The following is a 225,988-nucleotide window of genomic DNA, read 5'->3' as shown; positions in this document are numbered from 1 at the left end:
CTTGCTGGTAAAGGTATCCAGCAGATCGAATACGTTGAGCCCCATCATTACCGGCTCCGGCCAGACGTTGAACGACATCAGCGCCGCGATGCCCAGCAGCCAGACCGCCACACCGCCCGCCAGGGTCGCCACCACACGCGACAGCGGCGTACGCTCTTCGACGAATTCCACTACCGGCTCCAGTAGTGAAATGGCCGAGGTCAGCGCAGCGAAAGTCAGCAGCAGGAAGAACATCAAGCCCAGCAGCATACCGCCGGTCATGTTGCCGAAGGCCAGCGGCAAGGTAACGAAAATCAGTCCCGGGCCTTCACCGGCACTCAGGCCATTGGCGAAGACGATGGGGAAGATCGCCAGACCGGCCAGCAAGGCAATACCGGTATCGAGGATGATCACCGTGCGCGCCGTACCCAGCAGGTTGACGTCCTCGCCCAGGTAGGAACCGTAGGCCATCATGATGCCCATGCCCAGCGACAGGGTGAAAAAGGCCTGGCCCATGGCCGCCAGTACCACGTCCCCGGAAAGTGCACTCCAGTCCGGGCGGAACATGAAGGCCAGCGCCTCACCGAAATGACCGGTGGTCATACCGTAGCCCACCAGTATCAGCATCAGCACTACCAGCGCCGGCATCATGGTGCGTACCGCACCTTCCAGCCCCTTGGTCACGCCGCGCGCCACGATCCACACCACCAGTGCCATGAACGCCGTGTGCCACAGCAGCAGCAGGCCGGGGCTGCCCAGCAGACCGGTGAAGATGGCGCCGACGCCATCGGCGTCCTGCCCAGTGAAGGCCCCGGTGACCGAGCCCAGGGTGTAGGAGAGCGACCAGCCGCCGATCACGCTATAGAAGGAAAGAATCAGGAAGGCAGCCAATACCCCGCTGGCACCTACCAGCGCCCAGGCCTTGGGCTGGCTGTTCTTGCCGGCCAGCTCGGCCATGGCATTGATAGGATTCTTCTGGCCACGTCGACCGATCAACCACTCGGCAACCAGCACGGGCAGGCCTACCACCGCCACGCAGGCGAGGTAAACGAGTACGAAGGCGGCGCCACCGTTGTCTCCCACCATGTAGGAGAAGCGCCAAATATTGCCTAGCCCCACGGCCGAACCGGCAGCCGCGAGCACGAAGGTCATCTTCGATGACCACTGCGCATGGACGAGTTTAGACATGGTTCACCTATTGTTGTGTATCTGGTTGTTGATCTGTCTCAAGCGCAAAAACACAGAAGATAGGAAGGTTTTTCGCTCGAATGTCGGCAAATCTATCCGATCATACGCTCGAAGGCCAGCAGCGATGGGGAGTCAGAAGAGACTCGTTTGACGCTCCCCGGCAAAGTCGCCCAGCGGCTGCAGGCCGACGTCATCGGAAAATGCCTGGTAGAGCCGCCTGGCCAGCTGCGGGGCGTGACGGTTGTTGGCAGTATGCACAAACAAAAAAGGGGTTTTCCCCTGTTTTATCCACAGGCTGATCTGATTTACCCAGGGCTGGAAGTAATTCCAGTTGATCGACTCATCGAGATGCCCAATGAAGCGAATCAGCGGTTGCTCTCCCGTGGAAAGCACGTGTAATGGGCATCTTGGCTTTTCACTCTGGGCGTGGGCCAGCGCCGGACTGCCCTCCGCCGGCGTCGAGAACAGGGCGCGGACGTCCAGCATGGCACGATTGGCGCCGTGAGTTATCAACAGGCGGTTCAAGGCAACTTCGGCCGACCCCTTGTGGAAAAACTCGGGATGGCGAACCTCAACGGCACAGGGAATCCCAGCCGGCCAGCGGGCGAGCAACGCCTCGAGCCGAGGCAGTTCGGCGTAACCGAAATCTCGCGGCAACTGGACGAGAAGCGGCCCCAGGCGATCGTGCAGCGGCGCCAAGGCTTCGAGAAAGGCATCGAAATCCGCCGCCACGTCCTGGAGTCGCCGCTCATGAGTCAGTGTCGCCGGAAGCTTGAAGCAGAAGCGGAAGTGAGCAGGAACCTGGCACGACCAGCCTGCCACCGTCTCCGGCCTGGGCGCACCACTGTAGAAGGTCGTGTTGCCCTCCACCGCAGAGAAAACCCGGGCGTAGTCGGCCAGCCAGCCCTGCTGGCCCGCATAAGGCGGGTAAAGGGAGCCACACCACTCGGGATTGGCCCACATGGGCAAACCCAGATACAGTCTGGACAACCTTGTCATACTCCTGTAACAAAAATAATCGGAAACGACGCCAGACGAGTGGCAGCATGAGCTGCCTCGCCCCACGCTGCACAAGGAAGAGGCGCCTCTGCTGCGCCCCGACGCCAATGGAAACGACGCTCAATCTTGCTCTGTTCGCCCAGATGAACGCTGCGCCCGACAGCGACCCACGCCTGTTGCTGCTGGCAGAGGTCTTCGCCGTCTACCTGATCTGGCTGGTGCCGGCCCTGCTGGTCATTGGCTGGCTTCGCGGTAGCGACCGATTGAAACGCCCCCTTCTCGAGGCTTTCGTAGCCACCCTGCTGGCCCTGACGGCGAGTTGGCTAATCGGACATCTGTGGCCCAGCCCGCGGCCGTTCATGATCCCCGTTGGGCAAACCTTCCTGGAGCATGCCCCGACCCCGGCCTTCCCCAGCAACCATGCCACGATCATGCTGACCATGGCCTTCAGCCTGCTGCTGCATGCCGGAACCCGACGCATCGGGCGCTACCTGCTGCTGCTGGCGGTGCCGGTGGCCTGGGCACGGGTCTTTCTCGGCGTGCACTTTCCTCAGGACATGCTCGGTGCATTGCTGCTGGCCGCGAGCATGGCCACGCTGGTCGGCGCCAGCCGCACCTGGCTGATCCTGCCGTTCTACCATCATGTGGCCATGCGGCTCTATCGCCTGCTGTTCGCCCCGCTGATTCGCCGTGGCTGGGTGGAGCGCTGAGCGCACTCCACCCGTTGCCATAGCAGGGTTGCCGAAAGGTAACTCAGAACTGCTCCAGCAGCCACTCTGCGGGTTTGCCGTTCATCAGCAGCTGGCCGTCCAGCAGTTGCAGCGTCAAGGTGTAGCGGCCGTCCTCTTCACGACGTACGACACCAAGCTCGAGCATCGGCTCCACGCTGCCGGCCACTACGTCCTTGGCCATCGCATCGAGTTCGTTGCCCGAAAGCATTCCGTTGTACTGCTGACGCAGCGTCTCGCGAGCCACCCTGTGCAGCAACATGGCGGAAGCATCCACGTTCAGATCCAGCCGATTCTGCGGATCGAGCAGGAGGCTGGCATCCAAACCGCCAAGGTCCCGCAGCAGCATGTCGGCTTCCAGCCCCAGTTCGACACCCGCATCGCCCATGCTGAACGACGCCGGCTTGATGGTGACGACGGAACGGTCCGCCATCAGTGCTTCCCCGGCGTGCTCCATGCGCTCGAAGATGGGCATCAAGGCATCGGGGTCGTCCAGTTGGAAGCTGCCGATGGCTTCGTAGATCAGGCTCCACAGCGTGTCGTACTCGGTTCGCGACAGTTGCCCGTAGCTCGATTCGACATGAAACGCGATCGGTTCCTCCACGCCCTGGATTCGCAGGTCGTTGGCCGACCACAACTGTGCGACCTGGAAGTGCGCCTCGGATTCCGGCTCGAGACCCAGGCGGAAGTTGGCGCTCTGCGCCGTAAAGCCCGGCGAATGCTGCTCGCGTACCGTCAACCCATCGAGGCTGATGGCCAGTTGGCCATACCAGCTGTTGCCACCCTGGCGGGATGCCGCGATATCGGCCCCTAAGCCATCCATCGTCAGGTAGAGATCGGACGCTTCGGATTCGACGCCCCGCATCGCGAAATGCGCAGTGAAGTCTTCGAAACGCCCCTGATCGTCGAACAGGAGCTTGATCTCGACGTTCTGCCCCTCGATACGGGAATCGCTCACCTGATCCAGGTCGCGGCTCTCCGTCTGCATGGGCGCATCGTCCGAGTGGAAGGAGATCTCACGCAGTTTGCCCTGCGGGAAGGATGCCGTGAAGTTGGTCGTGGAACCCTCGAAGATGTGGATGGCGGAAGGCTCCTCCAGCCGGGCCTGCCCCAGGCGATTGGTGCCTTTATACTCACCGCTGGCCGGGTCGTAGCGGAATTCACCGCCCAGGTAATCGGCTTCGTAGCGGATATCCAGGCCAGCATCGCTGAGCAACGGTCCCGCAACCAGCACCATCTCCATGGGCGCCCATTCGCCCTGTACCACCTGGTCGAAACCGACCCTGGCATCATAGCGAGACAAGGCCGCCTCTTCTTCCAGTTGGATCACTTGCTCGAACAACCAACCCGATGCCTCGGCCCGCCCCTCGAGCTTGGCCAGAGCACCAACGAAGGGGCCGTGGGTAACCCGATCGCTGACGTAAACCCTAAGCGGCTCCCCGCCGAACTCCAGCCCCATGCTGGTAGAGAGGAGTTGTTCGTATGCCTGGGCAAACTCCGGCTCGAGAATGAGTTCATAACTGGCGCGCGCCTCGAACCAGTCACGCTCATACTGCAGGTTCTCTACCTGGATATAGCCAAGGCTCTGTAACTGCTGTAGATATTCGGCGTAATGCTGCTCGATCTGGCGCCCCAGCCAGTAGGGGGCTCCCAAGCCTACAATGACCGCCAAACCTGCGATGACGACTACGGTGCGCTTCAGGAAACTTCCCTTACGATTCTGTCCTTTCCCCACGACGATGTCCTTTTCTCGTTCTTCGTTTAATTGAAATTAGGCAGCAATAAGCCACGCTTATTGCTGCCGGACTTCAAAAACGAAGTTTAACGACAAGAAACGAGAAAAGTAAGATTACTCACTCTAGTTCATTCTACCGTCACCGACTTGGCCAGATTGCGCGGCTGGTCGACATCGGTGCCCTTGAGTACGGCCACGTGATAGCTCAACAGCTGCAGCGGCACGGTATACAGGATCGGAGCCAGAGCATCGTGCACGTGGGGCAGATGCAGCACCCGGACGCCCTCCTCCTCCGCAATGCCGACCCGCTCGTCGGCGAACACGAACAGCTCGCCGCCCCGCGCCCGCACTTCCTGCAGGTTCGATTTCAGCTTGTCGAGCAGCTCATCGTTGGGCGCCACCGAAACCACCGGCATCTCGCTGTCGACCAGGGCCAACGGGCCGTGCTTGAGCTCACCTGCCGGATATGCCTCGGCGTGGATATAGGAGATCTCCTTGAGCTTGAGAGCTCCCTCCAGGGCAATGGGGAAGTGCGCACCGCGCCCGAGGAACAGCGCATGATGCTTCTCGGCAAACGCCATCGACAGCGCCTCGATGTCGCCGTCCAGCTCCAGTACACGGCTCACCAGCCGCGGCAGCGCACGCAGCCCGGCCACCACTTCGGCCTGGGTCTCGGCGTCGAGCCCCTTGACCCGCCCCATGGCCAGGGTCAGCAGCATCAGCGCGGTAAGCTGGGTGGTGAAGGCCTTGGTGGAAGCGACACCGATCTCGGGGCCGGCCTGGGTCATCAGGGTCAGGTCCGATTCCCGCACCAGCGAGCTACCCGGCACGTTGCAGATCGCCAGGCTGCCGAGATAGCCCTGTTCACGGGCAAAACGCAGTGCCGCCAGGGTATCGGCGGTCTCGCCGGACTGTGACAGGGTGACGAACAGGGTGTCGTCAGGTACCACCACGGTGCGATAGCGATACTCCGAGGCCACCTCCACCTGCACGGGTATCCCGGCATAGCGCTCGAGCCAATAGCGTGCCACCAGACCGGCGTGGTAGCTGGTACCACAGGCGACGATATGCACCTGCTTGACCCGTTCGAAAAGCGCCTCGGCGTCAGGACCGAAACACTCGGCCGGCACCGAGCGCTCGCCCAACCGCCCTTCCAGGGCCGCCGCGATCACCGCCGGCTGTTCGAAGATCTCCTTCTGCATGAAGTGGCGATACTCACCCTTGCTGGCGGCGCCGTCGCCATGCTCGAAGGTCTGTACCGGGCGCTGTACGGCCTGCCCCTGGGCGTCGAAGATCTCGATACGAGCGCCAGTGGCGAGACGCACCACATCGCCTTCCTGAAGGTAGATGAAACGATCGGTAACCTGCAGCAGCGCCAGCGGGTCAGAGCCAAGGAAGGCCTCGTCGATGCCTACGCCCACTACCAGTGGGCTGCCCTTGCGCGCTCCGACGATGACGTTTGGCTCGTCGGCGTGCACCACGGCCAGCGCGTAAGCGCCCTCGAGGCGTGCCAGCCCCCGCTGCACGGCGGCCAGCAGGCCATCGCCGTGCTGATACTCGCGCTCCAGCAGGTGGGCCACCACCTCGGTGTCGGTCTGTGAGGAGAAGGCATAGCCAGCCGCCTGCAGTTCACGGCGCAGCGGCTCGTGATTCTCGATGATACCGTTGTGCACCACCGCCAGCCGGTCGCCCGACTGATGCGGGTGGGCATTCTCCTCGCTGGGCTTGCCATGGGTGGCCCAGCGAGTGTGGGCAATGCCACAGCGGCCCGGCAAGGCGGCTTGCTCGAGCATCGCCTCGAGAGCGGCCACCTTGCCCAGCGCCCGGCGCCGATGCAGCTCACCGGAGCTGGCCAGCACGGCCATGCCGGCCGAGTCATAGCCGCGATATTCCAGCCGCCTCAGTCCTTCGAGCAGGATGCCTTCCACGTTGCGCTCGGCAACGGCACCGACAATTCCACACATGACGATTCCTCGCGCTTGCTTCAGTCTCGGGTCTTCTTGGCCGGCCGCACCCAGTCGGTCTTGCCGATCTGGCGACCACGGGAAACGGCCAGGGCGTTATCGGGTACGTCCTTGCTGATGGTCGAACCGGCGCCGACCGTGGCACCGCGACCGACGCTGACCGGCGCCACCAGGGCAGTGTTGGAACCGATGAAGGCCTCGTCACCGATATCGGTGTGGTGCTTGTTGGCCCCGTCGTAGTTGCAGGTGATGGTACCCGCCCCGACGTTGACGTCACGCCCCAAGCGCGCATCCCCCACGTAGCTCAGGTGGTTGATCTTGCTGCCCTCGCCCACCTCGACGTTCTTGGTCTCGACGAAGTTGCCCACCTTCGCACCCACCGCCAGACGAGTACCGGGGCGCAGCCTGGCAAAGGGGCCGATGCGGTTGCGCCCGGCCGCCACGGCCCCCTCGATCACGCTGTGGGGCTCGATGACGGTCTCGGCGCCGATATGGCTGTCACGTATGACACAGTGGGGCCCGATACGCACGCCCTCTCCCAGCTCGACGTCGCCTTCGAACACGCAGCCGATGTCGATCTCGACGTCGTGCCCGCAGCTCAAGCGACCGCGCACGTCGATGCGTGACGGATCGAGCAGCGCTACGCCCTCGGCCATGAGCCGATCGGCAATGTGCCGTTGATGAGCGCGCTCGAGACGAGCCATCTGCAGCCGGTTGTTGACCCCTTCGACTTCCAGCGGATCGGCGGGCTGGGCGGTGGCGATGGCGACCCCCTCGGCGGCGGCCATGGCGATGACGTCGGTCAGGTAGTACTCGCCCTGGGCGTTGTCGGCAGAGAGCTGCGGCAACCAGCGCTTCAGTTGGGATGCGGTCATGGCCATGATGCCGGTATTGCATTCACGGATCGACAGCTCATTCTCGCTGGCATCCTTCTGCTCGACGATGGCCACCGCCTGGCCGTCAGCGTTGCGCAGAATCCGTCCGTAGCCGGTCGGATCATCCAGGGTCACGGTGAGCAGCCCCATGCGCGACTCGCCCACCTCTTCCAGCAAGGCCGCCAGGGTCTCACGCCGGATCAGCGGTACGTCGCCGTACAGCACCAGCACCTTGCCGTCGCCCAAACCATCCAGCGACTGGGCCACCGCGTGGCCGGTACCCTTCTGTTCGGCTTGCAGCGCAAAGCGTACCGGGTAGCCGCCGAGCGCCTCGCGTACCCGCTCGGCACCATGGCCGACCACCACGTGCAGGCGATCTGCCTCGAGTTCTCGGGCGGTATCGAGCACATGGCACACCATCGGTTTGCCGGCCAGACGATGCAGCACCTTGGGCAGGGTCGAACGCATCCGCGTACCCTGCCCGGCTGCGAGAATCACCACATCCAGGGTCATCGAAGACTCCTTGTCCATTCGATTGGCTCCAGTTCATCGGGGGCCCGGCGACCCGACCCTCTGCTGTTTGCAGAGGGCGGTCGCACCGTTCTCAACGCGGTGGCTTCAACGCACTTCCAGGCCCATCTCATCGCTCAGTTCCCTGCCGAGGTAGTCGGCGAAAGCGGGGCTCGCCAAGCTGTTCCAACTTTCGTTCTCACGCACCAGCAACAGCACCTTGAGGCCTTGCTCGCGAGCCAGTGCCAGGCCTTGCTCCTCGCCCATCACCATCATCGCCGTGGCCCAGGCGTCGGCCCAGGCATTGGAGGGATGCGCTACTGTCGCCGACGCCACATGATGCTCGATGGGATAACCGGTACGCGGGTCGATGGTATGCGAGAAGCGTTGCCCATTCTCTTCGAAATAGTTTCGGTAATCGCCTGAGGTCGCTACCGTGATGTCGTGCAGCGGCACGATATGAGTGGCTTCCTGGCGGTCGTCGAGTGGCGCTTCGACGCCGATGCGCCAAGGTTCGCCTTCGCCATCACGATAGCCGCGCGTGGCGAGATCGCCGCCCAGGTTGACCAAGTAGTGTTCGATGGACTGACCATCCAGATAGGCGGCAACCCGGTCGGTGGCGTGCCCCTTGGCCACGCCACCGAGGTCGACGAACACGTCACGCAGCCGACGCGCCTGCATCCCGTTCTCGTCGATCTCGACGCTGTGGGGACCGACCTCGTCCAGGCGCGCCTGCAGGGTTTCGGCATCGGGCACCTCGCGCGGGCGTGCCTCGGAGCCGAAGCTCCACAGGTTGACCAGTCCACCGATGGTCACGTCGAAGGCGCCGCCGCTTGCTTCGGACACCGACTGGCTGATGGCCAGCACCTCGATCAATTCGTTTGAGAGTGGTTGCCACTCCTCGAGCGGCGCCTGGTTGAAGGCCATCAGCTCCGAGTCGTCGCGATAGATCGACATGGCGGCGTCCACCTGCTCGAGCACTTCGAGCAGCCCTTCCTCCAGTTCCCGCGCTTGGCCCTGGGTCAGGCTATCGGCAATGGTCACCTGGTAGAAAGAGCCGAAGATGCCCCCCTCCAGGCGAACCGGTGACTCCAGCGGGCGCTCATTCTCGGAGCAACCGGTGAGCAGTAATCCCAGGCACAGCGTACAGGCCACCACAGGACGCAGGACAGAGTTCATGGTAACAGGACTCCTCGATAGAGTGATGCGTGGCTACCAGAAGATCCACAGCAGCCATAGTCCGAGCACGATGCGATAGACAACGAAAGGCTGCATGCCGATCCGTTTGATGAAGGCAATGAAGTAGTGGATGCAGAGATAGGCGCTCAGCCCCGACAAGAGCACGCCAATCGCCATCGCCTGCCAATCGATGTCGCGTGGCATCTGCACCAGCCCGACGATTTCCAGGCCCGAGGCCAAGGCCGTCACCGGGATCGACAGCAGGAACGAAAAGCGCGCCGCTCCCTCGCGACTCATGCCCAGCAGCAGCGCTGCGGTAATGGTGATACCGGAACGCGACGTGCCGGGTATCAGCGCCAGCACCTGCGCCAGGCCAATCAGCAGTGCATCGCGCAGGGTAAGTTGATACTCGTTTCGCCCCGAGCGCTTGTGCCAGTCGGCATAGCCCAGCAGAAGGCCAAAGGCGATGAGGGAAAAGCCGATCAGCAGCGGCGAGCGCATGCTGATTTCGATGATGTCGTGAAAGGCAAAACCGACCGCGCAGACCGGAATCGTCGCCAGCAGCACCCACCAGGCCAGTCGGGCATTCGGATCGTCGGTTCCCTGGCGCAGGGTACGCGTCCGCAGAGACATTACCCAACTCGCTCCCATGCGCTGCAAGTCGTGGCGAAAGTAGAGTACCACCGCCATCAGACTGCCCAGGTGCATCGCCACGTCGAAGACCAGCCCCTGGTCGTTCCACTCGGTCAGCACGGGCACCAGAATCAAGTGGGCCGAACTCGATATGGGCAGGAATTCGGTCAGGCCCTGGACCACTGATAGCACGACGACCTGAAGCCAATCCATATGGCGCTCTCCTGGTGACAAGGACATGCGCAGCCTGGCAGCAAACGCACGGCAGGACGCGAAGAGGATACACGGACCCTGGGCGCTTGTCCGCCGCGTCTCGTTACAATTCCGTTCGACGGTGCATGTGTTGCGTATTGCCGACACCAGGCTGGGTCAGGCACGTCGAGGGGAGGATTGTCTTTCCACCGCCGTGCTGGGCTTGCCGGTCTAGCGCTTCAACTGTCGCGGCGGGAGTGCGAGAATGAAAGAGAATCGTTCGCCTCTCGCCGACCCAGTGAGGCGTTCTGGTAGGTCTGCCCCAACGCAAGGACGAAATGGAGCCATTGCAGCATGATCGCTACACCCGACCTGGCCGTGAACAACCGCGATGCCAAGCGCGCCACCTACGTGGCGGCCTGGCTGGACGGGTTGCTGGGCTGTGCCAAGGTCGTGGTGGGCACGCTGGTCGGGTCGGCAGCCCTGGTGGCCGACGGCATCCACTCCTTCTCCGACCTGGTCACGGACGGCTTCGTGCTGGCGGCAACCCACTATGGTCGTCAGGCGCCAGATCAGGATCACCACTACGGTCATGGACGTATCGAGACGCTGGCCACCCTGCTGCTCGGCAGCGTGCTGATCTTCGTTGCCGGTGCCATCGCCTGGTCGAGCCTGCAACGCTTGTTTGCCGGTACCCAGATCGCCGCTCCGGGTGTCTGGGCCATGCTGCTTGCCGTGGTCGCCCTGCTCGCCAAGGAGGCGCTGTTCCACTACACCATGCGGATTGCCAGGCGCGTGAAGTCGAAGCTGCTCGAAGCGAATGCCTGGCATTCGCGCTCCGACGTGCTCTCCACCGCCGTGGTACTGGTTGCTTTGATGGGTGCCCAGTTCGGCATCGGCTGGCTCGATGCCGTGGCCGCAGTGATCGTCGGCCTGCTGGTGGGCAAGGTAGGCTGGGACCTGCTGTGGGAATCGGCGCGCGAGCTGGTCGACACCGCCCTGCCCGCCGATGCCCAGCAGCAGATGCACGAAGTGGCCTGCACCGTGCCAGGCGTCGAGAGCGTCCACGACCTGCGCACTCGTCAATCCGCAGGCTGGGCCATGGTGGATCTACACATCGTGGTGGGCCCCATGGTCAGCGTGTCGGAAGCCCACGAGATCGGCAACGAAGTGAGCCGGCGTCTACGCGGCTCCTTCCCGGCGCTTACCGACGTAACCTTCCATATCGACCCCGAGGACGACGCCGGTGAGGGCGACCCAAGCCGCTTCCCGGGGCTTCCCCTGCGCCCGGAAGTGGTCGCCGCGCTCGATGCACGCTGGAACCATCATCCGGTATGGCGCAACCTGACCGATCTGCAGCTGCATTACCTCGACGGCAAGGTTTCCGTGTCGCTGATCATTTCCGACACGATCCATCAGCCACCCCAATGCCTGGCCAGCCAGTTGAAGGCTCAGGCCGGAGATATCGAGTGGCTGGGCCATGTCGAGGTGCTGTTCGTGACCCGCGCTGCCAGCGCAATGCGCTAGTCCGCAGGCCCAGCGCTAACGACTTCCGACCTGACTTCAGACTTGCAACAAGACCATTACCATCAGCCAGCTTGCCAGCAGCATCGGCAATGACCAGCGATGGAAGTCCCGCCATAGCCCTTTCTCACGGCAAAGCCGCAGAGCAATGATGTTCGCCATCGAGCCAATAGCCAGGCCGAACCCGCCCACGCTGACGCCCCAGGCCAGACGTCGCCAATCATCACTGAAGCCCTCCAGCAGAATGGCGGCCGGGACGTTGGATATGCCTTGGGACAGCACCGCTCCCGCTGTCAGTATCCCGCCGGGCCAGGTAACGAGATGTTCGACGAGGCTTACCATCGGATCGAGCATGGCGGCAAGACCAAGCACAATGAACATCAGCACGAAGACCAGCAGCAGCAGCCAGTCCACGTAGCGCACCACACGGGGTTCGAACAGCAGGTAGAGCCCAACGATCGCCACGGCGCCTGGCAGCGCCAGCCCGCTGTCGATCAGCGTCAGCAGGGGTAGGTAGAGAAACAGCGACACCCCAGCCAGACCAGGCTTCAGTGTCGGTAGCGAACCGGTCGGCACCACTCTGATGGTATGGGCAGGAAAAGCCAGCGGGATCGCTGCCAGCACCATCACCATCAGGCCCAATGCCAAGGGTGCCATGGCGCCGAAGAAGGTCAGGAAGCCGACCTCCGCGTTCTGCCACAGGAATAGGTTCTGGGGGTTGCCAATGGGGCTGATCGCCGAGCCGGCATTCACCGCCAGCGCTTCGAACACGACCAATCGACCGATCGGTAGCGTGGCGACCAGGCGCAATCCCAAGGTCAGCGGCACCACGATGAATAGCGCCACGTCGTTGGTCACCACCGCCGAGAGAACAGCCGCCAGCAGCACGAGTGACAGCGCCAGTTGGCGCTCACTGCCAACCAATGCCACCAGGCGACGGCCGGCCCGGGTAAGGACACCACTATCCTCGAGACCGCGGGACAGGACCATCAGCCCCGCAAGCGCCGCCAGCGTGTCCCAGTGCACCAGCCGATGCAGGCTTCCAACCTGTTCGGGCAAGGCCAGCAACAGCGGCGGCAGGGCCACCAGCAACATCAGCAGCAGCGCGTCCTGGCGTAGCCTCAGCAACATCACTCGCAGCACGATTGCCCCACTTCACCGGCCCGGGGGCTTGAGACGAAGGACCTCGCTCACAGCCCCGTCAACACCGCTGTGGCAATGGTGAAGTAGATCACCACACCACTGGCATCGATCAGGGTGGTCACCAGCGGCGCCGAGGCCGTGGCCGGGTCCCAGCCCACGCGGTTGAGAAGGAACGGTAGGCACATCCCGAGCAGGCTACCGAACAACACGATGGTGACCATGCTGGCCGCTACCACCATGGCCACCGCCTCACCGCCGCGCATTACACCGATGGGAGCCACCGCCAGGGCCATGGTCAGACCCAGCGCGCCGGCCACCAGCAGTTCGCGCCCGAGCAGCTTGCCCCAGTCCTTGACGCCGACGTCGCCAGTGGCCATACCGCGCACCGTCAAGGTGGCGGCCTGGGCGCCGGCATTGCCACCGCTGCCGATCAGCAGCGGCAGGAAAAACACCAGCACCACCTGAGCGGCAATGGTGTCCTCGAAGTAGGCGATGCCGGCACCGGAAAAGAGGTTGGCGAATACCAGCAGTACCAACCAGGTAACCCGCTTGCGATAGAGGCTCCAGATCGGCACCCGGCTGACACCATCCTCCAGCTGGCCGATGGACATCCCCTTGTGGAAGTCCTCGGTGGCCTCCTCCTCGGCCACGTCCATGGCATCGTCGTGGGTGACGATACCGACCAGGCGCTCGTCGTGATCGATAACCGGTACGGCCAGCATGTCGTAGCGGGCCACCAGACGTGCCACCTCCTCCTGCTCCTCGTCCACCGGCACGCTGATCACGTCCTTGATCATCAGGTCATCGACCTGGGCACCGGGACGCGCCACCATCAGCTGACGCAGTGACAGGGTGCCAGTCAGTTTGCCTTCCGGCTCGACGATATACAGCTGGTAGACCGTCTCGGCGTCGGGGGCGGTCTGGCGCACTCGCATCATCGCCTGGGAAACGGTCATGCCGCTAGGGATGGCGACATAGTCCGAGGTCATGATCGCCCCGGCGGTGCCCTCCTCATAGCTGGCCAGACGCTTGAGATCCTCACGCTCCTGGCGTGCCATGCGCCTCAACAGCACTTCCTTGCGATCCTCACCGAGCAGGTTGAACAGGTCGGCACGCTCATCCGAACCCATCTCCTCCAGCACCGAGAGCAACACCTCGTCGGACATGGCTTCGGCAATCTCGACCTGAACCTCGCCTGGAAGGTAACCCAGGACGTTGGCACGGCGCTCCAGCGGCAGGCAGTCGAGCAGTTTCAGTACGGTAGGAAGATCCCCGTCGTCCTCGGCCATCTCTTCGAGTATCTCGGAGAGATCGGCAGCACGTAGTTCGGGCAGCCATTGGTCGAGGCGTTCGCGATCATCCTGCTCGGCGGCGAGGATCAGGGTTTCCTTGTGTTCCTGCAGCTGTTCGCTCAACGACATGGCGTTCTCCTGAAACCCTTACGCAAGTGGGGAGGAAACCCTGCGTGGCAGGCATGAGTTTGGGCTCGGACTCCCGGTACCAGTGGCCTCATGATAACAGAGACGAAAAAGCCCCTCGAACAGTGTTCGAGGGGCGCAGCCCGGTCTTGCAACCGTAAGCCGGATTAGCCTTTGCCGGCCTTCTTTCGTAGCTGCTGAATGGTGCGCAGCTGGGCCACGGCCTCAGCGAGTTCGGCGGCGGCGCGGGTATAATCCAGCTCCGCCGACTTGTCGTTGAACGCCTTCAGCGCATGCTGTCGGGCTTCCTCGGCAGCGGCCTCATCGAGGTCACCGGCACGGGAGGCTGCATCGGCCAGCACGGTGACCACGTCCGGCTGCACTTCCAGGAAGCCGCCGGAGACGTAGAAGTTCTCTTCCCGTCCGCCATCGTGGATCACGCGGATCGGCCCCGGCTGCAGCTCGGTCAGCAGCGGCGCGTGCCCGGGCAGGATGCCCAGGTCGCCCATGATGCCCGCTGCCACGACCTGTTCGACTTCACCGGAGAAGATCGAGGCCTCTGCGCTGACTATGTTGCATGTGAAGCTGTTCGCCATAGCGAAGTCCCCTTGGTGGACGGCCTTACTTCATCTGGTTGGCTTTCTCGACGGCCTCGTCGATGCTACCCACCATGTAGAAGGCCTGCTCCGGCAGGTTGTCGTATTCGCCATCGAGGATGCCCTGGAAACCGCGGATGGTCTCCTTCAGCGACACGTACTTGCCCGGAGAGCCGGTGAACACCTCGGCGACGAAGAACGGCTGCGACAGGAAGCGCTGGATCTTACGCGCACGGGCCACGGTCTGCTTGTCCTCGTCGGACAGCTCGTCCATGCCCAGGATCGCGATGATATCCTTGAGCTCCTTGTAACGCTGCAGCACCCCCTGCACACGGCGGGCGGTGTCGTAGTGCTCCTCGCCGACGACCAGCGGGTCGAGCTGACGCGAAGTGGAGTCCAGCGGATCGATGGCCGGATAGATACCCAGTTCGGCGATCGAGCGCGCCAGTACCACGGTGGCGTCCAGGTGGGCGAAGGTGGTGGCCGGCGACGGGTCGGTCAGGTCGTCCGCAGGCACGTAGACGGCCTGTACGGAGGTGATCGAGCCTACCTTGGTGGAGGTGATACGCTCCTGCAGGACGCCCATCTCGGCAGCCAGGGTCGGCTGGTAACCCACCGCGGAGGGCATACGACCCAGCAGTGCGGACACCTCGGTACCGGCCAGGGTGTAACGGTAGATGTTGTCGACGAACAGCAGTACGTCGCGGCCTTCATCGCGGAACTTCTCGGCGATGGTCAGGCCGGTCAGGGCCACGCGCAGACGGTTGCCCGGCGGCTCGTTCATCTGACCGTATACCAGCGATACCTTGTCGATAACGTTCGACTCGGTCATCTCGTGGTAGAAGTCGTTACCTTCACGGGTCCGCTCACCCACACCGGCGAACACAGAGTAGCCGCTGTGCTCGATGGCAATGTTGCGGATCAGTTCCATCATGTTGACGGTCTTGCCTACGCCGGCGCCGCCGAACAGGCCGACCTTGCCGCCCTTGGCGAACGGGCAGACCAGGTCGATCACCTTGATGCCGGTCTCGAGCAGCTCGTTGGAAGCCGCCTGCTCGGCATAGGTCGGTGCCGGGCGGTGAATGGGCATACGCTCCTGTTCACCGATATCGCCGGCCTCGTCGATCGGCCGACCCAGCACGTCCATGATGCGACCCAGCGTCTCCTTGCCCACCGGCACGGAGATCGGCGCCCCTGTGCTGGTGACTTCCAGACCACGCTTCAGGCCCTCGGTGGAGCCCATGGCGATGGTACGCACCACGCCGTCGCCCAGCTGCTGCTGGACTTCGAGCACGGTCTCGGAGTCGGCGACGTTGAGCGCGTCGTAGACCTTGGGAACCGAGTCCCGCGGAAACTCGACGTCAATCACCGCGCCGATGATTTGTACGATACGTCCGCTCATCTTGCGATCCTCTCAAATACCTGCAAATGAAACCTGTGTGCCGGGAGAGCCCCAGGCTCTCCCCGGGCGCTATACGGCGGCGGCACCGCCGACGATCTCGGAAATTTCCTGGGTGATGGCGGCCTGGCGGGCCTTGTTGTACACCATCTCCAGATCGTCGATCAGGCCGCCGGCGTTGTCGGTGGCGTTCTTCATGGCGATCATTCGGGCCGCCTGTTCGCAGGCCCCGTTCTCGACCACCGCCTGATACACCTGGGATTCGATGAAACGAACCAGCAGGCTATCCAACAGCGCCTTGGCATCCGGCTCATACAGGTAGTCCCAGCTACCGGGACGCTTGTTGTCCTCGTCATCCGCACCGGCCCCCATGTCGGGGGAGAGCGGCAACAGCTGGCGAACCACCGGTCTCTGCGTCATGGTGTTGACGAACTCGTTGTACACCACGTACAGGCGATCCAGACGACCCTCGTCGTAGGCATCCAGCATCACCTTGACGATGCCGATCAACGCCTCGACCTCGGGCGCTTCGCCCAGGCCGCTCTTGGCTGCCACCAGGTTGCCGCCGTAGTTGCGGAAGAAGCCGCCAGCCTTGCTGCCCAAGGCGCAGAAATCGAGCTCTGCGCCCTCGTTGCGCCATGCCACGGCGTCCTTGATCACGGCCTTGAACAGGTTCACGTTCAAGCCGCCGCACAGACCGCGATCGGTGGAAACCACGATGTAACCGACCCGCTTCACCTCGTCGCGCTCGACCATGTAGTCGTGCTTGTACTCGGGATTGGCGTCGGCCAAGTGGCTGGCCACGTTGCGGATCTGCCGGGCATAAGGCTGACTGGCCCTCATCAGATCTTGCGCTTTACGCATCTTCGACGCAGCGACCATTTCCATGGCGCTGGTGATCTTCTGCGTATTCTTGATGCTCCCGATCTGGGTGCGTATCTCTTTTGCAGCTGCCATAGCGATCTACCTCGTTCGTGGCCCTCAGAAGTTGTCCAGGGCCCGCCCTTGCGGGCGGGCCGGCGGATTTACCAGCTCTGAGTGGCCTTGAACTGCTCGAGACCCTGCTTCAGCCCTTGCTGGATCTCGTCGTTGTAGTCGCCGGTCTGGTTGATCTTGTCGAGCAGCGCGCCATGCTCGGACCTCATGTACTCGTGCAGGGCACGCTCGAAGTCCAGCACCTTGCTGACATCGACGTCGTCCAGGAAGCCTTCGTTGGCGGCATACAGCGACACGCCCATCTCGGCTACCGACAGCGGCGAATACTGCTTCTGCTTCATCAGCTCGGTGACACGCTGACCGTGCTCGAGCTGCTTGCGGGTGGCCTCGTCCAGGTCGGAAGCGAACTGGGAGAAGGCCGCCAGCTCGCGGTACTGGGCCAGTGCCAGACGCACGCCGCCACCGAGCTTCTTGATGATCTTGGTCTGGGCCGCACCACCCACGCGGGATACCGACAGACCGGCGTTGATGGCCGGACGGATACCCGCGTTGAACTGGTCGGTCTCAAGGAAGATCTGACCGTCGGTGATCGAGATCACGTTGGTCGGAACGAAAGCCGAGACGTCGCCGCCCTGGGTCTCGATGATCGGCAGCGCGGTCAGCGAGCCGGTCTTGCCGGTCACTTCACCGTTGGTGAACTTCTCGACGTAGTCGGCGTTGACGCGAGCGGCACGCTCGAGCAGACGCGAGTGGAGATAGAAGACGTCACCCGGATAGGCTTCACGGCCCGGCGGACGACGCAGCAGCAGGGATACCTGACGGTAGGCCCAGGCCTGCTTGGTCAGATCGTCATAGACGATCAGCGCGTCCTGGCCGCGATCACGGAAGTACTCGCCCATGGTGCAGCCGGCATAAGGAGCCAGGAACTGCATCGGAGCCGGGTCGGCGGCACCGGAGGCAACGACGATGGTGTGCTCCATCGCGCCGTGCTCCTCGAGCTTGCGCACCACGTTGGCGATGGTCGACTGTTTCTGACCGATGGCCACATAGACGCAGGTGACACCCTTGCCCTTCTGGTTGATGATGGCGTCGACGGCGATGGCCGACTTACCGATCTGGCGGTCACCGATGATCAGCTCACGCTGGCCACGGCCGATCGGCACCATGGCGTCGATCGCCTTGAGGCCGGTCTGGATCGGCTGGTCCACCGACTGGCGGGTGATGACGCCCGGGGCGACCTTTTCCACCGCATCGGTCAGCTTGGCGCCCACGTCGCCCTTGCCATCGATGGGGTTGCCCAGCGGATCGACCACGCGACCGACCAGCTCGGGGCCTACCGGCACCTCGAGGATGCGACCGGTACAACTGGCGGTCATACCCTCTTCCAGCTGCAGGTAGTCACCCAGCACCACGGCGCCCACGGAGTCGCGCTCGAGGTTGAGTACCATGCCGTAGATGCCGCCAGGGAATTCGATCATTTCACCGAACATCGCGTCCTCGAGACCGTGAATCTTCACGATGCCGTCGGAAACGCTGACGATGGTGCCCTGGTTACGGGCTTCGGATGCGACATCCAGCTTTTCGATACGCTGCTTGATGATGTCGCTGATCTCGGAAGGATTCAGTTGCTGCATGCCATGTCCCTCAGACTCAGGCGGTAAGAGCTTCGGAGAGGCGATTCAATCGACCACGCACCGACCCGTCGATGACGGTATCGCCAGCGCGCAGGATGACGCCTCCGATAAGCTTCGAATCTACCTGAGTGGTAATGGAGATTTCGCGATTCAGGCGCTTCTTCAACGCGCCGGCGAGCTTCTGCTGCTGCTTGTCGTCGAGTTCGTAGGCAGAGACCACGATGACCTCGACGCGCTTTTCGTGTTCGGCACGCAGTAGCTCGAACTGTTCGGCGATCACGGTCAGGGTGTTCAGACGCCCCTTCTCACCCAGCGCCTCGAGGAAACGGTGGACCGACTCATCGATCTTGGCTTCGGCCAGTTCGACGATCAGCGCCACCTTGCGCTCGGGGGTCAGGCTCGGACTGGAAAGGAGTTTCTGTACGTCGCGAACTGCAACGACCTGGCCGAGCTTGCCCAGCCATTCCGACCAGTTTTCCAGCGCCTCGTGCTCACGTGCGTACTCGAACGCCGCTCTGGCGTAGGGTCGTGCGACAGTAGACGTTTCCGCCATGGATCACCTCCTTCACAGTTCGGCGGCAAGCTTGTCGAGCAGCTTGCGGTGTGCCTTCTCGTCGACGGAGGATTCCAGGACACGCTCGGCACCGATGATGGCAAGGGTTGCCACCTGGGCGCGAAGCTCTTCCTTGGCGCGATTGATTTCCTGATTGATCTCGGCACGTGCGCCGGCCACCAGGCGCTCACCTTCGGCGCGGGCCTGCTCGCGGGCTTCCTCGATCATCTGAGTGGAGCGCTTGTGGGCCTGCTCGAGAATCTGGGAGGCCTGTTCCTTGCTCTCACGCAGCGTCTGCTCCGCCTTTTCCTGTGCGAGTTCGAGGTCGCGTGAGGCGCGGCTGGCCGCATCAAGGCCATCGGCGATCCTCTTCTGGCGCTCGTGAAGCGCAGTGCTGATCGGCGGCCACACGTACTTGATGCAGAACCAGACAAAGATCGCGAAGGCGATCGTTTGCCCGATAAGCGTCATGTTGATATTCACGGGTAAGTACCTCTGACGGGTTCGTGGCGACCGGAAACGAGCAAACCGAGCGCCTCAGCGCTCGGCAGGGTCGTTAGCCGGCAACAACGAAGATCAGGTACATCGCGATACCGACGCCGATCATCGGCACGGCGTCGAGCAGGCCGGCCATGATGAAGGTCTTGGTCTGCAGCTGGTCGCCAAGCTCAGGCTGACGCGCAGTGGACTCGAGCAGCTTGCCACCCAGGATGGCGAAGCCGATGCCGGTGGCCAGGGCGCCCAGACCGATGATGATGGCGGCTGCAAGGTAGACCATTTCCATGATGTTACTCCTGGTATTTGAGTTTAGGTTCAACGGGTTAGGGGTTTAGGGAATTGCAAACGTTGCTCGGTTCAGTGGTGCTCGTGAGCGGCGCTCAGGTACACGACGGTCAGCACCGTAAAGATGAAGGCCTGCAGCGTGACCACCAGAATGTGGAAGATGGCCCAAGGCACGTCCAGCAGCCAGATGGCCCAGAACGGCAGCAGCGCGATCAGGATGAAGATCACCTCGCCAGCAAACATGTTACCGAACAGTCGCATGGCGAGACTGAAGGGCTTGACCAGCAGACCGATCACTTCCAGCAGCAGGTTGAAGGGGATCAACAGCCAGTGGTTGAACGGGGTCAGTGACAGTTCCTTGGCGAAACCGCTGGCCCCCTTGACCTTGAGACTGTAGTAGATGATCAGGATGAAGACACCCAGTGCCATGCCCAGCGTAGCGTTGGGATCGGTGGTAGGCACGATCTTCATGTACTCGACGCCGAGACGCGCGAAGAGCTCCGGGAAGTAATCGACCGGCAGGATCTTCAGCGTATTCATCAGCAGAATCCACATGAACAGCGTCAGCGCCAGAGGGGCGATGATGGGATTCTTGCCATGGAAGGCAGAGCGAACCAGACCCTCGATGAATTCGATGACCATCTCGACGGCATTCTGCAGGCCGCCGGGCACACCGGTGGTGGCCATCTTCCCGGCCTTGCGGAAAAGCCAGATGAACAGCAGGCCCATGGCGATCGACCAGCCCATGGTATCCACGTGGATGGCCCAGAACCCCATTTCCTGGGCTTCGGTCGAGGAGTGGGCGAACGACCAGCCATTCTCGGGGTGACGACCGAACGTCAGGTTCTGGAGGTGGTGCTGTATGTAATACGTTGCCGTAACTTCATTACCTGCTGCCATGCGCTTACCTCGGTTCAGGGAGCGGGTCGCCTGCGCATCGTCCAAGGCAAGAGCCAGTGCGCAAGAACAACCGCCACGTATGCGACAAAGAAGAAAATCGGGTTTGAGGGGGGCGCTGCCACGAACACCATGGCCAGCAGTGCCACCGTCAAACCGAACTTTCCTGCCTCGGCCCGGTAGAGGTTCGAGACGAAGCGACCCGCCCGCCTGCCTCCACGAACCGACCCGATGCGCCAGGCGAAATAGAGGGAAGGAATCAGACTAACCAGCCCGCCCATAAGCGCAGATAGCGCGCCGTCGATCCCTGCTAGCAATGCGCCGACAGCCACCACCATCAGTGCCGCCGCGCCCTGTAACCACAGTAATCGACTGGTATCGATTCGCTCGCGCTTGCGGCCGAGGTGTCTATGCATCTGTCGACATTCCTACCCGACCTGAAGAGGGCGTGAGTGCCGGCTGAACCTAGCGTGTCGCTCAGGCAAACAACGGCGGATTATAGGGAAGCCCCTTGGCCTGTTCAACCAAACTTGGCGCTTTTTGCCCACGAATGGTGCGGGTTTGCGACCAAAGAAGCAATAATTGCCAACATCACCAGTGACGTCAGCGAATATGGTCGAGAATCCCGTCGAGTTCCTCGAGGCTGGAGTAGCGGATGGTTACCCGCCCCTTGCCGGCACGCCCATGCTGGATCTTCACCGGGGCACCGAGCAGTTCGCCGAGTTTGGTTTCCAGGCGCGCCACGTCGGGGCTGACGGGGGCATTCGTGACCTTCTTCTCCTCGCCCTGGGCCAGGCGCTTCACCAGCGCCTCGGTATCGCGCACGGTGAGGTCCTTGTTGACCACTTCATGCGCCGCACGTCGCTGCTTAACCCCGGTGAGGGCGAGCAGGGCGCGGGCATGGCCCATGTCCAGATCGCCTCGCTCGAGCAGGGTCTGCACCTCGGGATCGAGTGCCAGCAGGCGCAACAGGTTGGTCACTTGGGCACGCGACTTGCCCACGGCGTCGGCAACCTGCTGCTGGGTGAGTTCGAACTCCTCGAGCAGGCGCTTGAGCGCCATTGCCTCTTCCACCGGGTTGAGGTTCTCGCGCTGGATGTTCTCGATCAGCGCCAGCGCCAGCGCCACTTCGTCGGTGACTTCGCGAATCACCGCCGGAATGGTGTCGAGTTCGGCGAGCTGGGCAGCGCGCCAACGCCGCTCACCGGCGATGATCTCGTAGCGGGCCTCACCGATGGGCCGTACCACGATGGGCTGCATCACGCCCTGGGCGCGGATCGAGTCGGCGAGCTCCTCCAACGCCTCGGGCTGGATGTCGCGGCGCGGCTGGTACTTGCCGCGGCAGAGCTGGCCAAGCGGCAGGCGTTCGAGTCGCTCCTCGGCGGCAGCCGGGGAAGCTTCAGCCGGCTCGCTCGTCTCACCGATCAGGGCTTCCCCTTCGGGAAGCTCAAGATTCTCGCGGCGACGGGCGCCGGCACCGATCAGGGCATCCAGGCCTCGGCCCAGGGCGCGTTTACGCGTCATCAGCATTCCCTCATCACGAAAATCGGTCACGACGGGTGGTTCCACCTGCCGCACTACAGCGACAAGCGACGAATCAGTTCCTTGGCCAATACCCGGTGGGCCTGGCTGCCGCGCGAAAAGCGCGCGTACTTGGTGACCGGCAGGCCGTGGCTCGGCGCCTCGGCGACCCGCACGTTACGCGGGATCGTGGTCTTGAGCAGCGCCTCGCCGAAGTAGTCGCGCAACTGCTTGGAAACATCGCGGGTCAGACTGTTGCGGCCATCGAACATGGTGCGCAGGATGCCATAGATCGCCAGGTCTGGATTCACGCTGTCCTTGATCTGCTCAACGGTGTCGAGCAGCGCCGAGAGCCCTTCCAGGGCATAGAACTCGCACTGCAACGGGATCAGCACGCCGTTGGCGGCGGTCAGGGCGTTGACGGTGAGCATGTTGAGCGAGGGCGGGCAGTCGATCAGCACCACGTCGTATTCGCCGGCGACGCTTCCCAGCGCTTCGGTCAGGCTGCGCTCGCGCCCCTCGGCCCGATCGAGCAGCTCCACTTCGGCAGCAGTGAGATCGCCATTGCCAGGCAGCAACGAGTAACCGGCAGCAGGGCAGTCGAGCATCACCTCGGGGGCACTCTTCTCACCCAGCAGCAGGTCGAGCACGCTGCCTTCGAGCGCATGCTTGTCGATGCCGCTGCCCATGGTGGCATGGCCCTGGGGGTCGAGATCGACCAGCAGCACGCGGCGATCCAGGGCGGCGAGGCTGGCAGCCAGGTTGACGGCGGTGGTGGTCTTGCCCACGCCGCCCTTCTGGTTGGTCAAGGCGATGATTTGGGTCACGGGCGACTTCCTTGCGTCGAAGGCACGCTCACGGGCGGCCTGGGTTGGAATCGGTTCGCTCGACGATCAACAGCTGACGCTCCACCGTGGTGAACGGCACGACGAGCGTATGACGCTCGCGTATGGCCAGCCCGGTGTCCAGGGCGGCCAGCTCCTCGTCGGCGGCCGGCCCCTTCATGGCCAGCCAACGACCGCCTTCCGCCAGCAGGTGATCGGTCAGCTGGACGAAATCGGCCAGGCTGGCGAAGGCCCGTGAAATCACCTGGGCGTAGCCTCCCACAGGCGGCTCGAAGGCCTCGACCCGGGCCTGCACGGGCATGACGTTGCCAAGCCCGAGCTCCATCACCGCCTGGCGCTGGAAGCGTACCTTCTTGCCGTTGCTGTCGAGCAGCGTGACCGCAAGCGCGGGCTCCAGAATCGCCAGCACCAGCCCTGGCAGGCCCGGGCCCGAACCCACGTCGAGCAGCGGCGCCTCGCCGACGAAGGGCAGTACCACGGCGCTGTCGAGCAGGTGCCTGACCACCATCTCTTCCGGTGAGCGTATCGCGGTGAGGTTATAGGCGCGATTCCACTTGTGCAACAGCCCGACCAGACGCAACAACCGCTCGCGTTGCACGTCATCGATGCCGATGCCCAGCGCGGCAAACCCTTCGTCGAGACGCGCTTCCACCTTGGGCGTGACGGCATCGCTCATCCGTTGGCCACCCGCGTGTTATCGAGAAGGCGCTTCTTCTTCAAATGAATCAAAAGGATAGACACGGCTGCCGGGGTCACACCAGAGATCCGAGAGGCCTGGGCCAGGGTCCCGGGGCGTGCCTCGGCGAGCTTCTGACGAATCTCGTGGGAGAGCCCCTCGACCTGGGCATAATCCAGATCGGCCGGCAGCGGCGTGGCCTCATGGCGCTTGAGCTTGTCTATCTCATCCTGCTGGCGGTCGATGTAGCCCTGGTACTTGGCCTGGATCTGCACCTGCTCGGCCACTGCCTCGTCAGCCACCGCCTCGCCGCTCAGATGGGCCAGGTCGGCATAGCCGAGTTCGGGGCGCTTGAGCAGGTCGAGCAGGCTGTACTCCCGGGAGAGCGGCTTGCCGGTCTTGGCCGTGATGGCCTCGGCGGCCGCGCTGCCGGGCTGAACCCAACTGGCCTTGAGCCGGGCGCTCTCGCGTTCGATCGCCTCGCGCTTCTCGCTGAACGCCGCCCAGCGTACGTCGTCCACCAGACCCAGCTCGCGGCCGGCCTCGGTGAGGCGCAGGTCGGCGTTGTCCTCGCGCAGCAGCAGGCGATACTCGGCGCGCGAGGTGAACATGCGGTAGGGCTCCTTGGTGCCCAGCGTGATCAGATCGTCGACCAGCACGCCGAGATAGGCTTCGTCACGGCGCGGCCACCAGGCCTCGAGCCCTTTGGCACGGCGGGCGGCATTGAGCCCGGCAAGCAGGCCCTGGGCGCCGGCTTCCTCGTAGCCGGTGGTGCCGTTGATCTGCCCGGCGAAGAACAGGTTGTGGACAAATTTGGTTTCCAGCGAGTGCTTGAGATCTCGCGGATCGAAGAAATCGTACTCGATGGCGTAGCCGGGGCGCGTGATATGCGCGTTCTCGAGTCCCTTGATCGAGCGCACCACCTGCAGCTGCACATCGAAGGGCAACGAGGTGGAGATACCGTTGGGGTAGAGCTCGTGGGTGTCGAGGCCCTCGGGTTCGATGAATACCTGGTGACTCGCCTTGTCGGCGAAACGGTGCACCTTGTCCTCGATCGACGGACAGTAGCGCGGCCCGACCCCCTCGATCACACCGGAGTACATCGGCGAGCGGTCCAGATTGGCGAAGATGATCTCGTGGGTACGCTCGTTGGTATGGGCGATGTGGCAGCTCACCTGGCGCGGATGCATGTCGCGCCGACCCAGATAAGACATGACCGGTGTCGGTGTATCGCCAGGCTGCTCCTCGAGAACCGAGAAATCAACGCTCTTGGCGTCCAGTCGCGGCGGCGTTCCGGTCTTCAGTCGATCGACCCGGAACGGTAGCGCACGCAGACGTTCGGCGAGGGCATTCGAGGGTGGATCACCAGCACGACCGCCGCGGCTCTGGTCGAGCCCGATATGGATCACGCCGCCGAGAAAGGTGCCCGTGCACAGCACTACCGTTTCGGCAAGGAAGCGAATACCGGTCTCGGTGACCACGCCACGTACGGTGCCGTTGTCCACCAGCAGATCGCCGGCGGCCTGCTGGAAGATGGTCAGGTTGGCCTGGTTCTCCAGCATGCCGCGAATGGCGGCCTTGTAGCGCACACGGTCGGCCTGGGCCCGGGTGGCCCGCACTGCAGGACCCTTGCGTGCATTGAGTACACGGAACTGGATACCGCCCAGGTCGGTGGCCAGGCCCATGGCACCGCCCAAGGCATCGATCTCCTTGACCAGATGACTCTTGCCGATCCCACCGATGGCGGGATTGCAGGACATCTGCCCCAGGGTCTCGATGTTATGGGTCAGCAGCAGGGTCTGACAGCCCATACGGGCGGAGGCCAGAGCGGCTTCGGTTCCCGCATGGCCGCCGCCGATGACGATGACGTCAAAGCGGTCGGGATACTCCAAGGTTCACCTCGTTGCGCTTGCGCGCGGATATTGCCTAGGGATGAAAAACAGCCTGGCAGTATAAACCGACTGTGGGTAACCGTCAGGGTTTTCCACACTGGGGTCGTTCGAGATCCGAGAATTCACCAGTCACTAAACAAAACAAAATGATTAAAAGAGAGAAGTTCTGTAGTGGTTGTTACTACTGGTGTGGACAAAAATCGTGGATAACCTTGAATAGGTTTTTTTAAACAATGGGTTGCGTTGTTGACTTCTGCGCTTGTAAGAGGGTGACGAGCTGAGGGTGAGCGGTGCTGAGCCTGTGGATGAAAACGGCGCTTTTCCACAGTGCGAACGCTACACCCTTTTTCCACCGTCGCCTACCGTGCTTGTCACCGTGACTGTGAACAACCGCACGCGATGAGGACGCATGCGACAACCATGCGGGTTGCATCAGCATTAAGGCTGCTTCCGCAGAAATTTTATCCACAGGCCAAAAAAGACCCTGTAGACAGCTACAGGGTCTCTCGAAGGGAGACTACAGAGGAATTTTCAGTGCTTGAGTACCCTTGCCAGGAAGCTTTGGGTGCGCTCGTGGCGCGGGGAGTCGAACAGTACGTCGGGTGCCGCTTGCTCGACGATCTTGCCTTGATGAATGAAGACGACGCGATCGGCGACTTCGCGGGCGAAACCCATCTCGTGGGTGACGATGACCATGGTCATGCCCTCGCGGGCGAGTTCACGCATGGCGTCAAGCACTTCGCCGATCATTTCCGGATCGAGCGCCGACGTCGGTTCGTCGAACAACATCAGTCGCGGTTCCATGGCCAGCGCACGGGCCAGGGCCACACGCTGCTGCTGCCCCCCGGAGAGTTGGGAAGGGTACTTGTCCGCCTGATCGGCGATACCTACGCGCTCGAGCAGCCGTTGGGCGCTCTCGGTGGCATCGGCACGGCTCCAGCCGCGGACTTTCATCGGGGCCAGCGTGACGTTGTCGCGTACCTTGAGATGGGGGAATAGGTTGAACTGCTGGAACACCATGCCGACTTCGGTGCGAATCCTCTGCAGCGCGCGGCTGCTCTTGCCGTTGGGCAGCAGTTCGTTGCCATCGACCTCGATAAGGCCGGCCTGGAATTCCTCGAGGCCGTTGATGCAGCGAATCAGCGTCGATTTACCGGAGCCGCTGGCGCCGATCACCACCACCACTTCACCGGGCTGGATCGCAAGATCGATGTCCTTGAGCACGTGCAGCTCGCCGAAGTGCTTGTTGACCTTCTTCATGTGCACGATGGGTATGGCGTCGAGATGAATATTGTCTCGGTTCATGTCGCGCTCCTTATTGTCCGACCAGGCCCTTGCGCTCGAGCAGGCGCAGCGCGAAAGAGAGGCTCAGCGTTATCGCCAGATAGAGGAGGGCGACCATGAGATAGACCTCCAGGGCGTTGAAGGTCGTGGCGATATAGACCTGGCCCTGGCGCACCAGCTCGCCCACGCCGATCACCGAGAACAGCGAGGTGTCCTTGATACTGATGATGCCCTGGTTGCCGAGCGGTGGAATCATGCGGCGGAAGGCCTGAGGCCAGATGATGTAGCGGAACGACTGCACCCGCGTTAGGCCCAGCGACAAGCTGGCCTCGCGCTGGCCGCGTTCGATGGACTGTACGCCGCCGCGCACGATCTCCGAGATATAGGCACCCGAGTTCACGGCGATGGCGGCGATGCCGGCGACCAGGGCATTGATCGGCCCCCCAAGCAGCTGAGGCAGGCCGTAGAAGATGAACAGCACCTGAACCAGTACCGGGGTGCCGCGGAAGATCTCGATGTAGGCGATCGCCGGTACGCGCAGCCAGACGATAGGGCTGATACGCAGCAGGCCGAAGAGAATGCCGATGAAAAAGCCGATGGCCAGGCCGCCGAAGGAGATCAACAAGGTATAAGGGATCCCCTTCAGCAGAAAGGGAATGGAGGCGAAGGCCGCCTCCCAGTCGAATTGGAAGGTGACGTCCACGTAGGTTCTCCGGTCAAGGCGCGTCTCAGGAACAATGAGCCGCGGGCAAGTAGCGACGCCGCGGGGCCGAGTCTTGCGCCTGGCCCCGCGTCAGGGATTGGGACAATCACTCGTCGCTGGTGTCGCCGAACCACTTCTCGTGGATTTCGTCGTAGGTGCCGTCCTCGCGCATCTCGGCCAGGGCTTCGTTGGCGGGCTCGACCCATTCACTGCCCTTGACGAAGACGATGCCGTACTGCTGGCCTTCGTAGAGCGGGCCGACGACCTGAACCCGACCTTCGCCACGGGTCTGGGCGAAGTAACTGACATTGGGGGCGTCGTAGAATACCGCGTCGGCACTGCCGCCAAGTAGCGCCATGTACATGTCGCTGCTGCCGGGGTAGGGGGTGATATCGGCACTGTCGCCAAGCTTTTCCTGCAGGAAGTCGTAGCTGGTGGAGCCGACCTTGGTGGCGATGCGCTTGCCTTCCAGATCCTCGATCTCCTCGACGCCATCCTCGTCGGCCCGTACCAGGATCTTCAGGCCGCTGTCGTAGTAGGGATCGGAGAAGTCGACGATCTGGGCGCGCTCCTCGGTGATGGTGATGCCGGCAATGGCGATATCCACGCTGCCGGTCTGAACGGCGGGAATGATGCCGTTGAAGTCCATGGTATTGAGTTCGTAATCGAACCCGGCCCGCTCGGCGACTTCGGCAATGATGTCCATGTCGAAGCCGACCATTTCGCCGGTTTCTTGATCCATCATCTCGAAGGGTACGAAGCTCGGGTCGGTGACCACCTTGAGCGTCTCGTCGGCGGCGGCCGAGCCGGCAAGGCCGAACGCGAAGGCAATGCCCGAAACCAGGGTGGCCGTCTTCACTTGTCGTTTCATACGTTTCCCCATGGTGAATTGTTGTGGCGTTTCGCCTTTAAAACATGGCGAGTCCACGGGGAAGCGTCAAGTAGAGCGAATTCTGTGCTGTTCTGATGGCGTCTTGGCAGGAAAATCACACCATGAAGGAGGCACCGCAGCCACAGGTAGTGGTGGCGTTGGGGTTCTGCACCAGGAACCGCGCACCGGCCAGCCCCTCCTCGTAGTCGATGGTGGAACCGACGAGGTATTGGTAGGAGAGTTCGTCGACGACCAGGGCCACCTCGCCGAACTCGATGAGGGTGTCGTCCTCGGCCACCGAGTCGGCAAAGTCGAAGCCGTACTGGAAACCCGAACAGCCGCCCCCCGTCACGTAGACGCGAAGCTTGAGTTGGGGTTTTCCCTCTTCCTTGATGAGTGCCTGCAGCCGTTTCCTGGCAGCCTCGGAAAGCATCATGGGAGTGGGCACGAAGGATTCTGCGCCGCTCATAGAGTTCCTCCCTAATGAATGGGTAACGGGGGATTATCCCTAATCCCCAGTAAAAGGGTCAACTATTACCGGGGATGGGGATCCTTTGCCTCTGGGCTCGGGCCTCAAGGCATCAGGGCGGGAGCGGCTAGCCCGGCGTTCTCGGCGAAGCCGAACATCAGGTTGAGGTTCTGCACTGCCTGGCCCGAGGCGCCCTTGACCAGGTTGTCGATCACCGACAGCACCACCACGGTATCGCCGTTGCCTGGACGATGCACGGCCAGCCGACAGACGTTGGCGCCCTTGACGCTGCGCGTCTCGGGATGGCTGCCGGCGGGCATCACGTCGACGAAGGGCTCGTCGGCGAAGCGCTGTTCGAAAAGCGCCTGCAGATCGCCCGGCTCGGTGGTCAGGCGACCGTAGAGAGTGGCGTGGATGCCGCGGATCATCGGTGTCAGGTGCGGGACGAAGGTCAGGCCGACCGCCCCTCCCGAGGCATCGCACAGGCCTTGGCTGATTTCGGGCAGGTGGCGATGCCCGGAGGCGCCATAGGCCTTCATCGATTCGCTGGCCTCGGCCAGCAGCGACGGCACCTTGGCACCGCGGCCGGCGCCGGTCACGCCGGACTTGCAGTCGGCGATGATATGCCCGGGGTCGATCAACCCGGCTTCGAGCAGCGGCAGCAGCCCCAGTTGTACTGCCGTGGGGTAGCAGCCGGGGACGGCGATCAGGCGTGCCTGGCGGATGCGCTCGCGGTGCATTTCGGGCAGGCCGTAGACGGCTTCTTCGAGCAGCTGCGGTGCGCCATGCGGCTGGCCGTACCACTCTGACCACACCTCGGCGTTGCGTAGGCGGAAGTCGGCGGAGAGATCGATCACCCGGGTGCCCTGGGCGAGCAGCTCGCCGGCCAGGGAGTGGGCGACACCGTGCGGAGTGGCGAAGAACACCGCGTCGCAGGCGCCCAGACGGCGTGGGTCGGGTTCGCTGAAAGCCAGGTCGTCGTAGTGGCCGCGCAGGTTGGGATACATGTCACACACACGCATGCCGGCTTCGGAGCGCGAGGTGATCGCATCGACCTCGACCTCCGGGTGCTGGGACAGCAACCTGAGCAGCTCGACGCCGGTGTAACCGGTACCGCCGACGATTCCGACCTTGATCACAATGCGACTCCTTCGAAGTTGACCTGACTCTTGGAGCGTCCGCCAACGGGACCGTCCTCTCTGGATATGATACACAAGAGAGGGGGCGGCGACTCAACCGCCATGACATTGCATTTCCGGAACCGTTTGCACAGGAATCAAGCCGTGCCGCGCCTCTCGTTTCCCACCTTCAGCCTGGAAGGATTCCGCCGCAAGCTGGCCAATGTCGATGCCTTGCCCCAGCTGTGCGTGCTGGGAGTCATCTCCGGGCTCGTGACCGGTGCGGTGATGGTCGCCTTTCGGCTGTTACTGGAGCTGGGGGGTGTGCTGTTCATGCCCGGCGGCAACCACGAAGCCTTCGAGGGGCTGCCGCCTGTGGTGCGCTCGAGCCTGCCGCTCGTCGCTGTGGCGCTGATCGGCATATTCCTGTGGCGCCAGCCCGCTGCCGCGCGCAAGCTGGGTGTCGGACACGTCATCGAACGCCTCACTTACCACCAGGGCCGCTTCCCCCTGCGCAACTGGATCAACCAGTGGTGGGTAGGTGTCGCGACGGTGCTTGGCGGTCTGTCCGCCGGCCGCGAGGGTCCGGCAATCCATCTCGGTGCGGCTGCGGCCAGCGGCTTGGGTCAACGGCTGCGACTGCCGCACAACAGCCTGCGAGTGCTGGTGGCCTGCGGTACGGCGGCAGGCATCTCGGCCTCGTTCAATACGCCGATCGCCGGAGTCATCTTCGCCATGGAGGTGGTGATGATGGAGTACACCATTGCCGGCTTCATGCCGGTGATCCTGGCTTCCACCATGGGGGCACTGGTGGCCATGCTGGTCTACGGTTCCGAGCCCGCCTTCCAGGTGCCCAGCGTCAGCCTCGGTTCGTTGATGGACCTGCCCTGGATCGTGATCACCGCACTGTTCATCGGCCTGCTGGCCGGGCTCTTCATCCATGTGGCACGTAGCGAGAGGATCAGTGGCCTGCCGGTCGTGCTACGCCTGGCGCTGGTGGCCTTGGCCACGGCGGCGGTGGCATGGTGGTACCCCGACGTTCAGGGCATTGGCTACGACAGCCTGGATGCTTCGCTGGCCGGTAACCTGACCGTCGATGTGCTGCTGGCGCTGGTGGTGGCCAAGCTGCTGCTGACGGCCATCACCGTGGCCAGCGGTATTCCCATCGGCATCATCGGCCCGGTGCTGGTGGTCGGAGCCGCTGCCGGTGCCTTGGCTGACCTGGTAGGGGTCTGGCTGTTTCCCCAGATGGGCTCGGAGCCCGGCTTCTACGCCATGCTCGGCATGGCGGCGATGATGGGAGCCGTTCTGCAGGCGCCGCTGGCCGCGCTGATGGCACTGCTGGAGCTGACCCATAACCCCAATATCATTCTCCCGGGCATGCTCGCGGTGGTGGTCTCGGGGCTGACGGCTCGCCAGCTGTGCCGCTGCGATGGCTTCTTCATCAGCATGACCCGCCATGGCCTGCATCCGCTGCAGCAGCCGTTGATGCAGGCGCTTTCGCGGATATCGGTGCCGGCGGTGATGGAGCGCAGCTTCGTGACCACGCCGCGCATGGTGACCCGCGATCAAGCCCGTGCGCTGCTCGATGCCAAGCCGGCCTGGATCCTGATCCTTCGCTCCAGCGGCGACAAGCCTACCCTGGCGCTGAAGGCGGCTGACCTGGCCCGCGCCTTGATCGATGAACAGGAGCTGGAGGAGATCACCACCGAGGAGGCACTGATCGACCTGCTCGAGGTGCCGGGGCTGAGGTTGGAAATGGCGCCGATCCATTTACAGGCAACATTGTCGGAGGCGTTCGAGCGGCTCAACGACCAGGCTGTCGACGCACTTTATGTAGAGCATGGACGACGCCCGAAGCACAAACGGATTTCCGGTATCATCACGCGCGGTGCGATCGAACGTTACTATTCGCTGAAGTAAGCTCGGTCGCTGCTGCGATCGTGTCGTCACCAGTCTCTCGGGAGAAAGCATGTACTTCTGGATCAAGGCCCTGCACATCGTGGCCGTCGTGACTTGGTTTGCCGCGCTGTTTTACCTGCCGCGCCTGTTCGTCTACCACGCCATGGCGCGTGACAAGGGCGAGCAGCAGGCCATCGATTACTTCATCGTGATGGAGCGCAAGCTCTACCGCGGCATCATGACGCCGTCGATGATCGCAGTGGTCGTGTTCGGGGGATGGCTGCTCTACCTCATGCCCCATTGGCTCGGCATGGGCTGGATGCATGCCAAGCTGCTGCTGGTGTTGCTGCTGGTGGCCTATCACCACGTCTGCCTGATCTATCTCAAGCAGTTTGCCGCAGGCCGCTGCCAGCGTCCCCACGTTTTCTTCCGCTGGTTCAATGAACTGCCAGTGATTGCGTTGCTCGCCATCGTGATCCTGGCCGTGCTCAAGCCGTTCTGACCATGTCGCCAGGAATGCAGCAGAATCCGCCGGTGGTGTTGGTACTGGCCGGTCACGACCCCACGGGAGGGGCGGGTTTCACCGCCGACGGCGAGGCGATCGCCGCCTGTGGTGGTTGGGCCATGACGGTGCCGACGGCGCTGACGGTGCAGGACTGCCACGACGTGCAGCGGGTAGTGCCGGTACCTGCGAACCTGATCCGCGAGATAGCGGGGCGACTCGAGGAGTTTCGCCCAGCGGCGATCAAGGTCGGACTACTGGCCAGCTCCGAAACGCTCGATGCCGTGGTGGAAATCGTCAAGGCACACCCGCAGTTGCCGGTGGTGGTCGATCCGGTACTCAAGGCCGGAGGCGGGAAAGAGTTATCCACAGATACTTTGGTCGATGCCTTTCGTTCCCGGCTGCTTCCCCTTGTGGATATTCTTACGCCCAATCGTCTCGAGCTTGCGCGTCTTGCCGGGTCGGAGGCTCAGGATGACCAGGCGCGCGTGCAGCGGTTGCTGGAGCTCGGTTGTCGAGCCGTGCTGGTGACCGCCAGCGACGATCCCGAGGTCGGCGTGCCGGACGAGGAGGTCGAGCTGGTGCTGTATGCCGACGGAGGTCGTTTCGCCTGGCGCTGGCCGCGGCTGGCGGGCAGCTACCACGGTTCGGGCTGCACCCTGGCCGCTGCACTGGCAGCGCGTCTCGCCGCTGGCGAGTCGCTGCGCTCTGCCTGTGAACAGGCCCAGCGTTTCACCTGGCAGGCCCTGGCCGATGCCTGGCAGCCTGGAACCGGGCAGGCGCTGCCACGGCGAACGGGATTTTCAAAGAGTCGGGATGATTCGACGCAGGGAGTGGCCCAGGCCTGTAGCATGAGCGAAGATCACCGTATCTCCACTGCCGACCCCAAGGTTATCCAAGAAGTTATCCACAGACCGGGCAGCGTGAGCCTGGCACCTCCCATGACGGGGCCAAATCCTTCTCATGACCGTAATGAGGCTTACATGACCACTTCCGCAATGCTCTTCGAGCAGGCTTGTCGCCATATTCCCGGCGGCGTCAATTCCCCCGTGCGTGCCTTCAAGGGGCTTCACCGGCCTCCGGTATTCATGGAGCGGGCCCAGGGCGCCTATCTGTTCGACGTGGAAGGCAAGCGCTACGTCGACTATGTCGGCTCCTGGGGGCCGATGATCACCGGCCACGCCGACCCCGATGTGCTGGCGGCGGTGCGCAGCCGACTCGACCACGGCCTTTCATTTGGTACGCCGACGGTGATCGAGACCACCATGGCCGATCTGATCTGCGAAATGATCCCGTCGATCGAGCTGGTGCGTATGGTCAATTCGGGCACCGAGGCCACCATGTCGGCGATCCGCCTGGCGCGTGGCTTTACCGGGCGCGACAAGATCGTCAAGTTCGAGGGCAACTATCATGGCCACTCCGACTCGCTGCTGGTAAAGGCCGGTTCCGGCGCATTGACTCATGGGGAGCCCAGCTCACCTGGCGTTCCGGCCTCCCTGGCCGAGCACACCATTACCCTGTCCTATAACGACATCGATGCGGTGGAGGCCTGCTTCGAGGAGATCGGCAGCGAGATCGCCTGCATCATCGTCGAGCCAGTCGCCGGCAACATGAACTGCATTCCACCGCAGCCCGGCTTCCTCGAGACTCTGCGCCGGGTTTGCACTGAATACGCTAGTGTGCTGATCTTTGATGAAGTGATGACCGGTTTTCGTGTTGCCATGGGGGGGGCTCAGGCTCACTACGGCATCGAGCCCGACCTGACCTGCCTGGGCAAGATCGTTGGCGGCGGTATGCCGGTGGGGGCCTTCGGCGGCAAGCGCGCGATCATGGAGCAGATCTCTCCGTTGGGACCGGTCTATCAGGCGGGTACGCTCTCGGGCAATCCGCTGGCCATGGCAGCCGGCATTGCCCTGCTCACCAAGCTGCGCGAGCCTGGCTTCCACGACGCCCTGGCGCAGCGCGTGGAGACGCTATGCCACGGACTGCAGGAACGCGCCGATGCCGCCGGCATCGATATGATGACCCAGCGTGCCGGTGGCATGTTCGGGCTGTTCTTTACCGGGCAGTCGCGGGTCGACAACTTCGCCCAGGCCACGGCCTGCGATGCCGATGCCTTCCGTCGCTTCTTTGCGGCCATGCTGGACGAAGGTGTCTACCTGGCGCCTTCGGCATACGAGGCGGGATTCATGTCCAGCGCTCATACGCCGGAAGACATTCAATTGACGCTGGATGCCGCCGAGAAGGCTTTCGCCCTGGTGCGCCAGCCTTGATCAGGCTCAACTGCCACGAGGAGTGAACATGGACGCCACTTCAGCGACTTGCAAGACGTCTCCATCCACAGCCCTCAGCCTGGATGAACTGATCGATTCGCTGGTGGCGTCGCATCGCGGCTTTGTCGATGACCTGCCTTACGTGGCTTCGTCCTGCTGCCTGGCGGCAACCCGTTCGCTGGTAGAGGATGAAGTGAGCGTACTCGATGCCCGCCTGACGGGTGAGGAGGATCGGCGTCGCCTGCAAGGTCTGAGAGAGTGGCTGGATCAAGAACTGGTACGGCTCGAACCGTGGTTTTCCGAGCGTGGCGAGCCGCGTCCGAGCTGGGTCGTCGAACGTCAGGTCATGCCGTTATGTGATCGACAGCGTCTCATCATGTCCAATGCGCTTGATCTCGAAGCTTCGGATCCGCTGGCCAAGCGTCGTCTGGACCCAGGCTTCGACCTGGTGTCACTGCTGGTGGGTCTGTACGTGCGCGACGAGACGCGCTTGGCCCATTACGCGTTGGATCGCTACCTGCGCCTCTCGGGTGATTACTCCCTGACGCGTCTCATCTCGGTGTTTGCGGTATGCCGCTCGCTCGCCGGTGCCCGTCGCGCGCTACTGCGCTGGGAGGCGGGCCGAGACACGGCGTTTCAACTGGCGGAGATCATGACGGAGTGCCGCCGCTATCTCGATCTGGCCGAGCGGGTCTCCAACTTCCGCTTCCCCCCATTGATCATCGGTGTCGGCGTCTCAGGCAGTGGCAAGAGCCGCTTCATGGCCGAGATCGTCGAGCGATTGGGCGCCGTGAGGCTCTGTTCGGATGCGGAACGGCGCCGCCTGCATGGCATTCATCCACAGACGGTTGGTCAGGATGCGCCTGTGGATATCTTCTCCCCCCAAGCCACCGAACGCACCTACCATCATCTGGCCAGCCTGGCGGGTGTGCTTCTCAATGGTGGTATTCCCACCTGTATCGACGCGACCTGTCTGACGCACGCCCAGCGTCGTTTGCTGTGCCAACAGGGAGAGGCGCGTGGCCTGCCCGTACTCATCGTCAGCTTCGAGGCGGATGACGAAACTCTCAGGGCTCGCATCGTCAAGCGGGCGAGGCGACAGGGCGTGGACCCATCCCGAAGCCTTGATGTGCTGAACCGCCAGATGGCGAGCTTCGAGAATTTCACTACCGAAGAGCGACCGAATTTATTACGCATCGATACCACGGCGGAACATGTCGGTGATACATTGGCATTACTTGTCGAGAAGCGTTTTAACCTGAGTTATAGCTGAGGGTGTCATGGGAAGACCCTTTTTACTTTTAGTGACGGGTCTGGTCGGGCTAAACGCTGGCCTAGCCGCGGCAGGAGGGAATCAGATGTCGACAGGATCGCATCAGCCTCAGGTTAATTCGGCAAATACGATCCAAGTGATATTCGATGGTGAACCCGGCACGCAATTCCAAGCCTCGTTGATGATAGAGGGTTCGGGTAAGTCGACGACATATGAGCTGGAAGAAACCGTACCAAGTGAGCGTATTTATGAGGGCGAGGCGCTGGAAGCCACCGTACGACAGATGAGCGCCGAGGGAGCGCTGGTGGTGGAGGTTCGCAAAGGAGGGAGTGTGAGTCGCTCCAGCACCAGCGGCTTGAACAGCGTGGTGAGACTACGTGTAAGATAGGCAAACACGCGGCTTCGAATGTAGCCTGATGATCGCTCTCCTGAGGCTGATACGTTATTTTCTCTGGTTGTAGAGGTAGCGGTTGTAGATGGCCCAGCAGTGGAAGACTAGGAACGTCACGAGAAATCCCAAGACTACGAGCTTGGCCAGTGTCGCAGTGATCATGCTCACGGCCAAGGCATTTTCTTCGAATATAAATAGGTAGAATTTGAAAAATAATCCCATCCAGAGGGAGAAAGTCAGCGCAGCCATGAGCCAATCTCTGGCCTTGTAAACAAGGCTCTTTTTCCCAGGGTTACTGATAACCACGGGAAGAAGCTTATTCATGAAATATTTCTCCTCTATCCGGACTCGTCCAGGTGGCGAACCTTCCCTTCTGTCTGCGGAGCGCCTTGGGCAAGGCGACGACCACGGTAGTCATATTCAGCATCCAATAGGCAAGCGGGTACCATACGCACCAGTAGGCGCAACGTAGCATTTCCCTCTCGTATCGGCTGTCTATAGTAAAGCTGACGATAAACTGAATAAGGCTAATGAATATGAGTGTTCCGCCGAAATATGAATAAATAATGCTTGGATAGCTTGTCAATTGCGAGGCGTAAGGCAAGCTAAGCAGCCATAGGCAAAGCATGAAAAGAGCCGAATAGCACCACGCCACGCTCACGACATATTCCAGCAGTAGCGGCCAGAACCGACGATTCTTCCATTTCACCGTTTGTGAAAGATACCTCAGAAAGACTTCCGCGCCGCCTTGGGCCCAGCGTAGCCGCTGGCGAAACAACCCTTGGAGCGTTTCAGGCATCAGCACCCAGCAGATGGCCCTAGGCTCATACCTGACTTGGCCGCCTGCAAGCTGAAGCCGCCAGCTGATGTCAATATCTTCCGTTACCATGTCGGTATTCCAGCCTTCGATGGCCTCGAGAGCACTGCGACGGAAAGCGCAAACGACTCCGGAAATGGTAAATACCATGCCATAGATGCGCTGGGCCCGCTTGATCAAGCCGATAATGGAGGAGAACTCTCCCGTTTGTATCTTGCCAATCGCAGTCGAGCGCGTCCGCACCCTTGGATTACCTGTAACTCCGCTGACATGTGGGCTCTGAATGAAATGGCTAACCATATAGCCTATGGCATCGTAATCGAGAATTGCATCGCCATCGATTCCTACGATGATTTCCCCCTTCGCTTCTGTCAATCCATGATTCAGCGCGCTCGCTTTGCCTCGATTTGGCTGGTGGATGACGGTCAGGTTTTTGGACAGTGCTTTCAGCTCTTCGAGCTTTTCCGCCGTGTCATCGGTGCTTCCATCGTTTATCGCAATGATTTCGACATTGGGGTAATTTTGTTGGAATAGATGTCCTACGGTCTCGTTTATGTTGGCGCCTTCGTTATAGCAGGGAAGCAGTACGGTGACTCTAGGCGATTCGGAATCCCAATGATAGGTGTGCGGCCACGCCTGCTTTCTTTCCCAATGCAAATAAAAGTATATGCCGCCACAAATCCATATCGTGGCCATCACGCTAGGATAAGTGAAGGTGAAAATGGAGAGCGCATCGATAACGTTCATTTGTTCACCCCAAATCTTTGTCCTATGGAGAAGTACGGTCGTAAGTCGCTCATGTCGGGGTGATTATTGTGAAAATCGTCTGGGTAATAGCCGATGTGTCTTATTCCTGCGTGCTTGATGGTATCGATCCAGCTCGTCAATACTTCGTTACGCACGAGGCTCTCGTCTCGCCAGTCTCGGGTTTGCAACTCAAAAACAAGTTTTTCGGCTGGTATCTCTGCCAGTGATTTCCGCGCCAGCTCCTCGAGCCATCGCTGGGGATCGTCCGCCTCTTCCATGTACGGCATGGCCATGACGGCCACGTAATCGTAGGCGGAAGCAAAATTCTCAGCGGCTTGTGCGAACCATGCCTGGCTTTCCGGCTCGATGATCGGAAGAGCGTAGATGTTGCGTGATGTCGTAAACCTTTTATTGTCCGACTGGCGATAGTAGTTGGCCGAATCCGCCAGTTCGAGAGTGAAATCCGTCAGGAAAGCGGTCTTTCTGCGTGTCCAATTGTCCATCAGGGCTTCTTCCCGGCGAATCGCTTCGATGTCGCGAGGCAGGTTCCATGTCGTTTCATGCAGGCTCAAGGCGTCGTCACCGGCATCTTCGAAGTCGGTGAGGAACGCATCGTCATGGAATAGCAGACCATCGAACTTCGCTAACCTGCCGAGATCCCGATAGATCTCGCTGATGATGCGCCTGTTGGTCGCCGAGTAAGGCGACAGGCGCAGGTAATGCTCGCTGGCAACCACCCCCGTGCGCGCATCCGTCACGTACTCATGCCCCGGACCCAGGTCGAATGCGAGAACCGGCATCCAGGCATAGACCTTGACGTTGGCGCGCTTCTTCAACTGCCAGGCGACCCGGTTGAACAGGTCCGCACGCATTGGCAGGTGGCGGTTGGGAAAGTAGAGGGCTTCGGCCACCCCGTTGCCGTTGGGGTCGGCGAAGGCCTGCAGATAGACCGTGGTGACACCGAAACGGTAGATACGGTCGACCAGCAGGTCCAGGTTGGCTTCCTGCTGGATGGGGTCGGGGTCGTAGACGTAGTCGAGATCGACATGGACGATCCGCAGGTTGTCCCGCTCCCACACGCGATTGCCGAGTATTTCCTCGAAGGTCTGGAGACTGGTTTCCTGATCGATGAGGTAGCGGCCCATGACTTCCATGCCATGTCCGATCCGGTTGGGTTCGCTGAGCAGGCTGAAGCTGTAGGGCATGCCGTATTCAGCGGCGATGTCCAGCGTGGCTCGGCTGTATGCACCATAGGGCCACACCATGATACGCGGCGGCGTTCCGGTGATCTCTTCCAGCTGTCGACTTGCCCTGTGCATGTCGGTACGTATGCGCTGCAGATAATCCTCTTCGCTCTCGTAGCCAGACGGTTGCCAACGGCTGGTTACGGCGGCGGCCTGCTGATTGCCTTGGGGGTTGCCGTCCAGGCCGTAGTGAAGGTCATAGGTGTGAGAGGCGATCTCGATCAGCGGATCGTCGTGCAGCGCCTTCAACTGCTCGCGGGTCATGAAGCGATCACGGTCGAGGTAAGTGTCGCCGTAGGGAACATGACCTGCCGCGGGCACGTCGATCCAACTGCCCACCACGGCCGTGATGGCAGGGTAGCCATACAGCTTGAGCAGCGGATAGACGATGTCATGGAAGCTTCGATAGCCATCATCGAAGACCAACATGACCGCTCTGTCGGGCAGCGGCGCAATGCCGGCCTCGGCGTCGAGTACCTGCTGGAACGAAACGGGCTGATAACCGCGGGAGCGAATCAGGTTGAAGTGCTCGATGAGGCGAGTACGTGTGATCGTCTGCGGCAGGAGGGCACCCTCCGGCGTAACATCGAGATCGACCACATCGTGATAGCTGATCACCACGAAGTCGCCGCTCACCCGTGCAGCCTGGGCCTGTTGCACGAGGCTTGCGATGAGAAGCAGGCCGAAGAGAAGGAACAATCGGGTACTCATGGAAATCTCCACACCAAGGCTCCTGTCAGTACCGTGTCGTGCTCCGCTTGACCGTCGTAAACGGCCCGCTCCCGGGCGATGCCGTACTCCAGGGAGATACCAGGCTGGAACTCCCACCGCTGGTGATAGCCGAGACTCCAGGTTTCCTCCCTGGTTTCGCCGTGCTGCCAGTACTGGCCGGTACCAACCGAGATGCCCTGGGTGAAGGTTTGGCGGTAGCCCAGGGGATGGGCGTACTCGAGCACCAGTTCCCCGCTGAGGTGAGTGTCGCGTTCAGGGTTGTAGTAGCTGGCGCTCACCTCGTCATTGCGCGAGCCGCCGAGCCAGCCCGTCGCGGCGAGCAGCCAGCGATCGCGCTGGTATAGCCGCTCTTCCCAGTAGCCAAGGACGCTGCGGCGCAGGTTGCCGTCATCGAAGTCGGTCAGGCTCACTTCCGCACCCAGCGTACGTCTCTCGTCGTGACGATAGGTCAGGGCAACGTGGTAGCGATTGGCGTGGACGTCATCGTTCAGGGCGCGCAGGGGAGTGGTGAGGCTGTTATATTCGGTGCCAAGCGTGACGGCGACGTGTTCGGTAAAGTCGTGGCGCAGCGTGGCGCTGAAGTGCGGCTCGTCATTGAGCTGCAGGCCATGACCGGCTGCCAACGTGACGTGGTTCGGAAAGAGGTTCCATTCATAACCCGCGATAGCGTATCCCGCCCGTAGCGATCCCTCATCGAAGGTCCCGTATTGATGGCGGTGCTGCAGGTAGTACCGCGAGCCGCGATCGTCGCGTGGGGAGCGAAAGACGACATCACTGAGCCACTCCCTCGATGCCTGGGTGCTGCCCCCGCCTTGCCCATCACTGCGTCTCACGGAAAGAGCCAGCTCCGCTGCGCGCTGTTCCTGCCACTCCCGCTCGAGGTTGTCCCTCGATACGCTGGGTTTGGCGGTATCCAGCTCATGGCGTATCTGCGCCACCGTGCCCCTCCAGAGGCCTTGCTGGAGCCTGGCGATCAGTTCGCCATGGTGTGGTGTGTCGCGGTGTTCCGGCCCCAGCAATGAAGCGGCGTGTCGGTAGTCGGCCTGGGCCTGTTCGAACCAGCCTCGCCAGCGGCTGATGTCGCCTCTCAGCAGCCACAGGTAAGGGTTGGCGGGGGCTTCGGTAAGGTAAGCGTCGACCTGCACCTGGGCCTGCCGCTCGTTGCCGCGCCAAGCCATGAGCATGGTGTCGAGCAGAAGGACTTTCTGCAGATTGGGGTTCTCGATATGGGTCGTACCGGTAAAATCCCGACGATAGGCAGGCTCGGCACGTCGCCATTCCTCCAGCAGGTGCTGTGCCTCACGGTGGCGTCGTGCATCCGTATAGCTGAAGAACAGGCTCTCGTAGAGCGGATCGCTCAGGTCTGCGCCCCGTTCCGGTTCGTCCCGCAGCATGGCCTGGTAGATCGGAATGGCCTGTTCAGGGTGGCCCAGGCCATTGAGCGCATGAGCCCTGGCCCGTAGCACATAGCTGGGCAGGGAGCCAAACTGCTGCAGTAACTGCTGGCTCAGGATCTCGGCTTCGTCGAATCGACGCAGCTGCGCTAGCGCCACGACCTTGTCGCGCTCGGCCTGCAGACGCAGTCCGGGATCCAATTCCTCCGACCCCAGCACGAGGTCCAACTTGCCAAGGCCCCTTTCGATGCTGCGGTGATCCTCAAGATGAATCCCGAGGCGAATGTCGTTTACGCCCTCGTAATAGCGCAGCCAGAGCGCATCGCTGGCACTGAACAGGTCGGGGTAGCGTTCGAACAGCTCGCGCGCAGGCTCACTGGCACCGAGACTCACCGCAAGGCGGTAGAGCGCGCGAATTTCGTTGGGGCTGTCGGGCTGTCGTTCGACCAATGCCTGACGTGCCTGCAGTTCTGCCAGGGCATTATCCGTTTCGGCGGCCAGGTATCCCCTCGCCTCGAGCGCCTCCAGGGTGGGGCCGGCGAGGATCTCGTAGCGCTTCAGCGCGGTCTCGGCGAGTACGTATCGGCCCTGGTCGATGTATACCAAGGCTTGGCCCAGCCAGGCGGCTGGCTCCTCAGGCTCACGGTGGGCCAGGCTCGTGAAGTACGCTAGTGCAAGGTCGGGTTCTCCTTGCCTGCGAGCGGCGCCCCCCAGGTCGAGCAGCTCATGGGCGGTCAAGTCTTCCATGGAGCAGCCCGCGCAAGTCGACAGGGCCTCTTCGAGGCGCTCGGCCCTGATCAGCAAGGCAATCAGGTCGCTGCGTACTGCAACATTGCCCGTGCGTGCGTACAGTGAACGCAAATGTGAAATCGGCGTGTCCCATTGCCCACTCGCGATAGCATGTTGCACCAGAGCCTGTCGCTGGGCGTCGGCCGAGGCGTCTGCCAGGGCCTCCAGAGGAAGGAGCGCAATCACGCAGAGAGGCACAGCGGTAAGCAAGCGTTTCATCAGCCTTTGTCTCATGAGATCTGCGTTCGCAGTGAATGGCCGTAACTGGGACGTTGAGTGCAGCATCGTGCCTCGGTCGATGCGACCAGCGCTCGGTTCGTCATGCTTACTCGAGTTTCCTTTGTCGTAGTGCGCAAAAAAGGTCCCGCCTCGGCAGGACCTTTTCCCGGGCGTGCTCAGTTCTGATAGACGTGAGCCGTGTTGCCGCCTCCCACTTGCGAGGTGGTCGCGGCGTTGTTATGGCCCACCTGCACATGGGTCGCCGTATTGGTGGCAAGGCTCATCAGGCCTCCCAGTGCACCGGAAGACGCTGCTTGCGTGATGGAGGAGTAGTGACCGTTGCCGGACTGGTAGGAGTCGGCCAGGTCGTTGTAGCCGCTCTGGGTCACTTCAGAGTAATGGTTGCGACCGTTCTGAACGACGATGGCATCGTTGTTGAAGTTGCTCTGATCGACAGTGGCAGTGTTGTACTTGCCGTCCTGGGTAATGTCGGCGGTATTCTTCAGGTCACGCTGAAGCACCTCGGCGACGTTTCCAGTTCCAGCCTGGACGATGGTGGAGTCGTTGAAGGTACCGCTTTGGTCGACGTCGGCAAAGTTATTGATTCCGGACTGTGTGACGTCGGAAGCGTTCTTGACTCCATCCTGATTCACTTGAGCGACGTTGTACTTGCCATCCTGGACCGTGTCGGAGCTGTTGGCAAAGCCGCTCTGACTGATATCGGCAAAGTTATTCCAGCCGTTCTGATAGCTAGAGGCACTATTCTTGGTACCTTCCTGATTCACCTGAAGGACGTTCTGTACACCGACCTGCTGGCTGTCGGATGAGTTGAACTGACCGGATTGGGTAATGGCAGCACTGTTGTTCGTCCCATTCTGGAAGACGTCAGCATCGTTGCCCATACCTTGCTGATCTATATCCGAGACGTTATAGCCCCACCAGCCCTGCTGATGAACGGTCGCGCCATTGCTTACACCATTCTGCGATACACCGGAGGTATTATTCCCACCCCAGCCCTGGGTATACTGGGATACACCCACGTCATTGCCGTAGCCTACTTGGTCGACATTCGAAACGTTACCATTAGCCAGAGCCGTAGCTGAGAAAGCGATAGCCGCAGCCATTACAGTCATCTTGAACTTCATTTTTAATTCCCTCTCGTTGAAATCCCTGGTTGAGCTTTTGCCGCCAGGGCGGAGTTCGAGAAACGATAGCTTGGCTACCGCTTCTGTTTGCCACTTCCGGTTTCAAGCGTTTGCATTCCCTTTTCGTTGGTCATGCTTCCTGCGTTTTCTCCATGCTCCCGGAGCCTCAAGTCCTAGTATCGATAGACCTGAATGGCTGCCTGACCACGTGAGAACTGGGTGATCGTGATGGGGCTCGTACGGTGTGTTCCCAGCTGGTGAATCTCGGCGCTGCCATATGCACCATGTTGGTTGATGATGGCTTCCTTGCCGTATCCTGCCTGTACGATACCGGCATCGTGCCCTTGCCCCTGCTGCAGGATAGAGGCATCCAGTTGAACGCCGCTCTGTATCACCCTGGCTTGATGGGCCATTCCCACTTGCCGTGCGCTGGCGCTATTGGCCACGCCCTGCTGAATGATTTGAGCGCTGTTATAGCTACCTCTCTGGAGGATTGCGGATTCGTTACCGTATCCAGACTGTTGAATGACAGCGCTTTGTTGCGGCAGGCTTCTTGTCGCTGCGGGGTCGAGTTCAGAGCCTGGCGTGAGATCAACAGCCAAGGCGTTTTGAGCCAGCAAAGCCATACCTATGGCAAATGTAACGATCGCGTAAGCCTTCATGGCAACATTCCTCCGCAGCTTTACTAACTGTTACAGTGTCGGCTTGCTATCGCATCGCTTCCATAATTAATAAGGTTTAATTTGAGGATTAATTTCCTAGCACTTGGCCGCATTTTGAAAGAATTAAGCTTGTGTCATGAAAAATTAGCCGTATGGACTCATTATTGAAAAAATGAAGGCGCCAAAATATGGCGCCAGGAAAATCGTTCGGCTTTCAAAGCATGGGCGGGGAGGATTCGCGGTAGGCTACGAGGACGTCATTGTTGCGCTCCGCCGGGTCAGCTAAATTCCATAAACCCCGGTCGACCCCTTGGGTAACAAGATGTATGACTGCGGATTCGACCGCTGACATCACCGCCATTTGCACCGGTTCGTTGTGGGTATATCCAGCCTCCGCCTCCAGGAGCCTGCGGAAACTGACGAAACGATAGACCCCAGCACGCACCTCGTAAGAGTAAACCGTCTTGCTGGTGGTCACGTTGGCGAGCACTTCCCCAGTTGCAATATCCACGGCACGAAGATTGACGGTGACTTGATCGACCTGGTACTGACCGGAAGATCCGATACCGAAATATTCGGCTCCAACGCCTCCCGTCTTCATATTGGAATCGTACGCAATAATCCCACCTTCCATAAGAATGCGTGCAGCGTTGAGAGAACCTAGTTCATGTTCGCGTCCGTTTCGTTCGAGGTTCGCGCGAATGATGCGGCGTTCCGTCAGTAGATTCTGCAACCCCACGCGTTCAAGGGGAATGAACCAGCCTGAATCCGCCAGCGCGGAACTCAGCATAGCCGCTCCACCTTGGGTTACTGCCGTAGAAAAAGTGCTGGCGGGTTGGGGGCGGTATTGCCCCGTTTGGTCCCTGAAGTCGTATACGGCCGTATAGATAGGGGCCGCAGGCCTGGGGAGACTGGTCAGGTCCATATAGGTACCGGATCGAGGGACCAGGGTTGCCGGGGCCCCTTCCAGACCCTCAGGTGAAGTGATCATACCGACACATCCACCGAGGAAGATCAGTCCTGTCAGGAGGCTGATTCTCAATGCTTTCATGTTCAGGCCTCTTAATATGGTGATCCGAAGTCGATACGTGTCACTTCGTTCGTTCTCTTGTCGGTGATGACCATCTGGAAAGCACCCCCTCCGACATTGACGAATCTGACGTTGAGCGAGGAATTGTCTATGACACTCTCGCTTCCGCCGGGATTGTTCGGGTCGAGCGCGCCGTCTATGGCACGATTGATGAGATCGGCGCGAAGATCCTGGAGAAAAAAATCCACTTCGGAGAACCGCCCGAAATCTGGAGCGTTGGGGTCCTTGTGGGTATCTTGTGCCTGAGCCTTGTTGAGCAGGTGGTTGCCCAGCAGGGGATCACCGCCGAAAGAAGGGTTGATCGGGCGGTAGATGAGTTCTCCCGCCTGTACTCCTGCTGTATGGAGCAGGCTTCCGAAGAGGCAAAGCCTCAGTAAGCGTGGGATCTTCATGGCATTCTCCTTTTTGTGGCGTTCACTCTTTCCGCTAGATTTCGTCATCTGCCAGATCCGGGTCACTCTCCAATGCCTGCATGATGCTGCGCTGCACCAGGAGCTGCTCGACTTGCTCGGAGGCCGCCTCGGCATAACGGTCGATATCGCTCAGCCGTGGGGGAAGAGTGGCCTGGAAGAGAATGCGATTGTTCTCTGATACCCAGACTTGGCTTCCCCAGCGCGCATCGGGACGCTCGTGTACGGACAACGTGGTGCTGGACAGGATATGGCTCTCTACACTTAACTGGCTGAAACGCCGGTAAAATGTCTTCCCCATCATGGTAATGGTGCGGTCGACGATCACCCCTGACAGACCGGGTTCTCCGAGGCGAAACTGCCGGGACAGCTCTTCACCCGCTTGCCCCTCTTCCAGTCTTTCTTCTTCGATCGAACTTTGGGGAGTCGTGGGCTCTTCTTGAACCGTCGGTAGGTTTGGGCCCGGGGCCTGCGTTTCCGCCAAGGCAAGGGAGCCTAGTGCCAGCAACAGGATGGCTAATGGCGGTTTCTTGTGGAGGAAGGCCATGGCTCTTGTCTGCGCTCATGTCAGTGACTGGATGAGGTTCTGTCGTGCCGTTGAAACGACAAGGGAGGGGGGGGCCCCAGGTTCTGCCTGGCCCAGTTGACGGCCTGCATGCGATTGTTGACGTTGATTTTTCGGAAGATGTTATAAAGGTGTGACTTGACGGTATGCTCACTGACGAAAAGCAGTTCGGCAATTTCGGTATTGGAAGCACCTGAACCCAGCAACCCGATGATTTCCAGCTCGCGCTGTGTGATACCACAGACTGGGCGGTAACAGTTGATCTGTTGACGACGGTAAAAGTCGATGAGGCGATTCATCAGCGTACGCGACATCCAGTAATCGCCAGCAAGTAGACGCTGGATGCCCTTGCAGATCAGCTCAAGGCTGTCGCTGCGGTAGAACACACCTTGCAGCTGTATGAAACCCAGCAACTGTGCAGCATGCTCTTCATCCTTGAGATTGAATGCTGTCAGAACCCACTGCGGCCGGTTGTGATATTGCGCCTGCCATGCCTGCATGATCTTCTCGTCGACATGATCCATGTCCAGCAGGACGACGGTGCGAGAATCCTGCTTCTCCTCCACGAACCCAGCGGCTTCACGAGACGAGGCAGGTGAAACGATGCACAAGTCACGTTGCAATTTCTGGTAAATGTAATCGACGAAGAGTTGGGTCTGTGGGTTGATCTCGGTAGCTAATAGGACAGCCCCTTTTCCAAGTTCCATGCTCGATTTCTCCTATGAGTATGCTTTTCTTGGTAGGTTCTTCTTCAGGTCCCTGATGAAAAGCATGGGAGGAATCTTGGTTCATGAAAACAGGTTTTGTAAAGTTATGTTATTGCTGAGATGGCTAACCTCAAGACATGAGTTTTCTCATGCTTTTTTAAAAACTATTAAAAAACAATATCTTATGTTGTTATGTTTGTTGCATAGAATTAGATTTTCTCTTCTGGAACATTGAAGGCATGAGGAAAATTCAATCTTGGGCTTTGTGTAATGTTATTGTAACATTATTGATTCTTGTAGTGGATCCGTGGTTTTTATTTCTATTGTCCCATTATCTTGACACTTGCCAGATGCTTCATGCCTCTCGTGTCAGTACGTTAATAATCCCGTGCCACGCCCCGTCTGACTGGCTTCTTGGAAAGGTTTCGCTCAATTCTCATCGATACTCCCTTCATTCACAGCGTCTCGATCCGGTTGAGCCATCTGCAGCCGGCAATCTTGTCAGCGCCACTGCGTATGCTTCGTCATCTTCAGGCTGCTATCGAGATACGGGTTCCAGGGGCAAAGTGTTTGTGGCCTGAAAATGCGGTCATGTCATTGATAAAGAGGCTGAAAGGCCTGGCCAGATTGAGAATTTTGTAACCTCATGGAGACTGAGTTTTTCGAAGTGTAACTTTAATGGTATTAAAGGTATCTTTCGTAAGCTAATGATAAGGCAGAACTTCTGTGAAATGAAAACCATTGGTCCACTACTACTGTCAAGCTGGCGATACCGGCTACCCTTCTTTGCGTCTTTTTCCGAGGTCAATCTCCTTGTGACGCAGCAATTTTCACGATTTGTAAATATAAAAGTTATTGTTTTTAAAGGTAATTTATAAACCATGGCATAAAGTATGCGGTACGTTACCCGACCGTTAGCCATGAATTCTCGTCGGGAAAGGAAAGGGAAAAGAAAAGGATCTTCCTGAGACGAGTCCGGGCGAAATGCATGAGCCAACTTGGTCATGTTCTGGAAGCACTCATCATGCATGATAGGGAGAATAATCATGAAAAAATATTATGCGATTGCAGGGTCATCGCTGCTGGCGCTTGTGCTGGCCATTTCGGCTGCGCATGCCGACGCCACAGCCGTTGGCGGTAGCGGGGGTAGCAGCTACGGTGGTAATGGCGGGAACGGTGGTTCGGGCAGCAGCGACGCCAATGCCCTGTCCGGCAACTTCATCAACGAAATGGATGACGATAACAACAACCAGGCCACCAGTAACGCCACGTCAGGCAGTGGCACCGGCGGAGCCGGCGGCATGGGCGGTGCGGGTGGCGCTGGTGGGGCCGGCGGCGATGCCTGGGCCATGAGCGAATCCTACAATACCAGCACCAGTGTAGTGGCTATCCAGGATCTGCGCTCCACGGTGACCGGTTCTCGCATCAACATCACCGCCGGTGATGGAGCGACTGGCGGCTCCGGCAGCAGCGGTGGCAATGCCCTGGGCGTGAGCGCGGGTGTGGGTGTCGGCGGTGCCGGCGGCAATGGCACTGGCGGTGACGGTGGCCATTCCGTGGCTGTTGCTGGCGATGGTGCCGATGGCGGCGATGGTGCGGGTCTCGGCCTGGGTCTTGGCCTTGGGGCCGGCCTGGGTGGTAGCGCTGACACCAGCAACGGCAGCGGTGGGGCTGACAGCAACGCTTCAGGCGGGCTGGCAGGCAACTTCGCTGGTGACGATATCGAGAACAACAATTCCGCCACTGCAGGCGGCAGCAGCAGCGGCGATGCCACTGCCTCACCTTCTGTCGCTGGTGGTACCGCTGGGGCAGGAAGCGGCACCGGCACTGGCACCGGTACTGGTACTGGTACTGGTGGTGCAGGTGGTACGGGTGGCGACGCCATGGCAGGAGCCGGCGGTAGCTCTACCGGCAACGGCGGCGGCGGCGGCGGCGGCACCGGCACTGGTGGCGATGCCAATGCCTATGCCGGCAACGGCGGCAACGGCGGCAATGGTGGCAACGGCGGCAACGCCTCGCTCGTCACCGGCGGGGCTTCCATGGCAGCAGGCGCCGGTACCTTCGGCGGTATTGCCAACATGAACCTCTCCACTGGCATCTACAACTCGCAGGTGGCAGGTACCAACGTGGCAGCGCATAGCAACGTCCACATCGGCAACTGATGTTCGGCTTGCGCTGAGCGTGAAGGGCCGGTGGTGAAGCTGCCGGCCCTTTCTTGGTCCCATGACAAGCAGGTGGAAGAGGGAGCGATGCCATGAAGCGTATCGGTCGAGCGGTATGTGCTGTGCTGGCGGTCGGCTTGAGCCTTGCCAGCCCTCTGCTGATGGCAGGAGACGAAATTACGACAGGTTTCGAGGCGTTACATCACATGGAGGTGAGTGAGCTGGAGGGTGTTACTGGTAGGGAAGGGTTCCGCGATCTGGTCAACGTGCAGAGTATCCAGAACATGGAAGCCGCAGCGAAAGGGGCTTCGTTTACTGCCGGCACAATCGTCTCGGGCAATATCACGATTGAAGCCAATGCCATGGACAGGGTCTCTGGCATAACGCTGATGAATCTCATGACAGGCCATGCCAATGCCGTCTCGACGGGGGTCAGCATCAGCATCTATGCACCTCAGTAGAGGCGCGAGACGGTGGGGGGGGGAGGATGAGAACCAGGCGGTGGCTTGACGTAGGGTTGGCCTGCGCCGTCAGTGTGCTGGTATTCCCGCTGCAGGCGGGATCGCTGACGATCGCGCTGAACGGTGGATTTGGCTCCTTGACGGTACCGGCCAGGAGCCATCACGAGATGCGTTGGGATGGGGTCGTCGCACAGCAGTACGACTACAGCTGTGGGGCGGCGGCGGTGGCGACCCTACTCACCCATCATTACGGCCGGCCCACCACGGAAGCCGAGGTCTTCGAGGCGATGATCCATACCGGTGAGGTGGAGCAGATCAAGGAGCAAGGCTTCTCCATGCTCGACATGAAGCGCTACCTCGATGCCCAAGGGCTGAATTCAGACGGTTTCCGGGTAGGACTCGATGATCTCGAGCGCATTGGTGTTCCCGCCATCACCTTGATCAACACGGGGGGGTACCGGCACTTCGTGGTCATCAAGGGAATGGATGCGGACCATGTGCTGGTAGGCGATCCGGCCGTAGGTACCGTGGCGGTGCCCAAGGCGTATTTCGAATCGATCTGGAGCGGCTTGGTACTGGGCGCGCGGGCCGAGACGGAAATCGCCAAGGCCAACTTCAACCATGAGCGCGACTGGCAGATTCGGCCATCGGCTCCCGTCGGTAGCGGGATCGACCGCGCCGACGTGGCTTCGATGTTACTGCAACTGCCGGCGATCAACGAACTGGGACGATGAGCGATGAGCGCATGCCGGACCAATGAGCGACTGGTCGCCAGTCGCCAGCGAGACACTGCCAAGCGGCGCTTCGCCGGATCGACACTCTGCCGCATGTGCATGGTGTCGCTATGGATGGCCAGTGCCACGGTGCAAGCCTCCAACTTCGCCCTCCTGGAGCCACTGGAGGAAGCGGAGCTGCAAGCGTTGAGGGGGGGCTTTGAAATCGCAGGGATCGACATGAGCTTCGGGGCCACCCTGCAGACGCTGATCGACAATGTGCGCATGGACACCGTTTTCGTCATCCATCCGTCGGGTACGGAGGTCGTTTCACAGACGATCACTCAGTACGACCTCATCGATGGGCAGGTCGTCAGTCGAGTAGGGCAGGGGAGCGGCAACACCATCGTGGAACTGACGCCGGATGGCATCAACCTGGCCGGGATGAAGGACTTCGCCGGCCTGGTGGTCAACGATAGCAAGGGTTTCACCTCGGTGTTCCATACGGTGACGAAGAACGCGATCCTGGGCAGCGTGGTCAGCGATGCCTCGGAGCGGGACATTCAGCAACAACTCAATATCGGCGTACAGGTGAACAACCTGCCAGCGCTGCGTGCTGCCCAGCAGCGCCACACCGTCCTTGAGTCCTTGGCGCGTTAAGCGGAAAGGCCCCAGCAGAGGATCGGTGAGGTTCACCGATCCTCGTTCCTGCCTCAGAACGCATTGGTACCGAACGGGACCCGCAGGGTCAGCACGGTGTTGGGGGCATCGTCGGTGACGCCGAGTTCGAGGCCGAGATTGACCGAGACATCCGGATTGAGCTGGTAGGACCAGCCCAGCAGCAGCGAACCGACGTTGAGCGTGCGTGAACTCTGTGTGGCGGAACGTTCATCTTGGAAATAGGTAGTCTTGGTCTTGCCGATAAAGTCGTTCTTGAAGCCCAGCGTAAAGGAGGCCCGCGGGTTGATGGCGTAGGCCATGCCGAAGCTGAGGCGCACCGCATCGCCGGGGTCGACCTTGCCGATCCAGAGTTCATCAGAAATTTGTGTGTTGACGTCGTCGCTCATGTTGTAGAGGTAGCCGAGGTTGGCGAAAAAGACCGCGGGGTCGGAGGGCAAGAGGGCAGTGATACTGGGCTCGATGGCATGGAAACCGGATCCGGTGGCCAGCTCCTGCTCGATGCCGTCGGAGTCGCGGGCGATATCGAAGGGACCGTCTCCGGTAATACTCTTGTAGCGCAGGTTGCCGACGAAGAAAGGCCAGCCATTGTGGCCGCGGTTGAGCTGGTAGCGTGCGGTGAGTTCGATATCCCCGAGGCCATTGCCCGATAGATCACGATCAATATCGAAACTGTCATCTCCTACCGTAGGTACAGTGGCTCGCAGAGTATCGTCGCGATAGACATAGGGCAGCTTGAGTTCCATCTCCAGCCGGTCGGTGACGCCCAGGCGGCCGGTGAGCGATGCCGTCCAGATATCCCGCTCGGCCTCCTCGGCGCTGAAGACCCCGATCAGCAGGGTGCTGAGTATCTCGACACCGCGGAAGGTGAGGCGATTGACCCCCGAATGGGAGTATTGCAGAGAAGGTTCGATCACCAGGCGGCCACGAGGCGTCAACACCCCGCCGATGTCGGCGATGGCCTGCACTTCGGGTTGCTGAGGAGGAGCCTCGGCCGGCGCCTGCCCCACGGGTGAGGTGATACCTGCCGGGGCGGTGGTGTCCTGAGCGACCGCGACCTGGAACAGGGCCAAGCCCAGGCCAACCGCGGTGGGTAACAGCAGGGCATGCATTCTGGTCATGACTCTCTTCCCTTGATGTCCTGGTTCCTGGGAACCGTTGTGATTAGAGCCGATCGCCAACGCGCTGGATGTCGTACTTGTCCATCAGGCGATACAGCGTGACGCGAGAGACCCCCATCTCTCGCGAGGTACGTGCGATGTTGTGGTGGTTTCGCTTCAGTGCATTGAGGAGGGTGTTACGCTCAGCCTGCTCACGTATCTGTTCCAATGACGGTGGTTGATGTGGTTTGGCCGACTTATCGATGGAAATGTCCTCGACCTCGATATAGGGCGGATTCGACATGAGCATGGCGCGGCAAACCGTGTTCATCAGCTCGCGAATGTTGCCCGGCCAGTCGTGATCCTGCAGCAGCGCCATGGCTTGAGTGCTGAAGCCAATCAGCCCTGGGGGTTTGTACTGCTTGAACTGTTCGAAGAAGAGCTCGACGAGAGGTTTGATATCCTGCTTTCTCTCCCGCAGAGGCGGTATCCAGACCTCGAGTACGTTCAAGCGATAGAAAAGGTCCAGCCTGAAGCGTCCCTCTTCCACCAGCGTCGGGACATGCCGGTTCGTGGCGGCAACGATGCGTGCATCTACCTTGGTTTCCTTGTGGCTCCCCAAGCGGGAGATGCTGCGACTCTCGATGAAGCGTAGAAAGGTTGCCTGCAGGTCGTAGGGCAGTTCACTGATTTCATCCAGGAACAGGGTGCCTCCGGCAGCGGCCTCGATCTTTCCAATGCGTCGACAATGCGCATCCGTGAAAGCACCCTTCTCGAAGCCGAACAGTTCGGACTGGATGAGATTGGGAGGGATGGCTCCACAGTTGACCGCGACGAAGGGAGCATGGGCGCGAGAAGAGAGTTCATGGATGGCTCTGGCGGCCAATTCCTTGCCGGTGCCCGATTCGCCGGTGATGAATACGGGGGCATCGACGTCAGCCAGAACATGGATCTGCTCGATGACTCGACGCATGCTGGGCGTGCTGCTGATCATGCTCTTGTTGGCCACGTGCAGGATCGCTTTCCTGCCGGCTACAGCGGCAATGGCATGTTGCCTGGCGATATGTAGCAGCAGGCAGACCAGGCCGGATAAGTCCCCTTGGGCGTGGATGCTATGAAACAACCGGGTCAGGGCAAGCCTAACGCAGGGATTCCTGACCTGTTGCGGATCGGCCAAGGCCACCCACTCGAAGCCGCTGTCGAGAATGAGCTTTTCCAGTTCCGGCAGGAAAGCGGGATCAATATCCTCAAGTGGAATGAGACCTACATCGAAGTTCTTTTGCGCCATGGTGCGCCATGCTGTTTGATAATCCGTGACAAGCGTCGCAATACAACCCTGCTGGTTCAGTGCCGCCAGCATCTTGCTCGAGCGGCCAGAAATTGGATCCAGCAGCATGACGTTGGGGGGCGTTTCCATGACGGATGTCCCTATGGGTGCACTCCAGAGTTATCCTTTTCCTTGTGCTTCAGTGCCTCGCTTCCCTCTTGTAGCTGGGAGGAACGCTGAACAGGTTTCGTCTGGCCCAATTCATCGCCTGGAGCCGGTTGTGTACCTTGATTTTCCTGAAGATGTTGTAGAGGTGAGATTTGACGGTGTGTTCGCTGACGAACAGCTTTTCAGCGATCTCCGAATTGGTTGCCCCCGTGCCGAGAAGCCCGATGATTTCCAGCTCACGCTGTGTCAGGCCGCAGGCTGGGCGGTACGAATTCATTTGTTGGCGACGCAGGAGCTGAATCATGCGCGACATCAAGGTACGCGACATCCATAGGTTGCCACTACGGAGAGCCTCGATCCCTTTGCAGATCAAGTCCACGCTGTCATTGCGGTAGAAGATTCCTTGCAGGTTGAGCGATGAAAGCAGCTCGACCGCATGGCCTTCATCACGCACGTTGAATGCAGCGAGGCTAATGTGCTCCTTGCCATCTGCAGCGGTCTGCCATTGCTGCATGTTCGCTTCGCTCAAGTGATCCAGATCGAGAATCACCAGCACGACTTCACCCTCGTCCAAGGCTGGCATGGCCTCGGTCTCGACGGCGGTGACCTCATGGTCAAGTTGCTGTTGCAAATGCTCGATGAACAGCTTTGACTGGGGATTGACAGCGGTCACCAGGAAAATCCGAAAATCCATGCTTGTCATTTTATTCCCTCCCTGTTTATTCGTATTACTGAATGTAAAGAAACGTAAACGATAGGGTGTATTCTGGAGTCTCAGACATAATCCAGAGATGTGTTAATAGATAATTTTCATTAAGAAGTTGTTTAATATTCTAAGGCTGCATATAGCCGCCGAGGCGGATTGTCGGATGTCCATCGCGGACTATCTGGAAGGGCGTGTCGGCTAATCCAGGCGGAAGAAGGCGGCAGTGCGCAGCCATCGCCTGCTGCAGAAAAGGCTCGGTGGCCCTTGTGTTTGCCGCGACGGATATGAAAGAAGCCCTTCCTGCGAAGGGCTTCTCTCTCCAGGGGGATGGCCAGCAAGGACGCCGGGTCCTGCCGGGATCTACGGACAGGAGGCTTCTTCTGCCTTCCTGTCCAGGCCATGTTTCTCTATCAGGCGGTAGAGCGTTACCCGCGAAACCCCCAACTCCTCGGCGGCTTTCTTGACCTTCTGCTTGTTGCGGCCCAAGGCTCGAAGCAAGGCTTCTCGTTCGGCGCAGTTGCGTGCTTCCTCGAGGGTGACGACGTTGCGGCTGGACGTGCGCCGTTCGAGCCCAAGGTCCGCCGGCTTGATCAAGCGCTGTTCGCACATGACCATGGCACGGCGTACCCGGTTGATCAGCTCCCTGATGTTGCCCGGCCAGTGGTACTGCCGCATCAGCACCAAGGCCTCCTGGCTGAAGCCACGCACCTTCATGGATTTTTCTTCGATGAACTTGTCGAAGAAGAACTTGGCCAGGGTCTCGATATCCTCCTGGCGCTCCCTTAATGGTGGGATATTGATCTGCAGGACATTGAGCCGATGATAGAGGTCTTCCCGGAAGCGCCCTTCTTCGACCGCCTTTTCGAGATCCACGTGGGTAGCAGTGAGTACGCGTACGTCGACGTATATCTCATCTAGCGCGCCGATACGCTGAATCGCCTTCTCCTCCAGGAACCGCAGCAGGTTTACCTGGAGATCCAGAGGCAAGTCGCCGATCTCATCGAGGAACAGAGTGCCCCCTGCGGCGGCTTCTATCTGTCCGATCTTCTGTTGGCTGGCCCCGGTGAAGGCTCCCTTCTCGTGGCCGAACAGCTCTGACTGGATCAGGTTACTGGGCAGGGCGCCGCAGTTCACCGCGACGAACGGTGCCGAGACGCGCTGGGAGCGCTCGTGAATGGCACGAGCGGCCAGCTCCTTTCCCGTGCCCGACTCACCGCGGATGAATACCGGTGCCTCGACGGAGGCTACCCTATGGATGGTGTCGAAAACCTTGCGCATGGCCGGTACGGTGCCGACCATCTCGAATTCGGCTTCCTTGGGTAGCTGCGCAGTGGCCTCCTCCCTTCTGAGCCGCTTCATGGCGACTGCATGCTGCATGAGGCAGTCGATCTGGTCGATATCGATCGGCTCCGCTTGGTAGGCCATGAAGAGATTGCCCAAGGCCTTGCACAATAAAGGGTCGTCTAGCTCGGGTCCGTGAACCAGCGCCATCCACTCCATCTGTGAGCGAATGACCAACTTCTCCATTTCTTTCAGTTCCTTGGTACTAGCCTGAGGCAAATAGAAGATGCCTGCATCATGATCGGCTGCTTCCAACAGAATCTGTGCCTGTGCCAGGCTACAGGCTGTACTGATACACCACCCCTTTTCTTCCATGCGTGCAACGAATTCTTGCTGGCCAATTTCCATGGGGCCGATCATCAAGAGTGTTGCCTTGTTTTCCATGTGTCGTTCGTCCCTTTCGAATCCTTCGAGAGTAAAGTCGATTTTGTTTCCTTTTCTTTACACTTGGGGCCGAATTCAATCCCTTGTCTTCCACGGACAAGAGCTTGTTTCTCTTGTTCTTCCCCAAGAGAGCAATCCAATCGATGCAATTTTCGCTATTTTTCTAATTTAAAAATGGCAAACGTTCAGATGGTTGCAGAGGCCATAAAGCCTTCCGCTTGGTAGCGCGACGTTGAGCCGCTTCCCTGCGCGAGACAAGTTGTAAAGATAGGTTACAGGAGCGATATAGACAAGCCCGCCCGCTTGGCTCCGTGGCGTTTTGTTACTCGGTTTCTATAGTGCTGTAACGCTTGAATTGCGTGGGCTAGCAGTTCAGCCAGCCGCTCGCCTCGTGTAACATGGAGTAGTGAAAAACCAAGCATGAGGAGCCGTTGTGTCCCCCACAGATGAGTTGGTCCTGGCCAGCAGTAATTCCGGCAAGATCCGGGAGTTCAGCCAGCTTTTCGCGTCTCTTGGACTGCGGATCCGGCCCCAGTCAGAATTCGGCGTGGCAGACGTCGAGGAAACCGGGCTCACCTTCGTCGAGAATGCCCTGCTCAAGGCTCGCGCAGCCAGTCGGGTCAGCGGTTTGCCGGCCTTGGCCGACGACTCCGGGCTCGAGGTCGATGCACTCTCCGGGCAGCCGGGGATCTACTCGGCCCGCTACGCGGGTGAGCCCAAGAGCGATGCGCGTAACAATGCCAAGCTGTTGGAGGCTCTGGCCGAGGTATCCGGTCGTACCCGTAGCGCGCGCTACTGGTGTGCCCTGGTCTACTTGCGTCATGCCGACGACCCCGTGCCGCTGATCGTCCAGTGCAGTTGGGAAGGGGAGATCCTCGAGCAGCCTCGGGGTGACGGCGGCTTTGGCTACGACCCGCTGTTCTGGATCCCCCCACTGGGCAAGAGCGTCGCTGAGCTGGGTGCCGAGGAGAAGAACCGTCTCAGTCATCGCGGTCGAGCCCTCGAGGGCATGCTGGCGGCTCTGCGCGAGACGACCCAGCGCTGATGGCCGGTTTGCCTCGAGCCCTGCCGGCGCTTCCTCCCCTGGCGCTCTACGTGCACGTACCTTGGTGCGTGCGCAAATGCCCCTACTGCGATTTCAACTCCCATGGTGTAGGTCGGGACGCAGAGCTGCCCGAGGAGGAGTACCTGGCTGCCCTGCTCGACGACCTCGATGCCGACTTGCCGCTGGCAGCCGGCCGGCCCCTTGGCAGTATCTTCATCGGCGGCGGGACACCGAGCCTGATGTCGGCTCGGTTCTATTCACGCTTCCTCGATGCGCTGTCGCAACGTCTGTCGTTTGCCGAGAATATCGAGATCACCCTGGAAGCCAATCCCGGCACGCTGGAGCGAGGTCGCTTTCACGGCTATCGCCAGGCCGGGATCAATCGGCTGTCGCTCGGCGTGCAGAGCTTCCAAGCGACGCAGCTCGCGGCTCTAGGGCGTATTCACAGCGGCGACGATGCCGTGGCTGCGGTAGAGGAAGCGCGAGCTGCCGGCTTCGACAATCTCAACCTCGACCTGATGCATGGCCTGCCGGACCAGACGCCCGAGCTGGCGCTGGCCGATCTGGAGCGAGCCCTGGCGCTTGAGCCCGAGCACCTCTCCTGGTATCAGCTGACGCTCGAGCCCAATACCGAGTTCCATACCCGGCCGCCCGCGCTGCCCGAAGAGGAAACCCTGTGGGACATCCAGGATCTGGGCCACGAGCGGCTCGAGGCGGCAGGGCTTTCACGCTATGAGATTTCCGCCTATGCGCAGGCTGGGCGACGCTCGCGGCACAATCTCAACTACTGGCGCTTCGGTGACTATCTGGGCATCGGCGCCGGCAGTCATGGCAAGCTGAGTGCATTCGACGATTCAGGGTGGCTGCGCATCGAACGACGCTGGAAGACACGCCAGCCCGAAGCCTACCTGCGACGTCGCCGCGATCCGCGTGGCTTCGTCGCCGGCAGTCACTGGGTCTGCGACGAGGAGCTGCCATTGGAGTTCGCCATGAACGCCCTGCGCCTTGTCGAAGGGGCGGCCATGACCGACTGGCAGGCCCATACCGGCCGCCCGCTTTCGCTGCTTGGCGAGCGCCTTGAAGCGGCGCGCAATAAAGGACTTCTTGTGGAAGATGGGCAAAGGCTTCAGGCTTCGCCCCAAGGTCTATTATTCTTGAACGAGCTACTGGCGCTCGTGAATGACACCGGTACAGAATAATCTCGTCACCCTGATCTGGAGATCGTACATGTTCAAAGCGTCTCGATTCGTTGCTCCCCTGGCGGCCGCCATCCTGCTCGTTGGTTGCGCAACGACCGATCCTTACTCGGGGCAGACCCAGCGATCCAGCACCGTAACCGGCGCTGGGGTCGGCGCAGCCGTGGGTGCTGCTGCAGGGGCACTTTCCGGCAGTGGTAGCACCAGCCGTCGCGATCGCGCGCTGATCGGTGCGGCGGTGGGCGCGGCTGCGGGTGCCGGCATTGGCGCCTACATGGACCGCCAGGAGCAGCAGTTGCGCGAGAGCATGCGTGGTACAGGCGTCGAGGTGGAGCGACGCGGCGACGACATCGTGCTCAACATGCCCAGCAGCGTGACCTTCGGCTTCGACTCCAGCGAGCTCACCGTGCAGGCGCGCAACGCCCTCAACGACGTGGCCAACGTACTGACTCAGTACACCGATACCCGGGTCAACATCGCCGGGCATACCGACAGCACCGGCAGCGTCAGCTACAACCAGCGTCTCTCCGAGCGGCGTGCCGAATCGGTCGGCAACTACCTGGCCCAGTCCGGTGTGTCACGCGGTCGTCTCAACATGGTCGGCTACGGGCCGAGCCAGCCCATCGCGAGCAACAATACCGAAGAGGGACGTGCCCAGAACCGTCGCGTCGAGATCACCCTCACGCCCATCGAGTCACAGTTCCAGCAACAGTAAGCGCGGATCGCGACGAGTTGCCTTGCAGGCCCGCCACTCGCATAGTGGCGGGCCTGTTCGTATCTCGACCATTCCGCGTGAGGTTCCTGCCCATGCTTTCCTACCAGCATGCCTACCACGCTGGCAATTTCGCCGACGTACACAAGCATCTCGTGCTGCATGCCGTGGTCGACCACCTGCTGCGCAAGGCTTCGCCGATTACCTTCGTCGACACCCACTCCGGCCGCGGCCTCTATCCGCTGGATGCTGCTGAGACCCAGCGCCTGGGCGAGTATCGCAGCGGCGTGCTGCCGCTGTGGCAGGCCCGGGCTGGGTTGGTCGACGAGCCGCTGCTGGCGGCCTGGCTGGAGGGCATCGCCAGCGTTCAGCCCGGCAACCAACGCCTCGAGCAATATCCCGGCTCACCCTGGTGGCTCGGCCAGCGGCTGCGCCAACACGACCGGCTACAGCTGTTCGAGCTGCACCCGGGGGAGCATGAACATCTGGCGCGACAGCAGCTACCAGCCAATGTTCGACGCATCCATGCCGATGGCCTGGCGGGGCTGCGCTCCGGCCTGCCGCCCGCCACGCCGAGGCTGTGCGTGCTGATCGATCCCAGCTACGAGCGCAAGAGCGAATACGCCGAGGTCGCCGAGACGGTGCTGGCCGCCATGCGCAAGGCGCGCCATGCGGTGGTGCTGGTGTGGTATCCGCTGCTGCCCGCCGCGCGCCATGAAGAGCTGCTGGAGCGCCTGCGCGACGACGGGCTGCGCAAGATCTGGCGCAGTGAGTTGACCCTGCGTTCGCCAGGCGAGGAGCGCGGCATGTACGGCAGCGGCATGCTGGTGATAAACCCGCCGTGGGGCCTCGATGAGAAGATTGCCGCGGCCATGGCGAGGGTCACGCCGCTGCTCGGCGAGGCGAGCCGCTATCGTGCCGACTGGTGGGTGGGGGAATAGGCCGTCTGGCAGTCCATCATTTGCCGATACAGAAGCTGCCGAAGATCTCGCCCAGCAGGTCGTCGGCGCTGAACTCACCGGTGATCTCGCCCAGCGCCTGTTGGGCGTCACGCAGGTCCTCTGCCAGCAGCTCGCCGGCACCGTAGCCTGACAGCTGGGCTTCGCCGTGAGTGAGTGCTTGCTTGGCGCGATCGAGGGCATCCAGGTGGCGGCGCCGGGCCGAGAAGCGCCCCTCCGTGGTGGTGGAGAAGCCCATGACTGCCTTGAGGTGGGCCTTGAGGCTCTCCAGGCCTTCACCGGTGTGGGCGGAGAGGCGTATCACCGGTGTGATGGCAGCGTCATCTAATCCGGGCGCCTCGTGGCTGGTATCGATCTTGTTGCGCACCAGGGTCAGGCGGCTCGGATCGGGCAGCCGTGCGACGAACTCGGGCCAGATCGCCATGGGATCGGTGGCCGCGGTGGTGGCGGCATCCACCAGCAGCAGCACGCGGTCGGCCTTCTCGATCTCGGCCCAGGCCCGGGCCACGCCGATCTGTTCGACGGCGTCCGGCGTGTCGCGCAGCCCGGCGGTATCGATCACGTGCAGCGGCATGCCATCCAGATGGATATGCTCGCGCAGCACGTCGCGGGTGGTGCCGGCGATGTCGGTGACGATGGCGGTTTCCTGTTCGGTCAAGGCGTTGAGCAGGCTCGACTTGCCGGCATTGGGGCGCCCGGCGATCACCACGCTCATGCCCTCGCGCATCAGCGCGCCCTGGCCGGCGGCGGCGCGCACCTCGGCGAGCTCCGTCCGTACCGCGGCGAGCATCTCGGCTACCCTACCGTCGGCGAGGAAATCGATCTCCTCCTCGGGAAAATCGATGGCCGCCTCCACGTACATGCGCAGCTCGATCAGCCGCTGCACGAGCGTCGCCACACGGCGGGAGAACTCCCCCTGCAGCGAACGCAGGGCGTTCTCGGCCGCCGTGCGTGAGCTGGCCTCGATGAGGTCGGCGATGGCCTCGGCCTGGGCCAGGTCGAGCTTGTCGTTGAGAAAGGCACGCTCGGAGAATTCGCCCGGCCTGGCCAGGCGGGCGCCCAGCTGAACGCAGCGCTCCAGCAGCAGATCCATGATCACCGGGCCGCCGTGCCCCTGTAGTTCCAGTACGTCTTCACCGGTGAACGAGTGCGGCCCGGCGAAGTAGAGCGCGATGCCCTCGTCGATGGCCCCGCCCTCGCCCTGGAAGGCTCCGTAGTGGGCGCGCCGGGGCGTGGGGCAGTGCCCCACCATGGCTGCGGCGATCGTGGCGCTCAGCGGCCCCGAAACGCGGATGATACCGACGCCGCCGCGTCCCGGCGGGGTGGCCAGCGCAGCGATGGTGTCCTGCTGATAGAGCCTTTCCGGCATGCGGCATCCTCTCGACGTTGAGCCCGGTATGGCGAGATTGTCCTTTTCATGCGCCCCAAACGCCAGACCCCTGCCGTGGCAGGGGTCCGGTTGTCGTTCGGGGGCGAGTTACTTCGCCTTCACCCCTTTGCCGACGCTGGGGTCGTTCTCGATCCTGCGCGTGATCACGTACTGCTGCGCGATCGAGATGATGTTGTTGACCACCCAGTAGATGACCAGGCCGGCCGGGAACCACAGGAAGAAGAAGGTGAAGACAATCGGCAGCATCTTCATGATCTTCGCCTGCATGGGGTCCGGAGGCGTGGGGTTGAGCAACTGCTGCACGAACATCGAGGCGCCCATCAGGATCGGCAGGATGAAGTACGGATCCTTCATCGACAGGTCCTGGATCCAGAACATGAAGGGCGCATGACGCAGTTCCACCGACTCCAGCAGCATCCAGTACAGGGCGATGAACACCGGCATCTGTACCAGGATCGGCAGGCAGCCGCCCAGAGGATTGATCTTCTCCTTCTGGTAGAACTTCATCATCTCCTGGGACATCTTCTGGCGATCGTCGCCGTACTGCTCCTTGAGGCGCTGCATTTCCGGGCCCAGCTTGCGCATGCGGGCCATGGACTTGTAGGCCTTGGCGGAGAGCGGCCACATGGCCAGCTTGACCAGAACGGTCAGCAGGACGATAGACCAGCCCCAGTTGCCGATCAGGCTGTGGATCTGGTCGAGCAACCAGAACAGCGGATTGGCGATGAACCACAGCCAGCCGAAGTCGACGGTCAGGCGCAGGTGCGGGGCCACTTGCTCGAGATAGTCTTGAACCTTGGGGCCGACATAGAGCGTGGCACCCAGGCGCGCTTCACCTTCCGCAGCCACCGTGGTCACCGGACCGGCGAATGCGGCCACGTTGCGGTTGCGCGAGTCGGTAGTAGCGTACTGCAGGTTCTGCTGGTTCTGGGGCGGTGCCCAGGCCGAGACGAAGTAGTGCTGGATGATGGCGACCCAGCCACCCTGGACGTCACGGTTGTTGAAGCGCCCACGCTGGATGTCGTCGAAGCCGACTTTCTGGTAGCGCTCGTCCGGCGACGAATAGGCAGCGCCCAGATAGGAGCTCATGCCCATGGCGACGCCGCTGGAGGGGTCGGAACTGTTGTCCCGTGCCAACTGGCCGATGAAGCGCGCAGTAACCGGCTCCTCGGTGTTGTTGGCCAGGTAGTAGTTGACTTCTACCGCATAGCTGCCGCGCTCGAAGGAGAAGCGCTTGACGACGTCGACCCCGTTTACCTCGCCGTGCAGATCGACGTCGAGGCGGCTCTCGCCGTCGGTCAGGCGGTAGCTGGTGCTCTCCGGCGTGAAACCGATGCGCCCCCCGTGGCCATCTACCTGCAGCCCAGAGCGGGCCACGTAGCTGCGCGTCTCGTTATCCGAGAGCAGCACGTAGGGACGGTCGGAGCCCAGCGCCATGCGGTGCTGGGGCAGGGCGGCATAGACGATGTCACCCCCTTGGGGGTCGATGCGCACGTCGAGTACGTCGGTAACGACGGCGATCAGGTCACGGGTCCCGCTCGGCTGCTCCGTCTCGGCCGGCATCTCGCCAGCCATCTCCTGCTCCGCGCGAGGTGCTGCGGGAACCGCCAGGCCGTCGTCATCGTCGGGCGCTTGCGCTTCACCGGGTGCCGGTGCGGTGATGGTGGGAGCTTCAGGCTCAGGAGCAACCTGGCCATAGTCCTGATTCCACTGTACGACCAGCAGATAGGCGAGCACGGCCAGTGGAATCAGCAATAGGAGTCGTTTTACGTCCATGAGGGTTCTGCCCGATGGGTAGTGAACATGCCGCTGGAACGAGATCCGCTGCCATGTAGAAAAGGTCGATAGCCTGCCGGAGCAGGCCATCGAAGCGGAGAAAGACTCCGCATCCGGTCAGGAGGTCATCGACTTCCGCGCGTCACGCTCCAGGCGCCGCCACATGCCGTAAAACTGGCGATGCAGCGTGGCCTTGTCCAGCTCATTCGCGCCGCGTCGCGCCAGCAAGACGATGTCGACGGAGGGTAGCGCGCACTGCTGGAGACGAATGGATTCGCGAGCCAACCGCTTGAGGCGGTTACGATCCACGGCCTTGCGGACGTTCTTCTTGCTGATGACCAGGCCAAGGCGGGGGTGGTCCAGTCCATTGGGGCACGCCAGGGCCATAAGCCCCTTGCCATGTACCTTGAATGAAGCGTGATCGAAAACGAATCGATAATCCCCGGCACTCAACAGACGCAGCTGCTTGGGGAAACCATGACCGGACACGCGCAATCCGCTATCAGGCGCTCAGACGCTTGCGACCCTTGGCGCGGCGGCGAGCCAGAACGGCACGACCATTCTTGGTAGCCATGCGAGCACGGAAGCCGTGGACACGCTTGCGCTTCAGAACGCTGGGTTGAAAGGTACGTTTCATAACACTTGATTCCCACGTGGTTTGTTGACGGAACGTCTTACAGGAATGCCCTGGCTCCCGACAGGAACCAGGGGCAGATTCGGTTCAAGACCGGAAATTGTAGAGACTTCGGCTGCCCGACGCAATTGTTCCGCTCCATGGATCGCGCCGTGGCTCGGCTACCCAGCGATCCGAGCCGTTGACCTAACTCGTTGTTTTCTGATCAAGGCTGTGGCTAATGTTGGGGACGGCTTCTGTTGATAAGTGGAGGTTAGGTAAATGAAACAATTACTTGATGTGTGTTGGGATATGTGGAAAAGCGTTTCGTAACTCACCTCTATGCGGCGAGGGGCTTTGGTGCGCCTGCTTTTCCACAGGGTGGTTCGGCATTGAGTCGCATGTGGATAACCCAGCAGGCGAAGGATACAATGACCGGTCATGCATCAACGGGTATGGTGAGGTCGAGTGTCTCTTGCTCTCTGGCAACAGTGTCTGGATTACCTGCAGGACGAGCTGAACGCCCAGCAGTTCAACACCTGGATTCGCCCGCTTCAAGCCGAAGAAGGGGAGGCCAACGAGCTGCGTCTGCTGGCGCCCAATCGCTTCGTGCGCGACTGGGTCGGCGACAAGTATGCCAAGCGCATCAATGAGCTGCTCAGGGACCTGGCACCTGCCAAGCCGCCACGAGTGGTGCTGACGGTCGGTAGCCGAAGTGCGGCAACGGTCAAGCCGCAGCCACGCGACCTGGGCGCCCCGGTTTCAGCCAACCCCCACTCTCCTTTGGCGCCAGCCGTGCAAGTGCCGCCGCGAGGTGACATCGGCGACGAACGCGAAATCGACCAGATGCGTGAAGAGGGAGCCTCGGCACGTCGTTCCGGTGGCGAGCGCGAGGTGCAGGTCGAAGGCAGCTTGAAACACAATAGCGGCCTCAACCCCAGCTTCACTTTCGAAACCTTCGTCGAAGGCAAGTCGAACCAGCTGGCCCGGGCTGCCTCGCGGCAGGTTTCCGAGAACCCGGGGGGCGCCTACAACCCGCTGTTCCTGTATGGCGGCGTCGGTCTGGGCAAGACCCACCTGATGCATGCGGTGGGCAACGCACTGGCGACCCGGCGCGAGAACGCCCGCGTCGTCTACCTGCACTCCGAGCGCTTCGTGGCGGACATGGTCAAGGCGCTGCAGCTCAATGCCATCAATGATTTCAAGCGCTTCTACCGCAGTGTCGATGCGCTGCTGATCGACGACATCCAGTTTTTTGCCGGCAAGGAACGTTCTCAGGAAGAGTTCTTCCATACCTTCAACGCCCTGCTAGAGGGTGGCCAGCAGATGATTCTCACTTCGGATCGCTATCCCAAGGAGATCAGCGGCGTCGAGGAGCGCCTCAAGTCGCGCTTCGGTTGGGGTTTGACCGTGGCTATCGAACCCCCGGAGCTGGAAACCCGGGTCGCCATTCTGATGAAGAAGGCGGACCAGGCCAAGGTAGACCTGCCCCACGATGCTGCCTTCTTCATTGCCCAGAAGATTCGCTCCAACGTGCGTGAGCTGGAGGGGGCGCTGAAAAAGGTCATTGCCGATTCCCACTTCATGGGTAAGCCGATTACGCAGGACTTCATTCGCGAGTCGCTGAAGGATCTGCTGGCGTTGCAGGACAAGCAGGTAGGCGTGGACAACATCCAGCGTACCGTTGCCGAGTACTACAAGATCAAGCTGGCCGACCTGCTCTCCAAGCGGCGTTCACGCTCGGTGGCGAGGCCGCGCCAGGTAGCCATGGCACTGGCCAAGGAGTTGACCAACCATAGCCTGCCGGAGATCGGCGATGCCTTCGGTGGGCGTGACCACACCACGGTACTGCATGCTTGTCGAAAGGTGCAGGCACTGCAGGAGGAGAGTGCGGACATCCGCGAGGATTACAAGAACTTGCTGCGGCTGCTGACCAGCTGATGGCACGTTCGCACGGGTGTCTGACACCGCTGCCCGACACTCATCTACAGGACTAGACGTGGAGCCGACATGAAATTTTCCATTACCCGCGAAGCGCTGCTACGGCCGCTGGCACTGGTGGCTGGCGTTGTGGAGCGTCGCCAGACCCTGCCGGTACTGTCCAATGTGCTGATCCAGGTCGACCAGAACGAGGTGGCCCTTACCGGTACCGATCTCGAGGTCGAGCTGATCGGTCGCACGGCGGCATCGCAGGTCGATGTGCCGGGTGCCGTTACCGTGCCTGCCCGCAAGCTCATGGATATCTGCAAGTCGCTGCCCGACCAGGCCGAGCTCCAGTTCAGCCTGGAGGATGGCCGCGCCGTGCTGCGCAGCGGTCGCTCCCGCTTTACCTTGTCGACGCTGCCGGTGGCGGAATTTCCCAATATCGAGGACAGCGCTGGCGATGTGGAGCTCAGTCTGCCGCGTGGGACGCTCAAGCACCTCATCGACGCCACCTCCTTCGCCATGGCTCAGCAGGACGTACGCTACTATCTGAATGGCATGCTGCTCGAGCTGCGTTCCAACCTGGTGCGCACCGTGGCTACAGACGGCCATCGGCTAGCCGTGTGTTCACGCCCCGCGGAAATCGAGGTAGAGCCGGCGCGCAAACTGATCGTACCGCGCAAGGGGGTGCTCGAACTGGTGCGCCTGCTCGATGACAGCGACGAGCCAGTGACGCTGACCCTCAGCGCAAGCCACGTTCGTGCCCATACCGGCGACTTCACCTTCACTTCGAAGCTGGTCGATGGCAAGTTCCCCGACTACGAGCGTGTGGTGCCGCGCGGCGGCGACAAGGTCTTCATTGCCGAGCGTGCCGAACTGCGTCAGGTTCTCTCGCGTACTTCCATCCTCTCCAACGAGAAGTATCGTGGCGTTCGCTTGCACCTGCAGGAGGGTAACCTGCAGGTGATGGCGAATAATCCGGAGCAGGAGGAAGCCGAGGAGAATGTGGCGGTCGAATACGGTGGCGACTCCCTCGAAATAGGATTCAATGTTGGCTATCTCATTGATGTTCTTGGTGTTATTGGCGAAGATCGGGTGCAGATGACACTCGCTGACTCCAATAGTAGTGCCTTGATGGAAGAGCCCGGCGGGGGTGATGCCCTGTATGTCGTCATGCCAATGCGCCTTTGAGGCGGTAGTCCTGCCCGTGTCACGCCGTCCCTGGCCATGCTCCTCAGTGGCCGGGCGGCGGCTCGATGCTGTGCCCTACGCTTCATGTTGATCGATCGTCTGGCTTTTACTGGCTTGCGGAATCTGGGGCCGCTCGATCTGGCGCCGAGCCCCGGCATCAACCTGATCGTGGGGCCCAATGGCAGCGGCAAGAGCAGCCTGCTGGAGGGGCTGCACATTCTCGGTATGGGGCGTTCCTTTCGAACACGGCAGTTGAAGCATGTCATTACCCATGAGGCCGGCGAGATGACGCTGTTTGCTCGCCTTTGCGGTGCGCCTCCCTTGCCTATCGGTGTCCGTCGTTCGCGTGATGCGGCCGAACTTGAGATGCGCATGGGGGGAGAGCGCGTGTCGCGTCTGGCCCAATTGATCGAAGCGCTGCCGTTGCAATTGGTGAACCCCGATGCCTTCCGCTTGCTGGAGGGGGCTCCAGCAGGTCGGCGCGAGTTCCTCGACTGGGGAGTGTTTCACGTGAAACATGACTTCTACGAGGCCTGGCGCCGCGCCAAGAGAGCGCTGAAGCATCGGAACGCGCTGCTCAGACATGGTAGAATGGATGTCAATAATCTGGCCGTATGGGAGCAGGAACTGGCCTCGTGGGGCGAACGGGTCGATGACCTGCGCCGTGACTGGATTACCAGCTTCCTACCCGTATTCGAGGAAACCTTGAGCAGGCTGATCGACCTGCCCGAGCTGAGCCTTCGCTACTCCCGTGGCTGGGATAAGCAGCGCAGCCTGCGGGAAGTGCTCGAGCAAGGCCGGGCGACAGACCAGCAGATGGGTTTTACCCAGAATGGGCCACAGCGCGCCGATCTGCGCATCCGGCTGGGGCGACGCCCTGCCGTCGAGGTCCTTTCACGGGGCCAACAGAAACTCGTGGTAAGCGCACTCAAGCTGGCGCAGGGCAGGTTATTGGAGCAGTCGACCGGACGCAGCTGTCTTTATCTCGTCGACGACCTGCCAGCCGAGCTGGATGCCGAGCACCGGCGTGTCTTTTGCCGGCTGCTGGAATCGATGCGCTGCCAAGCTTTCATCACAAGTGTCGAACACGATGCCCTGGTGGGACAATGGGAGTCTCACACACCAATCGCGATGTTTCACGTGAAACAAGCATCTTCTGGAACAGGGCAGCTAGTGCCTCAGGCACAGACAGACTTCATGACGGAGTAGTCAATGAGCGAACAAGCTTACGACTCAACGAGCATCAAGGTCCTCAAGGGCCTGGATGCCGTGCGCAAGCGTCCCGGCATGTACATCGGCGACACCGATGACGGGACAGGCCTGCACCATATGGTGTTCGAGCTGGTGGACAACTCCATCGATGAAGCCCTGGCCGGATACTGCAGCGAGGTACGTGTCGTCATCCATCCGGATGAGTCGGTCACCGTGAGTGACAACGGCCGAGGCGTACCCACCGACATACATGAAGAAGAGGGTGTGTCGGCAGCGGAAGTGATCATGACGGTCCTCCACGCCGGAGGCAAGTTCGACGACAACTCCTATAAGGTGTCCGGCGGGCTGCACGGCGTCGGGGTATCAGTGGTCAATGCCCTTTCCGAAGAGCTCAAGCTGACGATATGGCGGGCCGGGCAGGTACATGAGCAGATCTATCGCCATGGCGTGCCCCAGGCGCCGCTGGGCGTTGTAGGGAAAACGGAGAAGACCGGTACACGGGTGCATTTCAAACCCTCGTCCGATACCTTTGCCAACATCGAGTTCCACTACGACATACTGGCCAAGCGCCTGCGAGAGCTCTCCTTCCTCAATTCTGGTGTTGCGATCCGTCTACTCGACGAGCGCAGCGGCAAGGAGGAGCTCTTCCACTACGAAGGAGGCCTGAAGGCCTTCGTCAACCACCTGAACAGCAACAAGACCGTGCTCAACCCGGTATTTCACTTCGAGGCCGAGCGCGAAGATGGGGTCGTTGTGGAAGTGGCGATGCAGTGGAGCGATTCTTTCACGGAAAGCATCTACTGTTACACCAATAACATCCCGCAGCGTGACGGGGGGACACACCTGGCTGGTTTCCGTGCTGCCCTGACCCGCACCCTGAACACGTATATCGAATCCGAGGGGCTGCTCAAGAAGTCCAAGGTCGCGACGACGGGTGACGATGCACGTGAAGGACTGACGGCGATCATCTCGGTCAAGGTTCCGGACCCCAAGTTCTCTTCGCAGACCAAGGACAAGCTGGTCTCCTCCGAAGTGAAGACGGCGGTTGAGCAGGAGATGGGGCGGTTGCTCTCGGACTACCTGATCGAGAACCCCAACGACGCCAAATCGATCGTCAACAAGATGCTCGACGCCGCCCGCGCTCGCGAGGCTGCGCGCAAGGCCCGCGACATGACCCGTCGCAAGGGGGCGTTGGACATTGCCGGCCTGCCGGGCAAGCTGGCTGACTGCCAGGAGAAGGATCCCAGCCTCTCCGAACTGTTCCTGGTCGAGGGTGATTCGGCCGGTGGCAGTGCCAAGCAGGGCCGGGATCGACGGACCCAGGCGATTCTGCCGCTCAAGGGCAAGATCCTCAACGTCGAGAAGGCCCGCTTCGACAAGATGCTTTCTTCTGCCGAAGTCGGCACGTTGATCACGGCGCTCGGCTGCGGCATTGGTCGCGAGGAGTTCAACCCCGACAAGTTGCGTTATCACTCGATCATCATCATGACCGATGCCGACGTTGACGGCTCGCATATCCGAACCTTGCTGCTGACCTTCTTCTTCCGTCAGATGTCACTGCTGATCGAGCGCGGCCATGTCTTCATTGCCCAGCCGCCGCTCTACAAGATCAAGCGCGGCAAGCAGGAAACCTATCTCAAGGACGAGCAGGCCCTCACCGATTACCTGACGACGACCGCCATGGACGGAGCCAGGCTCTATGTGAATCCGGATGCGCCGCCGGTCACCGGTGCCCAGCTCGAATCGCTGGTTGCTCAGTACCGCGATGTAATGAAGCGTATCGATCGTTTGTCGCGCGTCTATCCGAACGAAGTGCTGCGCAAGGTCGTGCATGCGGCGCGCCTTGAAGGTGAGGCAAGCCTGAAGGATCGTGTCACCATGCAGAACTGGATCGCCTATTTGCAGGAGGAGATGGATGCGCTGGTAGCCTACGAAGGCGGTCCGCGCTACACCTTCCGAATCGAGGAAGACACAGAGCGTGAGCTCTTCCTGCCTGCAGTGACGCTGACGGCCCATGGTGTCAGCTCCGATTACGTCTGGGGCATCGACTTCTTCACCAGCGCCGACTATCGCGCCATGGCTGCTCTGGGTGAAACGCTGGAAGGCTTGCTAGAAGAGGGCGCCTATATTGCGCGTGGCGAGCGAAAGAAGACGGTATTCACTTTCTACCAGGCACTTGAGTGGCTGATGGCCGAAGCTCAGCGCGGGCTCTCGATACAGCGCTACAAGGGGCTGGGTGAGATGAACCCGGACCAGCTGTGGGAAACGACCATGGATCCTGAGACGCGGCGCCTGCTGCGCGTTACGATCGAGGATGCGGTGGCTGCCGACATGATGTTCAACACCTTGATGGGTGACGAGGTAGAGCCGCGCCGAGCCTTCATCGAGAGCAATGCTCTGGTAGCCAATCTGGACGTCTGATGCAGAGGGGAGGGCTCGGTGTTTCACGTGAAACATCGCAATCAAAATGGTAGCCCCATGTTCTGCAAGGAAAAGCCGACCCGAAGGGTCGGCTTTTTTATTTCTCGAATGCTCTGGGCCTGGAGCAGCGGTGAGTTATGTCACAGTTCGTGACTGAGCAACCGGTCGACGAAGGCAGCCAGGTCGTCGAAGAGAATCGCTCCATCGAGGCCCGTGCCCTTTGCTTCGGTCCTGCGCCCCTTGCCGGTACGAACGAGCACTGGGCGACAACCCATTGGTTCTCCCGCTTGCAGGTCGCGCAGGCTGTCACCCACCATCCAGCTACCTTCCAGGCTGTTCAGCTCGAGAGCGTCACGGATCTGAATCAGCAAACCGGGCAATGGCTTGCGACATGCACAGCCATCATCGGGCCCATGCGGGCAGTAGGCAATATGGGCGATCTTGCCCCCTGCCTCGCCAACCTGCCTTTCGAGTTCTGTATGCATTGCAGCCAGAGTGACCTCATCATAGTAGCCTCGGGCGATCCCTGACTGGTTGGTCGCGATGGCAACGGTCCAGCCAGCGCGCGAGAGACGTGCAATGGCCTCGATGGAGGACGGGTAGGGGATCCACTCGGCCAGGGATTTGATGTAGTCATCGGAGTCGTGATTGATGACCCCATCCCTGTCGAGGATGACGAGTCGAGATGCATCGGGCATCGGCACACCATGCGTAGTGGGAATAAAGTAAGTGTTCCACGTGAAACATCGCCTGCCAAGGTCAGTGCTCTTTCATGTTTCACGTGAAACTCCAGGCGTAAAAAAGCCGGCCGGGAGAGCATATTCCCGGCCGGCCCATACAGCACTCCCCCTACTGCTGAAGCAGGGCGATATCGGCAACCTGGAGGAACAGAGCCTGGAGCCCGGCGAGCAACGCCAGTCGATTGCGCCGGATGGCGTCGTCGTCAGCCATGACCATGACGTCATCGAAGAAGGCGTCTACTGGTGCGCGCAGACCTGCCAGGATATCCAGCGCTTCGCGATAGCGCCCCTCGGCAAACAGCGGCATGACGCGCTCGCGGCTAGACGAAACGGCTTCGCTCAGCGCCTGCTCGGCGGGCTCCTTCAGCCGGGCGTGATCGACCTGAATGCCGACATCATCGGCCTGCTTGGCCAGGATGTTGGAAACCCGCTTGTTGGCTGCCGCCAGTGCCGCGGCTTCCTCGCGCTGAGTGAAGGCGTGTACCGCACGCAGGCGTCGAGCGAAATCGAGAGGCTTGCTTACCGGGCGGGCGCGAACGGCTAGGTACACCTCGGCAGGAATGCCCTCATCCTGGCCCCAGGCGCGGAAGCGGTCGAGCATGTAGCCGAGCACTTCCTCGACCAGGTTCTCGGCGTAGGGCAGCTCCTGATGCTGGGCGGCGGCCAGTTCGAGCAGTTCGCGCAGGTCGAGGTCCAGCTCGCCCTTGATCATGATGTTGAGCACGCCGATGGCAGCACGGCGCAAGGCGAAAGGGTCCTTGGTGCCGCTGGGACGCTGGCCAATGCCGAAGATACCGATGAGGGTGTCGAGCCGGTCTGCCAGCGCCAGAGCCTGGCCGGTACGACAGGCAGGGATCTCGTCACCGGCGAAGCGCGGCAGATACTGCTCTTCCAGCGCCTGCGCCACCTCGGCTGGCTCGCCGTCATGAGTAGCGTAGTAGCGCCCCATGATGCCCTGCAGCTCGGGGAATTCGAGCACCATCTCGGTAACCAGATCGCATTTGGCGAGTTCGGCCGCGCGGCGTGCCTGGGCCACGTCGCCACCGATGCGCCCGGCAATGAAGGCGGCCACGGCGGCACTCCGGTGCGCCTTGTCGGCCAGGGTGCCGAGTTGCTGCTGGAACACTACGTTGGCGAGTCCGGGAATGCGCGTCGCCAGTGGCTGCTTGCGATCGGTGTCGTAGAAGAAGGCAGCATCGGCCAGGCGTGGGCGGATGACCTTCTCGTTACCCTCGATTACCAGCTGTGGATCCTGACTGTCGATGTTCGAGATGGTGATGAACTGCGGCTTGAGCCGGCCCTGCTCGTCGAGCAGGTGAAAATACTTCTGGTTGGCCTTCATCGAGGAGATCAGGCACTCCGCCGGCACTTCGAGGAAGCGCTCGTCGAAGCTGCCGGCCAGCGCGACCGGCCACTCCACCAGGCCGCTCACCTCGATGAGCAGCGCCTCTTCGATGACCGCCTGGGCGTCCTGAACCTCGGCCTCGGCCAGCACTTGCTCACGTATACGCTCGCGGCGGAGTTCACGATCGGCCAGTACCCAGGCCTGCTCGAGAACGGCCAGATAATCGTCCGCGTGTGTGAGATCGATGGGGTCGGGAGCATGAAAACGGTGGCCGCGGGTGGTGCGGCCGGCCGCCAAGCCCAGTGACTCGGCCTTGACCACGTCGCTGCCGTAGAGCATCACCAGCCAGTGGACGGGGCGAGAGAACTCGACCCGGGAGGCCCCCCAGCGCATGTTCTTGGGTACCGGCAGGGCGGCAATGGTCTTGTCGACGATACCAGGCAGCAGCTGGGTCGTCGCCTCGCCCTGCTGGCGCTCACGATAGCCGAGCCAGGTACCCTTGTCGGTTTCCAGATGGATCAGGTCAGTCACGCTGACGCCGCAGGAGCGGGCGAAGCCTTCGGCGGCTTTGGTCGGCTGACCATCCTTGAAGGCGGCAGCGAGGGCCGGGCCGCGGCGTTCGACCTCACGGTCGGGCTGCTTGTCGGCCAGTTCGGCCACCTGCACCGCCAAGCGACGTGGCGTGGCATAGGCGCGAACTTCGCCGAAGTCGATCTCGGCCTCGGTCAAGCCGCGGCGGATGCCTTCAGCCAGGGCATCCGATAGCGAGTCAATGGCGCTCGGCGGCAGCTCCTCGACGCCCAGCTCGATCAGAAAGGTATTGGCAGCCATCACGCGTCTCCCTGTTCAGCGGTCGATTCCTGGGCCAGCAGCTCCTGGCGCAGTGCCTCGGGGGCCAGCGGAAAGCCGGCAGCCTTGCGCGAGGCGTAGTAGGCGTGGGCGACATCGCGGGCCATGGTGCGTACGCGCAGAATGAAGCGCTGGCGTTCGGTCACCGAGATGGCGTGGCGAGCATCGAGCAGGTTGAAGGTATGCGAGGCCTTGAGCACCTGCTCGTAAGCCGGCAGCGGCAGGCCGGCGTCGAGCAGCTTGGAGCACTCGCGCTCCAGATGGTCGAAGGCCTTGAACAAGGCCGGTACGTCGGCATGCTCGAAGTTGTAAGCCGACTGCTCACGTTCGTTCTGCAGGTAGACGTCGCCATAGGTGACCTTGGAGCCGTCCGGTGCGATGGTCCAGATCAGGTCGTAAACGCTGTCGACGTTCTGCAGATACATGGCGATGCGCTCGAGCCCGTAGGTGAGCTCGCCGGTGACGGGGTAGCACTCCAGCCCACCCGCCTGCTGGAAGTAGGTGAACTGGGTCACCTCCATGCCATTGAGCCAGACTTCCCAGCCGAGCCCCCAGGCACCCAGGGTCGGCGATTCCCAGTTGTCCTCGACGAAGCGAATGTCATGCACCAGCGGGTCGATACCGAGGCGCACGAGCGAGCCCAGGAAGCGTTCCTGCAGGTCGGCAGGGGAGGGCTTCATCACCACCTGGAACTGGTAGTAGTGCTGCAGACGGTTGGGGTTCTCGCCGTAGCGGCCGTCGGTAGGGCGCCGGGAAGGCTGCACGTAGGCGGCATTCCAGGTCTCCGGGCCGATGGAGCGCAGGAAGGTGGCGGGGTGGAAAGTGCCGGCCCCGACCTCCATGTCCAGCGGCTGGAGCACCACGCAGCCTTGTTCGGCCCAGTACTGCTGCAGGGAGAGTATCAGGCCCTGAAAAGTGGTCGCGTCTGGCGTCGACCCTGGAGCCGAGGTCGACGGGGATGTCGAGAGCGTCTGCGACGGGTTTGGCGAGAGAGTCATTGCGGAAGCACCGTTGGCCATGAATTCACAGGGCGTCAAGTATACAATCACAGGCACATCGGTTATAGGCGCAGCGGTTGCGCCCCAGTGAGGTTCAAAATGATCGTAGTGACAGGTGGCGCCGGTTTCATCGGCTCGAATCTGGTCAAGGCCCTCAATGCTCGCGGGCGCAATGACGTACTGGTCGTCGATGACCTGCGCGACGGTACCAAGTTCGTCAACCTGGCGGACTGCACCCTGGGCGATTACCTCGACAAGGACGACTTCCGTGCGCGTATCGAAGCGGTGTTGCGTGGCGAGCCTTCTCGCCTGCCGCCGATCGAGGCGATCTTCCATGAGGGCGCCTGTTCGGACACCACCGAGTGGGATGGCCGCTTCATGCTCGACAACAATTTCGAGTACTCCAAGGTGCTGCTGCATTATTGCCAGCAGCAGGGCATTCCCTTCCTCTACGCTTCCTCGGCGGCCACCTACGGCGGCAGCCAGGTGTTCCGCGAGGAGCCCGAGTACGAGAAGCCTCTCAACGTCTATGGCTACTCCAAGCTGCTGTTCGACCAGTATGTGCGCCAGCACTGGAACGAACTCACCAGCCAGGTGGTGGGGTTCCGCTACTTCAATGTCTACGGCCCGCGCGAGCAGCACAAGGGCAAGATGGCGAGCGTGGCTTACCACAACCATACCCAGGTCAACGCTGGCCAGGATCTCCGGCTGTTCGGCGCCTGGGACGGCTATGAGGCAGGCATGCAGAGCCGCGACTTCGTCTACGTCGGCGACGTGGTGGACGTCAACTTGTGGTTCCTCGACAACCCCGGCAAGTCGGGCATTTTCAACCTCGGCTCCGGCCGGGCCGAGCCGTTCAAGGCCATCGGCGAGGCGGTGATCGCCCACCACGGCCGCGGCCGCATCGAGTACATCGACTTCCCCGACGAGCTCAAGGGGCGCTACCAGAGCTATACCCGGGCCGATATCACACGCCTGCGCGAGGCCGGCTACGATCGTGAGTTCCGCACCGTAGCCGAGGGCGTGAAGGCCTATCTGGAATGGCTGGACGAGGCCAAGGGATGAGTCAGGCGCCTGCGCCGGAGTCCCGTATCCTCGTGGTCGGCCCTTCCTGGGTCGGCGACATGGTCATGGCCCAGAGCTTGTTCAAGAGCCTGAAGCAGCGCCAGCCAGGGAGTCGTATCGGCGTGGTGGCGCCAGGCTGGTCGCAGCCTATCCTCGAACGCATGGAGGAGGTCGACGAGGTGGCCACGCTGGATGTGGGCCACGGCGAGTTTGGCTGGTCGACCCGGCGTGCCCTGGCGCGGCGACTGCGTGGACGCTTCGATAGGGCCATCGTGCTGCCGCGCTCGTGGAAGTCGGCCCTGGTGCCGTTCCTGGCGCGCATTCCCCGCCGGGTGGGCTTTACCGGCGAGCAGCGCTATGGGCTGCTCAACGAGCGACGCGAGCTGGATAAGGCACGGCTCGACCAGACCGTGAAACGCTTCGTGGCGCTGGGACTCTCGGCAGGAGAGGCCAGGCGCGGAAGTTTTGCCATCCCTCGGCCGCGGCTGCGTGTCGATTCCGCCAATCTGAGCGCACTGCACGAGCGCCTCGGTTTGTCGCGGCGGCCGGCCATCGGCATGATGCCCGGCGCAGAGTATGGCCCGGCCAAGCAGTGGCCGCTGGGCCACTTTCGTGAGCTTGCCGGGAGACTGGTCGCCGAAGGATTCGAAGTGCGCGTGCTGGGCGGCCCCAAGGACGTTGCCGCGGGAGACACGATCGCCGAGGGCCTGGCCCAGGTGCATAACCTGTGCGGCAAGACCCGCCTGGCCGATGCGGTGGACCTGCTCGCCGACTGCCAGCAGGTGGTCACCAACGACTCCGGGCTGATGCACGTGGCCGCCGCGGTCGGCACTCGGATCCAGGCTCTCTACGGCTCGTCGTCACCGGCCTATACGCCGCCGTTGACCGACAACGCCGAGATTCACTACTTGGGGCTTTCCTGCTCGCCTTGCTTCGAACGCACCTGCCCGTTGGGGCACACCAATTGCCTGGTGCAGCTCTCGCCCCAGCGCGTACTCGCGGCGGTGCTGGGTGCAAGCACGGCGGTCATAGCCCGCGGCTGAACGTCTCCTCCGTTATGCTCTCACTGCACCGTGGCCGGCTCTTCACCGGTGGCATCCTCAGGCGTTTCTACTACCTGCTCCTGCGGCTCGGACTCCGGTACTTGGCGCGGTGGTGCCAGCCCCTCCCAGAGGCGCTCCTGCAGCACGATCTCCTCGCGCATACGGGCGTTGAAGAAATCCTTGCCATATTCCTCGAGCAGGGTTGGCTCGTCCGAGAGCAGCGAGACCCCGAGACCGGCCCGATGCCAGTCGATGGTGAAGCCCATTGCCTCGAGGATGGTAGGGAAGACATCCACCATGGAAGCCTCTCGGCTCTCCCTGCCTTGGGGAATACCTGGCCCCAGCAGGATGAAGGTGTTGTCGCGCTCGCCCTGGATCAGTTGCTCCCAGGCCGATACGCGCATGGTCAAGTGATCGCTGGCGACGACCACAATGGTATTGTCGAGCAGGCCCTCGGCATCGGCCTGCGCGAGGAAATCCCGAGCCAGCCAGGCCGAGCACTCCACCGAGTACAGGATGTCGGCGCCGTCGAACTCCCCCTGGCGGTCGATACAGGCCTGGGCGGGATAGCCGTAGGGAGCGTGGCCGGCAAGGGTCAGGTTGACCAGGCCCCATGGGCCACCCTCAGCGTTGAGGCGGCGTAGCTCCTCCAGGCTGAAGTCGTAGAGCGAGTCATCGTACAGCCCCCAGTTGTTAACGTACTCGGGATCATCGAGCAGGGGCTGCAGCTCCTCGCGACCGAGTACCGTATCGAAGCCGTGCCCCTCGTAGAACAGCCCTTTGCCGGCGAAGTTGATGCTGGCGCCGCCCATGTAGGTGAGCTGGTAACCCTGTTCAGACAGCAGATCGCCGAGGCAGTCGACGCCGGGCACTACCTTTTCCAGCGGTGAGAACTGCCGGTCGTGCAGCAGGCCGGCGGGCATGAGAGGCGTGCCGCACTGGCTGGCTATCATGCCGGCCATGGTCCAGCCGGTGTTGTCGATCTGCTGGATACCCTCGTAAACCAGGCCATGTTCGCCGATGGCATCCAGATCGGCATAGGCATCGCCGAAGCGCTCGCGGTCGGCGTAGGTACGCTCGATGCTCTCCAGGTACATCAGCAGCAGGTTGGGCGGGTTGCGGGGGGACTCGAGGAGGATTGGCTCGACATACTGGCGTTCGAGCCAGGCTCCGGGCTTGGTGACGATGGCGGCACCGCGTTGGCCCATGCCATACAACAGGGGATTGCTCACCAGCAGCACAATAGCCAGCAACGGTTCGCCGCGGCGCCAGCGATGGTCGTGGCGTATCAGCCAGGTGAATGAAGCCAGCAGGGCGATCATCGTGAGGGTGTAAAGGAATGCCGCTCCGATGCGGCTTACCCCGCCATGGTCGGCCATGCCGGCCTGTAGATGAAAGAATACCGCGCTCAGGTCGACGATACCGAAGCTCTCGGCAAGATAGAGATAAAGCCCCCATAGCGCGATGGGGAGCAGGGCCCAAGACCACCTGCGTGGCGCGTAGAGGGGCGAGGCGGGGGCCCCCCAATGGAAGACGGCGCCCAGCCCTACCCAGGCAAGCGCCAGGAAGGGCAGGCCCCAGGAGGGAACGCGGGTCAGCACGATGATGGCATAACCCACGCAGAGCCCGATAACCAGAAGCGACAGCCAGCGGGGACGAGCCAGCGCGAGCAGCTTGGAAGGGATAGGCATGTGTGGATTCATCCGTTGAATTCGACTGATAGCTTATCAAGCCTATCGAGACTTGCACTACGTATGGTGTCGTAGGGGGCGGCGGCCGGGTTTGCTGGCCTCACGACTACGGCAGTAAACTGGCCAGCCGCCGAACCGATGAGGAGAGGTCGATGACCCTGGCTGCCGTACTGATCGTCAAGAACGAGGCCGCCCACCTGCGCGCCTGCCTGGAGACACTGCGCTGGGCCGACGAGATCGTGGTACTGGACTCCGGTAGCCAGGATACGACCTGCGCCATCGCCCGGGAGTTCACCGACAAGGTGGTCGTGAATGCCGACTGGCAGGGGTTCGGCGTGCAGCGGCAGCGTGCCGAGGCGCTGGTCGAGAGCGACTGGATATTGATGATCGATGCCGACGAGCGGGTGACGGCCGAGCTGCGCGACAGCATCCAGGCTGCCGTGACCGCCGCTGAACCGGCGATTCACACCCTGCCGCGCCTCTCCTGGTGCTTCGGCGATTTCATCCGTCACTCGGGCTGGTATCCCGACCGGGTAGCACGTCTCTACCCTAGAGGGAAAGCGGGCTACGATGCGGCCCTGGTGCACGAGAAACTGCAAAACCCGAATGGGCTGCCGGTCAAGGCACTGAAGGGTGACTTGTTGCACTATACCTATCGCGACTTGCGCCACTACCTTGAGAAGTCGGCTCACTACGCCCAGGCCTGGGCCGAGCAGCGTGCCGCACGCGGCAAGCAGGGCAGTCTTGCCACCGGCCTGGTGCACGGGCTGGGCTGTTTCCTGCGCATGTACCTGCTGCGCGCCGGGTTTCTCGATGGACGACAGGGGTTGCTGTTGGCGCTGCTCTCGGCGCACTCCACCTTCGCCAAGTACGCCGACCTGTGGATCAGGACGCGTACGTCGCCGCCACCTGACGACGCACCAGGGCGCTGATCGCATCGGCCGCGGCCTCGAGGTCGAGGGCCGCCATGTCGCTTTCGCCGGCATCGGGGGGCGGGCTGAAGGCGAGGCGGTGCGCCTCGTCGTTGCAGGTTTGCCAGCGTAGTGAAGTGGCAGAACGGCGTGCCGGGTAGAAGCCCGCCGTGGGACGGTTCAGGCAGCCGGCGATATGCAGCGGCCCGGTTGAGCCGGCGACGAACAGGTCGGCGGCGGAGATCGCCAGGGCGAAATCGCCCAGGCTCCCGCGTGGCGGCAGTACTGCCACCGACAGGCCCTGGGCGGCCAGCGCGCGCTGCAGCTCATGAGCGACAGGCTCCTCGCCTGGGCCGGCGGTCAGCAGCCATTGTGGACGGCTGGCCGAAGTGGCAAGGCGCGAGTCGACGGCCGTCGCCAGTTCGGCATATTGGGTGGGTGAGAGATTGACCGCCGAACCGCCGCTGCCGGCATGCAGGAAGAGCCAGGGCGTGCGCGTGTCGAGGGCCAGCTCCGCGGCGATGGTTTCACGCTGGGCTTCCGCGGCCCCGGGCGGCAGCGGCCAATATGGCGGCGTAGGACGAGCACTGAGGGAGCGACCCGCGGTTGCGAGCAGGGCCTCGGCGAGCTCTATGTTGTACTGGTATTCCGGCTTGGCCGAGCGTGATCTGCGCTGGACGATGCGATGGTTGTAGAATAGCTGCGCCCATTTGGTAGCGGGTGCCAGGCGGCGCGGAATACCGGCACGCCAGCCCAGCCAGCCGATGCGCGGCGTGGAGTACAGCGTCAACATGGTCGTGAAGCGTGCGTTGCGCAGCTGCGCGAGCAGCTTGCGCTGCGCCTGCTTTTCGGCGCCATCGCCGGGGTCGAGGATCACCTCGTCGATCCATGGGCACAGCCGGGCGAGCGGTGCCGTATAGGTCGGCACCAGCACGCTGATCCGCGCTTCGGGGATGCCGGCCTTGAGACAGGCGAGCGCCGGCCAGGCGAGCATGAAGTCGCCGAGCTTGTCGTTACGCACCACCAGGATGTGTGGCGGCTGATCCGTTGCGTGGCGACCGGCCACGCTGGAAGAAGATGTCATCTGGGCTCCCGAGCCCCGGTTGACCGACGAAGGAGACAGCCTTGTCACACAAGGTCATGCACATCTGCCTCTCGAATGGTTGGGGCGGACTCGAAATGTATCCTGCGCGGATTATACCCGAGCTGCAACGCCAGGGGTGGGAGCCTCATGGTCTGGCGCTGGCCGGCTCGCGGGTGGCCGACAGTATGGCAGCCGCTGGCATCGCACCGCTGACGGTAGCCTCGCAAGGGCGGGCGCTGCTGCAGGCGGGGCGGGTACTGGCTTACCTGAAGCGGCACGCGATCGACGTGCTGCACTGCCACAAGTCCAGCGACCTGCGCCTGGGAGCGCTGCTGGCCACCCTGCGGCCGGGGCTCAAGCTGTTCTTCACCGACCACATGGGCGTCACCCGGCCGAAGAAGGATCCTTACCATCGTTGGGCCTACGGTCGCGTCACACGGCTCTTCGCCATCAGCGAAGCCACCCGTCAGCGCAACCTGGCGGCCTTCCCGTTGCCACCCGAGCGCATCCGGCGCCTCTACCTGGGGATCGACCTGGCACTCTACGCCCCGCAACTGGACGCAGCGGCGCGTGAAGCGCTGCGCCGCGAGATGGGCATCGCCCCGGATCAGATAGCGATCGGCTTGCCGGGACGCCTGACCGACGGCAAGGGCCACGGAGTGTGGCTGGAAGGCCTGGCCCGACTGCATGAGCGCGCCCCCGGCCTGGCCTGGCATGGCGTGCTGATCGGCGGCATCACGGCCAGGGAGGGCAGCGACGAGAGTTACGTCTCGCACTTGCGCTCACGGGTATCGGAATTGAAGCTGGAAGAGCGCGTGACGTTCGCCGGGTTCCGCCCCGACCTGCCGCGCCTCTTCGAGGTGCTGGATATCGTCTGCGTGCCCTCGCGCAACGAGGCCTTCGGCCTTACCGTGGTCGAGGCCATGGCGGCCGGGAAGGCGATCGTTGGCGCCGACAGCGGAGCGATTCCCGAGCTGCTCGAGGCGGGCTGCGGTCGCCTTGCCGCACCGCAGGACCCGCTGGCCTGGGCTGCAGCCATGGCGGAGCTCGGCCAGGACGCGGCGCTACGAAGCCGGCTCGGCCTGGCCGCAAGGGCGCGGGCCGAGCGCCACTTCGATGTGACGGCACATGTACGTGCCTTGATCTGTGAGTATGCCGGGAAGGAGCCGAAGCCATGAAAGCCTGGATCGAAAAGGGCGGCTACCTCAATAACCGTGGCCGCAAGTGGTTGTCGCGGCTACACGTCGACCGGGTGCGCCGCATCCTGGTGATTCGCCAGTGCGCCTTCGGCGACATGATGGCGACCCGGCCGTTTCTGGTGGAACTCAGGCGCCTGTTTCCCAAGGCGCACATCACCTTGAGCACGGTCAGCAAGTACCAGTACGCGGTGCCCGATGACCTGGTCGATGAAGTCCATGTGCTGGACTCGCGAGGCTCGCTGCGCGAACAGTGGCACTCCTTGCGGCAGCATCGCGAGGTGGACGTGCTCTTCGATCTGGCCGACACCGCGCGTTCGCGTGTGCAGACCCTGTTGACCTCGGCGCGGGTCAAGCTCGGCTTCCCCTACAAGCGCCAGTTGAACCGGCTGCTGTTCGATGTCGGCATCCTGCGCTCCGATTTCCACTACGAGGCCGAGGTGCTGCTCGACTTCCTCAAGATCATGGGGCACAAGCCGCGGTATCCGCTGGAGTTCGCCATGCCCCGCCACCAGCGTGCCTTGGCGCAGCCCCGCATCGTCTATTTTCCCTATGCCGCGGTGGCGGAGAAATCCTTGTCGCAGGAGTCGTGGAGTCAGTTGATCGAGCAGGCGGCGTGTGAGTTCCCCGGCTATCGCCATGTCCTGCTCGAAGGGCACAAACCCGAAGAGTCGGGTGAGTTCCTCGCCGAGGTGGCGGCCCGGTACGACAATGTGAGCATCGAATCCCGCATGGACCTGGAGCAGCTGGCGCAATGGATGGCAGCCTCGAGCGTACTGATCTCGGGCGATACGGGAGTACGCAACCTGGCGCTGGCTACCCATACGCCGACACTGGGCATCTTCTTCATGACCGTGCCGTTTCGCTACTGGCCGCGCTACGAGGATTGTCACGAGGCGGTATTTCATCGCGATGGCCAGGTGCCGGGCAAGATGGATATCCTGCAGGGGCTGGAGGAATTGCTCGAGCGCCTTTATCCCGAACGTGGCAAGGCGCGTCAGGAAACCTTGACGTAGCCGCGCCGAATTGCCGCCATCGCCTCGGCTCTGTCGAACTTGGCCAGCGAACGGCCGAGGCGCTCGAGGTTGGCCTCGCGCCACGCTCCGGGAGGGCGCAACCGGCAGCGGTCGAGATCGATCAGCCACACCTTGTCGTCGTCGTCGACCAGCAGGTTGCGGGCATTGAGGTCGACATGATCGAGACCGGCCTCGTGGAAGCGGCGCACGGTCGTGCCGACCTCTTCGAGCAGTGCCGGCGCGGCGGCATTCAAACGTTCGACCAGCGCATGTGCGGTGGGAATGCGTACGGTGATCAGGGCCGCCGAGTAGGTTGGGCCGTGGCGTGTGACACAGGCGGCCACCGGCCGGGGCACCGGCAGGCCTTGTTCGTGGAGGTGGGCGGTCAGGCGCAGTTCACGGAATGCACGGGTGCGCTCGAGCCCCGTCCACAGGTAGCGTGTCGTACTGACCCGCGCGGCCAGACCGCCGCGGCGATAGGCGCGCAGCACCCACTGTTCGCCCCCAGCGTCGAGAAACAGGCTGCTGCCGCGCCCGGGGGCCTGGCCCACCACACGATCGGTGTGGTGCCATTTGTGAGGGTCGAACAGCGACGGGCCGATTTGTGGCACCGACTCGGCGTCACATACACTGTCCGCATCATATAGAATGAAAACCTTTCCCGTCCGACATGTTGCCAAGTGCATGAAGCATCCTCTGCCTGCCCAACCTCGCCATATCGCCGTGCTGCGACTCTCCGCCCTCGGCGACGTGTGCAATCTGGTGCCCACCGTGCGTGCTCTGCAGCGCCAGTGGCCCGATGTGCGCATCACCTGGATCATCGGCAAGGCGGAACACAGTCTACTGGCTGGTCTGTCGGGGGTCGAATTCGTCGTCTACGACAAGGCCACGGGTTTGGCCGGCATGCGCCGGCTGTGGCGCGAGCTCTCCGACACCCGCTTCGACGTGCTGCTGCATATGCAGCAGGCCCTGCGTGCCAGCGTGCTCTCGCTGGGGCTCAAGGCCAAGGTGCGGGTGGGCTACGACAAGGCGCGGTCCAAGGATGCCCAGCACTGGTTCACCCACCGCCAGCTGGCGCCGCATCCTCGCGCCCACGTGCTGGAGTCGTTCCTCGATTTCGCCCGCCTGTTGGGTGTCGAGGATCTGTCGCTGGAGTGGGACCTGCCGGTGCCGGCCGGGGCCTTCGAGGAAGCTGCCAGCGTGACCGGAGGCGTTCCCTATCTGCTGATGAGCCCCTGCGCAAACCCGAGGCTGCGTAATTTCCGCAACTGGTCGGCGGAGGGCTATGCCGCCGTCATCGAGCACGCCCGAGCCCAGTATGGGTTGAAGACGGTACTCACCGGCGGCGGCAGCACCCAGGAGCGGGAGATGGGCGAGCGCATCGTTGCGCTCAGCCGCCCCGAAGCGGTGATCGACGCCATCGGCGGCACCTCGCTCAAGGGCTTGCTGGCGCTGATCGCCGGTGCTCGCGCGGTGATCGCCCCGGACTCCGGGCCGGTGCACATGGGCAATGCCATGGGCACGCCGGTGGTGGGGCTGTTCGCCACCACCAATCCCGATCGCGCGTCGCCCTACCGCTGGCGTGACTACGTGGTCAACCGCTACCCGGATGCGGTGCGTACCTACCTGCACCGCGAGCCCGACGAGATCAACTGGGGCCAGCGCGTCCGTCATGCCGATGCCATGACGCTGATCCGCATCGAGGATGTGATCGGCAAGCTCGATGCGTTGCTGGCGCGCCCGAACGAACGCAAGGAAGAGGAACGACCCGATGAAGCTTGACCTGACCGCACTGGAGCAGGCGCATGTGCTGGTGGTGGGCGACGTGATGCTCGACCGCTATTGGCATGGCGCTACCTCGCGCATCTCGCCGGAGGCCCCGGTGCCGGTGGTCCGTGTGGAGGAGTGCGAGGACCGTCCCGGCGGGGCGGCCAACGTGGCGCTCAACATCGCCTCGCTGGGTGCTTATGCCGCGCTCAGCGGCATGGTCGGTGACGACGACAATGCCCGCCGGCTGGTCGAGCGCATGGACGCTGCCGGCATCGACACCTATTTCCAGAGCAGTCCGGGGATACCCACCATCACCAAGCTGCGGGTGATGAGCCGCAACCAGCAGCTGATCCGGCTCGATTTCGAGGACGGCCTGGGTGAGCTCGACACCCGCGGGCTCCTGGCGCGAGTCGAGCAGGGTCTTCCCGACTGCGACCTGGTGATTCTTTCCGATTACGGCAAGGGCACCCTCAATCGGGTGGAGGAACTGATAGCGTTGGTGCGCAGTGCCGGCAAGCGGGTGCTGGTCGACCCCAAGGGCAGCGACTTCAGCAAGTACCGCGGTGCCAGCGTCATCACCCCCAACCTGACCGAGTTCGAGGCGGTGGTTGGCCACTGTCGCGACGACGAGGAACTGGCCGCCAAGGGGGCGGCACTGTGCTCCGAACTCGAGCTGGAAGCGCTGCTGATCACCCGCAGCGAGAAAGGCATGACCTTGATCCGTGGCGACCATGAGCCGCTGCACTTGCCGACCCGGGCGCGCGAGGTCTTCGATGTCACCGGTGCCGGCGACACCGTGATCGGCGTGCTGGGGCTGGCGCTGGCGGCCGGCCATGGCTTCCCCGAGGCGATGACCCTGGCCAACCTGGCGGCTGGCCTGGTGGTGGCCAAGCCCGGTACCGCCACGCTCTCGATCGCCGAACTCTACACCGCCGTGCACGGCGACAAGTTGGCCGAATTCGGCGTCATCGAGGAGGCGCCGCTGATCGAAGCGGTGCGCGCCGCGCAACTGCGCGGTGAGCGCGTGGTAATGACCAATGGCTGCTTCGACATCCTCCACGCCGGTCACGTGGCCTACCTGGAACACGCCCGCCAACTCGGCGATCGGCTGGTGGTGGCGGTCAACGACGACGCCTCCATTGTCCGGCTCAAGGGCCCCAGGCGTCCTATCAACCCCCTGGTCCGACGCATGCAGGTGCTGGCGGGGCTGGGAGCGGTGGATTGGGTGGTACCCTTCGGCGAGGACACCCCGCAGCGCCTGATCGAGGCGGTGCTGCCCGACGTACTGGTCAAGGGCGGCGACTACCGCGTGGAAGAAATCGCTGGCGGCGATGCGGTTCGGGCCGCCGGTGGTGAGGTCAAGGTGCTGGGCTTCGAGGATGGGGTGTCCACCACGGCCATGATCGCTACCATTCTCGATCGCGAGGGCTGATGGCGACACCGTCTCCACGCTGGCCTCGCTGGCTCTATTCAGCGGCGCTCTATCTGCTTGCGCCTCTTGTCTGGCGGCGGGTGTGGCGTGAGCATGCGCTCACTAACCTGCGGTGGGAGCGGCTCGGGCTGCTGCCGCGCTCCCCCCTTGGCGTGCCTCGGCTGTGGTTGCACTGTGCCTCGGTGGGTGAGGTGCAGGCCGCTCGCCCGCTGATCGAGGCGTTGCTGGAGCGCTACCCGGAGCATCGCTTGGTGGTGACCACCATGACCGCCACCGGCGCCGAGCGGGTGCACGCCTTGATCGAGGCGAGACGGCAGGCCGGCGAGCCTGAGCGTCTGCAGCACTACTTCGTGCCGCTCGACTATCCCGGCGCCGCGCGTCGTTTCGTCGCTCGGCTCTCGCCCTCGCTTGCCCTCTTCTTCGAAACCGAGATCTGGCCCAATCTGCTGACGGCGTGTCGCCGCCACGGGGTGCCCACGGCGGTGGTCAACGGGAGGCTCTCGCCGCGCGCCTTCCGCGGCTATCGTCGCCTGCGTCCGCTGATGGCGGCGGCGCTGGCCCAGCTCGACTGGCTGGCCGCGAAGTCGCGCGGCGACGCCGAGCGCTTCCGCGAACTGGGCATGCCGGCCACTCGCATCGACGTGGTGGGATCGCTCAAGTACGACCTGTCTCCAGACGATGCCTCATGGGAGGCGAGCAAGCGGCTGTGCACGCGCCTCGGCTCGCGCCCCATATGGGTGGCCGGTTCCACTCATCCCGGTGAGGATCAGCAACTGCTGGAGGCCCATGCCCGGCTGCGCCAGCACTATGCCAACGCCCTGCTTATCCTGGTGCCGCGTCATCCGCAGCGTTTCGATGCAGTGGCCGAGCTCTGCTGCGAGCGCGGCATGTCACTGGCGCGTCGCTCGCTCGGCGAATGGCCTGACGCACGCACCGCGGTCTACCTGGGCGACACCATGGGCGAGCTGCTGATGTTGTACGGTGCCGCCGACCTCGCCTTCGTCGGCGGCAGCCTGGTGCCGGTGGGGGGGCACAACCTGCTCGAACCGGCCGCCATGGGCGTGCCGGTGCTGACCGGGCCCGAGCTGGCCAACTTCGCCGATGTCGCCGAGACGTTACGCCAGGGCGGTGCGCTGGTCGAAGTGACCAGCAGCGTGGCGCTGGCCGACACCTTGGTCACCCTGTTCCTCGACGAAGCCGAGCGGCATCGCCTGGCCGAGGCCGGTCTGGCGGTAGTCGCGGCCAACCGCGGCGCCCTGGCTCGCACCCTGGCCGGGCTGGAACGCCTGCTTCCTCGTAAGTGAGTGTCAGGCTGGCGTCAGGCGTTCTACACCCTGCTCGGTACCCAGCAGCAGCACATCGGCACCACGCGCGGCGAACAGGCCATTGGTGACCACGCCGACGATGGCGTTGAGACGGGCCTCCATGGCGACCGGGTCGTCGATCATGAACTCGAAGCAGTCGATGATCTGGTTGCCGTTGTCGGTGACGACCCCTTCGCGATAGACCGGGTCGGCGCCCAGCTTGACCAGTTCCCGCGCCACGTAGGAGCGCGCCATGGGAATGACCTCCACCGGTAGCGGGAAGGCGCCGAGACGTTCGACCCGCTTCGAACCATCGGCGATGCAGATGAAGCGTTCGGCACAGGCTGCCACGATCTTCTCGCGGGTGAGCGCAGCACCGCCGCCCTTGATCATGTGCAAGTGAGCGTTCACTTCGTCTGCACCATCGATATAGTAAGGCACCGTGCCGACGTGGTTGAGCTCGAATACCTCGATGCCGTGGCTACGCAGGCGCTCGGCGCTGGCCTCGGAGCTGGCCACGGCGCCCTTGAAGTCGTCGCGTAGCCGTGCCAGGCGGTCGATGAACAGGTTGGCGGTGGAGCCGGTGCCGATACCGAGGATGGTATCGCGCTCGAGCCACGGTTCGATCTCGGCGATGGCGGCGGCGGCCACGGCGTCCTTCAGTTCGTCCTGGGTCATGTCTTGCTCGCATCTATGGTGGCGGGTGCCGCGCCATTATAGGCCAGACGAGGCCTCGTGCCGACGCGTTCGCTGGACGACGAGGTTACGGAAATGCTACCTATAGGGGTTCTCTGCAGTGCAGCACAGCTGCCGCCCCTCTGCGCCACTTTCCTCCGGGACATCAGGATGCTCGAAGCTACCGTCAAGAAGATCCTCCAGGCTCATGTCTACGAAGCCGCTCGCGAAACGCCCATCTCGCCTGCCCCCTTCCTGTCACGGCGCTTCAACAACCATATTCTGATCAAGCGCGAGGATCTGCAGCCCGTTTACTCGTTCAAGATTCGCGGCGCCTACAACAAGATGGCGCAGCTCTCCGAGGAACAGAAAGCCAAGGGGGTCATCGCCGCCTCGGCCGGCAACCATGCACAGGGGTTGGCCATGGCGGCCAAGTTGATGGGCGTCAAGGCGGTGATCGTGATGCCGCGCATCACCCCGGAGATCAAGGTCCAGGCGGTACGCGCCCGCGGTGCCAAGGTCGTGCTCAAGGGCGATGCCTTTGCCGCCGCTGCCGAGCATGCCCAGGAATTGATCGCTGAGTACGGCTATACCTATATCCCTCCTTTCGACGACATCGACGTCATCGCCGGCCAGGGTACCGTGGCCATGGAGATCCTGCGCCAGCACAGCGGGCCGCTGGATGCCATCTTCGTGCCGGTAGGCGGCGGTGGTCTGATTGCCGGCGTGGCGGCCTACGTCAAGTATCTGCGGCCCGACATCAAGGTGATCGGCGTCGAGGCCGAGGACAGTGCCTGCCTCAAGGCGGCGCTGGACGCCGGCAGACGCGTGACGCTCGACCAGGTCGGTGTATTTGCCGAAGGGGTCGCGGTGGCGCAGATCGGCAAGGTGCCGTTCAAGATCGTGCGTGACCTGATCGACGGTGTCATCACCGTCAACGCCGACGAGATGTGTGCCGCGGTCAAGGACATCTTCGACGACACCCGGGCGGTATCGGAAACCTCGGGCGCGCTGTCGCTGGCCGGGCTCAAGAAATACATCCAGCAGACCGGTGTCGAGGGCCAGACCCTGATGTGCATCAACTCCGGGGCCAACACCAACTTCGACCGCCTGCAGCACATTGCCGAGCGTACCGAGCTCGGCGAGCAGCGCGAGGCGATCCTGGCCGTCACCATTCCCGAGCGACCCGGCAGCTTCAAGAAGTTCTGCCGTACCGTTGGCAAGCGCATGGTGACCGAGTTCAACTACCGCTACGCCGACCCCGAGGAGGCGCATATCTTCGTTGGTGTGCAGGTCAAGCCGGGCGGGGAGGATCGCCAATCGGTAATCGACAAGCTGCGCGAAGCTGGCTATCCAGTAGTCGATCTCACCGACAACGAGCTGGCCAAGCTGCACATCCGCCATCTCGGCGGTGGCCGACCCAAGGAGCACTTCGACGAGGAAGTCTATCGCTTCGAGTTCCCCGAGCGCCCCGGGGCCTTGATGAATTTCCTCACCCACCTGCCCCAGGACTGGAATATCTCGCTGTTCCACTATCGCAACCATGGCGCGGCCTTCGGTCGCGTACTGGTCGGCATGCAGATACCCAACGGCAATCGCTCTCACGTCGAGGAGTACTTCGACGAGATCGGCTATCGCTACTGGAAGGAGACGGACAACGACGCCTACCGCCTGTTCATGGCCTAAGATAAAAGAATGACAAGGTTGGTAAGCGGTGACTTACGCCAATGGCGGGAACTGGCTTGGGTTTCTTTATGTAATCGTCGCTTTAACCAGTTGTCATCAACGCGTCACAGGCCCTATGATCGGCGCATTCGCGAGCCCTCGCGACACGCAATCACGGGAACGTCAGGAGCAGGTAACAATGAAGCGTAAGCCCGATCTGATCATGGCACTGGTGCTGGCCTTTGGCATTGGTGTGGTGGTCACTGGCTATGCCCAGGCGCTGGCAGGCGGCTGAGTCGGCAGACAGTGCCATGAACAGATAGCATTCCAGACCGGTCGAAGCCTGGCTTCGGTCGGTTTTTTTTCGCTCCGATTTTTTGCAGTGCTGGCCTGGGCGGCGGTGACGTCAAGGGCGTACCACCCGCGCATCACTGACGATGGCATCCAGCGGCACATCCCAGGGTTCCGTCGGCAGGCGGTCCACCCGCTGGCAGTCGTGGGCCAGGCCGATCAAGGTGGGCCGTGGGCCTGGGCGTTGGGTGAAGGCCAGGCTGCGATCGTAGAAACCGCCCCCCATCCCCATGCGTTGGCCGCGTTCGTCGAAACCCACCAGAGGCAGCAGAATCAGGTCGAGTGCCCAGGTTGCCAGGCGTCGGGCGCGATGGGCGCCATGGCGCGTTTGTGGTTCCGGTATGCCGAAGCGGTTACGCCGCATGGGTGTGCCAGGATGATAGTGCACGAACCACAGGCTGTTTTCCGACAGCGGCTTCAGCACGGGTAGGTAGACGCGCACCCCTCGGTGGGTCAGCCAGGGAATCAGCGGACGGGGGTCGATCTCGCCATCGTTGGGCAGGTAGAGCGCCACGCGCCGGGCTCGTTTCACCTCGGGCAGCTGACGCAGGCGTTGGCACAGGGTCGCATCGGCCTGGCGCCGCTGCTGCGGGCTGAGCGCTCGCCGTCGACGACGCAGTTCCTGGCGCAGCTGGCGCCTGGAAGCGAAGGTTGCGGAAGAGATCGGGTCGTGCAGGAGGTGCATGATACGCAGAGTTCCCCAGAGTGCCGCTGTCGTTCTGGCCCTTGAACCCTTGGTTCAAGGTGGGTGGCCGCAGCCGAACCGTCAGGCTTTCCGACGCACGGACATGCACACGGGTCCGGCTAGCAAATGGCCGCCCTGGGTATTGCTCATAGGCTCGAGGGACTTCAACGACTGGCCAACACCCCAGGGAACACCTTCATCCTAACAGAGCTCACGGGCGGGTCCAATGTCATTCGGCGGGAGTTCTGTTACCCAGTGCAGCGCCTGCCATGGCCTGCTCCAGTCGAGCGCTGAGCTGGTCCAACTGCTGCTCTTCGGCGCGCCGGGCATCCATCACCTCGAGCAGCTCATGGGCAATGTTCAATGCCGCCATGAGTGCCACGCGCTCGCCGCCGAGCAGATTGTTCTGGGAATGGATGCCTTGCATGGCGCGATCGAGATAGCGCGCGGCCCGCTCCAGCTTGCGCTCTTCACCAGGTTTGCAAGCGAACACATACTGCGCACCCAGCAGGGTAACCTGGGCGGTAGTGCGATTGGCGTCATCGCTCATGGCGGGCTCCGGTGTCGGCTTGTCGGCCCGATGCGTTAACATCCGGTGGAACAAGACACATCAATTCGATCAGCCACTATAAGAGAGCCCTTCGCAGGCGGTCAACGCAGCGCCGTCGACAGGAGGCAACTCTCCGCCATTCGACAAGGGATTTTGCATGTCACCGAACGACGAACGCCCGGATTTTTCCACCCTGGCCGACCTTTTCCTCTCGCATGGCAGCATGCAGTCGCCCGCCTTTCTCGACGGACGCCTGTGTGCCGAGCTGGCGCTCCATGACCTCACCTCCGAAGCCTGGCTGGAAGAGGTTTGCCTGGGGCTTGGCGTCGAGCAGCCCCGCGACCGGGAGAGTGCCGAGGCGCTGCTGGCCTGGCGGCGCCAGACCCTGGAAGCCCTTGCCGATAGCGCCCTCAACTACGAGCCGCTACTGCCCGACGATCTCTTCTCCCTGGCCGAGCGTGCCCGGGGCCTGCAGGAATGGACCCTCGGCTTCCTCGAGGTCATTGCCGATGCCGGCGACACCCCGCGCGAAAACTGGTCCGCGGCGCTGCGCGAGGCCGTGGACGACCTTGCCGGCATCGCCGACATCGAGACCGATATCGAAGATGGCGCCGAGAACGAGAACGACCTCTTCGCGCTGACCGAGCACGCCCGTATGGCGGCGATGCTGCTATATACCGAACAGCGGCCGGGGCAGCCACAGGTAGAAGCAGGTGAACCGACCCAGCACTGACTACCCGAGCCCCAGGAACCTCCTACCGATGCCAGGAGCCGACATGCTGCCAGATCCCCTGCCCCGCCCCGAGTCGATCGGCAACGATGAATACCGTGCCCGCCGCGCCGCGCTGATGGAGCGCCTGCCGGCAGATGGTGCCGTGCTGCTGCTCGGAGCCATGCTGGTCACCCGCTCGCGTGACAGCGACTACCCCTTCCGCCAGGACAGCGACTTTCACTACCTTACCGGCTTCGCCGAACCCGATGCCCTGCTGCTGCTGCTGCCGGGGCGCAGTGAAGGCGAAAGCGTGCTGTTCTGCCAGGATCGCGACCCCAGCCTGGAGGCCTGGAACGGTATCCGGCTGGGGGCCGAGGGTGCCGTGCGTGAGCACGGCGTCGACCAGGCTTTCGAGAACGCCGAGCGCGATGAGCAGCTGGAAGCCTTGCTCGATGGGCGCACTAGCCTCTATCTGCTGCTTGGCGATGCCGATGTCTTGGCGCTGGCCGATGACGTGCGGGGGCGCCTCACCGCCCGCGCTCGACGCGGTGCCCAGCCTCCACGAAGCTATTCCGACCTGGCGCCGCTACTGCATGAGATGCGCCTGATCAAGAGCGAGCGTGAACTCGCGCTGCTGCGCCATGCCGCCAGGATTTCGGCCCAGGCGCACGTGCGCGCCATGCGTGCCGCCCGCCCCGGCCTTGCCGAATACCATCTCCAGGCTGAACTGGAGCACGAGTTCCGTTGGCACGGCGGCAGCGGACCGGCCTACGCCACTATCGTAGGTGGCGGTAGCAACGCCTGTGTGCTGCACTACATCGAGAATAACGCGCCGTTACGTGACGGCGAGCTGGTGCTGATCGACGCTGGCGTGGAATTCGACCTCTATGCCGGCGATATCACCCGCACCTTCCCGGTCGGCGGCCGCTTCGACGATGCCCAGCGCGAACTGTACGAGCTGGTGCTGGCGGCCCAGGAGCGCGCCGTGGCTGCGGTGCGCCCAGGCGCCACCCTGACCGAGCTGCACGAAGGCGTGGTGCGCGACCTCACCGCCGGGTTGATCCAGCTAGGTCTGCTCGACGGCGACGTTGAGGCGCGTATCGAGGACGAGAGCTACAAGCGCTTCTATCTGCACTCGACCTCGCATTGGCTGGGGCTCGACGTCCACGACGTGGGCGACTATCGCCTCGATGGCAAGCCGCGGCCGCTGGAGCCCGGCATGGTGCTGACAGTGGAGCCGGGGCTGTACATCCCCGCCGAGGAGGATATTCCACAGCGCTTTCGCGGTATCGGTATTCGCATCGAGGACGATGTCGCCGTGACGGCCGACGGGCATGAGGTGCTGACCGTCGAGGTGCCCAAGCAAGTGGCTGAAATCGAGGCCTTGATGGCTAAAGAGTAACCAGAGAGGAAAGCACTTTTCATGAAATTACGTAATTTACGTTACGCTATGCAGGTCCGTAGCAACGGCTTTACAACATGAGCGTGGAGGCCGACCGGGAGGTCGACATCGCCATCGTCGGCGGCGGCTTGGTGGGCGCCAGCCTGGCCAGTGCCCTGGCACCGCTTATCGAGCGCCATGGGCTTACGGTTGCGGTGATCGAGGCCGCACCCATCCTCGATAGAACCACAGCTCCCTGGCAGCCCAGCTTCGATGCCCGCTCCAGCGCCATCGCCCAGGGCTCTGCAGAACGATTTCGCACCATGGGACTATGGTCGGCGATGGCCGAACAGGCCGCGGCCATCCTGCGCATCCATGTCAGCGAAAGGGGGCGCCTGGGCGTGACCCGGCTCACCGCTGCCGAACTCGACCAGCCGGCGCTGGGCTATGTCATTCCCAACGCCTGGATGGGGCGTGTGTTGCATCGGCGCCTGGCCGAGCTGCCCATCGATTGGCACTGTCCGTCCCACGTCGAAACGATCGTCCCGGCGGCGGAAGGCTATCGACTCGCCCTTTCCAATGGCGGTACGCTGCGAGCCGGCCTGACGGTATTGGCCGACGGCGGCCGCTCGGGGCTCAAGGAGCAGTTGGGTATCGGCAGCGACTCGGTGCCCTATGACCAGGTGGCGCTGATCGCCAATGTCGAGATGAGCCAGCCTCACGAAGGCGTAGCCTACGAGCGCTTCACCCGGGAGGGGCCCATTGCCCTGCTGCCGCTGCGCGGACAGCAGATGGCGCTGATCTGGACCCATGCGCTGGGGCGCGAGCAAGCCCGCATGGCGCTGGGTGATGGCGATTTTCTTGCCGAACTGCAGCGCGCCTTCGGCGACCGGGCCGGGCGCTTCCGGCGCGTCGGCAGCCGCCATGCCTATCCGTTGACGCTGGTCACCGCTCGGGAAACCATCCGCCCCGGACTGGCGGTACTGGGCAACGCAGCTCATTCGCTGCACCCGGTGGCCGGCCAGGGCTTCAACCTGGCGCTGCGTGGCGTGACGGACCTGGTGGCTGCGCTGGAGCAGGCGCTGGTGGGGGGCGAGCCGCTGGGCGGCATGCTGACTCTGCGCGACTTCGAGGCCCGGCGTATCGTCGACCGCCATCAGGTGATCCGTTTCAGCGATGGTCTGGTGCGTCTGTTCGGCGTCGATAGCGGCCTGTTGGCGCATGCCCGTGCGGCGGGGCTGGTGGGGCTCAACCTGCTCGGTCCGCTGCGCCGCGGGCTGGCTCGCCGAGCCATGGGCCTGGAGCGTTGAGCGATATCGAAATGACAGGCTGCGCGCCGCCGATATCGGCCGTGGGTAGCCATGAACGTGAGAGTGAACAATGACGCAAGCGGCGGAGCAGCCGGCGACGCATTTCGAGGTCGTCGTGGTGGGTGGCGGCATGGTCGGGGCTGCGCTGGCGGCGCTGCTGGGCCAGGCGGGTGTCGCCGTGGCTCTGCTCGACGCTCGCCCCGAGCCGCTGGCAGCCGACGAAGTTGGCAAAGGCCTGCCGGCAATGCGCGTCAGCGCCCTGACGCCGGTATCCCAGCGATTGCTCGAAGGCCTCGGGGCCTGGCCCTGGATGGCGGCACGCCGGGTGACGCCCTACCGCTTCATGCAGGTATGGGACAGCGAAGGCAGCGGCGAGGTGAACTTCTCTGCGGAGCAGGCCGGCGTGCCGCGGCTCGGGCATATCGTCGAGAACGACGTGATCCTGGCGGCTCTCGAGAGGCGCCTGGCCGAACTTCCCACGGTCAGTATGCAACTCGGCATGCGGGTGACCGGGCTGCACGAGAGCCCTGTGGGACGCGAGGTGGTGCTCGAGGATGGCCGTCGCCTTTCGGCGCCGCTGGTGGTGGCGTGCGATGGCGCACATTCGCCGCTGCGCGAGATGGCAGAAATTGCGGTCAAGGCTCACGATACCGGTCATGTCGCGGTGGTGACCACGGTGCGCACCGAGCGTGGGCATGGCGACGTGGCTCGCCAGGTCTTCCTCGAGACTGGCCCGCTGGCGTTCCTGCCGCTGACGGTGGGTGGCGACGAGCGTTACTGTTCGATCGTCTGGTCGACCTCGCCCGAGGAGGCCGAGCGACTGACGACGCTTTCCCGCGAGGCGCTGGGTCACGAGCTGCAGGCAGCTTTCGAGGCGCGCCTGGGTGCGGTGGAGGTCGTCGACAGGGCGCTGGCGGTGCCGCTGTCCCAGCGCCATGCCGAGCACTACGTGCAGTCAGGCTTCGCCCTGGTGGGAGATGCGGCCCACAGCATCCACCCGCTTGCGGGACAGGGCGTCAACCTCGGGTTGATGGATGCCGCGGTGCTGGCCGAGGAACTGCTCGCCGCGCGGCGACGCGGCATCGCACTGGGCGCGCCACGAATGCTGGAGCGCTATTCGCGTTGTCGCCGCGGCGACAACGCCGCCATGCTGGCGCTGATGGACGGTTTTCGCTTGCTGTTCGGTACCCGTCACCCGCTGGTCACGCTGACGCGCAACCTGGGGCTCTCCGGCGTCGACCGGCTCACACCGATCAAGCGGCTGCTGATGCGTCAGGCGATCGGTGAGCGCGGCCGACTGCCGGCTTCCTGCCGTTGAGGCTTAGCCCTGGCACCAGCCAGGGCGTAAACATGGGCAGACCGAAGCTATCGCCGCTCCAGCACGTTAAGTGCCTTCAGCAGGTTCAGCGCCTCACCGAGCTGGTAATCCTCGCGCAGCCGTTCGGCCATTTCGGCGGAGGCTGCCCGCGGCTCGCTGCGTGAACGCAGGTGACCTTCCAGGTCGGCCTCGCGCAGCTGGCGGCTGCTCTCGGTCACCTCGACCCTGCCGCCTACCACGGTAACGTCGGGCTCGATGCCCAGCGCCTGGATCGAGCGTCCGTTGGGCGTGTAGTAGAGCGCCGTGGTCAGCTTCAGCCCTTCGCCGTTGCCCAGCGGCATGACCTGCTGTACCGAGCCCTTGCCGAAGCTCTCGGTGCCCATGATCACGCCGCGACGCTGGTCCTGCAGCGCACCGGCGACGATTTCTGCCGCGGAGGCGCTGCCGCCGTTGATCAAGACCACCAGCGGCACGTCGGGGGCTGCCGTCTCTCGGCTGGCGGAGAAGCGCATCTGGGTGTCCGGCAGGCGCCCCTCGGTATAGACCACCAGGCCGCTTTCGAGGAAGGCATCGGCCACGGCGACGGCAGCTTGCAGCACGCCCCCGGGGTTGTTGCGCAGGTCGAGCACCAGCCCCTGCAGCGCGCCGTCGCGCTCCATGCGGCGAATGGCATTGGCGACCTGTTCGCCGGTGCGGCTCTGGAACTGGCTGACCCGCAGATAGCCGTAGCCAGCTTCCAGCATCTCGCTGCGCACGCTCTCGGTACGAATGACCTCGCGGGTCAAGGTCACGTCGAGGGGAGCCTCCTCGCCGCTGCGCAGTATGCTCAGGCGGATCTGGCTGCCGGGCTCGCCGCGCATCAGGGTCACCGATTCCTGCAGCGAAAGTCGTTCGGTGGAGTTGCCGTCGATGCTGATGATGACGTCGCGTGCGCGCAGGCCGGCCCGGGAGGCAGGAGTGTCATCGATCGGTGTAATGACGGTCAGGCGACCCTCCTCGAGCCCCACCTCGATACCGATGCCGCCGAACTCGCCTTCGGTGGACTCCCGCAGGCTCTGAAACTCGTTGCGGTCGAGGTAGGCGGAGTGGGGGTCGAGCTCGCTGAGCATGCCGCGCATGGCGTTGCGCAGCAGTGTGCTGTCATCGACCTCCTCGACATAGGCCCGCTTGATGCGCTCGAAGACTTCGGCAAAGGTCTGGATATCCTCCAGCGGCAGCTCGTCGGCGGCCGGCGTCGCCTGAGCGACGGCTGGCGGTGCGAGGAGGAGCGCCAGCAATGCCGCCAGCAGAACGTTCATCAGTCGTCGGTGAGCGGAAAGTAGGCGGGCGGGACGTGAAGGCATGCGAACTCCGCTGTTGCGAGGCGAGGCTGTCCAGCATAGCCCGAGGGCCGGGGCTTGTGAAATCTCTCTCATCATCTTCGTGCGATCCATGCCTGGGGGTCGATGGGGTCGCCGTTGCGGCGCACCTCGAAGTAGAGGGCCGGCGTGGAGTGGCCGCCGCTCGTGCCCACCGTGCCGAGTACGTCGCCGCGCGAGATGGCCTGGCCGGCCTCGGCGCTGAACCGCTGCAGGTGAGCGTAAAGGGTCATGACGTTGTCGCCGTGGTCGATGATCAGCAGGTTGCCGAAGCCGCGCATCCAGTCGGCGAAGACCACCCGCCCGGCGTGCACCGCGGCAACCGGAGTGCCTTCCCGGGCCTCGATCAGTATGCCGTTGTAGTGCACGCCATCGCCACGCCGATAGTTCGAGCTGACGTTGCCTTGCACCGGCCAGGGCAGGTCACCACGGGTACGCTCGATCGCGGTGGAAGGCGGTGGCTGCTGCAGCCGAGCAAGCTCCTCGCGTACCCGCTCGAGCATCTGCTCAGCCTCGCTGCGGTCGCGGTCGAGACGTGCCAAGCGCGATTGCTCGTCGCTGTAGCGGGTGTCCAGCTCCGCCACCAGGCGTTCGCGTTCGGCCATGCGTGCGGCCAGCTCGCTGCTGCGTTCGCCCAGTTCCTCGGCCAGGCCGTCCAGCCGCTCGCCGCGGGTCTGCTGCTCGCGGCGGTTCTCGGCCAGTTCGGCATCAAGCCGGGCGATCTCGTCGAGCCGCTCGTTGCGCGCCCGGGCCAGATGGTTGAGATAGGTCTGCAGCCGGTCGAGCCGGGCCGGGTCGTCCTGATTGAGCAGCAGCTTGAGCTGTGGGGTCAGTCCCAGGCGGTAGAGAGCATCCAGCTGTACGTTGAGCATCTCGACCTGCTCGGCCCGTTCGGCTTGCAACTCGTCGCGGGCCGACTCGAGCGCGGCAATCTCGTCGCCAAGACGACGGCGATCGGCCTGGATCGTATCCAGCCGTTGGTGGGTCTCGCCCAGGGCAGTTTCCACCTGGCGCAGCTCGCGGGTGGCCTCGTCCTGGGCTTGGCGGGTCTGGCCGAGACGGCGGTTGACCGCCTGGATCTCGCTGCCGATGGCGTCGAGGCGCTCGCGGGCTTCCCGTTCGCTGGGCTGGGCTTGCGCGCTGGGCGGGCCCAGTCCGGCCACAGGCAGGCCCGACAACAGGAGCAGGGCCACCAACACGGCGCCCAGGGCGTGACGCTGTCGGGCTCGGTTCATGGCAGGTTGGGCTCGCGGTCCGTCATGCCGGCTCGATCAGCACCCGGCCGGTCATCTCCTCGGGAATCGGTTGGTCCATCATGGTCAGCAGCGTAGGCGCGATGTCGCACAGGCGACCATCCTCGAGCAGCTTGACCGACCGCGGCCCCACGTAGATCAACGGCACCTCGAAGGTGGTGTGGGCGGTCTGGGCCACGCCGGTAGTGGGGTTGACCATCTGCTCGGCGTTGCCATGGTCGGCGGTGACCAGGCAGGCGCCACCGGCACGCTCGATCGCCTCCACCACGCGGCCTACGCAGGTATCGACCGCCTCGATGGCCTTGACCGCGGCATCGAAGTCGCCGGTGTGGCCGACCATGTCGCCGTTGGCGTAGTTGCACACGATCAGGTCGTAATGGCCCGAGTCGATCGCCTCCACCAGGCGGTCGGTCACCTCCTCGGCGCTCATCTCTGGCTTCTCGTCGTAGGTCTTGACGTCCTGCGGCGACGGCACCAGCACGCGGGTCTCGCCGTCGAACTCGGCCTCGCGACCGCCTGAGAAGAAAAAGGTGACGTGGGCGTACTTCTCGGTCTCGGCGATGCGCAGCTGGGTCAGGCCGCGCTTTTCCATCACCTCGCCCAGGGTGTTGTGCAGGTCCGACGGCGGGAAGGCGGCCGGGGCGGGAATGTCGGCGGCGTACTGGGTCAGGGTGACCAGGCTCTCGCCGGCAAGCACCGGACGGACGCGGCGCGAGAAACCGCTGAAGCCGTCCTCGACGAAGGCGCGGGTGAGTTCGCGGGCACGGTCGGCGCGGAAGTTCATGAAGATGGCGGCATCGCCGTCGGCGATGCTTGCGGGGCCTTCGCCGTCGCGGATGACGGTGGCGGAGACGAATTCGTCGTTCTCGCCGCGGTCGTAGGCGGCGCGCAGGCCCTCTTCGGCGCTTGAGGCCTCGTATTCGCCGACCCCCTCGGTGAGCAGCCGGTAGGCCTTCTCGACGCGGTCCCAGCGGTTGTCGCGATCCATGGCGAAGTAGCGGCCAATGATCGAGGCGACGAAGCCGTTGTCGGCGCCGACCAGCTCGGAGAGCCGGGCATTGGTGCGCTCGATGGAGGCCAGGGCGCTACGCGGCGCGGTGTCGCGGCCATCGAGGAAGCCGTGCACGTAGATGCGCTGGGCACCGCGGCGGGCGGCCAGTTCGGCCATGGCCAGGATATGGTCCTCGTGGCTGTGCACGCCACCGGGCGAGAGCAGGCCCAGCAGGTGCACGGCGCGGCCTGCGCTCACCGCAGCGTCGATGGCATCGGTTAGCGCGGCGATGACATCGAGATCGCCGTCCTCGATCGCCTTGGAGATGCGAGTAAGTTCCTGGTACACGACTCGACCGGCGCCCAGGTTCATGTGGCCGACCTCGGAGTTGCCCATCTGCCCCTCGGGCAGGCCCACGTACTTGCCGTCGGTATGCAGCAGGGCATGGGGTCGCTCCTGCCACAGCCGATCCATGTTCGGCGTATGCGCCGCCGCTACCGCATTGTCGGTGGGGTCGGGATTGTGGCCGTAGCCGTCGAGAATGATCAGGGCAACGGGGCGCTGGGCGGTCGGGGTCGTCATGGGGATCGTGGGCCTCTTGAGCGTGGTGGGCGCGACGTAGGGCCGTCCGGGAGGCTGTCCGCGCCTGCTTGGCTTCCTGGCGATGGCGCGGCGGCGGGCTCCTGCGTCGATTTCAGGCCGTTCGAGACAGGCTCCTGGACGACGGGGGTCGCGACTTGATTCGGCTTGCGGCATCATAACGCACGGCCAGGCAAGCGTCATGGTCCCGGCTCATCGCCTGCGGGGCATGCCGCGGGAGGTCCTGCTTGGTGTATACTCACGCCCCCGGGTACCCTACCCTACCGAAGATTTCGATATTCCCGAGAAGAGTGTGCCGGACCCATGATCGATCAGCTGTTCGAATTCGTGCAGAATCACCCGCTTCTGGTAGGCGCCTTCCTCATGGTGCTGACTGCCTGGATCATCTATGAGGTCCGCAACAGCGCCTCCAGCGGTGTCACGTCCAGCCAGGCGACCCAGCTGGTCAATCGCGAGGATGCCGTGGTCGTGGACACCCGCGAGGCGGGCGACTTCAAGGCCGGCCACATCGCCGGCGCACGCAATATCCCCCAGAGTCGCGTCGAGGAACGCATCAGCGAACTCGAGAAGGTCAAGGACAAACCGATCGTCGTGGTCTGCAAGAGCGGCCAGGCGTCCGGCATCACCGTGGCCAAGCTGACCAAGGCCGGCTTCACCCGGGTCTACAAGCTCAGGGGCGGCATGATGCAGTGGCAGGCCGACGGCCTGCCGGTAGTCAAGAAATAGCCAATACACAAGACGCACGACGCAAAAGGAATCTTTCCCATGGCCGAAGAGAACAGCCAGAACGCCGCCGGCGGCAACCAGGCCGCGGCGGACCAGCAGAACAGGCAGCAGCTCCAGTTCGCCGTTCAGCGCATCTACGTCAAGGACATCTCCTTCGAGGCGCCGAACTCGCCGGCAGTGTTCCAGCAGCCGTTCAAGCCCAAGGTCAGCCTGGACCTGAATACCAGCAGCAGCCAGGTCGGCGAAGACCTCTTTGAGGTGACGATCAAGGTGACCGCCCAGGTTCGTCACAGCGAGGAGGGCACCACTTCCTTCCTGGCCGAAATCGAGCAGGCCGGCCTGTTCCGCATCAGTGGCATCGAGGGCGCGCAGCTCGAGCACACCCTGGGAGCCTTTTGCCCCAACGTGCTGTTCCCCTACGCCCGTGAGTGCGTCGACAATCTGGTCAACCGCGGTGGCTTCCCGCCCCTGATGCTGGCGCCGGTCAACTTCGAGGCGATCTTCGCTCAGAAGAAGAAGCGCGAGGCCGAGCAGGCCCAGCAGCAGGGCGAGCAGACCACCCAGTAAGGGCTGCTGCGCCGTGTCATCGGGCCCGCGTATCCACGTCGCCGCCGACTTCATCTTCGGCGGCGACGTCGTTCTGCCCGAAGGGCCGGCGCGCCACGTGGCGCGAGTGCTACGCCTGGGCGAAGGCGCATCGCTGAGGCTCTTCGACGGTGCCGGCCTCGAGGCCCGGGCGGTGCTCGTCGAGGCGAGCCGCAAGCGGGTGGCGGCCCGCATCGAGGCCGTCGAGGCGGGCCGCGGCGAATCGCCGCTGGTGGTGCACCTGGGCCAGGCGATCTCCAAGGGCGACCGTATGGACTACGCCATCCAGAAGGCCGTCGAGCTCGGCGTCGCCGCCATCACACCGCTCTACACCGAGCACGGTGACGTACGTCTCAAGGGCGAGCGCGAAGCGAAGAAGCTCGCTCACTGGCAGGCGGTGGCCGCCAGCGCCTGCGAGCAGTGTGGGCGCGCCGTGGTACCTGTCGTTCATCCACCCAGCGCATTGCACGAGTGGTTGGGCGAGCGCGGCGAGACGCTGCGCCTGGTGCTGCATCCTGGTACTGCGGGAGCTCTCGAGCGTAGCGATGCACCTGCCTCCGTGGCCCTGCTGATCGGCCCCGAAGGGGGCCTTTCCGCCAGCGAAGTCGAGGCCGCCATGGCCGCAAGTTTCTCCCCCCTTTCTCTTGGCCCGCGCATCCTGCGCACCGAGACGGCCCCCGTGGTGGCGCTGTCGCTGCTGCAGTACCGTTTCGGGGATCTGGGTTGATTCCAGTGCATTCGAAACAAAACACTACACTTTAGTCGCTATGACCAATGGCTGGCTTGCACGGGCTCACTTCCCTGCTTAGTTTGTATGATGTATTACAGCCAAGTGGGTATTTGTCTTCCTTGGGCCAGCGGTGGATTGCCCACCGACAGGCCGGCGCTTGAACAAGAGGATGTCTCCGTGAAGTTTTCCAGAGCAGCCGTGATGGAAGCCTTGGGCGATGGATTGCTGTCTTTCCCCATTACCGATTTCGATAAAGAGGGGCGGTTCGATGCGGACAGTTACCGTCGTCGTCTGGAGTGGTTCATCAGCCATGAAATCTCGGCCGTTTTCGTTGCCGGCGGCACGGGCGAGTTCTTCAACCTCTCGCTCGACGAGTACCGCGATGTGGTTCGTGTGGCCGTGGAAACCGTCGCCGGCAGGCTCCCGGTCATCGCCAGCTCGGGCATGAGCGTTGTCAGCGGCAAGGCCTTTGCCAAGGCGGCCGAAGAGGCGGGCGCCGACGGCATCCTGCTGATGCCGCCCTACCTGACCGAATGCCCGCAGGATGGCCTGGTGGAATACGCCCGGGAGATCTGCGACTGGACCGCGCTCAACGTCATCTACTACAACCGCGGCAACGGCGTGCTTGACGTCGACGCGGTCCGCCAGCTTGCCGACGCTTGCCCCAACCTGATCGGCCTCAAGGATGGCAAGGGCGACATCCAGGCGCTTAACAAGATCATCAAGACCATCGGCGACCGCCTGGTCTACGTGGGCGGCGTGCCCACCGCCGAGATCTTCGCCGAAGCCTACCTCGCCATTGGCGTGAACACCTATTCCTCAGCCGTGTTCAACTTCGTGCCGGACATGGCGGTGAAGTTCTATCAGGAACTCCGTGCGGGCAATGCCGAGGTCGTGAAGCGGATCACCAACGACTTCTTCATTCCCTTCGTGGATCTCAGGGATCGAAAAGCAGGCTATGCCGTCAGCCTTATCAAGGCGGGCGCAGAGATCATCGGCCGGCCGGCCGGGAATGTCCGGGCTCCCCTGGTCATGCCCACCCTGGAGGAGCGAAACCAACTGGAACGACTGGTAGGTATCGCCCGGCAGTTGTAACGCAACTCACCCAAGCTCGCTCAACAGAAAAAACAAACCAGGAGCACGTCATGAAAACAATCTCAACAAACAAGACGTTCTGTGCCATTGCCGTTTCCGCCGGCATGCTGGCCATGTCGCTGCCGGTGCAGGCCGATACCTGGCGCGGCTGGAACATTCATCCGCCGGGCTACCCCAATACCGTAGCGCTGGAAACCTTCGCCAAGAACGTGACCGAGCGCACCGAAGGGCGCATTACGGCGCAGGTCTACAACAACGGGGTACTCGGCGATCAGCCCGATGCCATCGAGCAGACCCGCAACGGGGTGTTGAACTTCGCCAACTTCAACATGGGGCCGATGGGGCCCATCGTGCCGGAGACCAACGTACTCTCGCTGCCCTTCATCTTCAGCAGCGTCGAGCACATGCACGAGGTGATGGACGGCGAGATCGGCCAGCAGTTTGCCGACGCCCTGGCCGAGAAGAACCTGGTGGCCCTCTCCTGGTTCGACTCCGGTGAGCGTAGCCTCTACAACACCAAGCGTCCCATCCGCACGCCCGAGGACGTGCAGGGACTGAAGATCCGGGTCATGAACAACGACCTCTACGTCGACATGATCGAGGCGCTGGGCGGTAACGCGACGCCGATGGCCTATGGTGAAGTGTATCAGTCGCTGACGACGGGCGTGCTCGACGGCGCGGAGAACAACTATCCCTCCTTCCAGTCAAGCAACCACTACGAGGCCGCCGAGTTCTACTCCCTCACGGAGCACCTGATCATTCCCGAGTGCCTGTGCATCGCCAGGGCGAGTTGGGAGGCGCTCTCTGCCGACGACCAGGAAATCGTGCGTGAGGAGGCGATCAAGGCCTCCGAAATGCAGCGCCAGCTGTGGGTGGAAGGCTCCGAGGAGAGCCGCCAGGTCGTGCTCGATGCCGGCATCCAGATCAATGAAGTGGAAGACAAGGCGGCCTTCCAGCAGCGGATGGAGCCTGTCTATGCGAGCTTCATCGAAAAGAACCCCGACCTCGAGAGCCTGATCGACGCCATCCGGAACTCGAACTGAGCTCCGCTGCAATGCCCCCTTGGCGCCAGGTGCGTCAAGGGGGAAGGAGAACATGTTCCATGAGAACTCTTGTCGATTCAGAGGCCGCCGTGACGTTTCCCCGCTTGAAGAAAACTGTCGGCAGAGCGCTGGATGGCATTGCCAATCTCTGCCTGGCGGCAGCGGGCATCATGCTTGTATTCCTGATCGCCATCTTTGGCTGGCTGGTCTTCGGTCGCTACGTGTTGAACAACACGCCGACATGGGTGGAGCAGGCGTCGCTACTGCTGGTGGTCTACATCACCTGCCTGGGCGCGGCGGCCGGCGTCCGGGGCAATACCCACTTGAGCATCGACTTCGTGCGCGAAGGCATGCCCGAGCCCCTCAGAACGATCTTCCGCTATGTCGCCGATCTGTTCGTCATCGCCTTCGGCGCCTTCATGGCGTACCAGGGCTGGGGCCTGGTCATGACCAACCTCGAGCGGGCAATACCCATGATTCGACTCTCAGAGAGCTGGCGGGCCGCGCCCCTGGTGATCTGCGGCGGGCTGATCGTACTGTTTTCCGCGGCCAATATCGTGTCGCGAATCCTTGGCAACGACTCTGACGAGGGCAACTGACATGGGCCTTGCCATTCTGTTCGGAATCTTCTTCCTCGGCCTGGTGGCTGGGGCGCCCGTCGCCTTCGCCGTGGGGCTGGCCGCCGTGGCGACCTTCCTCTACGAGGGCTTGCCGCTGTTCGTGGCGTTCCAGCGCATCCTGTCAGGCATTTCGGTCTTCTCGCTGCTGGCCATTCCGTTCTTCATCTTCGCCGGCGAGCTGATGCTGCACGGGGGCATTTCCACACGCCTGGTGCGCCTGGCATCGGCCGCCGTGGGCAGGATGCGCGGCGGCCTGGGGATCGTCAACGTCAGCTCCTCGATGCTGTTCGGCGGTATCTCGGGTTCCGCCGTGGCCGATACCTCGGCGCTTGGCTCGATCCTGGTACCGGTAATGAAGGAGAAGGGCTATGACGCCGACTACGCCGTCAACGTCACGGTCACCTCTTCGGTCGCCGGCGTGGTGATCCCGCCGAGCCACAACATGATTCTCTACGCCGTGGCGGCCGGCGGCGGCATTTCCGTTACCCAGCTGTTCATCGCCGGCATCGTGCCGGGCATCCTCATGTGCCTGGCGCTGGCCGTGGCAGCCTACCTGGTGGCGGTGAAGCGCGGCTACAAGGGCGAGACCTTCCCCGGGTGGGACGTGCTGATTCTCAGCCTGGCCGCGGCCCTGCCGGGTCTGATGACGGCGGTGATCATCGTCGGCGGGGTACTGTCGGGCATTCTCACGGTGACGGAGTCCGGGGCCTTCGGCGCCATCTACGCCATCGTCGTCACGGCGTTGGTCTATCGTGAGCTGCGCTGGGCGTCCTTCAAGGCAGCGGTGCTGCAGTCGGTGAAGACCACCTCGCTGGTGATGATCCTAGTCGGCTGTGCCTCGGCGTTCTCCTATCTGCTGGCGCTCTACAACGTGCCGCTGCTGCTGACCGACATGCTGATGGCACTCTCCGACAAGCCCATCGTCATCTTCCTGCTGCTCAACCTGCTGCTGCTGGTGCTGGGCATGATCATGGACATGGCGGCCCTGATCCTGATCTGTACGCCGATCTTCCTGCCGGTGGCGATGCAGTTCGGCATGGATCCGATCCAGTTCGGCATCATCATGATGATGAACCTGGGGTTGGGGCTGTGTACGCCTCCCGTGGGGGCCTGTCTGTTCGTCGGCTGCGTGATCGGCAAGATCAAGATCGAAGAGGCCGTGCGTACCATCTGGCCCTTCTACCTGGCGCTGTTCGTTGCCCTGATGCTGGTGACCTATGTGCCGGCGGTGTCGCTGACGCTTCCCGTACTCTTCCGCTGAGTACCCATTGGACCGAACCGCAACGGACTCGATGATGAAGATAGAAGCCGTACATACCCATATTCTCGACCATGTGCTGGATACGACCTTCGAGAGCGCCTCGATGCACTTCGCCCGGCGCCAGCACTGCCTGGTCGAGGTCGTCTGCGACGACGGCACCATCGGCTGGGGCGAGTGCCTGGGGCCGGCCCAGCCCAACGCGGCCGTGGTCAAGGCCTACGCCGCCGCCCTGGTCGGCCAGAACCCGCTGCAGACCGAGAAGCTCTGGCTCGAGCTCTACAATCGCTTGCGCGACCAGGGCCAGCGTGGCCTGACCGTGACCGCCCTGAGCGGCATCGACATCGCCCTGTGGGACATCAAGGGCAAGCACTTCGGCGTACCGATCTCGACCCTGCTGGGCGGCCGTTTCCGCGACAGCGTGCGGGCCTATGCCACCGGCTCGTTCCGCCGCGAGGGCGTGGATCGCGTCGAGGACATCGCCCATGAGGTCGCGGGGTATCGCCGCGAGGGTTTCCATGCGGTGAAGATCAAGATCGGCTTCGACGTGGAGGAGGATTTGCGCGTCATCGAGGCGGTACGCGAGGCGATCGGTCCTGACATGCGCCTGATGATCGACGCCAATCACGGCTACGACTACCTGGAAGCCGTCGAAGTGGGCCGCCGGGCAGCGAAGTTCGGCATCGACTGGTTCGAGGAACCTGTGCTGCCCGAGCATGTTTCCGCCTACCGGGCGGTGCGCGCCGACCAGCCGATCCCGGTGGCTGGCGGAGAGACCTGGCATGGCCGCTACGCCATGCACGAGCCGCTGGCGACCCGAGCCGTGGATATCATCCAGCCCGACATCTGCGGCGTGGGCGGCTTCACCGAAATTCGTCGGGTAGCCGACATGGCAGCGCTGCATGGCGTACGCCTGGTGCCGCACGTGTGGGGCACGGCAGTGTGCCTGGCCGCCAGCCTGCAGTTCATGGCCGCACTGCTGCCCAATCCGCCGCGGCGTGACCCGATCGAACCGATCCTCGAGTTCGACCGCACCGAGAATCCCTTCCGCCAGGCGGTGGTGACCACACCCATCGAACACAACCGGGGCGTGGTGGCGATACCGGACGGGCCCGGGCTCGGTATCGAGATCGACCGCGAGGCGCTCGCCCGCTTCGCCCTCGAGGAGGCATGACGAACGTGACAGTGATACCCGCCAATACCCGGCCGCTGGATGGCTCGGCACCGCGACTGGCCGCACCGCCCGGCGCCACCGACTGCCACATGCACCTCTACCTGCCGGGTTTTGCAGCCCAGCCCGGCGGGCCAGGCATCGCCGAGCTGGCGACGGTCGAGGATTATCGCCGGGTGCAGGCGCGCCTGGGACTGGAGCGGGTGGTGGTCACCCAATCCAACGCTTATCAGCTCGACAATGGCGCGTTGCTCGAAGCCCTCGGCCAATTGGGCAGTGAAACGGCGCGCGGTGTGGCGGCAGTGGCCCCCGGTACCGCAGAGGCAACGCTGCGCGACTGGCATACCCAGGGCGTGCGTGGGGCGCGCATCATGAACCTGCCCGGCGGCGCCGTGACCCATGCCAGCATGCTCGAGGTCGAGCGCCTGACCCGCCCGCTGGGCTGGCACCTGATGGTGCAGTTCAACGGCCAGCACCTGGACGACTACCTCGACGGCCTCCAGCGCATCGAGGGCGAGTACATCATCGATCACATCGGCAAGTTCATGCCGCCGGTGCCGGCGGACGATCGCCGCGTAGACACCATCCTGCGGCTGCTCGATCGCGGCAATGCCTGGTTCAAGCTGTGTGGCGGCTATGAGACCAGTGAAACCGGAGGGCCAAGCTACGAAGACGTCGGGGCCATCGCTCGTCGCGTCATCGCCCATGCTCCGGAGCGGGTGATCTGGGGCTCGAACTGGCCCCATGTCGGCGTGCCGCGCGAGCAGTATCCGGACGATGCCGAACAGCTCGACGTGCTGCTCGAATGGGCCGGCCCCGAGGCCCGTCGCCGGATTCTGGTCGACAACCCTGCCGCCCTGTACGGCTTCTGATTCCGCCTGCTTGAGGAGAGAAAACGCATGATCGATCGTCTGTTGGTAACGGGGGCTGCTGGCGGCATGGGCCGCATCATTCGGCCCCATCTGGCGCAGCTTGCCCGCAGGGTGCGGCTTTCGGACATTGCCGATCTCGGCGAAGCGGCCAGTCATGAAGAGCTCGTACCTTGCGATCTCGCCGATGCCGAAGCGGTCAACGAGCTGGTCCAGGGGTGCGACGCCATCGTGCACCTGGGCGGTGTCTCGGTAGAGAAGCCCTGGGCGAGCCTGCTGCAGGCCAACATCGTCGGCACTTACAATCTGTACGAGGCGGTGCGCCGCCACGGCAAGCCGCGGGTGATCTTTGCCAGCTCCAACCACACCACGGGCTACTACGAGCGCTCGCAGAGGATCGATACCGAGGTGCCGCATCGGCCCGACTCGCTCTACGGTGTGACCAAGTGTTTCGGCGAAGACCTGGCCAGCCTGTATCATGACAAGTTTGGCGTCGAGACACTCAGTGTGCGCATCGGCTGGTGTCACCCCAAGCCGACCGATACGCGCAAGCTGGCGATCTGGCTGAGCGCCGAGGACTTCATCAGCCTGGTGCAGCGTGCCATCGTCACGCCACGCCTGGCCTATACCGTGGTCTACGGTTTCTCGAACAACGCCGAACGCTGGTGGGACAACAGCAAGGCCGCCTTTCTCGGCTGGGTACCGAAGGACAGCTCGGAGCCGTGGCGCGAGGAGATGGAAGCGCTCGATGCCAACCTCGACCCCAGGGATCCGGCGGTCATCTACCAGGGCGGGCCGTTTGCCACCTCAGGCCACCCCGACGATTGAACACCAGCGGCGGCGGCAAGCGCTGAGCCCTTATCACGAAACATGACCGATGGATGGCGATATGGCAGGCAAATCCAATATGACGGCTGACTTCAAGCAACTGAAGGTCCAGAAGCTTTCACGCGAAGGCAGCCTGTCTGTGCATGTCGCCGACCAGCTCGAGGCGCTGATCGTCAACGGCGGCATCGCCGTTGGCGATAAGCTGCCGACCGAGAATGGCCTGTGCGAGGCCTTCGGCGTCAGCCGTACGGTGATTCGCGAGGCCATTACCCACCTCAAGTCGCTGGGACTGGTCGAGACGCGTCGGGGCGTGGGTACCACCGTGCTGCGAGCGACCACCGTCGAGGCGATGCCGGCGGAGCGCATCAGCCCCACCACTGTCGAGGACATCCTGCATGTGCTCGAGCTGCGGCTCAATCTCGAACCGGCGGCGGCGGCGCTGGCCGCCGAACGGCACGACGACGAGGATCGTCGCATTCTCCAGCAGAAGCACGCGGCCTTTATCGAGGCGAGAGCGGTGAAGTCCCAGGCTCGCGAGGAGGACTACGAGTTCCACTACGCTGTCGCGACCGCCACCAAGAATCCCTTCTTTAAGGTCTTCTACGAGCAGCTGAGCCAGAGCGTGATTCCGCGAGCCAAGCTGATGAGCATCGAGATCAACACCGCGGCCACGGACAAGTATCTTGCTAGGGTGGAGGAGGAACACACCTACATTCTCGAGGCCATCCTGGCCCGCGACCCTGAAGCGGCGCGCGAAATGATGTTCCAGCATCTCAACCGGGCGCGGACCATGTACGCCAAGTATCAGGAAGCCTGAATCCACCGTTCTCACATCGGCGGTGGCCGCCAGCGCCTGAGAACAGCGCGCTGGAGCTTGTCATTTGTCCAGAGTAGCCTTGCTCGCATGATTGCCAGCACGGTGCGGGTCACTGCGCCTGATGCTGCTCTCACCCTCCCCAGGCGGCACTCGCATGCACGCCTTAGCCATGCTGATCGGCCCTGTGGTGGTGCTGGGGCTGCGGAAGTATGGGTTCCGAGGCCTGGGCTGCTTACGGGTTTTCCCCCTGATGTACCTCTCTTGAGATGAGCATTTAGACGGCGAGATTCGCCTACTGCTTATCGATTGAACTTTGGTCTACTTCGCACCCATTGGCCTTGCATGGCCAGGAATCGACCGCTAGGTTGTCATTTGTATGATGTATGACAACAAGCGTTACCGGCAGCCACTCCTACGAGCCAGGCTGGCCAACTCGGATATCCCGGTGAGGCGTTGACCAAGAGGAACGATTCGTGAAGTTTTCCAGAGCAGCTGTGGTAGAAGCCGTAGGCGATGGCCTGTTGTCCTTTCCCATTACCGACTTCGATCGCGATGGCCGCTTCGATGCCGAGAGTTACCGCCAACGCCTGGAGTGGTTCATCAGCCACGACATCTCGGCTGTCTTCGTTGCGGGCGGTACTGGCGAGTTCTTCAACCTGACGCTCGACGAGTATCGAGAGATTGTGCGCGTCGCCGTCGAGACCGTGGATGGCAAGCTGCCGGTAATCGCCAGCGCCGGGCTGAGCGTCGAAAGCGGAAAGGCTTTTGCCAAGGCGGCCGAAGAGGTGGGGGCCGATGGCATTCTACTGATGCCGCCCTACCTCACCGAGTGCCCGCAGGATGGCCTGGTCGAGTATGCGCGGCAGATCTGCGACTCGACCGCAGTGAATGTCATCTATTACAACCGGGGTAACGGCATCCTCGATGCCGGGTCGGTCCAGGCGCTGGCCGATGCCTGCCCCAACCTGATCGGACTGAAGGATGGCAAGGGCGACATCCAGGCGCTGAACAAGATCGTCAAGACCGTGGGTGATCGCCTCGTCTACGTGGGTGGTGTGCCCACCGCAGAGATCTTTGCCGAGGCCTACCTCTCCATTGGGGTGAATACTTATTCCTCGGCCGTGTTCAATTTCGTGCCGGACATGGCCGTCAAGTTCTACCAGGAGCTCCGCAAGGGCAACGCAGAATCCGTCAAGCAGATCACCAACGACTTCTTCATTCCCTTCGTGGACCTCCGGGACCGGAAGGCGGGTTATGCCGTCAGCCTGATCAAGGCGGGGGCCGAAATCATCGGTCGCCCGGCGGGTAGCGTTCGCGCCCCCCTGGTCATGCCGTCTTCCGAGGAGCGCCAGCAGCTCGAGAAGCTGGTGGGTATCGCCAAGCAACTATAAATCGACAACGAAGCTGATGAGGTGAAAGCATGCCAGTATCCAAGAAGATTATCGTAGGCTTGGGGTCGGCCGTCCTGATGACGTCGCTGGCCTATGGGATCGGGATGGCCCAGGCCCAGGAGGGTCAGCTGCGTGGCAACGTCCGGGTCGTCATCGGCTCCACGTCCACCGGCGGCGACACCTACCAGAACGCCAGCATCGTGGTGGACAAGCTGGCCGAGCATCTCGGCCTCAACATGAAGGTCGACGCCGTGGGTGCGAGTTCCGCCTTCCGCACCCTGGATCGAGACTCCCGTGGCAACACCCTGATGATCTTCCATGATCAGTCCTATCTGGGCCACCTCTATGGTGTTCAGGGCTATAGCGATATTTTCGAGCAGTACACCGTTGGGCCGACGCTGGCCATCAATCCGGGTAACGCCTACCTGGTGCCCAAGGACTCCCCCTACGAGACTCTCGACGACATCATCGCGGCGGTAGGCAATGGTGAGACCGTGCGGGTGGCGATCCAGCCCGGCGGCGTCTCCGAGATCGGCTTCAGTGCCCTTAAGAACGCCATTTCTATCGAGCACCCGGGGATGGAAGACAATCTGGTTGCCGTCAATACCGGTTCTCAAGCAGACAAGAACCAGCAGCTCTTCGATGGCCAGGCCGACGTGATCAATGGCACCGTCCAGGCCAACGAGCAGTTCACCCGCCTGCCCGAGGACGACCAGAAGGCTATGCGCTTCGTCTGGCTGACGGCCCGCCAGGGCACCATCGAGCAGGCCCCGGAAGAGGGGATGGGGCAGACCAGCCGCGAGCAACTGCTCGAGTACGTCGAGCCCAATGTTCATGTCACCATGGGCGACGACGAGACCTTTACCTTCGATAAGGAGTTCTTTTTCCTCTACAACAAGGATATGGACGCCGGCATTGTCGCGCAGATCGACGAGGCGCTGGCAGAAATCTATGCCGAGGGCGAGATCCAGGAGATTCAGAAAAGGTCCTTCTTCATCCCCAATTTCAAGCCTTCCGATGAGGCCTCTGAGTACCTGTACGAAAAGATGTCTCGCTATGAAGAGATCATCGACAACATCAGGTAAGCGATCGGACACCGACGGTTCTTTACCGTCGGTGTCCCGGCGATGGTGTGAAACGCTTCAGTACAATATTGGGCGGTAGAATTCAGCCCATCCCGGAGCTGTTATGGAATCAGGTCTGTCAAATCTGCTCAGCGTCTCAATTGATTTCGAGACCTCTCACCTGTTCTTTCCGATGATCATCCACTGGATCATGGCGGTGCTGTTCGCCATCATCCTGGCTACGAAAGTAGCCCCTTTTCTTGCCGCGGTAAAACGAGGAGAGCGTACCCTTCCCATAGTGGGTGAGTCCATGGATGGCCTGCGCTTCTTCGGTACCCTCACCCTGATCGTAGCGTATTTCTACCTGATGGACGTGGTGGGCGATATGTTCCCGTATACGGGCTATGGCTTTCTGTTCACTTCGATACCCTTTGTTATCCTGATGTCACTAATGTACCTGCATGAGTGGACAAAGAAGACCATAGCCATCGTGTTGATCAATGCCATTATTGCACCCAGCCTGGTTTGGTTTGTTCTGGCCAAGCTGTTCAATATCACCCTGCCGTGACCGAGGCGAGTGCCACCATGGAATTCCTGACACTACTCGACATCACCTTCTTCCTTCTTGCCGCTTTTGGTGCCCTTATGGGCATCATCTTCGGCGCGATTCCTGGCATGACAGCGACCATGGCAGTGGCTGTCTGTCTACCATTGACTTACGCGCTGGGACTCAACCACGGTCTGGCGCTGTTGCTGGGTCTCTACGTGGGCGGTATCTCCGGCGGCATGGTACCGGCGGTTCTGCTCAACATTCCCGGTACACCTTCATCGATCACTACCACCTTCGATGGTTATCCCATGGCCCGCAGGGGCGAGGGAGAGAAAGCCCTGCGGGTCTGCGTCATCGCTTCCCTCGTCGGCGGATTGATCAGTGCCGCCGTGCTATTTCTGTTCGCGCCGATTCTGGCGGACTTCTCGATCAAGTTTTCCTATGTGGAAAAGTTCCTGATCATCTTTCTGGCATTGACCGTTATTGCCTCTCTGTCCAGCAATATGCTGATTGGCATCTTCAGTGGGGTGATCGGCATCTGGCTGAGCCTGATCGGTGACTACAGCATCTCCGATGGCGGCAACGGTAAGACCCGGCTGATGTTCGATTTCATGGAGCCCTACCTCTTCGAGGGTTTTTCCCTGCTGCCCGTGCTGATCGGTATTTTCGGTATCTCAACCATTCTGCTCGAGGCCGAGAAGGGCGCTAAGAGCGAGCTGGCTCACGAGCGTATCAAGCTCGGCAAGGGAGGTGGCTTCGCGCTGTCGCTCTTCAAGGGTCGGCTGACCAACCTGGTGCGGTCCTCTTTCATTGGGACCTTCGTTGGTATGCTGCCCGGTGTCGGGGGGAGTGCGGCCTCGGTACTGGCCTATACCCAGGAGAAGAACCTAGCGAGGGATTCGTCGCAGATGGGCAAGGGCGCGCCCCAGGGGCTCATCGCTTCGGAATCGGCTAACAACGCCCTGACGGGTGGGGCCCTGATTCCACTGCTTTCCCTGGGCATACCCGGCGACTCCACCACCGCCGTACTAATCGGGGCTTTCACCCTTCAGGGCATCCAGGTCGGACCCCTGTTCATTCCGGAAAACGTCAATACCTGGTACGTCATGATGACGGCACTGGTATTTGCGAATGTCGTGATGTTCTTCCTGATGTTCTATGCCATTAAGTACATCGCCAAGGTGGTCATGGTGCCGAAGCATATTCTCTATCCGGTCATCGTGATGATGTGCGTGGTAGGGGCCTACGCCATCAACTACGGGATCATGTTCGATGTCTGGACCCTACTGATCTTCGGCATTCTCGGCTATCTGATTCAGAAGATCGGGCTCGAGGTGGCGCCACTGATCATCGGCTTCATTCTGGGCAGCCAGGCGGAGATCTATTTCGTCAAGAGCCTCGAGTCTTTCGGGACGCTATCGATCTTTTTCACCAAGAGCCCCATTGCCGTGGTGCTGTGGCTGTTGATCCTGGCCTCGGTAGTGTTCTCGATTGTCATGAGCCTGAAGAGCCGTGCCCAGCGTCGTCAGGAAGTGCTGAGCTGAACATCGCCTGCTGGTGCCATACAAAGGAGCCGTCATGACATTTACGGAAGGCAAGATCATCCAGATTCATCCCGATGACAATGTCGCCATCGTGGTCGAAGCCGGGGGGCTGGAAGAGGGCCAGGCACTGGGTGACCGACTGGTCGCGACCAAGCGGGTGCCTCAAGGCCACAAGGTGGCTCTTGCGGACATCGGCGTCGATGAGCCCATCGTTCGCTACGGCGAAGTTATCGGCCATGCCGTGGTGGCGATTGCCCGGGGCGAGCATGTCGACGAAGCTCGAGTACGGCTGCCTCAGGCGCCAGTGCTGGGCGACCTGCCGCTGGCTACGCGGCCGGTGCCGCACGTCGAGCCGCTCGAGGGCTATACCTTCGAGGGTTTCCGCAACCCGGACGGCAGCGTAGGCACCAAGAACGTACTGGGAATCACCACCAGCGTGCAGTGCGTGGCCGGCACGGTGGATTACGTGGTGGCGCGTATCAAGCGCGAGCTACTGCCGCGCTATCCCAATGTCGATGACGTGGTGGGACTCAATCACACCTACGGTTGCGGGGTAGCGATCAACGCGCCGGCCGCCATCGTACCGATCCGCACCCTCAAGAACATCGCGTTGAATCCCAACTTCGGCAACGAGGTAATGGTCATCGGCCTGGGCTGCGAGAAGCTCCAGCCCTCCACACTGGTCGACGACCGGCCCGTCAAGGTCTACGAGAACACCGAGGCGGCGGATCCCGATGCCAACGTGCTGAGCCTGCAGGATGAGTCCTTCCGGGGCTTCGGCGAGATGGTCGAGGGCATCATGACCATGGCCGAGCGTCACCTCGAGCGCTTGAATCGCCGCCGCCGCGAGACCTGTCCGGCGTCAGAACTGAGGGTGGGCATGCAGTGCGGTGGCAGCGACGCCTTCTCGGGAGTCACGGCGAACCCCGCCGTGGGTTTCGCCACCGACCTCATCGTGCGTGCCGGGGGGAGCGTAATGTTCTCCGAGGTCACCGAGGTGCGCGATGCCATCCACCTGCTCACTCCCCGGGCCATCGACAAAGACGTGGGCCAGGCGCTTATCGAGCAGATGGCATGGTACGACGACTATCTCTCCCAGGGGCAGGCCGATCGTAGCGCCAACCCTTCCCCAGGGAACAAGAAAGGCGGGCTCTCCAACGTCGTCGAGAAGGCGCTGGGCTCGGTCATCAAATCCGGTACTTCCCCCATCGTCGACGTCATCGGCCCCGGCGAACGGCTGCGTCGCAAGGGACTGACCTTTGCCGCCACGCCGGCTAGTGATTTTATCTGCGGCACGCTGCAGCTGGCAGCCGGCATGAACCTGCAGGTGTTCACTACCGGCCGGGGAACCCCCTATGGCCTTTCCATGGTGCCGGTACTCAAGGTCTCCACCAATTCGACGCTTGGCCAGCGCTGGCACGACATCATCGACCTGGATGCGGGGCGCATCGCCACCGGTGACGCCAGCATTGAGGAGGTAGGTTGGGAACTCTTTCATCTGATTCTCGATGTGGCGAGCGGCCGCAAACAAGCCGCGGCTGACCGGTTGGGCCTCCACAACGACCTGGTGCTGTTCAACCCGGCACCCGTGACCTGATCCAGCAGGGGCGCACCCCGGCTGGACCGTTCATTCAAGAGGTATAAGAGACTTATGTTTCCCAAGATCAAGACAATGCGTGTAGTGCCGGTGGCCGGCTACGATGGCTTCCTGTTGAACCTCAGTGGCGGGCACGCCCCCTGGTTCATTCGCTGCGTGGTGATCCTGGAGGACGATGCCGGTAACCAGGGCGTCGGGGAAATTCCCTCCAGCGCCGGTATTCTGAAGGGGCTCGAGCAGTGCCGTGAGCTGGTCGAAGGATCGCGCGTCAACGACATCAAGCAGACCCTGAACCAGGCGCGCCTATTGCTGGCCAAGAACGGTCGCGAAGAGCGCGGCCGCCAGACCTTCGACCTGCGCGTGGCGGTTCACGTGATCACCGGCCTCGAGTCGGCCCTTTACGACCTCTATGGCCAGGTGTTGCAGATGCCGGTAGCCGATCTGTTGGGTCAATACGGCCGCCAGCGCGATGAAGTCGAGGCCTTGGGTTACCTCTTCCTGCTGGGCGACCCCGCCAAGACGGACCTTCCGTACCCCAAGGCGGACAACCCCAAGGATGCCTGGGATGAGCTGCGCTACCGGGAGGCACTGACGCCGGAGGCGGTGGCCAATCTGGCCAAGGCGGCCTATGAGCGCTACGGCTTCAAGGATTTCAAACTCAAGGGCGGAGTATTGCGTGGCGAGGAGGAGGCCGACTGCATTCGTGCCCTTCACGACGCCTTCCCCGAGGCGCGGCTGACCCTCGATCCCAACGGCGCCTGGAAGCTCGATGAGGCGGTACGGGTGCTGGATCCGATCAAGCATTTGCTGAGCTATGCCGAGGATCCCTGCGGCCAGGAGGAGAGCTATTCGGGCCGCGAAACCATGGCTGAATTCAAGAAGCGCACCGGCCTGCCCACCGCGACCAACATGATCGCGACGGACTTCAAGCAGCTGCAGTATGCCGTGCAGCTCAACGCCGTGGACATTCCGCTGGCGGACTGCCACTTCTGGACCATGCAGGGTGCCGTAGCGGTAGGCGAGCTGTGCAACGAGTGGGGCATGACCTGGGGCTCGCACAGCAACAACCACTTCGATATCTCGCTGGCCATGATGACCCATGTGGCTGCGGCCTGCCCGGGTGAGATCACCGCCATCGACACCCACTGGATCTGGCAGGACGGCCAGCGCATCACCAAGGAGCCTTTCCAGATCCGCGACGGCAAGCTGACGGTGCCGAAAACGTCCGGCTTGGGTGTCCAGATCGATGAAGACAAGCTGGTGGAAGCCCACCGTCTGTACCAGAGCCTCGACGTGACCCAGCGCAATGATGCCATGGCCATGCAGTACCTGATCCCTGGCTGGGAGTTCGATCCCAAGCGCCCGGCCCTAGCGCGTTAACGGCCGCAACGACCGTTGAGAAGAACAAGTGTATTGGTAAAGGGGAGTTCACCATGCCGGGGAAGTTGTCATGCCTGCTGACTTAGGGCTGCTCGATGTGCGCAGGGTGGCCAGGTACGAAAGCCTCTCCGTACATGTGGCGGATCAGTTGGAAGCGTTTATCACGCAAGGCGAAATCAAGGTTGGTGATAAGTTGCCGACCGAGAGCAGCCTTTGCAGCTCCTTCGGCGTCAGTCGCACGGTGATTCGCGAGGCGATGACTCACCTCAAGTCGCTGGGACTGGTCGAGACGCGCCGGGGTGTCGGCACGACGGTGTTGCGCTCAACGATGATAGAGGCAAGGCCGGCCGAGCGAATCAATCCGACCACGGTGGAGGACATCCTGCACGTGCTCGAGCTGCGCCTGACGCTCGAGCCGGCGGCGGCAGAGCTGGCGGCACTTCGGCATACGGATGAGGATCGCCTGGCTTTACAGTCGCACCATGAGGCCTTTCTTCAGGCGCATGCACAGAAGTCGCAGGCGAGGGAGGAAGATTACGAATTCCACCACGCCATCGCTAAGGCGACTCAGAATCCCTTTTTCACCCAGTTCTATGAGCAATTGAGCCAGAGCGTGATTCCTCGGGCCAAGCTGCTCAGCATCGACATCAATCCGGTGGCTGCTGAGCGCTATATCGAGCATGTCCAGCAGGAGCACACCTACATCCTTGAAGCGATTTTGTCGCGGGATAGCGAAGCGGCGCGCGAGACGATGTACCAGCATCTCGATCGTGCCCGGAACATGTACGCCAAATACCGCGACCAATGAGCCGGGCCACCCTAGGCCTGGCGGAAATGGATACCCACAGGAGGCAAGCATGACTGTAAATGGAAAGATGCTGATCGGCCGCGAGGCCGTCAGCGGCAGTTCCCAGCCCATCCACGCCGTCAATCCCGCCACCGGCGAGACGTTGGAACCCACCTACGCGGGCGGCAGCAAGGCCGAGGTCGAACGCGCCTGTGAACTGGCCGAGGCAGCCTTCGGCACCTACCGCGAGACCACGCTGGAGCAGCGCGCGACGTTTCTCGAGACGGTCGCCTCCGAGATCGAAGCCATCGGCGACGCATTGATCGAGCGCGCCATGGCCGAGACCGGCCTGCCCCGGGCGCGCCTGGAGGGCGAGCGCGGCCGTACCTGCGGCCAGTTGCGTCTGTTCGCTTCCGTGGTGCGTGCCGGCGAATTTCTCGATCTGCGTATCGACCCGGCCCTGCCCGAGCGTCAGCCGCTGCCCCGCGCTGACCTGCGCCAGCGCCACATTCCGCTCGGCCCGGTGGCGGTGTTCGGCGCTTCGAACTTCCCGCTGGCCTTCTCGGTGGCCGGTGGCGATACCGCCTCGGCGCTGGCCGCCGGCTGCCCGGTGATCGTCAAGGGCCACTCCGCCCACCCCGGTACCTCGGAGCTGGTCGGCCGTGCGGTACAGCAGGCCGTGGAGAAGCGCAGCCTGCCCGAAGGGGTGTTCTCGCTGCTGTTCGGCTCGGGCAGCGAGATCGGCCAGGCCCTGGTCAGCGACCCGCGCATCCAGGCGGTGGGCTTCACCGGCTCGCGCGGCGGCGGTACCGCACTGATGAAGACCGCGCAGTCACGCCCCCAGCCGATCCCGGTCTACGCCGAGATGAGTTCGATCAACCCGGTGTTCCTGCTGCCCGAGGCCCTCAAGGCGCGCGGCGACAAGCTCGCCGAGGGCTTCGTCGCCTCGCTCAACATGGGCGCCGGGCAGTTCTGCACCAACCCCGGCCTGGTGATCGCGGTGAAGGGTCCCGAGCTCGAGGCCTTCGTCGAGGCAGCGGGCGAGGCGGTGAAGCAGAGTGGCGCCCAGACCATGCTGACGCCCGGCATCCACGCTGCCTATGAGCAGGGCGTGGCTCGGCTGTCCAACAGCAGCAAGGTCCGCGAAGCGGCGCGTGGCCAGGTGGGCGAATCGGCCCACCCGTGCCAGGCGGGGCTGTTCGTCACCACGGCGGCCGACTTCCTAAACGAGCCCGAGCTGCAGGAGGAGGTGTTCGGCGCCACCTCGCTGGTGATCGAGTGCGCCGACCTGGAGGACGTGAAGCGCGTAGCCGGCCAGCTCGAAGGCCAGCTCACCGCCACCCTGCAGATGGACGACGGCGACCTGGACGCAGCGAAAGCCCTGCTGCCGATCCTCGAGCGCAAGGCGGGCCGGATTCTGGCCAACGGCTGGCCCACGGGCGTCGAGGTGTGTCACGCCATGGTTCACGGCGGGCCCTACCCGGCTACCTCCGACAGCCGTACCACCTCGGTGGGCAGCGCAGCGATCTTCCGCTTCCTGCGCCCGGTGTGCTACCAGGCGCTGCCGCAAGGGCTTCTGCCCGAGCCGCTGCGTGACGGCAACCCCTGGCAGGTGTCGCGCTTGGTCGATGGCAAGCGAGAGGGCTGACACTACGTTTCATCAGGGCGCTTATGCTCGCTTCTTTGCGCGATATCGCGGCGATGATCGAGGCATGAGTGCCCTGGCTTTTCCCTAATTGCCGGCAGTGATCGGCTCTGTCACTTTCTTCTGCCCCCTGAGCGATGGGGCCTCCCTGCGGGTCTCCCGGCTGACTTGAAAGATAAAACTTTAGTCGGCTTTTCCTGGGAGAGAGTCTTGCAGAGGGCCTCGATAATGGCTAGCTTGTATGATGTATTATTAATGGGATCATGAGACCACTACCGCCGTCTTCGATGCGGCAAGCCACATAAAACAAACGCAAGCTCACAGGAGATGTCATGAAAAGGACAATATCCCTCTTGACCACCGCTGCCGTTGGTATCGGCTTCGCTGTCAGCGTTAGCGCCAACGACTATCCAACCCGCAATATCGAATACGTCGTGCCATGGAACGCTGGAGGCGGTGCCGACAATGTCGTGCGAGCGCTACAGCCCTCCCTCGAGGAGGCGCTAGGCGGCACCATCGTCGTGCGCAACCTTTCCGGCGGTGGCGGGGCGGTGGGTTATTCGAGGGCAGTCAGCGCCAAGCCGGATGGCTACACCGTCACCATTCCGACCAATGCCGTCTTTACCCTGGAAGGGCTCGGCAACGTTGGTTTCAGCTATACCGACTTTGAATACATCGCCCGTGTGCTGGTTGAGCCGTATGTGCTGGCGGTTCGCAGCAGCGGCGGCTGGGAAAATCTCGACGCCTTGGTCGAGGCGCTCCAGGAGGAGGGGCAGGTACTCAAGGTGGGGGCATCCGGTGTCGGCTCATCCACGCATGTCATGGCCGTGGCGCTGGCCGAAGAGCTGGGCGTCGAGTTCGAGGTGGTGCCCTACGACAGCGGTGCCAACGCCGTATCGGCAGCGATGGGTGATCATATCGATGCCGTGGTACTCAACCCATCGGAGGTGATATCCGCCATCGACTCGGGCCGTCTGATCGCTATCGTCACCACCGGCGATGAGCGTAGCGGTGTGCTGGAGGATGCGCCCACCATGCTTGAGAGTGGCTACGACTTTTCCGTCGCCCAGTGGCGGGGGATTGCCGCACCCAAGGGCATCAGCCAGGAAGTCGAGGATCAATGGGTCGAGGCGGTCAAGCAGGCGGTCGACAATCCTCAGTTTCAGGAAGCCGCGCGCAACATGGGGTCCGACATCATGCCGCTCTATGGCGATGAGCTTGATGCCTTCGTCGAAAGCACGGCAGAGCTGATGATCTCGGAAGCGGAAAAGCTGAGGTGAGGAGGCCGCACCATGGTGAAATCGCTGGGTGACGTCCTCTTTCATCTCGTCCTGATCGGGATGGCGAGCTTCTTTCTTATCCAAGCGAGTCAGCTCCCGACGAGCGCTGCCGGCGGCAATCTGTCGCCGGCCTTTTTCCCAAAATCGATCTGTATTCTCATCATCTGTCTGCTTGTCTTCTCCTTATTGAAAAGTTCGAGGAGTGCCATTGCGGCCGTCAGAGACGTCGCGAATTTGAACCTGGCGCAGCATTGGCGCAGCACAACTTGCTGGCTGTTGCTGTTGGGTTTGATGGTGGCTTATGCCCTGAGTCTTGAGCGGGCTGGCTACATCATCACGACGGGTGTCTTTCTGTTTCTTTCCGTGCTGGTGGTAACGCTGATGAGCAATCCGGACGATGAAGGAAGGGACAGGATCGGTATCAGGCGGGTCGTCTTCCTGGCGGTCTTTTCCGCCCTGGCGGCAACGCTCATCTACCTGGTCTTTACCAAGGGCTTCAACATCATTCTTCCCACTCTGGCTTGGGAGTAGGAGGATCTTATGACGCATTATGTCGATGCGCTTGGGCTTGTCTTCCAGTTCGGTGTGCTGCTGGCAATTGCCGCAGGTACGCTGCTCGGCCTGATCATGGGCGCGCTACCGGGCCTGACGGCTGCCATGGCGATAGCGCTGTTGTTGCCGCTGACCTTCGGCATGCCGGCCGTGATGGGGGTTGGCATGTTGCTGGGTACGCTCTGCGGTGCCATCGCCGGTGGCTCGGTATCGGCGACGCTGCTCAACATCCCCGGTACGCCTTCTTCCGTTGCCACCACGCTCGATGCGTTTCCCATGGCGCGCAATGGACAGGCGGGAAGGGCGCTGGGTATCGCCATCGTTTCCTCCTTTGCCGGCGGCATCATCAGCGCGGTATTGCTCAGTCTGCTAGCGCCTCCCATCGCCGAGTTCGCACTCCGGTTCGGGCCGGCGGAGTATTTCGCCCTGAGTGTGTTCGGGCTTGTCATCATCGCCTCGGTGTCGAGCAAGTCCCTGCTCAAGGGGTTGATTGCAGGCCTGATCGGCCTGTTCATCGCCACCGTCGGTAGCGACCCGATTACCGGGGTGAACCGGTTCACGTTCGGCGAGATGTCCCTGCTGACGGGAGTCAGCCTGCTGCCCGCCCTGATCGGCCTGTTCGCCGTTGCCCAGATCCTCAAGGACATCGTTGATTACGTCTCGTCGAGCAACAAGGGAAGCATGGTCCAGAACCCTGGGGAGGCGAGGCCGCGTTGGCTGGAGGTGCTGCGCAGTTGGAAAGTGGTTGCCTCGAGCTCGGTGATCGGCACCATCGTCGGGGCCATCCCGGGCGCAGGGGGCAGCATCGCCTCGTTCCTCTCCTATGACCAGGCCAAGCGCATGTCGAAGACGCCGAAGAAGTTCGGCACCGGGCACCCGGAGGGCATCGTGGCCTCCGAGAGTTCCAACAATGCGCTGGTCGGCGGGGCGCTGATTCCGATGCTGACGCTGGGCGTGCCCGGTGAGGCGGCGACGGCAGTGCTGATGGGCGGGCTCATGATCCAGGGTATCCGCCCGGGGCCGACGCTCTTCGCCGAGCAGGGGGCGATCATCTACGGCATCTTCATCGCCTTTTTCATCGCCAACATCTTCATGCTGCTCATCCAGTGGTTCGGGATCCGCCTCTTCATCAAGGTGTTGCAGGTGCCGCGCAAGCTGCTGATGTCGCTGATCCTGGTGTTCTGCTTCATCGGCGTCTATGGCGTCGACGGCAATATCTTCGACATTTACCTGATGCTCGGTTTCGGCGTGCTGGGCTATTTCCTGTCGAAGTACGACTTCGGCACCGCTCCAGTCATCCTGGGCCTGATTCTGGGTGGCATCGCGGAGTCCAACCTGCGCCGTGGCCTGCAGGTCTTCGGAGGGGACTGGACGCCCTTCGTCATGCGCCCCATCAGTGCCGCCTTCCTGATCGGTGCGCTGCTTTTTCTTGGCTATGCCCTTTGGCAAAACGTGAAGGACAAACAGGGAGTGAATGCATGACGCTGCCCATGATCAAGACGATGCGCATCGTGCCGATTGCCGGCTACGACGGCTTTCTGCTCAATCTAAGCGGCGGCCATGCTCCTTGGTCTCGCTGGCGATGATGACCCATGTGGCGGCGGCCTGTCCCGGCCAGATCACCACTATCGACACCCACTGGATCTGGCAGGATGGCCAGCGGATCACCCGAGAGCCATTCCAGATCCGCGACGGCAAGCTGGCGGTGCCGACGACGCCGGGCCTGGGAGTCGAGCTGGACGAGGAGAAACTGATGGAAGCCCACCGGCTCTACCGCAGCCTCGATGTGACGCAGCGCAACGATGCCCTGGCCATGCAGTACTTGATCCCTGGCTGGGAGTTCGATCCCAAGCGCCCGGCGCTGGTGCGCGGCTAGGCGGGCCCTGAAACCATTGGCGGCCTTCGGGCCGCCTTTTTGCCATAATGGCCCCACACATCTGCGGAGCTGTTCATGGCCTCTTCTCCTCACGACCGTCGCCAGGGTCGCCCGAACCCCTCCCGGCATCCATCTGGCGGTCAGCGCGAGCGTCGGCCGAGTGCGCCCAAGGCCCAGGTCGGCGAGGTCGCCTACCTGGAGGTGGTCACGGTCAACGAGACCGGCGCCTTCCTCGACTGGGGGCATGCGCGGGACGTGCTGCTGCCCTTCGGCGAGCAGCGCTTTCGCCCCACGCCGGGCAAGCGGGTGCTGGTGCGAATCTACGAGGACCAGCAGGGGCGGCCGGTCGCCTCGCAGAAGCTCGACCGCTTCGTCCAGGACGAGGCGACGGGGCTGGCGCCGGGCGACGAGGTCGAGCTGGTCGTCGCCGACGCCACCGACCTCGGCTACAAGGCGGTGGTCGATCATCGCTTCTGGGGGCTGCTCTATCGTGACGACGTCACCCGGCCGCTACGGCGTGGCCAGCGGGTCAAGGGCTATGTGAAGCGGGTGCGCGACGACGGCCGGCTGGATCTCTCGCTGCTCCCGCCGGGGTCGGCACGCCTCGATGTGGTGGGCGACCAGGTGCTCAAGGTCTTGCGCGCCAGCGGTGGTTACCTACCGTTGGGCGACAAGAGCGAGGCCGGCGAGATCAAGGCGCGCCTGGGCGTGAGCAAGAATGCCTTCAAGCAGGCCATCGGCCGGCTCTACAAGCGCCGCTTGATCGTCATCGAAGAGGCCGGCATACGCCTGGCACCCGGCGCGACGAGCGAATCGACGTAGCTCGAGGCGTCTGAAATGTCGCTCATCGACAGGACACTCAGTTAAGCGCCCTGAACTCCTCCTCGTGCAGCCAGGCGGCATGCTTGGGTGCGCGCTTGGTCTTCGACCACTCCTCGACCATGGCCGGCGCCACTTCCTTGAGCTTGCTCATCTGCTCCTGCGTGCCCTTCACGTAGGTCAACTCCAGGCGGTGACCGTTGGGGTCGAAGAAGTAGATCGAGCGGATGATGCCGTGCTCGGTGGGCCCGATCACCGCCACACCCTTGCGCTCCAGTTCCTCCTTCGCTTCCAGCAGGGCGGCCTCGTCGGCCACGCGGAAGGCAATGTGTTGCACCCATTCGGGGGTATTGGGGTCGCGTCCCATTTCCGGTGAGTTGGGCAGTTCGAAGAAGGCCAGGATATTGCCGTTGCCGGCGTCCAGGAACAGGTGCATGTAAGGGTCGGGCGCCTTGGTCGAGGGCACGCGGTCCTCGGCGATAGCGACCAGAAACTCCATGTTGAGCTTGTCCTGGTACCACTCGACGGTCTCTTTGGCATCGCGACAGCGATAGGCCACGTGGTGGATCTGCTGGATATCGATCATGACGGGTCTCACGGTGATGGGAGGATGGCGGTGGCGGTATTTAGTTTCATTTGAAACTAAAATAGGGTCATTCGTCGTGCCCTGTCAAGCCATCTTGGTGTTGCCCGAAGCCCTGCGTCATACTGCGCTCATTTCCCGTATCACGATGGAACACTGCCGATGAGCCGACAGACGAGCGAACGACCCTTGCGCGTGGGCGTGGTGATGGACGCCATCGCCCACCTCACCTACAAGAAGGACACCACTCTTGCCATGCTGTGGGCGGCTCAGGAGCGTGGCTGGTCGCTGCACTACATGGAGCAGGAGGATCTCTACCTGCGCGATGGCCGCGCCCATGCCCGCATGCGCGATCTCACTGCCTTCCGCAACCCCGACGACTGGTACGCGCTGGGGGCGCCCGAAGAGCGCCCGCTGGCCGAGCTCGACGCGATCCTGATGCGCAAGGATCCGCCGGTCGATGCGCATTTCCTCAATGCCGTGCATCTGCTGGGCTTTGCGGAACGCGAGGGCGTGCTGGTGGTCAATCCCACGCGGGCGCTGCTGGAGTGCAACGAGAAACTGTTTGCCCAGCAGTTTCCGCAGTGCTGCACGCCGACGGTGGTCTCCTGCAGCGAGGCGGTGTTGCGCGCCTTCCACGCCGAGCACCGGGACGTGATCTTCAAGCCGCTGGATGGCATGGGCGGCAGCGGGATCTTTCACGTGCAGCCCGAGGGCCGGAACCTGGGCGCCATCATCGAGACGCTGACCGAGCGTGGCCAACGCCAGATCATGGCCCAGCGCTATATCCCCGAGATCAAGGATGGCGATACCCGTATCCTGCTGGTGGACGGCGAGCCGGTGCCCTTCGGCCTGGCCCGGGTGCCCATGGCCGGCGAGACCCGCGGTAACCTGGCCGCCGGCGGCACCGGCGTCAGCCGTGAACTGACCGCGCGCGACCACTGGCTGATCGAGCAGGTCCAGCCGATGATTCGCGAGAAGGGGCTGATGTTCGTGGGGCTCGACGTGATCGGCGACTACATCACCGAGATCAACGTGACCAGCCCCACCTGCGTGCGCGAGATCGACGACCAGCGCGGCACCGACATCGCCGGTCTGCTGATGGATGCCATCGAGCGGCGCCTGGCGCAGCGCTCCTAGCGCCAGTTAAAACCAGCGTTCTGTTAGGAAAGGAGGTTGGGCTCCATTCATGGCGGCCTCGATCAGCGACTCCATTCATTACGCTCCGGTTACGCGGACCTACCGGCGCTGGCTGGCGCTGTCGGCCGCGCTGTTGCTGCATCTGGCACTGATCGGCGTGGTGGCGAGCTGGCAGTTTGCCCCGGCTCCGGCCGAGCGCACGAGCCTGGACGTGGTGCTGGTGACGCGCCCGGCGGAGGCGCCGGTGGAGGCCGAGGCCATCGCCGAGGCGGACCAGCAGGCGGCCGGCGAGCAGGCCGAGGAAACTCCCGCTGAGCGCCGGGCGGCACCGCTGGACGAGCTACCCGTACTCGAGTCGCCGGAAAGCATCGTGGAGCCGGCCACGCCGGCAGATGTCGAGACAGCCGAGCGTCCTACCGCCGAGCCCGCCGTGGAAGCGACTGCCGAATCCGAGCAAGCCAGAGAAGCAGCGCCGGCGGAGCCGCGCGCGAGCGAGCCCCAGGCGTCGGAGTCGCCTCCGGCGCCGACCGCCGCAGCGCCTTCGGCCTCAGGGCGCGACCTGCTGGCCCAGGCCACCAGCAGCATTCGCCAACAAGGGCTCGATGCCGGCCTCGCCGGTTCGGCCGACGACTCGCCACGATCGGCCGCTCAGCGCGCTGCCGAGGCGCGCTACATCGACGACTGGACACGGCGCGTCGAGGACTACGGCAACCGTGTCCATCCTGCCCCGAGCCACCTGCACGGCCAGTTGCGCATCCGTGTGGTGATCGGACGCGATGGTCAGCTTCGTCAGGCGGAGGTGGTACAATCCTCAGGACATACCGAACTCGATCAGGCGGCGCTGGATACCGTGCACGGTGCCGGGCCCTATCGGCCCTTCGACAGCACCATGGGGGAGCTGGACAGTCTCTCCATCTCCCGCGTCTGGCGGTTCGGGCAAGGCAATCATTTTGGCGTGCGCTAGAAACGGTCCGTACAGCGTTTCTTCGATCCATCGCCGCCCGGGAGTCCCATGCAATCCGTGCAAAACCTAGGCTTGAGACATCATTTTCTGCTGGCGATGCCGCATCTGGAAGATCCCAATTTTGCCGGCACCCTCAGCTACCTCTGCGATCACGATGAGAACGGCACCATGGGCGTGATCGTCAACCGGCCGCTGGAGATCACCCTGGAGGCGCTGTTCGAGCAGCTCGAACTCGACGGCGACGAGAGCCCGCATCGCGCCGCGCCGGTCTATTACGGTGGCCCGACCCACAAGGACCGCGGCTTCATCCTGCATCGCGGCTCCAGCGACCCGTGGGATTCCAGCATCCAGGTCGATGACGACGTCGCGCTGACCACCTCCATGGATATCCTGCTGGCGCTGGCTGCCGGTAAGGGGCCGCAGGAGTTTCTGGTGTGCCTGGGCTGTGCCGGCTGGGAGGCGGGCCAGCTCGAACAGGAGCTCAAGGACAACGCCTGGCTAACCGTCGAGGCGGAGGCCGACATCCTGTTCAAGGTGCCGCCGGAGCAGCGCCTCAGCGCCGCTGCCGGTATTTTGGGCGTGGATCTCAACCTGATGTCGCGGGAGGCCGGGCACTCGTAATGGCCGATGCGGGAGCGCGCCTGATCCTGGCCTTCGACTTCGGCACCCGCCGAATCGGCGTGGCGGTGGGCAACGAACTGCTCGCCAGCGCCCGTCAGCTCGAGCCGCTGCCGGCCCGCGACGGCATTCCCGACTGGGACATCGTCACGCGGCTGGTCGAGGAGTGGCAGCCGGACCTGTTCGTGGTGGGGCTGCCGCTCAACATGGACGGCAGCGAGTCCGAGATGAGCTTGCGTGCGCGCAAGTTCGGCAAGCGCCTCTATGGTCGCTACGGCAAGCCCTGCGAGTTGGTCGACGAGCGTGGCTCCACCCGCGAGGCCAAGGCCATTGCCCGCGAATCAGGGCTGCTGCGCAACCCGCGCAAGAGCTACCGCGACGATGGCGTCGACGGCATCGCGGCGGTGCTGATCCTGGAGAGCTGGTTCGCCCGCCGGGAGGGTCTGCCGTCGCGAGAGTGACGACGCCTGGTCTCATCGTCTCATTCAGCAGGCATCGACTCGCCACGCATCAGCTCATGGAACTCGGCGACGGCAGCGGCGGCAAACGCCGGGTCGTTGATATGCCAGGGGCAGCGGATCAGGCGACGCTCTGGCGTCTGTCGTACCGTGGCTTCCAGGGCCGCGAACAGAGCGGCGTCTGCTTCCGGGTCGTGGAAAGGCTGTCCCGGGGCATCCAGTGCCGAGACACCGCCTTCGGGCAGCAGGAAGCGCACCGGCCCCCGGCAGCGGTTGAGCTTCTCCCCGATCCAGCGACCCATTCTCGCGTTCTCGTCGACAGTCGTGCGCATCAGAGTGATCTGCGGATTATGTTCGTAGAGACGCCGTTGCCGATAAGGCTCGGGAAGCGTTTCCGGGCCGGCAAAGTTGACCATGTCGAGCGCGCCGCAGGAACCCACATAAGGCAGGCCGGCCTGCGCCAGTACGTCCAGCCGCGTTTCACCGGCGCTGAAGATGCCGCCCATCAGCAGGTCACAGATTTCGGTGGTGGTGATGTCCACAAGCCCCCTCAACATGCCGCTGGCTGCCAGCTTCTCCATCGAGCGACCACCGGTACCGGTGGCATGGAAGACCAGGCAGTCGTACTCCGGCGAGAGTGCCTCGGTAATCCTGTTAACGCACTGCGTGGTGACGCCGAACATGCTCAGGCCAATGGCCGGTTTGTCCTCGGCGACTTCGGGTATCTGCCCCTGCAGCATGCCGAGCAGGGCATGGGCCGCATTGCCCAGTACCCGACGTGAAATGCGGTTGAGTCCGGCGACGTCGGTGACCGAGTAGATCATGGCGATATCGCTGGGTCCGACATAGGGCGCCACGTTGCCCGAGGCGATCGTCGAGACCATCACCTTGGGTACGCCGATGTCCAGGTCGCGCATGGCCGGTGTAATCAGCGCGGTGCCGCCGGAGCCGCCGATGCCGATGATGCCGCCCACATCGTCGCGCTGTGCCAGCAGCCGGCGCAACGCCTCGGCCATATGCGCCACGGCGCGCCCCCTGTCGTTGACGAAAACCGCTTCAATGCCCTGGGGGTGGCAGGCGGCCACCTGGCTGGCGGGAATGTCGGCGTCGGGTGCAGCGCCGCCGCTGGTACCGACATCGACGATCAACGCCTCGACGCCCGAGGCCTGCAGCAGATCGCGAAGGTAGCGCAGCTCCACGGCCTTGGTGTCACAGGTGCCGATGATGAAGGCTTTCTGTCCCATGGTGCCTCCTGGCCGGCATGCGTCGCGCCGGCCTGATTGTTATCGGAATGGTAGCGTCAGCCTTGGTAGCGCTCGACAGCCCCTTCGAAGGCCAGCCGAAAGGTGTCCGACACCCGCTGCACGACATCCTCGCGATCGGCCTCGGCCACCTCGAACTCCGCCCACCATTCACCGAAACACTGGCCGCTGGTGGTGATCGGCTTGAGGCGCATTTCTGCCACGTAGCCCTGCACCGGCAGCGCCGGGGCGTCGAGAATACGGTAGCAGCAGCGGTGTTCTCGATCCGAGAGTGTGAGCAGCTCCTCGCGGATGTGATTGCCATCGTGATCGTGAAAGTGTCGCACGCAGCCGATCTGGTCGGCGGGCTTGCCGTCCTCGATGTAACTCCAGGCGAAGAAGGGGTGATAGTTCGGCAGGCCGTTGAAATCGCGTAGCACGCTCCAGGCCTGCTCGAGGGAGATGGGCATTACCGCACTGACGTATACCCGGGTCATGGTGGCGTCTCCTTGTAATGACGGTCAGGCAATGGCCTTGAAGCGGCGAATTTGCTCGGTGAGCGCGATTTCCGTGGGCAGGCGCTCCATACTGCTGGCGCCATAGAAGCCATTGCAGTGCTCGCTTTGTTTCATGACATAAGTGGCGTCTTCAGGGGTGGCGATGGGGCCGCCGTGACAGAGGATGATGATGTCCCGTCGCACGCGCCGTGCCGCTTCGGCCCATTCGTCGATCAGGCGCACCGACTCGTCGAGGCTCTTGGCCGACTCGGCGCCGATGGTGCCACCCACGGTGACGCCCATGTGTGCCACGATGATGTCGGCACCCGCCTCTGCCATGGCCACGGCCTCGTCGGCCGAGAACACGTAGGGCGTGGTCAGCATGTCCATCTCATGAGCCTGGCGAATCATGTCGACTTCGCTACCGTAGGTGATGCCGGTCTCCTCCAGGCTGACGCGGAAGGTGCCGTCGATCAGGCCCACGGTGGGAAAGTTCTGAACTCCCGAGAAGCCCAGCTCCTTCAGCTCGCGCAGTAGCTTGGGCATGATCACGAAGGGATCGGTGCCGTTGACGCCGGCCAGCACAGGCGTGCGCTTGACCACCGGCAGCACCTCCAGCGCCATCTCCTGCACGATCTGGTTGGCGTTGCCGTAGGCCAGCAGGCCGGCGGAAGAAGCCCGCCCTGCCATGCGGTAACGCCCCGAGTTGTAGATCACGATCAAATCGATGCCGCCGGCTTCCTCGCACTTGGCCGAGATGCCGGTGCCGGCGCCGCCACCGATGATCGGTTGGCCACGGGCCACCATGTCCTGGAAACGGGCCACCAAATCCTTGCGGTTGAAGGAAGGCATGCAGGTTCTCCTTATGAGTGATGGATGGTCATTGCTGATGAGTGCGGGGGCGGGAGTCCACCTTGGCCGCGGAAGTGGTGGAGCGTCGTGAACGAAGCGCCTGGTTGAGCTGGCCCACCACACCCTGGCGGAAGGTGAGAACGCAGGTCATGAACACCAGGCCGATGATCACCGTGACCCAGGCGCCGAAGGGATCCAGGTAGTGATTCAGCGTAGAGACGAGTGCAGCACCCACGGCCGGCCCGAACACCGTGCTCATACCGCCCAACAGGGTCATCAGGATGACGTCCCCGGAGGTGTGCCAGTGCACGTCGTAGAGGGCCGCCAGCTGGAAGATGATCGCCTTGAGCGAGCCGGCGACTCCCGACAGGCCGGCCGAGATGGTAAATACCAGCACCTTGTAGCGGGCCACGGGATAGCCCAATGAGACGGCACGCGGCTCGTGCTCGCGGATGGCGCGCAGCACGTGGCCGAAAGGGGAGTTGACGGTCCTCCATACCAGCCACAGGCCGGCGCCGACGATGCCCACCACCACGTAGTAGAGTGCCGTGTCGCTACGCAGGTCGATTACGCCCAGGAAGGTGCCACGCGGGATTCGCTGCAGGCCGTCCTCGGCGCCGGTGAAGGGAGCCTGGAGGAAGAAGAAGAACACCAGCTGCGACAAGGCCAGGGTGATCATGGCCAGGTAGATGCCGCTGCGTCGAATCGCCAGGGCTCCCACGATCGCGCCGAGTGCTGCCGCCACCACGCCGCCCGCAAGGATCGCCAGCTCGGTGGGCACCCCGTAGGTCTTGGCCAGCAGGCCTGTCACATAGGCACCGGTGCCGAAGAAGGCAGCATGGCCGAAGGAGAGGATGCCGGTATGGCCCAGCAGCAGGTTGAAGGCACAGGCGAAAAGCACGAAGCACAGGGTCTTCATCACGAAGATGGGATAGATCCACTGCGGGAAGAAGGGAACCGCCAGCAGTACCAGCAGCCCCAGGGCGATCAAGGTGGAGGGCAAGGGTCGCATGATCAGCCCTCCTCGCGGCCGAACAGCCCGGCCGGGCGCAGCAGCAGCACCAGTACCATGACCAGGAAGACGATGGTCGACGAGAACTCGGAGTAGAACACCCGCGTGAAGCCTTCCACCACGCCAAGCCCCAGGCCGGTGACGATGGCGCCCATGATCGAGCCCAATCCACCGATCACCACCACGGCGAAGATGATGATGACCAGGCTGGAACCCATGGAAGGATTGACGTGGAAGATGGGGGCGGCGAGCACTCCGGCGAAGGCCGCCAGGCCCACGCCCACGCCATAGGTCAGCGTGATCAGACGCGGCACGTTGATGCCGAAGGCCTGGGTCAGCTCCGAGCGCTCGGTGGCGGCGCGCAGGCTGGCGCCCAGCGACGTGCGCTCGATGATGAACCAGGTAACGAAGCACAGCAGTAGTGCCGAGACGATGACGAAGCCGCGATAGAGGGGCAGGATCATGAAGCCCAGGTTGAGGGTGCCGCGCAGGAGTTCGGGGGTGGCGAAAGGCTGGCCGGAAGAGCCGAAGGCGACCCGGAACCCGCCCTCCAGCACCAGTACCAGACTGAAGGTCAGCAGCAGTCCATAAATCGGATCGAGCCCATAAAGCCGGCGCAGGAACAGGAACTCGAACAGCATGCCGAACAGCGCCACGGCCAGCGGTGCGACGAACAGCGTCACCCAATAGTTGGCTCCCAGGTACTGGGCCAGCAGGAAGGCCGTAAAGGCGCCCAGCATGAAGAAGGCGCCATGGGCGAAATTGACGATCTTGAGAACGCCGAAGATGATTGCCAGGCCCAGGCTGAGCACCGCGTAGAAGGAGCCGTTGACGATGCCCAGCATGAGTTGTCCCAGCAGGGCCTGAATGGGAATGCCGAATATATCCATGATCACTTGCTCACGAAGCTGGCGAAGAGTGAGAGCCGGATGCCCGGCGAGTGCCGGGCACGGGAGAGGGCATCAGTCGTTGCCGAGCAAGTGGCAGGTGCTTTTCTCCAAAGGCTGGAAGGCCTCCTCGCCGGGAATGGTGGTGACCAGGCGCAGGAAGTCGTAGTCGTACTCCGACTCGTCGGGGGCCTTCACTTCCCATAGGTACTGGTCATGCACCATGCGGCCGTTGGGCCGGATGTAGCCGCCTGAGGCGAAGAAGTCGTTGATCTCCAGCTCCCGCATCTTCTCCGAGACCGCCGTGGCATCGTCGGTACCGGCGGCCTCGACGGCGTTCAGGTAATGCATGGTGGAGGAGTAGTTGCCGGCATGCGCCATGTTGGGCATGCGCCCGGTGCGCTCGTAGAAGCGCTGGGAGAACTCGCGGGTCTCGTCGTTGGCATCCCAGTAGAAGGCATTGGTCAGCATCAGTCCCTGGGCGGTATCGAGCCCCAGGCTGACAATGTCGTCGTACCACAGCAGCAGGGCGGCCGGGCGCTGTCCTGGGGTAACGCCGAATTCGGCCAAGGCGTTGATCGCATTGATGGCATCGGCGCCGGTGGAAGCGATACCGATGATCTCGGCGCCGGAGGCTTGGGCCTGCAGGGCATAGGAGGAGAAGTCGGTGGTGTTCAGCGGGTGGCGAGCGGCACCGACTACCTGGCCGCCGGCTTCGCGAACCACTTCCGACACCTGCTCCTCGAGCCCGATGCCGAAGGCGAAATCCACGGTAAGGAAGAACCAGGTGTCCCCGCCATCTTCGACGATCGACTTGCCGGTGCCGTGGGCCAGCGAATGCGCATCATAGGTGTAGTGGGTGACGAAGGGCGAACAGTAGTCGTTGGTGAGCCCGATGTTGGATGACGAGTTGACGATGGCATGGCGCTGCTGTTCGTCGGCCACGGCCGCCACGGCAAGGGCGACCCCGGAGTTGGACAGGTCGTTGATCATGTCCACCCCTTCGCTGCCGTACCACTCGCGGGCACGGCTGGCGCCGGTGTCGGCACGGTTGCGATGGTCGCCGTGGATGACCTCGATGGGGACGCCGTTGACTTCGCCGCCGAAATCCTCGACGGCCATCTGTACGGCGGTCACGGCCGCTTCGCCGGAGAGGTCGGTGTAGATACCCGACATGTCGGTGAGCACGCCGATACGCACCACATCATCGGTGTAGCCTGCGCTGGCCATGGCGCTGGAGAGGCCCCCCAGGCTCAGTACGACGGAAGACACCGCCAGTGTTTTGAAGGAGTTCGTGGCTGGCATTGTTTTTTCTCCTGTTCTCATGGGGAGCTATTGTTGTAATTTGCTCTGATTCGAACGGTTTATTGATTTGCTGCCTTTAACAGTTAGGGCCAATACGGGCGAATGCGCCATGGCTGCAGAGCACGAACAGCTATCCGAAACCCACATCGTTGGCGATGACACCCAGCAGTGGATCGTACGCGCCGGAGACTGTGCGGCACTTGAGCAGCGACATATCTCCCACGTGGGAGTCGGCGATGCCGCGGTGCCTTACCGAATCGTGCGCACCCGCCTGAGCGGTGCCTATATTCACGGTTCGCTGGGCGGTGAAGGCCGTATGCTGCTCGACGGCCGTTGGTGCACCATGCGCCGCAACATGATGTCCTTCGCCCCGGCCCACGGGCTGCATGCCTTCCATGCCGTGCCCGAGAAACGCTGGCAGTACTGCTGGCTGCGCTACCTGCCCAGCGCGCCGCGCTCGGTAGTGGGAACGATTGCGCCGATCATGCAGCACTTCGATCCCGAGCCGATGAAGTACGCCATCCTGGGACTCTACAGCGAGGTGTTCCACGGCCAGGGCGACCCGGCCAGCTGCGTGATGTGGATCGATACCATCGAACGCTACATCTCGCGCTTCGCCGACCCATGGCGGCGCGATGCGCGCATCGTGGCGGTCTTCGATGCGGTGATACCGACGCTGGAGCGGCACTGGACCATCGAGGAGATGGCCGACATCGCCCATGTCAGCACCGAACACCTGCGGCGCATCAGCCGCAAGGTCTTCGGGCGCAGCCCGATGCAGCAGCTCACCCAGTTGCGCATGCAACACGCCACCCACCTGCTGGCGACCAGCGACTTGCCGATCGAGGCCATCGCCGAGCGGGTGGGTTATGGCAGCCCCTTTGCCTTTTCCAAGACCTTCAAGCGCATGAACGGCGTCTCGCCTTCGCACTTTCGCCTGCACTCTCGTGACTGATCTTAGCGACCGAGCGTGCCGCTAGACGCCCAGGCGGGCCAGCAGTGGGTCAATGTCCTGCTCGATGCCCTTGCGGTCATAGCGCGCCGCCACCTGCCCATGGTCGATCAGGTAGAAGTGGTCGGCCACGCTCATGGCAAAATGCAGGTTCTGCTCCACCAGCAGGATGGTATAGCCCTGCTCCTTGAGGTGACGGATGGTGTCGCCGATGTGCTCGACGATGCTGGGCGCCAGCCCTTCGGTAGGCTCGTCGAGCAACAGCAGCTTGGCCCCGGTGCGCAGGGTGCGCCCAATGGCCAGCATCTGCTGTTCGCCGCCGGAGAGCTTGGTGCCAGGGCTGCGCAACCGCTCGCGCAGGTGGGGAAACAGGTCGAGCACCTGCTCGGTGCTCAGGCCGTCGTCATTGACTCTTTTCGGCAGCTCGAGGTGCTCCCTGACGTCGAGCGTGGCGTAAATGCCGCGATCCTCGGGGCAAAAGGCCACGCCGTGCCGGGCGATATGAAAAGGGCGCAGTCCGATAGTTTCGGTGCCCGCAAGCCGGATGCTGCCACGGCGCCGTGGCACGATGCCCATGATCGACTTCAGGGTGGTGGATTTTCCCGCACCGTTGCGGCCCAGCAGGGTGACCACCTGCCCCGGCGGTACCTCCAGGTCGATGCCGTGCAGCACGTGGCTTTCGCCATACCAGGCGTGGAGGTCGCGGATGGCAAGCATGGGCTCGACGATCTGTTCCACGACGACTTCAGTCATGGCGAGCCCCTCCGATATAGGATTCGATCACGCGCGGGTCGCGCGACACAGTGGCGTAGTCGCCCTCCACCAGCACCTCGCCGCGTGCCAGTACGGTGATGCGGTCGCAGAGCTCGGCCACCACGCCCAGGTTATGCTCCACCATCAGCACGGAACGTCCCTCGGCCACGCGACGAATCAGCGCTGCGGTGCGGCCCACGTCCTCCGTGCCCATGCCGGCCAGCGGCTCATCGAGCAGCATCACCTCGGGGTCGAGCGCCAGGGTGGTGGCGAGTTCCAGGGCGCGCTTGCGGCCATAGGGCAGCTCGGCGGCGGGAGTATCGGCCCACTGTTCCAGGCCGACGTCGACCAGCAGTGCCATGGCGCGCTCGCGATGGTGGTCGAGGCGGTGATGGGAGGCCCAGAAGTCGTAGGACTCGCCGCGCTGGCGCTGCAATGAGAGCTTGACGTTCTCCAGTGTACTGAGATGACCGAACACGGCGGATATCTGAAACGAGCGAACCATGCCCAGCCTTGCCACCTGGTCCGGCTTGAGTCGGGTGATGTCGTGTCCCTTGAAGAAGATGCTGCCGGCACTGGGCTCGAGAAATTTCGTCAGCAGATTGAAGCAGGTGGTCTTGCCTGCGCCGTTGGCGCCGATCAGGGCGTGGATGGTGCCGGGTTCGATGCGTATGGAGATGTCGCTGACCGCCGTGAAGCCCCGGAAGCTCTTGGTGAGGCCTCGGGTCTCGATGATTGCCTCTGTCATCGTCTACTCCGTCGTTATTATTGTCTGGTCCTGTCTCGGGCGACGGAGCGTGCCGACACGGGCCAACGGTATCCGTCGGCTTCAGTGTTGACTCGTGCGCTGGGCAGCGCCATGGCCGCAGGGCACGTATGGCTATCCGAAATGCACATGCGAGCCGGGCCTCGATCGGCCCGGCTGGGTAGGCAGGGAGGAGTGCAGAACGCTACAAGTCGATCAGGTCGTCAGCACCCGATCCTCGGCATACTGCGCGGCAATGTCGTTCACCGAGATGCAGGTGTACTTGATGACGAAGAAGGCCAGGGTGGCGGGGCAGGTGAAACTCTCCTCGAAGCGCTCCACCTGGGTGCCGCGTCCGCGGGTGACGCTGGCGCGATAGGTGTTGCCCGCCTTGGTCAGCTTGACCGTGGCCTGGCTGCCGGCTTCCTGCTTCTCGAGCACCAGCTCGCGCTGTCGGGTCAGCAGCTCGTCGAGCATCTTGCCGCCCTCACGCTCCTCGGTTGTGGCCCACACCTCCTGGTCGCGCTCGCCGTACTGGAACAGCATGATCGCCGGCAGCACCGAGAAGATGGCGCCGGTCAGCAGCCAGGTGAGTTCGGCGCCAGGAGGGTGCAGTGCGAATACGGCGAACATCTGCACTACGAAGCTGGCTGCCAGGATGCCTGCCAGCGGGCGCCACATACGCGGGTTCATCACCGGCTTGCCCAGGGTATGGCCCCACAGGCCGGCCGCTACCAGCGCCCCCAGCCCGACCGATGCCACCCCCCACAGCGGGCCGCCGCCCACCAGCAGGGCAATGGCGCCGATCGCCACCAGGACGCTGTAGAACACCGCCAGCAGTATGTACGCTCGTTCCAGGGTCATGCGTGACATCTCCTTTCTACCGGTTGCCTTGGACGGCAACGCCGTTGTTATTCGAGTCGCCGGCTCTATCGAGCCTTGTCGTCATGGGCGGCAGCCAATGGCTGCCGTGACAGCTTCGCATATTCCACGATCGTCATCAGCATAGCGATGCCCAACGTTGGTTGCATCGTCAGAAACGCGCGTCGTCCACGCCGACTCGCTCGGGCACGAACCAGCGCACCGGACGCAGGTCCTTCTCGATCAGCTCATCCACCTGCAGCAGGGTGGCGAAGATCGCCATGCGTACCGGAATGCCGTTGTCGGTCTGGCGGAAGATCGCCAGGCGCGGGTCGCCGTTGAGGTCCACGTCGAGGTCATTGGCATCGGGGCGGCTGTCGCGGGGCAGCGGGTGCATGACGATGGTGTCGCGGCCACAGCGCTTGTCCATGAAGGCGCGGTCGACGGTGAAGTCCCGCGACAGGCTGAAGCCCTCGCTCATTTCGGCGGTGAAACGCTCCTTCTGGATGCGAGTGGTGTAGACCACGTCGACGTCCGAATAGTCGTCGGCCAGGCTGCTGCGCTCCTCGACCCGATGCCCCCGGGAGGCGACCAGGTCGACCAGGTAGCTCGGCATCTCGAGCCCGGGTGGCGCGACCAGGGTGATGCGCATGGGATCGTAGAGCGACAGCAGCTTGATCAGAGAGTGCACGGTGCGGCCGTACTTGAGGTCGCCGGTCAGCAGCACGTGGGCGCCGGCGAGCTGCTTGCCCAGCCGGGTGAACTCCTTGTCGATGGTATAGAAGTCGAGCAGCGCCTGGCTGGGGTGCTCGCCGGGGCCGTCGCCGCCGTTGATCACCGGTACATGGGTGGCGGCGGCGAACTCCGCCACCGAGCCCTGATCGGGGTGGCGCATGACGATGGCGTCGCAGTAGCCGCTCATCACCCGACTGGTGTCGTAGAGCGACTCGCCCTTGGCCATCGAGGAGAAGGTGAAGCCGGTGGTGTCGCATACGCTGCCGCCCAGGCGGCAGAAGGCCGCATGGAAGCTTACCCGGGTGCGGGTGCTGGCCTCGAAGAACAGGTTGCCGAGTACGGCCCCCTCCAGCACCCGTGTCACCTGGCGGCGTTGGGCGATGGGCTCCATGCGGGCGGCGACGCGCATCAGGTGGTCGACGCGATCGCGGGACAGGGAATCAACGGAGAGCAGGTGGGGACTCATCGAAGGCCTCGAAGTGGCAGCGAAGGGTGGCTCGTAGTGTAACGCTACCGGCCCTTTGCTTCACGAGGCGCGATGCTGCACTCAACGGCCGACCAGCTCGGCCAGCCTGTGTGCGTGAGCCTTCACTTCTTGGATTGCCCGCTCGGTATCGAGATCGTCCATCGCCACCACGCCCACGCAGGCCTCGACGCCGGGGCGGAACTGCGGCGTGGCCACGGGGCTCGCTACGCCCACGGCGCCACGCTGCAGCTGGCCGCGAGTCAGGCTGTAGCCGTCGGCACGCGCCTGGCGCACCTCCTCGCTGTCGTCGTCGTGCGGGGCGCGCCCGGCCAGTATGGCGATGCCCGCGGCCCCGAGGGTCAGTGGATGGCGGCTGCCGACCCGGTAGCTCACGCGCAGCAGCCCCTCCTCCGGTTCTGCCACGAGAAGCACCACGCACTCCTCGCCCTGGGCCACCGAAACGAAGGCGGTGGCCCGGGTCGCCTTGGCCAGTGCTTGCAGCAGCGGCTGGGCCACGGCGCGTAGTTGCGGCTCGAAGCGCGAGGCCAACAGCGAGATACCCGCACCCAGGCGCAGCGCGCCCTCGGCGGAGCGTGTCACCAGCCCGTGTTGCTCGAGAGTGGTAACGAGGCGGTAGGCAATGGCGCGATGCACCTCAAGCTGCTCGGCGAGCTCGGCGACGCTGATGCCATCGGCGTGTTCGGCGATGAGTTCCAGCGCGCGCAGGCCGCGATCCAAGGTTTGCAGGGTGGTGGCCATTCGAACGTGAGCCCTCGAGTCAGTGGGTGCCTGGGCATGGTAGCGCAGTCGCCCGGGATTGACGTCCCCGTGGAAACTGCCTATGTTCTGCCATGTGTTCGATTAACGATACTATGTGTGCGATAAAAGTAAAACAAGGCGACGCCACGCATGACAGACACGATTCCGGATGACAGCCCCGCGGGAGGCCCCATGACAAACGCCATTCATCGGACCCAGGCCGGTGCGGGCGGCTGCCCCTTCCACGCCGCTCAAGAGCCGCCCACGGCGCCCAACGGCTGCCCCGTATCGTCCCGGGCGGCGGCCTTCGACCCCTTCGACCGCCCCTACCAGCTCGACCCCGCCGAGGCGCTGCGCTGGTCCCGCGAACAGGAGCCGGTGTTCTACAGCCCCAAACTCGGTTATTGGGTCGTGAGCCGCTACGACGACATCAAGGCGATCTTCCGCGACAACCTCACCTTTTCCCCGTCGATCGCGCTGGAGAAGATCACCCCGGCAAGCCGAGAGGCCCTGGCGGTGCTCGAGCGCTACGACTACGGCATGAACCGCACCCTGGTGAACGAGGACGAACCGGCCCACATGGCACGTCGGCGCGAGCTGCTCGAAGCCTTCACGCCCGAGGCGCTGGAGGCCCACGCACCGATGGTGCGCAGGCTGGTGCGCGAGAAGCTCGACGCCATCGTCGACCGCGGCCGCGCCGACCTGATCGCCGAGATGTTCTGGGAAGTGCCGCTCACCGTGGCGCTGCACTTCCTCGGCGTGCCCGAGGAGGACATGGAGCAGCTGCGCCGCTTCTCGGTGGCGCACACCCTCAATACCTGGGGGCGCCCGTCGCCCGAGCAGCAGGTCGAGGTGGCCGAGGGTGTCGGCAGGTTCTGGCAGTACTCCGGCCAGGTGCTGGCGAAGATGCAAGCCCAGTCGCGTGGCCATGGCTGGATGTACGACATGATCGAGAAGAACCGGCAGAAGCCGGACGTGGTCACCGACAACTACCTGCACTCGATGATGATGGCGATCATCGTCGCCGCCCACGAGACCACCGCGTTGGCCACCGCCAACGCCTTTCGTCAGCTGCTCTCGCGCCCCGCAGTGTGGGCCGAGCTGTGTGCCAACCCCGAACTGATCCCGGCGGCAGCCGAGGAGTGCCTGCGCCACTCCGGTTCGGTGGTGGCCTGGCGACGCATCGCCACCCGCGAGGTGGAAGTGGGTGGCGTGACCATTCCCGAGGGCGGCAGGATCCTCATGGTCACGGCCTCGGCCAACCATGACCCGGCCCACTTCGAGAATCCCGACGAGCTCGACATCTACCGCGACAACGCCGTCGACCACCTCACCTTCGGCTACGGCAGCCACCAGTGCATGGGCAAGAACCTCGGGCGCATGGAGATGCGCATCTTCCTCGAGGAGTTCACCCGGCGCCTGCCGCATCTCGAGCTCGAGGAACAGGAGTTCACCTTCCTGCCCAACACCTCCTTCCGCGGTCCCGAGGCGCTGTGGGTGCGCTGGGATCCGGCGCAGAATCCGGAGCGCCGTGACCCGGCGGTGCGCAGCGCCCAGCGCGACTTCCCCGTCGGGGCGCCATCGCGTCAGGACATCGCCCGGCAAATGGTCGTCGCCAAGGTACAGGCGGCTTCCGAGGGCGTGTTGCAGATCGCCCTGGAGGATCCCCGTGGGCGCCGCGTGCCGGAGTGGAGCCCAGGCTCCCATGTCGACCTGATCGTGGGCGACTACGTGCGCAAGTACTCGCTGTGCGGCGAGGTAGACGATCCCTACTGGCTGCAGATCGCCGTGCTGCGAGAGCCCGAGGGGCGAGGCGGCTCGGCCTGGGTCCACGAGCATCTGGAACCGGGCATGACCCTGCGGCTGCGCGGGCCCAAGAACCACTTCCGTCTCGACGAATCGGCGCAGCACTACGTGCTGATTGCCGGTGGTATCGGCATTACACCGATCATCGCCATGGCCGACCGGCTGAAGCAAATGGGCAAGTCGTATGAGCTGCATTATGCCGGTCGCTCGCGGGCCAGCATGGCCTTTCTCGCGCGCATCGAGCGCGACCACGGCAAGGCGCTCCGGTGCTACCCCAAGGCAGAGGGGGCGCGTCTCGACCTGATCGATCTACTTGCCGAGCCCCGCGAGGACACGCTGCTCTACGCCTGCGGCCCCGAGCGGCTGCTTGCGGCGCTGGAAGCCGGCAGCGCCCACTGGCCGGAGGGCAGCCTGCACGTGGAGCACTTCACGGCAGAGGGGGCGCTGCTGGACCCGGCGAAGGAGCACGCCTTCGAGGTCGAGCTTGCCGACTCCGAGCTGATCGTCGAGGTGGGCCCGGACCGCACCCTGCTGCAGGCACTGCGAGCCGCCGGCGTCGACGTGCCTAGCGACTGTGAGGAAGGACTGTGCGGCTCCTGTCAGGTGGCGGTACTCGAGGGCGAGATCGACCACCGCGACAAGGTACTCACCGCCGCCGAGCGCGCCGGCCAAGATCGCCTGATGAGCTGTTGTTCGAGGGCACAGGGGAAAAAGCTCAAGCTTGCTCTCTGACGCTGGCCATCGCTCACTTTTACCATGGCAATAACGAAAGTACGCCGACCCTGACAAACGGGACTCACGAGGAACGACAATGAAAAAACTCGCGACACTGACTGCATTCACTGCGCTCTCCCTGGGTGCTTTCCAGGGTGCCGCCGCCACCGAGCTGACGGTGAGCACCTGGGCGGGCCCCAACCACGGCGTCAACACCATCGTCTGGCCGACTTGGGGCAAGTGGGTGGAAGAGGCCACCGAAGGGCGCGTCACCGTCAACGTGGTTCACGACATGGGGCCGCCCAACGCCCAGATGGAGTTGATCGCTGACGGCGTGGCCGATGTCACCTGGCTGTTCCACGGCCTGATGCCGGGACGCTTCGAGTTGACCAAGCTTCCCGAACTTCCCACCTTCGAGGACTTCTCCTCGGAGGCCGCTTCGGTGGCCTACTGGCGCACGCATAACGAGTACTTCGCCGAGGCCGGTGAGCATCGTGGCGTCGAAGTGATCGGCGTGGGCGTGCACGGCCCGGGCTCGCTGTTCCTCAACCAATCGATCGACAGCCTGGATGACCTTCGTGGCAAGCGCGTGCGCATCGGTGGCGGCGTGATGGGCGATATCTCCAATGCGCTGGCGCTCACCGGTGTGGCGCTGCCGCCGGCCAGTACCTACGAGGCGGCGACTCAGGGCGTGGTCGATGGCGCCATGCTGACCCTGGAAGGCCTCAAGAGCTTCCGCCTGGCCGAGGTGTTGCCCTATACCGTGCAGATGCCGGGCGGCTTCTATCGCGGCAGTTTCTCGCTGGTGATCAACCCGGACACCTGGGCATCGCTCTCCGACGAGGACCGTGAGGCGATTGAGGAGGTCTCCGGTGAGCGGCTCTCACGCCTGTTCGGCTACATGATGGACGTGGTCGATGTGCGCGGCGTCGAGTTCGCCGAGCAGCAGGGCAACACCTTCATCGAGCTTCCGGCCGAGGAGATCGAGCGCTTCCAGCAGATGGCCGCCGACCTGCCCGATGCTTGGAAAGCCGCGGCTGAGCAGAAGGGTGTCGACGGCGAGGCCGCTCATGCCTACTTCTTCGAGCAGCTCGACGCCGCCGAGGGCGAAGAAGTCCTGTCGGCCGACGAGGTAATCGACCCCGAATCCTGAATTGTGACGTACCTCTATTCAGCGAGCGCGGCCCAGCCGCGCTCGCTGCGTTATGGGTAGGCACATTTTAAGTTTCAAATGAAACTATTTTGACCTCCGTCAATGCTGTCCCGCGGTGGGAGAACGATACTGGGGAAAACACACCGGGAAGGAGAGGCAGCATGAACCAGGCATCCAGGAACTCATGGTGGCACCGTCTCTGCGAGGGCAGCTACCGCGCCTCCACGCGGCGGCTGGTACGCGAGATCGAGGCGGAATCGCCGCAGGTCTATAGCGAGATGCTCCGGGATCTTGAGACGCCGCTGGAGCCCGCTTTCGAGAGTGAGATGGCGCGCCATCTCGACCGCGGCGGCTTTCGCGCCTTCGTCCCGGCCGAGACTCTGATGCCGGTCATGTTGCAGCGCTTCGGTCTCGATCAGGTCAGCGTCGCCAGGCATGCCAGCTATCCGAGCCTGCGCGGCAACTGCAACGCCTGCCCGGTGGCCGGCCACTGCTGGAGCGCCATGCGCCGCGATGTCGGTGTCGACGAGTGCCGCGCCTTCTGCCCCAACGCCGCCGCCTTCGAGCGGCTGGCCGAGACCGCCTGACGCACCGGTCGGCGGTTTACACCAGGGCCAACAGCACGCCCGCCAAGGCGCAGGCACCCAGCACCTTGAGCATGCTGACGCCGAAGCGGAAGATCGCCAGTAGGGCCGCCACCGAGAGTATCAGGGCGGCCACGTCCAGGCTGGCAATATCCGGTATCAGCAGGCGCAGCCCCGCGCCGCGCCATTCGCCCACTTCGGCGAATACCACATGCAGGCCGAACCACACCGCCAGGTTGAGCACCACGCCCACCACCGCAGCGGTGATGGCGGTCATGGCGCCACTCAGCGCGGCATTGTCGCGCAGGCGCTCCACGTAGGGGGCGCCGAGGAAGATCCACAGGAAGCAGGGCACGAAGGTGACCCAGGTGGTGAGTACCGCCGCCAGGGTGGCGGCCAGCCAGGGGTCGAGGGGGGCGGCCTCGCGGAAGGCACCCATGAAGCCGACGAACTGCACCACCTGGATCAGCGGGCCGGGGGTGGTCTCCGCCATGCCCAGGCCGTCGAGCATCTCGCCCGGTGCCAGCCAGCCGTAGCTCTGTACCGCTGCCTGGGCCACGTAGCTCAGCACCGCGTAGGCGCCGCCGAAGGTCACCACCGCCATCTGGCTGAAGAAAGTGGCGATCTGGCTGAACACGTTGTCCGGCCCCAGCGTCAGCAGCAGCAGAGCCACCGGCGTCAGCCACAGCGTCAGGAAGATACCCGATACTTTCAGCGACCAGGCGCGGTTGGGCCGCGCGTGGTCGGGCAGCTCGGCGCCCAGCAGTGAATCGCTATCGGCCAGGCCACCGGACTCACTCCCGCCATGCCCGCCGCCGACGCGAAACAGGGGCGAGCCGGCCTTGCCGCCGAGAAAGCCGATCAGCGCCGCCCCGAGAATGATCAGCGGGAAGGCGATATCGAGAAAGAAGATTGCCACGAAGGCCGCCGCGGCGATGCCCAGCATCACGTTGTTGCGCAGGGCGCGTTTGCCGATGCGTACCACCGCGTTGATCACGATGGCGAGCACCGCCGCCTTCAGCCCGAAGAACAGCCCTTCCACCATTCCCACGTTGCCCAGCGCGGCATACAGGTAGCTGAGCGCGAGAATGGCGATGAAACCGGGCAGCACGAACAGCGTTCCGGCCAGCAGGCCGCCCTTGGTGCGATGCATCAGCCAGCCGATATAGATCGCCAGCTGTTGCGCCTCCGGCCCCGGCAGCAGCATGCAGTAATTGAGCGCATGCAGAAAACGGTTCTCGCCGATCCAGCGCTTCTCCTCCACCAGGATGCGATGCATCACCGCGATCTGCCCGGCGGGGCCGCCGAAGCTGAGTAGTGCAATGCGCAGCCAGACGTGAACGGCCTCGCGAAAGGGAACGTCGTGGGGCAGGGGCGGTGGCATGTTATCTCCAGTCAGGGCAGGGCTCGAGTCGAAGACAAGCCTATCCTACACCCCTCGTCTGCGTCAGCTTCGTGCTTCGGGGCCATTTCTCTGAGCAGGATGCTAAACGCTCTAACTGCGCCGCCCAGTTCTCAAGCCTGCGTTGAGCAGCTTCGAGAATAGCGTTGATATGAAGTCCGCTGAGCGCGGAAACGAAGAGTACATTCATAAAGCATAACGGCTTCAGAGTTATGGACGCTCTACTGTGAGGGAAGCACGCGACCGCCCGTAGGGGCTAATAGCACTCGAACAAGGTGGGGCGTCATGTTCAGAAAGCTCAAGATATCCCTCCAGCTAACGCTGCTCGTTGCCATCTGTTCCGCCGCCACGATTGGTATCGGCGTTTTCGGTCTGTATGCCAAGAGTGCGACACTGCAGAGCCTGAAGTCGGTTTACGAGGATCGTGTGATTCCGTTACGCCAGCTCTCAGATATTGCCAATGAGTATGCAGTAAATATCGTCGATGCCTCGCACAAGGTGGCAAACGGAAACATCAGTTGGACTGAAGGCCAGCGCAACGTGGCGGAAGCCCGACTGGCCATACAAGAAGTCTGGAACGCCTACCTGACGACCTTTCTGGTCGAGGAGGAGCGAAGGATCATCTCGGCGATGAGACCTTTGCTTCAGGTGGCGGATGAAGCCGTGGCCCGCTTGCAGGAAATCCTGCGGCAAGAGGATGCCAATGCTCTGAGGGCCTTCATCGTCGACGAACTCTACCAGAAGATCGACCCGATCTCGGAGGAGTTCGGCAACCTGGTACTCGTACAACTCGATGTGGCGGAGGCGGAGTACCTTGGCGGTACCGAGCTCTATGCCACGGTACAGGTAGTCTTCCTCGCGACCATGGCAGCTGCCCTTTTTCTGGGTATCCTCGTGGCCTGGTATATCATTTCCGGCATCAGCCGAAGCCTCGGTGCCGAGCCGGCTTACGTTGCCGAGATCGCCAGCCAGGTTGCGAACCAGAACCTGGATCTGGAGATCAGGACGCGACCCAATGACACCAGCAGCGTGCTGTTCGCCATGAGGAGAATGGTGGATCAGCTCTCCGGTGTGATTGCGGGTGTACGCGAGAGTAGCGCATCCATACACATCGGCACGCGCGAGATCGCCAACGGCAACGCCGACCTCTCCACCCGTACCGAGCAGCAGGCGGCCGCATTGGAACAGACCGCCTCGAGCATGGAAGAATTGACCGCGACCGTGAAGCAGAACGCCGACAACGCGCGACAGGCAAGTAGCCTGGCACAGGATGCTTCGTCGACCGCCGAGCGTGGCGGCGAAGTGGTGAGCCGCGTGGTCGACACCATGCGTGGCATTGCGGGCAGTTCCAGCAAGATAGCGGACATCATCGGCGTCATCGACTCGATCGCCTTCCAGACCAATATCCTGGCGCTCAATGCCTCCGTCGAGGCGGCCCGGGCAGGCGAGCAGGGTCGGGGGTTCGCCGTGGTGGCCGGGGAAGTGCGCAATTTGGCCAGTCGCAGTGCCGACGCGGCCCGGGAGATCAAGGCCCTGATCGAAGGCTCGGTGGTTCAGGTGCGAGACGGCTCCACACTCGTGGAGCAGGCGGGCGCGACCATGCAGGAGGTGGTGGCCGCCGTACGTCGCGTCACCGACATCATGGACGAGATCTCGGCGGCCTCGCAGGAGCAGAGTGACGGCATCGAGCAGGTCACCACGGCGGTCGGTCAGATGGATCAGGTCACCCAGCAGAATGCCGCGCTGGTGCAGGAGGCGTCTGCGGCGGCGGCCTCCCTCGAGGATCAGGCCAACCGGCTGGAGCGGGCTGTGGCGGTATTCCGACTCTCCGGCGGGCGAGGGGCGGAGCGACAGCCGGTGAGAGCCGTTGCTTTGGCTCATGCTGTGCCGGTGACCGCTTCGCTACGCCTGGAAACATCAAAGCGGCGTGAAGGCGAGGCCGAGTGGGAGGCGTTCTGATAGGAGAACCCCCTGTCGCCCCGTCTCGCTGGGAAGCAGGGAATTATCCCAGCCGCCGATAGAGCGTCGAGCGGCTGATGCCGAGAGCACGAGCGGCGGCAGTCATGTTACCGCCGTGTGCCTCGAGGGTACGCTCCATATGGGTTAGCTCCAGTTCGCGCAGGGCTTGAGGGTTATCCGCGAGGCTACCTGGCATGGGAGCTTCGCAGGTGGTGCCGCGAGTGTCGGGGTCGGCCAGCTTTCGCTGCCAGCGCAGCGAGAGACCTTCCAGGGTCAGTCCTCGGCACTCCGGCTCTGCTCCCACCAACGCCGCTTCCAGGCAGTGTTCCAGTTCACGCCAGTTACCGGGCCAGGGATAGGCGGCGAGGCGCTCGAGCAGCGCCTCGTCCAAGGCCAGGTCGCGTCCATGAGCGCGACACAACGCTCCCCAGCACTCCTCGATACGGGTCGCGAGATCGGCCTGCTCGTTCAGGGCGGGAAGCTCGACCACCACCGCCGCCAGGCGGTAGAAGAGGTCTTCACGGAAGTCGCCGTTGGCCACCAGCGTCTCCAGATCGCGATGGCTGGCGGCGATTACGTTGCAGTCGATGGGTATCTCGCGATGATCGCCGAGCGGTGTCACCACACGCTCCTGCAGCACTCGCAGCAACCGGGCCTGCAGTGCCAGGGGCATGTCGCCGATCTCATCGAGCAGCAGGGTGCCACCGTTGGCCTGCACCAGGCGGCCGCCATAGCCTCCCTTGCGGGCCCCGGTGAAGGCACCTTCGCCATAACCGAACAGCTCCGCTTCGACCAAACTCTCGGGCAGGGCTGCACAGTTGAGCGCCACGAAGGGGCCTTGCCCACCCAGGCTGGCGTGCAGTGCCCGGGCCAACTGCTCCTTGCCGGTACCGGTCTCGCCTTGCAGCAGCACCGGCAATCCCGAGGCCAGGGCTCGCGCGGCGCGACGTGCCTCGCGGGCCAAGGGGGGACGCCAACCCGCTACCAGCTCGTCCAACTGCCGGCCAATCGGTGTCGTGACGGGCGGCGGAGACGGTGCCTGGATGACCTCGGCCGGCTGCCACTGCTCGGGAGAATTGAGGCGACCGAATAACCGGCCACCGGTCAGCTCCAGGCCCAGGAGTTCCGACTGCCCTTCGCACTGCTGCTGAAAAGTCGGCCAGGGGCTGCCCAGTAGCTCCTCGATCGAGCGTCCGACCAGTGAGGCGGGAAGTTGCCCCAGCCACTGAGTGGCCTGGGTATCCACCGCCAGGATCAAGCCGGCATCGTTGATTGCCACCAGGCCGCAGCTCACGCTGTCCAGTTCGGCCAGCGAGGCGTGCACCTGAAGTACCCAGCGCTGCTGGTAATGGTGGAGGAAGAGCCGCTGCTCCAGTGCCCCGGTGAGCTGCTGCACCCGGCGCAGGAAAATCTCGGGGCGCGGATGGTTGGCCTCGAAGGTGAGGTCGATCAGGCCCAGGCAGTCGCCGTTGAGGTCGAACAGTGGGGCAGCCACGCAGGAGACCGGGTTGTCGGGGAACAGCAGGTGTTCGCAGGACTTGACCAGCACCGGGGCCCGTTCGATGAGTGCGAGGGCCGGTGCGTTGGTGCCGAACCACCGTTCGTCCAGGTTGATGCCAGCCCCAATGCGTAGACGTTCGTCGATGACGAAATTGCGACCGTAGCTTTTCAGTATGGTGGCATCCGGGGTGGCGAGCAGCAGCTGGCAGCCGCGCAAGTCCTCGGTCATCTGGCTGACCAGGGGGTCGGCCAGCTCGATCAGGCGACGATGCGTCTCGCGCTGCAGGCGCAGCTCGCGACTATCGAGTCGCGGCAGGTCGAGCCGAATGCCTGGGCTAAGGCCATGTTCCAGGCAGCGCTGCCAGGAACGGCCGATGCTGGCATCGAGCAGATCCATTGGCAGCTGGCCACGGCTCAGGTGCTCACGGGCTTGGCGAATCACGTCGGGGGTTCTCAGGGCGGCTCGGGTGTTCATGGGCCTCTCCCAGCGAGCCGGCGAACTGTCCCAAGATGCGACAGCCGTCGTGTCCGGCGACGCGACGGTGCTGCTGCGCTTGTCAAGGGAATCGTCAACTCACTGATAATATTATGTTTGTTGTACTTTCTTCAGCTGGCACGGGGCTTGCTAACACTTTGCTGGAGACGTCATAAGACCCCGCGGTGCCTGGCATGGTCTTCCGACAATCATAATTCAGCCCCATAGGAGCACAACCATGACGCAGCTCTCCAGCACTATCCAATCCTGGCTGGACAAGAGCCACGCCCATTTCATCGGTGGAGAGTGGCTTCCCGCTGCCAGCGGGCGAACCCTGGACGTCTACAACCCCGCTACCGCCGAGGTGATCAGCCGGGTTCCCGCGGGCGATGCTGCGGATATCGACGCCGCGGTTGGTGCGGCCCGGGCGGCCTTTCGCGACTGGCGCAAGTCGCGACCGGCGAGGCGCGAGAAGCTGCTGCTCGATCTCGCCGATGCCCTGGAGGCGCGCGCCGACGACTTCGCCCTGCTCGAGACGCTGGACAACGGCAAGCCGGTGACCTTTTCGCGGCATATGGATGTGAACCTGGCCATCGATTTCATCCGCTACACCGCCGGCTGGGCCACCAAGATCGAGGGGCGCAGCATGACGCCTTCGATGCCCTTCGTGCCCGACGACAAGCAGATCGTCGCCTATACCCGCCGCGAGCCCATCGGCGTGGTGGGGGCGATCATTCCGTGGAACTTCCCGCTGCTGATGGCGGCCTGGAAGGTGGCTCCGGCGCTGGCCGCCGGCTGCAGCATCGTACTCAAGCCCGCCGAGGACACACCGCTCACCGCCCTGCTGCTGGCCGAGCTGGTCGAGCAGGTGGGTTTTCCTGCCGGCACGCTCAATGTCGTCACCGGGCTAGGTCACGAAGCGGGTGCGGCCCTGGCCGGTCACCCAGGCATCAACAAGGTGGCCTTCACCGGCTCCACACCGGTAGGCAAGCAAATCGGCCATGCTGCCATGGAGAATCTGACCCGCACGACCCTGGAGCTGGGCGGCAAGTCGCCCGTGATGGTGCTCGCCGACGCGGATATCGAATCCGCCGCCGCTGGTGCCGCCCAGGCGATTTTCTTCAACCAGGGGCAGGTGTGCACCGCCGGCTCGCGGATCTATGTTCATGAGTCGATCCACGACACCTTTGTCGCCAAGCTCGCCGAGCAGGCCCAGGGCCTGACCCTGGCACCGGGCTGGGAACCAGCCTCCACCCTTGGCCCGCTGGTCTCCGCCAAGCAACAGAAGCGTGTGCTCGATTATATCGATCAGGCACGCAGCGATGGCGGTATTATCGTGACTGGCGGCGGTACGGGGCGCGACACCGGCTACTTCGTCGAGCCCACGGTGATCACCGGCCTGGCGCAGGGTAGCCGCTGCGTGCAGGAGGAGATCTTCGGGCCGGTGGTAGTAGTGCAGACCTTCAGCGAGCTGGACGAGCTGGTGACCCTGGCCAACGACTCGCCCTATGGGCTGGCCGCCAGCATCTGGTCCAACGATCTCTCGGCGGTCAATCGCCTGGTGCCGGAGATCGAGGCCGGTAGCGTCTGGGTCAATGGCCATAACCTGCTGGACGCCTGCATGCCCTTCGGTGGCTTCAAGCAGTCGGGTATCGGTCGCGAGCTCAGCGACTCCTTGATCGAGCATTACACCGAGCAGAAATCGGTCGTGATGATCGTCTAGGGAAACACTGATTTACTGCTGCGCTCGATATCCTGGCCGCCGGCGGTGCTCGCAATCCTCATTGAGCACCCAGTCAACTCCGGTTGCTCCGCTCCGGCGGCGGCCAGCCTCTCATCGCTCGCGACGTAAATCAGCGCTCCCTCTGCTCTTAAATTTTTGCTTTTGAAACGCTGACCCAAAGGAAATCACCATGCATAACAACAAGAGCTTCCGACGTTTGCCGACGATGCTGGGCGGTATGCTGCTGGCCGCCACCCTGCCCGCCAATGGCTACGAGATGGCCGATCTCGGCCACTCCACGGTGGACATCGACATCCAGGCGCTGCTGGGCGCTTTCCATAGCGATCGGGGCTATGCCAACGGGGCGGCCGAGGCGCGCCGCTACCGCTGGCAGGAGGGCGTGCTGACCCTTGGGGCCGAACTCAACCCCAAGGAGAGTGGCCTCTATGGCCGGGTCAGCACCGTGGGCACCGCCACCTGGGGGGATGGCGACGCTGCCGGCTTCACTTCCGGCAACGAGCGCGAGCTGGAGCTGGAGGACGCCTTCCTCGGCTACCGCAGCGAGTCGCTGGGCGATCCGGGCTCGCCCTGGCGCCTGGATGTCTCCGCCGGGCGCCAGCCGATCACCCTCGGTGACGGTTTTCTGGTGGCCGGCGATGCCACCAGCCTGGGGGACGCCCTGGGCGATGAGCTGGACCGCGGCGGTGGCTACTATCTGGCTGGTCGACAGGCCTTCGACCGCACCGCCATGGTGACGTTGGGCCGCGAGGGCTGGCAGGGCCAACTGGCCTGGTTCGAATCGGACAACCCGGCCCAGGCCAGCACCGAGATGGCCGCGCTGACCCTGTCTCACGATCACGGCAGCGGCCTGATGGAGGCCACCTACCTGCGTGGCCTGGGCGTCGACGAGGCCCAGGCCGACGAGTTCCTCGCCCAGCGCGATGGCATGGATGTCTATGGGCTGCGCGTCGAGCAGCGCCTGCTGGACGAGGCGTTGAGCCTGCGCGGTGAGCTCGCCCACCAGCGCAAGGACACCCGTGAGAATGCCTGGGCCGTTGAGCCGGCATGGACCTTCAGCGAACTGCCTGGCCAGCCTACCCTGTCGCTGCGCTACAGCCGCTTCTCCGAGGGCTGGGATCCGCTTTTCTTCGGCGCCACTCGTGGCTATGGCACCTGGTTCCAGGGCGAGGTGGCGGCCAACTACGCCGGCCCCTTCAACAGCAATGCCGAGGTCTGGCGGCTGGGCCTGGAGGGCTCGGTCAATGAGAGCCTGAACCTGGGGCTGCTGGCCTACGACTTCTCCAGCCGCGATACCGTCGACCAGCCCGATATGGGCGGCCGGGAGTACAACCTCTATCTCGAGTGGCTGCCCACCGAATGGCTCTACGTCTCGCCGCTGCTGGGCTGGTACTCCCCCGACAGGAGCGCGGAGCAGGGCGGCACCCAGCTTGGCGATGACGATACGTCCTTCTATGCCCAACTGCTGGTGGGCGTGTTCTTCTGATGAGCGATGAGCCGGTGCTGATTGCTGGAGGCGGCCCTGCTGGGGCTGCCCTGGCGATGTTGCTGCATCGCGCCGGCCGGCGGGTCACCCTGGTGAGCCGCTGTCGCGATTATCGTGCCATCGAAGGTATCTCACGCCGAAGCCTTCAGGCCCTGCTGGGCCTTGGGTTGGCTCGGGCCGCTGCCTGTGCGGTAGGGCCCTTGCCACGCCGGGTTACCTGGGCGGGCGAAGCGCGGGCGCCCAATGCCGAGTGGTTGCTGCCCCGGCCCGCTTTCGACGCAGCCCTGCTGGAGGACCTGGACGCAGCCGGCATCACCGTGATCGAGGCGCGTATAAGCGGGCTCGTCAGTGGTGGCGAGGAAGTGCGGCTCACCCTGGCGGACGGCCGGACGCTGAGGGCCGGCTGGGGCGTGGAGGCCCGGGGCCGGGCGGTGGCGAGGCGCCAATTCCACGACACTGCCCCCTGGTCGGTTCCTGCCTGGATCCTGCGCGGCGAGGCCGCGGACGACGCGCCGGCCAGCGCCGCCTTGTCGCTGCCCGATGGCGGTTGGGCCTGGTGGTCGCGCCTTTCCGGCCAGCAGTACCTGCAGCTGGCGTTACCGGAACCGACCCTGGCACAGGCTCGCCGCGATCCGGCCGTCTGGCTGGCGGCCCAGCCGGCCTTGGCTGAGCTCTGGGGCGAGAGCTCCATCCAGCATCACTATCAGCGCCCCAGCATGCTGGGGCGCACCCGCGTGCGGGAGGGACGAGTGTGGCGGCTAGGGGACGCCGCCATGTCCATCGATCCCCTCTCCGGCCAGGGCATCTTCAATGCGCTCTCCTCTGCCCATGGCCTGGCACCGGTTCTCAATAGCCTGGTTGAAGGCGCCAGCCTCGCCCCTCTGGAGCGTTTCCACCAGCGGCGTCAGGACGCCCAGTACTGGCGCTTCGCGCGGGCCGGGCGGGACTTCTATCGCCAGGCCATGGCTGCCGGCCCCGGCCCTTACTGGGCGGCGCGCTGCCACTGGCCCGATCACCAGCCGCTGCATCAGCCGGAGCCTTGGGCAGACGTCCGGGTCGGCCGCGGACTGGCTGTCGTCGGCACCCGCCTGGCCGAACGTGAACTCGTCTTTACCCCGGACCAGCCCCTAGGCATCCAGGCGGTGGCGGGGATCCCCCTGGCGCCTCTGGTCGAGGCCATGCAGGCCGAGGATAGCGCCCGGGTGGCTGCGCTACTGGCCGAGGCGGGTTCTGCGGCCCCTGCGGTGGGCCGTTGGTGGTCGGATCACCTTGATTGGCCAGCGTTGCCGGCGATAACCCCAGTCACTGCCGTTTCGCCGGCCGACTCCGCTAGCCAATAGCCCAAGGCGTGGGCTGCGGCGAAGCTGGCGCCGCCCAGGGGCGGCGGTGTTCCCGGTGGTGATGGACCCATCATCCAGGGCTGCCAGGCCGCTTCCCGAGCTCCCCAGACGCAGGCGTACCAGCGCTCGTCAGGGCCTGGTCGGGGTGGTCCCGGGGGCAGGCCCGCGGCACCGCTGACTGCCAACACCCCGGGCCAGGCTGCCGGATAGACCGGCTCCCCGAAACGTGGGCTGGCGGCAACGATACGGGTGCCGGCAGCCTGCAGGCGTTCCACTGCCGCCTGCAGCCGCTCGTCGGCACGCGGCAGGCCCAGGCTGCACAGCAGCCAGGCCGGGGGTGCCTCGGCCTGCCACTCGAAGGCTGCTGCCAGGGCTCTCGCGTCGGCGGTGAGGCGCTCTTCGAAGAGCTTGTAGAGGGCTATCTCCAGCCGTGTGAGGGGCAGGTAATGGCCCAGGGTGGCGAAGATGGTGCGACCATGACCCAGGCTATCCTCGGGACCGCCGCCGCGGAGAGAGTGGAAGCGTGTCAGGGCGGTGCCTGTCGGCACGCCGCTATCGATTACGCCCAAGGCCGGCGTCAGGAGCATGCTGCCGCCTCCATGACGATCAGCCGTCCTCCTCGGAGACGATAACGGGCATCGAGGTTACTGAAGTGCCCCCCCTGGTGGCTGATGATCAGCCGGGTGGTATAGCCCAGCACTTCGTCGAGCAGGACATCGAAGGCCCGCGCGGCCTCGGGATCCAGGGCCGCGGTGGGCTCGTCCAGCAGCACCAGGCGCGGCCGCTTGAGCAGCGCCCGGGCCAGGGCCAGTCTCGCCCGTTGGCCACCGGAAACCTTGCCGCCCAGGTCGCCCAGCTCGCTGTCCAGCTCCTCCGGCAGGGTGGCCAGCCAGTCGGCCAGGCCTACCCGCGCCAGTACCTCGATCAGCTCGCCGTCGCTGGCCTCGGGGGCCAGTGCGCGCAGGGTTTCCGCCAGGCTGCCACGCAGCAGGCTGGGGTGCTGTTCCACCCAGGCAACCTGCTTCAACCAGTGGCGGCGGGAGAGCGCGGGGAGCGGTACGCCATCCACGTGGATCTCGCCCGCCTCGGGTGTTTCCAAGCCCAACAGCAGACGGATCAGGCTGCTCTTGCCGGCTCCCGAGGGGCCGTCGATGAGCACCTTGCGGCCCGGCGGAAGCGTGAGGTCGACACCGTCCAGCAGCCAGTCGGCCTGTCCCGAGTGGCGGAAACGTACCCCTTCCAGACGAAGCGCCCCGGGCCCTGACGGACATGCGCCTTGGTAGGGATCGCTCATGGTGGGCTCGGCGAACAGCTCGGCGAGACGAGTCGCACTGACCCGGGCTCGCTGCCAGCCCCCGTAGAGCCCGAGCAGGCCGCCGATGGGTGCCATCACCATGCCGAGATAGGCCAGCAGTGCCACCAACTCGCCCAGCTGCAAGCGCCCCTGGATTACCAGGTAGCCGCCCAGCAGCAGCAGGCCGGCCCGGGCCAGGGAGAGGATCAGCTGAGGGCCCATGTCGCTGAGGAAACCCACCCAGCGGACTGCCAGCAGGCGGCGTAGCTGCTCGTGGCCGAGCCCCTGGAGGCGGTTGAGCCGCGAGGCCTCCAGGGCCTGGCCCTGGAACCAGGGGCCATGCGCGAGGGTGTCCTGCCAGAAGCCGGAGATATCGCCGCTCTGTTCCCGCAGCGCCTGCTGGCGGCGGGTCAGCGCCGGGCGCCAGGCACGCAGCCACAGCCACTGGATCGGCACCAGCAGTGCCACCAGAACCATCAGCATGGGGCTGAAGAAGCCGATCATGGCCAGTGCGCCCAGCAGCCCGAGCAGGTTGGAGAGCCCGCTGAGCAGGCCGTCCAGGGCGAAGCCCTGGAGGATCGACAGGTCGCCGTCGAGACGGCTCATCAGGTCGCCCCGCCCCCGGGCCTGCCAACGGGCGGGGGCCAGGCGCAGCAGATGGCGCAGCAGGGAGCGGCGCAGCGCGAGCAGGAGCCGGGCGGAGAGCGCCACATGCTGAAGGCGCGTCAGTCCCTGCAGGCCCAACGCAGCGAGCCCTACCGCTACCAGGGCGCCGACATAGGCAGTCACCGTGGTGAAGTCGCCCTGCATCAGGCCGTGATCGATCAGTCGCTGGGTGAGCAGCGGGGGCAATAGCGCAAGCAGGGTAGCCACCAGGCTCAGCGCCAGCAGCCGCACGAGCGCCGGACGCCGCACCCTGAGCGGGTGGTAGAGCCAGCTCCAAGGCAGCGACCGGGACGTCTCAGGCTCGCTCATCGGCATCTCCTCAGCGAAAGTGGCCGGCGACTCTCAGGGAGCCCCGGCCAAAGAGCACTACGCAGCGGCAATCTAGAAGCGCGCCACCTTCAGCGTGGCCGTGCTCATGTCACCGGGCAGGCGGATGCGTCCCAGGTCGTTGAAGTCGTCATCGTAGATGGCGATATCGCTGGAGGCACCGCCCACATAGATGCGCGAGCCGTCGTAGGAGGTATTGATGACATAGTAGGTGTGGTCGAGGTCGATCACCCGGACGATCTCCCGTGTTCTGGCGTCCAGCTTGCTGAGTTGGGTATAGACGCCGTAGAAGACGTCGCGCTCCCGGGGATCCGAGACCATGGAGAAGATGATGAACTCGAAGGGAGCGATCTCCTTGTTCTCGGTCTCGCCGGTGGTCAGGTCGATCCGGCTGATGCCCCAGTGCCAGGCCTCGTTCTCCTCGCCGGGATGTTCCGCCACCGTGTAGGGACGCACGAACTCGTCCGTGACCTCGCCGATGGTCCACATCGCCAGGGAGTCGGGTGGGCTGAAGTCGGGTCGATCCCAGTTGCGGTTGGCAATGGCGATCTCGGTCTCGCCGCTCTGCGGATCGACCCGGTAGATGTCGGCTCCAGCAAGGTAGAGGTAGCCATCTGCGGCGGCGCCCATGGTGGTGACCTGGCGCGGAGCGGGGAAGGTGGCCAGGGGCTTGGCGTCGAGGCCCGCCGAGGTGTCATAGACCGCCAGCAGCGGTTCGAGTACCTCGTAGCGATCGCGGTGGAGACGTACCCGATCCTGCACCGTGTAGAGGCGGCTACCGTCTGGGCTCACTGCCAGTGAGGCGAGCACCTTGGCGCGCACGTCGCCCTCGGACTGCCGGGCGCGGAACACCTCCTCGCAGCTGGTGAGATCGATGCCCACCACGTCCTCCCAGCGGTTGTGCAGGACGTAGGCGATGCGTTCGTCCGGCGAGAGCTGCAGGGTACCGGAGCCGAAGTCGCCCTCTACATCGCAGCTGCGCACCACCTCCCGGGCCTCGGGGTCGATCACGTAGAGCTGGTTGGGGTGGGCCATGGTCACCAGGTACTCGCGCGCCTCGCCGGTACCAGTCTCAGTGGCAAGAAGCGGTTGGGCCGAGAGAGCCAGCAGGCCCGCCAGGGCCAGGTTGAGTCGTTTCGTCACGGAGCTTTTCATCACTTATCGCCTCCCGGGTAGACGCTGTCGAGCTTGCGCCAGTCATCCTCGGCGCGGTCGGCCCCGTCCCCCCAGCGGGGATAGGTGTTCATGGTGTCCGGCACTTGGGCGGGCCACCAGCAAGGGTCGGCGCAGCCGTAGAGGTCCGCCTCCATGGGCTGGCACAGCGAGGCCACGCCGCCGAAGGGGTCCACCTCCCAGCCCGGGTCGAAGCTCGAGGTACAGCCGGCAATGGTCTGCATGGCCTGGACCTCTTCCAGGGCCTCCGGGGTCGCGGCTCGCTCCATCTCGCGGGCCTTGCGATTGAGGGGCGCCAGCCCCAGCTCGGTCAAGCTCTTCTTGTTATGAGTCATGCGCTCTGCCTCCCGGCCAGGGGGCCGTCGAGAAAATCGGGGTTGTGACGCAGGATGCGGGCATAGGCCTGGATGCCGAAGTCGACCCAGTCGCGCATCAGATCGCAGTAGTGGTAGGTCGGGGTCATGACGTCGCCGTAGCGGGCGTAGCTCTCGTGGTAGCAGCCGCCGGAGCAGAGGTTGCGGATGCGACAGTTGCTGCAGCCGCGCTCGCTACGATCGCTCCTGGCCTCGATGAACTGCTTGAGGCCCACATGGTCGAGTCCCTCGCTAACGCTGCCAAAGGTGGGCATCTCGGAGCCGGTAAAGCGATGACAGAGATGCACGTCGCCGGCATGGTCGACCGACACCAGCCCCAGCCCGGCGCCGCAGGGCACCGCCTTGCTGCGCCCCTCCCAAAGATCGGTGAGCAGCTGGTTGAAGTTGCCGAAGCCGATGTCGCGGCCCTGGATGGCAGCCTCGACTGCACGCTCGCCGAGCTCGACCATGCCGTCGAAGACCTGCTTGAGCTCTTCACTGGTCAGGTTGTAGGCGGCCATGTCGCCGGAGGTGACCGGGGCGAAGCCCGCCTCGGCGAAGCCCAGCTCGTTGACCAGGTGGTCGTGGATACCGACCACGTCGGTGATGCCACGGGTCAGGGTGACCCGGGCGCCCACTGGCCGCGAGCGGTAGCTGGCCAGCAGCGGCGCGATACGCTTGGCCACCAGGTCGTAGGTGCCCTGGCCGTTGACGGCGATGCGGTTCTTGTCGTGGATCGCCTTGGGGCCGTCCATGCTCACCGTCAGGCCGAAGCGGTGGGCGTCGAAGAAGGCGATCTTCTCCTCGCTCAGCAGGGTGGCGTTGGTGGTCAGGGTGAAGTCCACCGCTTTGCCGAGCCCGTGGATGCGCGCCTCGGCCCAGTCGACCACCTGGCGGATCAGCGGCATGTTGCTGAGCGGTTCGCCACCGAAGAAGACGATGTTGTAGCGGTCCCGCTGCGGAGCCTCGCGCAGCATCATCTCGACAGAGGCCTGAGCGGTGGCCAGGGCCATCTTCTTGCCGTCCCGGGGATTGTCCAGGTCTTCCTTGTAGCAGTAGCTGCAGCTCAGGTTGCAGCCGGTATTGACGTTGAGCACCACGGTGGAGAGCGGGAACTGCTCCACCTTGACGCTGGGGTTGTAGGCCTGGACGGCGCCGTCGGTGATCAGCTTCAGCGCCTTGAGCTGCTCCAGTCGCGCCTGGATATCGTCGCCGCTGGCGCGGCGGGTCAGGTTCTCCGGCAGCGCCCGGCTGTCGAGCCCCTCGCCGCGCCCGGCCAGGGCCAGCAGCTCCTCGCTCAGGGCATCCGGGGCGAACAGGCTGGTGGTGGGGATGTGAAACCACAGCGGCTGGCCTTCCACTTCCACCCGATGCAGGTTCTGGGGGATCGCTTGCAAGATTCCCATGATGATCTCCTGGTTCTGGTGTTAGCGAAGCGGTGGGTTGTTCCAGCGCTGCACGGTAACGATCAGCTGGGCCTCGTCCTGCACCTCCTCCTGGCCCGCCACGCTGGCGGTGACGCGCAGGTTGCCTACATTGTTGGCGTTGTACTTGCGCAGCGGATTGGGTCCGGCACCGGCCGGCGAGAAGATCCCGCTGGCGGCATCCAGCACGCCGGCATACTTGGCGTCCTCGTCGCGCTCGGCGATCTCGTCCCAGGGCGCGACGCTCCAGCGCACCGGCACCTGGCCCAGGGGAATGCTCGCCTCGCCCTCTCCCAGGTAGCCTAGGGCAGTGAAGACGCCGCTGACCGGCGGGGTCTTGTCATTGCCGATACGTGCCACGCCGAGAGGAGGGCTTACCTCGAGGCGATCCACCTGGCGGTAGCCAGCGAGCAGCTGCTCGTGTGTCTGTCCGCCGACACGCAGTGGCAGCCAACCGGGGGTCAGGTCGGCGCTCGCCTCGACGTTCAGCACCAGGCGGTGGTCGCTGCGTTCCACCACCTCACGCACGGTCACGTCCGCGCCGAGGTTGATCTCACCTTCGTCAAGGCCCTGGCCCAGCAGTACCAGGCGGCTGCGTTCACCGGCCTTCAGCGAGGCGGGAAGGCTGGCCACCAGGCTGGACTCGTTCCCGTCACGGGGCACCATTTCCACCATCATGCCGAAGGCCTCGTCGCGGTCGTCGAAGATGCGTCCGCTGGGCCGCTCGCCGGAGAGGTCCAGCACCTGCTTGAGGTCGCGGCCGTTAAGCTCGAGATTGGCGCGCCACTCGTAGCCGGTGTAGACGATGGCCCGGCCCTCTCCGGTCAGGGGGCGGCCATTGGCGAAGGCGCCGTCGAGGTGCATGGCGTAGGCATCCTCGCCCGCGGTGGCGGTGATGCTCACATCGGCGTAGAAGTCGCCCTCGCCGGGCCAGTGGCCCCACAGCTGCCAGTCGCCTTCGGGGGAAACCGCCTCGGCCGCCTGCCAGGTGTCCCAGGCCTCGCTTTCAAGACCCTGGGTTTCGGCCAGCCAGGGGGCGATCTCGTGCAGGGCAATGTCCAACCAGTCCCGGTCCCGGGCCATGGCCTGGTATTCGATGGTCTGGAACTGGCCTACGTGGAAGTGCACCAGATGCTCCCACTCCTCCAGCGGGCGCTGCTGCAGCTGGGCGCGGCCGCCGGTGTGGCAGCGAGCACACATCTCCTGGTAGCTGGGGTGATCGAAGGACTCGATGCGGTTGAGCCGACGCTCGATCAGCTCGCGCTGAGAGGCGCTCTCTTCAGGGGCGAGCCCTTGGGTGTCTGCCAGGTACTTGACGATGTCGCGCCGCGCCTCGGCGGGTAGCTCAAGACCATGCATGATCTGCATGCGCGCCAGCGTCATGTCCCAGCCCTCCGGGGTCTTGCGCTGCTGGCTGATACGGCTCCAGTTCTGGGAGCCATCCTGGGACTGGTGGCAGGCGGTGCAGTAACGTTCGATGGCCTCGCCACCGGGGGAGGCTTGGGCCAAGGCCGGCAACAGCAGGGCCAGGCCGCACAGGCTAACGGGTAGTGCTGGTCTCATCACGGGGAGTTCTCCTCGCGTTGTTATTGTCTTGATGCATGCCTGCGGTCGACGCGGGCGGCACCGGGGTCGAGGTGTCGGGCCTTTCCCCTTGACCTGCACACACTGCGCCGGGCAGAAATAATTCTTTAATTTTCAATCTATTAATAGGTGATTGAGGCTTGCTTTTGCCGCCTTCCCGGTTAGCGAGGGTGATGGATGCTTCAAGCTGCGACAGTGGCGTCTTGACTTGAGACACTCGGTTCCTCGACTCCCCATAGTCTGCGTTGGTAGATCCTCCCTCCGCCAGCAGTGCTTGAGTCCGTACTGCCCTCGGCTGGTCTTGTAATCTGATACCTGGATATCAGAAGCAATGATTGAATACGTGTCTTTTATCTCATGATTTCTCGTGTCGCCAGCATTTGGGTCGGTCCTGGTGCTTGCCTATGATCGTCCACCTGTGGGTAGCTCTACTTGTCCAGCCTATGGCTGATGGCGTTGATGGGAAACGTCGTTGCGCTCGACAGCGTGAGCCGGCATCGTGCATTATCGTGTTTCATTAAGTTGAAAATTGGATATAGTTTTTGTGTCATGACTGGGTTCTACCACCGCTAACAATGCCAATACCGCCGCCCCATGGCGAAAGGAGGGAATGACCATGCGCAAGACCGCTAACCTGTTGATCGGCGCCTTGGCCGCCGCGTCTCTGAGTGTTGCTGCCCAAGCCCAGACCACCATTACCGTCAGTACCTGGGCGGGGCCCAACCACGGCATCAATACCATCGTCTGGCCTACCTGGAAGGCCTGGATCGAGGAAGCTACCGAGGGGCGTGTCACCCTGGATGTGGTGCACGATATGGGGCCGCCGGCCTCGCAGATGGAGATCGTGGCCGATGGGATCGCCGATGCCACCTGGGTTTTTCATGGCTATAACACCGGCCGTTTCGAGCTGACCAAGCTGCCGGAATTCCCCACCTTTGAGGATTTCTCCTCCGAGCACGCCTCTGCCGCCTACTGGCGGACGCATCAGGGGCACCTGGCCCAGGCCGGTGAGCATCGCGGCGTCGATGTGGTAGCGGCCGGTGTACATGGCCCAGGCTGGATCTTCAGTCGTGAGCAGTACTCCACCCTAGATGACCTGATGAGCAAGCGAATCCGGGTCGGTGGCGGGGTGATGGGGGATCTCTCCAATGCCCTGGAGCTGACCGGTGTGGCACTGCCGCCCACCAGCGTCTACGAGGCGGGCTCGCAAGGCGTTATCGACGGCGCGATGCTGGTGCCGGAGGGGCTGCGCAGCTTCCGTGTGGCGGAGATCTTCCCCCATACCCTCAAGGTGGATGGCGGCTTCTATCGCGGCAGCTTCACCATCGTGGTCAATCCGACGATATGGGACCGGATCTCGCCCGAGGATCGTGAGGCGATCGAGGCGGTCTCCGGCGAGCGCCTGTCGCGCCTGTTCGGCTACATGATGGATACCGTGGACGTGCGTGGCGTGGCCTTCGCCGAAGAGCGCGGCCATACCTTTACCGAACTCAACGGCAGCGATCTCGATACTCTGCGCGGCATCAGCGATGCGTTGGTCCAGGAGTGGGCGGAAACGGTCAGCCAGAGCCGTGGCGTCGATGGAATGGCGGCCATGCAGTACTTCCATGAGCAGCTGGCTGCTGCCGCCGAGGAGGAGGGCGTGGCCTCGCTGGTGCCGCAAGAGTTCCTGTGAGTCAGTGTCGGGGCGGCATGTCGTTTTTTTGCCTGAATGCGACACGTTAATTTCTTGGTAATATAGGTAATAGTATCTAATTAAGCCCTGTTTTGACCAACGTCAAACGGGGCTTTTTATTTTTTCTCTATGATGAAATACGGAACAGGCGATACCGAAAGGGGGTGGTGAAATGGAAAGACTGTCTGATTATATTCAGGGCGAGCGCGTGGTGCGTGAACTTCGCCGCCACGCCCCCGAGGCGCTTGAGGAGTTGACCTGTAACCTGGAGCAGCCGCTGAGCCCGCCGCTGGAGCGGGCCGTGGCGCGCAGCCTCGATGACGGCCGTGTGCCAGCCTTTCGGGCCGCCGAGGTGCTGATGCCGGCGATGATGACGACCTTCGCGGTGTGCCCGGCCGCCATCGCGGAGGAGGTCCTGTCGGAGCTGAAGGCGAGCTGCAACCGCTGCGAGGAGGTCGGCCGCTGCTGGCAGGCCATGCGCAATGACGCAGAAGCCGAGGCCTGCCAGGCGTTTTGCCCCAACGCTGAAGCCTTCATGGGGCTTGGCGGTAAGTAGCATCGGCAAGGGGCGGAATGCGCCCCCTCATCTTACTGATGCGGGGGTTACTGCCGCTTCGCCACCAAAGTCAGAATGTCATAGCTGGCCACCAGCTCGTCATCCTGATTGGTCACGGCAACGTCCCACATCACGACGCCCTGGGGATGCCCATCCGGTGAGGTTCGGCCCTGGTCGATCTTGCGCTTGCATGTCAGGCGGGCGCGGATGGTGTCGCCGGGGGCGACCGGGGCGATGAAGCGCAGGGTGTCCAGGCCGTAGTTGGCCAGTACGGGTCCCTCGCCCGGGTAGACGAACAGGCCGGCCACAGCCGACAGCACGAAGTAGCCGTGGGCGATTCGCTTGCCGAACTGGGTCTTGCGAGCGGCGATGTCGTCGAAGTGCATGTAGAAGTGATCGCCGGAGAGGCAGCCGAAGTTGACGATGTCGGCTTCGGTGACGGTGCGGCGGTGGGTCAACAGGGATTCGCCCACCTGCAGGTCATCGAAATGGCGACGGAACGGGTGTATATCGTTCTCGATCACTCTGGCGCCTCGGACGTATTCCCGGGTAACTGCCGCCAGCATGGTCGGAGACCCCTGAATGGCCGTCCGCTGCAGGTAATGGTGTACCGCTCGGATGCCCCCCAGCTCTTCGCCGCCGCCGGCACGACCCGGGCCGCCGTGCTTGAGGATGGGAAGCGGGGAGCCGTGGCCGGTGGACTCCCTGGAAGCTTCTGCGTCCAGGATCTGCAGGCGGCCGTGCTGGGCTGCCAAAACCGGGATCATTTCCGCGGCAATGGCGGGGTCTTTGGTGGTGAGGGTGGTCACGAGGCTGCCCTTGCCCTTGGCGGCAATGGCCAGAGCCTCCTCGATGCCGTGGTAGGGCATCAGGGTGGCGACGGGGCCGAAGGCTTCGATATCGTGGGCACCACCGTCTTGCAGCGGGTTATAGGCGATCAACAAGTGCGGTGCGATGAAGGCGCCGTGCTCCACACCCGTGCCCACAGGCTTGAAGCTATCGTCCTTGCCGTAGACACATTCGCAGGTTTCCAGCAGTCGGTTGATGGCGTCCTGGACGTCACGCCGCTGGTCGCAGGATGACAGGGCACCCATGCGAACGCCCTCCTCCTTGGGGTCGCCTGCAACGATCCTGGACAGCCGCTCCTTGATCTTGTCCGCCAATGCATCCAGATGTTCGGCGGGTACCAGCACCCGGCGAATGGCCGTACACTTCTGGCCTGCCTTGGCGGTCATCTCCTTCACCACTTCCTTGGCGAAGATCTCGAATTCCTCGTCTTCAGGCGACACGTCCGGCGCCAGGATGGCGCTATTGAGGGAATCCGCTTCGGCATTGAACGGAATGCTCCGCGCCATGATGTTGGGATGGTTCCTCAGTCTCAGGGCGGTATCGGCGGAGCCGGTAAAGGTGACGAAGTCCTGCTCTTCCAGCCGGTCGAGCAGATCTCCCGTGCCACCGATGATCAGTTGCAGCGCACCTTCCGGCAGCAGGCCGGAGTCGTTGATCACTCGTAAGGCGGCCTCCGCCAGGTAGCTGGTCGCGGTGGCCGGCTTCACGATGCAGGGCATGCCTGCCAGGAAGGCCGGCGCGAACTTCTCCAGCATGCCCCAAATGGGAAAGTTGAAGGCATTGATGTGAACGCACACGCCACGACGGGGCACCAGGATATGGGTGCCGTTGAAGTGGTTGTTCTTGCCTAGTTGGGCGACCGGGCCTTCATGAGCCACGTTGCCGGAAGGCAGTTCCTTGCGGCCGATGGAGGCATAGGTAAACAGGGTGCCGAAGCCGCCCTCGATATCGATCCAGGAGTCCGCCCGGGTGCAGCCGGTATGGTGGGAGATGGCGTACAGCTCCTCCTTGCGGCCTTGGATGTAAATGGCCAGCTCCTTGAGCAGGGCGGCGCGCTGTTGAAAATCGAGAGCCAGCAGATTTTTTACGCCGGTATGACGGGCATAGTCGACGGCTTCACCGAAATCGATGGCTTCTTCGTGGGTATAGGCCACGGTCTCGTCGTTGATGGCGCTGCGCAGCGCCCGGGCTTCGGTCTCACCGAACCAGTGGCCTGCAACGTAACTCTGTAGAACTGACGACATTGGGCGTTCTCCCGGGAATCTGTCGTTATCACGGTGAGCGAAGCCGGCGCTGAGGCCGGCTCTGGGAAGAGGGTGAGCAGGTCTCAGACTTCGTCGTAATCCAGCACCACCCTGTCGCTGATCGGGTAGCACTGACAGGACAGCACGTAACTCGCCTCGACCTCGTAGTCTTCCAGGGCGTAATTGGCATCCATCTCTACTTGCCCTTCGACCACCTTGGCCTTGCACGTGGAGCAGACCCCTGCCTTGCAGGAGAAGGGCAGGTCGGCGCCCATTTCGTTGCCGGCATCGAGGATGCTCTGGGTGTTGCGCGTCAGGTCGAAGGTAAGGGCCCGGCCATCGGCACGAACGGTCACTTTGCTTACGGCCTGCGGATCCACGGTGATTTCCGCCCGGTCCTTGCGGGGAGGCTTGCCGCCGTCGACCGGCGTGAACAGTTCGTAGTGGATCTTGGCCTTGTCGAGGCCATGGCGCTGAAGCGAATCACGGACGGTTTCGGTCATGCTCTGGGGGCCGCAGATGAACGCGGCGGTGAGTGCCCCGGCGTTCAGCCAGCGATCAAACAGGGCGTCGCACTTGTTCGAATCGATGCGGCCGTTGTACAGGTCGATGTCCTGCTCTTCACGGCTGAACACGAAGACCAGGTTGAAGCGACCCATGAAGCGGTTCTTCAGGTCTTCCAGGCTCTCCCTGAACATGGTGCTGGCGGTGGAGCGGTTGCCGTAGAACAGGGTGACCTTGCTTTTCGGCTCGGTCTCCAGGGTGGTCTTGACGATGGACAGAATCGGCGTGATGCCACTGCCCGCCGCTACCGCCAGGTAGTCGCCTTCCCGCTCCGGATCCAGCTCCACGTGGAACTGACCTTGGGGCGGCATCACTTCCAGTGTCTGGCCTGGCCTGAGCTGTTCGTTGGCAAGGGTCGAGAAGCGGCCGCCGGGAACCTTCTTGACGGCGATGCGCAGCTCCCGGTCGCCGACACCGGTGCAGATGGAGTAGGAGCGACGTACTTCCTCGCCATCGAGGTGGGTACGCAAGACCAGGTGCTGGCCCTGGCGGTAGCTGAAAGTGCCCTGCAGCTCTTCCGACAGGTCGAAGCACAGGGACACGGCGTCCCGGGTTTCAGGCCGGATTTCACGAATGGTGAGAGGGTAGAACTTGTTCATGATTGTTCTGCTCTAGAGGCATTTGAAGTAGTCGAAGGGCTCACGGCAATCGAGGCAGCGGTACAGTGCCTTGCAGGCGGTGGAACCGAACTCGCTGACTCTCTCGGTGTGATCACTGGCGCAATGCGGGCATGGGATGGTCTCCACCACGCCCTTGAGGGTCAGCTTGCTGGCGCTGCCCACCGGGGGCGCAATGCCGAAGGCCTGCAATTTCCGGTGTCCGGCCTCGGTGATCCAGTCGGTGGTCCAGGCCGGGGACAGCACTCGGTGGACTCGGCCATTGCGCAGGCCCACCAGGCGCAGGGCCTCTTCGATGGACGCTTCGATCATCTCGGTTGCCGGGCATCCGGAATAGGTGGGAGTCACATCCACCACCCACTCGCCGCCCTCTTCGGCAATGCGCCGGACCATGCCGAGTTCCACCACGCTGACCGCAGGTACCTCGGGATCCTTCACTTCGTCCAGAAGAGCCCAGAGCTCTGCCTCGGTAACCGGTTGGCGGCGGTCACGGGCAGGAATGCGATCGCTGGCGATGACCGGCTGGTCGTCCAGCAGCGACCGGGGTTCGGGTCTACCAGGTCTTTGCATCCGGATAAGCCCTCTGCAGAAACTGCATCTCGGCCAGGATATAGCCCAGGTGTTCAGTGTGGTGGCCGGCCTTGGCGCCCCGGTACATCCAGGCGTCTTCCGGCGGCGGAGTCAGGGTGGCTTCGGTCAGAACCTCGTTCACCAGGCCTTTCCAGTCCGCTGCCAACTGCTGCGGGTCGGGGCCGATACCGATCTCGAACAGGGCCTGCTCGACTTCGTCGGCTTCGATCATCTCTCCGGTGAAGCGCCACAGGTCATCCACCGCGGTCTGCATGCGCCGATGGCTCTCCTCGGAGCCATCGCCAAACCGCTTGACCCATTCCGAGGAGCGGCGCAGGTGGTACCGGACCTCCTTGGCGGCCTTGGCGGCAATACCGGCGATGCGCTCATCCGGTGCCTCGGTCAGGGCGGTGATGGTGAAGTAGTGCCAGGCGTCGAAGAAGAACTGCCGGCCCATGGTGACGGCATAATCGCCGTTGGGCTGTTCTACCAACAGCGCGTTGCGGTAGTCGCGGGCGTCACGCCGGAATGCCAGGTCGTCGGCGCTGCGGCCGTCGTCGATCAGCTCGGCGGCGTACTCGTACCAATTACGAGCCTGGCCAACGAGATCCAGGGCCACGTTCATCAGCGCCATTTCCTCTTCCAGCGCCGGTGCCTTGCCGCACAGCTCGCACAGGCGCTGGCCCAGGATCATGTCGGAATCCGCCAGGCGTAGCAGAATCTCCTGCAGTGCCTCTTGCCGTGTCATTGCCTTGCTCATGGAAGTCACCCTTACATGTGCCCGACTTCGTCGGGCAGCTCGTAGAAGGAGGCGTGGCGGTAGATCTTGTCGTCGGCCGGGTCGAACAGGACTTCCTTCTCGTCCGGCGAGGAGGCGGTGATGGCAGACGACGGAACGACCCAGATGGAGACGCCTTCGCTGCGGCGAGTGTAGAGGTCGCGGGCATTTTCCATGGCCATTTCGGCATCGGTGGCGTGAACGCTGCCGACGTGCTTGTGGTTGAGGCCATGCTTGCTGCGAACAAAGACTTCGTAAAGGGGCCAGTCAGCCATGACGCTTCTCCTCTCAGGCAACTTTCTGATTCTTGTGCTGCTGTTTCTCGGCATAGGCCTTGGCGGCCTCGCGTACCCAGCGGCCGCCTTCGATGGCGTTCCTGCGGGTTTCGATACGTTCCCTGTTGCAGGGACCGTTGCCCTTGAGGACGTCGAAGAACTCCTGCCAGTCGATTTCGCCGAAGTCGTAATGGCCCCGCTCCTCGTTCCACTTGAGCTCCGGGTCCGGCGCGGTACAGCCCAGGAACTCCAACTGGGGCACGGTCTGGTCGATGAACATCTGGCGCAGCTCGTCGTTGCTCTTGCGCTTGATCTTCCAGGCCATGGACTGCTGGGAGTTCGGTGACTGTTCGTCGGAGGGGCCGAACATCATCAGCGCCGGCCACCAGAAGCGATTGATGGAGTCCTGCACCATCTGCCTCTGCTCCTCGGTGCCCTCACGCATCAGATCCAGCAGGATCTGGTAACCCTGGCGCTGGTGAAAGCTCTCCTCCTTGCAGATCCGGATCATGGCCCGTGAATAGGGCCCGTAGGAGGTGCGCTGCAGGACCACCTGGTTGACGATGGCCGCGCCATCCACCAGCCAGCCAATCGTGCCCATGTCCGCCCAGTTCAGTGTCGGGTAGTTGAAGATGGAGGAGTACTTGGCCTTGCCCTGGTGAAGCTTGTCGATCTCTTCGTCGCGGTCGGCGCCCAGGGTCTCCATGGCGCTGTAGAGGTAGAGGCCATGGCCGGCCTCGTCCTGGATCTTGGCCATCAGCTGCAGCTTGCGTTTGAGGGTCGGTGCGCGAGTGACCCAGTTGCCCTCCGGCAGCATGCCGACCACTTCTGAATGCGCGTGCTGGGAGATCTGCCGGATCAGCGTCTTGCGGTACGCCTCCGGCATCCAGTTCTTGGGCTCGATCTTGATCTCGTCGTCGATGCGAGTCTGAAAGGCGCGCTCCTCGGGGCTCATCTCCTCGAGGGTCTTGAGCTTCTTGGTATCGGTCTCGACTAGCTGCGCATACATGGTGACCTCCGCGTCGTCTCAAGCAGGGGAACGCTTGTCGTCTTACCTTGGAGTATAGTGACACAGAATTTTTTATCAATTATGTTCCTTGCGTGTCGCTTTATACCTTGGCATGACAAGGTGTCGTCATGACATGCCAAATAAAATGATTGAATGAGCAGGCGGGAGTCGCACGGCGTAGCGCTGTCCTAGAATTGATATAAAAAAGCCCCGTGGAGGGGCTAGAAAGAAATACATGAACGACAAGCGGGGTCGCGAAAGCAGCGTGCTCGGCTCAGCGCAGATCCTTGACGCGCTTGGCCTTGCCCACGGAACGCATGACTTCTTCGATACCGCACACGTCGACCTGGGTGCTGATTCCCACATAGGTCTTGATGGCGTGCTGCAGTTGCTCGGCTAGCTCCTCGCAATCGATGGGGTCGCGGGCGACATCGTTGCTGCATGCCTCGACGCGCACGCACACCATGTCCAGGTTGCCTTGACGGCTCACTTCGATTTCGTAATGGGGCGAGAGCCGCTCGATCTTGAGGATCTGCTCCTCGATCTGGGTCGGGAAGACGTTGACCCCGCGGATGATCAGCATGTCGTCGCTGCGGCCGGTGATCTTGTCGATACGCCGCATGGGGCGGGCGGTGCCGGGCAGCAGGCGGGTCAGGTCGCGGGTGCGGTAGCGGATCACCGGCAGCGCTTCCTTGGTCAGGGTGGTGAACACCAGCTCGCCGTACTCGCCGTCCGGCAGCACCTCGCCGGTCACCGGGTCGATGATCTCGGGGTAGAAGTGATCCTCCCAGATGGTGGGGCCATCCTTGGTTTCCAGGCACTCCATGCCGACGCCGGGCCCCATCACCTCGGAGAGGCCGTAGATGTCCAGCGCATCGATGCCCAGGCGCTTCTCCAGCGCGGTTCGCATGTCGTTGGTCCAGGGCTCGGCACCGAAGATGCCGGCGCGCAACGGTAGCTGGTGGGGGTCGATGCCTTGGCGCTCCATCTCATCGGCGATGTTGAGCATGTAGGAGGGGGTGACCATGATGATGTCCGGCTGGAAGTCACGGATCAGTTGGACCTGTTTCTCGGTCTGGCCCCCGGACATCGGAATCACGGTGCAGCCCAGGCGCTCGGCGCCGTAATGCGCGCCCAGGCCGCCGGTGAACAGGCCGTAGCCGTAGGCCACGTGCACCTTGTCGTTGCGGGTGCCGCCGGCGGCTCGGATGGAGCGTGCCACCACGTCGGCCCAGGTGTCGATATCCCGCTGGGTATAGCCCACCACGGTGGGCTGACCGGTGGTGCCGCTGGACGCATGCACGCGCACGATGTCGCTCATCGGCGTGGCGAACATGCCGAAGGGGTAGTTGTCGCGCAAGTCGGCCTTGGTGGTGAAGGGGAGCTTACCGAGGTCCTCGAGGCTCTTGACGTCTTCGGGGTGCAGGCCGGCGCTGTCGAAGGAGCGACGATAAAAGGGCACGTTGTCGTAGGCGTGCCGAAGGCTCCACCTGAGCCGCTTGAGCTGGGTGGCGCGCAGCTCATCGATGCTGGCGAGTTCCATCTGATCGAGAGCCGAGTTGTTGAGGCGTTCGACGGTCTGTGTCATCAGGCTTCTCCGGTCGGAGGATTGTTATAGTCGTTGCGCTGTATCAGAGGCACGCCGATGCAAAGGCCTGCTTGGCGATGATCAGGGCGTCTTTCATGCTTGGCTCTCTGTTGCAGTCTCTTCCAGGCGACGTACGCTGCCGCGGATCTTGTAGGAGCGGCCGCGGAACAGGGCGACTTCGTGACCGTGCTGGTTGCGCACGGTGATGTCGTAGATGCCGGTACGGCCGCGACGGCTGCGCTCCTCGGCGGTGGCGGTGAGCACGTCGCCAAGCTGGCCCGGCCCCAGGTAATCGATGCTGCAGCCGGCGGCCACGGTGGCCTCGTCGTAGGTGTTGCAGGCGAAGGCGAAGGCGGAGTCGGCCAGGGCAAAGATGAAGCCGCCGTGGCAGTTGCCGTGCCCCTGCACCATATCCTCGCGCACCGTCATGGTGAGTACGGCTCGCCCCGGGGCCACGCTCTCGATGCGCATGCCCAGCCCCTGACTGGCGTTGTCGCGGGAAAACATGGTTTCGGCGCAGGCCTCGGCCAACTGCTGCGGGTTCAGCTCTGTATCTGACATGGATGGTCTCCGAGGACAGTCACCTCACTTCCCCTTGAAGCTGGGTTTGCGCTTTTCCATGAAGGCGCTGACGCCCTCGCGATAATCGTCGGTGCGACCGGCGAGACGCTGAAGATCACGCTCCAGGTCCAGTTGGGCGTCGAAGTCGTTGTCTGCGCTGGCATGCAGGGCACGCTTGATCAGTGCCAGGCCGCGGGTCGGCTGGGTGGCCAGATGCCGCGCCAGGGTCAGCGCCTCGTCCTGCAGTGCCTCGTCATCCACCACTTTCCAGATCATGCCCCACTGCTCGGCCTGCTCGGCGCTGAGCTTGTCGCCCAGCATGGCCAGCCCCTTGGCGCGGGCCATGCCCACCAGGCGCGGCAGGGTCCAGGTGCCGCCGGAATCCGGAATCAGGCCGATCTTGCAGAAGGCCTGTATGAAGCTGGCCGAGCGTGCCGCCAGTACGAGGTCGCAGGCCAGGGCGATATTGGCGCCGGCGCCGGCGGCCACGCCGTTTACCGCGCACACGGTGGGGAAGGGCAGGTCGCGCAGAGCGCGTAGCATCGGGTTGTAGCGCTTCTCCAGGGACTCGCCCAGGTCCGGTGCTTCAGCGCCGGGGGCCACGGCACGGTCGGAAAGGTCCTGCCCCGCACAGAAGCCGCGGCCGCTGCCGGTCAGCAGCAGAGCGCGCACGCTGTTGTCCTGGCGAACCGCCTCGAGTGCCTCACGCATGGCGGCATGCAGTTCGGCGTTGAAGCTGTTGAGGCTGTCAGGCCGGTTCAATGTGAGGCGGGCGACACCGTCTTCCACGGTATGGAGCAGGGGCGTTTCACTCATAGTCGTTTTCCTGTGTTCAGTGCCCGTTGGTGAGGGAGCATCATCCTGCGGCCCACTCTGCTGCCTGGATGGGAGCGTTCAGCCACCTCCGGGCGACGCAGGTTGGTGTATAGGTGCCCTCGCCTTGGGTGCGGATAGGCGCGGCAATGGCTCGCGGCCTGCATGGGCGAGCCGAGCATGGGATCGAGTATAGATTTTTTTTGATACGCATCAACTTTGAATAGATGGATTAATCGTATCGTTTTTCGGTGGGGAGGATTTTTTATGTCTTTTTGTCAATGGTTTGTCCCTTACCAATCATTATCTGATGTGGATAAGTTAGACCATGGTCTAAGGCTGGCCGCTCCATGCGACAATTCCTCTCTAAACTGTTAATAAGTTTATTTTTTACGACGCTTCGGTAGCACTATACCAGGCGCGGGAACAGTCGGATGGTTTGATGTTTTATTACGCAATGAATAATCTACTGTGATATCTCGTATCGGATTGAGGCAAGAGTCGCTCATGCCTCGGCAAGTCCGGCAAATGCTCGGCCGTCACGCGAGATCCTGGATACAACCGTCGATATAGGCGGCCAAGCCTTCGGTTCGCCGCTTCGTGGTGTGCAGGGCCGTCGCCACGGCCAGCTCAACTGAGGAAGCGCGTCATGCCCTGTTATCGACTCGAAGGAGTGACTCCGGTGGTTCACCCCACCGCCTATGTGCACCCCACCGCAGTGTTGATCGGCGACGTCATCGTCGGCCCGGGCTGCTACGTGGGGCCCGGCGCAGTGATGCGCGGCGACTTTGGTCAGCTGGTTCTGGAAGAGGGTGCCAACCTGCAGGATACCTGCGTGATGCACGGCTTTCCCGGTTGTGTCACCAAGGTGGAGAAGGATGGCCATATCGGCCATGGCGCCGTGCTGCACGGCTGCGTGGTGGGGCAGGACGCCATGGTGGGTATGAACGCCGTGGTGATGGACAACGCCGTGATCGGTGCGCGCTCGATCGTCGCCGCCGCGGCCTTCGTCAAGACCGGCTTCGAATGCCCGCCCCAATCGCTGGTGGTGGGTGCGCCAGCCACGGTCAAGCGTGAGCTGAGCGACCAGGAGGTAGCCTGGAAACAGCAGGGCACCCGCGAGTACCAGCGCTTGACCGAGCGCTGCAGGGATAGCCTGGAGCCCTGTGAACCGCTAGCCGAGCTGGATAGCGATCGGCCGCGGCTCAATGCCGGCGATACCCAGCCCAAGCAGCAGAGCCTCGGCAAGGAGGGGTAACGCTGCCATGCCGGCAGGCGAACTCGGGCTCGAACTACTCCAGGCCGCCGAAGCGCTGGTAGAAACTGGGGCCGGGGGCCGGCAGTGGGCCTTCGGCGGTTTCCAGGTGGCGATCCAGCCAGCGCTCGGCGCCCTGATAGATCTCACGATAGATGTTGCGGCAGAGCTGGCGAGCGTTGCGCCCTTCCCAGGCGGTGGGCAGCAGCTCTTCGGGTAGTTGAGGGTCGCGCAGTTGCACCTTGCGATACTCATGGATCAGCAGGGTGCGGGCGATGAAGGCGTCCTGGTCGCTTATCGGCTGTCCCTCACTCAGGCTCTTCCACAGCGGCCGGAACTGGGCGAGAAAACGATTGTAGCTCTCCGCCAGCTGATCCAGGTTCCAGCTTTCGCGTACCTGCAGGCGCAGCGCCTTGGGGGCCAGGGGCTCGCTGGTCTCGCTATGCAGGACGATGGCATCTTCCGCTATGCCGAGCTCCTGAAGGAGGCCGAAAACCTCACCGCGATGCCTGCGCGGATGAGCCAGTACACCATTGGCGAAGGCACCGAAGCCCAGCCATTCCAGCTCCTCCTTGGCACGGGTGCGCTCGGCTGCGTCCAACTGACCCAGGAAGACCAAGGTCCAGCCCCCGTCCCAGACCTCGCCGTTACCGTAGTAGACACGCTTGAAGGCCTGTTCGAAGCGTCTGCGCCCCGGCCCACTGAGGCTGTAGTAGCTGCGTCGTCCGACCTTTTCTCCCTGTAGCCAGGTTTCCTGGGTCAGGCGATAGACCGACGTTCGCACCAGGCGCTCGTTGACGCCGATGGGCTCCAGCAACTGGGAAATGCTGCCCAGCCACACGGTGCCTCCGCGGGGTACGATGGCATCGCCGTAGAGCGTGATGATCAGCGAGCCTGAGCGCAGCGGCCGACGGCTCTGAAAGTTGTCGATCAGAGAAGCAACGCACTCGGTAGCAGACGACATGGAGAGACGACCCCGGCAAGATGATGGATCTGCCAGTGATACTGGCAAGAAATATTGACGGTGCAGAGAGTATCACAACCAGGCTTACTGAAGATCGGGCCCAGTGCTTGAAGGGTGCGTTCCAGTCGAATAAATGGTGATACGGGTGAATAATCGTATCGTTTCTGTTTCTCTCGCTCACCGCCGCCGGCACAGCGCCACCAGCCGTGCCTTGGAGGGTACGCCGAGCTTGGCATAGGCGCGTTTGCGGTAGGTTTCGGCGGTGGATAGGGCGATATCGAGTTCGGCGGCGGCGGTCTTGAGGGTATGGCCGCGCAGGAGATACAGGCACAGCTGACGCTCGCGCTCGGAGAGCGGGGCGAGAATGGCGACCTCCTCGGCGCTGGGCCGCTGTGGTGAGTCGGGCCTGGCCTGGCCGTAGTGGCGGCGGATCAAGCTGGCCAGCAGCGGGGCCAGGGTATCCAGTCGGGCCAGGTCGTCACGATCGAACGGGCCGGCCGCACTACCGCGATAGAGGTTGAGGTAGTAGACACTCTGCTCGCCCGGCAGGGTGAGCGATACCTTGTCGATCAGGTCGGGAAAGGCGAACAGGTGGCTGCGGTAGGCCTCCGGCATCGCCTTGGCCTGCATCGGGGTGACTTCCGCAGCGGCCCTTTCGCTGTCACCATAATCCAGAAGCTGGCGCAGGCGCTGATAGTTGGGGTCCTGGCGGAACAGGCCGCCGGTGTAGAGTTCGGCCAGGCGGCCGGCTACCTGCGGTGCTCGCCGATTGTCGGCCAGCAGGCAGTCGATCTCGTCGCGGCCGTCGAAGGCAAATACCATGCACTGCTCGATGCGCACCGCCCGGCGCAGCAGGGCCAGCAGCGCCTCGTCGAAGCCCGCCTCGCCCAGGCACGCCACGCACTCTGCCATGGCCGGCATCAGGTTCGGCCAATCGGTGCTCTGCTCATCGCTGACTGCGGCCATCTCGTCCTCCACCTGCAAGCGCCTTGTCCCGGCTTTTGCGGGACAGTCGTCATGTCGACTTCGCGATAGCCTGTCAGCAGACAACAATGCTGACAGGAGCTGCCAATGCGCCCCGCCGGACGCGCCGACACCGATTCGCTCTATTTCGATTATCCCCGTTTTCCTTTCGTTCGTCCCGCCGAGCTCGACGGGCAATCGGCGCGTCACCGCGTTGCCATCGTCGGCGCCGGTCCGGTGGGCGTTACCGCTGCCCTGGAACTGGCGCGCCATGGCATCGCCTCGGTGGTGCTCGACGACAAGGCCACCGTCAACGACGGCTCGCGGGCGATCTGCATCTCCCGCCACAGCCTGGAGACCCTGCAGCAGCTCGGCGTCGAGGCTCCCTTCGTGGCAAAGGGGCTGGGATGGACCCGGGGGCGCACCTACTTCCGCGACCGCGAGATCTTGCGCTTCGAGATGCCCCACTCCGAGCAGGAACGCTTCCTGCCGATGATCAATTTGCAGCAGCAGTACATCGAACGGTTCCTGATCGACAAGGCCGCAGAGAGCGGGCTTGTCGAGCTGCGCTGGCAGAGCGCGGTTACCGGCGTGAGCCAGGATGCGGATGGCGTGATCCTCGAGGTGACCACCCCCGAGGGCGACTATCGACTCGAATGCGGTTACCTGCTGGCTGCCGACGGCGCGCGCAGCATAGTGCGCAAGGCGTTCGGGCTCGCACTGCACGGCGAGGCCTACGAGGGGCGCTACGTGATCGCCGATATCCGCCTGCGCTCCGACTTTCCCACCGAGCGGCGTGCCTTCTTCCACTCTCGCGCCCTGCCCGACACCACCCTCCTGGTGCACAAGCAGCCCGACGATATCTGGCGCATTGATTATCAGCTCGGCCCTGACGAGGACCCGGAGCAGGCGGTGGCGGAGGCGAGCATTCGCGAAAAAGTTGGCCTGATCGTGCGCGAGGTGCTGGGCGAAGGCGACGTTTGGGAGCTGGAGTGGTGGAGCCTCTACAAGGCCCACACCCTGGCGCTGGACGACTACCGCCATGGCCGGGTGCTGTTTGTCGGCGACAGCGCCCACCTGGTGCCGATCTTCGGCGTGCGGGGACTCAACAACGGCTTCGCCGATGCCGCCAACGCCGGCTGGAAGCTTGCCTGGGTGCTCAAGGGGCTGGCGCCAGAGCGGCTGCTCGACAGCTACAGCCCCGAGCGGCGTGGCGCCACCCTGGACGTCTTCGCCAATGCCGGCAAGAGTACCCGTTTCATGACCCCGCCGAGCCGGGGCTACCAGCTGATGCGCGATGCCGCCCTGGCTTTGGCCCTGCATAACGACTACGCCAGCGGCTTCGCCAATCCGCGCCAGGTCACGCCATACACCTACGGCGAGAGCCCGCTGACGCTGGCTGATACGGATGACTTCGACAGCGGGCCGATGCCCGGCGCGCCGCTGTTCAATCATCGCCTGGGCGAGGGCGACTACCTGCTCGACCACTTGGGTAGCGGATTCACCCTGCTGCACTTCAGCCAGGCTGGTCGGGTCGACGCCGAGCTGGCTGATCGCCTGGCCGCGTTGCAGTCCCGGGGCCAGCAAATCGGGCTGCTGCGCGTGGCCCGCGAGCCTGGGGCCGAGGGAGCTTTGGGCGATAGGGATGGCAGCCTGTTCGGTGCCTATGGCGCCGAGCCGGGCAGTGCCTACCTGGTGCGCCCCGACCGCCACGTGGCGGCACGCTGGAAGCGCCTTGATCCTGCCGACCTGGAACCTGCCCTCGTTGCTGCTTTGGGAGGAGAGTGAGATGAGCGACACGACACTGAGCGATATGACACTGCCCTTTGCCGACCTGGAGCAGATCTACGAACATCTGGCCGAGACTCTGGATGAACTGCCCGAAGCCCAGGAGCGGCTGTTTCTCGCCCAACTGGCGCTGGCACTTGCCCATCGCGTAGGCGACGCCGAACGGGTGATGGCGGCCATCGAGGAGGCCCGGCGGGGAATCGCAGGCGTTTCCCGTTGATGGCGACGGCTAGCCTCGAGTAAGTGAGGACTTACTTCTATGGCCATATATTGAGCGGGGTCAAGGCGAGTCATGGCAGAGGCGCTACGGTAAGAACTGACCGTAGAGGAACGCCTCGATGAGTAAACCTCGACCTCCCCAAGAGTCTCTCCCGCCGCCACGTGACGAGAAGCAGCTGCACGACTTTCTCGAAGGCGAGCGGGCCCTGCTCGAGCTCAGGTGCTGCGAGCCAAAAGCACTGAGTGTGCTGATTCATGACTTGGCTCATCCCATGAGCCCTTCGCTGGAGCAGGCGATTGCGCGCAGCCTGGCCAGTCGGGAGCTGGCGGATTTTTCTCCCGCTATCTCCCTGCTACCCGTGATGATGAGACGCTTTGGCCTCGATCCGACCACCTGTAGCCGCGACCCGGCCATCCATTCCCTGCGTACTGTTTGCAGTGCCTGCCCCAGGGTCGCGACCTGCTGGTTGGCGCTACGCCACGATGCCTCGCAGGAGGAGTGTCGGGAGTTCTGCCCCAATGCCGAGTCCTTTGAGCAGTCGCTACTTCCACCGCAGGACGATTGAGCGGATCGTGAGACACATCGCAACGGCTCAGGCGGTGGCCGCATTCAGCCGTGCGAGCAGGTCATCGATCATGGCGATCTTGGCTTCGGCCTCACGGATCTGGGTGCAGAACGCCTCGCGCTTGTGCAACAGCCGGGCCTCCAGCTCGTCGCAAAACGGTGGCTCGGGGCGGAAGTGCGGCATTGCTTCGCGGATCTCGTCGATACTGAATTCCAGCTCACGGGCGCGGCGCACGAAGCGCAGCTCGGCCAGGGTCTGCTCGGTGTAGTCGCGGTAGCCGTTTTCGTGCCTCTGCGGCGGCGTGATCAGGCCGCGCTTTTCGTAGAAGCGAATGGTGTCGCGGCCAAGGCCGCTGGCTCTTTCCAGCTCGCCGATCAGCATGCGTAAAAAACCCCTTGACTGTGGAGTTGGCTCCACACCTTACCATGGTTTGGCGAGCCCGCTCGGCGGTATCCGCGACATGGCGAGGAGGCAACGAGATGGAACCCAGGATCGAGGAACGGCAGGTACAGAGCAGTGACGGCGTAGCCATCGCCGCCCGCTTCGTCACCCCGGCGAAGCCCAAGGCAGCGGTGCTGATCGCACCCGCGATGGGTGTGTCCCAGCGCTTCTATGCTCCTCTGGCTCAGTGGCTGGCGGGGCAAGGGATGGCCGTGGCCACCTTCGACTACCGTGGCATGGGAGCGTCGCGTCCCGCGCGGTTGCGGGGCTTCCAGGCCAGCATCCTCGACTGGGCGCGCTACGACGCCGCGGCGATGATCGAGGCGCTGGAGCGCCACGCACCGGGGCTGCCGATCCATTGGATCGGCCACAGCCTGGGCGGCCAGATTCTGCCGCTGGTACCGGGACACGAGAAGTTCGAGCGCATCGTTACCGTGGCCTGTGGCAGCGGCTACTGGCGCGAGAACGCACCGGCGCTGAAGCGGCGGGTGTGGCTGTTCTGGTTCGGTGCCGTGCCGCTGCTCACACCGCTGCTGGGCTATTTTCCCGGCAAGCGGCTCAATATGGTGGGCGACCTGCCACGCGGCGTGGTCGAGCAGTGGCGGCGCTGGTGCCTGCATCCGGAGTATGTCGTAGGAGCGGAGCCCGGCGTGCGTGAGCGCTTCGCCGCGGTCCGGGCTCCGGTGGTTTCGCTCTCCTTCAGCGATGACGACTTCATGTCGGCGCGCAACACCGAGTCGCTGCACGGCTTCTATGCCAATGCGCCGCGCACCCTGCTGCGTATCCGGCCGGAGGAGGCAGGCCTGGCCCGCATCGGCCACTTCGGCTTCTTCCGCGCCGAGCACGAGCAGGCCCTGTGGCAGCGCTACCTGCTGCCCGCACTGCAAGGTGCCGAGCCGGAAATGGCTGCAACGGCGCAAGCGAGCACGACTACGAGGTCGTGAGTCAGGCCGGCACTTCCTGCCCCAGCAGTGCCGTTACCGCCTCGCCGACATGCCTCACGCCGGCTTCAACGGCGGGAGTCATCGCCGCGGCGTAGTTCAGGCGCAGGCAGTGGCGGTACTTGCCCGAGGCCGAGAACAGCGAACCCGGTGTGATGTGCAGTCCTTCGCTTGCCAGGCGCTCCTTGAGGCGTACGCAGTCGATATTTCCCGGCAGTTCCAGCCACAGCAGGAAGCCGCCCTGGGGATAGCTGACCCCGGTACCGGCGGGGAAATGGCGCGTTACCCAGTCGATCATGATGTCGCGATGCTGGTGGTACTGACGGATCATCTCGCGCAGGTGGCGCTCGTAATGGCCGTGCTGGACGAACTCCGCCACCGCCAGTTGCGGCAGCGTGGCCGAAGCGCCGGTGGAGACGTACTTCATGTGCAGCGCCTGGTCGCGGTAGCGCCCCGGCGCCATCCAGCCGACCCGCAGCCCAGGCACCAGCGTCTTGGAGAAAGCGCTGCACAGCAGCACCCGGCCATCGTCGTCGAAGCTCTTGAGGGTGCGCGGCCTGGGCGTGTCGAAGGAGAGGTCACCGTAGATGTCGTCCTCGACGATGGCCACGTCGAAGCGCTGGGCCAGGGCGACCAGCGCGCGCTTGCGCGCCTCGGGCATGGTATAGCCGAGCGGGTTGTTGCAGGTGGGCGTGACCTGGATCGCCTTGATCGGCCACTGCTCGAGCGCCAGCTCCAGCGCCTCCAGGCTGATGCCGCTGCGCGGGTCGGTGGGGATCTCCAGCGCCTTGAGCTTCTGCGCCTTGAGAATCTGCATGGTGCCGTAAAAGCTCGGTGAGTCCACGGCGACCACATCGCCGGGTTCGGTCAAGGTGCGCAGGGCGAGCGAAAGCGCTTCCTGGCAGCCGGTGGTGATCAGCACGTCGTCGGGATGCAGCAGACAGCCCGACTTGTCGGCCAGCCGCACGATCTGGCGGCGTAGCTCGAGGCTGCCCTGCAGGCTGTCGTAGTTGAGCCCGTGGGCTGCCACATGCCGATGTAGCGTGCTCAACTGACGCTGCAGGGGGCGCAGGCTGGCAGCATTGAGGTCGGGAGTACCGCGCCCCAGCATCAGCAGGCGATCGTCGATTGGGGAGCGTGCCACCAATTCGAGCACCTGGTCCCACTGGGAAACATCCAGCGGGCGCTGGGCGGGGCGCGATATCTTCGGCAGCACGCCCGGGGTCGGCCGGGGCAGCACATAGTAGCCCGAGCGCGGGCGAGCCTCGGCCAGACCGGACTCCTCCAGGCGGCGGTACGCCTCCTGCACCGTGGAAACGCTGACCCCCAGCTCGCGGCAGAGCGCACGCACGGAGGGCAGCCGGTCGCCGATGCGATATTGGCCCTGCTCGATGCGCTGGGTCAGGGTCTGTGCCACCTGGTCGTAACGTTTCATGACAGATCCACCGAATTTTTATTTTCTCAGTACAGAAGATGCAGACTTGGGCGGTACAGAGACAGAATAGCGCCATCTGTATTGCAAAACTATTTTTCCGTTGAATCTGTATTGGTTTTCTCCTCGGCCATAGCCTGTCAGAACCCACCGACAGGAGAGCCGCCATGATTTTCAAACACCTCTTCCACCTGTTTCGATTGGTCAGGGACCAGCGGCAGCGCCACCGCTCACGGCAAGTGCTGCGCAACCTCGACGACCATCTGCTGGCCGATATCGGCCTCGACCGGGCCACAGTAGAGCGAGAGATACATAAACCGTTCTGGCGCTGAGGCCCGGCGTGCACGGGAACCTGCCTTGGTCCATGCTGCCGTAAGAACAGGACAAGGATGCAACCGGGCAGACAGGGAGGAGACACGATGATAGAGGTTCTACCGGCCCCGGAGTACGTGGCGGCGTTTCGTATATCGGGCACGCTGCACAGCGCGGACTATGACACGCTGATTCCCGCCATCGAGGCGAAGCTGGAGGACAACGAGCAAATTGGCGTACTGGCCGACATGACCGATTTCGACCATATGACCCCCGGCGCCTTGCTGCGTGACCTGGGCTACGCCATCAGCAAGCTGGGAGAGTACCACCGCTTCAAGCGAGCAGCGGTGGTCGCCGACAAGCGTTGGATCGAGACGACGACCAAGCTGGCCGACAAGCTGTTTCCCCGGATCGAGATGCGTGTGTTTCACGCCGGGGAGCTCGAAGAGGCCATGCGCTGGGTCGCCGGCTTTCCAGCGACTTGATCAACGGCGGGCTATGGCAGCGCGGCAGCCGCCACCTGCTTGCTGTGCCACTGGCGCAGCAGCCAGCCGAAGATTAGCCCCAGAGTGAGCAGCCACAGCCCGGCGCCTGCCAGCAACCATTGACTGTCGGCCAGGCGCAGCATCAGCCCGCCGAGGCTGACGCCCACCGACTGGCCGAGAAACAGGCAGCCGGCGAATACCGCCATGGCGGTGCCGCGCATGGCGGGGGCCATCTGGGTGGCGTTGATCTGCAGCGTGCTGTGCATCATGTAGAAGCCGAGCCCGGCGGCGAAGGCGGCGGCGGTGGCCAGGGCCGGAAGTGTCGCCAGCGCCAGCCCGACGAAGCCAAGCCCCATCAGCACGCCACCCCCCGCAGCGAGGCCCGGTTCGCCCAGGCGTGCCACCAGCGGTCGTGCCAGGGCGGCGAAGATCAGTCCACCCACGCCGAACAGCGCCACCATCAGCCCGGCCTGAGTCAGCGAGACATCCAATCGGGTATAGAGATGGCTGGCCACGAAGGCCAGGGCGCCGAAGGCGGCGATTCCCTCGAGGAACACCAGCGCCAGGATGCGCCGCGCGCGGGCAATCAGCAGCACTTCGCGAATGCGTGAAAAGAAGGCGATACGGCCCTGGTCGACCTTGGGTGGTGACAGGCCCGGTTGGCGCCTCAAGGCCTCGAGCAGCAGCCCGCCAGCGGCGACGAACAGTAGGGTGAGCAGGGCGAACGCGGCCTGCCAGCCCAGCGTATCGGCCAGGAAACCTCCCGCCACCTGGCCCGAGATCAGTCCCATCACTGCGCCGGAGAGCATGTGCGCCAGCGTCACCTGGCGCTGCTCGTAGGGCACGTTGTCGCCGACCCAGGCCATGGAGAGCGGGATGATGGCGGCGGCGGTGGCACCGGTCAGCGTGCGGAAAACCAGCAGCATAGGCAGCGATTCGGCCAGCGCCGAACCCAGTGCGCCCAACGCGCAGGCCAGGGTGGCCAGGCCGATCACCCGCAGGGTGCCGAAGCGATCCCCCATCGGGCCGTAGCAGAGCTGCATTACGCCGTAGGCGATGGCGAACAGGGTGATGTTCTGCGCCACGTCGGCAACCGGGCGGGCGAAGGCCTGGGACAATGCCGGCAGCATGGCGTCGGTGACGCGCATCGAGGCCATGCTGGCGAAGCCGGCCAGGGCCAGCAGCAGAATGACGAGGCGGGGTGGTGAAGCCATGCTTAGCCCTCCCGGTGCTGCGACGGTTGGGCCGCCATGGCTCGCTCGGCGGGCCGCACCAGCCCCAGGTAGCAAGCTACGGCCAGCAGGCCACCCAGTGCCACGACGACCGCCATGGTGCGCGAGGTGCCGTCGTGCAACTGGCCCACCGCACCGCCGACCACGGCGGCAATGGTCATCTGCAGGAAGCCGAACAGTGACGACGCAGAGCCGGCGCAGTGCGGGTTGGGGGCCAGGGCGCCGGTCATCGACTGCGGCATCAGCACGCCCATGCCGACCATGAAGATGACATGCGGGCCGACCACGGCCCAGGCGGCGAACACCTCGGACAGCGCTAGAGCGGCCATAAGGCATCCCCCAAGGGCGCAAGTCAGGCTGCCCAGGCCGACCAGGCGCTCGCGGCCCAGCCGGTGGCTGTAGCGGCCGCTGAGCAGGGTGCCGACGAAGAATCCGGCCACGATCAGGGTGAAGAACAATCCGTACTGGAAAGGCGAGACGCCGAGGAACTCGATCAGCACGAACGATGAGCCCGACAGGTAGGCAAACAGCCCCGAGAAGGCCACCGAGTTGGTCAGCGTATAGCCCATGAAGACGCGCTGGCCGAGCAGCATGCGGAAGTTGCCGAAGATGGCTGCAGGATGGATCGACTGGCGACGCTCCGGCGGTAGCGGCTCCGGCAGCGCCAGGATCAGCAGCGGCAGCATCACGGCAGCATAGAGTGCCAGCAGTACGAACACCGACTCCCAGCCGAAGAACAGCAGTAGCCCGGCGCCGACGATGGGCGCCAGCGCCGGTGCCAGCGACATGGTACTGGCCATGTAGGAGAGAATGCGCCCGGCCTCGAGGGGGCCGTAGATGTCACGCACCGCGGCACGGCCCAGCACGGGGCCGGTGGCGCCTCCCAGGGCCTGCAGGAAGCGCCCGGCGAGCAGCCATTCGATGCTCGGGGCGAAGGCGCACAGCAGGCTCGCGACAAGAAACAGGCTGAAGCCGAAGATCATCACCGGCTTGCGTCCGAAGCGGTCGGAGAACGGGCCGCAAAACAGCTGAGCGGCGGCGAAGCCGGCCATGTACAGGCTCAGGGTCAGCTGCACCTGATCGGGGCCGGTGTCGAGTGCCGCGGCCATGGCCGGCATCGCCGGCAGGTACATGTCGGTGGCCAGCGGGCCCAGTGCGGTCAGGGCCGCCAGGGTGATCACCGTAGCGGGGGATTTCAGCCTCAGCACATTGACCTCATTCTCGAAGGGCGCCCCGGGGGCGAACGACGACCAGCGGGCGACGCTCTATCCCCGGCTCGAGTCCTGGAACTCGAATCGATGGGAGGAGCGGCGCCCGCCAGTCGTTAGCCTGCTTATTGTAGCCGAAATGACTCGCGATTGCTCAGCTTGCGTCCGGCTGCTCGCCCGGGGCTGCCTTGGCGAAGGCTTCGAGCTCGCGACAGCGCTCGGTGATGCGGCGCACGGTCGGGTAGGCCGCAAGATCGCACTCGAAGCGCTCGGCGTTGAACACCTGCGGCACCAGGCAGATATCCGCCAGGGTCGGGCTGTTCCCATGGCAGAACATGCCGGTGCCGGCCTCGCTGGCCAACCGTGCCTCCAGCGCGGTGAAGCCCTCGGCGATCCAGTGGCGGTACCAGGCCAGCTTGTCGTCGTCGTCCAGCTTGAGCTCATGTACCAGATACTTGAGCACCTTGAGGTTGTTGAGCGGATGCATCTCGCAGGCGACGAGCTGGGCCAGCGAGCGCACCCGCGCTCGGCCTTCGGCATCGCCTGGCAGCAGCGGCGGTTCGGGGTACCGCTCGTCGAGGTACTCGCAGATCGCCAGCGACTGGGTCAGGGTGGTGCCGTCGTCGGTCTCGAGTACCGGCACCAGCCCCTGGGGATTTCGCGTGCGGAAATCGTCGCTCTTCTGGTCCCCCTTGACCAGATTGACCGGGGCCTGGTCGTAGGGCAGGCCCTTGAGGTTGAGCGCGATGCGCACCCGATAGGCCGCCGAGGAGCGGAAATAGCCGTATAGCGTGGTCATGGTTGACTCTCCCTGGCCGTTCACTTTGGCTGGTAGGGCACCACCTGCTGGTCGATGGCGCCGAAGATACTGTTGCCCTGGCGGTCGAACATCTCGATGCGCACGCGGTCGCCGAAGCGCATGAACGGCGTCTGGGCCGTGCCGTGCAGGATCTGCTCGACCATGCGCACCTCGGCCAGGCAGCTGTAGCCCACGCCGCCGTCCGCGACCGGCTTTCCGGGGCCGCCGTCGGGATCGGGGTTGGAGACGGTACCCGAGCCGACGATGGCGCCGGCGCCCAGGTAGCGGGTCTTGGCCGCATGGGCGACCAACTGCGGGAAGCTGAAGATCATGTCGGGGCCAGCTTCCGGCTCGCCGAACTTCTCGCCGTTGAGGTGAACCGTCAGCGGCAGGTGGACCTTGCCGTCCTGCCAGGCATCGCCCAGCTCGTCGGGGGTGACGCAGATCGGCGAGAAGGCGGAGGCCGGCTTGGCCTGGAAGAAGCCGAAGCCCTTGGCCAGCTCGCCGGGGATCAGCCCGCGCAGGCTGACGTCATTGACCAGCATGATCAGCTTGATGTGGCCGGCGGCCTGCTCCGGCGTCACCGCCATGGGCACGTCATCGGTGATCACCGCGATCTCGCCCTCGAAGTCGATGCCGTGCTCCTCGCTGACCGCCTCGATGTCCTCGGTGGGCGCGAGGAACTTGTCGCCGCCGCCCTGGTACATCAGCGGGTCGGTCCAGAACGTCTCGGGCATCTCGGCGTTGCGCGCCTGGCGCACCAGCTTGACGTGGTTGAGGTAGGCGGAGCCGTCGGCCCAGTGGTAGCTGCGCGGCAGCGGCGAGTGCAGCTTGCTCTGGTCGAGTTCGAAGGCGCCTGCGGCGCTGCCGTCGTTGAGTTCGGCGTAGCGCGCTTCGAGCTTGGCGCTTGCGGTGTCCCAGTTCTCGATCGCCTGCTGCAGGGTGGCGGCGATGTCGGTGGCGGAAACCGCGCGGGTGAGGTCGCGGGAGACCACCAGCAGTTCGCCGTCGCGGCCGTTTTTCAGAGTAGCGAGTTTCATCTTGGCTCAATCCTTTCGTCAGGGGCGGGGCTCGTCGGCCCCGTCCGGTTCGGCTGTCTCGTCGCTCAGCTTTCCTGTGTCGCTCAGGGCTTGCTCAGGGCTGTCCTGTCTCGCTCAGGGCTGCTGCGGATCGAAATGCGAGCGCAGGGTCGACCATACGTCGACGTAGTCGCGCTGACGGATGTCCGCATTCAGCGCCGCTTCGGTCGGATGGTAGACGTAGCGGCTCTCGAACATGAAGGCCAGCGTGGCATCCAGGCGCTGCGGTGTCAGCTCGGCATTGGAGGCCTTCTCGAAGGTGTCGGCATCCGGGCCGTGGGGCGACATGCAGTTGTGCAGGCTGGCCCCGCCGGGCAGGAAGCCCTCGGCCTTGGCGTCGTACTCGCCTTGGATCAGGCCCATGAACTCGCTCATCAGGTTGCGATGGAAGTAGGGCGGGCGGAAGGTGTTCTCGGCCACCATCCAGCGCGGCGGGAAGATCACGAAGTCGATGTTGGCCATGCCCGGCGTATCGGAGGCCGAGGTCAGCACGGTGAAGATCGAGGGGTCGGGGTGGTCGAAGCTCACCGTGTTGATGGTGTTGAAGCGCGCCAGGTCGTACTTGTAGGGCGCGTAGTTGCCGTGCCAGGCCACCACGTCCAGCGGCGAGTGGCCGAGCCTGGTCACCCAGAAGCGGCCCGAGAACTTGGCCACCAGCTCGAAGTCGCCCTCCACGTCTTCAAAGGCGGCCACCGGGCTCTCGAAGTCGCGCGGGTTGGCCAGGCCGTTGGCGCCGATGGGACCGAGGCCGGGCAGCTCCAGCGGGCTACCGTAGTTCTCGCAGATGTAGCCGCGGGCGGCATCGCTGCCTTGGGCCAGTCGCACCTGGAACTTCATGCCGCGGGGGATCACCGCGATCTCGCCGCCCTTGACCTCGAGTTCACCGAGCTCGGTGCGCAGGCGCAGGCCGCCCTGCTGCGGCACTATCAGCAGCTCGCCGTCGGCGTTGTAGAAAAAGCGCTCGGTCATGTCGCGATTGAAGGCGTAGACGTGAACGCCGCAGCCGGCCTGGGTGCCCGCATCGCCGTTGACCGCGATGGTCAGTAGCCCGTCAATGAAGTCGGTGGGCTCGGCGGGAATCGGCAGCGGATCCCAGCGCATCTGGTTGGGGTCGGCGGCGGGCCTGGCCAGCGGTGCAGTGGCTACACGGTTTTCGCCCAGCGGGCGGTACTCGCTCTGTACCACCGAAGGACGGATGCGGTAGAGCCAGCTGCGCAGATTCTCGTGACGCGGCGCGGTGAAGGCCGAGCCGGTGAGCTGCTCGGCGTAGAGGCCGTAGGCGCACTTCTGCGGCGAGTTCTGCCCCGCCGGCAGCGCGCCGGGCAGCGCCTCGGTGGCGAAGTGGTTGCGAAAACCGCTCATGGTCTTGAGCGCTTGGGTCGTCATGTCGGGGTTCCTCTTTATCAACGTCCTGTTGATGACCTGTTTTATTTACCGTGCAACCGGAAGCTGCCGGCGATCACTCGCCGGCTTGTTCCTCTGCTGGCTGAGTCGCGGCCTGGCCGGCAATGGACAGCGCCTCCTCCAGCACCTGCTGGTCGCCGATATGGTTGGCCAGCAGCAGGATCAGCCGGGCATTGATGCGCTCGCTCACGTCTTCGCTGCACTCGCGGTGCAGCTCGGTCAACGCGGCGTAGAAGGCGTCCGGATCGGTGAAGTTGGGGTTCAGTTCAAGCCGTGGCATGGGTGCCTCCCTGTACGCTGGAAGGGGCAAGATGGACGCCAAGGGCGCGGTCGAGTGCTGCATCGACGTCAGCCGCCGTGATCGAATTCCAACGGGCAGCGACGTGCTGGTCGGGGCGGATCAGGTAGCCGATGCCACCGGTCAGGCCGTAGCGTTCACCCACCAGCGCCTCGGTGTCCTCGATCGATGTGCTGCGCGGCAGCTCGGAGAGCGCATGCGGTGCCGGGCCGACCACCAACAGATCGAGATCGTCATGCCGTGCGAACAGCGGCTCGAGTTCAGCCTTGAGCCTTTCGGCCCGGGCGCTGTCGACGCGGCCGTCGAGCAGAAGCACGAAGCGATCACCCAGTTGATTGAGCAGCCAGGCCGGATGGCCCGCTATCCGCACCGGGGCATCCTTGGCCGGACTGCCGGGGCGCAGCTCGAGCGGCAGGCCTTCGGCCTCGTGACCGTTGAGCGGTGAGCCGTCGTAGCGGCACGGTATGGAGAGGCGGCCGCTGTTGACCAGGCGGCGGGCAAAGGGGTAGTGCTCGGCCAGCTCCAGGGTAGTGTCGCGGAACAGCCGGCTGATGCGGCTCTTGGGCGTGATGAAGTCGGTGGCGCGGGTCGAATTGAGAATGTTCTCGGCGGCGCCGTGCTGGCGCTCGTCGTTATAGGTGGCGAGTAGCGCCTCGGGCGCCCGGCCCCTGAGCACTCGGGCCAGCTTCCAGGCCAGGTTCTCGGTGCTCTGCAACGCGCCGTTGGCGCCGCGGGCGCCGAAGGGCGAGACCTGGTGCGCGGCGTCGCCCATGAAGAACACCCGGTTGTGAATATAGTCATCCATCTTGCGGCAGCGGAAGGTATAGACACTGGCCCACTCCAGCTCGAACTCCACGTCCTTGCCGAGCATTGCCTGCACCCGGGGCCGGATCTTCTCCTCCTTCTTCTCCTCCTCCGGATCGGCATCCCAGCCCAGCTGGAAGTCGATGCGCCAGACGTTGTCCGGCTGGCGGTGCAGCAGCACCGACTGGTTGGGGTGGAAGGGCGGGTCGAACCAGAACCAGCGCTCGGTGGGAAAGTCCGCCTTCATGATCACGTCGGCGATCAGGAAGTGGTCCTGGAAGACCTGGCCCTTGCTCTCCAGGCCCAGCATGTCGCGGATCTTGCTGTTGGCGCCATCGGCCACCAGCAGGTAGTCGCAGGAGAGTCGGTAGTCGCCATCCTCGGTGGAGACGAGCACTTCGCTGCGCTCGGGGCGGCTGACGACCTCGGTGACCTTGTGCTTCCAGCGCAGCTCGATGAGATCGGTGAGCTCGTCGACGCGGTTCACCAGGTACTCTTCGAAGTAGTACTGCTGCAGGTTGATGAAGGCCGGCATGCGATGGCCCTCTTCCGGCAGCAGGTCGAATTCGTAGACCTCGCGCTGCTGGAAGAACACGCGGCCGCGCTGCCAGGTCACGCCCTTGTCGACCATCGGCTGGGCGCAGCCCAGGCGGTCGAGGATCTCCAGCGTGCGCTTGGCGAAGCAGATCGCCCGCGAGCCGACGCTGACGGTGTTGTTGTCGTCGAGTACCACGCTCGCGATGCCCTGCTGCGCCAGGTCGATGGCCATCGCCAGGCCGGTGGGGCCGGCGCCGACGATCACCACCGGGCAGTGGCGCACATCGTCACGGTCGAGCTCCGGCGCGCGATGGTATGGATAGACGGGATTATTGTAAGAAATTGGCATGCTTCCTCCGACCGCGACTGCCGGGCAGGTGGGGACCAGCCCGGCGCCGCTCGCCATTGATGGCTTCGGCAAAGTGGGTAGTGGTGCGTTACTGGTTCTCGACGACTTCCTGCAGCGAGTGCCACATGGCCGTATCGCGCTCGGCGGTCCAGATCCGCGGGTCGGGGTATTCGCCGCCCGCCTCGTCATAGCAGCGGGTAATGTCGAACGGTACGCAGTGGTCGAAGATCACCCAGTGGCCGTACTTGGGCTTGAGCAGGGCGTAGGTCTCGGCGTAACACTCGGAGAGCGACTTGCCTGCGGCCTTGCCCGCCTTGACGCTTTCGTACATGTCGGCAAGGAAGTCGCGGGTACCCTGGATCGCTTCCTGGCACTGCTCGGGGCTCGTGAGCGCCTCGCCGCGGCCCGGCACCAGCTTCTGTGGGTTCATGGCCTGCAGGCGGTCCAGCGTGGCAGGCCAGTCCTCGTGGTAGGCGTCGCCGGTATAGGGCGTGGCGCCGTACTCGACCAGGTCGCCGGAGAACATCACTTTCTCCTCGGGCAGCCAGACCACGGTGTCACCCTTGGTGTGGCCGCGGCCGAGGTGAATGATGCGCACCTCGCGCTTGCCCATGAACACCGTCAGCTCCTTCTGGAAGACGATGTTGGGCCAGGTCAGGCCAGGCACCGAGTCGACGCCCTTGAACAAACGCGGGAAGCGGCCGACCTCTGACTCGTAGTCCTGCTGGCCGCGTTCGACGATCAGGTCATAGGTGTTCTGGCTGGCGTAGATATTCTCGGCGTCGTAGGCCGAGGCGCCCAGCACGCGCACCGCGTGGTAGTGAGTCATCACCACATGCTTGATCGGCAGGTCGGTGACCTCCCGGATGCGGCGAATCACGTCCTGGGCCATGATCGGCGTGGCCTGGGTATCGATCACCATCACGCTGTCGTCACCGATGACCACGCCGGTGTTGGGGTCGCCCTCGGCCGTGTAGGCGTACAGGCCTTCGGCCAGCTTGGTGAAGCTGATCTGCTTCTCTTCGGTATCGGCGTGGGAAGCGAACTTCTTGCTCATGGTTCCTCCGGGGTCGTCAGGTCGTTGTGTGAGGCGACGCGTGTTTGGCCATTGTGCTTGTCTCGAATGATCGCAGCATAGTTGTTATTGAAACTATATGTCCAGCAAACCACGGACCAGGAGAGGAGGCAAGAGGGAAGAGAAAGGCAGAAAATTGCCAGAGATCATGGCTTTCTGGCTTTTTTGCTACCTAAGTCTAATGCCAATCAATGGCAAATTAGTTGCAGAGGAGAGTAACTGGCGGCATGGTGACAGCGTGAATAAGACAGGCTGCCGCGCGCTGATCTCCTCTGCCGGCAAACGCGCAGCCGCGATACAACAACGCAGGCACACACGTGGCACGAGCACGCCTCCCGTGACGACCCAGGAGCACGCAATGAAGAATACCAATCGCCTCATGATCGGCGCCGTGGCAGCGTTCGGTTTCAGCCTCGGCACGTCTGCCTTGGCCCAGGAAACCATTACCGTCAGCACCTGGGGCGGCCCCAACCACGGCATCAACACCATCGTCTGGCCCACCTGGAAGGCCTGGATCGAAGAGGCCACCGAAGGCCGCGTGACCGTCGAGGTGGTTCACGACATGGGCCCGCCCGCCGCCCAGATGGAAATCGTGGCCGATGGCATCGCCGACGCCAGCTGGATCTTCCATGCCCATATGGCCGGTCGTTTCCTGGCTACGCAGCTACCCGAATTCCCCACTTTCGAGGAGTTCTCCTCCGAGGATGCCGCCGCGGCCTACTGGCATACGCATCAGGAATACCTGGCGCAGGCCAATGAGCACCGCGGTGTCGACGTGCTGGCGATGGGCGTGCACGGTCCGGGTCAGATCTTCACCCGCGACCAGTTCGATTCTCTCGATCAGCTCTCCGGCAAGCGCTTGAGGGTTGGCGGTGGGGTGATGAGCGGTCTTTCCGACGCCATGGGCGTGACCGGAGTGGCGCTGCCACCCACCGGTGTCTACGAAGCGGCCTCCCAGGGCGTGGTCGATGGCGCCATGCTCACATTGGAAAGCCTGCGCAGCTTCCGTGTCGCCGAGGTCGCGCCGCATACGCTGACCGTCGATGGCGGCTTCTACCGCGGCAGTTTTGCCATCGTCATGAACCCGATGTTCTGGGATCAGATCTCGCCCGAGGATCGTGAGGCGATCGAGGCGGTCTCCGGCGAGCACCTGTCGCGCCTGTTCGGCTACATGATGGATGTCTCCGACGAGAGCGGCGTCGAGTTCGGCAAGGAGCGCGGTGCCACCTTTACCCAGGTGCCCGAAGCGGATATCGAGATGCTGCGCGGCGTGACCGACAATCTGATTGCCGAGTGGACCACTGCCGTGGCCGACCGCGGTATCGATGCCGAAGCGGCTCTTGCCCACTTCCGCGAGCAGCTGGCCCAGGCCGCCGAGAGCGAAGGCATCGCCGATCGTGTCGTACGCCAGTAAAACTCTTCGACCCCCGGAGGCTTGACCATGCCGACCTCGTCCCCGTTCCTGTTGCGGGTCGGCCGTGTCATGCAGTTGACGCTGGAGGGGGTGGCAGGCGCCACCCTCTTCGCCATGATGCTGTTGACCACGGCGGATGTGACCGGACGCTACTTCTTCAACTCGCCGATCCTCGGTACCGTCGAGCTGACTCAACTGATGCTGGCCGCGCTGGTATTCCTGTCGCTGCCGGTGGTGTGCTGGCGCGAGGAGCACGTCAGCGTCGACCTGCTCGACAGCGTCTTCCCGGCGCGGCTGATCTGGATTCGCCAGGTGCTGGTCAACCTGATCGTCACCGGGGCGCTGTGGATCATGGCCCGGCGCGTGTGGGCGCTGGGCGAGCGCGCCATGCAGTGGGGCGACGTCACCGAGTTCCTGCGTATCCCCAACGGCTATCTCATCTACCTGATCGCGACCATGCTGGCCGCCTCGGCCGCCCTGACCCTGCTGCGCGCGCTGTTCTACCTGCTCGAAGGCGTGGGTGTACTCGCACGCGGCGGCCCGCTCAGTCCCGAGAAAGGCAAGGGAGGCGACAATGACTGAAGCGCTCTACGGCTTCGCCGCCCTGCTGCTGCTGGCGTTCCTGCGGGTGCCGCTGGCCTTTGCCATGGGCATCGTCGGCTTCGCCGGCTTCTATTACCTGACCGGCAACTGGAACGCCGCTGAGTCGATGGCCGCCCGGCGGGTGGTGGATACCGCCATGGACTACGGCCTGTCGGTGATCCCGCTGTTCATCCTGATGGGTAACCTGGTCTCCCATGCCGGGCTGTCGGACGCGCTGTTCCGCGCCTCCAACGGCTTTCTCGGCCACCGCAAGGGCGGCCAGGCCATGGCCACCATCGTCGCCTGCGGCGGCTTCAGCGCCATCTGCGGCTCGAGCCTGGCCACCTGCGCCACCATGGGCCGGGTCGCCATGCCACAGATGCGCAAGTACGGCTACAAGGACACCCTGGCCTCGGCCTCCATCGCCGCCGGCGGCACGCTCGGCATCCTGATCCCGCCCAGCGTGATGCTGGTGATCTACGGCATCCTCACCGAGACCAGCATTCGCGAACTGTTCGCCGCCGGTTTCATCCCTGGCATCCTGGGTATCCTGCTCTACCTGGGCTCGGTCAAATGGGTGCTGTGGCGCGACCCGTCGGCAGGCCCTGCCGGCGAGCGCGTGGCCTGGCCCGAGCGCATGAAGGCACTCAAGAGCGTAGGCAGCACCCTGGCGCTGTTCGTGCTGGTGATCGGCGGCATCTACCTCGGCGTGTTCACCCCCACCGAAGCGGCAGGCATCGGTGCCATGGGGGCTTTCATCATCGCCCTGATGCGCCGTGCGTTGACGCCCCAAGTACTGATGAACGTGCTGATGGACACCGTGCGCACCACCGCCATGCTGTTCGCCGTGGTGCTCACCGCGCTGATCTTCGCCAACTTCATCAACCGCGCCGGGCTGCCCAGCGACCTGCTGGCCTTCGTCAACGGACTCGATATCGCGCCGTTCCTAGTGATTCTGGTGATATTGGCCATCTACGTGCTGCTCGGCTGCGTGTTCGAGAGCATGTCGATGCTGCTGCTCACCGTGCCGGTGTTCTTCCCGGTGGTGGCGGGGCTCGGCTTCGACCTGGTGTGGTTCGGCATCCTGGTGGTGATCGTGATCGAGATCAGCCTGATCACCCCGCCGGTGGGGATGAACGTGTTCGTGCTGCGGGCGGTGCTGCCGGACGTCTCCACGGGCACGATCTTCCGCGGCGTGACGCCGTTCTGGGTGGCCGGGATGGTGCGTGCGTTGCTGGTGCTGGTGTTCCCGGGTATCGTGCTGTTCCTGCCGCAATTGCTCTATTGACCGCTGCCAAGCGTAGAGTGAGGAGTCTCGAAAAATGAACACGGAAGAGCCCCAGGCCGGCTTCGCCAGGGAGGGCGACGAGAGCCTGGTCGAGCCATCGACGAAGCCGGAGCTGGATCTCAATCAGTTCCTGCCCTACCGGCTCAACAGCCTGGCCGATCGCATCAGCCAGGCGCTGGCCGAGCTTTACGAGGAGCGCTATCAGCTCAATATCGCGCAGTGGCGGGTGCTCGCTTGGCTCAGCCACTGCGACGAGCTGACGGCAAAGAAGATCTGCACCTACACCAACATGGACAAGGCCCGCGTGTCGCGGGCGATCCAGGCGCTGGAGGAACGCGGCCTGATCAGCCGCACACCCGCTCCCGAAGATCAGCGCCAGCAGGATCTCCACCTCACCGCCGCCGGCCGGACGCTGCTGACCAAGCTGATTCCCGAGGCCCAGGCCTGGGAGGCGGAGCTGGTTGCCACCCTTACCGCCGGTGAGTATCGCGACCTGCTCAATGTGATGCGCAAGCTCGAGCGTCAGTTGGAGCGAATAGGCGAAAAAAGCTAGTGGCCCGCCTGGACTATGGTGCCAGGCAGTGGGCAGCGGCCTCACCCAGCGACATCACCGGGCGTAGGTAGAACTGTCCGGCCATGTTGCAACGCGTACGGCCTTCGCCGGCGAAGTCGACGAAGCAGTCCTGCTGCGAGTGGCCACCGGCGGTGACCTGATTCCAATACCAGCCTGAGGGCGTGTCGGGAAAGGCCATGCTATCGATCGCCATGCCCCGGTCATCGCCTGGTTGCATCAGGCCACGCAGCTCGAAGAAGCGCGGTAGGCGCCATGGGCAGTCGGCCGTGGCCAAGGCGTCGACTCGCGCCTCGGCGTCGCTCAGATGCAGGCGTTCGGCCTCGCCGAGGCAGTGTCCGTCGTGAAAAAGCTGTCCCAGGCTACAGCGCATCCAGACGAGCTGTTGGCGCGAGTCCACCACCAAGCCACTGTGGCTGGTGTCATATCTTGCCGCGCCGTCACCGTGAGCGCTGCTCCAGGCCAGCAGGAGACCCGCAACGAGCAGCGTACGGCTTCGGCTCATGCTTCGACCGAGGCCTCGGTGGGGCTGGGAACCTGCCCGCCCAGGCGAGCGGTGATCTCGGCGGCGGTCTCGCGCACCAGCTCGCCCAGTTCCAGCAACCGCGCTTCGGGGATGCGCGCTACCGGCCCCGACACCGAGATCGCCGCCAGCGGCGTGCCGTGCTGGTCGTGCAGGCAGGCCGCCACGCAGTGGAGGCCGATGGCATGTTCCTCGCGGTCGCAGGCGAAGCCTTGCTGGCGCACCTCGGCAAGGTTGGCGCGCAGCGTCTCCGGGGTGTGCAGGGTATTCTCGGTGACCCGCTCCAGGCCGCGTTCGGCCAGTACCCGTTCGAACTCGTCATCGGGCAGCCAGGCCATCAGCGCCTTGCCCACCCCCGAGGCGTGCAGCGGTGCGCGTGAGCCGAGCCGGGTGATCATGCGCATCATCTGCGGCGATTCGCTCTGGGCCAGGAACACTGCCGTGGCGCCGTCGCGGATGCCCAGGTTGGCGGTCTCGCCGGTCTGGGCGGTCAGGCGGCGCAGGAAGGGCCGGCTGGTGGCAACGAAGTCACGCGCCTCGAGGAAGCTGTTGCCGATGCGGAAGGTCTTGACGTCGATCTTCCACACGCCGAGTTCGCCATCCTGGGTAATGAAGCCCTGCCCTTGCAGGGCCTGCAGCAGGCGGTGGGTGGTGGAAGGGGCCAGGTCGACCATCTCGGCCAGTTCGGACAGCGCCAGGCCGCCCGGAGTGGCTGCCAGCCGCTCGAGCAGATTGAGCCCGCGCACCAGCGACTGGCTATGACCGCTGGCGCTCTTGCCGGGGCCGGGCGGCCGCCCGGCCGTTCTGCGTTTGACTTCACTCACCTGCGTACTTCCTCTCCGAATGACCTGGCGGACCTTTCTGCGAAGGCCAGCGACAGGATACCGCCTCGCCGTCGGCTTGTCTCGATTGCGGAAATGCCTTCCACTCTACTCGTGCGGTGGCGAAATGCTGTCATTGATGTCGCCACTGGGGCTCCCGCTTACCGACAAAGGCGTCGATGCCTTCGGCCGCGTCCTCGGCCAGCATGTTGCAGGCCATGGTTTCGCCGGCGAAGGCGTAGGCTTCGTTCAGCGGCATTTGCAACTGGCGCTGGAACATCGCCTTGCCGGTGCGCAGTGCCACACGGCTCTTGGCGCAGATGCTGGCGGTAAGCTCAGCGAGCGCCTCGTCCAGCGCTTCGTCGTCGGCCACGCGATTGATCAGGCCCCATTCGAGTGCCTGGTCGGCGTCGATGAACTCACCGGTGAACAGCATTTCCATGGCGCGCTTGCGATTGATACTGCGCGACAGCGCCACGGCGGGGGTCGAACAGAACAGCCCGACGTTGATGCCCGACACCGCGAAGCGCGCCGACCTAGCCGCCACCGCCAGGTCGCAGCTGGCCACCAGCTGGCAGCCGGCTGCCGTAGCCAGCCCCTGAACTCTGGCGATCACCGGCACCGGCAGGTTGACGATGCGCTGCATGACCTCGCCGCAGCGGGCGAACAGCTCCTGGTAATAAGCCTTGTCGGGGTTGGCGCGCATCTCCTTGAGATCGTGCCCGGCGCAGAAGGCGCGCCCCTCGGCGGCGATGACTACGCAGTGCACCGAGTCATCGTTGGCCAGGCGGGCTAGCTCGCCGCCCAGCGCCTTGAGTACCTCTTCCGAAAGCGCATTGAACTGGCGCGGCCGGTTCAGCGTGAGGGTGGCGACCCCGCATTGGTCGCGGCGAATCACCGGGCGCTCATCGACGGTTGTCGTCATTGTCGTATCCTGTAGAAACGTGCCCGCCACCAGCCTAGCCTGTCGAGCACGTTTTTCATCAGACCTGCGACCAAAGACGGTGTGTCCGGCTGCCTGGCGCCCACCCAGCGAGAGCTAAGCATGAACGATTCGAGCCCTGACCACGAAGACCTGCATAAAGGCATGCCACAGACGGGCAACCGGCTATTGGCCGACGTCAGCCTGCCTGCCGCGGTTATCCACGAGCCGGCGCTGGCCCACAACCTGGCATGGATGCAGCGCTTCTGCGATGACCATGGCGCACGCCTGGCCCCTCACGGCAAGACCACCATGTGCCCCGAGCTGTTCCGGCGCCAGCTTGCCGCCGGCGCCTGGGGGATCACCCTGGCCACCGCTCCCCAGTGCCGGGCGGCTTTTCGTCACGGCGTTCATCGCCTGCTGATGGCCAACCAGCTCGTCGGCGAGGCCAACATGACGATCGTCGCCGAGCTGCTGGAAGCCGGTGCGGACTTCTACTGCGTGGTCGACAGTATCGCCAACGTCGAGCAATTGGCGCGCTATTTCACCGCCCGTGGCCTGCGTCTCAAGGTCTTGATCGAGCTGGGGATGCCTGGCGGACGCTGCGGTTGCCGCGATACCGATGAAGTGATGGCGCTGGCCGAGCGCATCGACAGCGAGCAGGCGCTGGTATTGTCCGGGTTGGAGGGCTACGAAGGCGTGGTGCATGGCAACGAGCCCGGCCGAGCCGTGCGCGCCTATGCCTGGCAACTGGTCGAGGCGGCCCAGGCGCTGGAGCGCGATGCCCTGATCGAGACGCCGCAGCCGCTGATCACGGCATCCGGCTCGGCCTGGTACGATTTGATCGCCGGGGTGTTCAGCGAGGCACGGCTGGGCGCCCGGTTCGTGCCGGTGCTGCGCCCCGGATGCTACGTGGTGCACGACCATGGCATCTATCGCCAGGCCCAACGCGAGATTCTGGGCCGGCAGCCCCAGATCGAGCTCGGGCTGAAGCCGGCGCTCGAGATATTCGCCCAGGTGATCTCTCTTCCCGAGCCGGGGCTTGCCATCGTTGGCATGGGCAAGCGCGACATCGGTCACGACCAGTTGCCCGAGCCGCTGAGGCGCTATCGGGAGGGCGACGAGCGAGGTCGTTCGCTGCCGGTGCAGGGCTGGCGCGTGACCAAGCTGATGGACCAGCACGCCTTCGTCAGTCTTCCCACGGATGAGGATGAGCCCGGTAACGGCAATGGCCGGGTACGAGTGGGCGATATCGTCGCCTTCGGCGCTTCCCACCCTTGCCTGACCTTCGACAAGTGGCGGCGGATCTGCCGTGTCGACGAGCGGCTTGAGGTGGTCGAGGTGATGCAAACCTGTTTCTAGTCTAAGGGGAGCGCTCGCGAGCGGCCTTGAGCCGCGCCAATCTGTCGCCGAACAGGTAAGCCCCCAGCGCCACCAGGATCAGCACGGCGCCTGCCAGCATCGAGGAGGAAGGCTGCTCTTGGTTGAGCGTCATACCGAGGCCCAGCGCCAGGATCGGGGTGATCAGCGTGACCAGCGCCACGGTAGCGGCAGTAAGCCGCGAAAGGATCAGGAAGTAGCAGAGAAAGCCCAGCAGCGAACCGAACAGGGCCAGGTAGAGGACCGACCACAGCCCGCGAGCACTCAGCGGCACCGCCATGGGTTCGCCGCTGATCAGCCACAGGATGAAGAAGCACGGCAGGCTCAAGCCCAGCGCGCCAAGCGTCTGCTCCAGTGGGCCGAGGCCCGCGGCCACACGTTGCACTGCGATGCCGCTGCCGCTGAACAGGGTCACTGCCAGAAGCATCATGAGCAGGGCCGGCAGTTGGTCGCTACCCAGCACCAGGCTGTCGGCGAACACCACGGCCAGGCCAGCCACGCCGAGCAGGCAGCCGAACCAGTGCCAGCGGCGCAGCTTCACCGCACCGGGCAGTAGCTGCAGGATCAGCCCTGAGATCAGCGGTGCCATGCCGAAAATCACCGACATCATGCCGGAGGGCAGCGTCATCGAGGCGTGATAGCTGAGCGCCATGGCGCCAAACACCCCGGGGACAGCCGCTGCATAGCTCTTCATGGCACGTGTGTCCCGGCGCAGGCGCCGACGCAGCAGCAGCAGTACCGCCAGCCCCGCCAGGAAAGCTATCAGCATGCGCAGCATCACGCTGCCCACCGGCGCGCCCGCCTCGGCGCTCCACTTGATGGCCAGTGGCGTGGTGGCCCACACCAGCACTACGATCAGGTAGGCGGCGGCAGTCGGCATGCGGGTCTTCCCTGGTAGCGATGCTTAGGATGCTTTGGACATTAATCATTAGCATAACAAGAACTACCGCGTCGAATCGCCGAGGCTGCCGCAGCAGCTAGCTTGGACGTCTCGACTAACGAGTCCCGAGAGATGACTATCAGAGAGGTATCGATGCAAAGTGCACAGTGTCTGGGTATCTTGCTGCCCGAGGATGGTCCGAGCGACTATGAATGGTACGGGCTGGACCGGCGCGAGTCCGGTGAACTGCCCTCCATTGAAGTGGGCAAGGTGATCAGCGATGGCCACCATGAACACGCCGCCCTGATGTCGCTCGGGGCTATCGAGCGCCTGGCGGCGGTGGGTGAAGGGCTGGTCAAGGACAGGGGTGCCCAGGCGGTGGTGTGGGCCTGTACCAGCGGCAGTTTCATCGGCGGGCTGAAGTGGTCGCTGACTCAATCGCGGGAGCTTTCCCGTTGGCTCGGAGTTCCGGTGACCAGCACCGCGCTGGCGTTTCGCGATGCCCTGGAAGCCTTGCGCTATCGTCGAGTCGACCTATTGAGTCCCTATCCGCCGGACGTTACCGAGCAACTGGTGCGGTTCCTGCAGGATGGCGGTGTGACTGTGGTGAATCACGAGGTCCTGGATTGTCCCTATGCGGCCGACTCTCATCGTCTCGACATCGTCGCGGCCGTGCGCGACTTCGCCAAGCGACATGGATCGGACGATCCAATTCTGGTTCCCGATACCGCCATCAACACCCTGGAGCTGGTCGAGATGCTGAATCGCGAGGCCGGCCGGGCGGTGCTGACGGCGAATCAAGTGAGCCTGTGGGCGGGCCTGCGGTTGCTGGAGCGGCAGGTTGGCCCAGCCCGTTACCTGCAGGCATTGGCTAAAGTGGCATAACCTGGGTTAGCTAGAGAAACGACGAGGTCTGTTATGTTCGAAGCAGGGCGGGTATCTCTGTCATTGGAGGACGAATGAGCGACGAACTGAGTGAGTTCGAGCAAAGCGTCAAGCGTGAGATCGACGCTTTTTTGAAACCCGGCCATGTGCCTTCTCCAGCCCTCGACTTGCCAGGAGAAACGAGCCCCGGGAAGAAGCGCTCGAAGCCGGTTGGCGACAAGCCGGCCCAGTCCTACAAGACCGGGCACTTGGTCCGGCTGGCCGTGAGAACGCGCAAGCTGGAAGCCGACACCGTTTTCGAGCATCGCTCCACCAGCATTTCCAAGCTGGAAGCCCAACTGGAAGCCGAGAAGGCCGCCAGGAAGGCCGGCTATCCGATCGTCGGGTATGTGATCGATATCCAGAGTCTCTGAGTGAGCCTCTGAGCGAAGTACCTTCAAACGAAAGCCGCCGCACCTGATGGCGCGGCGGCTTGAGGCCAAACGGCGCGGCTATTTCTTATCCTTCGAAATTGGTCTCGGAATAGAGCACTCGCACGCGCAGGGTGTGTTCGACCTTGCGCAGTGCCTCGAGGGCCTGGGGGCCGTAGGCCTTGTCGACATCGATGACCACGTAGCCGACCTTGTCGTTGGTCTGCAGGTACTGGCCGGAGATGTTGATGCCGCTCTCGGAGAGCACCCGGTTGATCTCGGAGAGCACGCCCGGCACATTGTCGTGGATATGCAGTACGCGATGCTTGTCCGGGTGCGCCGGCAGCGCCACTTCGGGGAAGTTGACCGAGGTGACGGTGGTGCCGTTGTCGGAATAGGTAATCATCTTCTCGGAGACCTCGATGCCGATGTTCTCCTGGGCTTCGAGGGTGGAGCCGCCGACGTGCGGCGTGAGGATCACGTTGGGAATCCCGCGCAGCGGACTGACGAACTCCTCGTCGTTGCCCTTGGGCTCCACCGGGAAGACATCGATGGCGGCACCGTAGAGGCGACCGGCCTCAAGGGCGGCCGCCAGATCTTCGATCACCACCACGCTGCCGCGGGAAGCGTTGATCAGGATGCCGCTGGGCTTCATCAGTGCCAACTGGTCCTTGCCGATCATCCACTTGGTGGAGGGCAGCTCCGGCACGTGCAGACTGACCACGTCCGCCCGGGCCAGCAGCTCCTCGAGGCTCGCCACCTGGTTGGCGTTACCCATGCCGAGCTTGGTCACCACGTCGTAGAAAATGACGTTGAAGCCTAGCGACTCGGCCAGCACAGAGAGCTGGGCACCGATGTTGCCGTAGCCGACGATGCCCAGCGTCTTGCCGCGGGCCTCGTGGGAGTTCTTGGCGCTCTTCAGCCAGCCGCCCTGGTGGGCGCGGGCGTTCTTCTCGGGGATGCCGCGCAGCAGCATGATCGCTTCGGCCAGCACCAGCTCCGCCACCGAACGGGTGTTGGAGTAGGGCGCATTGAACACCGGGATACCGCGCGAAAGCGCCGCCTTCAGGTCGACCTGATTGGTGCCGATGCAGAAGCAGCCCACGGCGTTGAGCTTCTCGGCGGCGGCGAACACGCGCTCGTTGAGCTGAGTGCGCGAGCGAATGCCGAGGAAGTGCACGTCGCGGATCTTCTCGATCAGCGATTCCTCATCGAGCGAGGTGGGCAGGTGCTCGATGTTGGTGTAACCGGCATTCAGAAAATTGTCCACCGCGCTCTGGTGGACGCCCTCGAGCAGCAGGATCTTGATCTTGCTCTTGTCCAGGGACGTTTTGGCCATGGTCGAATCAACCCCTTCTTGGTGCGCCGCGAGCTGGAAACAGGGCGCTCATGTTAACACAACCGCTACGCGCGAAGATGAAAATGCTGCGTCGCAAAGATGAGCGCGCTGCACGTTGCGCGGCGCAGACAGACGACCAGCGGGGCAGTGCGTGTATACTGTGCCTCCTGAAAACAGCGGCGACGAGCTAGAGGTGTCATGGCCGAGCGTGACAAGCAAACGGCGGGCGAGATGGCGGCGAGCGAGGATGCCGAAGTCGATTTCGCTACTACCGTGGAACGACTGGAACAGCTGGTGGAGCAGCTGGAATCCGGCGAGCTGACACTCGAAGGCTCGCTCGCCGCGTTCGAGCAGGGCGTACGCCTGACCCGCGACGCCCAGCGGCGGCTGGACGAGGCCGAGCTGCGCGTGCGCACCCTGATCGAACGTCCCGACGGCAGCACCGACTTCGCACCCTTCGATGCTCCGGCGGTGGAGGACGACAGTGAAGACTGATTCGCTCGCGGTTCTCCTGGCCGCCGACCGGGCGCGCGTCGATGCCTTTCTGGCCCGGGTCTTCGACCAGCGCCGGCCAGCGGCGCCACGGCTGGAAGACGCCATGCGGCACGGCCTGCTGGTGGGCGGCAAGCGCCTGCGGCCGCTGCTGGTCTATCTGGCCGGGCGGGCATTGGGGGCGCATGACGAGGCGCTCGACGCGCCGGCCGCCGCCGTCGAGCTGATCCATGCCTACTCCTTGGTGCACGACGACCTGCCGGCCATGGATGACGACGACCTGCGCCGCGGTCAGCCCACGGTGCACCGTGCCTATGACGAAGCCACGGCGATACTCGCCGGCGATGCATTGCAGACGCTGGCCTTCGAAGTGCTCGCCCGTGCCGCCCACCCGCGGCTGCCGGCGCTGATCCTCACCCTGGCCACGGCCGCCGGCCGCGACGGCATGGTAGGGGGGCAGGCGCTGGACCTGGCGGCCGTTGGCGGCCACCCTGACGTGGAGGCTCTGGCCACCATGCATGCCCACAAGACCGGGGCGCTGATTCGCGCGGCGGTGCGCATGGGGGCGCTGACGGCGGTAGAGGAATCGGACCCCCGCGTCGCGGCGCTGGAGCATTATGCCGAGGCGCTCGGCTTGGCCTTCCAGATTCATGACGACGTCCTCGACGTCACCGGCGACACCCAGACCCTGGGCAAGGCGTCGGGTGCCGACGCCGCGCGTGACAAGCCCACCTATCCGGCCCTGCTGGGGCTGGAAGGTGCCCGCCGCAGGGCCAGCGAGCTGACCGAAGAGGCGCTGGCGGCGCTGGGCTCCCTGGGCGAGGCGGGCGGTCCGCTTGCACAGCTGGCCCGCTACATGATCGAGCGCGACCATTAGCCACATGGCATGACAGCCAGGACGACCGAATCGCACATGAAGCTCTACGACGTAATACCAGTCGAGCGCCCGGTGACCCCGCTGCTCGACTCGCTGGACACACCGGCGGCACTGCGGGCCATGACCGGTGCCCAACTGCTGCAGGTGGCCGACGAGCTGCGCGCCTACCTGCTCTACAGCGTGGGCCGCAGCGGTGGCCACTTCGGCGCCGGTCTGGGGGTGGTGGAGCTCACCGTGGCCCTGCACCACGCCCTGGAAACGCCCCATGACCGACTGGTGTGGGACGTCGGCCACCAGGCCTACCCGCACAAGATCCTCACCGGCCGGCGCGAGACGATGCCCAGCATTCGCCAGTACGGCGGGCTGGCCGCCTTCCCACGACGTGCCGAGTCGCCCTACGACACCTTCGGCGTGGGCCATTCCAGTACCTCGATCTCGGCGGCGCTGGGCATGGCCCTGGCCAGCGCCACCCGAGGCGACAAGCGACGGGTCTGCGCGGTGATAGGCGACGGTGCGCTGACCGCGGGCATGGCCTTCGAAGCGCTGGCCCATGCCGGCCATGTCGATGCCAACCTGCTGGTGGTGCTCAACGACAACGAGATGTCGATCTCCGAGAATGTCGGCGGCATTGCCAGCTATCTGGCAGGAATCCTTTCCAGCAAGCCCTATCTCGCCATCCGCGAGGAGGGCAAGCGGGTGCTGTCGCACCTGCCGGGGGCGCTGGAACTGGCGCGCCGCACCGAGGAGCACATGAAGGGCATGGTCAGCCCGGCCACGCTGTTCGAGGAGATGGGCTTCAACTACATCGGCCCCCTCGACGGTCACGACCTGCCTACCCTGATCCAGACCCTGCGCAACATCCGCGACCTGGACGGCCCGCAGTTCCTCCACGTAAAGACACGCAAGGGGCGCGGCTTCCTACCCGCCGAAGCCGACCCCATCGGTTATCACGCCATCACCAAGCTGGAAAAGAGTGAGCCGGAGAAGAATGGCGAGGCGCCGACCATCAGGCCCACCGCGCCGGCCAAGAAAAAAGCACCCAAGTATTGCAACGTCTTCGGCGATTGGTTGTGCGACATGGCCGCCGTCGACGAGCGGCTGATCGGCATCACCCCGGCGATGCGCGAAGGCTCCGACCTGATCCGCTTCTCCAAGGCTTACCCCGAGCGCTATTACGACGTGGCCATTGCCGAGCAGCATGCGGTGACGCTGGCCGCCGGCATGGCCTGCGAGGCGATGAAACCGGTGGTGGCGATCTACTCGACCTTCCTGCAGCGCGGCTACGACCAGTTGATTCATGACGTGGCGGTGCAGGAGCTCGATGTCACCTTCGCCGTCGACCGTGCCGGCCTGGTGGGCGAGGACGGTCCCACCCATCACGGCAGCATGGATCTCTCCTACCTGCGCTGCGTGCCCGGCATGGTGATCCTGACGCCGGCCGACGAGGCCGAGTGTCGGGCCATGCTCAGTGCCGCCTATCACTATCCCGGTCCCGCTGCGGTGCGCTACCCGCGTGGTAGCGGGCCAGGCGTTGATATTCCCGCCCACCTCGAGCCACTGGAGATCGGCAAGGCCCAGCTTCGTCGCCAGGGCGGTGCCAAGGCGGGACGGCGGGTGGCCCTGCTTTCCTTCGGCAGCCTCAACGGTCCGGCGGCTGAAGTGGCGGAAAACCTCGATGCTACCCTGCTCAACATGCGCTCGGTCAAACCGCTCGACCGTGAGGCGATTCTGGCTGCCGCCGCCGACCACGACCTACTGGTCACACTCGAGGAGAACGTGGTAGCAGGAGGCGCCGGCAGTGGTATCAACGAGTTGCTTGCCGCCGAAGGCATGCAGGTCGCCCTGCTCAACCTGGGCCTGCCCGATACCTTCGTCGAGCACGGCAAGCCCACCGAACTGCTGGCAGAGTGCGGCCTGGACGCCGCCGGTATCGAAGCGGCAATACGCGCCCGCCTCGGCTGAAGCTCACTGGCCGGGCTCATCACCCGGCCGAATTTTTTTGTCGTCGATCCTGTCTTTCTCCCTCTGCAAAGGCCGCGCATTAGCCTTCAGCAAAGTGCTCATCGAGTTTTGTTAACTGCTTGGAAGCCGTCGCTGAGCGGGAATTCTGCGCCTCGCAAATAGGGCTTTACCTGGCAAGACGCTATGCGAAGGGATCTGGCTCGATCGGTGGACACACCGATTTGTCCAGCTTGTAAGATATGTCTTACATGTAATTCAGCCTCCGCTTACGCTTGCAGAGCCCGGACTCGGTGTCACCGAGGTCGCCCTTCTTGGTAAGATGTGTGATGCGAGATCACTTCTCTAATACGCTCAGTTACATTACGGAAATATTGTAGTCCCTCGGGTAGCGTTCCGTTACATACCGCCAGAGAGGGCGAAAGCAGCGAAGAAGTTGGAGGTTTTAAGGAATTCGAGCAGCGCGAAATGTGCTTGAGTGTCTGGCGTAGTGGTCACCTTTTTCATGTGGCGGGCATGTTGGCCGGGTCGCTGACAGTGTTGCCACATAATGCTGTCGCTTCAATATCTCGCCGAGCCATGTTGCGTGACGACGAGATGCTTTGTGTCCAAGGAGCGTATGGCGCGGCAGTCGCCGCATCTTGATTGGATTTTTCTTGAGCTCGTCGAGCGATCCGGCAAGGGTCGCTCGCACTAATTTACGGCTTAACGGCGGCGCGCTTATGTCACGTCTCGATCATTGGGAAACGCTATCAATTTTTGCATGTGCTCGGCGAATGTTGGGTGCTCGGCATGGTTGTTGGATGATCGGTTTGCTCGCCTTGGGGCTGGGCGGTTGTGCCTCGATGTCCAATGATGCTAGCGAGGAATCGTTCGAGTCCGTCGCGCGCTTCGTAGGGACGTTGCCCTGCATCGATTGTCGCATTATTCGTGCGGATCTGACCCTGCATCGTGACCCTGAGACGGGGCGTCCGGACAAGTATTTTCTGCAGCAGACTCATGTCGACGCGATCGGTGGCGATTTTACTTCCACTCAATGGGGCGACTGGCGGCTCATGAGCACGGGTGAGAGTGTTTACTATCACATCGAGAGCCAGGCCAGTCCAATCGTCTTGCGTGTCGAGGAGGAAGGCCAGCGGTTGGGCTGGGTGGCTGATAGGGAGCTTTCGAATATGAGTGCCTCCTACGAACTCATGCGTACCGAGCCTCTGCGCTAGGTGCGCTACCTATTTGCCACGATGAGTATTGCCAGCTAGGAGGGCGCCTGAGTATGCAAAGAACGTTCGATATCGAGTCGTTCATCAAGCTGCGTAGGCAGACTCGGGTCGTCGGTGACCTGTTACATGAACAGGCGATGGATTACCTATCTACCTTGGCATTGCTGATACGCCCCCAGTTGGTTTTTGGTGAGTATCTGCAAGGTGCGCCGCGTGGCAGCGGACGTGAGGCTCAGCATGCCTTCAAGGAGTTCAAGTCGCTGTTCGAGATGACGGCCAACGCTGCGCCCTTTCGGCTGATCCAGGAGCTGGATGTACCGCTGGAGATTCTTGGCTCCACCCCTCAGCTCTACCCTTATGAATATGACGTAATGCTAACTGGGCGGGACCAGCCTGTGCGCATCACCAGTCCTGTACGCTGGGTGGTGGGCTTCAAGGGGTTCGAGCTACAGCGCTTTCGCCAGGTCATTCGAGACCCCAATCGTAGTACAGCGGAGCTGTTCCGCTTCGTCGTGCATTACTTGATGCTTTTTTATTGCATCAATCGCGCTCCAGGGCTGGGGAGGCTGCTGCTGGGACTGCGCTTTCCCGTTAGCTTCGAGAAGCTGATGGATTTTGGCGATATGCCATTTTGTGTCATTGGGTCACCCGTATCATCTCATTTGCCGGATGAGAGCCTGATCCTGAAAAGCACTGAAATTGCCGGAAACAGCACCTTCGAGGAGCTGGTTGACGAGGCGGACATCATGGAAATGGAAGATGCCGTCAGGGAGCGCCTGTTGAAGGCAATCGCCGCAATTTGAAGTTGTCGGCGATGAAGCGAACGAATCATCTCAACGTATGAGGAATCGACGCCATGGCGGAGAGGGATAGTACACAACACAAGCTGGGGCGAATTCGCGCCCCGCGAGTCCATATTACGTACGACGTCGAAATCGGCGATAGCCAGGAGCAGAAAGAGCTGCCCTTCGTCGTGGGTGTGGTCGGCGATTACTCCGGTAATCCTCTGAGCCCCCCGCCCAAGCTCAAGGACCGCAAGTTCGTGGCTGTTGATCGCGATAACTTCAACAGCGTTCTCAAGGGGTACAAGCCGCGTCTGGCCTATCGCGTCGACAATACTCTGTCCAAGGATGGCTCCCAGCTACCCGTCGAGCTGAATTTCAATACCTTGGAAGATTTCGAGCCTCAAAACGTTGTCAAGCAGGTCGAGCCGCTGCGCAAGCTGTTGGAGGTGCGCAACAAACTGGCGGACTTGCGCAACAAGATGGGCGGCAACGACAAGCTCGAAGAGCTGCTGATGGACGTGCTGCAGAACAGCGAGAAGCTCAAGACTCTAGGCGAAGAGTTCGGCCGCGAGCAAGCGGTCCGCGAAGACGACAAGTAACGGTGGAGCCCCGACATGTCAGAGAAACAACCGGAAACACAGGCGTCCGTGGTGCAAGAAACCGAAGAAGCCGTCTTCGCACCGCAAGCGTCTTTGCTGGACAGTATTATCTCGCAAAGCCGGGTAGCGCGCTCTGAGGATGAGCGCAACCGGGCCCGGGACCTGATCGAGGAATTGGTGGCCCAGGTCTTGGATGGCGAAGTACTGCCCAGCAAGGATCTGGTCGCGGTGCTTGATGCTCGGATCGCTGAAATCGATGCGATGCTCTCCGAGCAGATGAACGAAATCATGCACGCCAGTGAGTTCCAGCAGCTCGAGTCTTCTTGGCGCGGTCTCAAGTACCTGGTGGACCAGACCGAGACTGGCAGCAACATGAAGATCCAGGTGCTCAACGCAACCAAGAAAGATCTGGTTCGCGATATGAAGTCAGCACCCGAATTCGACCAGAGCGCGCTATTCAAGAAGGTGTACGAGGAAGAGTACGGCACTTTTGGTGGCGCCCCCTTCGGCATGTTGATTGGTGATTTCGAGTTTTCGCGCAGCCCGCAGGACATCTACCTCCTTGAGCAGATCTCTCACGTGGCTGCGGCGGCGCACGCTCCTTTTATTTCGGCATCGTCTCCCGAGCTTTTCGGTTGGGACTCTTTCACCGAAATGAGCGGTCCACGAGATCTGACCAAGATTTTCGATACGGTTGAATATGCCAAGTGGAAGTCGTTCCGCAATTCCGAGGATGCGCGTTACGTTGGGCTGACGCTGCCCCACGTCCTGGGACGTCTGCCGTATGGACCTGATACTGACCCGGTAGAAGAGTTCAACTTTGTCGAAAATGTCGACGGTCGCGAGCACAACAAGTACCTGTGGATGAACGCCGCCTATGCCTTGGGAGCGCGGGTGACCGATGCTTTCGCCAACTATGGCTGGTGTGTGGCGATACGGGGCGTGGAGGGAGGCGGTCTTGTGGAAGACTTGCCGACTCATACCTTTCAGACGGACGATGGCGAGGTCGCGCTCAAGTGCCCTACCGAGATCGCCATTACCGACCGGCGGGAGAAGGAGCTGTCCGACCTTGGTTTCATTCCGCTGGTGCACTGTAAAGGGACCGACTACGCCGCCTTCTTCGGGGTTCAGTCCGCCCAGAAGCAAAAGCAGTACAACACCGATGTGGCCAACGCCAACGCGCGCCTGTCTGCACAGTTGCAATATATCTTCGCGACCTCGCGCATTGCTCACTACATGAAAGCCATCATGCGCGACAAGGTTGGTAGCTTTGCCTCGCGGACCAGCGTTGAGCGCTACCTCAATGACTGGCTCTCGCAGTATGTGCTTCTCGACGACAATGCCAGCCAGGAAGCCAAAGCCCAGTTTCCGCTGCGTGAAGCGCGTGTGGAAGTTGCCGAAGTGCCAGGCAAGCCAGGCGTCTATAAAGCGGTCACCTTCTTGCGGCCGCACTACCAGCTGGACGAGCTGACCGCGTCGCTGCGCCTGGTAGCCGAGCTCCCGCAGTCGACCCGAAGTTGATTGTCATAGACCGTCATTACCGATGAGGTGAGCTGTGCAAGCAACAGGCACAAGGATGATCGTGCCAACACTCTGGAGCCGCCTTCTCGATGATGAACCTCATCGAGGGGTGGAGGCCGAGGACCGGCAGTGGAGCACGCTCGAAGAGTACAAGACCACGGTCGTGCGTGACTTGGAAACTCTGGTCAACACGCGCCAGGAGCTATTGGCGACTCGCTTGGCGGCGTACCCACTGCTGGGGGGCTCTTTGCTGGAATACGGCCTGCCCGATTTTCTCGGGCGGGGCCTTCACAGCAGCGAAGATCGCCAACTCATCCAGCGTCAGTTGGAGCGGGCTATTGAGGGTAACGATTGCCGCTTTCGCAACGTGCGCGTTCGACTGCTCGACCAGGACCGACAGGACCGCTTGCTGCGTTTTCGTGTCGATGCCCTGCTGGTCGTGGTAGATGCCTCGCAGCATGTGGCTTTCGATGCGGTGCTCCAGGCCGAAACTCAACGATACAAAGTACAGAACTTGACCTGATGCTCGACGAACTGCTGCCCTACTATGAGAAGGAACTCTCGCACCTGCGCTTTCTAGGCCAGGAGTTCGCTCGTGAATACCCGAAAGTCGCCGCACGCCTGCAGCTCGAAGAAGATGACTGTGCTGACCCACACACCGAGCGACTGATCGAGGCCTTCGCCTTCTTGTCGGCGCGGGTTCACAAGAAGCTGGACGATGACCTGCCGGAGATTGTCGAGTCCTTTCTGGACGTTCTGTACCCCCACTACCTGAGGCCTACGCCGTCTCTGTCGATCGTTCAGTTTGACCTGGGTGAGCGCTCGACTCTGGACTCGCGCTACCAAGTGCCGCGACACACAGAGCTGCTTTCGCGGGTGGTGGGAGGGGCTGCCTGCCGCTTTCGAACCTGCTATGAGGTGACGGTCTGGCCGCTGCGTGTCGAGCAGGCTCGTTTTACGCAGCTCGAGCGTTCTGCGTTCAATGGACGGGACCGCGACGGCGTCGCGCGCCTCGACCTTTCTTTGGACACCTTGGCAGATCAGGCCATTGGCCCCTTGGGCATCGACCAGCTGTGCTTTTTCCTGGATGGAGAAGGCACGCTGATGCACCCCTTGCATGAGCTGCTGTTCAATAACCTGGCGCGGCTCAGCCTGAGCTTCGAGGAGGGTGGGCGTCGTCGCGAGATCGGCTTACCCCTCGACGCTATCCGCCCGGTCGGCTTTGCGCCTGAGGAAGGGTTGATCGATTATTCCGAGCGCTCCTTCCTGGGCTATCGGTTGCTGCATGAATACTTCGTCTTTCCCGAAAAATTCATGTTCTTCGAAGTACAGGGACTCGCTCGGGCGTTGGCAGGCGTAACGGGTAGTCGCTTTCAGCTGCATTTCCTGTTTTCCGACTATACGCAGGGTGAGCGCCTGGCACGTTTGGCGCAGAACTTGGGGCGCAACCACTTCCGCCTGGGTTGCACGCCCGTCATCAACCTGTTCCGCCAGCAAGGGGAGCCGATCAAGCTCACCCACACCCAGCATGAGTATCCGGTAGTTGCTGATGTACGTCACCCTTACGGGGTCGAGGTTCTCTCCATCGAGCAAGTGACGCGCATCAAGAAGAAAGCAGCTCGGGACGAAATCACCGCGTGCCATCCGTTCTTCTCACCACGTGGTCAGGATGTCCAGGGTGACAGCAGCTACTGGATCGCCAGGCGGGTGCCTTCTGAGCGGCGCCGCGATCATGGCACCGAAATGCAGCTGCGCTTGATTGACCGAGAGCTGACGCGAGTGGAAACCTCGAGCGATGTACTCAGTCTGAAGCTGGCCTGCAGCAACCGTGACCTGCCGCAGCAGTTGAGTTTCGGTCATCCGCAGGGGGATTTCACCCTGCCGCGGGAGCAAGTCGTCAAGGCAATTCGCTGCCTGCGCAAGCCTACGGTTGCGTTGCGTCCACCGCTTGGCAAAGGTGTGATATGGCGGTTGATCTCGCATCTATCGTTGAACCATCTGTCATTGGTATCGCGTGGACGTGAAGCGCTGCTGGAAATATTGGCGCTTTACAATTACCGCAATACCGAAGCATCACGGCGCCAAATCAACGGTATCACCGCTATCGAAAGCGCGCCGACCATGACCCGCATTGGCCATCCCCGCCCGGCTTTTGTGCGAGGGCTGGGGATCACCCTGGAGTTGGACGAACAGCAGTTTACCGGTAGCGGCATCTACCTGTTTGGCATGGTGCTGGATCATTTCTTCGGTCAGTACTGTTCAGTCAACAGCTTTACCCAATTGACCCTACGTAGCCGTCAACGCGAGAAGGAAGTGGTAACATGGCCACCCAGAACCGGCACTCAGCCCCTGGTCTGATCGACCGCGCGCGGGCTGAGCCGTACAGGTTCGGCTTCTTCCAGCTCGTGCGTTTGTTCCGACTACATTACAGCCATTTGGGGCGTCTCGATCCTGAGTCACGTCCTCATGAGGATCCGCTGCGCTTTCGCACCAAGCTGTCGTTGGAATTTCCGGCCAGCGAGATCAGCGATCTGGTGTTCGAGAATCCGAAGCGCTTGTCACCGCTGGATCAGCCGCTGACGGAGATCCAGGTTACCTTCATGGGGCTGGTCGGCCAGTCCGGCGTCTTGCCGCGTCCTTATACCGAAACGCTGATTGATCGCCATATCCAATTGCGCGATGACGCAGCCCATGCGTTTCTCGATCTGTTTTCACACCGCATGACGGCGCTCTTCTATCAAGCTTGGCAGAAGTATCGTTTTTTCATCGAGTATGAACGCAAGGGCGAGGCGGACTTCGAGCGTCAGTTGCATGCGCTTACCGGACTGAGCGAGCGAGCAACCCATCTGCTGACTCATCGGCATGCTCAGCAAGAGCATGACGCCGACCTGCCCCGGGAGCTGCTCAGCTACTTTGCCGGCCTGCTCTCTCAGAGGCCGCGCAATATTCTCAATCTGCAAGCCCTACTCGGTTCCACCTTCGACGTGGAGTGTCAGGTACGGCCTTTCAGCGGCCGCTGGCTGAACATCCCCAGGCGAGAACTCACCCAATTGGGCGCTCGCAATGCGTCATTAGGTGAGACGGCAGTGGCAGGCACCCGAGTCTGGGACTACCAATCCTGCGTCAGAGTCGCTCTGGGACCATTGTCGCGAGCGGACTACAAGCGCTTTTTACCCGGCCAGAAAGTGCATACCCAACTTATCGAGCTGACGCGTTTTTATCTGGGTGCCGAGCTGGATTTCGAGATCGAACTCGAACTCGAAGCCGAACAGGTGCCACCAGCCCGGCTGGGTGGTACGGACGGTGTCTCGCTGGGGCGCCTGGGGTGGCTGGGGACGCGCGCTCATGCGCGCAACGGCCATGCGATTTTCCCGATTCCTTTCAATGGAGCCACTACGTGAGCCTCAAGACGCTGTTTGCCAAGCTCAATGACGTCAGCCGAAGTGCCATGGAAGAGGCGGCCGGGCTATGTCTTGCCAAACGTCAATATGAAGTCGATATCGAGCACTTGCTGCTCAAATTGATCGATTCCGATGACAATGACTTGCTGCGCCTTGCCCGGCATTACGAGTTGGCCCTGGATCGCCTTGCCAATCAGTTGGACCTGGCGCTGGAGACCTTCAAGACGGGTTGCACGCGTACCCCCGCGCTCTCGCCGCATATCACTCGGCTGATCGAGCGTGCCTGGGTCATTGCATCCATCGAACAGCAGGCCACGCAAATCCGCAGCGGGCACTTGTTGCTGGCGCTGCTGGGTGACCAGGAACTACGCCGGGTGGTAATGGAAAGCGCGCCGGAGCTGGAGCGACTGGAGGTGGATGACCTGCGCCTTAACTTCGAAGCGCTGCTGGCAGCCAGCCCGGAGCAGCAAGGTAGCCAGGGCGAAGCACCGAGCGTGGGTGAAAACTCGCCCAAGCGTCGCGGTGGTAAGACGCCCGCACTGGACCAATACACCATCGACCTGACTGCCAGCGCTCGTGAGCGGCGTATCGACCCCGTGCTGGGCCGTGACGCTGAAGTTCGTCAAATGATCGACATCCTCACCCGCAGACGACAAAACAACCCTATCCTCACCGGTGAGGCTGGCGTGGGCAAGACCGCCGTAGTCGAAGCCCTGGCATTGAAGATCGTGGCTGGCAGCGTGCCTGAGGCCCTGGCCAATGTCGAGCTGCGTACCCTCGACCTGGGCTTGCTCCAGGCGGGAGCAGGGGTAAAGGGGGAGTTCGAACAACGTCTCAAGAACGTTATCGAGGAGGTCAAGCGAAGCCTGCATCCGATCATCCTGTTCATCGACGAGGCCCACACCCTGATCGGCAGTGGTGGTCAGGCCGGTCAGAGCGACGCCGCCAACTTGCTCAAGCCTGCCCTTGCTCGTGGTGAACTGCGCACCATCGCTGCGACTACCTGGGCTGAGTACAAAAAGTACTTCGAGAAGGATGCCGCCCTGGCGCGCCGCTTCCAGGTGATCAAGGTCGACGAGCCTAGCGAGGCCGTCGCGATTGATATGCTGCGTGGCCTGGCTGACCGCATGCGCGATCATCACGGTGTCGAGATACTCGACGAGGCCGTGGTGCAGGCAGTGCGCCTATCGCATCGCTATATCACCGGCCGCCAATTGCCGGACAAGGCTGTCAGCGTGCTCGATACCGCCTGCGCCCGGGTTGCCCTGGGGCAGGCAGTGGCGCCAGCTGAGCTGGAGGACGCCCGCCAGCGTGCGCTCGACATGGAGGCTGAGCGAGAGGTCCTGCGACGTGAGCTGGAAAGGGGCGACAGTGGCCATGAAGCGCGCTTAGTGGAACTCGATAGCGAGCTGGGTGAGCTGGCCGAGCACATCGCGGCCCTGGAAGCCGACTGGCAACAGCAGCGCGATGCCGTGGCGGTCATTCATGCCGCCGACGCGGCACTTGACGAAGCGGCTGATGATGCCGCCCGTGCTGCCGCCCGGGAAGTCTTGCTGGCGGCCCGGCGGGAGCTGCAAGAGATCACCGGTGAGCTTCCGCTGGTACACCCTTGTGTCGACGGCAATGCCATTGGTGCCGTAGTGGCTGCCTGGACCGGCATTCCGCTGGGCAAGATGCAGCGTGACGAGATCGACACCGTACGCCGTCTACCGCAGCTTCTCGGCGAGCGTGTCATTGGCCAGGACCATGCCTTGGTCGAGATCGGCAAGCGCATCAGCCTGTCGCGTGCCAGGCTCGACGATCCCAACAAGCCGATCGGCGTCTTCCTGCTGCTCGGTCCGAGCGGCGTGGGCAAGACCGAGACGGCGCTGGCGCTCGCAGATACCTTGTATGGCGGCGAACGCAATCTCATCACCATCAACATGTCGGAGTATCAGGAGGCGCATACCGTTTCCTCGCTAAAAGGCTCGCCGCCCGGTTACGTCGGTTATGGCGAGGGCGGAGTGCTGACCGAGGCGGTACGTCGCAAACCCTACAGCGTCGTGCTGCTGGACGAAGTCGAGAAGGCCCACCCGGACGTGCTCGAACTGTTCTTCCAGGTCTTCGACAAGGGGGTCATGGAAGATGGTGAAGGTCGTGAGATCAACTTCCGTAACTGCGTGATCTTGCTGACCTCCAACGTCGGCACCGACTGGATCATGGATCGCTGCCTCGGAGCGGAGGCTCGCCCAGAGCCGGAAACCTTGGTCGAAGAGATGCGCGATACCCTCAACGCGATCTTCAAGCCAGCATTTCTGGGGCGCCTCAAGACCGTCCCCTTCTATCCGGTACAAGGTGAGGTGCTGACCCGGATCGTCGATCTCAAGCTGGCGCGGCTGCGCCAGCGTTTCCAGGCCAACCACGGGGCTTGCCTAACCTTCGAGGCGCCTCTGGCTACGCATATCGCCGAACGTTGTACCCAGACCGATAGTGGCGCTCGCAGCATCGATCATCTGTTGACCGGTGCTCTGATGCCGCAACTGGCTGAGCTGGTGCTGGAGCGCATGGCCGATAACGCTCCCATCGACAGCATTGTGGTCGGGGTCGATGAGCACGGCGACTTCACCTATCGCCTGACCTGAAGGCAAGTCCGAGGACAAAAAAATGAAAACACGCAGGGAACGGAATTCAAGGCGGGTTTGGGCCGGCATGGTCTTGCTGCTGGTGACAGCTAGCCTGCTGGGTGGCTGTGGAGTCGGTGGGCGTATCGGCAACCAGTTCGACGGCACCGTCGGGGACATACTGTTCAACCGGGACGAGCGCGTCACCGTTGCTCTTGAGGGGGATGAACGACTCAACCCGGATGCCGAGGACAGCTCGCTGTCCGTTGTCGTACGCATCTATCAGCTCAGTTCATTGACCACCTTCTCGGCCGCTGCGCCGGGGGAGTTGTGGCACGACGCCGGAGCGGCGCTGGGCGATGCGTTGATCAGCGAGCGTGAAGTCGTTGTGCTGCCGGGAGGCCAGGTGGTCGACAGCGCGCCCATGGCTCAGCCCACCGCCTACGTTGCCGTGGTGGCTTTCTTCCGCCAGATGCCGGACGAGCGCTGGCGCTTGGTGTTCGATGCCGCGGCCATGCGCAAGGACGGCATCTTGACCTCCCCTGGCGGTGTGAGGGTGAGCCTGGTGGACAACCGTATCGAGCCCGCGAGGCGCAGTGCCAAGTTAATTGCCTCGACAGGCAACGGCTGACCGCGCCGCGAGCCCATGCAAGTGCCATGCGCCGAGGCGCGACACAGGCGAACATGAAGGAAGCGAGTAGTGAGCAAGCATAACCGAGTGATGTGGTCGCAAGGCATGTTCCTTCAGCCGCAGCACTTCCAGTATCAGGATGAGTATCACCAGCATCAGCTCGGTGAAGCCAGCCAGCGCTCGGGGCCCTTCAACTGGGGGGTACAGGCCCTGGCCGTGGATGAAGATGCCCTGGCGCAAGGTCGCCTCCAACTGACCCGGCTCAAGGTGGTTTTTCCCGATGGCACCCTGATCGATGCGCCTCAGCAGGATCCCCTCCCGTTGGCGCGGGATCTTGGCGAGCTGGAGGGAATGGCCGAATGCAAGGTCTATGCAGCGCTGCGCCTGACGGAGCCCCATGCGCCGAACGTGGTGGACGACGAGAACCGTCGGGGCCAGCACAGGCGCTTTCGTCAACGCTTCGAAAGCCTGCCGGACCTGCTCGAGGGAGAGACCGAGAACGAGCTCTCCCTGCTCGAGCTGAACGTGATGCTGCGGCTGGAAGGTGACGATCTGGATGGCACCAGCCATTGTCCGCTGGTACGCCTCAAGCGCAACGTTGCGGGGAGCTTCTCGGTGGACAGCGACTTCGTGCCACCCTGCCTGCACCTGAGCGCCAACGAGACGCTGCTGGCTCTGGGCCGACGCCTGCTCGGCGTGCTCCAGGCCAAGCACGAGGCGCTGTCCGGGCGCCGTCGCGAGCGTGCCGACCAGGTGGCCGAGTTTGGCTCCAGCGATGTGACCCTGTTCTGGCTTCTCTACACGGTCAACCGAAGCTATCCGCAACTGGCGCATCTGCTCAAGCATCCGCGGCTGCATCCCGAGCGTCTGCATGGCTTCCTCAGCGACCTGGTCGCCAGCCTGATGACCTTCTCGATGGGGCATCGGCTGGCCGACCTGCCCGCCTATCGCCATCCGGATCCGGCCCAGGCCCTGGTTCAGCTCGATACCATGGCCCGTGAGCTGCTCGATACGGTGATACCTAATCAGTACATCCCGATCGCTCTGGAACAGACCAAGCCCTCTTACTACGTCGGTCGGTTGCACGACCCGCGCCTGGTCGATGCCGATTTCTACGTCTGTGTGCATGCCGACATGCCTGGCGCCAAGCTGATCGAGCTGGTTCCCCGCGCCTTCAAGGTCGGCTCGCCCGAAGACATCGAGGTCGTGGTCAACAGCGCCATGCCCGGCGGTTCGCTGGTCCATGCCACTCGGCTGCCGGTCGCCATCCCCGTGAGACTGGACAATCACTACTTTGCGCTCGAACCACAGGGGCGGATGTACGAGCGGATGATGGCTGCCCAGGCCATTGCCTTCTATGTCCCTAGCGGCTTCACCAACCTCGAGATTGAACTGATGGCGGTGCTCAAATGAACCAGTACGCGGCGACATCGCAGCACGACGTTGCACAGGATGCCCAGGCGCGCATGCGTACCCTGGCTCAGGACTTCTTCTCTCTGGTACTGATGGTTCGCCGGGGTGGTGAGGCGCAGAGCGTCGAGGCTTTTCTCGAAAGAGTCGAGGAGTTCTTCCGCGACCTGGAAGGTCGGGCCCTGGCCGTCGGCTACAGCATGGAGCAGTTTCGTGATGCCCAGTATGCCCTTTGTGCCTTCCTCGACGAGAGCGTGCTGGGCGCCGGAGAGAGCAATATTCGGCGCCACATAGAACTCCACCCGCTGCAGTACAAGTATTTCGGTGTACACCTGGCGGGAGAAGGCTTCTTTGAGCGCCTCGAGGCCCTTCGCAGCGACGTCAAGGGCAATCTCGACGTGCTGGAGGTCTACCACCTTTGCCTGGCGCTGGGGTTCGAGGGCAAGTATCGCCTGGAGCACCGCGACCAATTGCGCTACATCGCCAATACCCTGGGTCAGGACATCGCCCGCTATCGCAAGGTGCCGGAAGAGCTGGCACCCGGTTGGCAGTTGCCGGATCAGGTTGGCCAACTGCTGCGCTACGAAGTTCCCATTTGGGTTTATCTGGTGCTGATCGCGCTGCTCTGCGGCGTGGTCTACCTGGTGCTCGATGGGCTCTTGGGCGTGCGCGCCGACGCCTTGATCGAGCGTCTGTCATCACTGTTCGAAGCATCGTGAGGGCGGGCGAGACATGAGGCGTGTTCTGAGGTTGTTGAAGAGTTTCTGGCTACTTTCGTTCGTGCTGTGGCTGGCCGGTGTACTGCTGTGCGTGTGGTGGATTCCGCGCCTGGGAGGGGAACCCCAGCGCCTGGCGATTGCCGTGGCCGTGCTCACGGCGCTGTGGCTACTGGCGATCGTCCTGCGCAAGTACCGCAGGGTTCGTGCCGAGCGTGAGCTCGAAGCGCTGGTGCAACTGGAAGTCGATCGCGAGGCGGCCAGCGCCGCATCGCAGAGCGGTGATTACGAAGTCCTGCGGGAACGCCTCAAGTCGGCCCTGGGAATGCTCAAGGCCCGCCATGGTGGCAATGGAACCCTGACGGAGCTGCCTTGGTACCTGGTGGTGGGACTCTCCGCTTCCGGCAAGACCTCATTGCTGACCCGCTCTGGTCTCAACACCAGCGTGGCCGGGCTCGGGATGGAGTCCGGCACTCAATATTGCGATTGGTACTTCGGCAGCGAGGCGGTGATGATCGACACCGCCGGACGCTATATCGCCGAAGAGCAGCCGGCGCGGGAATTCGCCGACTTCCTGCGGCTGTTGGCCAAGCGCCGCAAGCATACGCCCATCAACGGCCTGATCGTGGTCGTCGACCTGCCCACACTGCTGCATGCGCCCCGAGACGAGAACCATGCCCTGGCGCAGCAGCTGATCGAGCGCATCGATACCTACCACGACGCCCTGGGGGCGACACCGCCCGTCTACCTGTGCTTCAGCAAGGCCGACCTCGTGCCGGGCTTCGTCGAGGCTTTCGGCGGGCTGGAGGGTGACAAGCGCCACTGCCCCTGGGGGATCACTTTCCCGGTGGCCGAAGTGCGCGGTAAAGGACTTGGACATGCATTCCACCAGCGCTTCGCTCCGCTGGTCGAGTCCCTGCGGGCTCATGTGGAGCGCCGGCTGGTTCAGGAGGGGCCGCAGGCGGATAGCGCCCTGCTGCGTTTCCCGGATTATGTGGCCGAGATGGAGCAGCGCCTGGCCGACTTCCTCGAACCCTTCGACCTACGCCACAACCCTGAAAGTGCCCCGCTTACCCGAGGTCTTTATTTCACCAGTGCCTTGCAGCGCGGTGAGGGACTGCAGCCGATCCTCGACGATCAGGTGAGAGACGCCTTCGCGCTGACCGGTAAGCCGCTGTCGGCCGGGGGCTCCACGACGCTGCGTGGTGATCGTAGCTATTTCATACAGGGGCTCTTCCGCGATGTCTTGATTCCCGACCGCAACCTGGTTCAGCACTACTCACGCCATGGCCAGCGTCAGGCGCTCAAGCCCTGGCTGATCGCCATGGCCGGCCTGGCTGGGCTCGCAGGGCTGGGTGTGCTGGGCCATGCCTATTGGCACAATCATGAATCGCTGCTTGCCTTTGACCAGCGGCTCGATATGGCCGAGCAGGTCAGTGACGGTGACCGACTCGATATCCTGCACGGTGAACTGGCGCGTCTCCAGCGCGAAGCTCGCGCCGGGGTGCCCTTCTGGGAGAACGCCGGGCTCGGCGTAGGCAGAAGACTGCTCCCGGGCCTCGAGCAGGCTTGGTTCGTGTCGCTTGAGCGGCAGGTGCTCTCACCGGTGGCCGAGAGCCTGGTCGACCAATTGGTGGCCGTCGGCGACCTGGCGGCATCGCTGGGGCTGGAAACCCAACTGGAGAGCCCGCGCGAGTCTTCCTCCCTCGACACCGAGGATGACTTCGGTCTCGACGGTGCCGCTGGGCAGGGCCGTGAGCTGCTGAGCGACACCGGTGAACGCATGCGGGATCGTCTGACCTCGCGGCCGACCCTAGGCAGTGTGCCCCGCTCCACCGGCGATCTGGCGAGCCGCGTGCGTGGCGAGGCAGATTACCGCGTAGCCGGCAGTGCCAGGGATGCCTATTGGGGAGCCCGTGGCAACGCCCGGGATGCGCTGCGTCAGGGTGCGCGCGATGCCTGGAGCGACAGCTTGCGCGGGAGCGAAGGGGGCGGACAAGCGAGCCTGTTGGCGATAGAGGACGGGCCGGCCTTTTCCGAAGCAGCGCTCAACCGCCTCGAGCCGAGCCAAGTAGCGCAACTGGTCGAGGCCTATGACGCCTTGAAGCTCTACTTGGTCCTGACTGACCCAACGGCCCACCCTGAAGTGGCCTTCGTGCGGGAGGCGCTGCCTCGTGCCTGGCGGCAGGCCGATGCCGAGTTACCGGGCGGTGAGCGCCAGATTCGAGACCATGTTGCCCTGTATGCCTCTTATCTCGAGGCGGGCCAGGCACCTGCCGTGGAGCGCGACGAGCGGCTGATTGCCCAGGCGCGTGCTGACCTCAAGTCCTTCCTGATCGAGACTTCTCCCGCGGCGCGTGAATATCTGCGGCTGCGCTTGGCCGCGGAGGCTAACTATCCGGCACTGACCTTGGCGGACATCCTGCCCGAGGCCGGTCGCTCGCTGATGTACGCCGGCGAGGCCGTACCTGCCTTCTTTACGCAGCGAGTCTGGCGGGAGTTCGTGCTTCCGGAATTGATCAGAACCCTGGCCTCAGACCTTCAGGTGGAGCGTGACTGGGTACTGGAGGGAGAGTCCGAGGTAGATGAGGTGCAGGGCAAGGCTCAGTTCGCCCGGGAGGTGTTGGCACGCTACAAGCTCGAGTACATCTACGCCTGGGAACGCTTCCTGTCCGATGTTGGTGTGCGCCGCTTCGCGGGGCTGGACGAGTCACGGCAGCACCTCACCCAGCTCAGCGATTATCAGCGCTCACCGATCAAGGTGCTGCTGCAGGTAGTCGATACCAACACGCGCTGGGATAGTCCCGATGCAGAGCAGCGCCAGGCCGTGGAAGGCGAAGAAACGACCGAGGAGAGCTCCGCTGGTGGGTGGTGGCAGAGCACCCGGGAGTGGCTGGGGGGCAGCACCGATCAAGCCGGTGAGCGGGCGCTGGCGCTGGTCGAGATGCCGTCTATTTACGATGGCATCCTCGCCAACCATTTCGAGCCCGTGGGACAACTGTTCTCCGCAGACATCGGGGCCGAGGGCGATACCTCCCAGATGGATCGCTATCTGCTGTTGCTACGCCAGCTCAAGGTTCGCTTCGATCGACTGGAGCGTGGCGATGTGGGCAAGCGCACCAAGCAACTGATGGAAGATGTGGTGGAGGGGCGTCCCAACGAGATCACCGCGCTGCACAACTATGTGGCGGCCAACATCGACACTTCTCGCGACGAGCTGGTGCAGTCACTGCAGCGCCTGTTCCGTGACCCAGTAGAGTTTGCCGTGTCCAGCCTGGACAGCCCGATTGCCGGTCAATTGGCCGCTGCCTGGGGAGAGCAGGTTGCCACCCCGTGGAACAGCATGGTGGGGGGGCGCTTCCCGGTGAGCGATTCCAGCAACGAGGCTTCGGTCCGTGACCTGCGGCTGTTCGTCGATCCACAGACCGGCCTGCTGACCGACTTCGATCAGAACGAGGTGGGCAGCCTTGGCGAGGCTCGCAATGGAAACGGTGAGCCACTGGTCGATCCCCGCATTACGTCCACGATCAGCCAAGGGACTCGTGTCGGTCGGGTGCTCGAAAGCCTGGCAGACATAGAGAACGGTTTCGAAATCATGATCGAGCCGTCGGCCAACCTGACCTCTGTCCGCCTGACGCTGGATGGCCAGGAACAGGTGTACCGCATGGGACCGCAGTCGTGGCAGCGCTTCACCTGGCCGGGGGATACGCGCCAGGCCGGGGCGCGTCTCGATGTCGTCACTCATGGTGGCCAGCGCATCACGGTATTCGATTACCCGTCTCGCTGGGGATTGTTACGACTGGTGGATTCCGCCCAAGTCACCGACCTCGACGGCGTTCGCCAGCGCCTGACTTGGTATACCAGCGTTGGGCAGGTCAGCATCGTCGTGCGTAACTTCGGCGGCGTCAAGCTGACCGATCTCGAGGGGGTTCGGAGCCTTCGCATACCAACGGTAGGCGCCCGTTGAGGTAATGGAGGAGCTGCGCATGGGCTTTCGCCACGGTAGGGACAGGGAGGTCGCTTCATGATCGGATATTTCGGCAAGGTGCCGGGAAGTGCCGATTTCGTGGCATACAACGCCGCCTACAAGGACGTGCGTGAGCTCGATGGCTGGTTGCAGAGTGCGCTGGCCTGGATGGCCGAGTGCGATGCCGACTGGCAGATGCACTTCGATGCCCTGCCGACCTGCTTCTTTCACTTCCGTGCCAGCAACGGTCAGTGGTTGCTGGGGGGCATGCAAAGCTCTTGCGATGCCAGCGGCCGTCGCTATCCGTTGCTGGTCTTCCAGCGCCTGAGCGTCGCACCGGGCATCGAAGGAAGCATTGGCGTGCACACCCTGAGCGAGACCTTTGCGGGCCAGTTGCGCGACCTGCTGCAACGCACGGTGCATGGCGATGCCTCGGTACACGACCTGCAGCACGCCATCGAAGCACTGCGAGGGTTGGGCGAGGTCGACCTTAGGCTTCATCAGCGTCTGCTGCAGCGTTTTCTCGATGATGTGCGCTACTTGGACCTGTCACAGGCCTTGGCGCCGGGCTTTCCCGAATTCATCACCAGTGCCTTTGCCCTGCGCATGCAGGGGCTGCGTCAGCGCCTTCAGCGTGGCGAAACCCTGCCCGCCGTGATGCCGCTGCCCGCCGAGCGAGCCTTGAAGCGCCCGGCGGCGGATCTATGGTTGCACTGGCTGGACCGAGGCGGCCGAACGCATGCCAAGGCGAGTCTGCTCGTGGACGACTTCATGCGCCCGCAGCTGTGGCGCTTTGCGAGAGCGGAACAAGAGGTCTTTCGCCTGTTGGCGGGGCTGGCGCCGAGAGAGGCGCGTTGCGATGTGTTGGAAGCATTCGAACAGTTCGATTCCCAATGGGCTCATATCAGGCCGCCCGCTGTGGAACTCGACATTGGAACCTACATCACGCGCTTTCCCGGTGAAGAGAACGGTGGGGGAGAACACGATCGAATGGATGGGCTCGCGTAGATGAACCGGTTGAAATACTACTTTGTGAAATATCGCCCTTACGCGATGGCCATTGCCTTCTTCCTGTTGATCTTCGTGATCTGGGGAGTGGGAGTGTGGTGGGGCTTCTCATCCCTGGACAGCCTGCTGGTCGGCATCCTGGTCTTCCTGGTGAGCTCGGCGCTCTACCTGTTGCTGCTCTATCGGGGCGCGGGGGAGAAGCACGATGTCGAAGCGCTGCTGATCCAGAGTGCCGATGATGCCGTGCTCGGCGCCGCTCCGGAGGATCGCGAGGAAGTCAGCCTGTTGCGCGAGCGGCTGCTCGATGCGCTGGAGCGAATGAAAAAGGGGCGGGGCGGCAAAGGGCGCAAGCACGACCTGCTCTATCGTCTGCCGTGGTATCTGGTGATCGGCCAGCCGGCAGTTGGCAAGAGTACCCTGGTGTATCGCTCGGGGCTCGACTTTCCCTTCGCCGATCGCGAGAGCGCCCGGGTAGCCGGGGTCGGTGGCACACGGCACTGTGACTGGTTCTTCAGCAGTGAAGCGGTGCTGCTGGATACCGCCGGTCGTTACGTCAGCGACCATGAAGAGGTGGGCAAGTGGCGCGCCTTCCTGGGGCTGCTCCAGCGTCACCGCCCACGCCGTCCGCTCAATGGCTTGATCGTGGTGGTGAGCGCCGATGAATTGATCGGCAGCGATGCTGCAGCGCGTGATGCCCTGGCCCGTCGCCTGCGCGAACGCCTGCAGGAAACGCATGAATTGCTGGGCACGGCGCTACCGATCTATCTGGTCTTCACCAAGAGCGACCTGATTCCCGGCTTCCGGCAGTTCCATGCTCAGTTGGACCCCGCTCAGCGCGACGAGGTGCTGGGCATGACCTTCCCGCACCAGGACTTCGGCACGGCAGACTGGAAGGTGCGCTTCTCGAGCGCCTTGGCACGGCTGGTGGCTCGCTGTCGCGCCATCGGTGAGCAGCGCCTGATCGAGGGCGATGTGGTGCGCACCCGCGAAGCGCCCGCGGCACTGGAGTTTCCGCTCGAACTGCAGGCTCTTTCTCCGCTGCTGACGAGCTTCGTCAGCTCACTGCTGCAGGCCAACCCCTACCAGTCGTCCCCGCTGTTGCGTGGCTTCTATTTCACCAGTGCCCTGGCGGACGGCCAGCCTGCCCAAGGCGAGTACGCGGGCATGATCCAGCGTCGCTTCGGCCTGTCTGGTGGCCGTGGGCTTGGCGCACATCAGGATGGCAAGAGCCTGTTCGTGGCCGGCCTGTTCTCCCGGGTAATCCTGCCCGACCAGCACTTGGTGGGCCTGTACAGCGGCCCCAACGCCGTTCGTCGCCGTCAACTGCGCTGGTGCTGGGCCGCGCTGTCAGTGGCCGTGCTGCTGTGCACCGCCTGGGGCATCTCCTTCTACAACAACTCCCATGAACTCGCCGACATTGACGAGCGCTTGACCCAGGCCCAGGAAGCGGATGCGCGCCAGCCCTCCAGCTATACCCATTGGGAAACCCTGGATACCCTGCGTGCGGTCTCGCAGAACTACGACGACCGCCATCCGCGGGGAGTTCCCTGGTCGATGCGTTTCGGCCTCTACCAGGGCCGGGCGATGGAGCGGGCGCTGCGTGTGGCCTACTTCCAGCAGTTGCAGCGCGACATGCTCGTGCCGGTAGCGGACAACCTCAACCAAGCGCTGTTCGTGCTGCCGACGATCCCGGTGTATCGCCCGGGGGACGGCGGACGTCTCACCTACATCGATGTCGAGAGTGTCGAGCCCCATGCTCGCCCCCGGGACAATTCGCCCCAGGCCCTGGCCGACTTCGGCAATGCCACGCTCGGCACCTACCTCGAGCTGTCGCGAACCCCACGGGCCCGGGTCGATAGCGAACTGCTGCGTCAGCGGCTGCCGGACTACTGGTACCCGGCCATCGCGTCGGCACGGCAAGGCGAGCGGGATCCCCGCGATCTTGGTTATGCCAGCCGCCAGATCGAGTTCTACGCCGGCCAGATCCACGCTGCGGACGTGCCGCGTATCGACGACAACGCCTTTTTGATCTCGTCGAGCCGCAACTATATCGAAGGCCTGCAGAACCGTTCCTTCCGCACCCTGGAGACCATCACCCTGGAGGCCGACGCCCTGTTTGCCTTCGGGCGCGGCGACCTGGCGGGGCTGCAGGGGGCCGGCCAGCACCAGCTCAACCGGATCGCTGAGCGTCTGGCCAACACTGCCGATGTCGGGCGTATCACCGTCACCGGCCATGCCGACCCGATTGGCTCGGCCACGGCCAACCAGCGCCTCTCGCTTGAGCGGGCGCAAACGGTGCGTACCTACCTGATCGGCCGTGGGATGGCACCGGAGCTGATCGAGGCCATGGGGGCCGGCAGCGAGCGTCCCCTGGTGGAATGCGACAGCAGCATGAGCCGCGCCGAGCAGATTCGCTGCCTAGCACCGAATCGGCGGGTGGAGATCGAAGTCCGCGCGCTGAACTAGCGCATGGGCGGGCGCCTCCGGCGCCAGGGAAGGCTGCATCGATTGTCGGCAGCGTTTCCCAAGGAGGTCGTCGGTCGCTTCGTTGAAGTGGCTGACACCACGGGCAGGACCACTGGGGGGGCAGGATGCCTTCTGGCGGTAGCGTGCCTGAAAAAGGACCCGAGCGAGCAGTGGAGTGGAATCGCCTTCTCGCCCGGGCCAAGCACATCAACTTCTTGTTATGAGGTTGATGGTAAACCATCGCAAGCAAAGGGAAGTTCTTATCATGGCATTTGATGCGTATCTCAAGATCGACGGTATCCCCGGTGAAAGCCTGGACGCCAACCACACGGACTGGATCGAGCTGCTGAGCTTCGAGTTCGGTGCCAGCCAAGCCACTTCTGCAACGGCCAGCTCCGCTGGTGGCGCCTCTGCCGAGCGCGTCAACCTCAGCGAGTTCTCCGTCAAGAAGTTCATCGACAAGGCCTCTCCGAAGCTGTTCGAGGCCTGCTGCCGTGGCCAGCATATCAAGGAAGTCGTCCTGCAGGTTCACCGTGCCGGTGGCGAGCAGGTGCGTTACCTCGAAGTGAAGATGGAAGAAGTCATCGTCTCCTCCACCGACATGGAAGGTATGGCGAGCTTCTCCCAGAACGGCAACGGTGGCGGCACAGATTCCGTGCACGACTCGCGCCACGACCTGCCTTCCGAGGAGATCAAGTTCAACTTCGCTCGTATCAAGGTCACCTACACCCAGCAGAAGCGTCAGGACGGCCAAGGCGGTGGCAACATCGCCGGCGGCTGGGACCGCACTCGCAACCGCGTTTATTCCTAAGCGTCGGTTAGTGTGCATGGCCATGGGGGTTCGCCCCCATGGCCTTTCCCGGCGAATGCCTGGGAGAGCCTGCCAAGGCCAGGCTCTCCCAGGCGTTTGCTTCAAGGCAATCGAACACGTAAGGAAAGGGGAATCACGATGGTCGAGGACTGGGATCGCGACACGCTGCTCGCACCGATCGGCGAGCATGGTACCGGTGAGGATCTGAGCTTTTCTCTGCTCATCGACCAGATCAAGGAGGCGCGCCGCGCCGACCCTGCCTATCTCAGCCAAGGCGAGTGGCAGGCGGACCTCAAGAAGTCCGACTGGAGCGAGGTCATTGCCCTTTCGGCACAAGGGCTGGCCGAGCAGAGCAAGGACCTGGTGCTGGCCGGGTGGCTGTGCGAAGGGTTGGCCCATCGTCATGACTTTGCCGGCATGACCTACGGCCTGGAGCTGATCACGGCTCTGTGCCAGCGCTACTGGAGTGCGCTCCACCCAACGCTCGAAGAGGGGGAGGAGGAGCGCCTGGCACGGCTGGTGTGGCTGGACGACACCCTGGCCGGCGTGGTTGGAGGTATTCCCCTGCTGCAAGGCCAGGGCGACGGCCCGGGTTACGGCCTGGCCCGCTACGAGGAATCGCGCCAAATCGAGAATCTGGCGCGTAACGATGCGGATGCCATGGGCGCCGCTCTGGCCGAGGGCAAGATCAACGCCGAGATCTTCCAGCGTGCGGTGGTGCTGACCGACACCGAAAGCTTCATCCAGCGGCACGGCGAGATCGTCACCTGCCTGGGTGCCCTGGACGAGCTCGGCCGCACCCTGACCGAGCACCTCGGCGACCAGGCCCCGCCCTTTACCCAGCTCAAGAGTGTGCTGAGGGAGTGCATGCGCCTGATCGAGAGGCTGCTGGGAGAACGCGGCATCAGCCTCGACCCGGAGCAGGAAGAAGCAAAGGCGGAGGCGCCTGAATCGGCCAAGGAAGCCCTGCCAGCCGGCCCCACCGTAACGCCCGCACCTGCGGCCTCCAGTGCCGCACCGGCAGCACTGCGCACAGTACCGCAGAGTCGCGAAGAAGCCTTCGAAATGCTCAATGGCGTGGCCCAGTTCTTCAAGGGTAGCGAGCCGCACAGCCCCGTGCCCTACCTGGTGGAGCGCGCCGTGCGCTGGGGCCGCATGCCGCTGGAAGAGTGGCTGCGCGATGTGATCCGCGAAGACAGCGTCATCGACGGCATCCGCGAGACCCTGGGCACCCAACGCCGGGATGAGAACTGAGGCAGCTTGAAGGCTTCCGGTTCCAACCGAGCCTGGCCATGAGCACGAACGAAGACTCACCGGCGGCGGCGCCGGTCGACCGCAGAAGGAGCTGAACATGGCGGACCCCCGTTTGCTGGATGACATCCTGGCGTCTTTCGACACCCCCCTGACCCA

General features: G+C 63.3%; 206 protein-coding genes, 1 other RNA gene and 1 pseudogene (1 of these 208 cut by a window edge). 104 read left to right on the top strand and 104 right to left on the bottom strand.

Features of this window, described 5'->3' with window-relative positions:
* Together SPH52_RS13490 and SPH52_RS13485 are read right to left on the bottom strand one after the other, a co-directional pair.
* Positions 1-1,167, bottom strand: partial view of a sodium-dependent transporter gene (locus SPH52_RS13490; RefSeq protein WP_411795550.1) — the 5' portion only. Its footprint begins 180 nt before the window's first position; only the first 1,167 of its 1,347 coding nucleotides appear in the window; it begins with the start codon at positions 1,165-1,167; its stop codon lies beyond the left edge, outside the window.
* Positions 1,168-1,299: 132 nt separating this feature from the next.
* On the bottom strand, positions 1,300-2,166 hold the full coding sequence (locus SPH52_RS13485; RefSeq protein WP_411795549.1) for a DUF72 domain-containing protein: 867 nt from the start codon (positions 2,164-2,166) through the stop codon (positions 1,300-1,302).
* 107 nt (positions 2,167-2,273) lie between these two features.
* Here SPH52_RS13485 and SPH52_RS13480 point away from each other — a divergent pair, with 107 nt between their 5' ends.
* A complete protein-coding gene (locus SPH52_RS13480) occupies positions 2,274-2,876 on the top strand; it encodes a phosphatase PAP2 family protein (protein ID WP_411795548.1) in 603 nt (200 codons plus the stop codon).
* 43 nt (positions 2,877-2,919) lie between these two features.
* Here SPH52_RS13480 and SPH52_RS13475 read toward each other — a convergent pair whose 3' ends face one another.
* The 5 genes from SPH52_RS13475 to SPH52_RS13455 all read right to left on the bottom strand — a co-directional run bounded on the left by SPH52_RS13475 (position 2,920) and on the right by SPH52_RS13455 (position 10,003).
* Positions 2,920-4,629 carry a DUF945 family protein gene (locus SPH52_RS13475; protein ID WP_411795547.1) on the bottom strand — a complete coding sequence of 570 codons (1,710 nt, stop codon included), beginning with the start codon at positions 4,627-4,629 and terminating at the stop codon, positions 2,920-2,922.
* A 128-nt stretch (positions 4,630-4,757) separates the two neighbouring features.
* Positions 4,758-6,593 (bottom strand): glutamine--fructose-6-phosphate transaminase (isomerizing), encoded by a 1,836-nt coding sequence (gene glmS / locus SPH52_RS13470; protein ID WP_411795546.1) that lies wholly within the window; start codon positions 6,591-6,593, stop codon positions 4,758-4,760.
* 20 nt (positions 6,594-6,613) lie between these two features.
* On the bottom strand, positions 6,614-7,981 hold the full coding sequence (glmU, locus tag SPH52_RS13465; RefSeq protein ID WP_411795699.1) for a bifunctional UDP-N-acetylglucosamine diphosphorylase/glucosamine-1-phosphate N-acetyltransferase GlmU: 1,368 nt from the start codon (positions 7,979-7,981) through the stop codon (positions 6,614-6,616).
* 105 nt (positions 7,982-8,086) lie between these two features.
* Positions 8,087-9,157 carry an FAD:protein FMN transferase gene (locus SPH52_RS13460; RefSeq protein ID WP_411795545.1) on the bottom strand — a complete coding sequence of 357 codons (1,071 nt, stop codon included), beginning with the start codon at positions 9,155-9,157 and terminating at the stop codon, positions 8,087-8,089.
* 33 nt (positions 9,158-9,190) lie between these two features.
* The gene (locus SPH52_RS13455) at positions 9,191-10,003 is read right to left on the bottom strand and encodes an undecaprenyl-diphosphate phosphatase (protein WP_411795544.1); all 813 of its coding nucleotides are present in this window, start codon (positions 10,001-10,003) and stop codon (positions 9,191-9,193) included.
* Positions 10,004-10,336: 333 nt separating this feature from the next.
* Here SPH52_RS13455 and SPH52_RS13450 point away from each other — a divergent pair, with 333 nt between their 5' ends.
* On the top strand, positions 10,337-11,509 hold the full coding sequence (locus SPH52_RS13450) for a cation diffusion facilitator family transporter (RefSeq protein ID WP_411795543.1): 1,173 nt from the start codon (positions 10,337-10,339) through the stop codon (positions 11,507-11,509).
* Between the two features lie 36 nt (positions 11,510-11,545).
* On the opposite strand, the gene SPH52_RS13445 is transcribed toward SPH52_RS13450, so the two are convergent.
* The 20 genes from SPH52_RS13445 to argC form a co-directional block, all read right to left on the bottom strand.
* The gene (locus SPH52_RS13445; protein WP_411795542.1) at positions 11,546-12,649 is read right to left on the bottom strand and encodes an SLC13 family permease; all 1,104 of its coding nucleotides are present in this window, start codon (positions 12,647-12,649) and stop codon (positions 11,546-11,548) included.
* A 47-nt stretch (positions 12,650-12,696) separates the two neighbouring features.
* Positions 12,697-14,070, bottom strand: coding sequence for a magnesium transporter (mgtE, locus tag SPH52_RS13440; protein WP_411795541.1), 1,374 nt, complete (start codon positions 14,068-14,070; stop codon positions 12,697-12,699).
* Between the two features lie 164 nt (positions 14,071-14,234).
* Positions 14,235-14,663 carry a F0F1 ATP synthase subunit epsilon gene (locus SPH52_RS13435; RefSeq protein ID WP_411795540.1) on the bottom strand — a complete coding sequence of 143 codons (429 nt, stop codon included), beginning with the start codon at positions 14,661-14,663 and terminating at the stop codon, positions 14,235-14,237.
* Between the two features lie 25 nt (positions 14,664-14,688).
* Entirely contained in the window at positions 14,689-16,065 is a 1,377-nt protein-coding gene (gene atpD / locus SPH52_RS13430; RefSeq protein WP_411795539.1) for a F0F1 ATP synthase subunit beta, read from the bottom strand.
* A 69-nt stretch (positions 16,066-16,134) separates the two neighbouring features.
* Entirely contained in the window at positions 16,135-17,019 is an 885-nt protein-coding gene (gene atpG, locus SPH52_RS13425) for a F0F1 ATP synthase subunit gamma (protein ID WP_411795538.1), read from the bottom strand.
* Between the two features lie 68 nt (positions 17,020-17,087).
* Positions 17,088-18,632 carry a F0F1 ATP synthase subunit alpha gene (gene atpA / locus SPH52_RS13420; RefSeq protein WP_411795537.1) on the bottom strand — a complete coding sequence of 515 codons (1,545 nt, stop codon included), beginning with the start codon at positions 18,630-18,632 and terminating at the stop codon, positions 17,088-17,090.
* Positions 18,633-18,648: 16 nt separating this feature from the next.
* Positions 18,649-19,185 (bottom strand): F0F1 ATP synthase subunit delta, encoded by a 537-nt coding sequence (locus SPH52_RS13415; RefSeq protein ID WP_411795536.1) that lies wholly within the window; start codon positions 19,183-19,185, stop codon positions 18,649-18,651.
* A gap of 12 nt (positions 19,186-19,197) precedes the next feature.
* Complete coding sequence (locus SPH52_RS13410) at positions 19,198-19,668, bottom strand: F0F1 ATP synthase subunit B (protein WP_411795534.1); 471 nt, start codon at positions 19,666-19,668, stop codon at positions 19,198-19,200.
* Between the two features lie 73 nt (positions 19,669-19,741).
* Positions 19,742-19,969, bottom strand: a complete 228-nt coding sequence (atpE, locus tag SPH52_RS13405) for a F0F1 ATP synthase subunit C (RefSeq protein WP_114478188.1) — start codon at positions 19,967-19,969, stop codon at positions 19,742-19,744.
* Between the two features lie 71 nt (positions 19,970-20,040).
* Complete coding sequence (atpB, locus tag SPH52_RS13400) at positions 20,041-20,868, bottom strand: F0F1 ATP synthase subunit A (protein WP_411795533.1); 828 nt, start codon at positions 20,866-20,868, stop codon at positions 20,041-20,043.
* 14 nt (positions 20,869-20,882) lie between these two features.
* Positions 20,883-21,281, bottom strand: a complete 399-nt coding sequence (locus tag SPH52_RS13395; protein WP_411795532.1) for an ATP synthase subunit I — start codon at positions 21,279-21,281, stop codon at positions 20,883-20,885.
* A gap of 187 nt (positions 21,282-21,468) precedes the next feature.
* On the bottom strand, positions 21,469-22,389 hold the full coding sequence (locus tag SPH52_RS13390) for a ParB/RepB/Spo0J family partition protein (RefSeq protein WP_411795530.1): 921 nt from the start codon (positions 22,387-22,389) through the stop codon (positions 21,469-21,471).
* A 53-nt stretch (positions 22,390-22,442) separates the two neighbouring features.
* Positions 22,443-23,213: a ParA family protein gene (locus SPH52_RS13385; protein WP_411795529.1), complete on the bottom strand. Its 771-nt coding sequence runs from the start codon at positions 23,211-23,213 to the stop codon at positions 22,443-22,445.
* 28 nt (positions 23,214-23,241) lie between these two features.
* Positions 23,242-23,907, bottom strand: coding sequence for a 16S rRNA (guanine(527)-N(7))-methyltransferase RsmG (rsmG, locus tag SPH52_RS13380; protein ID WP_411795528.1), 666 nt, complete (start codon positions 23,905-23,907; stop codon positions 23,242-23,244).
* A complete protein-coding gene (mnmG, locus tag SPH52_RS13375) occupies positions 23,904-25,799 on the bottom strand; it encodes a tRNA uridine-5-carboxymethylaminomethyl(34) synthesis enzyme MnmG (protein ID WP_411795527.1) in 1,896 nt (631 codons plus the stop codon). The genes rsmG and mnmG overlap by 4 nt, the downstream gene beginning before the upstream one ends.
* Before the next feature lie 531 nt (positions 25,800-26,330).
* On the bottom strand, positions 26,331-27,104 hold the full coding sequence (locus tag SPH52_RS13370) for an amino acid ABC transporter ATP-binding protein (protein ID WP_411795526.1): 774 nt from the start codon (positions 27,102-27,104) through the stop codon (positions 26,331-26,333).
* Between the two features lie 10 nt (positions 27,105-27,114).
* Positions 27,115-27,786, bottom strand: a complete 672-nt coding sequence (locus SPH52_RS13365; protein ID WP_411795525.1) for an amino acid ABC transporter permease — start codon at positions 27,784-27,786, stop codon at positions 27,115-27,117.
* Positions 27,787-27,892: 106 nt separating this feature from the next.
* On the bottom strand, positions 27,893-28,657 hold the full coding sequence (locus SPH52_RS13360) for a transporter substrate-binding domain-containing protein (protein ID WP_411795524.1): 765 nt from the start codon (positions 28,655-28,657) through the stop codon (positions 27,893-27,895).
* A 115-nt stretch (positions 28,658-28,772) separates the two neighbouring features.
* Positions 28,773-29,126 carry an iron-sulfur cluster insertion protein ErpA gene (gene erpA, locus SPH52_RS13355; protein ID WP_411795523.1) on the bottom strand — a complete coding sequence of 118 codons (354 nt, stop codon included), beginning with the start codon at positions 29,124-29,126 and terminating at the stop codon, positions 28,773-28,775.
* A gap of 104 nt (positions 29,127-29,230) precedes the next feature.
* Positions 29,231-30,265 carry an N-acetyl-gamma-glutamyl-phosphate reductase gene (gene argC / locus SPH52_RS13350; RefSeq protein WP_411795522.1) on the bottom strand — a complete coding sequence of 345 codons (1,035 nt, stop codon included), beginning with the start codon at positions 30,263-30,265 and terminating at the stop codon, positions 29,231-29,233.
* A 144-nt stretch (positions 30,266-30,409) separates the two neighbouring features.
* Between argC and SPH52_RS13345 the strand changes: the two genes are divergently transcribed.
* The 6 genes and pseudogenes from SPH52_RS13345 to SPH52_RS13320 all read left to right on the top strand — a co-directional run bounded on the left by SPH52_RS13345 (position 30,410) and on the right by SPH52_RS13320 (position 36,582).
* Entirely contained in the window at positions 30,410-32,167 is a 1,758-nt protein-coding gene (locus SPH52_RS13345; protein WP_411795521.1) for a chloride channel protein, read from the top strand.
* 49 nt (positions 32,168-32,216) lie between these two features.
* Complete coding sequence (hemJ, locus tag SPH52_RS13340; protein ID WP_411795520.1) at positions 32,217-32,648, top strand: protoporphyrinogen oxidase HemJ; 432 nt, start codon at positions 32,217-32,219, stop codon at positions 32,646-32,648.
* Between the two features lie 2 nt (positions 32,649-32,650).
* A pseudogene (locus SPH52_RS13335) lies at positions 32,651-33,442 on the top strand (bifunctional hydroxymethylpyrimidine kinase/phosphomethylpyrimidine kinase); the annotation flags it as partial.
* A gap of 189 nt (positions 33,443-33,631) precedes the next feature.
* The gene (gene hemL / locus SPH52_RS13330) at positions 33,632-34,921 is read left to right on the top strand and encodes a glutamate-1-semialdehyde 2,1-aminomutase (RefSeq protein WP_411795698.1); all 1,290 of its coding nucleotides are present in this window, start codon (positions 33,632-33,634) and stop codon (positions 34,919-34,921) included.
* A 28-nt stretch (positions 34,922-34,949) separates the two neighbouring features.
* Entirely contained in the window at positions 34,950-36,194 is a 1,245-nt protein-coding gene (locus SPH52_RS13325; protein ID WP_411795519.1) for an AAA family ATPase, read from the top strand.
* 85 nt (positions 36,195-36,279) lie between these two features.
* Complete coding sequence (locus tag SPH52_RS13320) at positions 36,280-36,582, top strand: hypothetical protein (protein WP_411795518.1); 303 nt, start codon at positions 36,280-36,282, stop codon at positions 36,580-36,582.
* Between the two features lie 54 nt (positions 36,583-36,636).
* Here SPH52_RS13320 and SPH52_RS13315 read toward each other — a convergent pair whose 3' ends face one another.
* The 10 genes from SPH52_RS13315 to SPH52_RS13270 all read right to left on the bottom strand — a co-directional run bounded on the left by SPH52_RS13315 (position 36,637) and on the right by SPH52_RS13270 (position 47,106).
* On the bottom strand, positions 36,637-36,909 hold the full coding sequence (locus SPH52_RS13315; protein WP_411795517.1) for a hypothetical protein: 273 nt from the start codon (positions 36,907-36,909) through the stop codon (positions 36,637-36,639).
* Positions 36,902-38,149, bottom strand: a complete 1,248-nt coding sequence (gene pgaC, locus SPH52_RS13310) for a poly-beta-1,6-N-acetyl-D-glucosamine synthase (protein WP_411795516.1) — start codon at positions 38,147-38,149, stop codon at positions 36,902-36,904. The genes SPH52_RS13315 and pgaC overlap by 8 nt, the downstream gene beginning before the upstream one ends.
* Positions 38,146-40,104 (bottom strand): poly-beta-1,6-N-acetyl-D-glucosamine N-deacetylase PgaB, encoded by a 1,959-nt coding sequence (pgaB, locus tag SPH52_RS13305; protein WP_411795515.1) that lies wholly within the window; start codon positions 40,102-40,104, stop codon positions 38,146-38,148. Before pgaB ends, pgaC begins: the two co-directional genes overlap by 4 nt.
* A complete protein-coding gene (gene pgaA / locus SPH52_RS13300; RefSeq protein ID WP_411795514.1) occupies positions 40,101-42,527 on the bottom strand; it encodes a poly-beta-1,6 N-acetyl-D-glucosamine export porin PgaA in 2,427 nt (808 codons plus the stop codon). The genes pgaB and pgaA overlap by 4 nt, the downstream gene beginning before the upstream one ends.
* Positions 42,528-42,703: 176 nt before the next feature.
* On the bottom strand, positions 42,704-43,672 hold the full coding sequence (locus SPH52_RS13295; protein WP_411795513.1) for a hypothetical protein: 969 nt from the start codon (positions 43,670-43,672) through the stop codon (positions 42,704-42,706).
* Between the two features lie 173 nt (positions 43,673-43,845).
* Positions 43,846-44,334 carry a hypothetical protein gene (locus SPH52_RS13290; RefSeq protein WP_411795512.1) on the bottom strand — a complete coding sequence of 163 codons (489 nt, stop codon included), beginning with the start codon at positions 44,332-44,334 and terminating at the stop codon, positions 43,846-43,848.
* A gap of 214 nt (positions 44,335-44,548) precedes the next feature.
* Complete coding sequence (locus SPH52_RS13285; protein WP_411795697.1) at positions 44,549-45,259, bottom strand: CsgG/HfaB family protein; 711 nt, start codon at positions 45,257-45,259, stop codon at positions 44,549-44,551.
* Between the two features lie 137 nt (positions 45,260-45,396).
* Complete coding sequence (locus SPH52_RS13280) at positions 45,397-45,816, bottom strand: curli assembly protein CsgF (protein ID WP_411795511.1); 420 nt, start codon at positions 45,814-45,816, stop codon at positions 45,397-45,399.
* Positions 45,817-45,850: 34 nt separating this feature from the next.
* Complete coding sequence (locus SPH52_RS13275; protein WP_411795510.1) at positions 45,851-46,381, bottom strand: CsgE family curli-type amyloid fiber assembly protein; 531 nt, start codon at positions 46,379-46,381, stop codon at positions 45,851-45,853.
* Positions 46,382-46,401: 20 nt separating this feature from the next.
* Positions 46,402-47,106, bottom strand: coding sequence for a LuxR C-terminal-related transcriptional regulator (locus tag SPH52_RS13270; RefSeq protein WP_411795509.1), 705 nt, complete (start codon positions 47,104-47,106; stop codon positions 46,402-46,404).
* A gap of 1,046 nt (positions 47,107-48,152) precedes the next feature.
* Here SPH52_RS13270 and SPH52_RS13265 point away from each other — a divergent pair.
* The 4 genes from SPH52_RS13265 (at position 48,153) to SPH52_RS13250 (ending at position 51,102) form a co-directional block, all read left to right on the top strand.
* A complete protein-coding gene (locus SPH52_RS13265) occupies positions 48,153-49,268 on the top strand; it encodes a hypothetical protein (RefSeq protein WP_411795508.1) in 1,116 nt (371 codons plus the stop codon).
* A gap of 92 nt (positions 49,269-49,360) precedes the next feature.
* A complete protein-coding gene (locus SPH52_RS13260) occupies positions 49,361-49,729 on the top strand; it encodes a hypothetical protein (protein ID WP_411795507.1) in 369 nt (122 codons plus the stop codon).
* Between the two features lie 26 nt (positions 49,730-49,755).
* The gene (locus SPH52_RS13255; protein ID WP_411795506.1) at positions 49,756-50,463 is read left to right on the top strand and encodes a C39 family peptidase; all 708 of its coding nucleotides are present in this window, start codon (positions 49,756-49,758) and stop codon (positions 50,461-50,463) included.
* Positions 50,464-50,466: 3 nt separating this feature from the next.
* Complete coding sequence (locus tag SPH52_RS13250) at positions 50,467-51,102, top strand: hypothetical protein (RefSeq protein WP_411795505.1); 636 nt, start codon at positions 50,467-50,469, stop codon at positions 51,100-51,102.
* 53 nt (positions 51,103-51,155) lie between these two features.
* On the opposite strand, the gene SPH52_RS13245 is transcribed toward SPH52_RS13250, so the two are convergent.
* The 4 genes from SPH52_RS13245 to SPH52_RS13230 all read right to left on the bottom strand — a co-directional run bounded on the left by SPH52_RS13245 (position 51,156) and on the right by SPH52_RS13230 (position 56,086).
* Positions 51,156-52,241, bottom strand: coding sequence for a transporter (locus SPH52_RS13245; RefSeq protein WP_411795504.1), 1,086 nt, complete (start codon positions 52,239-52,241; stop codon positions 51,156-51,158).
* A gap of 43 nt (positions 52,242-52,284) precedes the next feature.
* Positions 52,285-53,637, bottom strand: a complete 1,353-nt coding sequence (locus SPH52_RS13240) for a sigma-54 interaction domain-containing protein (RefSeq protein WP_411795503.1) — start codon at positions 53,635-53,637, stop codon at positions 52,285-52,287.
* Positions 53,638-53,686: 49 nt separating this feature from the next.
* Complete coding sequence (locus SPH52_RS13235) at positions 53,687-54,358, bottom strand: LuxR C-terminal-related transcriptional regulator (RefSeq protein ID WP_411795502.1); 672 nt, start codon at positions 54,356-54,358, stop codon at positions 53,687-53,689.
* A gap of 363 nt (positions 54,359-54,721) precedes the next feature.
* The gene (locus SPH52_RS13230; protein WP_411795501.1) at positions 54,722-56,086 is read right to left on the bottom strand and encodes a sigma 54-interacting transcriptional regulator; all 1,365 of its coding nucleotides are present in this window, start codon (positions 56,084-56,086) and stop codon (positions 54,722-54,724) included.
* A 433-nt stretch (positions 56,087-56,519) separates the two neighbouring features.
* Between SPH52_RS13230 and rdgB the strand changes: the two genes are divergently transcribed.
* The 4 genes from rdgB to SPH52_RS13210 all read left to right on the top strand — a co-directional run bounded on the left by rdgB (position 56,520) and on the right by SPH52_RS13210 (position 59,980).
* Positions 56,520-57,131, top strand: coding sequence for an RdgB/HAM1 family non-canonical purine NTP pyrophosphatase (rdgB, locus tag SPH52_RS13225; RefSeq protein ID WP_411795500.1), 612 nt, complete (start codon positions 56,520-56,522; stop codon positions 57,129-57,131).
* Positions 57,131-58,330 carry a radical SAM family heme chaperone HemW gene (gene hemW / locus SPH52_RS13220; protein WP_411795499.1) on the top strand — a complete coding sequence of 400 codons (1,200 nt, stop codon included), beginning with the start codon at positions 57,131-57,133 and terminating at the stop codon, positions 58,328-58,330. The genes rdgB and hemW overlap by 1 nt, the downstream gene beginning before the upstream one ends.
* A 28-nt stretch (positions 58,331-58,358) precedes the next feature.
* A complete protein-coding gene (locus SPH52_RS13215; protein ID WP_411795498.1) occupies positions 58,359-59,042 on the top strand; it encodes an OmpA family protein in 684 nt (227 codons plus the stop codon).
* A gap of 92 nt (positions 59,043-59,134) precedes the next feature.
* A complete protein-coding gene (locus SPH52_RS13210) occupies positions 59,135-59,980 on the top strand; it encodes a 23S rRNA (adenine(2030)-N(6))-methyltransferase RlmJ (RefSeq protein ID WP_411795497.1) in 846 nt (281 codons plus the stop codon).
* 16 nt (positions 59,981-59,996) lie between these two features.
* Here SPH52_RS13210 and mnmE read toward each other — a convergent pair whose 3' ends face one another.
* From mnmE to rpmH, 4 genes are all read right to left on the bottom strand, one after another.
* Positions 59,997-61,367, bottom strand: a complete 1,371-nt coding sequence (gene mnmE / locus SPH52_RS13205; RefSeq protein WP_411795496.1) for a tRNA uridine-5-carboxymethylaminomethyl(34) synthesis GTPase MnmE — start codon at positions 61,365-61,367, stop codon at positions 59,997-59,999.
* Between the two features lie 108 nt (positions 61,368-61,475).
* On the bottom strand, positions 61,476-63,164 hold the full coding sequence (yidC, locus tag SPH52_RS13200) for a membrane protein insertase YidC (RefSeq protein WP_411795495.1): 1,689 nt from the start codon (positions 63,162-63,164) through the stop codon (positions 61,476-61,478).
* Positions 63,165-63,281: 117 nt separating this feature from the next.
* Positions 63,282-63,653, bottom strand: a complete 372-nt coding sequence (gene rnpA, locus SPH52_RS13195) for a ribonuclease P protein component (protein WP_411795494.1) — start codon at positions 63,651-63,653, stop codon at positions 63,282-63,284.
* A gap of 13 nt (positions 63,654-63,666) precedes the next feature.
* A complete protein-coding gene (gene rpmH, locus SPH52_RS13190) occupies positions 63,667-63,801 on the bottom strand; it encodes a 50S ribosomal protein L34 (RefSeq protein ID WP_010626003.1) in 135 nt (44 codons plus the stop codon).
* A gap of 444 nt (positions 63,802-64,245) precedes the next feature.
* Between rpmH and dnaA the strand changes: the two genes are divergently transcribed.
* From dnaA to gyrB, 4 genes are all read left to right on the top strand, one after another.
* Positions 64,246-65,718, top strand: a complete 1,473-nt coding sequence (gene dnaA, locus SPH52_RS13185; RefSeq protein WP_411795493.1) for a chromosomal replication initiator protein DnaA — start codon at positions 64,246-64,248, stop codon at positions 65,716-65,718.
* A gap of 69 nt (positions 65,719-65,787) precedes the next feature.
* Entirely contained in the window at positions 65,788-66,891 is a 1,104-nt protein-coding gene (dnaN, locus tag SPH52_RS13180) for a DNA polymerase III subunit beta (protein ID WP_411795492.1), read from the top strand.
* Between the two features lie 84 nt (positions 66,892-66,975).
* On the top strand, positions 66,976-68,100 hold the full coding sequence (gene recF / locus SPH52_RS13175) for a DNA replication/repair protein RecF (RefSeq protein WP_411795491.1): 1,125 nt from the start codon (positions 66,976-66,978) through the stop codon (positions 68,098-68,100).
* Positions 68,101-68,103: 3 nt separating this feature from the next.
* Positions 68,104-70,524, top strand: a complete 2,421-nt coding sequence (gyrB, locus tag SPH52_RS13170) for a DNA topoisomerase (ATP-hydrolyzing) subunit B (RefSeq protein ID WP_411795490.1) — start codon at positions 68,104-68,106, stop codon at positions 70,522-70,524.
* 140 nt (positions 70,525-70,664) lie between these two features.
* Here the strand turns inward: gyrB and gmhB are convergent, their stop codons facing one another.
* The 3 genes from gmhB to glyQ form a co-directional block, all read right to left on the bottom strand.
* Complete coding sequence (gene gmhB / locus SPH52_RS13165) at positions 70,665-71,222, bottom strand: D-glycero-beta-D-manno-heptose 1,7-bisphosphate 7-phosphatase (protein WP_411795489.1); 558 nt, start codon at positions 71,220-71,222, stop codon at positions 70,665-70,667.
* Positions 71,223-71,373: 151 nt separating this feature from the next.
* The gene (glyS, locus tag SPH52_RS13160) at positions 71,374-73,440 is read right to left on the bottom strand and encodes a glycine--tRNA ligase subunit beta (protein WP_411795488.1); all 2,067 of its coding nucleotides are present in this window, start codon (positions 73,438-73,440) and stop codon (positions 71,374-71,376) included.
* Complete coding sequence (gene glyQ, locus SPH52_RS13155) at positions 73,440-74,456, bottom strand: glycine--tRNA ligase subunit alpha (RefSeq protein ID WP_411795487.1); 1,017 nt, start codon at positions 74,454-74,456, stop codon at positions 73,440-73,442. Before glyQ ends, glyS begins: the two co-directional genes overlap by 1 nt.
* Before the next feature lie 99 nt (positions 74,457-74,555).
* On the opposite strand from glyQ, the gene rfaD reads away from it, so the two are divergent.
* Positions 74,556-75,521, top strand: coding sequence for an ADP-glyceromanno-heptose 6-epimerase (gene rfaD, locus SPH52_RS13150; protein WP_411795486.1), 966 nt, complete (start codon positions 74,556-74,558; stop codon positions 75,519-75,521).
* Positions 75,518-76,564 (top strand): lipopolysaccharide heptosyltransferase II, encoded by a 1,047-nt coding sequence (gene waaF / locus SPH52_RS13145; protein WP_411795485.1) that lies wholly within the window; start codon positions 75,518-75,520, stop codon positions 76,562-76,564. The genes rfaD and waaF overlap by 4 nt, the downstream gene beginning before the upstream one ends.
* Positions 76,565-76,584: 20 nt before the next feature.
* Here the strand turns inward: waaF and SPH52_RS13140 are convergent, their stop codons facing one another.
* Positions 76,585-78,255: a sulfatase-like hydrolase/transferase gene (locus tag SPH52_RS13140; RefSeq protein ID WP_411795484.1), complete on the bottom strand. Its 1,671-nt coding sequence runs from the start codon at positions 78,253-78,255 to the stop codon at positions 76,585-76,587.
* A 152-nt stretch (positions 78,256-78,407) separates the two neighbouring features.
* On the opposite strand from SPH52_RS13140, the gene SPH52_RS13135 reads away from it, so the two are divergent.
* On the top strand, positions 78,408-79,187 hold the full coding sequence (locus SPH52_RS13135) for a glycosyltransferase family 2 protein (RefSeq protein ID WP_411795483.1): 780 nt from the start codon (positions 78,408-78,410) through the stop codon (positions 79,185-79,187).
* On the opposite strand, the gene SPH52_RS13130 is transcribed toward SPH52_RS13135, so the two are convergent.
* The gene (locus SPH52_RS13130; protein WP_411795482.1) at positions 79,141-80,250 is read right to left on the bottom strand and encodes a glycosyltransferase family 9 protein; all 1,110 of its coding nucleotides are present in this window, start codon (positions 80,248-80,250) and stop codon (positions 79,141-79,143) included. The genes SPH52_RS13135 and SPH52_RS13130 overlap by 47 nt on opposite strands.
* Positions 80,251-80,291: 41 nt before the next feature.
* On the opposite strand from SPH52_RS13130, the gene SPH52_RS13125 reads away from it, so the two are divergent.
* Positions 80,292-81,428 carry a glycosyltransferase family 4 protein gene (locus SPH52_RS13125; RefSeq protein WP_411795481.1) on the top strand — a complete coding sequence of 379 codons (1,137 nt, stop codon included), beginning with the start codon at positions 80,292-80,294 and terminating at the stop codon, positions 81,426-81,428.
* The gene (locus SPH52_RS13120; RefSeq protein WP_411795480.1) at positions 81,425-82,462 is read left to right on the top strand and encodes a glycosyltransferase family 9 protein; all 1,038 of its coding nucleotides are present in this window, start codon (positions 81,425-81,427) and stop codon (positions 82,460-82,462) included. Before SPH52_RS13125 ends, SPH52_RS13120 begins: the two co-directional genes overlap by 4 nt.
* On the opposite strand, the gene SPH52_RS13115 is transcribed toward SPH52_RS13120, so the two are convergent.
* Positions 82,444-83,148, bottom strand: a complete 705-nt coding sequence (locus SPH52_RS13115; RefSeq protein WP_411795479.1) for a 3-deoxy-D-manno-octulosonic acid kinase — start codon at positions 83,146-83,148, stop codon at positions 82,444-82,446. The two genes, SPH52_RS13120 and SPH52_RS13115, sit on opposite strands and share 19 nt — an antisense overlap.
* Between SPH52_RS13115 and SPH52_RS13110 the strand changes: the two genes are divergently transcribed.
* Genes SPH52_RS13110 through waaA form a run of 3 tightly spaced genes read left to right on the top strand, consistent with a single transcriptional unit; the run spans position 83,147 to position 86,968 of the window.
* On the top strand, positions 83,147-84,244 hold the full coding sequence (locus tag SPH52_RS13110) for a glycosyltransferase family 9 protein (protein ID WP_411795478.1): 1,098 nt from the start codon (positions 83,147-83,149) through the stop codon (positions 84,242-84,244). The two genes, SPH52_RS13115 and SPH52_RS13110, sit on opposite strands and share 2 nt — an antisense overlap.
* The gene (hldE, locus tag SPH52_RS13105; RefSeq protein WP_411795477.1) at positions 84,234-85,664 is read left to right on the top strand and encodes a bifunctional D-glycero-beta-D-manno-heptose-7-phosphate kinase/D-glycero-beta-D-manno-heptose 1-phosphate adenylyltransferase HldE; all 1,431 of its coding nucleotides are present in this window, start codon (positions 84,234-84,236) and stop codon (positions 85,662-85,664) included. Before SPH52_RS13110 ends, hldE begins: the two co-directional genes overlap by 11 nt.
* Positions 85,664-86,968 (top strand): lipid IV(A) 3-deoxy-D-manno-octulosonic acid transferase, encoded by a 1,305-nt coding sequence (gene waaA / locus SPH52_RS13100; protein ID WP_411795476.1) that lies wholly within the window; start codon positions 85,664-85,666, stop codon positions 86,966-86,968. Before hldE ends, waaA begins: the two co-directional genes overlap by 1 nt.
* A 3-nt stretch (positions 86,969-86,971) precedes the next feature.
* Here waaA and rpiA read toward each other — a convergent pair whose 3' ends face one another.
* Complete coding sequence (gene rpiA / locus SPH52_RS13095) at positions 86,972-87,646, bottom strand: ribose-5-phosphate isomerase RpiA (protein WP_411795475.1); 675 nt, start codon at positions 87,644-87,646, stop codon at positions 86,972-86,974.
* A gap of 168 nt (positions 87,647-87,814) precedes the next feature.
* Here rpiA and ilvA point away from each other — a divergent pair, with 168 nt between their 5' ends.
* A complete protein-coding gene (ilvA, locus tag SPH52_RS13090) occupies positions 87,815-89,329 on the top strand; it encodes a threonine ammonia-lyase, biosynthetic (RefSeq protein ID WP_411795474.1) in 1,515 nt (504 codons plus the stop codon).
* Positions 89,330-89,714: 385 nt separating this feature from the next.
* On the opposite strand, the gene SPH52_RS13085 is transcribed toward ilvA, so the two are convergent.
* The 3 genes from SPH52_RS13085 to SPH52_RS13075 all read right to left on the bottom strand — a co-directional run bounded on the left by SPH52_RS13085 (position 89,715) and on the right by SPH52_RS13075 (position 90,894).
* Entirely contained in the window at positions 89,715-90,344 is a 630-nt protein-coding gene (locus tag SPH52_RS13085; RefSeq protein ID WP_411795473.1) for a 5-formyltetrahydrofolate cyclo-ligase, read from the bottom strand.
* An 8-nt stretch (positions 90,345-90,352) separates the two neighbouring features.
* A non-coding RNA gene (gene ssrS, locus SPH52_RS13080) (6S RNA) lies at positions 90,353-90,537 on the bottom strand.
* Positions 90,538-90,573: 36 nt separating this feature from the next.
* On the bottom strand, positions 90,574-90,894 hold the full coding sequence (locus tag SPH52_RS13075) for a cell division protein ZapA (RefSeq protein WP_411795472.1): 321 nt from the start codon (positions 90,892-90,894) through the stop codon (positions 90,574-90,576).
* 157 nt (positions 90,895-91,051) lie between these two features.
* Here SPH52_RS13075 and SPH52_RS13070 point away from each other — a divergent pair, with 157 nt between their 5' ends.
* From SPH52_RS13070 to SPH52_RS13055, 4 genes are all read left to right on the top strand, one after another.
* Positions 91,052-91,627, top strand: a complete 576-nt coding sequence (locus SPH52_RS13070) for a UPF0149 family protein (RefSeq protein WP_411795471.1) — start codon at positions 91,052-91,054, stop codon at positions 91,625-91,627.
* A gap of 43 nt (positions 91,628-91,670) precedes the next feature.
* The gene (pepP, locus tag SPH52_RS13065; protein WP_411795470.1) at positions 91,671-93,008 is read left to right on the top strand and encodes a Xaa-Pro aminopeptidase; all 1,338 of its coding nucleotides are present in this window, start codon (positions 91,671-91,673) and stop codon (positions 93,006-93,008) included.
* Positions 93,009-93,085: 77 nt separating this feature from the next.
* Positions 93,086-94,297 (top strand): 2-octaprenyl-6-methoxyphenyl hydroxylase, encoded by a 1,212-nt coding sequence (gene ubiH, locus SPH52_RS13060; protein ID WP_411795469.1) that lies wholly within the window; start codon positions 93,086-93,088, stop codon positions 94,295-94,297.
* A gap of 70 nt (positions 94,298-94,367) precedes the next feature.
* Entirely contained in the window at positions 94,368-95,615 is a 1,248-nt protein-coding gene (locus SPH52_RS13055) for a UbiH/UbiF/VisC/COQ6 family ubiquinone biosynthesis hydroxylase (RefSeq protein ID WP_411795468.1), read from the top strand.
* A 47-nt stretch (positions 95,616-95,662) separates the two neighbouring features.
* Here the strand turns inward: SPH52_RS13055 and SPH52_RS13050 are convergent, their stop codons facing one another.
* From SPH52_RS13050 to gpmI, 3 genes are all read right to left on the bottom strand, one after another.
* Positions 95,663-96,958 (bottom strand): S41 family peptidase, encoded by a 1,296-nt coding sequence (locus SPH52_RS13050; RefSeq protein ID WP_411795467.1) that lies wholly within the window; start codon positions 96,956-96,958, stop codon positions 95,663-95,665.
* A gap of 71 nt (positions 96,959-97,029) precedes the next feature.
* Positions 97,030-98,208, bottom strand: a complete 1,179-nt coding sequence (locus SPH52_RS13045) for a murein hydrolase activator EnvC family protein (RefSeq protein ID WP_411795466.1) — start codon at positions 98,206-98,208, stop codon at positions 97,030-97,032.
* Positions 98,209-98,230: 22 nt separating this feature from the next.
* A complete protein-coding gene (gene gpmI / locus SPH52_RS13040; protein WP_411795465.1) occupies positions 98,231-99,799 on the bottom strand; it encodes a 2,3-bisphosphoglycerate-independent phosphoglycerate mutase in 1,569 nt (522 codons plus the stop codon).
* A gap of 321 nt (positions 99,800-100,120) precedes the next feature.
* On the opposite strand from gpmI, the gene SPH52_RS13035 reads away from it, so the two are divergent.
* The 24 genes from SPH52_RS13035 (at position 100,121) to SPH52_RS12920 (ending at position 124,047) form a co-directional block, all read left to right on the top strand.
* A complete protein-coding gene (locus SPH52_RS13035) occupies positions 100,121-100,543 on the top strand; it encodes a rhodanese-like domain-containing protein (RefSeq protein ID WP_411795464.1) in 423 nt (140 codons plus the stop codon).
* A 39-nt stretch (positions 100,544-100,582) separates the two neighbouring features.
* Positions 100,583-101,110, top strand: a complete 528-nt coding sequence (gene secB, locus SPH52_RS13030) for a protein-export chaperone SecB (protein WP_411795463.1) — start codon at positions 100,583-100,585, stop codon at positions 101,108-101,110.
* Positions 101,111-101,123: 13 nt separating this feature from the next.
* Positions 101,124-101,855: a 16S rRNA (uracil(1498)-N(3))-methyltransferase gene (locus SPH52_RS13025; RefSeq protein ID WP_411795462.1), complete on the top strand. Its 732-nt coding sequence runs from the start codon at positions 101,124-101,126 to the stop codon at positions 101,853-101,855.
* A gap of 204 nt (positions 101,856-102,059) precedes the next feature.
* Entirely contained in the window at positions 102,060-102,953 is an 894-nt protein-coding gene (gene kdgD / locus SPH52_RS13020; protein WP_411795461.1) for a 5-dehydro-4-deoxyglucarate dehydratase, read from the top strand.
* A 50-nt stretch (positions 102,954-103,003) separates the two neighbouring features.
* The gene (locus SPH52_RS13015) at positions 103,004-103,996 is read left to right on the top strand and encodes a TRAP transporter substrate-binding protein (RefSeq protein WP_411795460.1); all 993 of its coding nucleotides are present in this window, start codon (positions 103,004-103,006) and stop codon (positions 103,994-103,996) included.
* Between the two features lie 59 nt (positions 103,997-104,055).
* On the top strand, positions 104,056-104,595 hold the full coding sequence (locus tag SPH52_RS13010; RefSeq protein ID WP_411795459.1) for a TRAP transporter small permease: 540 nt from the start codon (positions 104,056-104,058) through the stop codon (positions 104,593-104,595).
* 1 nt (position 104,596) lies between these two features.
* Complete coding sequence (locus SPH52_RS13005; protein ID WP_411795458.1) at positions 104,597-105,877, top strand: TRAP transporter large permease; 1,281 nt, start codon at positions 104,597-104,599, stop codon at positions 105,875-105,877.
* Positions 105,878-105,911: 34 nt separating this feature from the next.
* On the top strand, positions 105,912-107,048 hold the full coding sequence (locus SPH52_RS13000) for a mandelate racemase/muconate lactonizing enzyme family protein (RefSeq protein WP_411795457.1): 1,137 nt from the start codon (positions 105,912-105,914) through the stop codon (positions 107,046-107,048).
* Between the two features lie 5 nt (positions 107,049-107,053).
* Positions 107,054-107,917 (top strand): amidohydrolase family protein, encoded by an 864-nt coding sequence (locus SPH52_RS12995; protein ID WP_411795696.1) that lies wholly within the window; start codon positions 107,054-107,056, stop codon positions 107,915-107,917.
* Between the two features lie 27 nt (positions 107,918-107,944).
* Positions 107,945-108,742 carry an NAD-dependent epimerase/dehydratase family protein gene (locus SPH52_RS12990; protein ID WP_411795456.1) on the top strand — a complete coding sequence of 266 codons (798 nt, stop codon included), beginning with the start codon at positions 107,945-107,947 and terminating at the stop codon, positions 108,740-108,742.
* Positions 108,743-108,803: 61 nt separating this feature from the next.
* Positions 108,804-109,559, top strand: a complete 756-nt coding sequence (locus SPH52_RS12985) for a FadR/GntR family transcriptional regulator (protein WP_411795455.1) — start codon at positions 108,804-108,806, stop codon at positions 109,557-109,559.
* A gap of 473 nt (positions 109,560-110,032) precedes the next feature.
* Positions 110,033-110,950, top strand: a complete 918-nt coding sequence (kdgD, locus tag SPH52_RS12980) for a 5-dehydro-4-deoxyglucarate dehydratase (protein WP_411795454.1) — start codon at positions 110,033-110,035, stop codon at positions 110,948-110,950.
* 29 nt (positions 110,951-110,979) lie between these two features.
* Complete coding sequence (locus SPH52_RS12975; protein ID WP_411795453.1) at positions 110,980-112,035, top strand: ABC transporter substrate-binding protein; 1,056 nt, start codon at positions 110,980-110,982, stop codon at positions 112,033-112,035.
* Positions 112,036-112,138: 103 nt separating this feature from the next.
* Positions 112,139-112,582, top strand: a complete 444-nt coding sequence (locus tag SPH52_RS12970) for a tripartite tricarboxylate transporter TctB family protein (RefSeq protein WP_411795452.1) — start codon at positions 112,139-112,141, stop codon at positions 112,580-112,582.
* Between the two features lie 17 nt (positions 112,583-112,599).
* On the top strand, positions 112,600-114,108 hold the full coding sequence (locus SPH52_RS12965) for a tripartite tricarboxylate transporter permease (protein ID WP_411795451.1): 1,509 nt from the start codon (positions 112,600-112,602) through the stop codon (positions 114,106-114,108).
* A 34-nt stretch (positions 114,109-114,142) separates the two neighbouring features.
* Positions 114,143-115,705 (top strand): galactarate dehydratase, encoded by a 1,563-nt coding sequence (garD, locus tag SPH52_RS12960; RefSeq protein ID WP_411795450.1) that lies wholly within the window; start codon positions 114,143-114,145, stop codon positions 115,703-115,705.
* 54 nt (positions 115,706-115,759) lie between these two features.
* Positions 115,760-117,085 carry an enolase C-terminal domain-like protein gene (locus SPH52_RS12955; protein ID WP_411795449.1) on the top strand — a complete coding sequence of 442 codons (1,326 nt, stop codon included), beginning with the start codon at positions 115,760-115,762 and terminating at the stop codon, positions 117,083-117,085.
* Between the two features lie 70 nt (positions 117,086-117,155).
* A complete protein-coding gene (locus SPH52_RS12950; protein WP_411795448.1) occupies positions 117,156-117,893 on the top strand; it encodes a FadR/GntR family transcriptional regulator in 738 nt (245 codons plus the stop codon).
* 49 nt (positions 117,894-117,942) lie between these two features.
* The gene (locus tag SPH52_RS12945) at positions 117,943-119,520 is read left to right on the top strand and encodes an aldehyde dehydrogenase (NADP(+)) (RefSeq protein WP_411795447.1); all 1,578 of its coding nucleotides are present in this window, start codon (positions 117,943-117,945) and stop codon (positions 119,518-119,520) included.
* Positions 119,521-119,849: 329 nt separating this feature from the next.
* The gene (locus tag SPH52_RS12940; protein ID WP_411795446.1) at positions 119,850-120,797 is read left to right on the top strand and encodes a tripartite tricarboxylate transporter substrate binding protein; all 948 of its coding nucleotides are present in this window, start codon (positions 119,850-119,852) and stop codon (positions 120,795-120,797) included.
* A 12-nt stretch (positions 120,798-120,809) separates the two neighbouring features.
* A complete protein-coding gene (locus tag SPH52_RS12935; protein ID WP_411795445.1) occupies positions 120,810-121,328 on the top strand; it encodes a tripartite tricarboxylate transporter TctB family protein in 519 nt (172 codons plus the stop codon).
* A 9-nt stretch (positions 121,329-121,337) separates the two neighbouring features.
* Positions 121,338-122,831 carry a tripartite tricarboxylate transporter permease gene (locus SPH52_RS12930; RefSeq protein ID WP_411795444.1) on the top strand — a complete coding sequence of 498 codons (1,494 nt, stop codon included), beginning with the start codon at positions 121,338-121,340 and terminating at the stop codon, positions 122,829-122,831.
* A 100-nt stretch (positions 122,832-122,931) separates the two neighbouring features.
* A complete protein-coding gene (locus SPH52_RS12925; RefSeq protein WP_411795443.1) occupies positions 122,932-123,225 on the top strand; it encodes an enolase C-terminal domain-like protein in 294 nt (97 codons plus the stop codon).
* A 75-nt stretch (positions 123,226-123,300) separates the two neighbouring features.
* Positions 123,301-124,047, top strand: a complete 747-nt coding sequence (locus SPH52_RS12920) for a S1 RNA-binding domain-containing protein (RefSeq protein WP_411795442.1) — start codon at positions 123,301-123,303, stop codon at positions 124,045-124,047.
* Positions 124,048-124,084: 37 nt separating this feature from the next.
* Here SPH52_RS12920 and SPH52_RS12915 read toward each other — a convergent pair whose 3' ends face one another.
* A complete protein-coding gene (locus SPH52_RS12915) occupies positions 124,085-124,630 on the bottom strand; it encodes a VOC family protein (protein WP_411795441.1) in 546 nt (181 codons plus the stop codon).
* A 159-nt stretch (positions 124,631-124,789) separates the two neighbouring features.
* On the opposite strand from SPH52_RS12915, the gene gshB reads away from it, so the two are divergent.
* From gshB to ruvX, 4 genes are read left to right on the top strand one after another with little or no spacing between them, the layout of a single operon-like run.
* Positions 124,790-125,767, top strand: a complete 978-nt coding sequence (gshB, locus tag SPH52_RS12910; protein WP_411795440.1) for a glutathione synthase — start codon at positions 124,790-124,792, stop codon at positions 125,765-125,767.
* Positions 125,768-125,816: 49 nt separating this feature from the next.
* On the top strand, positions 125,817-126,731 hold the full coding sequence (locus SPH52_RS12905; protein ID WP_411795439.1) for a TonB family protein: 915 nt from the start codon (positions 125,817-125,819) through the stop codon (positions 126,729-126,731).
* A gap of 48 nt (positions 126,732-126,779) precedes the next feature.
* Positions 126,780-127,352 (top strand): YqgE/AlgH family protein, encoded by a 573-nt coding sequence (locus SPH52_RS12900; RefSeq protein WP_411795438.1) that lies wholly within the window; start codon positions 126,780-126,782, stop codon positions 127,350-127,352.
* On the top strand, positions 127,352-127,810 hold the full coding sequence (gene ruvX / locus SPH52_RS12895; RefSeq protein ID WP_411795437.1) for a Holliday junction resolvase RuvX: 459 nt from the start codon (positions 127,352-127,354) through the stop codon (positions 127,808-127,810). The genes SPH52_RS12900 and ruvX overlap by 1 nt, the downstream gene beginning before the upstream one ends.
* A 20-nt stretch (positions 127,811-127,830) precedes the next feature.
* Here the strand turns inward: ruvX and SPH52_RS12890 are convergent, their stop codons facing one another.
* From SPH52_RS12890 to SPH52_RS12865, 6 genes are all read right to left on the bottom strand, one after another.
* Positions 127,831-129,051: a Tm-1-like ATP-binding domain-containing protein gene (locus SPH52_RS12890; protein ID WP_411795436.1), complete on the bottom strand. Its 1,221-nt coding sequence runs from the start codon at positions 129,049-129,051 to the stop codon at positions 127,831-127,833.
* Positions 129,052-129,107: 56 nt separating this feature from the next.
* Positions 129,108-129,545, bottom strand: coding sequence for an SRPBCC family protein (locus tag SPH52_RS12885; protein ID WP_411795435.1), 438 nt, complete (start codon positions 129,543-129,545; stop codon positions 129,108-129,110).
* Between the two features lie 24 nt (positions 129,546-129,569).
* On the bottom strand, positions 129,570-130,397 hold the full coding sequence (locus SPH52_RS12880; RefSeq protein ID WP_411795434.1) for a phosphoenolpyruvate hydrolase family protein: 828 nt from the start codon (positions 130,395-130,397) through the stop codon (positions 129,570-129,572).
* 28 nt (positions 130,398-130,425) lie between these two features.
* Positions 130,426-131,409, bottom strand: coding sequence for a branched-chain amino acid ABC transporter permease (locus SPH52_RS12875; protein ID WP_411795433.1), 984 nt, complete (start codon positions 131,407-131,409; stop codon positions 130,426-130,428).
* Between the two features lie 2 nt (positions 131,410-131,411).
* Positions 131,412-132,299 carry a branched-chain amino acid ABC transporter permease gene (locus SPH52_RS12870; protein WP_411795432.1) on the bottom strand — a complete coding sequence of 296 codons (888 nt, stop codon included), beginning with the start codon at positions 132,297-132,299 and terminating at the stop codon, positions 131,412-131,414.
* 72 nt (positions 132,300-132,371) lie between these two features.
* Entirely contained in the window at positions 132,372-133,601 is a 1,230-nt protein-coding gene (locus tag SPH52_RS12865) for an ABC transporter substrate-binding protein (protein WP_411795431.1), read from the bottom strand.
* Between the two features lie 109 nt (positions 133,602-133,710).
* Here SPH52_RS12865 and SPH52_RS12860 point away from each other — a divergent pair, with 109 nt between their 5' ends.
* Complete coding sequence (locus tag SPH52_RS12860) at positions 133,711-134,556, top strand: AraC family transcriptional regulator (RefSeq protein ID WP_411795430.1); 846 nt, start codon at positions 133,711-133,713, stop codon at positions 134,554-134,556.
* A 21-nt stretch (positions 134,557-134,577) separates the two neighbouring features.
* On the opposite strand, the gene SPH52_RS12855 is transcribed toward SPH52_RS12860, so the two are convergent.
* The 5 genes from SPH52_RS12855 to SPH52_RS12835 all read right to left on the bottom strand — a co-directional run bounded on the left by SPH52_RS12855 (position 134,578) and on the right by SPH52_RS12835 (position 138,872).
* Positions 134,578-135,306, bottom strand: coding sequence for an ABC transporter ATP-binding protein (locus tag SPH52_RS12855; protein ID WP_411795429.1), 729 nt, complete (start codon positions 135,304-135,306; stop codon positions 134,578-134,580).
* Complete coding sequence (locus SPH52_RS12850; protein WP_411795428.1) at positions 135,299-136,054, bottom strand: ABC transporter ATP-binding protein; 756 nt, start codon at positions 136,052-136,054, stop codon at positions 135,299-135,301. Before SPH52_RS12850 ends, SPH52_RS12855 begins: the two co-directional genes overlap by 8 nt.
* Positions 136,055-136,267: 213 nt before the next feature.
* The gene (locus SPH52_RS12845) at positions 136,268-136,915 is read right to left on the bottom strand and encodes a hypothetical protein (RefSeq protein ID WP_411795427.1); all 648 of its coding nucleotides are present in this window, start codon (positions 136,913-136,915) and stop codon (positions 136,268-136,270) included.
* A gap of 169 nt (positions 136,916-137,084) precedes the next feature.
* Entirely contained in the window at positions 137,085-138,113 is a 1,029-nt protein-coding gene (locus SPH52_RS12840; protein ID WP_411795426.1) for an aspartate carbamoyltransferase, read from the bottom strand.
* Between the two features lie 81 nt (positions 138,114-138,194).
* Positions 138,195-138,872, bottom strand: a complete 678-nt coding sequence (locus SPH52_RS12835; RefSeq protein WP_411795425.1) for an IclR family transcriptional regulator — start codon at positions 138,870-138,872, stop codon at positions 138,195-138,197.
* A 192-nt stretch (positions 138,873-139,064) separates the two neighbouring features.
* Between SPH52_RS12835 and SPH52_RS12830 the strand changes: the two genes are divergently transcribed.
* The 3 genes from SPH52_RS12830 to SPH52_RS12820 all read left to right on the top strand — a co-directional run bounded on the left by SPH52_RS12830 (position 139,065) and on the right by SPH52_RS12820 (position 143,132).
* Positions 139,065-141,410: a cytochrome P450/oxidoreductase gene (locus SPH52_RS12830; RefSeq protein ID WP_411795424.1), complete on the top strand. Its 2,346-nt coding sequence runs from the start codon at positions 139,065-139,067 to the stop codon at positions 141,408-141,410.
* A 79-nt stretch (positions 141,411-141,489) separates the two neighbouring features.
* Positions 141,490-142,545, top strand: coding sequence for a TRAP transporter substrate-binding protein (locus SPH52_RS12825; RefSeq protein WP_411795423.1), 1,056 nt, complete (start codon positions 141,490-141,492; stop codon positions 142,543-142,545).
* Positions 142,546-142,706: 161 nt separating this feature from the next.
* Positions 142,707-143,132 carry a hypothetical protein gene (locus SPH52_RS12820; RefSeq protein ID WP_411795422.1) on the top strand — a complete coding sequence of 142 codons (426 nt, stop codon included), beginning with the start codon at positions 142,707-142,709 and terminating at the stop codon, positions 143,130-143,132.
* Positions 143,133-143,148: 16 nt separating this feature from the next.
* On the opposite strand, the gene chrA is transcribed toward SPH52_RS12820, so the two are convergent.
* Positions 143,149-144,513 (bottom strand): chromate efflux transporter, encoded by a 1,365-nt coding sequence (gene chrA, locus SPH52_RS12815; RefSeq protein ID WP_411795421.1) that lies wholly within the window; start codon positions 144,511-144,513, stop codon positions 143,149-143,151.
* Between the two features lie 303 nt (positions 144,514-144,816).
* Here chrA and SPH52_RS12810 point away from each other — a divergent pair, with 303 nt between their 5' ends.
* A complete protein-coding gene (locus tag SPH52_RS12810) occupies positions 144,817-146,490 on the top strand; it encodes a methyl-accepting chemotaxis protein (RefSeq protein WP_411795420.1) in 1,674 nt (557 codons plus the stop codon).
* A gap of 43 nt (positions 146,491-146,533) precedes the next feature.
* On the opposite strand, the gene SPH52_RS12805 is transcribed toward SPH52_RS12810, so the two are convergent.
* Positions 146,534-148,465, bottom strand: a complete 1,932-nt coding sequence (locus tag SPH52_RS12805) for a sigma-54-dependent Fis family transcriptional regulator (protein WP_411795419.1) — start codon at positions 148,463-148,465, stop codon at positions 146,534-146,536.
* A gap of 238 nt (positions 148,466-148,703) precedes the next feature.
* On the opposite strand from SPH52_RS12805, the gene SPH52_RS12800 reads away from it, so the two are divergent.
* The 3 genes from SPH52_RS12800 (at position 148,704) to SPH52_RS12790 (ending at position 153,032) form a co-directional block, all read left to right on the top strand.
* Complete coding sequence (locus tag SPH52_RS12800) at positions 148,704-150,188, top strand: aldehyde dehydrogenase family protein (protein ID WP_411795418.1); 1,485 nt, start codon at positions 148,704-148,706, stop codon at positions 150,186-150,188.
* 190 nt (positions 150,189-150,378) lie between these two features.
* A complete protein-coding gene (locus tag SPH52_RS12795; RefSeq protein WP_411795417.1) occupies positions 150,379-151,692 on the top strand; it encodes a hypothetical protein in 1,314 nt (437 codons plus the stop codon).
* Complete coding sequence (locus tag SPH52_RS12790) at positions 151,692-153,032, top strand: NAD(P)/FAD-dependent oxidoreductase (RefSeq protein WP_411795416.1); 1,341 nt, start codon at positions 151,692-151,694, stop codon at positions 153,030-153,032. Before SPH52_RS12795 ends, SPH52_RS12790 begins: the two co-directional genes overlap by 1 nt.
* On the opposite strand, the gene SPH52_RS12785 is transcribed toward SPH52_RS12790, so the two are convergent.
* From SPH52_RS12785 to peaA, 6 genes are all read right to left on the bottom strand, one after another.
* Positions 152,957-153,619: a hypothetical protein gene (locus tag SPH52_RS12785; RefSeq protein WP_411795415.1), complete on the bottom strand. Its 663-nt coding sequence runs from the start codon at positions 153,617-153,619 to the stop codon at positions 152,957-152,959. The genes SPH52_RS12790 and SPH52_RS12785 overlap by 76 nt on opposite strands.
* Entirely contained in the window at positions 153,610-155,301 is a 1,692-nt protein-coding gene (locus tag SPH52_RS12780) for an ATP-binding cassette domain-containing protein (protein ID WP_411795414.1), read from the bottom strand. The genes SPH52_RS12785 and SPH52_RS12780 overlap by 10 nt, the downstream gene beginning before the upstream one ends.
* Positions 155,302-155,373: 72 nt before the next feature.
* The gene (gene peaD / locus SPH52_RS12775) at positions 155,374-156,462 is read right to left on the bottom strand and encodes a quinohemoprotein amine dehydrogenase subunit beta (protein WP_411795413.1); all 1,089 of its coding nucleotides are present in this window, start codon (positions 156,460-156,462) and stop codon (positions 155,374-155,376) included.
* 11 nt (positions 156,463-156,473) lie between these two features.
* A complete protein-coding gene (gene qhpC, locus SPH52_RS12770) occupies positions 156,474-156,827 on the bottom strand; it encodes a quinohemoprotein amine dehydrogenase subunit gamma (protein WP_411795412.1) in 354 nt (117 codons plus the stop codon).
* On the bottom strand, positions 156,824-158,251 hold the full coding sequence (gene peaB / locus SPH52_RS12765) for a quinohemoprotein amine dehydrogenase maturation protein (protein ID WP_411795411.1): 1,428 nt from the start codon (positions 158,249-158,251) through the stop codon (positions 156,824-156,826). The genes qhpC and peaB overlap by 4 nt, the downstream gene beginning before the upstream one ends.
* A 21-nt stretch (positions 158,252-158,272) precedes the next feature.
* The gene (peaA, locus tag SPH52_RS12760) at positions 158,273-159,832 is read right to left on the bottom strand and encodes a quinohemoprotein amine dehydrogenase subunit alpha (protein ID WP_411795695.1); all 1,560 of its coding nucleotides are present in this window, start codon (positions 159,830-159,832) and stop codon (positions 158,273-158,275) included.
* A 637-nt stretch (positions 159,833-160,469) separates the two neighbouring features.
* Between peaA and SPH52_RS12755 the strand changes: the two genes are divergently transcribed.
* Together SPH52_RS12755 and SPH52_RS12750 are read left to right on the top strand one after the other, a co-directional pair.
* The gene (locus SPH52_RS12755) at positions 160,470-161,528 is read left to right on the top strand and encodes a TRAP transporter substrate-binding protein (RefSeq protein ID WP_411795410.1); all 1,059 of its coding nucleotides are present in this window, start codon (positions 160,470-160,472) and stop codon (positions 161,526-161,528) included.
* Between the two features lie 172 nt (positions 161,529-161,700).
* Positions 161,701-162,084, top strand: coding sequence for a hypothetical protein (locus tag SPH52_RS12750; RefSeq protein ID WP_411795409.1), 384 nt, complete (start codon positions 161,701-161,703; stop codon positions 162,082-162,084).
* A 47-nt stretch (positions 162,085-162,131) separates the two neighbouring features.
* Here SPH52_RS12750 and paaZ read toward each other — a convergent pair whose 3' ends face one another.
* The 9 genes from paaZ to paaG form a co-directional block, all read right to left on the bottom strand.
* The gene (paaZ, locus tag SPH52_RS12745; protein ID WP_411795408.1) at positions 162,132-164,177 is read right to left on the bottom strand and encodes a phenylacetic acid degradation bifunctional protein PaaZ; all 2,046 of its coding nucleotides are present in this window, start codon (positions 164,175-164,177) and stop codon (positions 162,132-162,134) included.
* A gap of 83 nt (positions 164,178-164,260) precedes the next feature.
* Positions 164,261-165,340 carry a 1,2-phenylacetyl-CoA epoxidase subunit PaaE gene (paaE, locus tag SPH52_RS12740; RefSeq protein ID WP_411795407.1) on the bottom strand — a complete coding sequence of 360 codons (1,080 nt, stop codon included), beginning with the start codon at positions 165,338-165,340 and terminating at the stop codon, positions 164,261-164,263.
* A 12-nt stretch (positions 165,341-165,352) separates the two neighbouring features.
* Complete coding sequence (gene paaD, locus SPH52_RS12735) at positions 165,353-165,928, bottom strand: 1,2-phenylacetyl-CoA epoxidase subunit PaaD (protein WP_411795406.1); 576 nt, start codon at positions 165,926-165,928, stop codon at positions 165,353-165,355.
* Positions 165,912-166,688, bottom strand: coding sequence for a 1,2-phenylacetyl-CoA epoxidase subunit PaaC (paaC, locus tag SPH52_RS12730; protein ID WP_411795405.1), 777 nt, complete (start codon positions 166,686-166,688; stop codon positions 165,912-165,914). The genes paaD and paaC overlap by 17 nt, the downstream gene beginning before the upstream one ends.
* An 11-nt stretch (positions 166,689-166,699) precedes the next feature.
* Positions 166,700-166,981: a 1,2-phenylacetyl-CoA epoxidase subunit PaaB gene (gene paaB, locus SPH52_RS12725; protein ID WP_411795404.1), complete on the bottom strand. Its 282-nt coding sequence runs from the start codon at positions 166,979-166,981 to the stop codon at positions 166,700-166,702.
* Positions 166,982-166,994: 13 nt separating this feature from the next.
* Positions 166,995-167,990 carry a 1,2-phenylacetyl-CoA epoxidase subunit PaaA gene (gene paaA, locus SPH52_RS12720; protein WP_411795403.1) on the bottom strand — a complete coding sequence of 332 codons (996 nt, stop codon included), beginning with the start codon at positions 167,988-167,990 and terminating at the stop codon, positions 166,995-166,997.
* 274 nt (positions 167,991-168,264) lie between these two features.
* The gene (paaK, locus tag SPH52_RS12715; protein ID WP_411795402.1) at positions 168,265-169,578 is read right to left on the bottom strand and encodes a phenylacetate--CoA ligase PaaK; all 1,314 of its coding nucleotides are present in this window, start codon (positions 169,576-169,578) and stop codon (positions 168,265-168,267) included.
* A gap of 93 nt (positions 169,579-169,671) precedes the next feature.
* Positions 169,672-170,139, bottom strand: a complete 468-nt coding sequence (paaI, locus tag SPH52_RS12710; protein ID WP_411795401.1) for a hydroxyphenylacetyl-CoA thioesterase PaaI — start codon at positions 170,137-170,139, stop codon at positions 169,672-169,674.
* A 24-nt stretch (positions 170,140-170,163) separates the two neighbouring features.
* Positions 170,164-170,955 (bottom strand): 2-(1,2-epoxy-1,2-dihydrophenyl)acetyl-CoA isomerase PaaG, encoded by a 792-nt coding sequence (gene paaG, locus SPH52_RS12705; protein WP_263581951.1) that lies wholly within the window; start codon positions 170,953-170,955, stop codon positions 170,164-170,166.
* Positions 170,956-171,601: 646 nt separating this feature from the next.
* Here paaG and paaY point away from each other — a divergent pair.
* Positions 171,602-172,210, top strand: coding sequence for a phenylacetic acid degradation protein PaaY (paaY, locus tag SPH52_RS12700; protein WP_411795400.1), 609 nt, complete (start codon positions 171,602-171,604; stop codon positions 172,208-172,210).
* A 34-nt stretch (positions 172,211-172,244) separates the two neighbouring features.
* Here paaY and paaX read toward each other — a convergent pair whose 3' ends face one another.
* On the bottom strand, positions 172,245-173,171 hold the full coding sequence (paaX, locus tag SPH52_RS12695; protein WP_411795399.1) for a phenylacetic acid degradation operon negative regulatory protein PaaX: 927 nt from the start codon (positions 173,169-173,171) through the stop codon (positions 172,245-172,247).
* A gap of 177 nt (positions 173,172-173,348) precedes the next feature.
* Complete coding sequence (locus SPH52_RS12690; protein ID WP_411795398.1) at positions 173,349-174,137, bottom strand: helix-turn-helix domain-containing protein; 789 nt, start codon at positions 174,135-174,137, stop codon at positions 173,349-173,351.
* A gap of 105 nt (positions 174,138-174,242) precedes the next feature.
* Between SPH52_RS12690 and SPH52_RS12685 the strand changes: the two genes are divergently transcribed.
* The 3 genes from SPH52_RS12685 to SPH52_RS12675 all read left to right on the top strand — a co-directional run bounded on the left by SPH52_RS12685 (position 174,243) and on the right by SPH52_RS12675 (position 176,707).
* On the top strand, positions 174,243-175,922 hold the full coding sequence (locus SPH52_RS12685) for an FAD-dependent monooxygenase (RefSeq protein WP_411795397.1): 1,680 nt from the start codon (positions 174,243-174,245) through the stop codon (positions 175,920-175,922).
* Between the two features lies 1 nt (position 175,923).
* Positions 175,924-176,142 carry a DUF2783 domain-containing protein gene (locus SPH52_RS12680; protein WP_411795396.1) on the top strand — a complete coding sequence of 73 codons (219 nt, stop codon included), beginning with the start codon at positions 175,924-175,926 and terminating at the stop codon, positions 176,140-176,142.
* Between the two features lie 118 nt (positions 176,143-176,260).
* A complete protein-coding gene (locus tag SPH52_RS12675; protein ID WP_411795395.1) occupies positions 176,261-176,707 on the top strand; it encodes a hypothetical protein in 447 nt (148 codons plus the stop codon).
* Between the two features lie 27 nt (positions 176,708-176,734).
* On the opposite strand, the gene SPH52_RS12670 is transcribed toward SPH52_RS12675, so the two are convergent.
* Positions 176,735-177,088 (bottom strand): MerR family transcriptional regulator, encoded by a 354-nt coding sequence (locus tag SPH52_RS12670; protein ID WP_411795394.1) that lies wholly within the window; start codon positions 177,086-177,088, stop codon positions 176,735-176,737.
* Between the two features lie 98 nt (positions 177,089-177,186).
* Between SPH52_RS12670 and SPH52_RS12665 the strand changes: the two genes are divergently transcribed.
* Complete coding sequence (locus SPH52_RS12665) at positions 177,187-178,092, top strand: alpha/beta fold hydrolase (protein WP_411795393.1); 906 nt, start codon at positions 177,187-177,189, stop codon at positions 178,090-178,092.
* 1 nt (position 178,093) lies between these two features.
* On the opposite strand, the gene SPH52_RS12660 is transcribed toward SPH52_RS12665, so the two are convergent.
* On the bottom strand, positions 178,094-179,524 hold the full coding sequence (locus tag SPH52_RS12660; RefSeq protein WP_411795392.1) for a PLP-dependent aminotransferase family protein: 1,431 nt from the start codon (positions 179,522-179,524) through the stop codon (positions 178,094-178,096).
* Between the two features lie 164 nt (positions 179,525-179,688).
* On the opposite strand from SPH52_RS12660, the gene SPH52_RS12655 reads away from it, so the two are divergent.
* Both SPH52_RS12655 and SPH52_RS12650 read left to right on the top strand, forming a co-directional pair.
* Complete coding sequence (locus SPH52_RS12655) at positions 179,689-179,853, top strand: DUF1127 domain-containing protein (protein WP_411795391.1); 165 nt, start codon at positions 179,689-179,691, stop codon at positions 179,851-179,853.
* An 87-nt stretch (positions 179,854-179,940) separates the two neighbouring features.
* Positions 179,941-180,318: an STAS/SEC14 domain-containing protein gene (locus tag SPH52_RS12650; protein ID WP_411795390.1), complete on the top strand. Its 378-nt coding sequence runs from the start codon at positions 179,941-179,943 to the stop codon at positions 180,316-180,318.
* A gap of 11 nt (positions 180,319-180,329) precedes the next feature.
* Here SPH52_RS12650 and SPH52_RS12645 read toward each other — a convergent pair whose 3' ends face one another.
* From SPH52_RS12645 to SPH52_RS12610, 8 genes are all read right to left on the bottom strand, one after another.
* Positions 180,330-181,532, bottom strand: coding sequence for an MFS transporter (locus SPH52_RS12645; protein ID WP_411795389.1), 1,203 nt, complete (start codon positions 181,530-181,532; stop codon positions 180,330-180,332).
* Positions 181,533-181,534: 2 nt separating this feature from the next.
* The gene (locus tag SPH52_RS12640) at positions 181,535-182,758 is read right to left on the bottom strand and encodes a multidrug effflux MFS transporter (RefSeq protein WP_411795388.1); all 1,224 of its coding nucleotides are present in this window, start codon (positions 182,756-182,758) and stop codon (positions 181,535-181,537) included.
* 154 nt (positions 182,759-182,912) lie between these two features.
* Complete coding sequence (gene maiA / locus SPH52_RS12635; RefSeq protein ID WP_411795387.1) at positions 182,913-183,557, bottom strand: maleylacetoacetate isomerase; 645 nt, start codon at positions 183,555-183,557, stop codon at positions 182,913-182,915.
* A gap of 20 nt (positions 183,558-183,577) precedes the next feature.
* Positions 183,578-184,597 carry a fumarylacetoacetate hydrolase family protein gene (locus tag SPH52_RS12630; protein ID WP_411795386.1) on the bottom strand — a complete coding sequence of 340 codons (1,020 nt, stop codon included), beginning with the start codon at positions 184,595-184,597 and terminating at the stop codon, positions 183,578-183,580.
* Between the two features lie 114 nt (positions 184,598-184,711).
* Positions 184,712-186,022 (bottom strand): homogentisate 1,2-dioxygenase, encoded by a 1,311-nt coding sequence (gene hmgA, locus SPH52_RS12625; protein ID WP_411795385.1) that lies wholly within the window; start codon positions 186,020-186,022, stop codon positions 184,712-184,714.
* Positions 186,023-186,095: 73 nt separating this feature from the next.
* A complete protein-coding gene (locus SPH52_RS12620) occupies positions 186,096-186,320 on the bottom strand; it encodes a DUF2783 domain-containing protein (RefSeq protein ID WP_411795384.1) in 225 nt (74 codons plus the stop codon).
* Positions 186,307-188,028, bottom strand: coding sequence for an FAD-dependent oxidoreductase (locus SPH52_RS12615; RefSeq protein WP_411795383.1), 1,722 nt, complete (start codon positions 188,026-188,028; stop codon positions 186,307-186,309). The genes SPH52_RS12620 and SPH52_RS12615 overlap by 14 nt, the downstream gene beginning before the upstream one ends.
* A gap of 88 nt (positions 188,029-188,116) precedes the next feature.
* Complete coding sequence (locus tag SPH52_RS12610; RefSeq protein WP_411795382.1) at positions 188,117-189,085, bottom strand: MBL fold metallo-hydrolase; 969 nt, start codon at positions 189,083-189,085, stop codon at positions 188,117-188,119.
* Between the two features lie 376 nt (positions 189,086-189,461).
* On the opposite strand from SPH52_RS12610, the gene SPH52_RS12605 reads away from it, so the two are divergent.
* From SPH52_RS12605 to SPH52_RS12590, 4 genes are read left to right on the top strand one after another with little or no spacing between them, the layout of a single operon-like run.
* Positions 189,462-190,517: a TRAP transporter substrate-binding protein gene (locus tag SPH52_RS12605; protein WP_411795381.1), complete on the top strand. Its 1,056-nt coding sequence runs from the start codon at positions 189,462-189,464 to the stop codon at positions 190,515-190,517.
* Positions 190,518-190,544: 27 nt separating this feature from the next.
* Entirely contained in the window at positions 190,545-191,099 is a 555-nt protein-coding gene (locus SPH52_RS12600) for a TRAP transporter small permease (RefSeq protein ID WP_411795380.1), read from the top strand.
* On the top strand, positions 191,092-192,387 hold the full coding sequence (locus SPH52_RS12595) for a TRAP transporter large permease (protein WP_411795379.1): 1,296 nt from the start codon (positions 191,092-191,094) through the stop codon (positions 192,385-192,387). Before SPH52_RS12600 ends, SPH52_RS12595 begins: the two co-directional genes overlap by 8 nt.
* A 34-nt stretch (positions 192,388-192,421) precedes the next feature.
* Positions 192,422-192,940, top strand: coding sequence for a MarR family winged helix-turn-helix transcriptional regulator (locus SPH52_RS12590; protein WP_411795378.1), 519 nt, complete (start codon positions 192,422-192,424; stop codon positions 192,938-192,940).
* Positions 192,941-192,953: 13 nt separating this feature from the next.
* On the opposite strand, the gene SPH52_RS12585 is transcribed toward SPH52_RS12590, so the two are convergent.
* The 3 genes from SPH52_RS12585 to SPH52_RS12575 form a co-directional block, all read right to left on the bottom strand.
* Entirely contained in the window at positions 192,954-193,463 is a 510-nt protein-coding gene (locus tag SPH52_RS12585; RefSeq protein ID WP_411795377.1) for a DUF1566 domain-containing protein, read from the bottom strand.
* Positions 193,460-194,305, bottom strand: a complete 846-nt coding sequence (locus SPH52_RS12580) for an IclR family transcriptional regulator (RefSeq protein WP_411795376.1) — start codon at positions 194,303-194,305, stop codon at positions 193,460-193,462. Before SPH52_RS12580 ends, SPH52_RS12585 begins: the two co-directional genes overlap by 4 nt.
* Before the next feature lie 130 nt (positions 194,306-194,435).
* Entirely contained in the window at positions 194,436-195,227 is a 792-nt protein-coding gene (locus SPH52_RS12575) for an enoyl-CoA hydratase (protein WP_411795375.1), read from the bottom strand.
* A 120-nt stretch (positions 195,228-195,347) separates the two neighbouring features.
* Here SPH52_RS12575 and SPH52_RS12570 point away from each other — a divergent pair, with 120 nt between their 5' ends.
* Entirely contained in the window at positions 195,348-196,586 is a 1,239-nt protein-coding gene (locus SPH52_RS12570) for an amino acid deaminase (RefSeq protein ID WP_411795374.1), read from the top strand.
* A 1-nt stretch (position 196,587) separates the two neighbouring features.
* Here SPH52_RS12570 and SPH52_RS12565 read toward each other — a convergent pair whose 3' ends face one another.
* Entirely contained in the window at positions 196,588-197,484 is an 897-nt protein-coding gene (locus SPH52_RS12565) for a DMT family transporter (protein ID WP_411795373.1), read from the bottom strand.
* Between the two features lie 153 nt (positions 197,485-197,637).
* On the opposite strand from SPH52_RS12565, the gene SPH52_RS12560 reads away from it, so the two are divergent.
* Entirely contained in the window at positions 197,638-198,369 is a 732-nt protein-coding gene (locus SPH52_RS12560) for a hypothetical protein (protein ID WP_411795372.1), read from the top strand.
* Between the two features lie 74 nt (positions 198,370-198,443).
* The gene (locus SPH52_RS12555; RefSeq protein ID WP_411795371.1) at positions 198,444-198,782 is read left to right on the top strand and encodes a hypothetical protein; all 339 of its coding nucleotides are present in this window, start codon (positions 198,444-198,446) and stop codon (positions 198,780-198,782) included.
* 85 nt (positions 198,783-198,867) lie between these two features.
* Here SPH52_RS12555 and serA read toward each other — a convergent pair whose 3' ends face one another.
* Positions 198,868-200,118 carry a phosphoglycerate dehydrogenase gene (gene serA, locus SPH52_RS12550; protein WP_411795370.1) on the bottom strand — a complete coding sequence of 417 codons (1,251 nt, stop codon included), beginning with the start codon at positions 200,116-200,118 and terminating at the stop codon, positions 198,868-198,870.
* Positions 200,119-200,316: 198 nt separating this feature from the next.
* On the opposite strand from serA, the gene SPH52_RS12545 reads away from it, so the two are divergent.
* The 19 genes from SPH52_RS12545 to tssA all read left to right on the top strand — a co-directional run bounded on the left by SPH52_RS12545 (position 200,317) and on the right by tssA (position 225,832).
* Entirely contained in the window at positions 200,317-200,613 is a 297-nt protein-coding gene (locus SPH52_RS12545) for an exodeoxyribonuclease VII small subunit (RefSeq protein ID WP_411795369.1), read from the top strand.
* On the top strand, positions 200,603-201,487 hold the full coding sequence (ispA, locus tag SPH52_RS12540; protein WP_411795368.1) for a (2E,6E)-farnesyl diphosphate synthase: 885 nt from the start codon (positions 200,603-200,605) through the stop codon (positions 201,485-201,487). The genes SPH52_RS12545 and ispA overlap by 11 nt, the downstream gene beginning before the upstream one ends.
* Positions 201,488-201,523: 36 nt before the next feature.
* The gene (dxs, locus tag SPH52_RS12535) at positions 201,524-203,449 is read left to right on the top strand and encodes a 1-deoxy-D-xylulose-5-phosphate synthase (protein ID WP_411795367.1); all 1,926 of its coding nucleotides are present in this window, start codon (positions 201,524-201,526) and stop codon (positions 203,447-203,449) included.
* Positions 203,450-204,249: 800 nt separating this feature from the next.
* Positions 204,250-204,663, top strand: coding sequence for a copper resistance protein NlpE N-terminal domain-containing protein (locus SPH52_RS12530; RefSeq protein WP_411795366.1), 414 nt, complete (start codon positions 204,250-204,252; stop codon positions 204,661-204,663).
* A 53-nt stretch (positions 204,664-204,716) separates the two neighbouring features.
* On the top strand, positions 204,717-205,466 hold the full coding sequence (locus SPH52_RS12525; protein WP_411795365.1) for a hypothetical protein: 750 nt from the start codon (positions 204,717-204,719) through the stop codon (positions 205,464-205,466).
* A 53-nt stretch (positions 205,467-205,519) separates the two neighbouring features.
* Positions 205,520-206,047: a type VI secretion system contractile sheath small subunit gene (gene tssB / locus SPH52_RS12520; RefSeq protein ID WP_411795364.1), complete on the top strand. Its 528-nt coding sequence runs from the start codon at positions 205,520-205,522 to the stop codon at positions 206,045-206,047.
* Between the two features lie 15 nt (positions 206,048-206,062).
* Positions 206,063-207,568: a type VI secretion system contractile sheath large subunit gene (tssC, locus tag SPH52_RS12515; RefSeq protein ID WP_411795363.1), complete on the top strand. Its 1,506-nt coding sequence runs from the start codon at positions 206,063-206,065 to the stop codon at positions 207,566-207,568.
* A 55-nt stretch (positions 207,569-207,623) separates the two neighbouring features.
* The gene (gene tssE, locus SPH52_RS12510; protein ID WP_411795362.1) at positions 207,624-208,091 is read left to right on the top strand and encodes a type VI secretion system baseplate subunit TssE; all 468 of its coding nucleotides are present in this window, start codon (positions 207,624-207,626) and stop codon (positions 208,089-208,091) included.
* On the top strand, positions 208,091-209,926 hold the full coding sequence (tssF, locus tag SPH52_RS12505; protein WP_411795361.1) for a type VI secretion system baseplate subunit TssF: 1,836 nt from the start codon (positions 208,091-208,093) through the stop codon (positions 209,924-209,926). The genes tssE and tssF overlap by 1 nt, the downstream gene beginning before the upstream one ends.
* Complete coding sequence (gene tssG / locus SPH52_RS12500; RefSeq protein WP_411795360.1) at positions 209,890-210,969, top strand: type VI secretion system baseplate subunit TssG; 1,080 nt, start codon at positions 209,890-209,892, stop codon at positions 210,967-210,969. The genes tssF and tssG overlap by 37 nt, the downstream gene beginning before the upstream one ends.
* Positions 210,966-213,590, top strand: coding sequence for a type VI secretion system ATPase TssH (gene tssH / locus SPH52_RS12495; protein ID WP_411795359.1), 2,625 nt, complete (start codon positions 210,966-210,968; stop codon positions 213,588-213,590). Before tssG ends, tssH begins: the two co-directional genes overlap by 4 nt.
* 22 nt (positions 213,591-213,612) lie before the next feature.
* Complete coding sequence (gene tssJ / locus SPH52_RS12490) at positions 213,613-214,200, top strand: type VI secretion system lipoprotein TssJ (protein ID WP_411795358.1); 588 nt, start codon at positions 213,613-213,615, stop codon at positions 214,198-214,200.
* Positions 214,201-214,269: 69 nt separating this feature from the next.
* Positions 214,270-215,613: a type VI secretion system baseplate subunit TssK gene (gene tssK / locus SPH52_RS12485; RefSeq protein WP_411795357.1), complete on the top strand. Its 1,344-nt coding sequence runs from the start codon at positions 214,270-214,272 to the stop codon at positions 215,611-215,613.
* Entirely contained in the window at positions 215,610-216,329 is a 720-nt protein-coding gene (gene icmH / locus SPH52_RS12480) for a type IVB secretion system protein IcmH/DotU (protein ID WP_411795356.1), read from the top strand. The genes tssK and icmH overlap by 4 nt, the downstream gene beginning before the upstream one ends.
* 13 nt (positions 216,330-216,342) lie before the next feature.
* Entirely contained in the window at positions 216,343-220,293 is a 3,951-nt protein-coding gene (locus SPH52_RS12475) for a type VI secretion protein IcmF/TssM N-terminal domain-containing protein (protein WP_411795355.1), read from the top strand.
* Between the two features lie 57 nt (positions 220,294-220,350).
* Complete coding sequence (gene tagF, locus SPH52_RS12470; protein ID WP_411795354.1) at positions 220,351-221,301, top strand: type VI secretion system-associated protein TagF; 951 nt, start codon at positions 220,351-220,353, stop codon at positions 221,299-221,301.
* Positions 221,302-223,767: a type VI secretion system membrane subunit TssM gene (gene tssM, locus SPH52_RS12465; RefSeq protein ID WP_411795353.1), complete on the top strand. Its 2,466-nt coding sequence runs from the start codon at positions 221,302-221,304 to the stop codon at positions 223,765-223,767.
* Between the two features lie 265 nt (positions 223,768-224,032).
* Positions 224,033-224,578 (top strand): Hcp family type VI secretion system effector, encoded by a 546-nt coding sequence (locus SPH52_RS12460; RefSeq protein ID WP_411795352.1) that lies wholly within the window; start codon positions 224,033-224,035, stop codon positions 224,576-224,578.
* A 138-nt stretch (positions 224,579-224,716) separates the two neighbouring features.
* Positions 224,717-225,832 carry a type VI secretion system protein TssA gene (gene tssA, locus SPH52_RS12455; RefSeq protein ID WP_411795351.1) on the top strand — a complete coding sequence of 372 codons (1,116 nt, stop codon included), beginning with the start codon at positions 224,717-224,719 and terminating at the stop codon, positions 225,830-225,832.
* The last annotated feature ends 156 nt before the right edge of the window (positions 225,833-225,988 follow it).

It is taken from the genome of Halomonas sp. A29, assembly GCF_046723295.1.
GTDB lineage: Bacteria > Pseudomonadota > Gammaproteobacteria > Pseudomonadales > Halomonadaceae > Halomonas.
This window is presented reverse-complemented; position numbering and strand designations above follow the sequence as displayed.

Excerpts from the sequence above, each read along its gene's own strand:
- SPH52_RS13485 (WP_411795549.1), bottom strand. The coding sequence starts at position 2,166 with ATGACAAGGTTGTCCAGACTGTATCTGGGTTTGCCCATGTGGGCCAAT.
- SPH52_RS13480 (WP_411795548.1), top strand. The coding sequence starts at position 2,274 with ATGGAAACGACGCTCAATCTTGCTCTGTTCGCCCAGATGAACGCTGCG.
- glmS (WP_411795546.1), bottom strand. The coding sequence starts at position 6,593 with ATGTGTGGAATTGTCGGTGCCGTTGCCGAGCGCAACGTGGAAGGCATC.
- glmU (WP_411795699.1), bottom strand. The coding sequence starts at position 7,981 with ATGACCCTGGATGTGGTGATTCTCGCAGCCGGGCAGGGTACGCGGATG.
- SPH52_RS13460 (WP_411795545.1), bottom strand. The coding sequence starts at position 9,157 with ATGAACTCTGTCCTGCGTCCTGTGGTGGCCTGTACGCTGTGCCTGGGA.
- SPH52_RS13455 (WP_411795544.1), bottom strand. The coding sequence starts at position 10,003 with ATGGATTGGCTTCAGGTCGTCGTGCTATCAGTGGTCCAGGGCCTGACC.
- SPH52_RS13450 (WP_411795543.1), top strand. The coding sequence starts at position 10,337 with ATGATCGCTACACCCGACCTGGCCGTGAACAACCGCGATGCCAAGCGC.
- mgtE (WP_411795541.1), bottom strand. The coding sequence starts at position 14,070 with ATGTCGTTGAGCGAACAGCTGCAGGAACACAAGGAAACCCTGATCCTC.
- SPH52_RS13435 (WP_411795540.1), bottom strand. The coding sequence starts at position 14,663 with ATGGCGAACAGCTTCACATGCAACATAGTCAGCGCAGAGGCCTCGATC.
- atpD (WP_411795539.1), bottom strand. The coding sequence starts at position 16,065 with ATGAGCGGACGTATCGTACAAATCATCGGCGCGGTGATTGACGTCGAG.
- atpG (WP_411795538.1), bottom strand. The coding sequence starts at position 17,019 with ATGGCAGCTGCAAAAGAGATACGCACCCAGATCGGGAGCATCAAGAAT.
- atpA (WP_411795537.1), bottom strand. The coding sequence starts at position 18,632 with ATGCAGCAACTGAATCCTTCCGAGATCAGCGACATCATCAAGCAGCGT.
- SPH52_RS13415 (WP_411795536.1), bottom strand. The coding sequence starts at position 19,185 with ATGGCGGAAACGTCTACTGTCGCACGACCCTACGCCAGAGCGGCGTTC.
- atpE (WP_114478188.1), bottom strand. The coding sequence starts at position 19,969 with ATGGAAATGGTCTACCTTGCAGCCGCCATCATCATCGGTCTGGGCGCC.
- atpB (WP_411795533.1), bottom strand. The coding sequence starts at position 20,868 with ATGGCAGCAGGTAATGAAGTTACGGCAACGTATTACATACAGCACCAC.
- SPH52_RS13395 (WP_411795532.1), bottom strand. The coding sequence starts at position 21,281 with ATGCATAGACACCTCGGCCGCAAGCGCGAGCGAATCGATACCAGTCGA.
- SPH52_RS13390 (WP_411795530.1), bottom strand. The coding sequence starts at position 22,389 with ATGACGCGTAAACGCGCCCTGGGCCGAGGCCTGGATGCCCTGATCGGT.
- rsmG (WP_411795528.1), bottom strand. The coding sequence starts at position 23,907 with ATGAGCGATGCCGTCACGCCCAAGGTGGAAGCGCGTCTCGACGAAGGG.
- SPH52_RS13370 (WP_411795526.1), bottom strand. The coding sequence starts at position 27,104 with ATGAACCGAGACAATATTCATCTCGACGCCATACCCATCGTGCACATG.
- SPH52_RS13360 (WP_411795524.1), bottom strand. The coding sequence starts at position 28,657 with ATGAAACGACAAGTGAAGACGGCCACCCTGGTTTCGGGCATTGCCTTC.
- erpA (WP_411795523.1), bottom strand. The coding sequence starts at position 29,126 with ATGAGCGGCGCAGAATCCTTCGTGCCCACTCCCATGATGCTTTCCGAG.
- hemJ (WP_411795520.1), top strand. The coding sequence starts at position 32,217 with ATGTACTTCTGGATCAAGGCCCTGCACATCGTGGCCGTCGTGACTTGG.
- hemL (WP_411795698.1), top strand. The coding sequence starts at position 33,632 with ATGACCACTTCCGCAATGCTCTTCGAGCAGGCTTGTCGCCATATTCCC.
- SPH52_RS13325 (WP_411795519.1), top strand. The coding sequence starts at position 34,950 with ATGGACGCCACTTCAGCGACTTGCAAGACGTCTCCATCCACAGCCCTC.
- SPH52_RS13320 (WP_411795518.1), top strand. The coding sequence starts at position 36,280 with ATGTCGACAGGATCGCATCAGCCTCAGGTTAATTCGGCAAATACGATC.
- SPH52_RS13315 (WP_411795517.1), bottom strand. The coding sequence starts at position 36,909 with ATGAATAAGCTTCTTCCCGTGGTTATCAGTAACCCTGGGAAAAAGAGC.
- pgaC (WP_411795516.1), bottom strand. The coding sequence starts at position 38,149 with ATGAACGTTATCGATGCGCTCTCCATTTTCACCTTCACTTATCCTAGC.
- pgaB (WP_411795515.1), bottom strand. The coding sequence starts at position 40,104 with ATGAGTACCCGATTGTTCCTTCTCTTCGGCCTGCTTCTCATCGCAAGC.
- pgaA (WP_411795514.1), bottom strand. The coding sequence starts at position 42,527 with ATGAAACGCTTGCTTACCGCTGTGCCTCTCTGCGTGATTGCGCTCCTT.
- SPH52_RS13295 (WP_411795513.1), bottom strand. The coding sequence starts at position 43,672 with ATGAAGTTCAAGATGACTGTAATGGCTGCGGCTATCGCTTTCTCAGCT.
- SPH52_RS13290 (WP_411795512.1), bottom strand. The coding sequence starts at position 44,334 with ATGAAGGCTTACGCGATCGTTACATTTGCCATAGGTATGGCTTTGCTG.
- SPH52_RS13285 (WP_411795697.1), bottom strand. The coding sequence starts at position 45,259 with ATGGACCTGACCAGTCTCCCCAGGCCTGCGGCCCCTATCTATACGGCC.
- SPH52_RS13280 (WP_411795511.1), bottom strand. The coding sequence starts at position 45,816 with ATGAAGATCCCACGCTTACTGAGGCTTTGCCTCTTCGGAAGCCTGCTC.
- SPH52_RS13275 (WP_411795510.1), bottom strand. The coding sequence starts at position 46,381 with ATGGCCTTCCTCCACAAGAAACCGCCATTAGCCATCCTGTTGCTGGCA.
- SPH52_RS13270 (WP_411795509.1), bottom strand. The coding sequence starts at position 47,106 with ATGGAACTTGGAAAAGGGGCTGTCCTATTAGCTACCGAGATCAACCCA.
- SPH52_RS13265 (WP_411795508.1), top strand. The coding sequence starts at position 48,153 with ATGAAAAAATATTATGCGATTGCAGGGTCATCGCTGCTGGCGCTTGTG.
- SPH52_RS13260 (WP_411795507.1), top strand. The coding sequence starts at position 49,361 with ATGAAGCGTATCGGTCGAGCGGTATGTGCTGTGCTGGCGGTCGGCTTG.
- SPH52_RS13255 (WP_411795506.1), top strand. The coding sequence starts at position 49,756 with ATGAGAACCAGGCGGTGGCTTGACGTAGGGTTGGCCTGCGCCGTCAGT.
- SPH52_RS13250 (WP_411795505.1), top strand. The coding sequence starts at position 50,467 with ATGAGCGCATGCCGGACCAATGAGCGACTGGTCGCCAGTCGCCAGCGA.
- SPH52_RS13245 (WP_411795504.1), bottom strand. The coding sequence starts at position 52,241 with ATGACCAGAATGCATGCCCTGCTGTTACCCACCGCGGTTGGCCTGGGC.
- SPH52_RS13240 (WP_411795503.1), bottom strand. The coding sequence starts at position 53,637 with ATGGAAACGCCCCCCAACGTCATGCTGCTGGATCCAATTTCTGGCCGC.
- SPH52_RS13235 (WP_411795502.1), bottom strand. The coding sequence starts at position 54,358 with ATGACAAGCATGGATTTTCGGATTTTCCTGGTGACCGCTGTCAATCCC.
- SPH52_RS13230 (WP_411795501.1), bottom strand. The coding sequence starts at position 56,086 with ATGGAAAACAAGGCAACACTCTTGATGATCGGCCCCATGGAAATTGGC.
- hemW (WP_411795499.1), top strand. The coding sequence starts at position 57,131 with ATGGCCGGTTTGCCTCGAGCCCTGCCGGCGCTTCCTCCCCTGGCGCTC.
- SPH52_RS13215 (WP_411795498.1), top strand. The coding sequence starts at position 58,359 with ATGTTCAAAGCGTCTCGATTCGTTGCTCCCCTGGCGGCCGCCATCCTG.
- SPH52_RS13210 (WP_411795497.1), top strand. The coding sequence starts at position 59,135 with ATGCTTTCCTACCAGCATGCCTACCACGCTGGCAATTTCGCCGACGTA.
- mnmE (WP_411795496.1), bottom strand. The coding sequence starts at position 61,367 with ATGCCGGAAAGGCTCTATCAGCAGGACACCATCGCTGCGCTGGCCACC.
- yidC (WP_411795495.1), bottom strand. The coding sequence starts at position 63,164 with ATGGACGTAAAACGACTCCTATTGCTGATTCCACTGGCCGTGCTCGCC.
- rpmH (WP_010626003.1), bottom strand. The coding sequence starts at position 63,801 with ATGAAACGTACCTTTCAACCCAGCGTTCTGAAGCGCAAGCGTGTCCAC.
- dnaN (WP_411795492.1), top strand. The coding sequence starts at position 65,788 with ATGAAATTTTCCATTACCCGCGAAGCGCTGCTACGGCCGCTGGCACTG.
- recF (WP_411795491.1), top strand. The coding sequence starts at position 66,976 with ATGTTGATCGATCGTCTGGCTTTTACTGGCTTGCGGAATCTGGGGCCG.
- gyrB (WP_411795490.1), top strand. The coding sequence starts at position 68,104 with ATGAGCGAACAAGCTTACGACTCAACGAGCATCAAGGTCCTCAAGGGC.
- gmhB (WP_411795489.1), bottom strand. The coding sequence starts at position 71,222 with ATGCCCGATGCATCTCGACTCGTCATCCTCGACAGGGATGGGGTCATC.
- glyS (WP_411795488.1), bottom strand. The coding sequence starts at position 73,440 with ATGGCTGCCAATACCTTTCTGATCGAGCTGGGCGTCGAGGAGCTGCCG.
- glyQ (WP_411795487.1), bottom strand. The coding sequence starts at position 74,456 with ATGACTCTCTCGCCAAACCCGTCGCAGACGCTCTCGACATCCCCGTCG.
- rfaD (WP_411795486.1), top strand. The coding sequence starts at position 74,556 with ATGATCGTAGTGACAGGTGGCGCCGGTTTCATCGGCTCGAATCTGGTC.
- waaF (WP_411795485.1), top strand. The coding sequence starts at position 75,518 with ATGAGTCAGGCGCCTGCGCCGGAGTCCCGTATCCTCGTGGTCGGCCCT.
- SPH52_RS13140 (WP_411795484.1), bottom strand. The coding sequence starts at position 78,255 with ATGCCTATCCCTTCCAAGCTGCTCGCGCTGGCTCGTCCCCGCTGGCTG.
- SPH52_RS13135 (WP_411795483.1), top strand. The coding sequence starts at position 78,408 with ATGACCCTGGCTGCCGTACTGATCGTCAAGAACGAGGCCGCCCACCTG.
- SPH52_RS13130 (WP_411795482.1), bottom strand. The coding sequence starts at position 80,250 with ATGACATCTTCTTCCAGCGTGGCCGGTCGCCACGCAACGGATCAGCCG.
- SPH52_RS13120 (WP_411795480.1), top strand. The coding sequence starts at position 81,425 with ATGAAAGCCTGGATCGAAAAGGGCGGCTACCTCAATAACCGTGGCCGC.
- SPH52_RS13110 (WP_411795478.1), top strand. The coding sequence starts at position 83,147 with ATGAAGCATCCTCTGCCTGCCCAACCTCGCCATATCGCCGTGCTGCGA.
- SPH52_RS13115 (WP_411795479.1), bottom strand. The coding sequence starts at position 83,148 with ATGCACTTGGCAACATGTCGGACGGGAAAGGTTTTCATTCTATATGAT.
- hldE (WP_411795477.1), top strand. The coding sequence starts at position 84,234 with ATGAAGCTTGACCTGACCGCACTGGAGCAGGCGCATGTGCTGGTGGTG.
- waaA (WP_411795476.1), top strand. The coding sequence starts at position 85,664 with ATGGCGACACCGTCTCCACGCTGGCCTCGCTGGCTCTATTCAGCGGCG.
- rpiA (WP_411795475.1), bottom strand. The coding sequence starts at position 87,646 with ATGACCCAGGACGAACTGAAGGACGCCGTGGCCGCCGCCGCCATCGCC.
- ilvA (WP_411795474.1), top strand. The coding sequence starts at position 87,815 with ATGCTCGAAGCTACCGTCAAGAAGATCCTCCAGGCTCATGTCTACGAA.
- SPH52_RS13085 (WP_411795473.1), bottom strand. The coding sequence starts at position 90,344 with ATGCACCTCCTGCACGACCCGATCTCTTCCGCAACCTTCGCTTCCAGG.
- SPH52_RS13075 (WP_411795472.1), bottom strand. The coding sequence starts at position 90,894 with ATGAGCGATGACGCCAATCGCACTACCGCCCAGGTTACCCTGCTGGGT.
- SPH52_RS13070 (WP_411795471.1), top strand. The coding sequence starts at position 91,052 with ATGTCACCGAACGACGAACGCCCGGATTTTTCCACCCTGGCCGACCTT.
- pepP (WP_411795470.1), top strand. The coding sequence starts at position 91,671 with ATGCTGCCAGATCCCCTGCCCCGCCCCGAGTCGATCGGCAACGATGAA.
- ubiH (WP_411795469.1), top strand. The coding sequence starts at position 93,086 with ATGAGCGTGGAGGCCGACCGGGAGGTCGACATCGCCATCGTCGGCGGC.
- SPH52_RS13055 (WP_411795468.1), top strand. The coding sequence starts at position 94,368 with ATGACGCAAGCGGCGGAGCAGCCGGCGACGCATTTCGAGGTCGTCGTG.
- SPH52_RS13050 (WP_411795467.1), bottom strand. The coding sequence starts at position 96,958 with ATGCCTTCACGTCCCGCCCGCCTACTTTCCGCTCACCGACGACTGATG.
- SPH52_RS13045 (WP_411795466.1), bottom strand. The coding sequence starts at position 98,208 with ATGAACCGAGCCCGACAGCGTCACGCCCTGGGCGCCGTGTTGGTGGCC.
- gpmI (WP_411795465.1), bottom strand. The coding sequence starts at position 99,799 with ATGACGACCCCGACCGCCCAGCGCCCCGTTGCCCTGATCATTCTCGAC.
- SPH52_RS13035 (WP_411795464.1), top strand. The coding sequence starts at position 100,121 with ATGATCGATCAGCTGTTCGAATTCGTGCAGAATCACCCGCTTCTGGTA.
- secB (WP_411795463.1), top strand. The coding sequence starts at position 100,583 with ATGGCCGAAGAGAACAGCCAGAACGCCGCCGGCGGCAACCAGGCCGCG.
- kdgD (WP_411795461.1), top strand. The coding sequence starts at position 102,060 with ATGGAAGCCTTGGGCGATGGATTGCTGTCTTTCCCCATTACCGATTTC.
- SPH52_RS13015 (WP_411795460.1), top strand. The coding sequence starts at position 103,004 with ATGAAAACAATCTCAACAAACAAGACGTTCTGTGCCATTGCCGTTTCC.
- SPH52_RS13010 (WP_411795459.1), top strand. The coding sequence starts at position 104,056 with ATGAGAACTCTTGTCGATTCAGAGGCCGCCGTGACGTTTCCCCGCTTG.
- SPH52_RS13005 (WP_411795458.1), top strand. The coding sequence starts at position 104,597 with ATGGGCCTTGCCATTCTGTTCGGAATCTTCTTCCTCGGCCTGGTGGCT.
- SPH52_RS13000 (WP_411795457.1), top strand. The coding sequence starts at position 105,912 with ATGAAGATAGAAGCCGTACATACCCATATTCTCGACCATGTGCTGGAT.
- SPH52_RS12990 (WP_411795456.1), top strand. The coding sequence starts at position 107,945 with ATGATCGATCGTCTGTTGGTAACGGGGGCTGCTGGCGGCATGGGCCGC.
- SPH52_RS12985 (WP_411795455.1), top strand. The coding sequence starts at position 108,804 with ATGGCAGGCAAATCCAATATGACGGCTGACTTCAAGCAACTGAAGGTC.
- SPH52_RS12975 (WP_411795453.1), top strand. The coding sequence starts at position 110,980 with ATGCCAGTATCCAAGAAGATTATCGTAGGCTTGGGGTCGGCCGTCCTG.
- SPH52_RS12970 (WP_411795452.1), top strand. The coding sequence starts at position 112,139 with ATGGAATCAGGTCTGTCAAATCTGCTCAGCGTCTCAATTGATTTCGAG.
- SPH52_RS12965 (WP_411795451.1), top strand. The coding sequence starts at position 112,600 with ATGGAATTCCTGACACTACTCGACATCACCTTCTTCCTTCTTGCCGCT.
- garD (WP_411795450.1), top strand. The coding sequence starts at position 114,143 with ATGACATTTACGGAAGGCAAGATCATCCAGATTCATCCCGATGACAAT.
- SPH52_RS12955 (WP_411795449.1), top strand. The coding sequence starts at position 115,760 with ATGTTTCCCAAGATCAAGACAATGCGTGTAGTGCCGGTGGCCGGCTAC.
- SPH52_RS12950 (WP_411795448.1), top strand. The coding sequence starts at position 117,156 with ATGCCTGCTGACTTAGGGCTGCTCGATGTGCGCAGGGTGGCCAGGTAC.
- SPH52_RS12945 (WP_411795447.1), top strand. The coding sequence starts at position 117,943 with ATGACTGTAAATGGAAAGATGCTGATCGGCCGCGAGGCCGTCAGCGGC.
- SPH52_RS12940 (WP_411795446.1), top strand. The coding sequence starts at position 119,850 with ATGAAAAGGACAATATCCCTCTTGACCACCGCTGCCGTTGGTATCGGC.
- SPH52_RS12935 (WP_411795445.1), top strand. The coding sequence starts at position 120,810 with ATGGTGAAATCGCTGGGTGACGTCCTCTTTCATCTCGTCCTGATCGGG.
- SPH52_RS12930 (WP_411795444.1), top strand. The coding sequence starts at position 121,338 with ATGACGCATTATGTCGATGCGCTTGGGCTTGTCTTCCAGTTCGGTGTG.
- SPH52_RS12925 (WP_411795443.1), top strand. The coding sequence starts at position 122,932 with ATGATGACCCATGTGGCGGCGGCCTGTCCCGGCCAGATCACCACTATC.
- SPH52_RS12920 (WP_411795442.1), top strand. The coding sequence starts at position 123,301 with ATGGCCTCTTCTCCTCACGACCGTCGCCAGGGTCGCCCGAACCCCTCC.
- SPH52_RS12915 (WP_411795441.1), bottom strand. The coding sequence starts at position 124,630 with ATGATCGATATCCAGCAGATCCACCACGTGGCCTATCGCTGTCGCGAT.
- gshB (WP_411795440.1), top strand. The coding sequence starts at position 124,790 with ATGAGCCGACAGACGAGCGAACGACCCTTGCGCGTGGGCGTGGTGATG.
- SPH52_RS12905 (WP_411795439.1), top strand. The coding sequence starts at position 125,817 with ATGGCGGCCTCGATCAGCGACTCCATTCATTACGCTCCGGTTACGCGG.
- SPH52_RS12900 (WP_411795438.1), top strand. The coding sequence starts at position 126,780 with ATGCAATCCGTGCAAAACCTAGGCTTGAGACATCATTTTCTGCTGGCG.
- ruvX (WP_411795437.1), top strand. The coding sequence starts at position 127,352 with ATGGCCGATGCGGGAGCGCGCCTGATCCTGGCCTTCGACTTCGGCACC.
- SPH52_RS12890 (WP_411795436.1), bottom strand. The coding sequence starts at position 129,051 with ATGGGACAGAAAGCCTTCATCATCGGCACCTGTGACACCAAGGCCGTG.
- SPH52_RS12885 (WP_411795435.1), bottom strand. The coding sequence starts at position 129,545 with ATGACCCGGGTATACGTCAGTGCGGTAATGCCCATCTCCCTCGAGCAG.
- SPH52_RS12880 (WP_411795434.1), bottom strand. The coding sequence starts at position 130,397 with ATGCCTTCCTTCAACCGCAAGGATTTGGTGGCCCGTTTCCAGGACATG.
- SPH52_RS12875 (WP_411795433.1), bottom strand. The coding sequence starts at position 131,409 with ATGCGACCCTTGCCCTCCACCTTGATCGCCCTGGGGCTGCTGGTACTG.
- SPH52_RS12870 (WP_411795432.1), bottom strand. The coding sequence starts at position 132,299 with ATGGATATATTCGGCATTCCCATTCAGGCCCTGCTGGGACAACTCATG.
- SPH52_RS12865 (WP_411795431.1), bottom strand. The coding sequence starts at position 133,601 with ATGCCAGCCACGAACTCCTTCAAAACACTGGCGGTGTCTTCCGTCGTA.
- SPH52_RS12860 (WP_411795430.1), top strand. The coding sequence starts at position 133,711 with ATGGCTGCAGAGCACGAACAGCTATCCGAAACCCACATCGTTGGCGAT.
- SPH52_RS12855 (WP_411795429.1), bottom strand. The coding sequence starts at position 135,306 with ATGACTGAAGTCGTCGTGGAACAGATCGTCGAGCCCATGCTTGCCATC.
- SPH52_RS12850 (WP_411795428.1), bottom strand. The coding sequence starts at position 136,054 with ATGACAGAGGCAATCATCGAGACCCGAGGCCTCACCAAGAGCTTCCGG.
- SPH52_RS12845 (WP_411795427.1), bottom strand. The coding sequence starts at position 136,915 with ATGACCCTGGAACGAGCGTACATACTGCTGGCGGTGTTCTACAGCGTC.
- SPH52_RS12840 (WP_411795426.1), bottom strand. The coding sequence starts at position 138,113 with ATGAGTCCCCACCTGCTCTCCGTTGATTCCCTGTCCCGCGATCGCGTC.
- SPH52_RS12835 (WP_411795425.1), bottom strand. The coding sequence starts at position 138,872 with ATGGCCACCACCCTGCAAACCTTGGATCGCGGCCTGCGCGCGCTGGAA.
- SPH52_RS12830 (WP_411795424.1), top strand. The coding sequence starts at position 139,065 with ATGACAAACGCCATTCATCGGACCCAGGCCGGTGCGGGCGGCTGCCCC.
- SPH52_RS12825 (WP_411795423.1), top strand. The coding sequence starts at position 141,490 with ATGAAAAAACTCGCGACACTGACTGCATTCACTGCGCTCTCCCTGGGT.
- SPH52_RS12820 (WP_411795422.1), top strand. The coding sequence starts at position 142,707 with ATGAACCAGGCATCCAGGAACTCATGGTGGCACCGTCTCTGCGAGGGC.
- chrA (WP_411795421.1), bottom strand. The coding sequence starts at position 144,513 with ATGCCACCGCCCCTGCCCCACGACGTTCCCTTTCGCGAGGCCGTTCAC.
- SPH52_RS12810 (WP_411795420.1), top strand. The coding sequence starts at position 144,817 with ATGTTCAGAAAGCTCAAGATATCCCTCCAGCTAACGCTGCTCGTTGCC.
- SPH52_RS12805 (WP_411795419.1), bottom strand. The coding sequence starts at position 148,465 with ATGAACACCCGAGCCGCCCTGAGAACCCCCGACGTGATTCGCCAAGCC.
- SPH52_RS12800 (WP_411795418.1), top strand. The coding sequence starts at position 148,704 with ATGACGCAGCTCTCCAGCACTATCCAATCCTGGCTGGACAAGAGCCAC.
- SPH52_RS12795 (WP_411795417.1), top strand. The coding sequence starts at position 150,379 with ATGCATAACAACAAGAGCTTCCGACGTTTGCCGACGATGCTGGGCGGT.
- SPH52_RS12790 (WP_411795416.1), top strand. The coding sequence starts at position 151,692 with ATGAGCGATGAGCCGGTGCTGATTGCTGGAGGCGGCCCTGCTGGGGCT.
- SPH52_RS12785 (WP_411795415.1), bottom strand. The coding sequence starts at position 153,619 with ATGCTCCTGACGCCGGCCTTGGGCGTAATCGATAGCGGCGTGCCGACA.
- SPH52_RS12780 (WP_411795414.1), bottom strand. The coding sequence starts at position 155,301 with ATGAGCGAGCCTGAGACGTCCCGGTCGCTGCCTTGGAGCTGGCTCTAC.
- qhpC (WP_411795412.1), bottom strand. The coding sequence starts at position 156,827 with ATGACTCATAACAAGAAGAGCTTGACCGAGCTGGGGCTGGCGCCCCTC.
- peaB (WP_411795411.1), bottom strand. The coding sequence starts at position 158,251 with ATGGGAATCTTGCAAGCGATCCCCCAGAACCTGCATCGGGTGGAAGTG.
- peaA (WP_411795695.1), bottom strand. The coding sequence starts at position 159,832 with ATGAGACCAGCACTACCCGTTAGCCTGTGCGGCCTGGCCCTGCTGTTG.
- SPH52_RS12755 (WP_411795410.1), top strand. The coding sequence starts at position 160,470 with ATGCGCAAGACCGCTAACCTGTTGATCGGCGCCTTGGCCGCCGCGTCT.
- SPH52_RS12750 (WP_411795409.1), top strand. The coding sequence starts at position 161,701 with ATGGAAAGACTGTCTGATTATATTCAGGGCGAGCGCGTGGTGCGTGAA.
- paaZ (WP_411795408.1), bottom strand. The coding sequence starts at position 164,177 with ATGTCGTCAGTTCTACAGAGTTACGTTGCAGGCCACTGGTTCGGTGAG.
- paaE (WP_411795407.1), bottom strand. The coding sequence starts at position 165,340 with ATGAACAAGTTCTACCCTCTCACCATTCGTGAAATCCGGCCTGAAACC.
- paaD (WP_411795406.1), bottom strand. The coding sequence starts at position 165,928 with ATGCAAAGACCTGGTAGACCCGAACCCCGGTCGCTGCTGGACGACCAG.
- paaC (WP_411795405.1), bottom strand. The coding sequence starts at position 166,688 with ATGAGCAAGGCAATGACACGGCAAGAGGCACTGCAGGAGATTCTGCTA.
- paaB (WP_411795404.1), bottom strand. The coding sequence starts at position 166,981 with ATGGCTGACTGGCCCCTTTACGAAGTCTTTGTTCGCAGCAAGCATGGC.
- paaA (WP_411795403.1), bottom strand. The coding sequence starts at position 167,990 with ATGTATGCGCAGCTAGTCGAGACCGATACCAAGAAGCTCAAGACCCTC.
- paaK (WP_411795402.1), bottom strand. The coding sequence starts at position 169,578 with ATGACACAGACCGTCGAACGCCTCAACAACTCGGCTCTCGATCAGATG.
- paaI (WP_411795401.1), bottom strand. The coding sequence starts at position 170,139 with ATGTCAGATACAGAGCTGAACCCGCAGCAGTTGGCCGAGGCCTGCGCC.
- paaG (WP_263581951.1), bottom strand. The coding sequence starts at position 170,955 with ATGAGTGAAACGCCCCTGCTCCATACCGTGGAAGACGGTGTCGCCCGC.
- paaY (WP_411795400.1), top strand. The coding sequence starts at position 171,602 with ATGCCCTGTTATCGACTCGAAGGAGTGACTCCGGTGGTTCACCCCACC.
- paaX (WP_411795399.1), bottom strand. The coding sequence starts at position 173,171 with ATGTCGTCTGCTACCGAGTGCGTTGCTTCTCTGATCGACAACTTTCAG.
- SPH52_RS12690 (WP_411795398.1), bottom strand. The coding sequence starts at position 174,137 with ATGGCCGCAGTCAGCGATGAGCAGAGCACCGATTGGCCGAACCTGATG.
- SPH52_RS12685 (WP_411795397.1), top strand. The coding sequence starts at position 174,243 with ATGCGCCCCGCCGGACGCGCCGACACCGATTCGCTCTATTTCGATTAT.
- SPH52_RS12680 (WP_411795396.1), top strand. The coding sequence starts at position 175,924 with ATGAGCGACACGACACTGAGCGATATGACACTGCCCTTTGCCGACCTG.
- SPH52_RS12675 (WP_411795395.1), top strand. The coding sequence starts at position 176,261 with ATGAGTAAACCTCGACCTCCCCAAGAGTCTCTCCCGCCGCCACGTGAC.
- SPH52_RS12670 (WP_411795394.1), bottom strand. The coding sequence starts at position 177,088 with ATGCTGATCGGCGAGCTGGAAAGAGCCAGCGGCCTTGGCCGCGACACC.
- SPH52_RS12665 (WP_411795393.1), top strand. The coding sequence starts at position 177,187 with ATGGAACCCAGGATCGAGGAACGGCAGGTACAGAGCAGTGACGGCGTA.
- SPH52_RS12660 (WP_411795392.1), bottom strand. The coding sequence starts at position 179,524 with ATGAAACGTTACGACCAGGTGGCACAGACCCTGACCCAGCGCATCGAG.
- SPH52_RS12655 (WP_411795391.1), top strand. The coding sequence starts at position 179,689 with ATGATTTTCAAACACCTCTTCCACCTGTTTCGATTGGTCAGGGACCAG.
- SPH52_RS12650 (WP_411795390.1), top strand. The coding sequence starts at position 179,941 with ATGATAGAGGTTCTACCGGCCCCGGAGTACGTGGCGGCGTTTCGTATA.
- SPH52_RS12645 (WP_411795389.1), bottom strand. The coding sequence starts at position 181,532 with ATGGCTTCACCACCCCGCCTCGTCATTCTGCTGCTGGCCCTGGCCGGC.
- maiA (WP_411795387.1), bottom strand. The coding sequence starts at position 183,557 with ATGACCACGCTATACGGCTATTTCCGCTCCTCGGCGGCCTATCGGGTG.
- SPH52_RS12630 (WP_411795386.1), bottom strand. The coding sequence starts at position 184,597 with ATGAAACTCGCTACTCTGAAAAACGGCCGCGACGGCGAACTGCTGGTG.
- hmgA (WP_411795385.1), bottom strand. The coding sequence starts at position 186,022 with ATGACGACCCAAGCGCTCAAGACCATGAGCGGTTTTCGCAACCACTTC.
- SPH52_RS12620 (WP_411795384.1), bottom strand. The coding sequence starts at position 186,320 with ATGCCACGGCTTGAACTGAACCCCAACTTCACCGATCCGGACGCCTTC.
- SPH52_RS12615 (WP_411795383.1), bottom strand. The coding sequence starts at position 188,028 with ATGCCAATTTCTTACAATAATCCCGTCTATCCATACCATCGCGCGCCG.
- SPH52_RS12610 (WP_411795382.1), bottom strand. The coding sequence starts at position 189,085 with ATGAGCAAGAAGTTCGCTTCCCACGCCGATACCGAAGAGAAGCAGATC.
- SPH52_RS12605 (WP_411795381.1), top strand. The coding sequence starts at position 189,462 with ATGAAGAATACCAATCGCCTCATGATCGGCGCCGTGGCAGCGTTCGGT.
- SPH52_RS12600 (WP_411795380.1), top strand. The coding sequence starts at position 190,545 with ATGCCGACCTCGTCCCCGTTCCTGTTGCGGGTCGGCCGTGTCATGCAG.
- SPH52_RS12595 (WP_411795379.1), top strand. The coding sequence starts at position 191,092 with ATGACTGAAGCGCTCTACGGCTTCGCCGCCCTGCTGCTGCTGGCGTTC.
- SPH52_RS12590 (WP_411795378.1), top strand. The coding sequence starts at position 192,422 with ATGAACACGGAAGAGCCCCAGGCCGGCTTCGCCAGGGAGGGCGACGAG.
- SPH52_RS12585 (WP_411795377.1), bottom strand. The coding sequence starts at position 193,463 with ATGAGCCGAAGCCGTACGCTGCTCGTTGCGGGTCTCCTGCTGGCCTGG.
- SPH52_RS12575 (WP_411795375.1), bottom strand. The coding sequence starts at position 195,227 with ATGACGACAACCGTCGATGAGCGCCCGGTGATTCGCCGCGACCAATGC.
- SPH52_RS12570 (WP_411795374.1), top strand. The coding sequence starts at position 195,348 with ATGAACGATTCGAGCCCTGACCACGAAGACCTGCATAAAGGCATGCCA.
- SPH52_RS12565 (WP_411795373.1), bottom strand. The coding sequence starts at position 197,484 with ATGCCGACTGCCGCCGCCTACCTGATCGTAGTGCTGGTGTGGGCCACC.
- SPH52_RS12560 (WP_411795372.1), top strand. The coding sequence starts at position 197,638 with ATGCAAAGTGCACAGTGTCTGGGTATCTTGCTGCCCGAGGATGGTCCG.
- SPH52_RS12555 (WP_411795371.1), top strand. The coding sequence starts at position 198,444 with ATGAGCGACGAACTGAGTGAGTTCGAGCAAAGCGTCAAGCGTGAGATC.
- serA (WP_411795370.1), bottom strand. The coding sequence starts at position 200,118 with ATGGCCAAAACGTCCCTGGACAAGAGCAAGATCAAGATCCTGCTGCTC.
- SPH52_RS12545 (WP_411795369.1), top strand. The coding sequence starts at position 200,317 with ATGGCCGAGCGTGACAAGCAAACGGCGGGCGAGATGGCGGCGAGCGAG.
- dxs (WP_411795367.1), top strand. The coding sequence starts at position 201,524 with ATGAAGCTCTACGACGTAATACCAGTCGAGCGCCCGGTGACCCCGCTG.
- SPH52_RS12530 (WP_411795366.1), top strand. The coding sequence starts at position 204,250 with ATGATCGGTTTGCTCGCCTTGGGGCTGGGCGGTTGTGCCTCGATGTCC.
- SPH52_RS12525 (WP_411795365.1), top strand. The coding sequence starts at position 204,717 with ATGCAAAGAACGTTCGATATCGAGTCGTTCATCAAGCTGCGTAGGCAG.
- tssB (WP_411795364.1), top strand. The coding sequence starts at position 205,520 with ATGGCGGAGAGGGATAGTACACAACACAAGCTGGGGCGAATTCGCGCC.
- tssC (WP_411795363.1), top strand. The coding sequence starts at position 206,063 with ATGTCAGAGAAACAACCGGAAACACAGGCGTCCGTGGTGCAAGAAACC.
- tssE (WP_411795362.1), top strand. The coding sequence starts at position 207,624 with ATGATCGTGCCAACACTCTGGAGCCGCCTTCTCGATGATGAACCTCAT.
- tssF (WP_411795361.1), top strand. The coding sequence starts at position 208,091 with ATGCTCGACGAACTGCTGCCCTACTATGAGAAGGAACTCTCGCACCTG.
- tssG (WP_411795360.1), top strand. The coding sequence starts at position 209,890 with ATGGCCACCCAGAACCGGCACTCAGCCCCTGGTCTGATCGACCGCGCG.
- tssJ (WP_411795358.1), top strand. The coding sequence starts at position 213,613 with ATGAAAACACGCAGGGAACGGAATTCAAGGCGGGTTTGGGCCGGCATG.
- icmH (WP_411795356.1), top strand. The coding sequence starts at position 215,610 with ATGAACCAGTACGCGGCGACATCGCAGCACGACGTTGCACAGGATGCC.
- SPH52_RS12475 (WP_411795355.1), top strand. The coding sequence starts at position 216,343 with ATGAGGCGTGTTCTGAGGTTGTTGAAGAGTTTCTGGCTACTTTCGTTC.
- tagF (WP_411795354.1), top strand. The coding sequence starts at position 220,351 with ATGATCGGATATTTCGGCAAGGTGCCGGGAAGTGCCGATTTCGTGGCA.
- tssM (WP_411795353.1), top strand. The coding sequence starts at position 221,302 with ATGAACCGGTTGAAATACTACTTTGTGAAATATCGCCCTTACGCGATG.
- SPH52_RS12460 (WP_411795352.1), top strand. The coding sequence starts at position 224,033 with ATGGCATTTGATGCGTATCTCAAGATCGACGGTATCCCCGGTGAAAGC.
- tssA (WP_411795351.1), top strand. The coding sequence starts at position 224,717 with ATGGTCGAGGACTGGGATCGCGACACGCTGCTCGCACCGATCGGCGAG.